This window comes from Niabella agricola, from assembly GCF_021538615.1.
GTDB classification, from domain to species: domain Bacteria; phylum Bacteroidota; class Bacteroidia; order Chitinophagales; family Chitinophagaceae; genus Niabella; species Niabella agricola.
This window is the reverse complement of sequence record NZ_JAJHIZ010000003.1, coordinates 2190844-2421529: the sequence shown is the minus strand read 5'-3', so window position 1 is coordinate 2421529 and position 230686 is coordinate 2190844. Positions and strand designations below refer to the sequence as shown.

181 protein-coding genes and 2 pseudogenes (2 of these 183 running past the window's edge) are annotated in these 230686 nt (G+C 47.0%); 111 read left to right on the top strand and 72 right to left on the bottom strand.

Annotation, left to right across the window (positions count from 1 at the left end; all coding sequences use genetic code 11):
• A pseudogene (locus LL912_RS15530) lies at positions 1 to 249 on the bottom strand (class I SAM-dependent methyltransferase); its annotated part reaches 204 nt to the left of the window's first position; the annotation flags it as partial.
• Positions 250 to 422: 173 nt separating this feature from the next.
• On the opposite strand from LL912_RS15530, the gene LL912_RS15525 reads away from it, so the two are divergent.
• From LL912_RS15525 to gltX, 9 genes are all read left to right on the top strand, one after another.
• Positions 423 to 1889 (top strand): patatin-like phospholipase family protein, encoded by a 1467-nt coding sequence (locus tag LL912_RS15525; protein ID WP_235554493.1) that lies wholly within the window; start codon positions 423 to 425, stop codon positions 1887 to 1889.
• Between the two features lie 136 nt (positions 1890 to 2025).
• A complete protein-coding gene (locus LL912_RS15520; RefSeq protein ID WP_235554492.1) occupies positions 2026 to 2652 on the top strand; it encodes an endonuclease III domain-containing protein in 627 nt (208 codons plus the stop codon).
• Positions 2653 to 2928: 276 nt separating this feature from the next.
• On the top strand, positions 2929 to 3495 hold the full coding sequence (locus tag LL912_RS15515) for an RNA polymerase sigma factor (protein ID WP_235554491.1): 567 nt from the start codon (positions 2929 to 2931) through the stop codon (positions 3493 to 3495).
• Between the two features lie 47 nt (positions 3496 to 3542).
• Complete coding sequence (locus LL912_RS15510; RefSeq protein ID WP_235554490.1) at positions 3543 to 4589, top strand: FecR family protein; 1047 nt, start codon at positions 3543 to 3545, stop codon at positions 4587 to 4589.
• A gap of 25 nt (positions 4590 to 4614) precedes the next feature.
• Entirely contained in the window at positions 4615 to 7983 is a 3369-nt protein-coding gene (locus tag LL912_RS15505; RefSeq protein WP_235554489.1) for a SusC/RagA family TonB-linked outer membrane protein, read from the top strand.
• Between the two features lie 20 nt (positions 7984 to 8003).
• Positions 8004 to 9794, top strand: coding sequence for a RagB/SusD family nutrient uptake outer membrane protein (locus LL912_RS15500; protein ID WP_235554488.1), 1791 nt, complete (start codon positions 8004 to 8006; stop codon positions 9792 to 9794).
• Between the two features lie 34 nt (positions 9795 to 9828).
• Positions 9829 to 12969, top strand: coding sequence for a glycosyl hydrolase (locus tag LL912_RS15495; protein WP_235554487.1), 3141 nt, complete (start codon positions 9829 to 9831; stop codon positions 12967 to 12969).
• A gap of 234 nt (positions 12970 to 13203) precedes the next feature.
• A complete protein-coding gene (locus tag LL912_RS15490; protein WP_235554486.1) occupies positions 13204 to 16077 on the top strand; it encodes a S9 family peptidase in 2874 nt (957 codons plus the stop codon).
• Between the two features lie 68 nt (positions 16078 to 16145).
• Complete coding sequence (gene gltX, locus LL912_RS15485; protein WP_235554485.1) at positions 16146 to 17675, top strand: glutamate--tRNA ligase; 1530 nt, start codon at positions 16146 to 16148, stop codon at positions 17673 to 17675.
• Positions 17676 to 17750: 75 nt separating this feature from the next.
• On the opposite strand, the gene LL912_RS15480 is transcribed toward gltX, so the two are convergent.
• Positions 17751 to 19568 (bottom strand): ABC transporter ATP-binding protein, encoded by a 1818-nt coding sequence (locus LL912_RS15480; RefSeq protein WP_235554484.1) that lies wholly within the window; start codon positions 19566 to 19568, stop codon positions 17751 to 17753.
• Positions 19569 to 19614: 46 nt separating this feature from the next.
• Here LL912_RS15480 and LL912_RS15475 point away from each other — a divergent pair, with 46 nt between their 5' ends.
• Positions 19615 to 20019, top strand: a complete 405-nt coding sequence (locus LL912_RS15475) for a ribosome-binding factor A (RefSeq protein WP_235554483.1) — start codon at positions 19615 to 19617, stop codon at positions 20017 to 20019.
• A gap of 110 nt (positions 20020 to 20129) precedes the next feature.
• Entirely contained in the window at positions 20130 to 21353 is a 1224-nt protein-coding gene (locus LL912_RS15470; protein ID WP_235554482.1) for an FtsX-like permease family protein, read from the top strand.
• Positions 21354 to 21465: 112 nt separating this feature from the next.
• Here LL912_RS15470 and LL912_RS15465 read toward each other — a convergent pair whose 3' ends face one another.
• On the bottom strand, positions 21466 to 22299 hold the full coding sequence (locus tag LL912_RS15465; RefSeq protein ID WP_235554481.1) for a transketolase: 834 nt from the start codon (positions 22297 to 22299) through the stop codon (positions 21466 to 21468).
• Between the two features lie 161 nt (positions 22300 to 22460).
• On the opposite strand from LL912_RS15465, the gene LL912_RS15460 reads away from it, so the two are divergent.
• From LL912_RS15460 to LL912_RS15440, 5 genes are all read left to right on the top strand, one after another.
• Positions 22461 to 23615, top strand: a complete 1155-nt coding sequence (locus LL912_RS15460; RefSeq protein WP_235554480.1) for a glycosyltransferase family 4 protein — start codon at positions 22461 to 22463, stop codon at positions 23613 to 23615.
• Between the two features lie 87 nt (positions 23616 to 23702).
• On the top strand, positions 23703 to 24266 hold the full coding sequence (gene frr, locus LL912_RS15455) for a ribosome recycling factor (protein ID WP_235554479.1): 564 nt from the start codon (positions 23703 to 23705) through the stop codon (positions 24264 to 24266).
• Positions 24267 to 24334: 68 nt separating this feature from the next.
• A complete protein-coding gene (mscL, locus tag LL912_RS15450) occupies positions 24335 to 24757 on the top strand; it encodes a large conductance mechanosensitive channel protein MscL (RefSeq protein WP_235554478.1) in 423 nt (140 codons plus the stop codon).
• Between the two features lie 108 nt (positions 24758 to 24865).
• A complete protein-coding gene (locus LL912_RS15445; protein WP_235554477.1) occupies positions 24866 to 25654 on the top strand; it encodes a segregation and condensation protein A in 789 nt (262 codons plus the stop codon).
• A gap of 19 nt (positions 25655 to 25673) precedes the next feature.
• Positions 25674 to 26090: an OsmC family protein gene (locus LL912_RS15440; RefSeq protein ID WP_235554476.1), complete on the top strand. Its 417-nt coding sequence runs from the start codon at positions 25674 to 25676 to the stop codon at positions 26088 to 26090.
• 138 nt (positions 26091 to 26228) lie between these two features.
• On the opposite strand, the gene LL912_RS15435 is transcribed toward LL912_RS15440, so the two are convergent.
• From LL912_RS15435 to LL912_RS15425, 3 genes are all read right to left on the bottom strand, one after another.
• Positions 26229 to 27272 (bottom strand): patatin-like phospholipase family protein, encoded by a 1044-nt coding sequence (locus LL912_RS15435; RefSeq protein ID WP_235554475.1) that lies wholly within the window; start codon positions 27270 to 27272, stop codon positions 26229 to 26231.
• Between the two features lie 8 nt (positions 27273 to 27280).
• Entirely contained in the window at positions 27281 to 27820 is a 540-nt protein-coding gene (locus LL912_RS15430; protein ID WP_235554474.1) for a hypothetical protein, read from the bottom strand.
• 73 nt (positions 27821 to 27893) lie between these two features.
• A complete protein-coding gene (locus LL912_RS15425) occupies positions 27894 to 30035 on the bottom strand; it encodes a helix-turn-helix domain-containing protein (RefSeq protein ID WP_235554473.1) in 2142 nt (713 codons plus the stop codon).
• Positions 30036 to 30528: 493 nt separating this feature from the next.
• Here LL912_RS15425 and LL912_RS26105 point away from each other — a divergent pair, with 493 nt between their 5' ends.
• The 3 genes from LL912_RS26105 to LL912_RS15410 all read left to right on the top strand — a co-directional run bounded on the left by LL912_RS26105 (position 30529) and on the right by LL912_RS15410 (position 33880).
• Positions 30529 to 30717, top strand: a complete 189-nt coding sequence (locus tag LL912_RS26105) for an ORF6N domain-containing protein (protein WP_235554472.1) — start codon at positions 30529 to 30531, stop codon at positions 30715 to 30717.
• 652 nt (positions 30718 to 31369) lie between these two features.
• On the top strand, positions 31370 to 32443 hold the full coding sequence (locus tag LL912_RS15415) for an AI-2E family transporter (protein WP_235554471.1): 1074 nt from the start codon (positions 31370 to 31372) through the stop codon (positions 32441 to 32443).
• 9 nt (positions 32444 to 32452) lie between these two features.
• On the top strand, positions 32453 to 33880 hold the full coding sequence (locus tag LL912_RS15410) for a S41 family peptidase (RefSeq protein ID WP_235554470.1): 1428 nt from the start codon (positions 32453 to 32455) through the stop codon (positions 33878 to 33880).
• A 165-nt stretch (positions 33881 to 34045) separates the two neighbouring features.
• On the opposite strand, the gene ligA is transcribed toward LL912_RS15410, so the two are convergent.
• From ligA to LL912_RS15395, 3 genes are all read right to left on the bottom strand, one after another.
• Entirely contained in the window at positions 34046 to 36142 is a 2097-nt protein-coding gene (gene ligA / locus LL912_RS15405; protein ID WP_235554469.1) for an NAD-dependent DNA ligase LigA, read from the bottom strand.
• Positions 36143 to 36409: 267 nt separating this feature from the next.
• Positions 36410 to 39298, bottom strand: coding sequence for an outer membrane beta-barrel protein (locus LL912_RS15400; protein WP_235554468.1), 2889 nt, complete (start codon positions 39296 to 39298; stop codon positions 36410 to 36412).
• The gene (locus LL912_RS15395) at positions 39295 to 40545 is read right to left on the bottom strand and encodes a 6-bladed beta-propeller (protein ID WP_235554467.1); all 1251 of its coding nucleotides are present in this window, start codon (positions 40543 to 40545) and stop codon (positions 39295 to 39297) included. The genes LL912_RS15400 and LL912_RS15395 overlap by 4 nt, the downstream gene beginning before the upstream one ends.
• 184 nt (positions 40546 to 40729) lie before the next feature.
• Between LL912_RS15395 and LL912_RS15390 the strand changes: the two genes are divergently transcribed.
• The 5 genes from LL912_RS15390 (at position 40730) to LL912_RS15370 (ending at position 49266) form a co-directional block, all read left to right on the top strand.
• Complete coding sequence (locus LL912_RS15390; RefSeq protein WP_235554466.1) at positions 40730 to 41434, top strand: NUDIX hydrolase; 705 nt, start codon at positions 40730 to 40732, stop codon at positions 41432 to 41434.
• Positions 41435 to 41556: 122 nt separating this feature from the next.
• Positions 41557 to 44553: a SusC/RagA family TonB-linked outer membrane protein gene (locus LL912_RS15385; protein WP_235554465.1), complete on the top strand. Its 2997-nt coding sequence runs from the start codon at positions 41557 to 41559 to the stop codon at positions 44551 to 44553.
• A gap of 41 nt (positions 44554 to 44594) precedes the next feature.
• The gene (locus LL912_RS15380; protein WP_235554464.1) at positions 44595 to 46175 is read left to right on the top strand and encodes a RagB/SusD family nutrient uptake outer membrane protein; all 1581 of its coding nucleotides are present in this window, start codon (positions 44595 to 44597) and stop codon (positions 46173 to 46175) included.
• Positions 46176 to 46191: 16 nt separating this feature from the next.
• On the top strand, positions 46192 to 47229 hold the full coding sequence (locus tag LL912_RS15375) for a SusE domain-containing protein (RefSeq protein WP_235554463.1): 1038 nt from the start codon (positions 46192 to 46194) through the stop codon (positions 47227 to 47229).
• A 114-nt stretch (positions 47230 to 47343) separates the two neighbouring features.
• The gene (locus LL912_RS15370; protein ID WP_235554462.1) at positions 47344 to 49266 is read left to right on the top strand and encodes a beta-L-arabinofuranosidase domain-containing protein; all 1923 of its coding nucleotides are present in this window, start codon (positions 47344 to 47346) and stop codon (positions 49264 to 49266) included.
• An 18-nt stretch (positions 49267 to 49284) separates the two neighbouring features.
• On the opposite strand, the gene LL912_RS15365 is transcribed toward LL912_RS15370, so the two are convergent.
• A complete protein-coding gene (locus LL912_RS15365; RefSeq protein WP_235554461.1) occupies positions 49285 to 50112 on the bottom strand; it encodes a hypothetical protein in 828 nt (275 codons plus the stop codon).
• A 108-nt stretch (positions 50113 to 50220) separates the two neighbouring features.
• The gene (locus LL912_RS15360) at positions 50221 to 50970 is read right to left on the bottom strand and encodes a phytanoyl-CoA dioxygenase family protein (protein WP_235554460.1); all 750 of its coding nucleotides are present in this window, start codon (positions 50968 to 50970) and stop codon (positions 50221 to 50223) included.
• Between the two features lie 104 nt (positions 50971 to 51074).
• Here LL912_RS15360 and LL912_RS15355 point away from each other — a divergent pair, with 104 nt between their 5' ends.
• From LL912_RS15355 to tsf, 9 genes are all read left to right on the top strand, one after another.
• On the top strand, positions 51075 to 52028 hold the full coding sequence (locus tag LL912_RS15355) for an AraC family transcriptional regulator (protein WP_235554459.1): 954 nt from the start codon (positions 51075 to 51077) through the stop codon (positions 52026 to 52028).
• 128 nt (positions 52029 to 52156) lie between these two features.
• The gene (locus tag LL912_RS15350) at positions 52157 to 52936 is read left to right on the top strand and encodes a C1 family peptidase (protein ID WP_235554458.1); all 780 of its coding nucleotides are present in this window, start codon (positions 52157 to 52159) and stop codon (positions 52934 to 52936) included.
• A 140-nt stretch (positions 52937 to 53076) separates the two neighbouring features.
• Complete coding sequence (locus LL912_RS15345; protein WP_235554457.1) at positions 53077 to 54192, top strand: C1 family peptidase; 1116 nt, start codon at positions 53077 to 53079, stop codon at positions 54190 to 54192.
• Positions 54193 to 54221: 29 nt separating this feature from the next.
• A complete protein-coding gene (locus tag LL912_RS15340) occupies positions 54222 to 54590 on the top strand; it encodes a hypothetical protein (RefSeq protein WP_235554456.1) in 369 nt (122 codons plus the stop codon).
• A gap of 111 nt (positions 54591 to 54701) precedes the next feature.
• A complete protein-coding gene (locus LL912_RS15335) occupies positions 54702 to 55016 on the top strand; it encodes a protease inhibitor I42 family protein (protein ID WP_235554455.1) in 315 nt (104 codons plus the stop codon).
• Positions 55017 to 55197: 181 nt separating this feature from the next.
• Complete coding sequence (gene rplM, locus LL912_RS15330; protein WP_235554454.1) at positions 55198 to 55641, top strand: 50S ribosomal protein L13; 444 nt, start codon at positions 55198 to 55200, stop codon at positions 55639 to 55641.
• A gap of 74 nt (positions 55642 to 55715) precedes the next feature.
• Positions 55716 to 56105 carry a 30S ribosomal protein S9 gene (gene rpsI, locus LL912_RS15325; protein ID WP_235554453.1) on the top strand — a complete coding sequence of 130 codons (390 nt, stop codon included), beginning with the start codon at positions 55716 to 55718 and terminating at the stop codon, positions 56103 to 56105.
• A 114-nt stretch (positions 56106 to 56219) separates the two neighbouring features.
• Positions 56220 to 57119, top strand: a complete 900-nt coding sequence (rpsB, locus tag LL912_RS15320) for a 30S ribosomal protein S2 (protein ID WP_235554452.1) — start codon at positions 56220 to 56222, stop codon at positions 57117 to 57119.
• Between the two features lie 203 nt (positions 57120 to 57322).
• Positions 57323 to 58159, top strand: a complete 837-nt coding sequence (gene tsf, locus LL912_RS15315) for a translation elongation factor Ts (protein ID WP_235554451.1) — start codon at positions 57323 to 57325, stop codon at positions 58157 to 58159.
• A gap of 92 nt (positions 58160 to 58251) precedes the next feature.
• Here the strand turns inward: tsf and LL912_RS15310 are convergent, their stop codons facing one another.
• From LL912_RS15310 to LL912_RS15295, 4 genes are all read right to left on the bottom strand, one after another.
• On the bottom strand, positions 58252 to 61767 hold the full coding sequence (locus LL912_RS15310; protein WP_235554450.1) for an ABC transporter permease/M1 family aminopeptidase: 3516 nt from the start codon (positions 61765 to 61767) through the stop codon (positions 58252 to 58254).
• 4 nt (positions 61768 to 61771) lie between these two features.
• A complete protein-coding gene (locus LL912_RS15305) occupies positions 61772 to 62638 on the bottom strand; it encodes an ABC transporter ATP-binding protein (protein WP_235554449.1) in 867 nt (288 codons plus the stop codon).
• Positions 62639 to 62718: 80 nt separating this feature from the next.
• Positions 62719 to 62931 carry a helix-turn-helix domain-containing protein gene (locus LL912_RS15300; RefSeq protein WP_231007265.1) on the bottom strand — a complete coding sequence of 71 codons (213 nt, stop codon included), beginning with the start codon at positions 62929 to 62931 and terminating at the stop codon, positions 62719 to 62721.
• Positions 62932 to 62934: 3 nt separating this feature from the next.
• Positions 62935 to 63453, bottom strand: coding sequence for a DUF2975 domain-containing protein (locus tag LL912_RS15295; protein WP_235554448.1), 519 nt, complete (start codon positions 63451 to 63453; stop codon positions 62935 to 62937).
• A 211-nt stretch (positions 63454 to 63664) separates the two neighbouring features.
• Here LL912_RS15295 and LL912_RS15290 point away from each other — a divergent pair, with 211 nt between their 5' ends.
• From LL912_RS15290 to LL912_RS15280, 3 genes are read left to right on the top strand one after another with little or no spacing between them, the layout of a single operon-like run.
• Positions 63665 to 64375: a hypothetical protein gene (locus LL912_RS15290; protein WP_235554447.1), complete on the top strand. Its 711-nt coding sequence runs from the start codon at positions 63665 to 63667 to the stop codon at positions 64373 to 64375.
• A gap of 9 nt (positions 64376 to 64384) precedes the next feature.
• Positions 64385 to 65494 carry a hypothetical protein gene (locus tag LL912_RS15285; protein ID WP_235554446.1) on the top strand — a complete coding sequence of 370 codons (1110 nt, stop codon included), beginning with the start codon at positions 64385 to 64387 and terminating at the stop codon, positions 65492 to 65494.
• Between the two features lie 27 nt (positions 65495 to 65521).
• Positions 65522 to 66541 carry an acetate and sugar kinases/Hsc70/actin family protein gene (locus tag LL912_RS15280; RefSeq protein ID WP_235554445.1) on the top strand — a complete coding sequence of 340 codons (1020 nt, stop codon included), beginning with the start codon at positions 65522 to 65524 and terminating at the stop codon, positions 66539 to 66541.
• A gap of 272 nt (positions 66542 to 66813) precedes the next feature.
• Here the strand turns inward: LL912_RS15280 and LL912_RS15275 are convergent, their stop codons facing one another.
• From LL912_RS15275 to LL912_RS15260, 4 genes are all read right to left on the bottom strand, one after another.
• Complete coding sequence (locus LL912_RS15275) at positions 66814 to 67293, bottom strand: hypothetical protein (protein ID WP_235554444.1); 480 nt, start codon at positions 67291 to 67293, stop codon at positions 66814 to 66816.
• A gap of 395 nt (positions 67294 to 67688) precedes the next feature.
• A complete protein-coding gene (locus tag LL912_RS15270; RefSeq protein WP_235554443.1) occupies positions 67689 to 69728 on the bottom strand; it encodes a M13 family metallopeptidase in 2040 nt (679 codons plus the stop codon).
• Positions 69729 to 70506: 778 nt separating this feature from the next.
• Complete coding sequence (locus tag LL912_RS15265) at positions 70507 to 73125, bottom strand: MGH1-like glycoside hydrolase domain-containing protein (protein ID WP_235554442.1); 2619 nt, start codon at positions 73123 to 73125, stop codon at positions 70507 to 70509.
• 90 nt (positions 73126 to 73215) lie between these two features.
• Positions 73216 to 74286, bottom strand: a complete 1071-nt coding sequence (locus tag LL912_RS15260) for an N-acetylmuramoyl-L-alanine amidase (RefSeq protein ID WP_235554441.1) — start codon at positions 74284 to 74286, stop codon at positions 73216 to 73218.
• Positions 74287 to 74448: 162 nt separating this feature from the next.
• On the opposite strand from LL912_RS15260, the gene gndA reads away from it, so the two are divergent.
• The 5 genes from gndA to LL912_RS15235 all read left to right on the top strand — a co-directional run bounded on the left by gndA (position 74449) and on the right by LL912_RS15235 (position 79833).
• Complete coding sequence (gene gndA, locus LL912_RS15255; protein WP_235554440.1) at positions 74449 to 75867, top strand: NADP-dependent phosphogluconate dehydrogenase; 1419 nt, start codon at positions 74449 to 74451, stop codon at positions 75865 to 75867.
• Positions 75868 to 76128: 261 nt separating this feature from the next.
• Positions 76129 to 76425 (top strand): GxxExxY protein, encoded by a 297-nt coding sequence (locus LL912_RS15250; RefSeq protein ID WP_235554439.1) that lies wholly within the window; start codon positions 76129 to 76131, stop codon positions 76423 to 76425.
• 179 nt (positions 76426 to 76604) lie between these two features.
• Positions 76605 to 78143: a glucose-6-phosphate dehydrogenase gene (gene zwf / locus LL912_RS15245; RefSeq protein ID WP_235554438.1), complete on the top strand. Its 1539-nt coding sequence runs from the start codon at positions 76605 to 76607 to the stop codon at positions 78141 to 78143.
• Positions 78140 to 78862: a 6-phosphogluconolactonase gene (gene pgl, locus LL912_RS15240; RefSeq protein WP_235554437.1), complete on the top strand. Its 723-nt coding sequence runs from the start codon at positions 78140 to 78142 to the stop codon at positions 78860 to 78862. The genes zwf and pgl overlap by 4 nt, the downstream gene beginning before the upstream one ends.
• 44 nt (positions 78863 to 78906) lie before the next feature.
• Positions 78907 to 79833, top strand: coding sequence for a DUF3472 domain-containing protein (locus LL912_RS15235; RefSeq protein ID WP_235554436.1), 927 nt, complete (start codon positions 78907 to 78909; stop codon positions 79831 to 79833).
• A 1062-nt stretch (positions 79834 to 80895) separates the two neighbouring features.
• Here LL912_RS15235 and LL912_RS15230 read toward each other — a convergent pair.
• Complete coding sequence (locus LL912_RS15230; RefSeq protein ID WP_235554435.1) at positions 80896 to 81246, bottom strand: Rieske (2Fe-2S) protein; 351 nt, start codon at positions 81244 to 81246, stop codon at positions 80896 to 80898.
• A gap of 236 nt (positions 81247 to 81482) precedes the next feature.
• Entirely contained in the window at positions 81483 to 82178 is a 696-nt protein-coding gene (locus LL912_RS15225; RefSeq protein WP_235554434.1) for a DUF4290 domain-containing protein, read from the bottom strand.
• Between the two features lie 235 nt (positions 82179 to 82413).
• On the opposite strand from LL912_RS15225, the gene LL912_RS15220 reads away from it, so the two are divergent.
• The 8 genes from LL912_RS15220 (at position 82414) to LL912_RS15185 (ending at position 88911) form a co-directional block, all read left to right on the top strand.
• Positions 82414 to 83376, top strand: a complete 963-nt coding sequence (locus tag LL912_RS15220) for a glycosyltransferase (protein ID WP_235554433.1) — start codon at positions 82414 to 82416, stop codon at positions 83374 to 83376.
• Between the two features lie 138 nt (positions 83377 to 83514).
• Positions 83515 to 83862 carry a gliding motility protein GldC gene (gldC, locus tag LL912_RS15215; protein ID WP_235554432.1) on the top strand — a complete coding sequence of 116 codons (348 nt, stop codon included), beginning with the start codon at positions 83515 to 83517 and terminating at the stop codon, positions 83860 to 83862.
• Between the two features lie 80 nt (positions 83863 to 83942).
• Positions 83943 to 84395: a GatB/YqeY domain-containing protein gene (locus tag LL912_RS15210; protein ID WP_235554431.1), complete on the top strand. Its 453-nt coding sequence runs from the start codon at positions 83943 to 83945 to the stop codon at positions 84393 to 84395.
• A gap of 7 nt (positions 84396 to 84402) precedes the next feature.
• Positions 84403 to 84918 carry a CvpA family protein gene (locus LL912_RS15205; RefSeq protein ID WP_235554430.1) on the top strand — a complete coding sequence of 172 codons (516 nt, stop codon included), beginning with the start codon at positions 84403 to 84405 and terminating at the stop codon, positions 84916 to 84918.
• 128 nt (positions 84919 to 85046) lie between these two features.
• On the top strand, positions 85047 to 85829 hold the full coding sequence (locus LL912_RS15200; RefSeq protein WP_235554429.1) for an alpha/beta fold hydrolase: 783 nt from the start codon (positions 85047 to 85049) through the stop codon (positions 85827 to 85829).
• A gap of 33 nt (positions 85830 to 85862) precedes the next feature.
• A complete protein-coding gene (locus LL912_RS15195) occupies positions 85863 to 86522 on the top strand; it encodes a CBS domain-containing protein (protein WP_235554428.1) in 660 nt (219 codons plus the stop codon).
• 21 nt (positions 86523 to 86543) lie between these two features.
• Positions 86544 to 88031, top strand: coding sequence for a POTRA domain-containing protein (locus LL912_RS15190; protein ID WP_235554427.1), 1488 nt, complete (start codon positions 86544 to 86546; stop codon positions 88029 to 88031).
• Between the two features lies 1 nt (position 88032).
• A complete protein-coding gene (locus LL912_RS15185; RefSeq protein ID WP_235554426.1) occupies positions 88033 to 88911 on the top strand; it encodes an NAD kinase in 879 nt (292 codons plus the stop codon).
• A 316-nt stretch (positions 88912 to 89227) separates the two neighbouring features.
• Here the strand turns inward: LL912_RS15185 and LL912_RS15180 are convergent, their stop codons facing one another.
• The gene (locus tag LL912_RS15180) at positions 89228 to 89686 is read right to left on the bottom strand and encodes a hypothetical protein (RefSeq protein ID WP_235554425.1); all 459 of its coding nucleotides are present in this window, start codon (positions 89684 to 89686) and stop codon (positions 89228 to 89230) included.
• Between the two features lie 97 nt (positions 89687 to 89783).
• On the opposite strand from LL912_RS15180, the gene LL912_RS15175 reads away from it, so the two are divergent.
• Complete coding sequence (locus LL912_RS15175; protein WP_235554424.1) at positions 89784 to 89981, top strand: hypothetical protein; 198 nt, start codon at positions 89784 to 89786, stop codon at positions 89979 to 89981.
• A gap of 82 nt (positions 89982 to 90063) precedes the next feature.
• Here the strand turns inward: LL912_RS15175 and LL912_RS15170 are convergent, their stop codons facing one another.
• From LL912_RS15170 to LL912_RS15160, 3 genes are read right to left on the bottom strand one after another with little or no spacing between them, the layout of a single operon-like run.
• Positions 90064 to 90705 carry a ribonuclease HII gene (locus LL912_RS15170; protein ID WP_235554423.1) on the bottom strand — a complete coding sequence of 214 codons (642 nt, stop codon included), beginning with the start codon at positions 90703 to 90705 and terminating at the stop codon, positions 90064 to 90066.
• On the bottom strand, positions 90702 to 91601 hold the full coding sequence (locus tag LL912_RS15165) for a diacylglycerol/lipid kinase family protein (protein WP_235554422.1): 900 nt from the start codon (positions 91599 to 91601) through the stop codon (positions 90702 to 90704). Before LL912_RS15165 ends, LL912_RS15170 begins: the two co-directional genes overlap by 4 nt.
• Before the next feature lie 15 nt (positions 91602 to 91616).
• Complete coding sequence (locus tag LL912_RS15160) at positions 91617 to 92666, bottom strand: 3-oxoacyl-ACP synthase III family protein (protein ID WP_235554421.1); 1050 nt, start codon at positions 92664 to 92666, stop codon at positions 91617 to 91619.
• Positions 92667 to 93133: 467 nt separating this feature from the next.
• Between LL912_RS15160 and typA the strand changes: the two genes are divergently transcribed.
• The 3 genes from typA (at position 93134) to LL912_RS15145 (ending at position 96078) form a co-directional block, all read left to right on the top strand.
• The gene (gene typA / locus LL912_RS15155) at positions 93134 to 94942 is read left to right on the top strand and encodes a translational GTPase TypA (RefSeq protein WP_235554420.1); all 1809 of its coding nucleotides are present in this window, start codon (positions 93134 to 93136) and stop codon (positions 94940 to 94942) included.
• A 255-nt stretch (positions 94943 to 95197) separates the two neighbouring features.
• Positions 95198 to 95419, top strand: coding sequence for a hypothetical protein (locus LL912_RS15150; RefSeq protein WP_235554419.1), 222 nt, complete (start codon positions 95198 to 95200; stop codon positions 95417 to 95419).
• Between the two features lie 56 nt (positions 95420 to 95475).
• On the top strand, positions 95476 to 96078 hold the full coding sequence (locus LL912_RS15145) for a hypothetical protein (RefSeq protein WP_235554418.1): 603 nt from the start codon (positions 95476 to 95478) through the stop codon (positions 96076 to 96078).
• Between the two features lie 190 nt (positions 96079 to 96268).
• On the opposite strand, the gene LL912_RS15140 is transcribed toward LL912_RS15145, so the two are convergent.
• Both LL912_RS15140 and gcvH read right to left on the bottom strand, forming a co-directional pair.
• A complete protein-coding gene (locus LL912_RS15140; RefSeq protein WP_235554417.1) occupies positions 96269 to 96682 on the bottom strand; it encodes a VanZ family protein in 414 nt (137 codons plus the stop codon).
• A gap of 103 nt (positions 96683 to 96785) precedes the next feature.
• A complete protein-coding gene (gcvH, locus tag LL912_RS15135; RefSeq protein ID WP_235554416.1) occupies positions 96786 to 97163 on the bottom strand; it encodes a glycine cleavage system protein GcvH in 378 nt (125 codons plus the stop codon).
• 353 nt (positions 97164 to 97516) lie between these two features.
• On the opposite strand from gcvH, the gene LL912_RS15130 reads away from it, so the two are divergent.
• The 7 genes from LL912_RS15130 to LL912_RS15100 all read left to right on the top strand — a co-directional run bounded on the left by LL912_RS15130 (position 97517) and on the right by LL912_RS15100 (position 108612).
• Positions 97517 to 99916: a TonB-dependent receptor domain-containing protein gene (locus tag LL912_RS15130; protein WP_235554415.1), complete on the top strand. Its 2400-nt coding sequence runs from the start codon at positions 97517 to 97519 to the stop codon at positions 99914 to 99916.
• Positions 99917 to 100302: 386 nt separating this feature from the next.
• Entirely contained in the window at positions 100303 to 102780 is a 2478-nt protein-coding gene (locus tag LL912_RS15125; protein ID WP_235554414.1) for a TonB-dependent receptor, read from the top strand.
• A 420-nt stretch (positions 102781 to 103200) separates the two neighbouring features.
• On the top strand, positions 103201 to 103626 hold the full coding sequence (gene tsaE / locus LL912_RS15120; protein ID WP_235554413.1) for a tRNA (adenosine(37)-N6)-threonylcarbamoyltransferase complex ATPase subunit type 1 TsaE: 426 nt from the start codon (positions 103201 to 103203) through the stop codon (positions 103624 to 103626).
• Between the two features lie 75 nt (positions 103627 to 103701).
• On the top strand, positions 103702 to 104916 hold the full coding sequence (locus LL912_RS15115) for an alanine dehydrogenase (protein WP_235554412.1): 1215 nt from the start codon (positions 103702 to 103704) through the stop codon (positions 104914 to 104916).
• Positions 104917 to 104977: 61 nt separating this feature from the next.
• The gene (gene hflX, locus LL912_RS15110; protein ID WP_235554411.1) at positions 104978 to 106165 is read left to right on the top strand and encodes a GTPase HflX; all 1188 of its coding nucleotides are present in this window, start codon (positions 104978 to 104980) and stop codon (positions 106163 to 106165) included.
• Positions 106166 to 106297: 132 nt separating this feature from the next.
• On the top strand, positions 106298 to 107095 hold the full coding sequence (locus LL912_RS15105; RefSeq protein ID WP_235554410.1) for an HAD family hydrolase: 798 nt from the start codon (positions 106298 to 106300) through the stop codon (positions 107093 to 107095).
• A gap of 359 nt (positions 107096 to 107454) precedes the next feature.
• On the top strand, positions 107455 to 108612 hold the full coding sequence (locus tag LL912_RS15100; RefSeq protein ID WP_235554409.1) for a TolB-like translocation protein: 1158 nt from the start codon (positions 107455 to 107457) through the stop codon (positions 108610 to 108612).
• 147 nt (positions 108613 to 108759) lie between these two features.
• Here the strand turns inward: LL912_RS15100 and LL912_RS15095 are convergent, their stop codons facing one another.
• The 5 genes from LL912_RS15095 to LL912_RS15075 form a co-directional block, all read right to left on the bottom strand.
• The gene (locus LL912_RS15095; protein ID WP_235554408.1) at positions 108760 to 109143 is read right to left on the bottom strand and encodes a hypothetical protein; all 384 of its coding nucleotides are present in this window, start codon (positions 109141 to 109143) and stop codon (positions 108760 to 108762) included.
• A gap of 83 nt (positions 109144 to 109226) precedes the next feature.
• Positions 109227 to 109736 carry a Spy/CpxP family protein refolding chaperone gene (locus LL912_RS15090; RefSeq protein WP_235554407.1) on the bottom strand — a complete coding sequence of 170 codons (510 nt, stop codon included), beginning with the start codon at positions 109734 to 109736 and terminating at the stop codon, positions 109227 to 109229.
• Positions 109720 to 110046 (bottom strand): hypothetical protein, encoded by a 327-nt coding sequence (locus LL912_RS15085; protein ID WP_235554406.1) that lies wholly within the window; start codon positions 110044 to 110046, stop codon positions 109720 to 109722. The genes LL912_RS15090 and LL912_RS15085 overlap by 17 nt, the downstream gene beginning before the upstream one ends.
• Positions 110047 to 110132: 86 nt before the next feature.
• Positions 110133 to 110822 carry an RNA polymerase sigma factor gene (locus tag LL912_RS15080; RefSeq protein WP_235554405.1) on the bottom strand — a complete coding sequence of 230 codons (690 nt, stop codon included), beginning with the start codon at positions 110820 to 110822 and terminating at the stop codon, positions 110133 to 110135.
• Complete coding sequence (locus tag LL912_RS15075; protein WP_235554404.1) at positions 110759 to 113617, bottom strand: outer membrane beta-barrel protein; 2859 nt, start codon at positions 113615 to 113617, stop codon at positions 110759 to 110761. The genes LL912_RS15080 and LL912_RS15075 overlap by 64 nt, the downstream gene beginning before the upstream one ends.
• Before the next feature lie 201 nt (positions 113618 to 113818).
• Here LL912_RS15075 and LL912_RS15070 point away from each other — a divergent pair, with 201 nt between their 5' ends.
• The gene (locus tag LL912_RS15070; RefSeq protein ID WP_235554403.1) at positions 113819 to 114367 is read left to right on the top strand and encodes a DUF5606 family protein; all 549 of its coding nucleotides are present in this window, start codon (positions 113819 to 113821) and stop codon (positions 114365 to 114367) included.
• A gap of 143 nt (positions 114368 to 114510) precedes the next feature.
• Positions 114511 to 116229, top strand: a complete 1719-nt coding sequence (locus LL912_RS15065; protein WP_235554402.1) for a M3 family oligoendopeptidase — start codon at positions 114511 to 114513, stop codon at positions 116227 to 116229.
• 59 nt (positions 116230 to 116288) lie between these two features.
• Here LL912_RS15065 and LL912_RS15060 read toward each other — a convergent pair whose 3' ends face one another.
• The 3 genes from LL912_RS15060 to LL912_RS15050 all read right to left on the bottom strand — a co-directional run bounded on the left by LL912_RS15060 (position 116289) and on the right by LL912_RS15050 (position 119104).
• On the bottom strand, positions 116289 to 116471 hold the full coding sequence (locus tag LL912_RS15060) for a hypothetical protein (protein ID WP_235554401.1): 183 nt from the start codon (positions 116469 to 116471) through the stop codon (positions 116289 to 116291).
• Between the two features lie 164 nt (positions 116472 to 116635).
• Positions 116636 to 117535 carry an energy transducer TonB gene (locus tag LL912_RS15055; protein WP_235554400.1) on the bottom strand — a complete coding sequence of 300 codons (900 nt, stop codon included), beginning with the start codon at positions 117533 to 117535 and terminating at the stop codon, positions 116636 to 116638.
• Positions 117536 to 117736: 201 nt separating this feature from the next.
• Complete coding sequence (locus LL912_RS15050) at positions 117737 to 119104, bottom strand: S8 family peptidase (protein ID WP_235554399.1); 1368 nt, start codon at positions 119102 to 119104, stop codon at positions 117737 to 117739.
• Positions 119105 to 119557: 453 nt separating this feature from the next.
• Here LL912_RS15050 and LL912_RS15045 point away from each other — a divergent pair, with 453 nt between their 5' ends.
• From LL912_RS15045 to LL912_RS14955, 19 genes are all read left to right on the top strand, one after another.
• A complete protein-coding gene (locus tag LL912_RS15045; RefSeq protein WP_235554398.1) occupies positions 119558 to 120073 on the top strand; it encodes a DUF2911 domain-containing protein in 516 nt (171 codons plus the stop codon).
• Positions 120074 to 120172: 99 nt separating this feature from the next.
• Entirely contained in the window at positions 120173 to 121390 is a 1218-nt protein-coding gene (locus tag LL912_RS15040; protein ID WP_235554397.1) for a beta-ketoacyl-[acyl-carrier-protein] synthase family protein, read from the top strand.
• 18 nt (positions 121391 to 121408) lie between these two features.
• Positions 121409 to 121660, top strand: coding sequence for a phosphopantetheine-binding protein (locus tag LL912_RS15035; protein ID WP_235554396.1), 252 nt, complete (start codon positions 121409 to 121411; stop codon positions 121658 to 121660).
• Positions 121661 to 121902: 242 nt separating this feature from the next.
• On the top strand, positions 121903 to 122793 hold the full coding sequence (locus LL912_RS15030) for an LpxL/LpxP family acyltransferase (protein WP_235554395.1): 891 nt from the start codon (positions 121903 to 121905) through the stop codon (positions 122791 to 122793).
• 154 nt (positions 122794 to 122947) lie between these two features.
• On the top strand, positions 122948 to 123364 hold the full coding sequence (locus LL912_RS15025) for a 3-hydroxyacyl-ACP dehydratase (RefSeq protein ID WP_235554394.1): 417 nt from the start codon (positions 122948 to 122950) through the stop codon (positions 123362 to 123364).
• A 28-nt stretch (positions 123365 to 123392) separates the two neighbouring features.
• Positions 123393 to 124040 (top strand): hypothetical protein, encoded by a 648-nt coding sequence (locus LL912_RS15020; protein WP_235554393.1) that lies wholly within the window; start codon positions 123393 to 123395, stop codon positions 124038 to 124040.
• Positions 124022 to 124456: an acyl-CoA thioesterase gene (locus LL912_RS15015; RefSeq protein WP_235554392.1), complete on the top strand. Its 435-nt coding sequence runs from the start codon at positions 124022 to 124024 to the stop codon at positions 124454 to 124456. Before LL912_RS15020 ends, LL912_RS15015 begins: the two co-directional genes overlap by 19 nt.
• 5 nt (positions 124457 to 124461) lie before the next feature.
• Positions 124462 to 125601 carry a beta-ketoacyl-[acyl-carrier-protein] synthase family protein gene (locus tag LL912_RS15010; RefSeq protein WP_235554391.1) on the top strand — a complete coding sequence of 380 codons (1140 nt, stop codon included), beginning with the start codon at positions 124462 to 124464 and terminating at the stop codon, positions 125599 to 125601.
• A gap of 12 nt (positions 125602 to 125613) precedes the next feature.
• Positions 125614 to 126018, top strand: coding sequence for a four helix bundle protein (locus LL912_RS15005; RefSeq protein ID WP_235554390.1), 405 nt, complete (start codon positions 125614 to 125616; stop codon positions 126016 to 126018).
• A 61-nt stretch (positions 126019 to 126079) separates the two neighbouring features.
• Positions 126080 to 127162, top strand: a complete 1083-nt coding sequence (locus tag LL912_RS15000; protein ID WP_235554389.1) for an SAM-dependent methyltransferase — start codon at positions 126080 to 126082, stop codon at positions 127160 to 127162.
• Positions 127163 to 127224: 62 nt separating this feature from the next.
• Positions 127225 to 128496, top strand: coding sequence for an NAD(P)/FAD-dependent oxidoreductase (locus LL912_RS14995; RefSeq protein WP_235554388.1), 1272 nt, complete (start codon positions 127225 to 127227; stop codon positions 128494 to 128496).
• 3 nt (positions 128497 to 128499) lie between these two features.
• The gene (locus LL912_RS14990) at positions 128500 to 129129 is read left to right on the top strand and encodes a hypothetical protein (protein WP_235554387.1); all 630 of its coding nucleotides are present in this window, start codon (positions 128500 to 128502) and stop codon (positions 129127 to 129129) included.
• Positions 129119 to 129385 carry a phosphopantetheine-binding protein gene (locus LL912_RS14985; protein WP_235554386.1) on the top strand — a complete coding sequence of 89 codons (267 nt, stop codon included), beginning with the start codon at positions 129119 to 129121 and terminating at the stop codon, positions 129383 to 129385. Before LL912_RS14990 ends, LL912_RS14985 begins: the two co-directional genes overlap by 11 nt.
• A gap of 121 nt (positions 129386 to 129506) precedes the next feature.
• Positions 129507 to 130721 carry a beta-ketoacyl-[acyl-carrier-protein] synthase family protein gene (locus LL912_RS14980; RefSeq protein WP_235554385.1) on the top strand — a complete coding sequence of 405 codons (1215 nt, stop codon included), beginning with the start codon at positions 129507 to 129509 and terminating at the stop codon, positions 130719 to 130721.
• Positions 130722 to 130732: 11 nt separating this feature from the next.
• A complete protein-coding gene (locus tag LL912_RS14975) occupies positions 130733 to 131761 on the top strand; it encodes a beta-ketoacyl synthase N-terminal-like domain-containing protein (RefSeq protein ID WP_235554384.1) in 1029 nt (342 codons plus the stop codon).
• Positions 131755 to 132528, top strand: a complete 774-nt coding sequence (locus LL912_RS14970) for a polysaccharide deacetylase family protein (protein WP_235554383.1) — start codon at positions 131755 to 131757, stop codon at positions 132526 to 132528. The genes LL912_RS14975 and LL912_RS14970 overlap by 7 nt, the downstream gene beginning before the upstream one ends.
• Entirely contained in the window at positions 132521 to 133147 is a 627-nt protein-coding gene (locus tag LL912_RS14965) for a LolA family protein (RefSeq protein ID WP_235554382.1), read from the top strand. Before LL912_RS14970 ends, LL912_RS14965 begins: the two co-directional genes overlap by 8 nt.
• Positions 133125 to 133754: a hypothetical protein gene (locus tag LL912_RS14960; RefSeq protein ID WP_235554381.1), complete on the top strand. Its 630-nt coding sequence runs from the start codon at positions 133125 to 133127 to the stop codon at positions 133752 to 133754. The genes LL912_RS14965 and LL912_RS14960 overlap by 23 nt, the downstream gene beginning before the upstream one ends.
• Positions 133744 to 134112 carry a 3-hydroxyacyl-ACP dehydratase gene (locus tag LL912_RS14955; protein WP_235554380.1) on the top strand — a complete coding sequence of 123 codons (369 nt, stop codon included), beginning with the start codon at positions 133744 to 133746 and terminating at the stop codon, positions 134110 to 134112. Before LL912_RS14960 ends, LL912_RS14955 begins: the two co-directional genes overlap by 11 nt.
• A gap of 118 nt (positions 134113 to 134230) precedes the next feature.
• Here the strand turns inward: LL912_RS14955 and LL912_RS14950 are convergent, their stop codons facing one another.
• Entirely contained in the window at positions 134231 to 134815 is a 585-nt protein-coding gene (locus LL912_RS14950; RefSeq protein WP_231007411.1) for a TetR/AcrR family transcriptional regulator, read from the bottom strand.
• Between the two features lie 156 nt (positions 134816 to 134971).
• Here LL912_RS14950 and LL912_RS14945 point away from each other — a divergent pair, with 156 nt between their 5' ends.
• Both LL912_RS14945 and LL912_RS14940 read left to right on the top strand, forming a co-directional pair.
• The gene (locus LL912_RS14945; protein WP_235554379.1) at positions 134972 to 135904 is read left to right on the top strand and encodes a PfkB family carbohydrate kinase; all 933 of its coding nucleotides are present in this window, start codon (positions 134972 to 134974) and stop codon (positions 135902 to 135904) included.
• Between the two features lie 130 nt (positions 135905 to 136034).
• Entirely contained in the window at positions 136035 to 136340 is a 306-nt protein-coding gene (locus LL912_RS14940; RefSeq protein WP_235554378.1) for a hypothetical protein, read from the top strand.
• Positions 136341 to 136428: 88 nt separating this feature from the next.
• On the opposite strand, the gene LL912_RS14935 is transcribed toward LL912_RS14940, so the two are convergent.
• The gene (locus LL912_RS14935) at positions 136429 to 136872 is read right to left on the bottom strand and encodes a hypothetical protein (protein ID WP_235554377.1); all 444 of its coding nucleotides are present in this window, start codon (positions 136870 to 136872) and stop codon (positions 136429 to 136431) included.
• A gap of 467 nt (positions 136873 to 137339) precedes the next feature.
• On the opposite strand from LL912_RS14935, the gene LL912_RS14930 reads away from it, so the two are divergent.
• From LL912_RS14930 to LL912_RS14910, 5 genes are all read left to right on the top strand, one after another.
• Positions 137340 to 138347: an aspartate-semialdehyde dehydrogenase gene (locus LL912_RS14930; RefSeq protein ID WP_235554376.1), complete on the top strand. Its 1008-nt coding sequence runs from the start codon at positions 137340 to 137342 to the stop codon at positions 138345 to 138347.
• A 169-nt stretch (positions 138348 to 138516) separates the two neighbouring features.
• On the top strand, positions 138517 to 139260 hold the full coding sequence (locus LL912_RS14925) for an isoprenyl transferase (protein ID WP_235554375.1): 744 nt from the start codon (positions 138517 to 138519) through the stop codon (positions 139258 to 139260).
• 240 nt (positions 139261 to 139500) lie between these two features.
• Positions 139501 to 142242, top strand: coding sequence for a BamA/OMP85 family outer membrane protein (locus tag LL912_RS14920; RefSeq protein ID WP_235554374.1), 2742 nt, complete (start codon positions 139501 to 139503; stop codon positions 142240 to 142242).
• Positions 142243 to 142433: 191 nt separating this feature from the next.
• Entirely contained in the window at positions 142434 to 142946 is a 513-nt protein-coding gene (locus LL912_RS14915; RefSeq protein ID WP_235554373.1) for an OmpH family outer membrane protein, read from the top strand.
• Positions 142947 to 143045: 99 nt separating this feature from the next.
• Positions 143046 to 143621: an OmpH family outer membrane protein gene (locus LL912_RS14910; RefSeq protein ID WP_235554372.1), complete on the top strand. Its 576-nt coding sequence runs from the start codon at positions 143046 to 143048 to the stop codon at positions 143619 to 143621.
• Positions 143622 to 144114: 493 nt separating this feature from the next.
• On the opposite strand, the gene LL912_RS14905 is transcribed toward LL912_RS14910, so the two are convergent.
• Positions 144115 to 146490, bottom strand: coding sequence for an efflux RND transporter permease subunit (locus LL912_RS14905; protein WP_235554371.1), 2376 nt, complete (start codon positions 146488 to 146490; stop codon positions 144115 to 144117).
• A gap of 185 nt (positions 146491 to 146675) precedes the next feature.
• On the opposite strand from LL912_RS14905, the gene recO reads away from it, so the two are divergent.
• Both recO and LL912_RS14895 read left to right on the top strand, forming a co-directional pair.
• Positions 146676 to 147479 carry a DNA repair protein RecO gene (gene recO, locus LL912_RS14900; protein ID WP_235554370.1) on the top strand — a complete coding sequence of 268 codons (804 nt, stop codon included), beginning with the start codon at positions 146676 to 146678 and terminating at the stop codon, positions 147477 to 147479.
• 84 nt (positions 147480 to 147563) lie between these two features.
• Positions 147564 to 147956 (top strand): hypothetical protein, encoded by a 393-nt coding sequence (locus LL912_RS14895; RefSeq protein ID WP_235554369.1) that lies wholly within the window; start codon positions 147564 to 147566, stop codon positions 147954 to 147956.
• Positions 147957 to 147977: 21 nt separating this feature from the next.
• Here LL912_RS14895 and LL912_RS14890 read toward each other — a convergent pair whose 3' ends face one another.
• Positions 147978 to 149120 carry an amidohydrolase family protein gene (locus LL912_RS14890; RefSeq protein ID WP_235554368.1) on the bottom strand — a complete coding sequence of 381 codons (1143 nt, stop codon included), beginning with the start codon at positions 149118 to 149120 and terminating at the stop codon, positions 147978 to 147980.
• Between the two features lie 125 nt (positions 149121 to 149245).
• Here LL912_RS14890 and prfA point away from each other — a divergent pair, with 125 nt between their 5' ends.
• Complete coding sequence (gene prfA / locus LL912_RS14885; protein ID WP_235554367.1) at positions 149246 to 150310, top strand: peptide chain release factor 1; 1065 nt, start codon at positions 149246 to 149248, stop codon at positions 150308 to 150310.
• A gap of 49 nt (positions 150311 to 150359) precedes the next feature.
• On the opposite strand, the gene LL912_RS14880 is transcribed toward prfA, so the two are convergent.
• The 7 genes from LL912_RS14880 to LL912_RS14850 form a co-directional block, all read right to left on the bottom strand.
• Positions 150360 to 151232, bottom strand: coding sequence for a lipid A-modifier LpxR family protein (locus LL912_RS14880; protein WP_235554366.1), 873 nt, complete (start codon positions 151230 to 151232; stop codon positions 150360 to 150362).
• Between the two features lie 196 nt (positions 151233 to 151428).
• Positions 151429 to 154251 (bottom strand): TonB-dependent receptor, encoded by a 2823-nt coding sequence (locus LL912_RS14875; protein ID WP_235554365.1) that lies wholly within the window; start codon positions 154249 to 154251, stop codon positions 151429 to 151431.
• 4 nt (positions 154252 to 154255) lie between these two features.
• Positions 154256 to 155518: a hypothetical protein gene (locus LL912_RS14870; protein WP_235554364.1), complete on the bottom strand. Its 1263-nt coding sequence runs from the start codon at positions 155516 to 155518 to the stop codon at positions 154256 to 154258.
• A 182-nt stretch (positions 155519 to 155700) separates the two neighbouring features.
• Positions 155701 to 158658 carry an outer membrane beta-barrel protein gene (locus LL912_RS14865; RefSeq protein ID WP_235554363.1) on the bottom strand — a complete coding sequence of 986 codons (2958 nt, stop codon included), beginning with the start codon at positions 158656 to 158658 and terminating at the stop codon, positions 155701 to 155703.
• Entirely contained in the window at positions 158655 to 159905 is a 1251-nt protein-coding gene (locus LL912_RS14860; protein ID WP_235554362.1) for a 6-bladed beta-propeller, read from the bottom strand. Before LL912_RS14860 ends, LL912_RS14865 begins: the two co-directional genes overlap by 4 nt.
• 191 nt (positions 159906 to 160096) lie before the next feature.
• On the bottom strand, positions 160097 to 162673 hold the full coding sequence (locus LL912_RS14855; RefSeq protein ID WP_235554361.1) for a TonB-dependent receptor: 2577 nt from the start codon (positions 162671 to 162673) through the stop codon (positions 160097 to 160099).
• A gap of 424 nt (positions 162674 to 163097) precedes the next feature.
• On the bottom strand, positions 163098 to 164468 hold the full coding sequence (locus tag LL912_RS14850; RefSeq protein WP_235554360.1) for a TSUP family transporter: 1371 nt from the start codon (positions 164466 to 164468) through the stop codon (positions 163098 to 163100).
• Between the two features lie 308 nt (positions 164469 to 164776).
• On the opposite strand from LL912_RS14850, the gene LL912_RS14845 reads away from it, so the two are divergent.
• The gene (locus tag LL912_RS14845) at positions 164777 to 165052 is read left to right on the top strand and encodes a hypothetical protein (protein WP_235554359.1); all 276 of its coding nucleotides are present in this window, start codon (positions 164777 to 164779) and stop codon (positions 165050 to 165052) included.
• A gap of 64 nt (positions 165053 to 165116) precedes the next feature.
• Here the strand turns inward: LL912_RS14845 and LL912_RS14840 are convergent, their stop codons facing one another.
• The 10 genes and pseudogenes from LL912_RS14840 to LL912_RS14795 all read right to left on the bottom strand — a co-directional run bounded on the left by LL912_RS14840 (position 165117) and on the right by LL912_RS14795 (position 176632).
• Positions 165117 to 166697: a TSUP family transporter gene (locus LL912_RS14840; protein ID WP_235554358.1), complete on the bottom strand. Its 1581-nt coding sequence runs from the start codon at positions 166695 to 166697 to the stop codon at positions 165117 to 165119.
• A 4-nt stretch (positions 166698 to 166701) separates the two neighbouring features.
• Positions 166702 to 167544, bottom strand: a complete 843-nt coding sequence (epsC, locus tag LL912_RS14835; protein WP_235554357.1) for a serine O-acetyltransferase EpsC — start codon at positions 167542 to 167544, stop codon at positions 166702 to 166704.
• 129 nt (positions 167545 to 167673) lie between these two features.
• Positions 167674 to 169347 (bottom strand): annotated as a pseudogene (locus LL912_RS14830) (NADPH-dependent assimilatory sulfite reductase hemoprotein subunit); the annotation flags it as partial.
• 80 nt (positions 169348 to 169427) lie between these two features.
• Positions 169428 to 171122 carry a diflavin oxidoreductase gene (locus LL912_RS14825; RefSeq protein ID WP_235554355.1) on the bottom strand — a complete coding sequence of 565 codons (1695 nt, stop codon included), beginning with the start codon at positions 171120 to 171122 and terminating at the stop codon, positions 169428 to 169430.
• Positions 171112 to 171987: a uroporphyrinogen-III C-methyltransferase gene (cobA, locus tag LL912_RS14820; protein WP_235554354.1), complete on the bottom strand. Its 876-nt coding sequence runs from the start codon at positions 171985 to 171987 to the stop codon at positions 171112 to 171114. Before cobA ends, LL912_RS14825 begins: the two co-directional genes overlap by 11 nt.
• A gap of 78 nt (positions 171988 to 172065) precedes the next feature.
• Positions 172066 to 173307 (bottom strand): sulfate adenylyltransferase subunit 1, encoded by a 1242-nt coding sequence (locus LL912_RS14815; protein ID WP_235554353.1) that lies wholly within the window; start codon positions 173305 to 173307, stop codon positions 172066 to 172068.
• Between the two features lie 36 nt (positions 173308 to 173343).
• Positions 173344 to 174252, bottom strand: coding sequence for a sulfate adenylyltransferase subunit CysD (gene cysD / locus LL912_RS14810; protein ID WP_235554352.1), 909 nt, complete (start codon positions 174250 to 174252; stop codon positions 173344 to 173346).
• Positions 174253 to 174337: 85 nt separating this feature from the next.
• Positions 174338 to 175033, bottom strand: coding sequence for a phosphoadenylyl-sulfate reductase (locus tag LL912_RS14805; protein WP_235554351.1), 696 nt, complete (start codon positions 175031 to 175033; stop codon positions 174338 to 174340).
• Between the two features lie 74 nt (positions 175034 to 175107).
• Positions 175108 to 175743: a peroxiredoxin gene (locus LL912_RS14800; protein WP_235554350.1), complete on the bottom strand. Its 636-nt coding sequence runs from the start codon at positions 175741 to 175743 to the stop codon at positions 175108 to 175110.
• Positions 175744 to 176017: 274 nt separating this feature from the next.
• Positions 176018 to 176632: a class I SAM-dependent methyltransferase gene (locus tag LL912_RS14795; protein ID WP_235554349.1), complete on the bottom strand. Its 615-nt coding sequence runs from the start codon at positions 176630 to 176632 to the stop codon at positions 176018 to 176020.
• 233 nt (positions 176633 to 176865) lie between these two features.
• Here LL912_RS14795 and LL912_RS14790 point away from each other — a divergent pair, with 233 nt between their 5' ends.
• Positions 176866 to 177849 carry a collagen-like protein gene (locus LL912_RS14790; protein ID WP_235554348.1) on the top strand — a complete coding sequence of 328 codons (984 nt, stop codon included), beginning with the start codon at positions 176866 to 176868 and terminating at the stop codon, positions 177847 to 177849.
• A gap of 162 nt (positions 177850 to 178011) precedes the next feature.
• On the opposite strand, the gene LL912_RS14785 is transcribed toward LL912_RS14790, so the two are convergent.
• The 3 genes from LL912_RS14785 to LL912_RS14775 form a co-directional block, all read right to left on the bottom strand.
• Positions 178012 to 178419, bottom strand: a complete 408-nt coding sequence (locus LL912_RS14785; RefSeq protein WP_235554347.1) for an RrF2 family transcriptional regulator — start codon at positions 178417 to 178419, stop codon at positions 178012 to 178014.
• A gap of 135 nt (positions 178420 to 178554) precedes the next feature.
• A complete protein-coding gene (locus tag LL912_RS14780; RefSeq protein ID WP_235554346.1) occupies positions 178555 to 179556 on the bottom strand; it encodes a cation diffusion facilitator family transporter in 1002 nt (333 codons plus the stop codon).
• Positions 179557 to 179566: 10 nt separating this feature from the next.
• Positions 179567 to 181342, bottom strand: a complete 1776-nt coding sequence (locus LL912_RS14775; RefSeq protein WP_235554345.1) for an LptF/LptG family permease — start codon at positions 181340 to 181342, stop codon at positions 179567 to 179569.
• Between the two features lie 119 nt (positions 181343 to 181461).
• Here LL912_RS14775 and LL912_RS14770 point away from each other — a divergent pair, with 119 nt between their 5' ends.
• Positions 181462 to 182067, top strand: coding sequence for a hypothetical protein (locus LL912_RS14770; RefSeq protein ID WP_235554344.1), 606 nt, complete (start codon positions 181462 to 181464; stop codon positions 182065 to 182067).
• 31 nt (positions 182068 to 182098) lie between these two features.
• On the opposite strand, the gene LL912_RS14765 is transcribed toward LL912_RS14770, so the two are convergent.
• Positions 182099 to 182476, bottom strand: coding sequence for an START-like domain-containing protein (locus LL912_RS14765; RefSeq protein WP_235554343.1), 378 nt, complete (start codon positions 182474 to 182476; stop codon positions 182099 to 182101).
• Positions 182477 to 182703: 227 nt separating this feature from the next.
• Between LL912_RS14765 and ffh the strand changes: the two genes are divergently transcribed.
• The gene (gene ffh, locus LL912_RS14760; RefSeq protein WP_235554342.1) at positions 182704 to 184044 is read left to right on the top strand and encodes a signal recognition particle protein; all 1341 of its coding nucleotides are present in this window, start codon (positions 182704 to 182706) and stop codon (positions 184042 to 184044) included.
• A 456-nt stretch (positions 184045 to 184500) separates the two neighbouring features.
• Here the strand turns inward: ffh and LL912_RS14755 are convergent, their stop codons facing one another.
• The 4 genes from LL912_RS14755 to LL912_RS14740 all read right to left on the bottom strand — a co-directional run bounded on the left by LL912_RS14755 (position 184501) and on the right by LL912_RS14740 (position 187115).
• Positions 184501 to 184815 carry a GNAT family N-acetyltransferase gene (locus tag LL912_RS14755; protein ID WP_235554341.1) on the bottom strand — a complete coding sequence of 105 codons (315 nt, stop codon included), beginning with the start codon at positions 184813 to 184815 and terminating at the stop codon, positions 184501 to 184503.
• Positions 184816 to 184900: 85 nt separating this feature from the next.
• Positions 184901 to 185794 (bottom strand): pirin family protein, encoded by an 894-nt coding sequence (locus LL912_RS14750; protein ID WP_235554340.1) that lies wholly within the window; start codon positions 185792 to 185794, stop codon positions 184901 to 184903.
• Positions 185795 to 185863: 69 nt separating this feature from the next.
• Entirely contained in the window at positions 185864 to 186730 is an 867-nt protein-coding gene (locus LL912_RS14745; protein ID WP_235554339.1) for a pirin family protein, read from the bottom strand.
• 16 nt (positions 186731 to 186746) lie between these two features.
• Positions 186747 to 187115: a hypothetical protein gene (locus LL912_RS14740; protein ID WP_235554338.1), complete on the bottom strand. Its 369-nt coding sequence runs from the start codon at positions 187113 to 187115 to the stop codon at positions 186747 to 186749.
• A gap of 204 nt (positions 187116 to 187319) precedes the next feature.
• On the opposite strand from LL912_RS14740, the gene LL912_RS14735 reads away from it, so the two are divergent.
• Positions 187320 to 187937, top strand: a complete 618-nt coding sequence (locus LL912_RS14735; protein WP_235554337.1) for a Yip1 family protein — start codon at positions 187320 to 187322, stop codon at positions 187935 to 187937.
• Positions 187938 to 188383: 446 nt separating this feature from the next.
• Here LL912_RS14735 and LL912_RS14730 read toward each other — a convergent pair whose 3' ends face one another.
• From LL912_RS14730 to LL912_RS14720, 3 genes are all read right to left on the bottom strand, one after another.
• Positions 188384 to 189574: an ABC transporter permease gene (locus LL912_RS14730; protein ID WP_235554336.1), complete on the bottom strand. Its 1191-nt coding sequence runs from the start codon at positions 189572 to 189574 to the stop codon at positions 188384 to 188386.
• 6 nt (positions 189575 to 189580) lie between these two features.
• On the bottom strand, positions 189581 to 190537 hold the full coding sequence (locus LL912_RS14725) for an HlyD family secretion protein (RefSeq protein ID WP_235554335.1): 957 nt from the start codon (positions 190535 to 190537) through the stop codon (positions 189581 to 189583).
• Positions 190538 to 190622: 85 nt separating this feature from the next.
• Positions 190623 to 192029, bottom strand: a complete 1407-nt coding sequence (locus tag LL912_RS14720) for a TolC family protein (protein WP_235554334.1) — start codon at positions 192027 to 192029, stop codon at positions 190623 to 190625.
• Between the two features lie 1155 nt (positions 192030 to 193184).
• Between LL912_RS14720 and LL912_RS14715 the strand changes: the two genes are divergently transcribed.
• The 5 genes from LL912_RS14715 to LL912_RS14695 all read left to right on the top strand — a co-directional run bounded on the left by LL912_RS14715 (position 193185) and on the right by LL912_RS14695 (position 205249).
• Complete coding sequence (locus LL912_RS14715; protein ID WP_235554333.1) at positions 193185 to 196334, top strand: SusC/RagA family TonB-linked outer membrane protein; 3150 nt, start codon at positions 193185 to 193187, stop codon at positions 196332 to 196334.
• 53 nt (positions 196335 to 196387) lie between these two features.
• Positions 196388 to 198307, top strand: coding sequence for a RagB/SusD family nutrient uptake outer membrane protein (locus LL912_RS14710; protein ID WP_235554332.1), 1920 nt, complete (start codon positions 196388 to 196390; stop codon positions 198305 to 198307).
• A 36-nt stretch (positions 198308 to 198343) separates the two neighbouring features.
• Positions 198344 to 201454, top strand: a complete 3111-nt coding sequence (locus tag LL912_RS14705; protein WP_235554331.1) for a SusC/RagA family TonB-linked outer membrane protein — start codon at positions 198344 to 198346, stop codon at positions 201452 to 201454.
• Positions 201455 to 201499: 45 nt separating this feature from the next.
• Positions 201500 to 203335: a RagB/SusD family nutrient uptake outer membrane protein gene (locus LL912_RS14700; protein WP_235554330.1), complete on the top strand. Its 1836-nt coding sequence runs from the start codon at positions 201500 to 201502 to the stop codon at positions 203333 to 203335.
• Positions 203336 to 203437: 102 nt separating this feature from the next.
• On the top strand, positions 203438 to 205249 hold the full coding sequence (locus tag LL912_RS14695; protein ID WP_235554329.1) for a glycoside hydrolase family 71/99 protein: 1812 nt from the start codon (positions 203438 to 203440) through the stop codon (positions 205247 to 205249).
• A 216-nt stretch (positions 205250 to 205465) separates the two neighbouring features.
• Here the strand turns inward: LL912_RS14695 and LL912_RS14690 are convergent, their stop codons facing one another.
• Together LL912_RS14690 and LL912_RS14685 are read right to left on the bottom strand one after the other, a co-directional pair.
• Positions 205466 to 206092 carry an alpha/beta hydrolase gene (locus tag LL912_RS14690; protein ID WP_235554328.1) on the bottom strand — a complete coding sequence of 209 codons (627 nt, stop codon included), beginning with the start codon at positions 206090 to 206092 and terminating at the stop codon, positions 205466 to 205468.
• Between the two features lie 198 nt (positions 206093 to 206290).
• Positions 206291 to 207220 carry a ring-cleaving dioxygenase gene (locus LL912_RS14685; RefSeq protein WP_235554327.1) on the bottom strand — a complete coding sequence of 310 codons (930 nt, stop codon included), beginning with the start codon at positions 207218 to 207220 and terminating at the stop codon, positions 206291 to 206293.
• A 222-nt stretch (positions 207221 to 207442) separates the two neighbouring features.
• Between LL912_RS14685 and LL912_RS14680 the strand changes: the two genes are divergently transcribed.
• Positions 207443 to 208156, top strand: coding sequence for a pirin family protein (locus LL912_RS14680; protein WP_235554326.1), 714 nt, complete (start codon positions 207443 to 207445; stop codon positions 208154 to 208156).
• A gap of 327 nt (positions 208157 to 208483) precedes the next feature.
• On the opposite strand, the gene hepC is transcribed toward LL912_RS14680, so the two are convergent.
• From hepC to LL912_RS14665, 3 genes are all read right to left on the bottom strand, one after another.
• Entirely contained in the window at positions 208484 to 210445 is a 1962-nt protein-coding gene (hepC, locus tag LL912_RS14675) for a heparin-sulfate lyase HepC (RefSeq protein WP_235554325.1), read from the bottom strand.
• 105 nt (positions 210446 to 210550) lie between these two features.
• Positions 210551 to 212515 (bottom strand): heparin lyase I family protein, encoded by a 1965-nt coding sequence (locus LL912_RS14670; protein WP_235554324.1) that lies wholly within the window; start codon positions 212513 to 212515, stop codon positions 210551 to 210553.
• A gap of 103 nt (positions 212516 to 212618) precedes the next feature.
• Positions 212619 to 213830, bottom strand: coding sequence for a glycoside hydrolase family 88 protein (locus LL912_RS14665; RefSeq protein ID WP_235554323.1), 1212 nt, complete (start codon positions 213828 to 213830; stop codon positions 212619 to 212621).
• A 604-nt stretch (positions 213831 to 214434) separates the two neighbouring features.
• Between LL912_RS14665 and LL912_RS14660 the strand changes: the two genes are divergently transcribed.
• The 9 genes from LL912_RS14660 to LL912_RS14620 all read left to right on the top strand — a co-directional run.
• Positions 214435 to 217611, top strand: a complete 3177-nt coding sequence (locus LL912_RS14660; RefSeq protein WP_235554322.1) for a SusC/RagA family TonB-linked outer membrane protein — start codon at positions 214435 to 214437, stop codon at positions 217609 to 217611.
• 117 nt (positions 217612 to 217728) lie between these two features.
• Positions 217729 to 219606: a RagB/SusD family nutrient uptake outer membrane protein gene (locus LL912_RS14655; RefSeq protein WP_235554321.1), complete on the top strand. Its 1878-nt coding sequence runs from the start codon at positions 217729 to 217731 to the stop codon at positions 219604 to 219606.
• Between the two features lie 38 nt (positions 219607 to 219644).
• Entirely contained in the window at positions 219645 to 221156 is a 1512-nt protein-coding gene (locus LL912_RS14650; protein WP_235554320.1) for a sulfatase family protein, read from the top strand.
• Positions 221157 to 221312: 156 nt separating this feature from the next.
• A complete protein-coding gene (locus LL912_RS14645) occupies positions 221313 to 222257 on the top strand; it encodes an ROK family protein (protein WP_235554319.1) in 945 nt (314 codons plus the stop codon).
• 26 nt (positions 222258 to 222283) lie between these two features.
• Complete coding sequence (locus tag LL912_RS14640; protein WP_235554318.1) at positions 222284 to 223573, top strand: MFS transporter; 1290 nt, start codon at positions 222284 to 222286, stop codon at positions 223571 to 223573.
• Positions 223574 to 223671: 98 nt separating this feature from the next.
• Positions 223672 to 224817 carry a heparin lyase I family protein gene (locus tag LL912_RS14635; protein ID WP_235554317.1) on the top strand — a complete coding sequence of 382 codons (1146 nt, stop codon included), beginning with the start codon at positions 223672 to 223674 and terminating at the stop codon, positions 224815 to 224817.
• A 73-nt stretch (positions 224818 to 224890) separates the two neighbouring features.
• On the top strand, positions 224891 to 226438 hold the full coding sequence (locus tag LL912_RS14630; RefSeq protein WP_235554316.1) for a sulfatase family protein: 1548 nt from the start codon (positions 224891 to 224893) through the stop codon (positions 226436 to 226438).
• Between the two features lie 593 nt (positions 226439 to 227031).
• Positions 227032 to 230220: a chondroitinase family polysaccharide lyase gene (locus tag LL912_RS14625; RefSeq protein ID WP_235554315.1), complete on the top strand. Its 3189-nt coding sequence runs from the start codon at positions 227032 to 227034 to the stop codon at positions 230218 to 230220.
• A 70-nt stretch (positions 230221 to 230290) separates the two neighbouring features.
• Positions 230291 to 230686 carry the start of a sulfatase family protein gene (locus LL912_RS14620; RefSeq protein ID WP_235554314.1) on the top strand. Its footprint extends 981 nt past the window's final position, so the window shows 396 of its 1377 coding nt (coding positions 1-396); it begins with the start codon at positions 230291 to 230293; its stop codon lies beyond the right edge, outside the window.

Sequence of the window (230686 nt, the reverse complement as noted above, 5' to 3'; positions counted from 1 at the left end):
AGCGCTTTGCTGAAAGCCGAGAAGCCCGGCGGCTATTTCTTCCGGTGCGCTTTTCAGGGCCTGCTGTATGGCCTTGGCCGACCGGTCTATCCCCAGCACATAACCGTTGCCGATGCGTTTTGCAATGGCGCGGGCCGCAACGCCGGGTCCGCATCCGATCTCCAGAACACGGATGCCCTCCCAAAGGGGCAGGGCATTTACGATGGCGGCCAGGCGGGGGGAAAGATTCATATGAAGATGGCTTTTGGTGAAATCGTATCCGGAAACCGGTTCAGAACGCTTCTTCCCGAAGAAGCAGGCTTACCCGAAAATAGCGATTTTATCATAAAAATGCGGCATATCAAGTATCTTTAAAATGCAGCGGGAAGCTTTATCAGACCGGCCTTCTTTGCAACGATTCCGTTAAATCTAAAATCCGGAACATGTCCGCCTCTAAAAAATTAACAGCAACTGATTACCTGCAGAGTTCTAAAGTGCAGGAGCAACTGGCAAAACTAAGAGCGGCCTTTGGTGCCAACGGCGAGCGCCTGGTCATTTCAGATACCCTGGATAAAGACGGACATCAATATGTAAATCTTGTTCAAAAAGGTGGGGGCATATTGGGGGTGGCCCTGGTGGGGTATACCTATATCCTGGAGCAGATGGGTATCCGTTTTATGCGCCTCGCCGGAACCAGTGCGGGTGCGATCAATACGGCCCTGCTGGCCATTACCGGGAAGAAAGAGGAAGAAAAATCGGCAAGGATCCTGGAAGCCATTACACAGCTGGATTTTTTTGACCTGGTGGATGGTCATCCGGCAGCCCGCTGGCTGATCAAAAAATTGATCACCCAAAGCAGCTTCTTTAAAAAAATAAAAAACTGGGCAAACGGGCTGGGCATCTTTTACTCGATATGGCTGGCCGTAACCTTTGTTTGTTTATGGCTGCTGCCGCACAATGCACCGATGCGGCAACTTACACAAACATTGGTAGTCGTATTGCTGGTGATTACACTGTTGCTGGGTGTAGTGGCCTGGTATGCCAGCCGCTTGCTGAAGCGGTTTCGCTCCAGCGGTTATGGCATTAATCCTGGTAATTTTTTTTATGATTGGCTAAAACAGGAGATGAAGGACAACGGTGTGGCGGACCTGGAAGATTTTCGCCGTAAGGCCGGGCAGCAGATAGCAGGACTTCATTTACGGCAGGCGCACCCCGATGGATTAACAGGGCTGGTTCCGGATGTAACGGTTATTGCATCAGAACTCATCACAGAAAATAAGGTCGAATTTCCAAAGATGTGCAACCTGTTCCGGCCTCCCGACCGGTTGCACGAGTTGCATCCCGCCGGCCTGGTACGTGCATCGATGGCCATTCCCCTTTTTTTTGAATCATATTTTATTTATGGGATACCTCGGAACAACGAGGAAATAAAAAAAGCATGGATGGACACTTTCGGCGAAAAAGAACCGCCCGAAGAGGCCCGTTTTGTGGACGGAGGCGTGTTGTCCAATTTTCCGATTAATATCTTTTATAACCCCCGGGTTGTAGTACCGCGGCTTCCGGTGTTTGGAATTGACCTGGATGACAGCAATCCGGGGGATGCTGGGAAAAATACGACCGCCTGGACCCTAAGCGGCTATTTCTTCAGGATCTTTAATACGGTACGGAATTATTACGACAAAGATTTTCAGCTGAAAAACAAAGTATTTTCCCGCGGCATTGGCCGCATTCCGTTGCCAGATTTCAACTGGCTTAATTTTTTTATTACCGATAAGGAAAAACTGGAGTTGTTCGAACGCGGTGCGGAAGCCGCCACCCGGTTTTTACTCAACTTCGACTGGGAAGCGTATAAACAGGACCGGAGTTTTATGCAGGTGGCGCTGCTGGAGCAGAAAGAACAGCAAGCATAAAGCATATTTTCAGCTTCCAGCGGTCAGCCTTTAGCGGAGCGATCCTGTCAGCTTCTTTCCGCCCAGATGGATCGTAGCTGGCAAACCTTGCCCTCAATCGCGCAAAAAATCGTAACTTCAATACAAAATCTATTTTATGAGCGCGCCTGTTAATTGGCCCCTGGCTATCCAACCGCTTTTAAAAAAATACAAATCTGCCAAACATCCGCTCGACTATAAAAATACCTACCAGCTATTGGTAATGGTGGTGCTTTCTGCACAGGATTCCGACCGGCATATCAACCAGATTGCCCCTGCTTTTTTTAAAGCCTTTCCAACGATGACGGCGCTTTCAAAAGCCACAGAAGCAGCCATCGCAGAGCAGATCAGCGATGTGCGTAATTTTGGAAATAAAGCCAGATGGCTTTCTGAAATTGCACAGGCGCTGAAAAAAGATGCCGCCATTCCATTAACCCTGGAAGCTTTAACGGAATTGAAAGGAATCGGAAGAAAATCGGCAAATGTAATACTCCGCGAAAGTGGCCAACCGCCGGAAGGGGTGATTGTAGACCTGCATGTGGTAAGAGTGGCACCCCGGCTGGGCATTGCCACGGGGACTGATCCAAAAAAAATAGAAAAACAGATCATGGACGCATTGCCGCAGAAGGATTGGGATGCCGGTATGGCCATCTCTTTTTTAGGGAGAGAGGTCTGTCGTCCTACCAATCCAAAATGTGAAATCTGCCTGATGCGTAAAGTTTGCCAGTTTTACAATAGTCATTAAACAGGAGCTCCGGGGAGCAGATCTTTGCACCCCGTTGATCAAAATCCTGCGCGCAAAAGAATACCGATGCTCATGATAAAGTTATCTACATGACACTGCAGGATGGTTCAAACCAGACGATCATCTATTTTTGAGATAAACAATGCGGGTTATATGGATAGCAGGTTTAAAACCGAATGATTGCTTTTGAAAAATTGGGAGCGATTGCCATTTGGATTTTGAAGGAAATTTTCCATAATTTCCTTCGTTTATAGTCAGAGTTAATATTTTAAACGGTTGGAAATTTCCTGGACAGGTATTGAAGTTGGAGATAAAGACGCTTATTCGAACGCGTACAGGAAGCTGTATAAACGATTTTATAACTATGGTGTAAAATTGGTGGAAGACAGCGGACTGGTAGAAGATGTGATCCAGGAAGTTTTGTTATTGTTGTGGGCAAACCGGGAGGGGCTCCGGTCGATTAAAAATCCTGATGGGTATTACTATGTGCTTTTCAGGAGAGCATTGAGCAAGCGGATGGCGTCGCTTGCAAAAACCAAAACCATGGACGGTGCGGAATTTGATCCAGAATTTCCGGCAGACTTCGTGATGATTAAAAAAGAAACGGATGCGGCCCTACGGGAAAAACTACTGGCGGCCATCCAGACTCTCTCGCCCAGGCAGCGGGAAGCCTTGTTCCTGCGCTTTTATGAAGGCTTTTCTTATGAAGAAACCGCGGCGATCCTGGGTATTTCAGTAAAGGCTACCTACAAACTTATGGCAAGAAGCCTTCTAACGCTACGGGATAAGGTTGCTGTTCCCCTCGTTTACATTTTTTTCTTATTGAAGGAAAATTTTTGCTGACAGATGGGGTAATTTTTTGTGTTCCTTACTCATTCTACAATTGAGGTATGAAAAAAGCGGGTAAATACAGGCAATATGTGCTTAAGGATTTTCTATGTGATGCGTATTTCCAGGATTGGATACAAAAGCCTGATGAGGAAAAAAATGCTTTTTGGGAGCAGTGGCTGCAGGCCAACCCTGGTAAAAGAAAGGAGATCGAATTAGCGGGCAGGATCTTACGAAGTATTGATTTTAAGACCAGCAGCCCGGATCCTTTAAAGGTAGAAGCGTCTTTGAACCAGGCATTGGCTACGATTGACGGATTGCAGCAACAACCGGCAGGCCCGCGCACATTATGGATAACGGCCCGGCGCTGGAGCGCTGCTGCGGTGCTGATTCCACTGCTGCTGATAGGGGCTTTGATTTTCTGGCGGCTAAAAGCACCGGGGCGGTATACGGTAAACACCGACTATGGAAAAATTTCCCGCCTGGTTTTGCCAGACAGTTCTGTAGTGGTGTTGAATGCCAACTCCACCATTAAGTATGAAAAAAAATGGGACAAAAATGCGCCAAGAGAACTATGGTTAAATGGGGAGGCTTTTTTTGATGTAAAGCACCTGGACAACGATCATAAAATAGAAAATTACGAGCGGTTTATTGTGCATACAAACAATACGACTGTGGAGGTATTGGGAACTTCATTTGATATTCGCGAAAGGAGAGGGCGTACAGAGATCTCGTTGCAAAAAGGTGCGATCCGGGTGCTCCTTTCAAAAACCGGAGTGCAACCGATACTGATGAAGCCCGGCGATATATTGCTGGTCGATTCAGCAAATGTGATCCATCGTACTTCAAATATCGAACATGCAATGAATGCCTCTTCCTGGAAGGAAAAAAAGCTGGTACTTTCCGATCCCACGCTGTCGGAGATTTTTAAATACCTGGAAGATACGTACGGCAAAACATTTATACTGGAAGACCCGGAACTGGCCGGGAAAAAACTGAATGGCCCCATATTAATCGATTCACTGGATGACGCGCTTTTTGTGATGTCAACTGCTTTAAATATATCATTCACTAACGAGGGTGATCGCATAAGAGTAAACTTCAAATAGTTTTTCACTTATAATAAATGTCCATATGTTAAAAAAACGCTTGTTACTGATTGCATCCCTGTGCCTGCTGGGGTGTATGTACTACTGCCCGGCTGTAATGGCGCAGCTTGGAGGCAAAAAGGTTTCCATTGAGGAAGCTTTAACCCAGGTTAAAAAAATCTACGGTACACAGTTCGTGTACGATCCGGACCTGTTAAAAGGTAAAACCACTACTTATGCCCTCGATCAGGTAAGATCAAAACCGGTAGAGGAAGTATTGAAGGGCATATTATATCCCAATAACCTGGTGTTTCTGTATGTAAAAAAGAATTATTATACCATTGTGCCAAAAGAGCGGCTCGGTGAAATTTCACCCGAAAAACAATCGGTTCCCGAAAAGGGAAAAGAGCGGGATGTAGCGCCGGCAACGGCGGTGAGAATGCTTTCGGGGATGGTACAGTCCGATGCCGGCAACCCTGTTGCCGGAGCCACTGTTACGGTCCGGAATTCGGGGAAAGGAACTGCCACCGACTCAAAAGGTGCATTCACCATTGGTGTAAGCGGCCGGAATGACGTATTAATCATCTCAAATATCGGGTTCAAAACGCAGGAAATACCGGTGGGTAACCAGGCGGCCGTAACCATAACCTTGTCTGCAGAAACCGCGCAGCTGGATGAGGTGGTGGTAATCGGCTACGGCACGGCAAAACGTAAAGATTTTACAGGTGCGGTAACCTCCATAAAAGTAGAAGACGGGCCGGTGGGCATGCTGCCCAATTCAAGCCCACTGGATGTATTGAAAGGGAATGTTTCCGGTTTAAACATAGGCGTGGCAAATGCTGCGGGCGGTCAGCCATCCATGCTTATAAGAGGACAGAATTCCATAAACGGAGATACCAACCCGCTGATCGTGCTGGACGGGGTTATTTTCCTGGGCAGCCTCAATGATATTAACCCCAATGATATTGCCTCTGTAGATGTGCTGAAGGATGCGGTTTCAGCCTCTGTGTATGGATCGAGATCAGCTAACGGGGTAATTGCGATCACCACCAAAAAAGGCAAAAGGGGTAAACCTTCTATTAACCTGAATGCTTCCTATGGTGTACAGTACTGGCAAAACAGGCCGGTTATGATGAATGGTGCACAATGGATCGAATCTGTAAACGCACGAAACAATTACACGCCGGGGTCTACCAACTGGATGAAGACCGGGGAATTGGATAATTACAACAACGGCAGGGAAACCAACTGGCTGGACGCTATTACCCGAACCGGTACGTTTGAAAACTACCAGGCAGCCGTTTCTGGTGCTTCCGAAAACGTAAATTATTACTTGTCGTCCTCCTACAACAATAATAAAGGTATTGTGATCGGCGACCGGTACGACCGCATATCCGTTTTAAGTAAAGTAAATGCGAAGGTTACCAAATGGCTGGAACTGGGCCTGGACGGCGCATATAATGTATTGGATTATTCAGGAGTATCTGCAAATGTACTGTCTGCAGAACAGATGTCGCCTTATGGTGTTATGTACCGCGATGATCAGCACCACCTGGAAAAATATCCATATACCCAATCGGCAATAAACCCGTTATGGGGCGTACAGGATGGTACCATCGACAACCTGGACCGGAGGCATAATTTCCGGCTAAATACCTACGCCGTGGTTTCGGTACCCTGGGTAAAAGGGCTGAGCTACCGGTTGAACTATGCTGCAAACCTGGATAAAAATGAATCCGGCGCTTTTTATTATGAAAATTATTATATAGCAGAGGGTGAAGGCATACAACGATACAGCACCACAGCCTTAAATGCACTGCTTTCTAAAGCCAACGGCAACCTGCAGCATACGACGAACTTCAACTATGTGATAGATAATATCCTGAATTATAAGAACCGGTTTGGTCAACATTCCATTGATTTAACGGCGGTGGCCACGAGGGACTTTACAAGAAATGACAGTGCCAACATTATTGGCTCCGATTTCGCTGCAAATGGCAATTCTTTATTGGGCATATGGGGGCTGTCTAAAGCAACGGTGCAGCAAAATACCCTGAACGTAACCCAGCGGGCAAACATTGGCTACCTTGCCCGCCTGAACTATGAGTACGCCAATAAATATATGCTGAACGCCTCTTTCAGAAGAGACGGGGCATCGGTTTTTGGGTCGAATACCAAATGGGGCGATTTTGGTGCCGTAGGCCTTGCCTGGCGTATTTCGGGTGAGGAATTCATGAAAAATATTTCCCTGCTCAATGATCTTAAATTGAAACTTTCCTGGGGGCAAAACGGGAACCAGGGGATCAGTCCGTATGGAACACTGGCCAAGGTGGTTAACGGTCTTTCCGGAGGATACCGGTATGAATTTTCCAATACCGGTAGCAATATCCTGTATGGACTGGCGCAATCAACATTGGGTAATAATGACCTGGGTTGGGAAACCACCGCTGCCTGGAACCTGGGTATTGAAGCAGCGCTGTTGCAAAGAAGAATTCTTTTTGACCTGAACCTGTATACATCCAAAACTACGGATCAGCTGTTCGTTCGGGAAATTCCCATCATGACCGGCTTTAAATCCATTAATGCTTCCATGGGCGAAGTGGCCAATAAAGGACTGGAACTTTCAGTAACAACTGTAAATATCCAACGAAGCGACTTTAACTGGTCTACAACGTTAAACTACTGGATCAACCGGAATAAGTTGGTACGTCTTTATGGTACCGACCGGAACGGAGACGGAAAAGAAGATGATGATATCGCCAACGGCCTGTTTATCGGAAAATCGCTTGGGGCCATTTATGGATACGAGCAAATCGGGATTGTTCAGGTGGCCGACAAAGACTATATCGCCCTGAACGGTGCTGCAGCCGGCGATCCAAAATACAATGATATCGACGGTGTGCCGGGCATATCGGTGAACGACCGGAAGATTCTGGGGTATACCAAAGAAAACTTCAGGATGAGCATGAGCAATACGGTATCTTACAGGAACTTCGAATTGTATGCCCAGGTTTCCGGTATCTTCGGAGGAAACGGTTTTTATCTCAATCGCAATACGGGGGCTTATCTGTCAAGGTCGAACCGGTTTAATGATAACTCCATATATGTTCCTTACTGGACACCGGAAAATGTCAGCAACGTTTATCCATCAGCCACCTATTCCGCCGATTCAAGATTTTTGGGACTACAGTCAAGAAGTTTTGTCCGGCTGCAGGATGTAGTACTTTCATACACCTTTCGCCAGCCCTGGATGCAACGCCTGCATTTGTCTAATTTGCGGTTATTCCTCTCAGGAAAAAATATGGTAACCTTCACCCGCTGGGATGGAGGAGATCCGGAACTGGGGAACACCGTAAGGGATAATGTTATTCCGGTGCCCGCAACCTATTCTTTTGGCTTCTTTGCAAGATTTTAAATTCATTTAAACTGATTACCATGAAACGGTTCATACATATTTTAACAGGATTAATGATTTGTTTTTTATGGCATGCCTGTAAGTCGGATAAGGATTTTCTCCGGGAAAAACCGGAAACCTTCTATACGGTGGATAATGCCTTTTCAACTTCAGCACAGGTAGACCAGGTGCTGATTGGCATTTACTCAAATATCCGGGAGGCCTGGACCAATCCCAATGAACAGGCCTGGATGTTTATTTTTAAGGGCAACGGAACAGACGAATTTGATGTGCCCAGTATCCGGAGAGGCAGTACCTTTAATAACTATGCGAACATCAACCCGGACAATGCCAATTTTTATAATATATATAGTTTTTGGTACGATCTGATCAGCAAAGCCAATCTGGCTATTTATGCAGCCAACCTGCCGCAGGTGAAGTGGAATACGGATGATGAAAAAAAATATGCCCTGGCGCAGGCACGCTTTTTCCGGGCCTTTGCATACCGGAACCTGGGCGAAACATTTGGTGGAGTGCCGATTGTTACGGAGATCTCAACAGTGCCCAAATATGATTTCACCCGTTCTACTAGGCTTGAAACCTACGATTTTGCCATCGCGGAAATGGAAGCCATATTAAATGATCTGCCCATTACAACGGTGGCAGGAGGCCGCGTGGTAAAAGGTGCGGCCCAGCACAATCTCTGTGAGCTTTACCTGGCAAAGGGCATTGAACTGGACGCCACATCAAAAACGGCAGAAGCCAAAACGGCCTACGACAAATCCATCCAGTACGGTAATGATGTAATAGACGGAGGGGTTTATTCCCTGATGCAAAGCAGGTTTGGCAAACGGGCGGGCGAAGTAACCATCAGTATTCCGGTGTACAAAGGCGGCGTTTCCGGTGCAGCCAATATTATAGACACTATTCAGCAGGCAACCAATGTTTTTTGGGATCTCTTCCAGGACGGAAATGTTAATTACCAGGACGGCAATAAAGAGTGCATCTGGGCAGCCCAGGTCGATTACGCGGCTTACCGTACGGCAGACGGAGAATCGAAGCTGCCCTATTCGCGAACTTACGGGCCTGTATTCAGAGACGGATCCTCCGGAAATTTAACCGGAACCAACGAAGACGTTGGCGGTCGCGGCATTTCACAAATGATGCCCACATTTTATACAAGGGAAGAAATATTCAGCTCCAAATGGAATGATGATATGCGCAACAGCGATGCGGCTTTCCGTCGCCGGTTTAAAAGTAATGTGGTTGCATCCTCCTATTACAGGAAAGATGTTCCATGGACGGTACTATACAACGGCAGTGCCGATAATACCACTAATATCAATAACCGGAGCCTTTGCTATCCCATTTCCTGTAAGATTGCGACTGATAAGTATACGGGCATTGCCGATGGTGAAAACATGAGTAACCTCTTTCGGGATGAGTACATTATCCGGCTACCGGAAACCATCCTGCTGCGGGCTGAGGCCAAACAGCGGGCCGGGGATAAAGCCGGCGCTGCCGGTGATATTAACCTGCTCCGGAACCGGGCGCAGTGCAGCTATAAAGTCACGGCGGCAGATATGGACGACAACTTCAATTTAATACTGGACGAACGGGCGCGGGAACTGATCTATGAAGAGTGCCGGTGGAACACCTTATTGAGAATGGGCAAGACCATTGCTGTAGACCGGATCAAAAAATATGCGTACTGGCCGGAAGCGCAGGCAACGCTGACCTTTAATTTTAACCTTTGGCCCATTCCGCAAAAAGTAATTGAAACCAATAAAGATGCGGTCATTGCACAGAACCCTGATTGGATAAATAAATAAACATTAGTACCATTCTATAAAATATCTTTAGCAAATGATACGCAGCATCGTTTTTCTAAGTATTTGTTTGATTGCCGGAACGCAGTTTCTTAGCGGACAGCCGGGTGGTTATGATTTGCACACCAGCAAAAACGGATCGGTTGATCAGATCAGGAAAGAGTTTGTTACACCGCCTCCAGCGTCAAAACTACGCTGTTACTGGTGGTGGCTTAACAGTATGGCCACCAAAGAATCCATCACCAGGGACCTGGAGGAAATGAAGAAAAAGGGATATGGCGGAGCTTCGCTGGTGGACGCCGGCAGTTCCAGCTATAATGAAGCACGGAAAACTGCGGCCGGTCCCGTTTTCATGAGTCCGCAATGGATGGAACTATATAAGCATGCCGTAAAAGAAGCAGACCGGCTCGGAATTGAACTGAGCGTGAACATTCAAAGCGGCTGGAACCCCGGCGGGCCCTTTGTGACGCCGGAATATGCGCTCAAAAAGTTAGTTGCTGCAGACACGCTCATCAGCGGGGGCAGAAAGCTTTCGCTGGCGCTGCCGCAACCGCCTGTGAAATTAATGTACCAGGATGTACTGATCCAGGCGGTGCGCAAACCTTCCGGAACGGTTCTTTTAAAGGATTCGGCGATCTCCGACTGGTCGCTCAAAAGTTTTAACCGCTCCATGGGCGGTGCCGGTATTTACCCGCTGTATAAGTTTCGCACAGGTTTTGATACCGTTTCCGGAACAACGCCTTTGCAACAACATACGATTATTGATCTTACCAGCCGTTTTGATGGAAAGCGTCTGAACTGGAATGCTCCTCCGGGCGAATGGATCATCATCCGTTATGGCTGGACCAATACCGGGGTGGTAACTTCCACCACCAGCGACGGCTGGAACGGGCTATCGCTGGATCATATGAGCCCGGCGGCCTTCAATTTGTTCAACCGTTCTGTGATTACGCCGCTGATCCAAACCGCAAAGTCGGCAGGCAACAGCGTACGCTACCTGCAAACGGATAGCTGGGAAATGGGCGTGATCAACTGGACGCAGGATTTTCCGGCCGAGTTCCGCAAGCGCAGGGGATATGATATCCGGCGGTTTATGCCGGTGCTGGCAGGATACCTGGTGGAAGACCAGGAGCTGACCAACCGGTTTTTATACGATTTCCGGAAAACTGTGGGCGATTGTATCCTGGACAATCACTATCGTTTATTTTATAACACGGCGCATGCGAACGGCATGGGCATGCATCCGGAATCCGGCGGCCCGCATTCCGCCCCCATCGATGCGCTGCAGGTAATGGCCATCAACGATTTTCCGCAGGGTGAGTTTTGGGCCATGTCGAATACGCACCGGGTTTCAGATGCTGCACGGCTGATTGTAAAACAAAGTGCCTGCGTGGCGCATACCAATGGCAAACGCTTTGTAGCTGCCGAAGGTCCTACCAGCATCGGGCCGCAGTGGGAACGGGCACCCAAGGATCTCAAAAGTAATATCGACCGGATCTTCTGCTCCGGTGTGAACCGCATCGTATGGCATACCTTTACCTCTTCGCCAAAGGAATATGGTCTGCCGGGTAATGAATATTTTGCCGGAACCCATATGAACCCCAATGTTACCTGGTGGCAGGAGGCGGGGGCCTTTGTTAATTATCTGAACCGTGCCAGCTATCTCTTACAGCAAGGTCTCTTTGTGGCGGATGTATTGTACTACTATGGGGATGATGTGCCCAATTTTGTTTTTTTGAAAGACGAATTTCCGCAGCTCCGGTTTGGATACGATTGGGATAAGTGCTCCCGTGACGTAGTGCTGAAGCGGCTTTCGGCCAGGAACGGCAACATACAATTGCCGGATGGGATGCAATACCGGTTGTTGGTGCTGCCGCCGGAGCAATCCATCAGTCTGGACGTGTTAAAAAAAGTGGAACAGCTCGTAAAAGAGGGTATTACGGTGTATGCGCCCCGTCCCAGGGCGGCTACCGGTTTAACGCAGTACCCGCAGAGCGACCAGGAGCTGGTACGCATCGCCGGCCGTTTATGGGGAAATATCGATGGCCGGTCGGTAACCGAGCATCGATATGGAAAGGGTAAGGTGATTTGGGGAAGAGATATCAACGAAGTGCTGGCGTCTATGAATATAGATCCTGACTTCAGCTTTACGGCGGTGGATCCGCAGGCTTCTTTCGATTATATCCATCGTCGCCTGGAAAATGCCGATATATATTTTTTATCGAACCGATTTGAACACCGGAGGTTCAATGATTTTGAATACCGTTATCTGCCGGAAGAGCCCGACCGGTATGAACAGATCGAGGCCAGCTTCCGGGTTACCGGTAAAATACCACAGTTATGGGATCCTTTAACAGGAGCAGTGACGGATATCGTGATATACCGGCAGGAAAAGGATCGCATCATCATACCGCTTCATTTTGAGCCGGGAGGATCCAAATTTATTGTATTTAAGAAACCGGATCTGCCAGATGTGCATATTACCGGCATCACACTAAACGGGCAAACCATTTTTCCTGCTAATGCAAGGAAGGCAAAAGAACAACCGCCGGTAGAGATCCGCCGGGACAATGGCCAGGTCCTTGCAAATTTTTATGAAGCGGGCGCCTATACCTTTACCTGGTCCAACGGAAAAACAACGACGCTGCGTCCTCAAAAAAACATTATGGAGTATGAGATCACCAAATCCTGGACGTTGCAGTTTGACCCCGCCTGGGGACCTGCGAAACCAATGATGCTGGATACATTAAAATCCTGGACCGAACTGGAAGACCCCGATGCAAAATTCTACTCCGGTAAGGGATCCTATATCACAACTGTTGATTTGCCTGCAACTGCATTAAAATCCAACCGGCTGTTTCTGGATCTTGGTAATGTTCAGGATCTTGCTACGATTACTATAAACGGGAAATCGCTGGAAGCCCGGTGGTGCTTCCCCTACCGCGCCGACATTACCACACTGGTAAAAGAGGGCCGCAACGATATTCGTATCGCAGTCGTAAACCTTTGGGCAAACCGGCTGATCGGCGACAGTAAATTACCCGAAGGGAAACGAAGAACCCGTACCAACGTAGTGAAATTTGAGAAAGAGGGATCGGAAAAACTATTACGGGTTTCCGGTTTGCTGGGACCGGTAAAAGTCACAGCGGTTCCCGAGCATCTGCTAGCGCAGCCGTAGTAAACGCAGTATGTATCTTCTTATAAAACCGGCATTAACGTTATTATTATCACGTTGATGCCGGTTTAGTTTCCACATGTATAAAAAGTTATGGACCGTATATTCAACCCCGGAGTTTACCCGGGTTAAAACATACAGCGATCTTTTTTAATGGTGATTAGTGTATGCCGCGGGTAAAATTGCAGGCATCCCTTTTTTGACAAATAGTAATACTTTAGCCAAAAAATTGGCTGGATGAAGAAATTGATCTTAACGGCCCTTACAGGGTTGGGATGTTTTATGGCAATTGCTCAAAAAAAACCGCTGGATCATACGGTGTATGACCGCTGGCAGGCCGTGGGTAAAACGGTGCTGAGCAACAACGGTAAATGGATCGTGTACAACATAAATGTACAGGAAGGCGACGATGAACTGGTGATTCAGGCTACGGATCGGCCTTATAAAAAGACCATTCCGAGAGGGTATGACGCCCGGATCACGGGCGATAACCGGGCCGTGGTCTTCAGGATCAAACCAACGTTCAGTGAAATACGGCAGGCAAAGATCAAAAAGAAAAAACCCGCAGATATGCCCCGGGATTCCTTTGCTATTATCACATTGGGTGAAGACCGGATTCTTAAATTTCCCGGTCTCATCTCTTATAAAGGCCCCGCCGATCAAAACGAATGGGTGGCCGGTCTTCTAAAAAACGAACCTAAAGGAAAACCATCGTACCAGTCGGATAAAAGCAAGGACAGCCTGCAGCAGGTGATCGATTCCCTGCAACATGTGATCAACACCATTAAACCCCCCAAAGGAGAAGCGGACAAAGACAGCGTAACCGATTACGGGAAAAATAACCGGCTCCTGTTGATAAACACGGCTACCGGCGAGCAACGCTATTTTACCAATGTCAGCGACTATGTGTTTAATAAAAAAGGCAGCCGGTTACTGATTTGTCAAACCCTGGACTTAAAAGACACCGTTCGCTCGGCGCGGGTAGTTCTTTATCACTTAGCAGCAAACAGGACCGATACCCTGCTCCGGGGCGGCAATGATTTTAAGAACCTGGCGCTTTCCGACGACGGAACCCGGGCGGCCTTTACTGCAGAAAGAGATGCCCGGCCCAGAGCCCTCCAAAAATTTTATAAGCTCTGGCATTACCGGCAGGGAATGGACAGTGCGGCCATGCTGGTGGATACACTTACCAAAAACCTTCCCCGGGGCAGTACGGTAAGCGAATATGGTAAAGTAAGTTTCAATAAATCCGGCAACCGGTTATTGTTTGGTACAGCGCCCATCAGGCCATCCAGGGACACAACCCTGGCGGATATCGACAAGGTAAACATTGATATATGGAATTACAGGGATGATTACCTGCAACCCTACCAGCTGGAAAACCAGAAAAAAGACCAGGAGCGCAGTTACCTGGCCGTTTATGATTTTGATCAAAACCGGATGACACAGGTGAGCGGGAAGGCTCTTCCTTATGTTTATGAAGCATTGGAGAGTGATGGCAGTTATTTTGTGGCTGTTACCGATACCGGCCGGCGTGTAGCCTCCCAGTGGACGGGGCGCACACCCAAAGACGTATATAGGATCAGCATTAACGATGGAAAGTTTATACCCGTCGTAAAGGACCTTGACGGGCAGATCGCAGGTTCCTGGATGGCCCCTTCTGGAAAATATGTATTATGGTACGATAACCGGGCGCAACATTATTTTGTTTTTGACGGAACGGCTACCCGCAACATCACCGCCGCCATTAAAACTCCGCTGTACGAAGAAGACAATGACGTACCGGATGCGCCCTCGCCATACGGAGTAGCCGGCTGGACGGAAGGCGACCGTTCGGTGCTTATTTATAATCGCTATGATATCTGGATGGTAGATCCGCTGGGCAAGCAGGCCCCCGTAAATCTTACAAAGGACGGCAGGCAAAAGCGGCAAACCTATCGCTGTATTTCAACCGACCCGGAGGAACGCTATATCCGGCCGTCAAATAAAAACCTGTTGAGCGTGTTTAACAATGAGAACAAAAAGGCTGGTTTTACAATACTGGAAAATAACCGGCTCAACAATACGTTATTTACGCCGCAACTTTTCCGGGAGCAAGCCTGTTATTACGATTCGGTAACCCGGGCCAAGCATGCGCCGGTGTACGCTTATACCAGGGAAAGTTACGGGCAATCGCCCGATCTGTATGTGTTTGGTAACGGCAAAGAAACAAAGCTTTCCGCAATCAATCCGCAGCAATCGCAGTACAACTGGGGAACGGCTGCTTTATACCATTGGACTACTTTTTCAGGAAAACCGGCTACTGGTATTCTTTACAGGCCCGAGGATTTTGACAGTACAAAAAAATACCCGGTATTGCTTTATTTTTATGAAAAGCTTTCTGATAATCTGTACCGGTATATGCCGCCCGCGCCCACGCCCAGCCGGTTAAATATTTCTTTTTTTGTAAGCCGGGGCTACGTGGTGCTGGCGCCGGATATTTCATATACGATTGGTCATCCTGCAAAGAGCGCCTATGACTATATTGTTAGCGGGGCAAAAGATCTTACCCGGCATGCCTGGGTAGATGCGGCGCATATGGGCATCCAGGGCCAGAGTTGGGGCGGGATACAGGTGGCGCAGCTGATTACCATGACGCCGATGTTTGCAGCGGCCTGGGCGGGGGCGCCGGTAGCCAATATGACCAGCGCCTACGGAGGTATCCGCTGGAAAGGCGGAGTGAACCGGCAGTTCCAGTATGAGAAAACACAAAGCCGTATCGGGGCAACCCTTTGGGAAAAGCCAGAGTTGTATATTGAAAACTCACCGCTGTTTCATCTCCCAAAGGTGACCACGCCGCTGGTGATCATGGCCAATGACAATGATGGCGCCGTTCCCTGGTACCAGGGTATCGAATTATTGACCGGCATGCGTCGCCTGGGCAAGCCTGTGTGGATGCTCAACTACAACGGTGAAGAGCACAACCTGGTGCAACGCAAAAACAGGAAGGATATTTCCATAAGAGAACAGCAATTTTTCGACTGGCTGCTGAAAGGCGCCAAACCACCCCGCTGGATCACTGACGGCGTTCCGGCCGTAGATAAAGGGCTCGACTGGGGATTGGAACAGTGACGTTTAAGATTTAATGTTCAATGTTTCAGATTGCTTAAACTTTGAACTTTGAATTACCTTTGCAGCCTATGACTACAGATCAAAAAGTAAGAGTGCGTTTTGCACCTTCACCTACCGGTGGTTTACATCTCGGAGGTGTACGGACGGTTTTATACAACTACCTGTTTGCTCGGCAACATGGTGGGGATTTTATCTTAAGGATTGAGGATACCGATCAAACCCGCTTTGTGCCAGGCGCGGAGGAGTATATTTTTCAATGCCTGGCCTGGGCCGGACTGGAACCGGATGAAAGTGTAAAACAGGGCGGAGATTATGGTCCTTACCGCCAAAGCGAGCGGAAAGGAATCTATCGGAACTATGCAGAGCAACTGGTCGCAAATGACCAGGCCTATTATGCCTTTGATACCCCCGAAGAGCTGGAGCAGATGCGGCAGGCGTTCAAAACAGAACAAAACCCTTCTCCGCAATACGATCACCGGGTGCGTGATAAAATGCGGAACTCGCTGACACTCTCAAAGGAAGAAACCGACCGGTTATTAAAAGACAATGCGCGGCATGTGATCCGTATTAAAATGCCGGAGAACGAAACAGTGGGCTTTACGGATATGATCCGCGGGGAAGTGAGCTTTAATACCTCACTGGTAGATGACAAAGTATTGCTGAAAGCAGACGGAATGCCTACCTATCACCTGGCCGTGGTGGTGGATGATTACCTGATGAAGATATCGCATGCATTTCGCGGGGAGGAATGGCTGCCCAGCGCACCGGTACATATCCTGCTATGGAAATATTTATTTGGCCTGGAGAATATGCCGCAATGGGCGCATTTTCCGTTGATCCTGGGCCCAAGCGGTAAATTAAGCAAGCGGGATGGCGCCAAATATGGTTTCCCCGTTTTTGCAATGAACTGGACCGATCCGAAAACCGGGGAGCTCACCGAAGGGTTTAAGGAAAAAGGTTTTTTACCCGAGGCATTCATCAACCTGCTGGCGGTACTGGGCTGGAACGATGGCACGGAGCAGGAACTGTTTTCAATGGATGAGCTGATCAGCAGGTTCTCTATTGACCGGGTACATAGTTCCGGAGCGAAATTTGATTATGAAAAAGCAAAGTGGTACAACCATGAATGGATCAAAAAGCTGGCCGCGGAAGATCTAACGCAGCGTGTTAAGGAAGTACTGGCAGCAAAAGGGCTTTCTGTTCCGGATAACGCATTGTTGCAGAAGATTGTGGAACTGGTAAAAGATCGTACTACCTTGTTGACGGATTTTTACGACCAAACGGCCTATTTCTTTAAAACGCCCGAAAACATTGATATTACAGCCATTCAGCCTAAATGGAATGCTGCCAAGCAACTGTTTTTTACCGAGGTAATCCGGAATTATGAGTTGACCGGCGACTGGAACGCCGAAACACTCGAAAATAACTTCAAGGAAATAGCGGCCGCTAACCAGCTAAAACCCGGTGAGGTAATGCTGCCGCTGCGCATCATGCTGGTGGGTGGAAAATTTGGCCCGCATGTATTTGATATTGCGGAGATCCTGGGAAAGGAAGAAACGGTAAAACGCATTCAGCATACGCTGGGGTTGTTAGGGTGACCGGGATTGAGCCATCAGCTATCAGAAATCAGCCAGAGCTAAAAAGCTGAGACCTGATGGCTGATAGCTCCGTTCTCATTTCACTTCCTGCATATCTACCAGCTTTTTATAAAAGCCATCCTGTTCCATCAGGCTGCTGTGGGTGCCCCGCTCCACGATCCGCCCTTTCTGTAGCACAATGATCATATCGGCATTCCGGATGGTACTGAGGCGGTGGGCGATTACAATGCTGGTGCGGTTTTGCATCATCTTATTGATGGCATCCTGTACCAGTCGCTCGCTCTCCGTATCCAGGGAAGAAGTGGCTTCATCCAGGATGAGGATAGGAGGGTTTTTTAAAAGTGCGCGGGCAATAGTAAGGCGCTGGCGTTCGCCACCGCTCAGTTTGCTGCCCCGGTCGCCGATATTGGTATCATATTGCAGCTCTTTTTGCAGGATGAAATCATGGGCATTGGCAATTTTTGCTGCCTGAATAATCGCTTCCTTCGAAGCGGAGACAGCCCCCAGCGCAATGTTATTTGCAATGGTGTCATTAAATAAAATGGGCTCCTGGGTTACAATGCTCATCAGGTTCCGGACAGCGTGCAGTGCGTATTCGCGGATATTGATGCCGTCGATAAATACGCCGCCCGACGTTACATCATGAAAACGGGGAACCAGGTCGGCCAGGGTCGATTTTCCGGCTCCTGAAGAACCCACCAGGGCAACAGTTTGCCCTTTTTTGATGGTCAGGTTAATGTCCTGCAGGATTACGCGATCGTTGTAAGCGAAGGAAACGTCCCGGAACTCGATGTCCTGCTCAAAATGCTCCAGTGTTTTTCCATGCGGATTGTCGTCAACCGTTACCGGGGTATTCAGCACTTCTTCAATCCGCCGGATAGCCGCCGCACCTTTGTTTAAATTACTGAAAGAGGTGGAAAGCGTTTTGACCGGATTAATAAGATTGTAAAACATAGCCAGGTATGCAAAAAAATCCGGGGCCTCCAGGTCGATGCTGTTGGAAAGGATCAGCCTGCCGCCAAACCAAAGGATTCCTACAAATACCATCACCCCCAGGAATTCCGACATGGGAGATGCCATATCCCGCCGGCGGCTGATGCGGTTTTTGGCATCTGTCAGTTGGTCGTTTACGGTATCGAACCGCCCTTTTAAAAGCCCTTCTACATTAAAGGCCTTGATCACGCGAAGGCCGTTCAACGTTTCATCGAGGATCGACAAGGACTCGCCCAGTTTGACAGCGGCTTCATTCGACTGGCGCTTTAATGCCTTGGATATACGCCCCAGAATAAAACCGATCACCGGAATGCACAGCAGGATGAACCCCGTAAGTACCGGACTGATCAGGAACAGGGCAATAAGGGTAAAAATAATATTGAGCGGGTCCTTGATCCAGCCTTCCAGCACACCGATTACCGACCCTTCCACCTCGTTGACATCATTGGTGACCCGGCTGAGAATATCACCCTTGCGCTGTTCAGTGAAATAGCCGATCGGCAGTTGTAATATTTTGTCGTAAATATCTGCCCGGAAGGTGTTTACGATCTTATTCTTAATGGGATTTAATACATAGGAGGAAAGATACAGGAACAGGTTTTTCAGAAAAATAGCCACAACCAGTACCACACAAATGGCTCCCAGTAATTGTACCGCATTGAGATGCGTTCCGTTCACCAGGCTGATGAGAAAACCTTTGAGGTTGGTTAAAATATTGGGCGCGGTTTCCGTTACCCGCTCCGGCTTTTTATCACCGTAGAAGATGATATCAAAAAAAGGCTGCAACAGGGCAAAACTGAACAGCGAAAAAATAATGGATAAAAGGGTAAACAAAAAGAACAGGAGAATGCTGCCTCTGTAGGGTCGCAAATAATGTAAAACCCTTGAATATTTCTTCATTCCTTAAGGTTATGGTCACTAAAACCTGTAAAGTAACTAATTTTACATGGAACAGAAAGAGAAGATTATGCAGGAAAGTAAACGTCAGAAGCAGGTGGCCGCCTTGCTGAATGAAGAAATGAATGGTATTTTTCAGCGACTTGGGCTGAATATGATGGGAGGAGGAATGGTTTCCATATCAGGCGTGAAAGTAACACCGGATCTATTGGAAGCTCGTTTTTACCTTAGTTTCTTCCAGGTAGCCGATGCTGAGGCAGCATTGAAAAAAGTTGAAGAACGCCATCACGAAATAAAGAAGGAACTGGCAGCATCCGTTCGCCATCAGCTGCGGAATATACCGGTATTGAAATTTTATGCCGATGATACGCTGGACCATGTGTTTAAAATGGAGGAGCTGTTTAAGAAAATAGAGGAGGAGCGGAAGCAGAACCAGAAGCCGGAAGACCTGTAAACGATGAGCTATCAGACTTCAGCTGTCAGTCAATAGCTAAAGGCCGATAGCTAAAAGTTGACTGCTGATAACTGGGAAGCTGGCAAACCAACCCACTAAAATCATACAATTTGCAGTTTTTATTCGCCTGGCGCTATTTCAGGGCAAAAAAATCGACCAATGTCATTAATATTATCGCGTGGATCTGTATCCTGGCGATTATGATTGGCACCGCAGCGCTGATCCTGGTATTGAGTGTGTTTAATGGTTTTGAAGGGCTGGTGAAATCGCTGTATTCTTCGTTCTATCCGGATATACGGGTTTCGCCGGCATCGGGAAAATACCTGTTGCTGGATGAAAAGCAACTGCAGCAACTGCAGGGGATTGGCGGCGTGCGCAATTTTTCTCTGGTGGTTGAAGAAAAAGCGATTCTCCGGAATGGAGATAACCAGGCACTGGTTTCGCTGAAGGGCGTAGACGACCGGTTTAAAAATATCAATGGCATTACCAACCATATGGTAAACGGCCGGTTTGAGATCGGTACCGCAGCGCACCCACAACTGGTGGTGGGTGGGGGTATTGAAGGTTCCCTGGGTATCCGCTCTACTCCAAAAGCAGCGCCCATAAGTATTTACATTCCGCGTAAAAGTGAATCGGAAGCATTTGATGCTGCCAGCAATATTACGCCAGACACGATACGGAGTGCCGGCACCTTCGTCATTCAACAGGATTTTGACAATAAATACGCCATTACGCAGATCGATTTTCTGAAGCAGGCAATGGGACTAAGTGCCCATGAGTTCAGCGCCATCGAAATTGCGGTATCTGATCCCTCGGGAACAGCCAAGATCCAACAAGCCATTCAGCGGTTATTTGGAAAGAATTTTAAGGTGCAGGACCGTTACCAGCAAAACCAGAGCCTTTACTCCATTATGAACCTGGAACGATGGGTGTTTTATGCAATATTAAGTCTCATTCTGGTAGTGGCGGCTTTTAATATGGTGGGGGCGCTCACCATGCTGGTACTGGAAAAACAAAAAGACATCAGTGTATTGAATGCACTGGGAGCCAACCAGGGCTTTATTCTGAAAATATTCCTGAGTGAAGGATTTTTGCTGGCCGCTATCGGCGGTGGGATGGGCATGTTGCTGGCTCTTTTACTGGTTCTCCTGCAACAGCAGTTTCACCTGGTACCCTTGCAGGGCGGTTCCTTTCTAATCGACTATTTCCCGGTAGACCTGAAAATAAGAGATTTCCTGCTGGTGGCGGTAACTGTTTCGGTCATTGCATTTATAGCATCCTGGACCCCCGCCCGCAAAGCCTCCAGAAAAGAATTCTCCTTAAAAGCAGAATAAGCATCATAAAAAAAGTGGTTACGGCTTTTAAACTGTAACCACTTATATTATTTTAAGCACTTCTTGATGCTCCGGGTTCCAAACTTGGAATCTTAAACGTGAAACCTGAAGCTTAATAATCCCCCAGTGTTTCCGGCAGTTGTTCGAGCGCCTTGGCCAGTTGCTCATCATTGGGAGCAATACCATGCCAGCCGTGGTCGTTTTCCATAAAGTCGATGCCTTTTCCCATAATGGTGTGCATCATAATGGCGATCGGTTTTCCTTTACCGGTAGCAGCCCGGGCTTTGTCCAGTGTAGCTACTACTTCATCCATATCATTGCCATTCATCTCCATCACCTCCCAGCCAAACGCTTTGAACTTTTCGCTCAGGTTGCCCATGTTCAGTACTTTGTCGGTAGGCCCGTCAATTTGCTGACCGTTCCAGTCAACTGTAGCGATCAGGTTATCTACCTTATGCGCTGCCGCAAACATGATGGCCTCCCAATTCTGACCTTCATTCAGCTCTCCGTCACCATGGAGGGAGAATACCAGGTGCGTGTCCTGGTTCATTTTTTTGCTCAGGGCGGCACCGATGGCTACGCTCATTCCCTGGCCCAGCGACCCGCTTGCGATACGGATACCCGGCAGATGCTCATGCGTGGCCGGATGTCCCTGCAGGCGGCTGTTTATTTTACGGAAAGTAGCCAGCTCCTTTACATCGAAATAGCCGGAACGGGCTAAAACCGAATAGAATACCGGTGAAATATGGCCGTTCGAAAGGAAGAACAGGTCTTCATTGATCCCGTCCATATGAAAAGCCGGATCGTGCTGCATTTCCTTAAAGTACAGGGCGGTCAAAAAATCAGCGCATCCAAGCGATCCTCCGGGGTGGCCGCTGTTTGCACCGTGAACCATTCGTACAATATCACGTCTAACCTGTGATGCGATTTCCTGTAAACTTGCCATAGTTTGTTTTTTGAACAGCAAAAGTGCATTTTTTTTTTGATAATTCCTGTTCATTAGCAATGAATTCTGGGGCGCGCGGGATTTATTTTATCATTAAATCCCGTCCAAAAAATTGCTATCTTGGTTATAAAGCTTACTTTTGCTCTCGTAAACCTTATTTAATGCTAGAAATTCTGGTAACAGCTATAATAGCTTTTATAGTCGCGTTTCTCGCAATTCCGGTTGTAATGCTCATTGCTGACAAGAAGAAACTGTATGATATACCGGATGAACGTAAACTCCACACACATGCAATTGCCTCTTTAGGCGGAGTGGGTGTTTTTATCGGTTTTCTTTTTGCAGGGCTATTGTGCATCAATTTTTCCAGCGCACCGGAAATGCGTTATTTCCTGGCTGCGGCCGCACTTACCTTCTTTATAGGCCTGAAAGATGATATCATTGCATTGTCTGCCACAAAGAAGTTTGTGGCCCAGATTATTGCGGCTGCCATCATCATTCACCTGGGTGGCGTGCGCCTTGAAAGTATGCATGGTGTTTTTGGAATAGAAACCCTGGATCCTATGTATGGGGTGCCCCTGACCTACTTCACGATCATTTTGATCATCAATGCCTACAACCTGATAGACGGAATTGACGGATTGTCCGGCAGTTTGGGCCTGATGGCTACCTTGCTGTTCGGAACCTATTTCCTGCTGGCAAAAATGTATCCCTATGCCGCTTTTTCTTTTGGCCTTTCTGCTGCATTAATGGCATTCCTCATTTTTAACTACCACCCTGCAAAGATCTTTCTGGGAGACTCCGGATCTTTACTGGTAGGGATGGTGGTATCCATACTGGTACTGAAATTTATCCATGTAGCCAGTGAGCCCGGCGCTGCGCTGCCCATTACCTCCGCCGTAGCAGTGGGCGTTTCGGTACTGATTGTGCCGCTGGTAGATACGATCCGTGTTTTTGGGAACCGGATCCTGCGGGGCCGGTCGCCTTTTTCGCCCGACCGTAACCATGTGCATCACCTGTTGCTGGACCGGGGCCTCGGACATTCGACCGTAACGCTGATCTGTGTTATGGCTAATATTTCATTGATTCTTATCACCTATTTAAGTCGTGGTTTTGGTAATACGGCCCTGATCATGGCTCTGTTTGGAACCTCCTTTATTGCGCTGGCGATCCTTTACTATACATTGCCCAAAAGAAAGCTTGTTATTCACCGGAGATATGTGGTGAACCAGGCGAACAAAGAGCGGCTCAGCGCACCTTCCCAATCTAAGGTGATCAACCTGCAAACCAAGGAGCAGGTTCAGAACCGTGTTCATTAGGCGGCAGTAATTTCCGCAATTCAGCCCTGTACCCCATAGTTTCAGTTCCAATTCATTAGATTTGCAATCTTAAAATTTTTTGATTTTATGCAGGAACAAGTAAGTAAGCTGATTGAATCATCGGAGGAGGGTATGAAAAAAGCCATCACTCACCTGGAATCGGAACTGGCAAAAATAAGGGCCGGAAAGGCCACCCCGCAAATACTGGACGGGATTTATGTAGACTATTACGGATCTGCAATGCCCATTAACCAGGTTGGAAACATCACTGTGCTGGATGCACGTACAATCAATATCCAGCCCTGGGAAAAGAATATGCTGCAGCCCATTGAACGGGCGATCATCGCGGCTAATATCGGCATCAACCCGCAGAACGACGGGGTGAATATCCGCCTGTTTTTACCGCCGCTTACCGAAGAACGCAGAAAGGAATTGGTAAAAAAGAGTTATGCGGAAGGCGAAAATTCTAAAGTAGGTGTACGAAGCGCGCGCCGTGAAGTAATTGAGGGCGTTAAGAAACTGCAGAAAGAAGGACTAAGCGAGGATGGTGTAAAAGATGCCGAAGCCGCGGCACAGCAGCTTACAGATAAATACATCGCAATTATCGAGAAATACCTTGCTGTCAAAGAAAAAGAAATCATGGCTGTTTAAGGGATATGATGGCACCAAAGCGTCTCAGAAATTCGAATCACTATTTATAAAACTTAAAATTCAGACACATGGGAATGCTTAAAGAATTTAAAGAGTTTGCTGTAAAAGGCAATGCCATTGACCTGGCGGTAGGTGTAATCATTGGCGGCGCTTTTGGTAAAATTGTTACAAGTATCATTGATGATCTTATCATGCCGGTAGTAGGTGCAATTATCGGCAAGCCCGATTTCAGCAGTCTTTACCTGGTGTTAAAAGGCAATGTTCCTCCCGGAACCAAGCTGGAAGAAGCCCGAAAAATAGCAGACACATCAATCTTTGCCTATGGTAATTTCATTACGATTGCCATTAATTTCCTGCTACTGGCCCTGGTGATCTTCTGGATGGTAAAAGCTATGAATAAGATGAAGAAAGCAACTCCTGCTGAAGTTCCGGCACCATCCTCTACAGATCAATTGCTGATGGAAATCCGCGACGAACTAAAAAAACGATAAAAATCTGCCCAATTTATTCACAAAACGTCCTGTCAAAGCGGGGCGTTTTTTTAATGGCAGCACCTTATTTGTTACATTTGTCTTCTTTTACAGATTCAATAATTTTAAGTGAGCGCAACATATCAGATAAAACTCTCCCAGTTTGAAGGGCCGTTTGATCTTCTTTTATTCTTTATTGAGCGGGATGAGCTGGATATTTACAACATTCCCATCACAAAGATCACCAATGATTTTCTGGCGTACATCAAAGAGCAGGATGCATTGAACATCGAACTGTCCAGCGAGTTTATTTTGTTCGTATCCACACTGATGCGCATCAAAGCAAAAATGCTGATCCCGCGTAAGGAGCTGGACGCCCAGGGCAACGAGATTGATCCGCGCGAAGAACTGGTTAATAAGATACTGGAGTATAAACGCTTTAAGGAGGCATCGGCACAAATGGCCGAACTGGAAGCGATGCGGATGCTGATGGTAAAACGGGGCAATATTCAAAAGGAGTTATCGGCCATCGGCGAAGAAGCCGGGGAAGGCACGGAGATTCATGCCATCACTATGTTCAAACTAATGAAGGCTTTTGAACGGGCCATGCAGCGGTATTCGGATAAGGTCAATACGCCGGTACATACGGTGGTACGGTATAATTATTCTATGGAAAACAGCCGCGCCCAGGTAATGGAAGAGGCTCAACGCTCCAAAACCCTTTCTTTTGAAAAACTGTTTGATCATGCACAAACCCGGGTGCATGCTATTTTTCTTTTTCTGTCTGTATTGGAGCTAGTGCAGCAAAGTTTTCTGAAGATCATGATCGGGGAAGGGAAGAATAATTTTATTCTCGAATATGTGGCCCCGGAAGACCGTGAAGAAACCATGACAGCCATCGAACCTACATTCTCTTAACCATAAAATAAAAAAACTCATGAAACGTTTTGCAACAGCCAACTGGCAGGGAACAGGAAAAGAAGGAACCGGTAAAACTTCAACGCAATCCGGTGTGTTAAATGATACGCCCTATTCTTTTAAAACCCGGTTTGAGGAAGGCAACCCCGGTACCAATCCCGAGGAGCTGGTGGCTGCAGCCCATGCCGGCTGTTTTACTATGAAGCTGAGCTTTGTGCTGAATGAAGCGGGTTTTACTGCTACAAATATTGATACAAAATGTACGGTTACCTTTGAAAATGGTGCAGTTACCGAAAGCCATCTGGATGTACAGGCTGCTGTACCGGGCATCGCACAGGAACAATTCGACGCGGCTATCAAAGATGCAGAAGCCAATTGCCCCATCAGCAAATTATTAAATACGAAGATCACGTCCACAGCCACATTGGTCGGTTGATGCCGGGTTTTATTTACGCGAAACTTGTAATCAAAAAGTTTGTAATCAGCCGATCGGATTACAACTGATTTAATTACGGGGTCGCGTATTTTTGTATACGCCGTAAGCGGCATCAAGCCGGCGGGTGCACAGTCCTGGCTAGGCCCAGTCTGTTTCTCCCGGCTTTAAACGGGCTACATAATTTTGCAGGGCTGTTTTGCCTAGCTGAACCATCTGTTGCATTTTGGCCGGATCAAACACCAGCCCGCCGGGGCCGCCATCCAGCACCGTATCCGGCTGTATGATATGTAATTTTATGGGCAATCTGTTGACCAGGCTTTGATAATCGGGATTGGTGCTGCCGAAATAGCGGTCCAGGGCTGCTTCAGCTATTCCGTCTGCCTTCATGGCCGCTTTTACCTGGCTGATATAGTTGATAAAATGAATAAACTGACGGGAGGCGAAAAGGTCGTTATCTGCTACATCGGTGATAAAAACGGAAACGGTTTGCAACAGGATTGCCATCAGGTCTTTATAAGTCGTTTGATCAGGTGTGTTGTTCCGTGCTGAAAGCAGGATGGTAAACAGTTCATTAGCGCCGGCTTCCAGCGCAATACCGATGCCGGCGTATTCGCGGGTTCCTCCGTCTACGTATTGAAATCCGGGGTTGACCGCACCCGGCAGGTCTTTATTGATCCGTACAGGTGGCATAAATACCGGCTGGCTGGCAGAAGCCATCACAGCTCTGCGGAACTGCTCGGCACTTTTTAATTTTTCAACCCGGTAATAGGTGCCGGCTGCGGGTGACGGGTCGGTCGTATACACCACCAGTTCCTGGCTTTGCAGACAGGTGGTCGTGAGGTACACGCTGGTAGCAGACGCCCGAAGCTGATCATAGAAATCATCGGTATAAATCTGGCGTACTTTGGCACCGAGGCCATTGGCCGTATACAGGGAGTTGCCGTTCCAAATGCTGGCGCCCAGGTTTTGAGCTTCCAGGAGGTCGTCCGTTGTAACGCTGGTATACAAGGCTTCCAGTGTGCTCAGCTGCTTCAGAGCTGCGAGCGGAGCGATCAATGCCCCGGTGCTGGTTCCCACTACTGTATCAAAGCTAAGCCGGTAGGTTGTTTCCAGGTCTTTTACAACACCTACTGCAAAGGCGCCTTTAGAGCCGCCGCCGCTGATGATAAGCGCTTTGTTCATGATTGTTGTTATTCAAACTGCGGTTTGATTTTTTTTGTTTTATTAAACTGGTAAGCAATAAAGGACTGAAACCACCAACGGTTCAAATGATAGTCCCGCTGCGTGGTAAGGCCCAGCTGGATCTTCTGCAATAACTCCAGCCCGATACCCCCGCCGGCCATTCGCTGATGGTGGGTGCCCCAGTTTGCTTCCGCAAGCAGCTGCAGATTCCCAAAGGCCAGTGCCATCGGTTTATTGGTACGCAGGTCTGTTAATTTTAAGGCTGCTACCGGACCAAATAAGCCGGAAAGCTGCTTGTTGTTATAAACAATGCCGCCATTGGCGCCCAGTCGCAGCCGGTTAGGCACCACCGTAACCTGCGGGGTCAATGCCAGTCCCCCGGTATACAAATCGGGTGTATGAGCGCCAAAGCCGGTGGTAAATCCGTTGTTGAGTTTCACCAATAAAATGCCTCCTTTAGTAAATTCTGTGATCTGCCTTTTTTGGGCACCTGCAGTAAGAAAAAACAACAACAGGATGGAGACGAGGGCCCCTGTTTTTATAGGCATTGGTAGAAGTTTTCTTAAAGTTACGATTTTAATCGGCGAAATAACACCGCCAATTTGGGGGAGGGCTTTGAGATCAGGAGGGCGTTTTGGTAGCGTGCTTTTCCTTGCCTGCCCAATAAGTGAAATGATTGATCAATACCCGTAGTTCGTGAAATTCAAAAACGGGAAGCGCAGCTTTGGCGGCTGTAACAGACGACCATTTATCAGGTTCAAATGCCTTGTTAAATACCTGGAGTTGCTCTTCTGAAAAAAGCCTTTGAATATCCAATATACCTACCTGGGCTACCCGTGCAAAATGTCCGTAAATGGTACTAACTGCAAGATTCCGGGCACTGGCAATTTCTTCGGCTGTTTTTCCTTCCTCAAGGAGGTGATAGCTGATAATGTGGGAGGGTTGGGCCTTTTCTTTTACAACAGTTTCGATGTTTTTTTCTGTGTCCAGCAGCGCTCTTTCCAGGAAGCTGGCGTTTTTCAATCCCTGCAGGTAAGCCTCCAGTTCGGTCATCAATAGCTCCACCGTGCGGATATAGTTTTTTACTCCTTTCTGCTTCCTGGTGCTGTTGTAATACACTTTTAACGGGATAAAGAGCTGCTCCTGCACCTGGTCAAAAAAATAATTGACGGCTCCCGCAGCTTTTTCAGCAATTATTTTCCAGGTATCGGGAGATGGTTCCCGCATCTTCCGCTGTACAAAGCCCTCAAATTTGATGAACGTATCTTCCAGTAACCGGCAACGTTCTTTTATGGGTTCTGTTAACCGCGTAAATGCTTCTTCGTCGTGCAGCGGTTTTTCCCGGGCGGCCTGGATCCACTGTTCCATAACCGTTAAAAACGGGGCACAGCTCAGCGTACGCAACAGCTTGCTGGCGGCGAAAGCATCTTTTTCCGTTTCATAAATCCGTTCAATTTTCCCGGATGCATCGGTGGCCTCATGAAAACCGGCGATCCGTTCATCCCGGAAGATATTGGAAGGCCTGATCGGCGATTTTAAAACAATGCCCTCCAGCGTCCGGCAACGGCTCAGGGCTACATATACCTGGCCGCTGGTAAAAGAGGCGCCGGCATCAATGATCACTTTGTCAAACGTAAGTCCCTGGCTCTTGTGAATGGTTACGGCCCAGGCCAGGCGGAACGGATACTGTTCGTAACTGCCGATGACCTCCTCCTGGATCTCCTTCTTCTCATCCAGGTAATATTTTTTGTTTTCCCATACTTCCCGTTCCACAGCCAGCTCGCTTTCCGATCCTTCAGGCATCACAACAATTTTGTCGTCCTCTGCCCGTAACACCCGGGCAAGCCTGCCGTTGTAATACTTTTTTGATTCGGATGCATCATTACGGATAAACATCACCTGGGCATTGGGTTTGAGCAACAGGTTGGGATCATTGGGATACAGGTGCTCTTTAAAATCGCCCGTAATGATGGCAGGGCAGGAGATGCCGGCTCCGGTCAGTTCATTGAGCTGGCGGTTATTAATGCTATCTGCCATATAATTATGAGAAACCAGGTATACATAGCGGTCTTGGGGTTCAAAGCCGGGCTGGTACCGGGTATTCAACAGCCGAAAATCAATGCGGTGGGTTTCGCCTTCGCGAATGGAATTAAGCAACGAGATAAAAACCGGATCGCTCTGCCGGAAAACGGTTGTCAGCTCGATGGTGACAAAAGGGGTGGCTTTAAGTGCCTTGGATTCAAAAAAATAGGGTGAAGAATAGAAGGCCGACAGCAGTTTTTCCGAGGCGGGCTTTACTACCGGCGGCAACTGGTACAGGTCGCCGATCAATAGCAGCTGCACACCTCCAAAAGCCAGTGCAGAGCGTCTTGCTGTTTTCAATGCCAGGTCGATCATATCCAGCACATCTGCGCGGAGCATAGATACTTCATCGATGATCAGGATCTCCAACGCTCTTAAAAGATCCAGTTTCTCCTTGCGGTATTTAAAATGTGGCAGCAGTTGCGGAATATTGATGGCCTCGTTCCGGTCTACAGGGTCTGTGGTGGGAAGAAAAGTGGTCAGTGGTAAACCAAACATCGAATGAAGGGTTACGCCACCGGCATTGATGGCCGCAATGCCTGTTGGAGCTACCACCATGCTGTTTTTGATCGTGGTGCGTATAAAATGGTTCAGGAAGGTCGTTTTTCCAGTGCCGGCTTTCCCGGTTAAGAAAACGTTCCGTTGGGTGAACTCTATGATATTGTATATTTTTTCAGACAATGAGCTACGGCTTTTGGTATTTTTAAATAGGTGATACAAAGATAATCGTTAATTCTTAATATATGGAACCACGGGCAGACAGCGTAATTACATCAACTTTGAAAATGCTGGTAATCTTATAGATCCGGAGGGTTAAGGCCCCGGTGCCACCCGCTGTTCTAAAAACAATATTTTGTATCTTTATAGAGCACCTTTTAAAAGCATTCACCCGTATGCGATGAAGCACATGCAAAGCATCGCAATGATCAGGGCGGTAAATGTAATAATGAACTTATGAAAAAAATAAGGCGTACACCGTGTCCGAACGATCAGCGTAATAGGGAAATCAGGAATAAGGCCATAAGGGACAAAATCGGAAGACGCAATCTGTGGCCTCCAATTTGAATCGGTTAAGAAACGGGGGTCGAGAACAGCGTAATAAAACAGCATAAAAAGTTTAGAGGACGCAATCTGTGCCCTTCAAATTCAGAACCGATGTTAAACACCAGAAGCCGTGGCAAGGACTACATTGCAGCATCTTGTTGCCGAGCAAAAGATCCTGAACCGTATATACGTTGTCCGCAGGGAGCGGGTGTTGCTGGACAGGGACCTGGCCGAATTGTATGGTGTAGAAACGAAGCGTTTAAAAGAAGCAGTAAACGGAATGCCGGCTGCTTTCCTAAAGATTTTATGTTTGCTATGACAGCTGCTGAATTTAAGAAATGGCGGGAGAATGCAACGCTGGGCGCTGCTGATAAAAAGGGCCTGCGCATGCACCTTTTTGTTTTACAGAGCAGGGCGTAACCATGTTATCCTGTATATTGAACAGTAGAACGGCAATTGATGTGAACCTCAGGATCATTAGGGTTTTTGTAAAGATGCGGGGAATATGGATTAACACACAAGGAAATACTCATGTAACTGGGAAAGTTGGAGAAAGAGGTGAGGGCGCATAGTAAGGATATTGAAAATATTTTCGTTGTTTTAAAAGAACTGATTGAAAGGCAGCGGAATCCGGTACCCGGGAATAAGATCAGGTTTAAACGGTATGACCAGGGCTAGCCCCAGACCTGTTTCCGGTTTTCGGGGATCCGCACCTGGAAGTTTTTTAGTTTAAAACAGGAGGAATATAGCATGTTTGTTGGAGGTCGCAATTTGCGACCTCCAACATCAGACACCGGAGGGCATTGTATAAGAAATAATAGCAAAGGAAAATACTGCTATCCTTATTGCAAAGCCTGCAAAAAAATTTACCGGACCGTCACCTGGGAAATGAACTGGAGCAAGGTGTTCCTTATATTTGGAAATACAACAATGATCAAAATAAGCTATTTTTATAGGCATAAAATCATAAAATGAGCTACAGAAAAATTGATAACAATATACTCCGGCAGATTGTATTGATATTGTTGATCGGGCTGCTTGGGTTTATGATCTTTTTTAACCTTCGATATTTTACACCTGGCGCCCTTGGAGCAATCACCTTATACATCCTGTTCCGTAAAACTTTTTTCCGGTTAACCGAACAACAAAACTGGAAAAAATCACTGGCCAGCTTTTTTTTAATGTTTACTACTCTGCTGGTCATTGCATTGCCGTTGTGGCTGATTATTGAAGTAATGATCCCGCAGATCAGCAACCTGCTGGCCAATAAACAGGTAATTATCGAAAAATACAATGCTGTAAAAGCCTTTATTGCCAGTAAGCCGCTGCTAAACCGGATCAATCTTTCCGATGAATCGCTGATGCGCACCCTGGGAAAAGTAACGGCCTATTTTCCCGGTATTCTTAATTCGGTGGCAGAGATCTTTGTAAACATTTTTACGGCATTATTCATCCTTTATTTCATGCAGGTAAATGCGCGGGCCATGGAAAAGCGGGTTCGCCTTTTTATTCCTTTCAGTGATGATAATACTCAAACGCTGTGGGAAGAAACAAAAATGATGGTGCGTTCCAATGCATTGGGAATTCCCATCCTGGCCTTGTGTCAGGGCCTGGTAGCGGTACTGGGATACTGGATCTTTGGCGTGGATAATTTTGTAATGTGGGGACTGATCACCGGAGCGGCGTCGATGGTGCCGGCTGTAGGCACCATGATTGTTTGGATACCGATCTGTGTGGTGGTATTTGCTACAGGAAGTGTTGGCAACGGTATCGGGCTTACTTTATATTGCCTGATCGTTGTTGGGGGAATCGATAATGTATTACGGTTTACGATCCTGAAAAAAATAGGCGATATTCACCCGCTGATCACTGTGTTCGGAGTACTCCTTGGATTGAAGTTGTTTGGAATTATGGGACTTATTTTTGGCCCACTGTTTATGTCATACTTTTTACTGCTGATCCAGATCTATCGTGTTGAATTTGGTAAGAAAAGCGATCATCTTCCGCATGGACCGGAAACGGTTGGCATTACCGAAAAAAAGTAAGTAGCCCGGATGAAATTTCTGAAACTAACGGTCTTATTCCTGCTGATCCATGGAGCCTGTACTGCGCAGTATCTCTATGGAAGGGTAGTACAGAAATATGCCCCGGCATCTATCCGGAATGATATCGGGCAGTTGTATAGGGATCTTAAGAAATATCATCCGAACCTTACGCGGTATATTGCGCCCGATGAACTGAAAAGTGCTTTTGACTATCTGCGGGAAGGTATTTCAGACTCGCTTACAGCCCGGCAGGTTTATTACCGGTTGCTTCCGGTGTTGAACCGGATCGGCGACGGACATATAACCTGCAATTATTTTAACCCGGAAAAAATTACAGAGCAGGACGTTTCAAAATTTCTACTGCGTTATGACTCTCCGTTGAATCAGCTGCAACTGAGGTTTATCGGTAAAAAGATCTTCGTGCTTGCTCATGTAGCAGAAGGGAAAACGATACCCGCAGGAGCGGAAATCGTGCGCATCAACGGTATGCTGCCGGAAGCAATTATTGACACCGTATTCAGGTTTATGAGCGCAGACGGCTATAACAGCACCTTTAAATATTTTTTTCTAAACTACAAGCCGCTGAACGGGTTATGGGAATATGTTTTTCATAACTGCGAAACCCTGGATATAGTTTACAGGCGGTATCAGACAGTTGACAGTATTGCGGTGCGTGGTAAACCAAGCAGACCGGCGGTTCAAATACCAGCTTCTGCAAGCCGGAAGCTTCCCTTTCTTCATTTCAAAAGAATGAATACCGGTACTTTGTATCTCAAGGTGAACACGTTTGAGCCGGCATGGGATACGGCGGATCAGCGTCTGTTTGCAATGGTGTTCCTGAAGGAGCTTTCTCAAACAAGTCATCTGATCCTGGATCTGCGGGGCAATACCGGCGGACAACAGGGATTGATGCTGATGCTACTGAAAGGCTTGATTACACAACCGGTGCAGCCGGTAAAGTTTCCTTCGGAACTGATCAAAGGGGTGATATTGCCTCCAGCGGATACTGTTAAACGGAACCAGCTGAAATATGTGAAGGATTACAACCTGCAGGGCTGGGCTAATGTGGTGCCATTTAGCGGATCGTATAAAAACCGTTTGTATGTATTGATAAACGGCGGCACTTTTTCTGCGGCGGCGATTATGGCCAATGCCTTAAGCATGGATCAGCGGGCCGTTTTGATTGGAGAAGAAACCGGAGGTGGCCGCAATACTACCACGGCGGGTATTATGTTCCATAACCAGATGAGACATACGGGCATCGACTATGCTTTCGGGTTGATTCCCTTCAATGCACCCAATCCCGTTACAGAAGCCGGTCATGGATTACGCCCGGATATCGTTGTGTCCTATACATTAGACGATTACCTGAGTAACCGGGACCTGGAAATGGAACAGGCGTTAAAGCTGATTGAGGCTGCAGCGAATTTAAAATAGCCAATGTAAAATATAGAATGTAGAATAGAGGATGGAATTTGAAAATGGGGAAATGGGGATTATGCATCAGGCGTCAATCGGAACCTGACCTGAAACCTTCCCTTCGGAAATATAAAATACCCAGCTTAAAACGTTAAACTTTAAACCTGAAACCTTTCCCTTCCGTTATTGCACCATTTTCAAAAATTCTGCTTCCGTAATGATCTTTACGGTGTTGATCTTTTTAGCTTTTTCCAGCTTGCTGCCGGCATCTTCGCCCACTACCAGGTAATTTAATTTGGCACTTACGCCACCTACGATCTTTCCTCCCTGGGCCTCTGCCATGGCTTCGGCTTCGCTGCGTTTTAAAGTAGGAAGGGTTCCGGTAAATAAAAATGTTTGGCCTGCAAGAGCGCCGGCTGTATCCAGCTGCTTATGGGTATTGGTAAGTTGCACGCCCAGTGTTTCCAGCTCCCGGATCATTTCAATATTGGATGCATTGCTGAAGAAATGTACAATACTGCCGGCTACCTTCGGCCCAATGTCTTCCAGGCTTTGCAGGGCCTCCTGTGTAAAGGTTTGTAATTCCAACAGGTGACTGACATTGGCGGCCAGCACCTTCGCGGTTGTTTCCCCTACGAAGCGGATCCCCAGTCCGAAAATAACGCGGTGCAGCGGCTGCGTTTTGCTGCGCTCGATGGCTTGCTGCAGGTTATCGATGGACTTTTTCCCAAAACCTTCCAGTGTGCCCAGTTTTTCAAAATCGAGCTTGTAGATACCGGGAATGTCTTTCAGCCAGCCGAGGTCATAAAACTTGCGCACATTGGCTTCGCCGAAGCCCCGGATATCCAGGGCATCTTTGCTTACAAAATGGATGATGCGTTCCACCACCTGTGCCGGGCACTCTATATTGATGCAACGCCAAACGGCCTCCTCCGCTTCTTTGAATAACTCGCTGGCGCATACCGGGCAGGCTTTGGGGAAATGGATATCCCTTTCATTACCATCCCTCAGATCTTCCATCGATTTTACAATATAGGGAATTACATCACCCGCTCGTTCAACCAATACGGTGTCGCCTATTTTCAGGTTTTTTTCTTTGATCACCTCCTCGTTAAAAAGGGAAATGGAACTTACAGTAACACCCCCGATGAAGACCGGCTCAATTTTGGCAACCGGGGTTACCGATCCGGTGCGGCCTACCTGAAACTTTACTTCCAGTAATTTGCTGGTGGCCTGCCGGGCCTTAAATTTGAAGGCGATCGCCCAACGGGGATGGTGGGAGGTCATACCCAATTGCTCTTGCATATCGATGGCATTTACTTTGATCACCATGCCATCGATCTCATATGGAAGCGCGTCCCTTCCATCTTCAAATTCGGTGCAATAGCGGATTACGTCTTCGATCCGCTCAAAGATGCGGAGCTCTTTTACCGGGCTCCGGAAACCCAGTTCCCACAACAGTTTTAAGGAGCCTTCGTGGGTTTGCAGGGGCTCCGGTAATTCTCGTCCCGGCAATAAAGTATAATCACTGATGTGATATACAAAGGCTTCCAGGTTGCGGCGGCGTACTTCCGCCGGATCTTTGATCCGGAGCGTGCCGGCAGCGGCATTGCGCGGGTTGGCCAGGGGCGCCAGCCCTTTTTCCGCCAGCTCCTCATTATATTTTTTAAAATTATTTTTATTGATCAATACTTCCCCCCTGATTTCGATCTGCTGGATCCCGTACCGGCTAAAGGCAGCCGAAAGCGGCACGGTACGGATCTGGCGGATGTTGGTGGTGATTTCATCACCTTCCACGCCGTTGCCACGGGTGGCGCCTCTTGCCAGCAGGTCGTTTTCATAAATGAGAGAAATGCTTCCTCCGTCGAATTTGGGCTCTACACAATAAGTTACTTTGTCTTTTTTTGATAATTGCAACACTTTCCGGTCGAAATCTTTAAGATCATCGCTGTTGTAGGAATTGTCCAGCGAAAGCATGGGCACCAGGTGCTGCACCGTTTTAAAATTGCCGTTCAGGCTTTTTCCCACACGCTGGGTGGGTGAATCGGGGGTAACCCAGTCCGGCTGGTCCTTTTCCACGTTTTCCAGCATTTTATATAAATGGTCGTATTCCGTGTCTGCCAGCAGGGGATCGTTCTGCACATAATACCGGTGCTCATGAAAGCGCAGTACATTCCGCAGAGTTTCCAGTTCCTCAGGGGTTGCGGGCAAATATTTTCCTTCTTTTAAAAAGGCCCGGGTTTTTTCCTGTAATGCCCGTATTTCTTCGTTTGTATACATAGATGCTGTTTGCGGATCTAAAAGTAATTGAAAACGGGGAAATGAAGCACCTGTTCTTAGAAGGAGTTGCAGTCCCTGTTTACCAAAGACTATTGCCGCTTGTGGCGGATAAGTCCCGGCGGCTGCCAAACCGCGCCCCTTTTGAACAGAGCGCACCGGCTACTCAAAGCAATACAGCAGGCGCACGAACCCACTGCTGTATCCCCTGTTTAAGTGTAAGGATCTGTTCAGATCTGATTTAACCACTGCGGATACAATATTGATGCACTAGCGTGCGATCATCATAATGCCGGGAGGACCGGCAGGTCGCCGGTTGCCTCCACCCCCGAACTTCCGGGGATAGTAGGAAAAGGTGATCATGTAATACTGCTGAAGGCCATTTGTAACCGTAGTGGTAGCCATATTCCGGTCTAAAAAGTTAGTGATGTTTTTGTTCTGCCGCAACAGGTCAAATGCAGAAAGCCTTAGCTCTGCTTTTTGCTGCATAAAACGATAAATGGCGTTGGCATTCCAGATGGTGGCATTAACCGCATTTCTGTTTGCAGCTTTGTTGCGCTGATAATTTATCGAGGTATTGAAGGTTACTGTTTTGGTAATAAAATAATTGATATTGCTGGTGGTAGTATAATTCCGGATCATAGATACCGGCAGGGTGCTGTTGGACTGACGATTCCGGTTGGTGGAAACGATTTCGCCAATGCTTATATTGAATTTATCGATCCGGTTATACAGGACACTGAAATTGTGGCTCAGGCTGGTGTTGTCGGAAGTAGACAAATGGTGGTCGATATACCCTGGACGGTAACTGTTGTTGATTGAAGCAGCATAGGTGAAACCAAGAGTATTCATCTTATTGATATTGGTTGAGAAATTGAGATTGAGGTTACCTCCCACGGTCCGTTGATGATTCACGTTGATAAGATAACGAATGCTTCTTCCGGAAGAGTCCGGCAGATACACGAGGCTGTCTCCAATGGCCCGGCTGATATTATTAAAGTTAAGTCCCAGTCTTGCACCATAATTGCTCTTGCTGTTGAGCTTTGCCCGGCTGATATCAAAATTGTAATTAAAATTTTTCGTTTTGGGGGCTTTCAGAAAAGGATTCCCGGCAATCATATTGTACCGTTCGGCATCGTCGATAATGGGGTACAGCTGGTCGATGGATGGCGGCTGTGCACTCATATTGGCCCACAGATAAGAATTGATCCTTAGTACGTTCTCCTTTTGGTAATTGAAATTGGCATTCAACGACGGAATAAATGAATTGAAGGAGCGGTCGATATTCCGGTTAAGGATGCTCGATGCATTGCTCTGGTTCAGGAACTGGTATCGCAGATCTATCCCAAAGTTCAGCCAGTAATAGTATTTGCCCCATACTGATTTATTAATAGACTTATTGAAGTTCAGGGCCGGGTTATAACTGAAATTGGTAAGGGTGTTGGTGTTGGTGAGGCGCTTGTTCACTATATACTGATGCTGCTGATGAGATGCCGTATCAAGATCAAAGACTGCTGCATCCTGCTCATTGCGCGAGAAATTGATGTTATTGATCAGCGACATATTGATGTTGAAAAAGTTATAGATGCCAAACAGCAGCGGCCTGAATCCATCATAATTTAAACCGATATTGGCATTGTAATTTTTATTGTAATTATTGTACCTGCGATCGATGGTATTGGTATAAATACTGTCTGCCAGTGATTCCAGTGTGTTAAGGGTACCCCGGTTGGTCCGTGATTCATTATAGCCGGCACCGAAGTTGATGGAATAATTTTTCCGGGGATCGTCGCGCAGTTCATAGTCATTGGAACGGAGCCAGCCGAACATATAAAAATTATTACTGTTGGTCGTAGCATAACTGCTGTTGGATGTACGGCTTACTGCGGTGGTATCATTCCTGAAAACATCGGTCTGTCCCTCGCTGGAGCTGGTGCTGTACTGGTTTACATAATTGGCACTGATGTTTACAAAGTTGCCAAATTTCTTGCGGTTCTCATAGAGGAATTTGACCGTATTGCTGGTGTTGTCGTTATTGCTTTTGTTGTTGCTGATATTGCTCAGCTTATAATTGTCAACGGTTTGAACGCTGGTGCTGTTAGACAAATAATTCTTATACGTGTTCAGGTATCCGTAGTCGCCGGTAAAGCGGTTATAGAACTGGGAATTTTCCGACTCGGAGAAATTGTGCTGCCATTTCAGGTTGCCATAGGTTCTCCGGGTAATGCCGTCATTGGCATTTCCTCTTCCGCCATAGAAGAACCGGAAATTGGATTTAAACGTATTTTCCATAAAGGCATTCTCACCGGTACCTTCTTCCTTGTTGATATTGTTAATGCCGGCGGCAACACCCAGCTGGTTCTTTTTGTCATAAGCCTGCGCAACGGCATCCCCGGTATAACGATCGTCAGTGCCATATCCCACGCCTACTTTACCAAACAGCCCTTTCTTTTTATCATCCTTCAGTTTGATGTTCATAGAATAAAGAGAATCGGTTTTCTGTTCGGTATTGGTCAATTTGGAGACATCCTTTTCCTGGTACAGCTGGATCTTTTCAATAGCATTCTTGGGAAGGTTTTGGGTGGCAGTTTGGGCCGCCCCGCCAAAGAAGGGCTTGCCGTCTACATACACTTTTTCCAGCTTCCGGCCATTCATGGTAATCGTGCCGTCGCCCCATACGGTAAGGCCCGGTACCCGCAGGAGCATGTCCTCTACAACAGCGTTGGAATCCAGCTTAAAAGCATCGGGGTTGATCTCCAGTGTATCGCCGTTCATACGTAGAGGCTGTACTGCTTTTACCACCACCTCATCCAGTTCGTCCTTACCCTGGCGTGTCATGAACAATTTGCCGAGGTTAGTGGTCAGGGTGGTTGAATCCAGCTGGAAGTTCTTTACAAAGGGGCGGTAACCCGTATAGGAAATGATGCAATACAGTGCTGTTTTTGAGGGTATGTTCTTAATGTCAAATTCTCCCTGCGTATTGGTGAGCTGGAACTCTACAATGCTGGAGTCAGCTTGTTTATAAATGGTAACGGATGCCGATTGCAGGGCATAGTCGTTAATCGAATCATACAGGATGCCTTTTACGGCCCCGGTTCTTTTCTGGGCAAGAAGTACGGTGGGAAGCAGGATCAGGAGCAGGAGTGCAAGGCGTCTCATTTTGCAGCAGGATTGATTTTTAATTGAATGATGACTGGGTTGTTGAAGGTACCGATCTGGTCCAGCAGTTGTTTTAAAAATGGAGGCGGCGCATCGTTATATCTGGAAAGAATACTGGCTTTTTCCTTCAGCAGATCGCCGGGGGAAATAAAGGTATACACATAGTTGCTGTCATAATTGCTGATTTTTGAAAAAATACCTGCGGGCAGGTAACAGGTTGTACTGTCTGAAGTGGTTTTAGAAAGATCGTACAAAGAGGAGGAATTTTTAATAAATACATAACGCTTGTATCCCCAGGCGTTATCGTTCATACCAAAGAATAGTACTTTTTCCAGATCGATAATGTTAAAGAAGGACCGGACCGCTTTATTGTATTTGGTTTTATAACTGGTAAAATCGATATTATTCCGGAAGGCAGTGGTGTAGAAGCTTGCCGGCATGGTATTGGCTGCCGGGAAGATAAACTTAAATGCCGGCTTAATAGAGTCGTTTACCAGTGTGTAGATGGTGTTGTCATAATCCTTTTTAATGTAAAGGGTGCTGTCGTTTAAGGTACGGTCGATATTGATGTTTATCTCGTCAAAGTCTGTCGGTAGCTTTGGTACATTGAGAAAAGGAAAATAAGAAGCCGTTTTTTTATCTCCGTTCATTATGTCTAAGTGATACAGGACGGTGTCTTTTACATATTTATTGTAACGGCTGTTGCGCAGCAGATACCGTCCGTTCATATAATACAGGTTATTGAGTGCATAATAAGGTACCGGCAGTTTTTCGATCCGGTATTGCTCTTTGTCACCCAGGTACAGCAACTCAATGTTCTTGTATTTGGAAAAATCGCGGTTGCCCGGCTTTTGTGTCATTTGCATGACTTTTGAAAATGGGATGGTATAATTTTTATTGGAGCTTGTAAAAAAGATCGCGTTTTTAGCGTGGCTGTACTGGAGCTGCCCTAATTTGTACTTTTTCTTTTTAAACTTATGCAGGAATTTCCCCTCTTTATTAAATACAAGGATCGAGTTGGATTCATTGTCCATAAAAACCAGCCGGTCCGGGGTCACCACAAAGTCCGCCATATTGTTAAAATAACTGGCGGCAGTTGTTTCAAGCGGAATCAGCCGGATCTCGGAAAAGAGATTGGCTGCTTTTATACCCAATGCGTTATCCGGAACAATGTATAAGGCCTGATCCTGTGTAGCAGCAGTCAGCCGCAGCAGGAACAGGCAGACAAGGGTCAAAACGTATCTCATAAAAAGTTTTGCGGAAGATACCCCGGATTTTTGATCTACGATATTTTCGTAGCTGCTTTAACGTTTTATTGTGACTAAACAAACGATCGGTTGTTAGATGTTGTGTGCAACTATTCCGGAAAATGCTGTTAAACCACGGGGATTTTATAACTCAAATTGTACTTTTGTAACCATCACGAAAACAATGGCTAAAAGTTCAAATCTGAAAACGGCGGCGCTGGAGAAAAGCAGTCACCTGGAATATTTTAAAATTGCGGTCTCCGTCGATTGCGTCATTTTCGGATATGAAGAAAAGGAGTTGAAGGTACTGCTGATCAAATCGGATCTGAAGGAATTTGCAGGTTTGTATTCCCTTTTGGGAGACCTGGTACGCCCCGATGAAGACCTGGACAAAGCTTCCTATCGCATCCTGAAAGAACGTACGGATCTGGATGATGTATTCCTGCAACAGGTACATACCTTCGGCGCGGTAAACCGCCACCCTTCGGGCAGGGTGGTTTCAACTGCTTACTATTCCCTGGTAAACATCAATAACCATAAACTCAAGATCAATAATAATGATCTGCGCTGGCATGCAGTAAAGCATATTCACAAGCTGGCATTTGATCATAAGGAAATCCTGGCCACCAGTCTGCTACACCTGCGCGGACAGATCGAAGAGCATCCAGTGGTACACAATCTGCTGGACGAAAAATTTTCACTCCGGGAACTGCAGGAAGTGTATGAAGCCATCCTGAATATGCCGTTGGACCGCCGGAATTTTCGAAAAAAAATCACCCTCAAAAACTGGCTCGTAGACCTTAATGAAATGGAGGATAATGTGTCGCATCGCCCAGGAAAGCTCTATAAGTTTAAACCCAAACTAATCAAAAACAATAAGTTAGCCTAACATATAATTTTTTTTGCAGGCATTGTGTACTTTGTACACATAATGATGTAATTTTGACATTGTATTTTTCAATTAACGTGTATTAAGTACACAATTGATGTTAAAATAATAATTGTTTGTCTATGTACATGAGAAGATTGTTTGCAGCATCGTCTGCGTTGCTACTGCTGCTGTTATTTTCGGCAATTGCCAGTGCTCAAACCCGCACAATCAGCGGTACCGTTTCCGACTCAAAAACCGGGGAGCCGCTGGAGGGAGTTACCGTTTCCCTTGTTGGCCGTTCACTCGCTGCTTTAACAGATTCGAGCGGTGCTTACCGCATCAATGCAGGAACTACGGTGGGTGCCCTGCAGTTTTCATTTATCGGGTATGCTTCCCAAACGGTAAAAATAACCGGCGACATACTGAATGTGTCCCTGGTGCCGGAGATTGCCAACCTGGAGAGTGTGGTGGTGATCGGGTATGGAACGGCAAAGAAGAAGGACCTTACAGGGTCGGTGGCGCTGGTTACATCGAAGGACTTTAATAAAGGGCAGGCCACCACACCTGAACAGCTGATCGCCGGGAAAGTAGCCGGTGTGCAGATCACTTCCAACAACGGAGCCCCTGGCAGCGGGAGTACGATTCGCATCCGGGGCGGTGCCTCGCTCAGTGCCAGTAATGACCCGCTGATCGTAATCGACGGGGTACCGCTGAGTAACGATGGCCTTACCGGCTCTCCCAATCCGTTATCACTGATTAACCCCAATGACATCGAGTCCTTCAGTATCTTGAAAGATGCGTCTGCTACGGCCATCTATGGTTCGAGAGCATCCAACGGGGTGATCCTGATCGTTACCAAAAAAGGGAAGCGCGGCAAGCCGGTGATCAACTTCAATACACAGCTTTCGGTTTCGAAGTTACCGGGATATGCCGATGTGTTATCTCCGGATGAATTCAGGAACTATATTAAAACCCATGGGGATGCTGCACAGGTAACCTTAATGGGCAATGCGGCAACCAACTGGCAAAAAGCGATTTACCGTACGGGCATCGGTTCGGATAATAACCTGAGCCTTTCCGGTACGGCCGCAAAGGGCAAACTGCCCTACCGTATTTCTGTTGGCTATCTGAAACAGCAGGGTGTTTTGAAAACCAGCGATCTGGAACGGAAATCTGCTGGAATCAATTTAAGCCCATCCTTGCTGGATGACCATCTGAAAATTGATATCAATGTGAGGGCTGCCCGCACCGACTCGCGTTTTGCCAATACCGGGGCAATTGCGGCTGCTGTGAATTTTGATCCTACACAACCGGTATATTCCGGAAGTAACCGGTATAACGGCTACTATGAATGGCTGGATCCTTCTGCGGTAAGCGGTTTAAAATCATTGGCACCCCGGAACCCTGTAGGTTTGCTGGAGGATTACCACAATAACGGAACGAATATCAGAAGCATCGGTAACATCCAGTTCGATTACAAATTTCATTTTCTTCCGGAGTTGAGGGCCAACCTGAACCTGGGATACGATGTGGCACATGGGTATGGAAAAATATTTGTAAACGATAGCGCTGCGCAGAAATATGGTACTGTGGCAGACGGAAAGCAATACAACGGGCAGGCGGATAAATATGCTTCCTGGCGGGATAACGGGCTGGTTGAATTTTACCTGAATTACACCAAACTGTTCAACCGGCACAAGATCGATCTTACGGCCGGATATGGGTATTATGATTTTGTGACCCGGAATATCAATTTTGCCAACTATGACGCCAGCGGTGGCCTGATCCCGAAGACCTCGCCCAATTTCCCGTTAGACAAACCGCGGTACACAATGCTCTCCTACTATGGCCGGTTGAATTACAGTTTTAACGATCGCTACCTGCTGACCGCAGCGTTGCGTACCGACGGATCTTCCAAGTTCAATCCTAATAACCGCTGGGGGATATTCCCTTCTGCGGCCTTTGCCTGGAAGCTGAAAGATGAAGCATTTTTGAAGAACAGTTCGGTGGTAAGCGACCTGAAGCTACGACTGGGATACGGGGTTACCGGTCAGCAGGACGGCATCGGTAATTTTGACTATATCTCCTATTACAATTTAAGCTCGGCCACCGCTACCTACCAGCTGGGGGATCAGTACTACCAGATGTATCGACCGGGTGGTTATTATTATGAGCGTAAATGGGAACAAACCTCCACCTACAATGCCGGTTTGGATTATGGTTTTGCCCACAACCGTATTTACGGGAGTATTGATGTATACTATAAAAAGACTACGGATCTGTTAAACGAGATCAACCAGCCGGCGGGCACAAACTTTACCAACAAGATCGTAGCGAATATCGGGAGCATGGAAAACCGGGGTGTAGAGTTTTTATTGAATGTAGTACCGGTGCAAAATAATGACCTGACCTGGAATGTAAACTTTAATGCTACCTACAATAAAAACCAGATTACAAAATTAACAGTGGTTGACGATCCTTCATACCCGGGCGCCCAAACCGGTGGTATCACCGGGGGAGTGGGTAATCTTATACAGATCCATTCGGTGAACTATCCGCGCTCTTCGTTCTATGTACTGCAACAGGTATATAACGACGCTGGCAAACCGGTGGAAGGTGTTTTTGTGGATCGCAATCATGACGGCCTGGTCAATGAGAACGATTATTACCGGTATAAAAATCCGGATCCGCGGTTCTTCCTGGGACTCGGTTCTTCTGTGAATTATAAAAAATTTTCCGCAGGCTTTAGCGCCCGCGCCAATATCGGTAATTATGTATATAACAATGTCATTTCTGCAACGGCCCTGGGAACAAATATCCTGAACCCGCTGAAATACCTGAATAATGGTTCCAGGGATCTGCTGCTGACCGATTTTGCCGGTGGCGGCGATAAGCTCATTTTCTCGGATTATTATATTGAAAACGCTTCATTTCTCCGGATGGATAATATTTACCTGGGATATGATTTTGGGAAATTGCTTCCCAAAACCGGTAACCTCCGCGCGAATCTGAGCGCACAGAATGTATTTGTGATCACCAAATATAAAGGACTGGATCCTGAGGTGCAGGGGGGCATCGATAATAATTTTTATCCGCGGCCCCGGGTATTTGTGCTGGGATTAAACCTTGATTTTTAAAATCATTGGATCTGTAAATAACCAATAAACAACGAACACAGATGAAAAGAATAATGATTGCCATAAGCCTGGTTGTACTAATCGCATCCTGCAGTAAGAAACTGGACCGGCTTCCCAAGAATGATATTACAGCAGCACAGGTGTATAGTACTCCACAGGGATATATTGAAGCTGCAGCGAAAGTATATGGCGCCTATGCGCTCACCAGCAATATCGGACCTGCAAGTCCTCCCGGTGGTGGTGACATCAAGGGCATTGATGAAGGTTTTTCTGACTTTCTCCGTTTGTTCTGGGGTGCACAGGAACTTAGTACCGATGAGGCGGTGATCGCCTGGGGGGATGCGGGTATCCAGGACTTTCACAATATGAACTGGTCTTCCAGTAATCCTTTCCTTACGGGGTTGTATTACCGGAGCCTTTACCAGATCACACTGGCGAATGATTTTATAAAAAATGCAGCAGACGAGCTCTTGAATACAAAAGGTTTTGGCGCGGCTGATGTAGCCAATATTGTAAGCTTCCGGAATGAAGCCCGTTTCCTGAGAGCCTACCAGTACTGGGCCTTGCTGGATCTTTTTGGCAATCCTCCCTTTGTAACGGAGAACGATGTGATTGGTTCTAATGCATTACCCAAACAGATTGGCAAGTCGGCTTTATTTGCCTATATTGAATCGGAATTAAAGGACTTGGAAAGCCTGTTGCCCAATGCGCGTGCCAGCGACTACGGAAGGGCAGATAAAGGTGCAGTATGGGCTTTACTGGCGCGACTGTATTTAAACGCAGAAGCCTATACCGGAACAGCCCGCTACAATGATGCGGTAACCTATTCAAAAAAAGTAGCGGATGCAGGATACAGTCTTGTCGGAAACTACCAGAATCTGATGCGTGCCGATAATCAAAAAAATACCAATGAATTTATCCTTACTATCAATTATGACGGTACCCGCACCCAGAATTATGGGGGAACCACGTTTCTGACGCATGCTGCTGTTGGCGGGAATATGCCGGCTGCGCAGTTTGGTATCGACGGGGGATGGGGTGGTACCCGTACCACGAAGGCACTGGTGAATCTTTTCTCCGACCCCAGCGGCAATACCGATAAACGGGCGCAGTTCTGGACCTCCGGGCAATCACTGGAAATAGCGGATCAAACAAAATTTGAACAGGGGTATGCGATTACAAAATTTAAAAATATTGAGATGGTATCCGGGAAACCCGGCAGTAACCTTACTTTTCCGGACATGGATTTTCCAATATTCCGGCTGGCGGAACAATACCTGATCTATGCAGAAGCGGTATTGCGCGGTGGAACAGGAGGCGATGCCTCCACTGCGCTGGGATATGTCAATGCATTACGGATGAGGGCCGGTGCCGCTACCATTAGTGCCGGTCAGCTGACCACCGACTTTATCCTGGATGAACGGGGAAGGGAGCTGTACTGGGAAGGGTTCCGGCGTACCGACCTTATCCGTTATAAACGGTTTACAACTGCCGGCTATCTGTGGCCCTGGAAGGGTGGTACGGTAAACGGAAAGGCTGTGGAAGACTGGCGGAATATTTACCCGATACCGGTAGCTGATAAGAATGCAAATCCCAACCTGCAGCAAAACCCCAACTATTAATTTTTAAACTGGCAATATGAAGTATTTATTTCTATATGTTTTTACCGCTTTGATTGCACTGGCCTTCCATTCATGTAAAAAGGATGAGACCCAGGTAGTGATGAACAATAATAAGCCTACACTCAGCGGCAATAGCAGCGGTCCTATAACATTGCTTCAGGAAAATGCAGATAAACCTGCATTGACGTTGACGTATGATAACGTAGATTTGGGATTCGCAGATGCTCTGGGTTATACATTGCAGATTGCACCGGTGGGGAATGACTTTAAAGCAGATTCATTGGTAGAGCGGGATCTGGACCGGAAGGCCGGTTCGGTAACGCTTACTGCAAAAGAATTGAACAGCCTGCTGCTGACGGAATTTATACCAGCAGGACAAACCATCAATTATGCATTCCGGATAAGAACCTCGGCCGGGAAAATCTATTCAAACGTATTGCCACTTACCATCACTACGTACGAGGATTGGCCCAGGGTTATAGCCCGTGACTTTTTATATACGCCCGGTGCCTATCAGGGATGGGACCCTGCGGCTAAAGTTATCGCAAAAATGTATGTGATGTCCGGAAATAAAACGACCGGTCAGTTGGAGGGATCTGTATTCCTACCCGATCCCGTAAATGAATTTAAATTGACTCCGGATCCTAAGTGGGATAACTCTTACGGCAGTATTACGAATACCGGTAATAAGGGTACGCTTGATTACAATAAAGGCGGCAATTTTAGTGTAACCGGAAAAGGATATTATAAAATGAAGCTGGACCTCACTGCTAAAACCTGGACGGCAACCTTGAATAATATCTCAATCATAGGAAATGCAGCTGTAGACTGGAATACAGATGTTCCGCTTGATTTTGATCCGTCGACTCAAACATTTTCAAAAGTGCTTACATTAAAATCCGGCACCGATATAGGGTTTAAGTTCAGGGCGAATGCAGATTGGGCTGTGAATTTTCCGGGTAGCAACCTTACGGTGCCATCAACCGGAACCTATAAGATCCTTTTGGATATGCGTATTCCTTCCGATCCTTACTGGAAGATTATTAAACAATAATGCAATATGCTTTAAGATTCAAATGCCCCGCACGTTACAGGCGGGGCATTGGCTGTTTTTATAAAGCAACAAGGTATTGACTTTTCGGGTCGCTTTATTGAATAATTTTAAGACATGAATATTTTTATAAAAGGGACTTTAGTGTTATTGCCATTGATATCCTTCGGTCAACATGCACCGTTTCAATTACGGGAAGAGAAGTTTGAAAAACTACCCTTTGGTGCTGTAAAACCAACAGGGTGGATCAAAGCGCAAATGGAGAAAGACATGCGGGGCTTTGCTGGGCATCTGGACCAGATCGTACCGGACCTGGTCAATGATCCCATTTATTCGGCACGCCTGCATAAGCACAGCAAGGCAAAGGACCTGGGAAATCTGAAAGAAGGTGATATCGGAGGCGATGACCAGTACAAATGGTGGAACTCCGAAACACAATCGAACTGGCGCGACGGTTTTATACGGAATGCCCTGTTGCTGGATAATGCTGCCGATAAAAAAAGGGTGAAACAATATGTGGATCGGATCCTGGCCACACAGGATAGCGATGGATACCTGGGAATCTACGACCCGGAGCTGCGGTACCGGTTTGTTGCTGAAAACGGAGAGCTTTGGGCGAAGACTACCTTATTACGCGGACTGCTGGCCTATTACGAAGCCACGCAGGACAGCAGGGTTTGGGCGGCGATCCGGCGTGCTGTAGATGATGTGTTGAAACATTATTCCATCCATCATTCCAACCCTTTTCTTGCCGGAAAGGAGTTTTCCGGAGGCGTGGCGCATGGGCTTACGTTTACAGATATTTGCGATGAAATGTATCGTCTTACAAAAGACAAAAAGTATCGCGCCTATGCCTTGTTCCTTTATCAGAATTTCTCTGCCAACTTTTCGTTTGAAAAAGATGTGCAATGGTCCAGTATTTTTAACCCAAACTATAAATTATCCGGCCACGGCGTGCATACCTACGAACACCTGCGGCCGTTAACGGTTGCGGCCTTCAGTACGCATGATCCCAAGTATGATACGGCCCTCAGTATCTATTTAAAGCGGGTACAGGATGCCGCTACCATTGCCGGCGGGCCTATCGGCGATGAATGGATCGGAGGTAGGAACGCAAACGCTACTCAAACCGGTTATGAGTATTGTTCGCTCCAGGAGTTGCTCGACAGTTATGCCGGCCTCCTGCAAAAAACGGGTGCCGCAGGGTTTGCGGACCAGATCGAAAATACTTTCTTTAATGCGGCGCTGGGTGCACGGGATCCGGAACATTCCTGTATTGCCTACCTGAAAACCGATAATTCGTATGCCATGACCGGACCGCTGAATGGCGGAGCAAACGGAGACCTGAAGCAGACCCGTTATAAATATTCTCCGGCACATAAGGACGCCGCCGTTTGCTGTGTACCCAACGCCGCAAGGATTACACCGTATTATGTTCAAAACATGTGGATGAAGCAGGGCGATTCCGTATTGGCTGCTACCTTGCTGGGACCTTCCCGCGTACAAACCAAAATCAATGGTGCAAATGTTGAAGTGATTGCGGTAACGGACTATCCCTATGACCTGACCTCTGCCTTTTCGATCCGTCAACCGGAAATGCGGGCGTTTACACTAAAAATAAGAAGGCCTGCCTGGGCAAATGCTGTAGAAGTTGATCAGCCATATAAGGAAGAAGATGGCTTTATAGTAATCCGAAAGATGTTTAAGAAAAATGACCGGATCCGGCTGAAGTGGCATACACAGGTCGCCGACCGTAAAGATGCGAACGGGGCCCACTATTTTATCTATGGCCCACTGGTATACGCACATCCCATCCCGGCGGTAACTACTGCGGGGACCGTATATACGCCCCGGTTCAAAGATTACCTGTATACCCCGCGTGAGAAAAAAGAATATCAATACATCCGTAATAATGAAGCGGTATATAAACAAGGAAGCATACAGGTAAAGGCCCGCAATAAAAATTCAAATACTGTTGAAACCCTTAAGCTTCTTCCTATAGGTAGAACCATTTTGCGTCAGGCTGCTTTTAAAGAATAATAGTTGCAGGCAGGTCTGTTAGCTGATCAGGGAAGATTTCAGGTGTTCCAGCATTTTGATATTGATGGCCCACTGGTCCGCCAGCGGCTGCCCGTTGTTTGGGTTTACCGGCATATAAGGCACCGGGCCGGCCTCTGTACAGATGGTAAACGACGTTTTTCGCCGCCGGTGGTGATCCAGGATGCGCTGCCACCAGGCGGTGAATTGGTCCAGGTATGGTTGACAGGCGGGTGTAAAAGGATCTGGCAATTGCGGACCCTGTTCATATCCCACCCTTGCATGAATGTGCCGGATATGCGACGTGAGTTGCTCCAATGTATTTTCCTGGAAGGAAAGCATGCTTTCCGATACCGCGCACCAATGGGAATAATCGGCCACCAGTTCCAATTCAGGAAACTGGTCTAAATATTCCGGCATCCGGTGCAGTGCATATGAAAAGCGGCCGCGGTGGGTTTCGTGATAAACCGGGATCTTGTATTGCCGGGAGAAATCTGTTGCCAATTGGATGAGGGCGCAATTTTCCCGGAAGCTGAAATAATCCCGGCCTGTATGGGAGTTGATAAAAAGAGGATTAAAGCTGATGAGCAACTCAAGCCGTCGGATCATGACCTCGCGGAATTGATCAAATGCTGCAACCTGCGCATCCAGGACCATCTGGGCCACTACGACAAATTCTTTATGTTGTTCGCGAACCTCCTTCAGGACGGAGATCCAGTGGTGGAGATCCTGCAGGCCCCCGGGATCGATCTCAATACCATTATAACCGGCGGCAATTACCTTTTGTAAAAAGGATTCGGGCGAGGTCTGTTTCTGTCCCCAATACGGGCAGAGATAAAGCAGTTGCATATCCATGATTTTTTGAAGTCCTGTTAAAGGACATTATTGCTCGGCCGCAGGTGCTGCGGCGTCAAACTGAGGAGCCGGCTGGTAACCGGTGTCCTGTTGATTGTTTCGTTAAGCCGGTTCGTACAATACCGGGTTCAAAGGCGTATCAATCACTGCTCCGATTGTTGCTCCGGGGCACCAGGTATCCCAGTCGTTTTGCTGATTTTTATTCTCCGGTGCCTTCAGGCGCATGTCGCGGTCCATATAAATAATCGTCATTACCCGACGCATATCATCGGTGGTGTTTGCACCCGCGCGGTGAAATACCCAACCGGAATGAAAACTGATCTCGCCCAGGTCAAAGGGTTCAATGATATGCTGGAAATCGGTTACACGCAATCGTTGCTGGATCAGGGTTTCGCTTTCATCGCCAATGGCAAGTTCCCTTCCTTCAACGATCTGGTGACTACCGGCACTAAATTCCAGAGGCCCCATTTCTAAAGGCGTTTCCTGCAAAGGAATCCACGCGGTAATCGTTTTGTCGGTTTCCAGCGGCCAGTAATACTGGTCTGCATGCCAGGGCGTAATGCCGCCACCGCCCTCTTTAAACAAAGCCTGGTCGTGGTACATGCGTACGCCTTCCACCTGCATCAGGTCGGCTGCAATTTTACCCAGGCGTTTGCTGAAAACCAGCGCCCGTACATCTTCGTTTTCGCGCCACAGGTTAAACAGCTGCAAAAAGGCCTTGCCGTAGGTATCCCGTTCCTGGAGCGTGGTTTTTATGGTATTCATTTTTGCCACCTGTTCAGAGATCGCATCCCGGAACCAGGCTATAGCTGCAGGAGAAAATACCTGCTTTAGTTTGATAAAGCGATGCATTTCATAAAAGTGGATTTGGTCGGCCGTTAGCCGATAAGGCTGCTCAAGCTCCTGGAGTATTATTGCGGGTATTGTCATCGTTGTAGAATTTGTGAATAAAATTAATGGCTTTTACGAGGGCTATTCATCACTATATTGACAAAACATACACTATATTTTCCTTTTATGTAAATTTGATCGGCCAGCAAAGCAATATTGTATTATTGAAACCCAGTTTTGAACATATAAACCGGATACAGGCAGGGGAAAGTTTTGTGGTTTATCAATATGAAACCGCTCATTTCCCTTTTAAATGGCATTATCATCCGGAGTATGAACTCACGCTGATTACTTCGGGTTCGGGCAAGCGGCTGGTGGGAGACCATTATGCAGCGTTTTCCCCGGGAGACCTGGTACTGCTGGGAGGAAACCTGCCACATACCTGGACGAGCGAGCCGGCCCGGCAGCGGGCTTCGGCAATCGTCATCCAATTTTCGGAAGCGTTTATTAACCCGTTCCTGGAATACCCCGAGTGCTATGGCATTGCTGCTTTATTGCGAAAGTCGGGAAAGGGCCTTTTTTTCGGGAAGCGGCAGCATGTAGTGACAGAGAAGATTAAACAATTATCCAAAGCAACCGGTATGGGCAAGTTGCTGGGATTGATTGATGTGCTGCACCACCTGAGCAAAGCTCCGGCAACTGCATTAAGCACATCGGCCATGCTTCATGCTTCAACAAATATCGCTGAAGCGCGAATCAATAAAATATTCCAACATCTTTACAGACACTATAAAAAACCATTACATATCGATCAGTTTGCCCGGTTGATCCATTTGTCACCTGGCGCGTTCTGCAAATTTTTTAAGAAGATTACCGGAAAAACCTTCTCCGATTATGTAAACGATATACGGATTGCAAAAGCCTGTACCCTCCTGCTGGAAACCGATCTCAGCATCACACATATCGCATACGATGTAGGGTTTGAAAGTATTACATATTTCAACCGCGTTTTTTTCAGGAAGAAAGGATCCACTCCAAGAGTATTCCGGGCGCAATTGAAGCACTGGAAAGCCGGTTAAAGAAGCACCGTAAAACTACGGCCTGTGTCAGGTACTATCCCCTTCGCTCAATTCAGGTATTGACATCGCCTGCAGGGCGGTGTAATATTGTATTGTTAAAAGATACCCCAACACCAAAAACAAGAACCATGGCAAAGCCTTCTCAACAACTGCCTCACCGTTCGCTGGGCTGGATACCCGATCTTCCTGACGCAAGAGATTTTCTTTATGCAGCACCGCTTAAAATAATGCAAAAGCTGCCGGTAAAAATCGATTTGCGGAAGACCTGTCCGCCCGTGTACGATCAGGGCAGTCTGGGCAGTTGTACCGCAAACGCCCTGGGTGCGGCATTTGAGTTTGGGAAGAAGAAACTTCGGAAAAAAACGTTCAGGCCCTCCCGCCTATTCCTCTATTACAATGAACGGGTAATGATGAATACCGTGCAGTCCGACAGCGGAGCCTACCTGCGCGATGGCATTAAATCACTAAACAAGCAGGGGATTTGCCCGGAAAAAGATTGGCCCTACAAGGAAGCTGTATTTACGCAAAAACCACCGGCGGCCTGCTATAAAACAGCGCTAAAGAACCAGGCACTTTCATACTGGCGGATTCCGGTAAATCTTACTTCTATTAAAGGATGCCTGGCAGAAGGATACCCGTTTTCATTTGGCTTTAGCGTTTATGAAAGTTTTATGACCAAAGCTGTTGCAGACACCGGCGTCATGCCCATGCCCAATATTGCAAAAGAATCCATAATGGGCGGCCATGCAGTACTGGCCGTAGGTTACAGCGACGAAAAGCAAATGGTATTGGTCCGGAACTCCTGGAGCAAAGGGTGGGGACTGAGCGGCTGTTTCTGGATGCCTTACGCGTATATTTCAAATCCCTCATTCTGCCAGGACTTCTGGACCATCCGCGATGTAGAATAGCATACCCGATCAGAAGACGTTTACTGTACAGCGGTTCAACTCCACTGAACCCGCTATGGGATGTTTATGTGTGCCGGCACCCAGGGAAAGCGCTTGTGCAATTTGTCAAATCCATTTTTTCAATAAACAAAAACAAACACATGTCAAAAATCAACGTTGCGGCCATTCAGTCGTCCATCACTGAATCCGGCTTAACCTGGCAAGCCGCCAATAACGAGTTTACCGCCATGACGGAGGCGGAGCGCAAGTATTTCCTGGGCTTTACACCTGGCCCCAAAGAGCGGTCATTAGCTGCCCGGGAAGATGCATCAGAAAAGGCCCTGCGGTCTTTTCAGCTTTCAGCAGCAGGGAAAGGTATTAAAAAGAAAAAGGCATTCGGATATCCTACAATATTCGACTGGCGCAACAGGAGCGGCCAGAATTTTGTGACGCCCATTAAGAACCAGAGCTCCTGCGGATCTTGTGTGGCTTTTGGAACCATTGCCACGGCGGAAACAGCCTACCGCATCCAGCGGGGCAATGCAGCGCTGGCCATCGACTTCTCGGAAGCGCAATTGTTTTATTGTTATGCAAAAAGCGAAGGCCGCAACTGTGCCAATGGCTGGTGGCCCGACAGGGCGCTGATCGCTTTCAGGGATAAAGGGGTAGTGGATGAAGCCTGTTTTCCGTATACGCCCGGCGATCAGGCCTGTAACACCTGCAGTAATGCGGCAGACCGGTTGCTGAAAATAAGCGGCTTTACGAAACTTACGACTACGGCTGCTATGAAGGACTGGATCAGCACCCGCGGTGCCCTCGTGGCCTGCTTTACTGTCTATACTGATTTTTTCAGCTATCGTTCGGGTATTTACCGGAGGGCCAATAACCATGTGGAAGGCGGCCACTGTGTATCTGTAGTGGGCTATGATGATGTTAACCAGTGCTGGATCTGTAAGAACAGCTGGGGCGTTGGCTTTGGTGAATCCGGGTTCTTCCGTATCGGCTACGGCCAGTGTGGCATCGACGCAGAAATGTATGGGATCAATAGCATCGTGGAGACCTTGTGGACCGGCGCTCAAAAGATCATCGGCCTTTGGTCTAACGATGCGGCCAATAACGCATGGGCCTATATCGCCAATTTCGGATGGCGGAAGATCTCGCCGGCCAGCGATAACATTCACCTGAACCTGCTTACTCAATGCATTTCTGCGAAGAACCGCGGAGCGGCTGTAAGTATTCACCTGACCAATGGAATTATCGATCAGATTTACAATTAAAATATTTAACCGGATTAAATTATTATACAATGAATGCAGTTAAAAAGGCATCTGCCAAGAAAACAACGAAGAAAAGTGCAACCGCTCCGGTTGCAGCGGTTACCACCACAGAAGTGGCGGCTGCTAAAAGAGCCAATGAACCTACATTGCTGCCCCCCGGCGCCGGCGGATTGACCGCCTGGAACAATAATGTAAAAATTGTGGGCACCTGGGGTATTGCAGAAAATAACAATGCCTGGCTAAACATTAGCGGTATGGGATTCCGAAAAATCAAAGAAAGCAATACCCAGGCTTTGCTGGCCATTTTAATGATCGGAGCGCATGCGCGGGATAAGAACAGTGTTGTAAACGTGCGGACGGAAGCCGACAATAAAGTTTACGAAATATACGCCTGGTAGGGCATACCGGCTGGTGTCAGGAAATTGCTTTCTCTCCCTGAATGGGGGAGAAGGCAATTCTTATGTCAGCAGGTTGCTTAACAAAAAGTTTTGTTTAATTTTATACAAACCATGGAAAAGAAAATTGCATTAAAGGTGAACGAGATCTTTCAGCTGCAGCTGGATAGTCTTGGAGGCGCCGGCTATAGCTGGGTGATGGAACAGAACAACGAAAAAGTAACAGCGGTTGAACTTTCCGGGTCAGAACGGGCTCCTGTGAAAAATGCTCCCGTAGGGGGCAGTTTGGTTACTAATGTGATTATAAAGGGTGTTGCCGCGGGCAGGTCTTCCATCAGGTTGGTTCAAAGGCGAATATGGGAAACCGATCAGGCGCCCTTAAAAACTGTTTTAATAGAAGTAGTGGTCACCGAAGTAAGGAAAAAATAATCGTTAAAAGAAGACAGGCTCAAAAATAAGACAAAAATTTTACTGAAAACCAGTCAGTTACAAGGGGGCTATAAAAAATAGTTCCTTTTTTCGTTGTTTTTTGCCGGATACTCATCTACCTTTGCACTCCCTTAGAAAAGGGCCGGGGGATAGCCCGGATCACTAAAAAATAAAATTTAAAATGAGTAAACAACATTTCACCACGAAACATGCGAACGAGGCTACCGTGCAGCGTAACTGGTACGTTGTAGATGGTACTAATCAAACTGTAGGTCGTATGTGTTCCCGTATTGCTGCTATTTTGCGCGGGAAAAACAAAGCCATTTATACCCCCCACGTGGATACCGGCGACTACATCATCGTAATTAACTGTGAGAAAGTAAAGCTTTCCGGTAGCAAAATGGACCAGAAAGTATATGATACCTACAGTGGTTATCCCGGTGGTCGTAAAGAAGAAACTGCGGCTGACCTGCAAAAACGTCGTCCGGAAGTAATTATCGAACGGGCTGTAAAGGGAATGCTTCCTAAAAACCGTCTGGGACGTAAGATGTACAAAAAATTATTTGTATATGCCGGTGACACTCATCCGCATATCGCACAACAACCCAAAGAGCTGAAATTCTAAATTTTAAATCTAAAATGTAGAATGTAAAGGGCATTTTCCACATTCCCACATTTTCAAATTTTCAAATTAAATAAATGGAAAAGCAAAAAAATGCTGTTGGACGCCGTAAAGAAGCCATTACCCGTGTTTTCTTATCCAAGGGTACTGGTAGCATTACCGTTAACGATAAAGACTATAAAAATTATTTTTCCCTGGTATACCTGCAAAACCAGGTAGACCGTCCGCTGAGAACCGTTGAAGTAGCTGATAAATTTGATGTAAAGATCACAGCTACCGGCGGTGGTGTAAAGGGCCAGGCAGAAGCTGCCATGCTGGGTATTGCCCGTGCACTGGTAGAAGTAAATGCTGAATTTCGCCCTGCATTAAAAGCAGCCGGCTTATTAAGACGGGATCCCCGTTCTGTTGAGCGTAAGAAATTTGGTCACAAAAAAGCAAGAAAGAGCTACCAGTTCTCGAAACGTTAACAACGTTTGTGGTTTATGGTTTGTAGTTTATGGTTGTTCATACCTTTTAAAACTGCTCAACCATCGCAAACCAGCAATAAACAATAAACTAAAAACGATAAATATTTTTAATAGATGGAAAATAATAATACATCCTTACAACAGCAGCTTCTGGAAGCAGGTGTACATTTCGGTCATCTGAAGAAGAAATGGAACCCTAAAATGTTGCCGTACATTTTTGCTGAGAAAAAAGGCATACACATCATCGACTTAAACAAAACCGTAGAATGCCTGCAGGAAACTGCAGCTGCAATGAAACAAATTGCACGCAGCGGTAAGAAAATACTTTTTGTAGGTACCAAGAAGCAAGCGAAAGATATTGTAACGGAGTGCGCACAAAGAGTAGGAATGCCTTATGTAACCGAGCGTTGGCTGGGAGGTATGCTTACCAATTTCAATACTGTACGTAAGTCGGTAAAAAAAATGCAGAGCATCGAAAAAATGCTGGGCGACGGTTCTTTTGACAGCATTACCAAGAAAGAGCGTTTGACATTGACCCGCGATAAAGAGAAAATGGAAAAAGTATTGGGAGGGATCGCCCAGCTGGGTCGTGTTCCTGCTGCTTTGTTCATCGTGGATATCGGCCATGAGCATATTGCACTGGCTGAAGCAAAACGCCTGGGCATCGGTACCTTTGGTGTGGTAGATACCAACGGAGATCCTAATAAAGTAGACTTTGCAATTCCTGCAAATGATGATGCTACTAAATCTATTGCCATTGTTGTAAACTACATCACTGCTGCAATTGCAGAAGGATTGAGTGAAAGACAAGCTGCAAAAGATGAGGATGTAGAAGACAACTTTGCAGACGAAAAAGAAAAACAGGCTGCCAAAATGCAGGCTGAAGCGGAAGCTGAGGCTGGCCGCGGCGGTCGTGGACGCGGAACCGGTACAGGTGCTGGTCAGGGTCAGGGTCAACGTCGCAGAACAACTACCGGTGGTGGTGGTTCAAGAGGCGGAGCTCCCAGAAGATAATAAACGTTTAAGGTTTAAGGTTCAATGTTTGAATTTAAGGCATGGCCTTAGAAGTCAGATACTGAATCTTAAACCTTACTCTCTTTGATCCGGTTCTGTAAACGTATAGCCGGATTGATAACAATAAGATTTCATAAATAAGTCCGGTTTAAGATCTGAAGTGCCGAACTTCAACCCTTAAACTCCAAACTTTAAACAAAAAAATGAGTACAGTAACTATAACCGCACAGGATATTAATAAACTGCGCCAAGCAACCGGCGCTGGTATGATGGATTGCCGGAAGGCATTAACAGAAACAAACGGCGATTTTGAAGCTGCGATCGACTGGCTGCGCAAGCAAGGCCAGAAAGTAGCGGCAAAAAGAAGCGACCGTGAAGCAAAAGAAGGTGTAGTAGTAGCGCAAACTACAGCAGACAATAAGTCTGGCATCGTTGTATGCGTAAGCTGCGAAACGGACTTCGTTTCTAAAAACGAAGACTTTGTTGCTTTTGTAAAAAGCATTGCAGATACGGCAATCGCCAACGACATTAAGAGCGTTGACGAACTGAATGCTGCTGAAATCGGCGGAGCAAAAATTGCAGACCTGGTAAATGATAAACTGGCGTCTATCGGCGAAAAAATCGGTATTACCAAATTTGAAAGAGTGGATGCACCTTATGTAGCTGCTTATATTCACGGTGCTTACCGCATTGGTGTACTGGTAGGGTTGAATAAAGAAGCGGCTGAAGTAGGTAAGGATGTGGCAATGCAGGTAGCAGCCCTGAGCCCGGTGGCAGTAGACGCTGCAAGTGTTCCGGCTGATGTAGTGGCACGTGAAAAAGCCGTGATTATGGACATTATGAAAGAAGATCCGAAAATGGCAGGTAAGCCTGAAGAAATGCTGGCTAAAATTGCTGAAGGTAAGATGGCCGCGTTCTTTAAAGAGCAAACCTTAACTGCCCAGGCTTTTGTAAAAGATGCTGGTAAATCTGTAGCAGACTACCTGAAAGAAAGCGGTGATGTAACCGTTACCGAATTTAAAAGAGTAGCATTAGGATAAACCTTACCGGTTTTGTAAAATAGCTTTAAGCACTCCGAAAGGGGTGCTTTTTATTTACCATCAGCCTAGGAAGCAAGCGCTAATAGGGATGGTCAGCGGGTGGTTATCGTTTTTTCCTTTGTTTCATCCGAGCGGTTCAGGAATTTAAGATCCGGATCCAGCACTACGCGCAGGGGCTTTTGGCTAAATGAAAGCGTTGTTTGAATCCGGTTACCAACGGGCTGCAGTACCCGCTTTTCCGTTTTGCCTCCGGAAAAACAGATCAGCAAATCGACGGGTTCATTAAAGGGAATCGCGGTTTCATTGCCCTTTCCGTCTTCCTTGTATTTGGTAACAGCCGCATCCAGTTTTAATATATATGTATTATTTGCCTGCCGGCTCACGATGGCGCTTTTCAGCACCAGGTCGTAGGTAACAACCTGCCGGAACCATTCATCCAGTTTGGTGGTATCCGAAGGCGTTGCCACCGCATACAACGCCTGCAGCAGGTCTGTAGCAACAGGCGCCGGCTGCGGATAAGCGTGCTGCTGGTAAAAGCTTTTTAATGCGCTGTTGATCCGCGCTTCACCTAACCTCAGGTAAAGCTGGTACATGATCACCATTCCCTTATCGTACGAAAGATACGATTGCGCCGGGTTTAGCCGGAACAGGGGCGGCTCGTCAGACTGGTTGCGGCTGCTGAGGTACAGGTCTTTGTGCACACCTACCCGGTTGGCAAGTACACCGGTGCCGTATACTTTTTTATAACACATCAGCTCCGTATACATAGCCAGCGTTTCGGTCATCAGCGTGCTGCCTTCCCGTTCATCCGGTGCAATGCCGCTGTTGCCCCACCAGGTATGCGCCGTTTCGTGACTTACCATTTCATTGATGATGTCCTTTGCCGGATCCTGATCGATCACATTGCGGTACCCGAATCCTTCATTGATGAATAAGCTGCCGGGGTAGGCCGTTCCTGCAAAGCCTTTGGTAAGCGCAGATATTTCCACGAACCGGGCGGTTGAAAACGGGTAGGGGCCAATGTTGGTTGCACAATAAGCAATGCTCTGGCGTGCGGTATTCATAAGGTGGCCGATGTTCCGTGAATGCTCCGGAGTATAATACACTTCAACAATGGTGTTGCCCTGCCGTTTCTTTTTAACCGCATACCGGGCGGATGCCACGGCAAACCGGAAGGGTACCGATACCGGTGTTTTGTAACGGTAATAATTGCGGGATCCCTTTTTCCATTGCCCCGTCAGCTCGCCAATGCTGATGGCCGTTTGGTTGTCATCAACTGATACCACGGCTTCAAAGTGCACAAAGCCGGCATCCTGTTCCCGGGGTGATGACAGGGAAGTAAGCCGGTCGGCCGTATCAAGGCCATATTTTTTACGAACCTGCTTGTCTTCAATTTCATTGCTGTTATTATACCCGGGTACCGGAAAGTACCGGCTGACGCGGATAAAGCTCCCGTTCCGGGTAATGGTGTTAAAGCCGGCCGCCGGTTTAAAAGGGTTGCCCTGGTATTCAAAACTAAATTGCAGGCTCATACTGTCGTTGGGCATTAACGGTTGGTGAAGCTTAAATGTATAATAACCGTAAAGGGAATCTGCTGCAATGCATTTCCCATTGTTCACCTGCCACTGTTTCCAGCGCATTTCCTTATCACCATACATATAAAGGGTGTCGATGGGAAAATGGGTTTGGTTCACCATCCGGTAACGGCCCTGTACCTCATAACCTGCCTTATCCGGATAAAGATCGATTGCCGCTGATACATCGGTGATTTCCGGCTGGGGCCGGTTTGCAATAAAGGCATATTTTTTTTCGTAGGAGATCTTCCAGTCTGTAAGGGCCTGCCGGTTCATGAATGGCGTATTGCTGAAAATAGTGGCACCTGCATAAATGGCGGCGCCTGAAAGTACGCCCAATATACAAATCTTCCACACCCATGAGGCCCGGTGGCTGCTAACGGCACCCCGCCTGAACGCAGTTGTGATCATAAAAAGCAATAAGGTAATGCAAGACCAATATAACATCTGGTAATGAAAAGCAGTAAGGGTATTGTCAAAGCCATTCATTTCGCTATAAGCCCCCTGGAACGTATTGGCAAAGCGCAGCAATGGATGTTTCAGGCCAAACAGGTTACCCATACTGGTGTTGGTCAGTAACACCACCAGTCCTGCAACCACGATGCCGGCATACTTATTTTTGATGAGCGCCTGTATGCAAATGATCAATCCCGCATTCAGGAATAAAGGCAGGCCTATAAGGTAAAACAGCGAGGCATACAACGCCCAATCGATGGGCGCATTTTGCTTAATAAGCTGTATCAGCAATCCCATGCCGATCCCTGCCAGCAATAGCAGGAGCACTATGGGCAAAAGTGACAACCATTTTGAAACCAACAGGACAACGGGCCGAACGGCAGTGGTGTTTTCCAGTGCATCAAAGCGGGTATTATGACTGCGCCAGAAAAGTTCATTCCCATAAAAAACCAGTGCCAGCAGCGCCACTATCGGCAGTCCGGACAAAATACTTTTAACAAGTACGGCGGTAGTGGTCAGGTGCTCCGGCATCCGGCTGTTGCCATTAATATCGCTAAAGGTTTCGATACTCATAAAACCCACCCAGCCCGCAAGGATCAGCCAGATAGGAATGCTTTTAATAATATTGTTCCACCCGATCGATACCAGGCTTTGCAAACATTGCAAGTGATAACGCCAGGAAGCGGTACGGGTAATTACAGGGTGGTAGGCAGTATGAGGCACTACCGATAACGGGCGTTTTCGCTGGGGGCTGCCTTCCTGCTGTGGCTGTAGTACAAATTTTTTATAAGCCAGCAAAAGCAGCAGTCCGGATACGGCCAGGTAAAGCAGCCGGTTTATAAGCAAATGGCCGTTCAGCTGCAGCAGCTGCGTATTGCGCTGGAGGGCGCTCCAGTAGCGGGTTTGCTCCAGGAAGGCCGATATGCCGAACGGATCTGCCAATGCGGCCATACGCATGGCCGAAGCCGGCATTGGTGTACTGTTGGCAATGATGGGTGCGTTGGCATAAAACGAAATGCCCCAGTAAAGAAAATACACCAGTATGCCGAATACATATACCAGCATCTTATTGCGGGTAAACAGGCCGATGCTTACAGCCACTGCTGTACAAAAAAGAATATTGGGCAGCAGGAGCATGAAAAAGGGCTGCAAATATCGCAGGGGAAGTATGGCATCCAACTCACCCGGGTACCGGCCGGGCATCCGATGCCCCGCCATCATACCCGCTATCAGCAACAGGTAGCAGAGGGCGCTCACCAAAAAAACAATACCGAACCGGCTGCATACATACGGGCCTTTGCGAACGGGTGTGGCATAAAGAATGGATTCAAAGCGGCTGTCCTTCTCGCGGAACAGGGTCTGTGCCGTTAGTATGGTGGTGGAGAAGATGCAGAGTAAGGACAGGATACCTATAATATAATTCAGTACATAGGTGCCGTTCTTAAACGCATTGGGAAATGGGAAACGCGCCACCGTTCCGGCCGCAAGCCCCAACAGGATGAAGAACAGGAGCAACAGGTAAAACGATCGTTTCCTGCTGATGAACAGCCATTCAAAATGGATTAATCGCCGGAACATCATTTCAGGATTGGGTAAGTTGGGTAAAATAAACAGCCTCCAGGTCAGCCTGTTTGGGCAAAAAGCCATCCCCCGGTTCCGCTTCTGCGTACACATTGATGTGCAGCTTTCCGGCCGTAAAATGCGATGAAATCACCCGGTGTGCTGGTGGCGCTTCGTCTTTTTTGTCGATCCGTTTCGACCATATTTTTCCATCAAGCGCCCTCACAAAATCATCGGGTCTTCCTGTTGCAATAAGGCTGCCGTTTTGAATAATGGCCATATGGGTGCAGAGGTTCCGCACATCTTCCACCAGGTGGGTAGAAAGGATCACGATCACCTGTTCCCCGATTTCGCTGAGCAGGTTATTAAAGCGGTTGCGTTCTTCCGGATCCAGGCCAGCGGTAGGTTCATCCACAATGATCAGCTGTGGGTTGCCCAACAAGGCCTGCGCAATACCAAAGCGCTGTCGCATCCCCCCGGAAAAACTGCTTACGGCTTTGTCCTTATGCATATAAAGGTTGGTCCGTTGCAGTAAGGCCCCTATCTGTTCTTTCCGCGCAGCTTTGTGTGTGATGCCTTTAAGGATCGCCAGGTGATCCAGTAGTGTTGCAGCAGACAGTTTCGGATACACCCCAAAGTCCTGGGGCAGATAGCCCAGTTGTTTTTTAATAAGCACAGAACCCGGTGTAACCGTGGCGCCGTTAAAGGTAATGCGGCCCGAGTCCGGTGTCTGCAAGCCGGCAATGGTCCGCATCAATGAAGATTTTCCGGCACCGTTGGGGCCCAGCAGGCCAAACATCCCGTTGGATAATTCCAGGGAAATATCATTAAGGGCTTTTACCCCGCCGGGGTAGGTTTTACTAAGTTGTTCGATGGTAAGACGGTTCATGTGATCCGGTTTTTTAAAGACAATAAAATTCCCTGCAGCCCGCGGCCGCATTTTTTATACCCAGTGCTGTTATGATGGATTTAGCTTTCTTCCTCTACATATTCCAGTATATCCCCGGGCTGGCATTTCAGTGCTTTACAGATAGCCTCCAGTGAGTCGAAGCGGATGCCCCTGGCCTTGCCCGTTTTGAGTATGGATAAATTGGCGGGTGTAACGTTTAAAATTTCGGCCAATTCCTTTGACTGCATCTTACGTTTGGCAAGCATTACATCAAGGTTTATGATAATTGGCATGGTTTAAAATATTAAATCTTGTTCGTTTTGTAATTGCAGGCCCCGGCTAAAAATAACGGCCATAAAATAAGCAAAGATGCCCAATACCCAATGCAATACCGTAAGAATCACAATGGTGCTTACTTCATAATGATCGGCCAGGTGCCGCACCAGGAAGGGAAGCGGCGCCAGGAAATTGAGCAGGTAAAATACTTTCAGCCGCTGTACGCCCTTTCGGGTAAAGAGTTTTTGCTCCCGGAACGTTTTAAAAATGTTACCCAGCATCCAGAAAAAAACGCCGTATAAACCAATAAAGGCGGTCATTTCAAAAATATAGATGAACCGGTACTCATCCCCGATCAAAAAATTAGTGGATGTAAACGGGTAATGCAGGGCAAAACGTTGTCCGCCATCCAGTGGGTGTACCAACTGATTGCTGAAAAGAAAGCAAATGATGATGTATAGCGCCGTAGCCAGGTAAGGAACCGCCAAAAGACGGGAAAGATACAACAGCGCCGTAGCAATAACGCGAACCTTTTGCATTTGGATAATTTCTGTAAAGGTATAAGTAATTATCGTAAAACAATAATTAATTTCTTATTTACTTAATTTTTTTATCTAAAGCGCGTCTTCCGGCGGAATAAGGGAACCGGCGCCCGTTTTTTAACAATTCACCGGCAATGGCCCTTTGTTCGCCGCCGGGGATACCGCTTTTTCTGCAGAGTTTTTGTATTTTAGCTTAGATTTATTGAATATGGACACAAAGCCTGGTAAGACTAGCTTCGGCATTCTCCGGAATATTAGAAGACTGATTTTTGAAGATGAACATGCAGCACCTACAGCAACGCCCGCGTCTGCTCCCGTTACTCCTGTAAAAACGCCCGAACCGGTGGCCGTTACGCCCGTTGTTCCGGTTTATGTACAACCCGTAGATACTGCAACCGTACCGGGTACCGACCTTAAAGAAATGAAGGGAAAGGTGCTGGACCTGCTGGAAAAGCTGAACGAAGACGGGATCGATTTTTTTGAAGTGTGGAACGCTGCCGCGGATATGGGCACCATCGACGCTACTTCTATTAAGGCCGCATTTACCTCGTTAAAGTATGTAGACAAATCGCTCACCAAAGAGAAGCTGCTGAAAACCGGCCGCAACTATGCTGCACGGATACAGGAGGTAATTGCCCAGGATGTGGTACAAAAGGAAAACCAGAAACAGGGCATTCAAAACAACCTGGTGCGGGAAAAGCAATCGCTCGAAAAAGAGATCCAGGACCTGAAGGCAAAAATTGCAGAGCTGCAGGAACAGCTTGCTGCAAAAGAACAATCGTATCAAACCCTGGACGGCTCTTACGATGCCCAGCTTACTGATATTGATCAGAAGATCCGCACCGGCAAAGCGGCCGTAACAGAGGTGGTAAGCGATATTGAAAAAGCACTTTCAATTATTGAACAGAACATAAACTAAAAATTGACAATGGCAGAAAAATCTCAGGTAATCAACATCCCGGCAGAAATCAAAAGCCAGTTACCCATTTTTCAGGTGCTGGGCGATAAACTGCCGGCACAGGTAATGACTCCGGAAGGTAAAAAAACGATCTCCGCTGTTTTTTTCTGGGCCCTGGTTATTGGCGGTGCGTTTGCATTTTTTAAGTACCTGCCCGTACTGCTGGAGTATGCCCAGAAGAGCGTGCTGCTCGTAATTTTTGGTATCCTGCTGGTATCCCTGTTGCTGCTGGCGCCCAAGATTGTTTCCCTGCTGCATCGCCTGGGAACCGTGCTGTTGTTTAAGGGAGAAAAGGAGATCATCCGAAAGAACCCGATAGAAACCCTGCAGTTGCTGGAGCGGGATGCAAAAGATACCTTAAAGCGCGTAAAGAATAAGATCGCCAATGTGGATGGTGTACGCATCGACATGATCACCAGTGGCGAAAATGCACAAAAAACGGCCGAAGAAAAATACCAGTATGCACGACGCTTTACAGCCGAAGCGGGCAACCTGGAGGAAAAAGCCAAGCAGGCAGCTGCCGGCGGCAATAATGAAAAGGCCAATGAATTTACCCGCGATGCAAAGGAAACCCGCACCAAGGCCTTCCTGCTGGGTAAAGAAGGCGAGGCAGAAGAGCAGAATGCACGCAGCTATGCGCAATATGCCAACCAGTTCAGCAAAGTGCTGGAAGTATTAAAAGATAATGAGAGCGCCGCGCGCATTTATGTAAGCACGCTCAATAGCAGCATCTCCATCATTGCCAAAAAACTGGAAGCTACCCAAAAAATGAAGAGCGCCACCGAAGGATTGGCCGATGTATTTAACATTAAAGACGGCTGGGCCTTCCAGGAAGCCATGAATGCCGCTACGGGCGCTATCAGCCAGAACATTGCTTCGATCCGTTCCAACCTCGATTTCCTGGATCAGAACAACAATATCACCGTAGGCGGAACGCCTTCCCAAAGCGAACTGGAAGCCTTTATTAAAAAAGTGGATGAGCGCAACCTGAAAGTGCTCAATGTAACGGAAATGTCCAGTGCCAGTTACGAACTGAAACCGGAAGAAAAAGTAGACAAAGGCTTTTCATTGCTGGATTAATCAAACAACAAAACACAGACACATACTATGGAACAAAGATCAACCTGGTCGCGGTTACGCTGGCCGATTAAAGCGTTTATTATTGCCATTCCTATTTTCCTGCTGGGCTATTGGGGCTATAAAAGCGGCGTATTTAACAGCCATGATGATGTAAAAACCGAGGCCACCACCACCACTACTGCAGACAGCGATGAAGGCGCTAAACCTTCAGAAGCAAAAACAAAGACCACTGCATCCGGCAGAACCTTTAACTATGAGCCGGAAAAGCCGGTGAACGGCGAACTGAAAGGTGTGGTAGAAGTAGGTGCCTCCGGGTTCAATTCATTTATCATTAATATGGATGCGGAAAAGCGGTGGGAGATCGTTTCCAAAGATTTTGGCCAGTCCTTTGCCTATGAGGGCATGGCGACTACGGAAGATATCCGCGCGGGTTTGAAGAAGTATATCGGCGATATGTTTGATAAAGGCGTACGCTCCAAAAATGTACATTTTGTGATCAGCTCCGGCGCGCAGAAAGAGCCCAAAACGGCCATTATTGCATCAGAGCTGAAGAAGATGGGCTATGTGGTAAACCTGGTTACACCGGACCAGGAAGGTAAGCTGGCGTTGAAATCTGTACTGCCTGCCGCTTACAGGGATAATTCTTTTGTAACGGATATTGGATCAGGAAATACCAAGATCTCCTGGGTGGATGCCGGCGGCAGTGTACAGGCCGTGGAAACACCCGGCGCCAAGTATTACGAAAAAGGATTGAAAGATGATGCGGTATACAGCGAGGTAAAAACCGCGGCTGCAAAGATCCCCTCCGGCAAACGCGAGGTATGTTTTATCCTGGGTGGGGTGCCTTTTGAGCTGGCCAAAGAGATCCGGAACGGTGAAGAGCGGTATACCGTGCTGAATGATCCGGATAGTTATAAATCAGACAAGGTAAAAACCAAGAGCGGTGTAAATATTTACAAAGCCATTAAGGATGCTACCAATTGCGACACGTTTGTGTTTGACTGGGATGCCAACTTTACCATTGGCTTTTTGCTGTCGTTGAAATAATACACAATAATCCACTTAAAAGAAAGGTCTGGTTATCGCGGTAGCCAGGCCTTTTTGTATATGTTAGGTGAAGAGCCGAAGGGCCTCAACGGCTGATGCCTATATGCAGTGGGGACTGGCGGGACAAGCGGGACCGTTTTTCTCAGCCGGGTCTCTCGCAGAGGACCCTGCGTTTGTGATAATGTGCTTTGCCATCGTCATGCCCTTGTTGCGGTCATAATAGAAATGCCGGCGAGGTCACGCCGGCATTTGATGTAGAATCTTGCAGCTTCTTAAAACCGGTATGCCAGTTTTGCGGAGCGGTTGCCCATATCAAAGGACATACGGTCTGTATATTTTTTCACCCGGTTGTTGCCGATCGCCCACATGGTAATACCTCCGCCAAGGGCCAGAATACCACCAGCAATGCCCATGGCACCTACCACAACTTTTGCTTCTCCCGGGGTATCGGTTGAGTAATAATCATACCCGTTATTGGCTTGGTTATCGCCTGCCGCCACCAGCGCAATACCGCCGGCAATACAGGCAATGCCCCCACTGGTCAGTATGATCCCCGATCTGCGGAGCCGTTGCCAATCTTCAATCGTTTTGGTCGAACGCGCGGCGGCTGCATCTCCAGACCGGAATATTGTTTTCGATTGCGGGTCTTTCAAAAGAAGGGTTGAAGGATACAGGGTTGTTTTTGCCAGGTCATTTTGAGCGCCGGCGGCAACAGCAGTACCCATTGCCATAAGCAGTAGTAGCTTTTTCATGTTAAATGTTTTTAAATAAAGATATCGTCAGACGAATATAATCGTTTTGTATCCAAGATGGGAAAAGATTCTGTTAAAAGCCACTATGATCGATTGGCGGATTACTGCACAGACCAGTCATGCCGCTCCTAAAAATACACATACCCGGTACCCTTCTGAAACCAGGCGTTTCGGATAATTATACAACCGGTCGAAGTTTTCCATTCTATACGGGTGGGGCCGCAGGCTTTAAACTCCGGCTGTCGGAAAGAGCGGTGCTTCGGGCGCATAAAAAAAGCCCCGCGTGCGAAGCTTTTAGGTGGGTGGGACCCGCTAAAAGCGTTACCATCCCAGGTATTTGCTATGCTGGTTTAGGTATCCGGTGTAGGCGTTGTGCTTCCGGGAGCACAGGTCATTTACCACATCCGGATCCGATCTTCAGGCTTCTTGTACAGCTTATCTCCCTGCTTAACATCAAATGCCTGATACCAGGCATCCATGTTCACTAATGGACCAATGGTACGGTATGGCCCTGGAGCATGCGGATCGGTTAAAATAAGCTGTGCTGCTGTTTCTGGAAGAATATTTCCTCTCCATACCTGAGCCCAGGCCAGGAAAAAACGCTGGTCAGGTGTAAAGCCGTCGATCTTTTTACCAGACTGGCCTTGCTTTGTCATCTTAAAGGCTTCATAAGCCGCATTCAGTCCGCCCAAGTCACCAATATTCTCACCCAGTGTCAGTTTCCCGTTCACATGAAGCGTGTCCAACACGGTATAACTGTCAAACTGCCGGGCAAGAGCATCCGCCTTGGCTTCAAATTTTTTCCGGTCTTCCTCCGTCCACCAATTCCGGAGCGTACCGTCTGCATCGTATTTACTCCCATTATCGTCGAAGCCATGAGACATTTCATGTCCGATCACTGCGCCGATGCCACCATAATTCACAGCATCGTCTGCATTAGGATCGAAGAAGGGAAACTGTAAAATTCCGGCCGGAAAAACGATTTCATTCAGTGTTGCGCTGTAATAGGCATTTACCGTTGGGGGCGTCATTCCCCAGCGCTCGCGGTCTACCGGTTTACCCAGGCGGCTGATCATAAAATGATAGCCCCAGTTGTTTACATTCCGGATATTTTGAAAAAAGCTGTTACGATCGATGCTCAAGCCGTCATAGGTTTCCCATTTATCAGGATACCCGATCTTCGGCCGGAAGGCGGCCAGTTTTGCCAGCGCTTTTTCTTTGGTAGCCGCGCCCATCCAGTCCAGGCCTTTAATCCGGATTTCAAACGCTTTACGCAGATTGGCAACCAGTTCCTCCATTCTAGCTTTTGCAGCGGGTTTGAAATATTCTTTTACATACAATTGTCCCAGCAATTCACCAATGTTCCCATCGGTCAGGGAAGATATGCGCTGCCAGCGGGGCGTTTGAATTTTTTGTCCCGTTAAGGCCTGCGTAAATGCAAAATTGGCGTTTACAAACGGGCTGCTTAAATAAGGAGCCGCACCTTTGAGCAGGTTCCATTTGAGATATATTTTCCAGTCGCTCAGCGGCGTTGTCGTCAGCATTGCTGCTGCCGCTGTAAAAAACGCCGGGTTATTTACCAGGATACTATCTTCACCTTTTACTCCCAGTTCAGAAAGGATCTCTTTCCAGTTGAACCCCGGAGTGGTTTTTGACAGATCATCGAGGAAAAATTTATTATAGGTCCGGTAAGCGTCGCGCATTTCAACCCGGCTGAGCTGCGCAGCCGCCAGTTGTTTTTCAATATTAAAAATGATGGCTGCATTTGCGGTAGCCTGGTCCTTTGGAGTGCCTACAAGTGCAAAAAGGGTGGTAATATAATTTGAGAAAGCTGCGCGGATCTGTACCGACCGCTGGTCATCCTTTAAATAGTTATCCCGGTCGGGAAGCGAGGTGCCGCCCTGGCCGAGCTGCGGGATCATTACCTCTACGTTTTTGCGATCCTGCCCTACAAAAAATCCATACAGGGGAGAAGCGATGCCATTGGCCCGGAGCCCGTTTATTTTTTGAAGCAGCTCCGGCAGCGTTTTTATCGCATCAATGGAAACCAGGTCCGCCTTCAGGGGGGCAAAACCCTGTTTTTCAATAGCTACGCTGTCCATGCCGGCAGCATAAAAATCGCCCACGCGTTTTTCCACCGAACCGGCCGGTGCATTTGTATTGGCCCGGGCTTTTTCCAGGATCGATTTTACGGCGTTGATGTTAAAATCGCGCAGCATATTAAAACTTCCCCAACGGGTTTCTTTGGCCGGCACGGGATTGTTTTTTACCCAGGTTCCGCTGGCATATTCGTAAAAATCGTTGCCGGGTTTTACCGAACGGTCCATATTGACAGGATCAATAAATTTTTTTTGTTTTTGTGCCTGGACCGGAAAGGTGCTCACCAAAAGGGCCGCTCCGATGCCCCATATAGCCGCTTTTAAAAATATTTTCATTTTAAAGGATCAATTAGGGCATGAAAATAAATATATTTTAATTTTCACGGCATAACCTGTTCAAAGTTTTCAAATAAACAGCGTCTTGATATGATGCATTCAGGGGCATCTTAAACCCAGGATGTGTATTATTTTGGGCATAATGGGTTCAAAACTTCAATTTATTGTGCATAACCCGTTTTTTTTGTGTATTGTGTTGTTCACAACAACTGCAAAACAACCGCCTAAAAAATTTGGAATCGGGCAGTTACGGATCGTATCTTCAAATTGCAATTGATGAAACGAATAATTTATTAGGCGATTTTGTCAAAAGCGCACCGACAGTTTCTTTGAAATCAGGTTGTTGAATACCGGTTTGTCTGACAGCGATGAAGGACAGAATCGGGGTTAAGCAGCCAGAAGACAGGAAGCGTCTTCGCTTAATAAAGCAGGGATGGGTGCACTTACTCAAAGGCGGAACAGCCAGAATACCGAAAGGTATTGAAGCGTTCGGCATGAGGGAAGTGCAAATGCCCGCCCGGAATTTTAAGCAAAACAGCGGAAGCCTTGCCGGTTGCCGGGAATCAGTCGTTTTAGCTGTGTGGTCTGTAACAGGAATGCACAACTGTAACTAAGTTTCCAGACAGCAACAATGCAGAAGCTATTAAAAAAGCATCGGGTTAGTAAGTGAAAAGGCCGGGAAACCGGTTTTGAAACAGAAGCACGATGCTTTTTTATTTATACTTATAAGATTTAACCGATGATAGCAAACAAGCTGAAACACCTTATAGTTTTCGGCTTATTCCTTATCCGCCAATTCACTGATCAACTCTGCTACCAGTGCAGACCATCCGGTTTGATGGCTGGCACCCAGCCCGCGACCGGAGTCTCCATTGAAATATTCATAAAACAGGATGAGGTCCTCGTTTTCCGGGAGGCTGAAAAACCAGTTGTATTCCCCGTAAATCGGCCGGCTGCCATTTGTATCCTTTTGAAAGAGGCTGATCACCCGTTTGGATAACTCCGTTGAAATATTAAACAGGTTCATTTTGTTTCCCGAGCCCGTAGGATATTCCATCAGGAAGGAATCATGGTAAAATTTGCCCAGTCTCCGGATCGATTGGATGATGATGAAATTAATCGGGATCCACACCGGTCCCCTCCAGTTGGAATTGCCGCCAAACATATCCGATGTGGAGTCGCCCGGATCATAGCGGATTGAATGCACTTCACCGTTGATGGCAACGGAATACGGATTGGACTCATGGTATTTCGACAATGCCCGGATGCCTCCCTCAGATAGAAACTCACTTTCATCCAGTAAGCGGGACAGTAATGCCTTCAGGCGGTCGCGCTGCACCAGCGACATCAGCATTTCTTCGCCGTCTCCCTTTTCTTCATTAGGCCAGAACAGGTCATTCTTTAGCCGGTAATTTTTATACCAGGTGAACCGCTTTTTAAAATCGGGTAGTTTGTCAAAAATATCCTTGTTCATGATGTTTACCGCATACAGCGAGGTCAGTCCAACAATCGATCGGATCTTGAGCGGCTGTGGAGCGGCATCCCGCATACACAGTACATCATAAAAGAACTGGTCTTCCTCGTTCCACAGCACGTGATCATTCAGTGCTTCTGCGATCAATACAAAATGTTCAAAGAATTTGGTCACCATGTCTTCAAAGGAAGGGTCTACCACGGCAATCTCTAAAGCAATATCCATCATATTCAGCGCATAGATCCCCATCCAGCTGGTGCCGTCTGCCTGCTCCAACTGCATTTCGCCCTTATCATGATAACTGCGGTTAAACACCCCGATATTATCCAGGCCCAGGAAGCCACCTTCAAAGATATTGTCCCCCTTAAGGTCTTTCCGGTTGATCCACCAGGTAAAATTGATGGTAAGTTTGTTAAATACTTTTTTCAGAAAATCGATATCCCCCTTCCCCTTTGCCTTCTTCTCAATTTCATAAATCTCCATGGCCGCCCAGGCCTGTACCGGTGGGTTCACATCGCTGAAATTCCATTCATAGGAAGGCAGCTGTCCGTCCGGTTTCATAAACCATTCCCGCATCAGTAACAGCAGCTGGTTTTTTGCAAATACCGGGTCTACCACCGCCATAGAAATACACTGGAATGATTGGTCCCAGGCTGCATACCAGGGATACTCCCATTTATCCGGCATGGAGATGATGTCCTGGTTTTTCAGGTGCGTCCATTCACTGTTACGACCGGTAAGCCGGGAAGGAACGATTGGGGTGATGCCATCGGACACACTCAGCCAGCGCTCTACATCATAATGGTAATACTGCTTGCTCCACAAAAGCCCCGCCAGCGCCTGTCGCTGTACCCTTGCTACATTGGGATGGAGGCCTTTGGGCAATATTGCTTCATAAAATGCATCCGCCTCTTTTTTGCGTTTATCAAACAACTGTAAAAAATGCTCACTGAAGGGATTTTCCGAGGGCTGATTGGTGAGCCGGCAATAGATGGAGATGGTTTCGCCGGCCTTGATCGTGCGCTCAAATACCGGTGCAAAGCGGGTTCCATGTTTCCGGATGCGCAACTGGTCAATGTTTTTCCCGTCAATAATGGCATCATGGAATGCATCTTTTACAAAAATGCTGGTGTTGGGACGTCCGAAGAGTTTTTCAAAATTGGTTTCATTATCCGTAAACAATGCATCATCGGCTCCCTGGAAATAAAAATAATAATCCCCGATACGGTTATGCTTCGCCACCACGGTATGATCGTTTACCCAGGCAATATCCGGTACCGCTGTATTGGAGCCGTGCGCCCACCGGTTATAAAACCAAAGCAGCGGCAATATGGTAACAGGGGCCGCTTCGCTGTAAAGATTGGTAATATTGATCCTTATGGCAATATCCGTACTGCTTTCCTTTGCATAGGTAACATGCACATTGAAATATTTGCGGTTGTTGAAGATACCGGTATCGAGTATTTCGTACTCCGTTTGGTTCTTATCCCGCATCCGGTTCTGCTCCCGGAGTTGTTCGTATGGAAAGGCTTCCTGAGGATACTTATACAGGTATTCCATGTAGTAATGTGTAGGCAGGTTGTCCATGTAGAAATACAATTCTTTTACATCTTCACCATGATTGCCTTCATGATTACCCAATCCGAATAAACGTTCTTTCAGGATTTTATCCTTCCCGTTCCACAAGGCTACTGCAAAACAGAGGTTTTGAAAATAATCGGAAATACCGGCCAAACCGTCTTCTCCCCAAAGATACGCACGGCTATGTGCGTGATCGAATGGGAAATAGTTCCAGGTGTCACCATTCTGACTGTAGTCTTCTCTTACCGTACCCCACTGACGCTCGCTTACATAGGGCCCCCATTGTTCCAGCGGGATGGCTTTTTTTGCATTTTCTGCTAGGCGTTTATGTTCTTTTGTCATCAATTTTCACTTTAACTAAAAACCTCCATACTGTTTAGATATGGAGGTTACAAAAATATCTTTTTTAAAATTAAGGGGATTTCCGGTGAATCAATACTTCCGGTATACGTTGTATAAAACTTTTTTGTCGTAATCTGTTAACATCGGTGAGTTGTCGTTCTGTATAAAGTGGAGTTTAAACGACTGGATTGCGGAAGCCGGAGTGGTAATGTCGTAGCCAATCACCCGAAGGGCCAGCAAGGCATTGAAGTCGGCAGGCGGTTCTGCCAGGTTGGTCGAATCGTACCAATAGCCAAAACCCGCATCGGCCAGCCGTTTCCAGGGAAAATATTTACTGGGATCATTTTTACGCACGGGGGCGATATCCGAATGTCCGATAAAATTAGCTTGGGGGATGCCAAATTTGTCCTTCAGATAGCCTAGCAATTTGATCAGGGAACTGATCTGTGCTTCAGAAAAAGGTTCCGTACCGTTGTTGTCTATTTCAATACCGATACTACAGGAGTTCATATCGGTAATGGCTCCCCATTTGCTCCTTCCGGCATGCCAGGCACGCATATATTCGTTCAACATCTGGTAGGTGACCCCATCCCTGCCCACCACAAAATGAGCGCTTACACTGGTACGCGAAACAGAAAAGGTAAATAAGGTTTGCTCGGCACTGGTCTGAGCGGTATGATGCAGGATGACAAAATTGGGTTTGCGGGCATCAAAGTTTACAGTGGTATACCATTGGGAATTTACTGCGGGGTTCTTGGGATTGGGTACCACCGTCATTTCCTTGAACAGGTTCTCAGTTATTTTATAATAGCTGGGTTTTGCGGCAACGCGCTGGATACTGTCCGTAATATTTTTGTAAAAAGCCGGGGAGCGGTAACTGGCTGAAGCAGTGGCAGTAGTATTATCGGTTTCCGGTTCTTCCCTGCGTTCAACTTTCGTATTTACAGCAGGCCGTTCTTCCGGTGGTTTTCTTGAAGTAATCTGTTCGGGCCTGGTAAAAGTGGTTTGATTAGGGTGCCGGCCATTGTCCTGGTTGGCAGGTTTCTGGTTCGACGGCGGTGTTCCGGACAACACATTCCTTCGGGCAGGTTGTGAAGTGCCGCAGGCGTACAGCACCACCATCAACAATGCCATTCTAAATAATGCTTTGCTGCTCAACATTTCTGATCGTTTCGTTGAATGAATCTAAATAAATAAGGCCGTTTCCTTGCGTGAAAGTAACGAAAATCCTCGTAAAACGACCGATCGTTGTTAAAATTGTGCATTCGAACAAATTATTTTATGATTTTGTTAATGCAGTATTACCTTTAGAAAAAAAAGTTTATGGCTGCAAGATTTGGTATGGTTGGATTGGGAACAATGGGTCGGAACCTGGTATTAAACATTGCGGATCATGGGTTTGAGGTTTGCGGTTACGACCGTGATGAAAACCAGCGGAAGATCACTGAAGAAGCAGGAAAAGGCAAACCGGTTTCCACGGCAGCCTCTTCTGCAGAGCTGGTTGCAAAACTGGAAACACCCCGTATCATCATGTTGCTGGTGCCCGCCGGGAAGATCGTAGATGCTGTTATCGGCGAACTGGTTCCGCAATTGCAGAAAGGCGATATCCTGATTGACGGCGGTAACTCGCATTTTATTGACACCGAACGAAGATACCAGGAGCTGCAAAACTCCGGGATCCATTTCATCGGGATGGGTGTTTCCGGCGGTGAAGACGGTGCCCGTTTTGGTCCCAGTATGATGCCGGGTGGCAACAAAGAAAGCTATGAACTGGTAAAAGATATCCTGGAAGCCATTGCCGCCAAGGCAGAAGGTGAGCCTTGTGTAGCCTATATGGGCCATACCGCAGCCGGACATTATGTAAAGATGGTGCACAATGGTATTGAATATGCCATTATGCAAATGATCAGTGAAGTATATGGAGTGCTGAAAAACGAAGGCATGACGAATGCACAGTTTGCCGACCTGTTTGAGGAATGGAACCAGGGCGAGCTGCAATCCTTCCTGATCGAGATCACTGCGGTGATCTTCCGTGAAAAGGATCCCGAAACCGGCAAAGACCTCATCGACCTGATCCTGGATAAAGCCAAACAAAAAGGCACGGGCTTGTGGACCTCCGAAAGTTCGTTGGAGCTTAATGTGCCCCTGCCTACGATCGATATTGCCGTTTCCATGCGTTACCTGTCCGCACTAAAAGACGAACGCACGGCTTTTTCAAAGCTCTACGATCACCAGAATCAAAAAACCGGTACCAACCTGGAGGCACTTAAAAACATTTGCCGGGATGCCCTGCATTTTTCATTTATGCTGGCTTATGCCCAGGGACTGGAGCTGCTACAGGTGGCATCGGCCAATTACCATTACGAGATCGATATCAAAACCGTGGTAAAAGTATGGCGGGGCGGTTGCATCATCCGCTCGGTGTTGCTAAAAGACCTGTTCAACGCATATGAAAAAGAGCCGGCCTTAACCAATATTATTGGTTCCACACAATTTGCAGGCATATTGAAAGAAAAGCGCAAGACAATGGTGGCCTTCCTCAAAACGGCCATGGATGCCGGCGTAGCAGCGTCCTCCATTTCCTCCACACTGAATTATTTTGATGCGTATACTACGGAGCGTTTGCCCGCCAACCTCATACAGGCACAGCGCGATCTGTTTGGCGCACATACCTATGAGCGCATTGACAAGCCGGGAAGTTTTCATACAGACTGGCCGTATACACCGGCAGAAGCAAAGTAGTGTTGTTGCCACGGAGGCACTAAGGCTCTAAGAAACACGAAGATTTTTAAAGGCGTACTACTCCTTTGTGCATCTTGGCGACTTTATGTCTTAGTGGTATTGATATTCCTCTTTGTGACATTAGCTTCCTTCCCTGATTTTATGTTCATTAGCGAACCTAAAAAACATCAAAATGAACAGCAGCTTTAATGCCCATCGGGAAGCCCAGGCCAGGCAAGTAGTCGATAGTGCTTATATCATTATAAACTAGGACCCAGCTCATTGAAATCCGTTTATCAAACATGTTTCTGTTATGAAGGTTCCAAAAGAAACATACCATTCATCCCGCAAAAGAAAGTTCCAATAAAATATGATGATATAGAATTCCCCGAAGGACTAAGATTGGATATTCTGGTCGACAACCTGATGATTGTAGAGCTAAAAGCCCAGGAAGATTATCATCCGGTTTGGGAGGCGCAGTTGTTGAGCTATCTTAAACTTTCAGATAGACATCTGGGGTTTATTACTAATTTCTCCGTACCGCTGACCGAAAACGGGATCAGGAGAATGGTGCTTTAAATGCTGGGCCACTAAGGCGCTAAGACTCCAAGAAACATAAAGATTTTTGAAACCGCACAACCCCCTTCTTGCATCTTTGTGACTTCGTGTCTTTGTGGCGAGATCCGTTCTTTTAAACATTCCTTTGCGTAACTTAGTGCCTTCGCGTCTTTGTGGCGTAAAAACATTAAACCGTTTATATGAGCTTTAAACAAACGCCTGCCAATATTGTCATTTTCGGCGGTTTTGGAGACCTTTCCTGGAGAAAACTGATCCCGGCCTTTTACAACCTGTTTATACATGGCTATATGCCGGATGAATTTGCGATCTACGCAGTGCATTACCAGGGCATGCCCGAAGATTCGTTTGAAAAGCATATGCTGGAAGGGGTAAATAATTTCTCCAGGAGCGGAAAGGCAAAACCGGAACAATGGAATGCCTTCATCAAAAAGCTCTATTTCTTCCAGGGCGATTTTACGCTGGATGATACCTACACCCGGTTGAAGACCATTTTGAATAAGAATGACAAAGACTGGAAGAAACGGGCCACCCGCCTGTTCTACTACTCCGTAGCCCCTGCCTTTATTGATCCCATCTCCAAGTCGATCTCCAAATACAAACTGGCTCCACAGCCCAACAAAGACCGCATTGTGGTGGAAAAACCCTTTGGTACCGACCTGGCGTCTGCCAAGGCCCTGAATAAACTGCTCAAAGATAATTTTGAAGAAGCGCAGATCTACCGCATCGACCATTACCTGGGCAAGGAAGTGGTGCAAAACCTGCTGGCCTTCCGTTTTGCCAATTATATTTTTGAACCGCTTTGGAACCGGAATTTTATTGAAAACGTACAGATCAGCGTAACCGAGCAGGTAAGCGTGGGCACACGTGGCAGTTACTATGATAAGAGCGGAGCCCTGCGCGATATGATTCAAAACCACCTCATGCAGTTGCTTTCCGTGGTGGGTATGGATTGTCCGAAGGGCAATGATGCGGAAGCCATCCGCAACGAAAAGGTAAAAGTACTGAAGAGCGTGCGCCCCTTTACGCCCGCCACCGTAGCATCCGATGTGGTGCGGGCACAATATACCGCCGGCGAAATTGACGGGCAACACCAGCAGGGCTATCTCCAGGAAACCAGCATTACCAAGGGGTCCACCACGGAAACCTATGCAGCGGCAAAGCTGTATATCGATAACGACCGCTGGAAGGGTGTACCCTTTTACCTGCGTACGGGCAAGTGCCTGCAAAAACAATCCTCGCTGATCGTGATCACCTTCAAAGACTCTCCCTTTAAAATATTTAAGGATGATGTAATGCCCAACCAGCTCATCATCAGCATACAGCCGGAACAGGAGATCACCCTGCTGTTTGAAGGAAAAGTGCCCGGCCCCGTGATGAAGCTGAAGCCCGTTGAAATGGACTTTACCTATTATGAATCCTTTACCGAACAGCCGCCGGAAGCCTATGAAACCTTACTGCTGGACGCTCTGGAAGGTGATGCCACCCAGTTTATGCGGGCAGACCAGGTAGAAACGGCCTGGAGCATTGTAATGCCCATTTTACAGGAATGGGAGAGGAATGGAAAGACTGGGTTGGAAAAATACCCGGCCGGTAGCTGGGGCCCGAGAAAAGCAGAACAGCTGATCAAAAAAGATGGCTTCCAATGGGTGCTGCTGCCGCCGCCGAATGGCAGAGACCGCTATATTTGCAAAGAACGCAGAAAAGAAATGAAATCATGAGCAACCCGATTCAACTTGTTTGGAAAGATAAAGAAGCATTAAGCCTTGCTGCGGCTTATCATTTTGTAAGTGCCGCTGCAAAAAACATCGCGGCCAACGGTCGTTTTACCGTAGCTTTTTCCGGTGGCAGTACGCCCAAAAGATTGTTTGAAATACTGGCCACACCGGCCTTCAGTAATAATATCGATTGGAAGAACGTACTCGTCTTCTGGAGTGATGAACGTTTTGTACCCCCCACCAGTGATGAAAGCAATTATAAGATGAGCCGCCTGGCACTGTTGGATCATGTTAAGATTCCCCGGAAAAATATTTTCATCACCCCCACAAAAGGCGAACCTGCAAAGTGCGCACAGGAATATGAAGCCAGCGTAAAAGCCATCCTTGGAAGAAACGCTCAGTTCGACCTGACTCTTTTGGGCATGGGTGATGATGGGCATACGGCCTCCCTGTTCCCGGGCACGACTATCTTAACCGAAACAAAGCGACTGGTAAAAGAAGTATGGGTAGAAAGCAAACAAACCTGGCGCATCAGTTTTACCTATACGCTTATCAATAAAAGTAAAGAAGTGATGCTGCTGGTGGGTGATGCCAACAAATACCCCATCCTCAAGAAGATCTTTGCAAAGAACGCCAAATACCTTTACCCGGTGCAGGGCGTAGCTCCGCAGAAAGGGCAAACCATCTGGATGCTGGATGAGGCGGCAGTTACAGGGCAGTGATCACAGCGGCCGGCTATAATTTCTAATTCCAGCAACACATAACGATGAGTCCTAAAAAGCGCTTGATTTTTCTATTGTTCCAGGTTTGTTTATTGCCAGGAGTAACGGTGATTGCCCAAAACAGCGATACATCAAAAAGCAGCGAGCCTGTATATTACAGTCCGGGTGGCACTTATAGCGATTGGTATTTTCCTGCCGGGGAAGGCTATGCGAGCCTGGAATGGACTTTTGTACCGGTTGCGGATCCCCCGCCAAGCCTGGCAAAGCAGGGTTTATTACATTACTATGCCTATAATTTTTCGCTGGTTAATGCTACCGGAAACGTTGGTAGCGGCTATGCGGGTTTTCAAACAAATGGAATTTTCAAAAATTCGTTCCAGGGAAAAGTGATCAACTTTTCCATCTGGGGTTCTAATGGCGGAAAATCGAAAGGAATGGTAAATGCTGCCAATGATGAAAGTGGTGGCTATCAGATCATGTATAAATACAACTGGACGCCGGGGCAGCAATACCGGTTTGAGCTGAAGCAGGGCCCCAGTGGCGAAGACAGTCTTGGCAAATGGTGGGGCTTATGGGTGACCAATAAAAGTAATGGCGCAACCGATTTTATTGGGGAGCAACGGGTGCCGGCGGCCGTAAACGGCAAAAGCGTTGTATTGTGGAAGGCGCACACTTCTATGTTTGGAGAAGATCTGCATTGGTGGCAGTCTTTAAACGGCCATACAAAATATAAAGAGCAATCCAGCTTTCAGCCCTCAGCAATGGCGGCGGTAGATATTACCGCAAACGGGGGCACAGTAAAGCCCGTCAGATTCGTCAGCTTTATCAATTCAGGCAAACCCGTTACTGGCGGTAACGGCTTTAAATCTGTAAATTCCAAAGTATCTATTTACCGGGACACTACCAATTTCAACGTACAACACAATCTGGGTTATTGGGCTACTCCGGCGCCTAATTATCTAAAAAAGTAAACAGTGTATAATCGTTTTATGAGTGCCCCCTTTCTTGCGCAGGTCTCTGACTTGTGTATAAGCGTTACTTAGTCGCTACCAAATATCAAGAACCAGCAAGCCTTTCAAGTTCGCGTAATAATCACAGCGTTACTATATTTCAAATCCTCCGGTTCAAAAACAAAACCCGCCCTTACGGAATAGTCCAATTCACTGAAACGATCAAGTAACAGGCCCGAACAGGTCAGAGACCTGCGCGAATTGTGGAGTTATGGAATCATCTTTTCTTGCGCAGGTCTCCGACCTGTGCACAAGCGTTACTTAGTCGCTACCAAATATCAAGAACCAGCAGTCCTTTCAGGTTCGTGTAATAATCAGTAGCGCTGCTATATTTCCAATCCTCCGGCTCAAAAACGAATCCGGCCCTTACGGGATTCTGATGCAGATAGTTTCAGCCGCTGCTGGTATTTCTTCTCCGAATCCAGAAGTATGGGGTGATTTTCATGCTGCCAGAATTGAAAGCGATAGTTGCATCTATTTTTGTTTCCATTTTTTTCAAAAATATCCAGCATCCAGTTTCTGCGACTTTCATGTTCGTTGTTAATAATTGCATCAATAATCCTTATGGCCGTAAAACTTTTAATATTCTTTAATACCATTCCAGCATTTTTTTCCCTGAAAGAGCAAATCATGTGAAAATGATTGGGCATAAGCACCCATGCGTAGATCAACAGGCCCTGATGCTTTTGACAAAACCTTAAACTGTTTAATAATATATCCCGGTAAATATCCCTGGTAAACACATCCACCCAGTCTGCTACGGTGGCCATTACAAAATAACATCCATCCTTATCTGTATATTTATAACGACTGCTTATTGCTTTTCATAAGTTGTAGCGTAAATATACAAAATTAATTACATATTTAATGATGGGGCAAGTAACAAAATACGCACAGGTCGGGGGACCTGCGCGAGGTATGAGCTTTATGAGCGGCCAAAGCTCCAAGACTAAAGATGAAGGAAAGGCAACCCTCGCGTTCGCCGCTTCTTTGCGCTGCTGCGCGAAATATAACCGGTAGCAACTAAAACCCGAACCAGTTATCTCTTTCAATGCCCACATACCAGCCATCCTCCCGCTCTTCCACCGGGTAGGTTTTTAAAAAGTAACCCTCGCCCGTGGTGTTACGCCCTGTTTCCAAATTGAATTTGTACCGGTGTACCGGGCAAACGATATCACCTTGTACATTTACATATCCGCCTGCCAATGGAGCGGCTGCGTGCGGGCATTTGGCTGCACAGGCAAATAGTTTTTTATGAAACCGTGCAATACATAAATGCCTGCCGCCAATCTTGATTTCCGCCAGGTTCTCTTCATTAAAATTCAATTCATTCGGATGTAAGGCAAGCAAGTGCCACTCCAGCTTTTTACTCATTGTTCAGATGATTCCTGCGTCAAAAATCAGCATTTTTTCAGAAATGTCCTTTTTTATCCTGCGGCTGCCGGCTTAATATGTCGTCGATTAAAAACAGGCGGTTAGCCAGACCGGTGATTTTAATCCTGTTTCAGCTTCGGAGAAAACATGTTGCCCGGGAACATGCAGAAAAATGCAAGGTGAGGTCAATAAAAAAGCCCGGCTAAACCGGGCTTGCGCATCAATAGTTAAATACCTTAAATAAAACGCTTCTTTTTAAAGCCACCGCCGTTGTTGTTATTGTTGCGGCGGTTATTGTTACCGTTGTTATTGCCGCCGTTCCCGTTTCGTGGCTGAAACTTATTGCGTTTGTTAAAATTACTTTTGTTATCGCGACCGTTGTTATTATCCGGGCGAAACGCTTTTACGCTAGGCGTATTGGTAAAGGCCAGCTGGCCGTTGGTAATATCACTCAGCTCACTTTGTATGGCATCATCATGTACAATTTCCTTGTGCCAGTTGCTGTACGCCAGCTTCATGTAATACGCAATGCTGTTGGCAAAGCCCTGTTTTTTGTCGGGGTCCGTTTCCTGCAGCGCTTTTTCAATCAGGCTTTCCAGGTTCGCCCCCAGGTGTGCCAGCTTTGAGCTGCGGGTAGGGTAGGGGATCGGGTCCGGCTTGGCGCTCAGCTCTTCTTTGGTAGGCTTGGGATAGGGCGCATCCACCTCCAGCTTAAAATCGGAGATCTGGAAAAGATGGTCCCATAATTTATGTTTGTAGTCTTCTACGTTTTTCAGCGAAGGGTTCAGGATGCCCATTAACTCGATAACGGCATAGGCATTTTTCTTTCTTTTTTCGGGGTCTTCAATGGTTAAGATGTATTCCACCATCTTCTGTACATTTCGGCCATACTCCCGTATGGTCAGATGATTTCTTGTTGTATTATATTCCATAAAAATATTTGGGATCGCTCAAATGTATGTAAGCTCAATATTTGGATACGTTATACCTTTGCAGCTGATTACAAAGATAGACAAAATCGATTTAATTGAACAGAATTTTCAACGAATCCGGGAATCAGCAGTGTCAATAGCAATTTATAGTCGCAATATAAAAAAAGATCTCGTTTTTGATCGGTTCAATAACTTGATAATAAATTCTTTACATCAGTATTTGCCGGGCCTGGAAATGATGATTTTTTCACCGGCTGCCACTGTAGAAGGACCCCTGCTGCACCGCGATATGCGGGTAATACCACTTGCTAAAAAGCAGTCGGGATGGCTGGGCCAGGCGCTGGAAAAGAAATGGACCCTGCCAAATCTGCTAAAAAAAAATAATGTCCGGGCCCTGCTGCTGGCAAATGTAAAGGACCTGTTAAAAATCAACATTCCCCAGTTTTTGCTGGTGCCGGATGATGCCGCCTATATAAAAACAGGGCATCCCGCGTTGAAAAAAATGGCAGGGCTGGTGGTGAGTTCCTCTGCGATTAAAGAGACCCTGGTAAAACAGGCGGGCGTTCAGGCCGGAAAGATTTGGGTGGTGGAAGGACTGATGGCGCCGGGTTTAAAACCGCTGGACATAACCGAGCAATTTGCGTTTAAAGACCGGGTAACAGGAGGCCGGGAATTCTTTATCTGCGCCGATGTGCATTGGACCCGGGAGCAGTTGCTGACCCTGCTCAAAGCTTTTTCCAGGTTTAAAAAAATGCAACAATCCGGCTGGAAACTGCTCATCACTCAGGGAGGTAACCATCCAGGATCCGCATTCAGCGCGGTTTTTGCCGCCCTGGATACCTATAAATACCGGGAGGATGTGGTGCTTTTTGAAAGCGCCGGTGCAGCGGATTATGCCGCCGCCTTAGGTGCGGCCTATGCGGCTGTCACCTTTCAGCACAATGCCGGTTTTCCTGCAGCCGCCTGCGAGGCGCTCCAATGCCAGGTGCCGGTAATGGCCTTCACAACACAAAAAGGACGCATACATCCGTCGGCCCTGCTATTTGCCGATGAAACTGCGTTGGCACAGCAACTGATGGAGCTGTATAAAAACGAGGGTCTGCGGCAGCAACTGATGCAGCAGCTAATGCGGGATCCGGTAAAACCGGCACCAGAAACGGGGCTAGACCTGCTTAAAGAGCGGCTTTTGCAGGCCTGATGCTGATTGCTTACATTTGCGGTGCTGCAACCGGGTGCCCGGCGAATGCGGATGCAGGTAAAAATGCCTGATGCACCGGGTATTTAGAATACCGGTTTTTAAATATCCCGGTCAGCAAAGAACGAATAAAAACAGACAATGAAATCAACGATCACTATAAATGTAGAACTGGATGAAAACAAAGTTCCATCCGACATTAGCTGGAATGCCACGGCCAGCACGGCAGAAAAAGAGAAACGGGCCAAGGCGGTAATGCTGTCTTTATGGGACGGCGCAGAGCGGGCCGCATTGCGGATCGACCTCTGGACCAAGGAAATGATGGTGGATGAAATGGCCGATTTCTTTTACCAGTCGATGATGACCATGGCCGATACCTACGGCCGCGCTACCCAGTACCACGACCAGGTAAAGGAAATGAAAGATTTTGCCCAGGAATTTTATAAAAAGTTCCAGGAAAAACAACTGGAACAGCAAAAAGCAACGTAGGCTGAATGCGAAGTGCTGAGTGCTAAAAGCTGATCGCTGAAATCTCAATTCTCAAATCTGGAATCTCAAACCTCAATAACATGTCACTGGAACAAACCATTAATGAAGATATAAAAAAGGCAATGCTGGCCAAGCAGGAAGTAGCATTGCGTAGTTTACGGGCCATCAAAGCCGCTATTTTACTGGCTAAAACGGCGGAAGGCGCCAAAGACAGCCTGTCTGCAGAAGAAGAAATAAAGCTGGTACAAAAACTGGTAAAGCAGCGTAAAGATTCGCTGGAAATCTTTGAAACGCAAAACCGCCCGGACCTGGCGCAGAAAGAAAAAGAAGAAATTGAGGTGCTGGAAAACTACCTTCCGGCGCAGCTGAGTGCCGAGGAGTTAAAACCGATTATTGCTGGTTTTATTGCAGAAACAGGAGCTTCCGGTCCTGGTGATATGGGTAAAGTAATGGGGCGGGCCTCAAAAGAATTGGCGGGTAAAGCAGATGGAAAAGCAATAGCAGCCATTGTAAAGGAGCTGCTGGCTCAATAAGCGCCGGATGATCATTGATCTGGTTTTTGCCGTGCTGGTATGCCTGGCGGTGTTTAAGGGATATCGGAAAGGACTGATCGTAGGGCTTTTTTCCTACCTGGCACTGGTGGTTGGTCTGGCCGCTGCCATGAAATTATCTTCCGTGGTGGCCGTCAAAATCGGTACCATAGTAAAGCTGTCCGACAAATGGCTGCCGGTGGTAGCCTTCCTGGTGGTACTGGTAGGGGTAATCCTGCTGGTACAATGGCTGGCAACGCTGCTGCAGTTTTCGGTAGAAAAGATCCTGTTGGGATGGGCCAACCGGCTGGGTGGAATGGTGCTGTTTACCATGCTGTACCTGGCAGTGTTCTCCATCCTTTTATTTTATTTAAACCAATTGCACCTGCTGCCTGCAAACACGGTAAAGGATTCCGTCACCTTTGGTTTTACCCAATCCTTCGGAAAACGGGCCATGGATACCATCGGCCTCCTGATTCCGGCTTTCAGAAACCTGTTTGAGCAACTAGAGCAGTTTTTTAATTAAAAAATTAATAATTTAACTATCGTTTTGACGGTATTTTTTTTATAGAATTTAATACTTTTATATAAATTAACATTTTGATTCATTATTAAAATCAATATATTAGCAGCTATATTGCTATAAACAAAGGAATGGAATACGAAATAAAACAGCACGACAAGTTCAGGTATATTGAGGAAGGCGAGGGACAAACGCTGGTGCTGTTGCATGGTTTGTTTGGAGCTTTGAGCAATTTTGGAGATCTGATCAATTATTTTAAAAACCACATGAAGGTTGTGGTACCCATGCTTCCGCTGCTGGAAATGGATATCCTCAACACCAGTGTAAGCGGCCTGGCCAAGTATGTAAATAAATTTATAGAAACCCGGGGCTACGAAGACGTACACCTGCTAGGTAACTCGCTGGGTGGCCATGTAGGGTTGGTATATCTTTTAAGGAATGAGCCCAAAGTGGTGAAGTCGCTGATCCTTACGGGCAGTTCTGGTCTTTTTGAAAACGGCATGGGCGATAGCTATCCTAAAAGAGGCGACCGGGAGTACATCCGTAAAAAAACGGAGTATACCTTTTACGACCCCGCCATGGCTACCGAGGAATTGGTAGATGAGGTATTTGATATTACCAACAACCGGTTAAAGGTGATCAAGATCATTGCGCTGGCCAAAAGCGCCATCCGCAATAACCTGGGCGAGGAGTTGAGCAGGATCACGATCCCCGCACTTTTGATATGGGGTAAAAACGACAATGTGACCCCCCCATTTGTAGCCGAAGAGTTTAAAAAACTGCTTCCGAACAGCGAGCTTCATTTTATAGATAAATGCGGCCATGCACCCATGATGGAAGTTCCGGCTGAGTTTAATAAAATTTTGCTTAATTTTCTGCAAAGACTGGGAGCGGTTGCAACAAATGTCTCCTGAGAGCTGTCTTATCGGTAAAGACAGACAAGTATCATGCTAGTTAAAGATTTATCATTTGAAGCATTGCCACAACTCAAGTTGTCGGACCGTGTTTATCAGGTATTAAACCTGATGCAGGAACATCATGTAATGGACCTGGCGGTAACAAACGAAGGCAAGCTGGCGGGGCTGGTAAACGAAACCACCTTGCTGGATGTGGACGATGAATTATCCATTAGCGAAATACCGCAACCACTGCATAGCTATTCCGTAAAGGAGGACGAACATTTTTTAAAAGCCTTTGCACTGGCCAATACCTATCATTTATCGGTGGTGCCGGTCGTGGATAAAGAAAATAATTTTATCGGTGCAATCGAAGCCGGAAAGCTGGCCGGCTATGTTGCAGACTTTTTGCAGTTACAGGATCCGGGCGCGTTGATTGTGCTGGAGATTGATTCGAGTCAATATTCCTTTTCGGAGATCACAAAAATTGTGGAGGCAAATGATGCGCAGATCACGCAATTGAATACCCGGCCCATCCGTGAGCGGAACGCTCTCGAAATCACCATTCGGATTAATAAACTGGAGGTATCAGACATTGTAGCTAGTTTTCAGCGGTATGATTATCTTGTTAAGTATTATTTTGGAGAAGAATTATACACTAATGAACTAAAAGAAAATTACGAAAACCTGATGAACTACCTGAATATTTAGCACCCGTAATGATCTTTTAATGTGAAAATTTTGACCCTGAAAAATAGCTTCCTTATTCTTATCCTTATTTTATCGGGGTGTTACACAACTATATTTGCGCAGACCGATACCCTTCCTCCAGGCAGCAAAGAGGTAAACAAGGCTTCGCCCGTTACACAAAATGATCCGGGTATTGATAGTCTGCCGCACTCTCTGGAAAAGAAATTCATCATCCGGAATATTATTTTTGACGGGAACAGGAAAACCCGGGATACCATTTTACTGCGTGAGCTGCCTTTTAAGAGGGGAGACTCTATTTTACTAAAAAATATACCGGAGCTGTTTGAGCTGGCAAAAACACGGATCCTGAACCTTGACCTGTTTCAAAAAGGGAATGTATCAGTGTTGTTGTTTGATCCCCCCTATATCGATATCCGGGTGGAAGTGATTGAAAAATGGTACCTGCTGCCCCTGCCGTATTTTAAACCTGTAGACCGGAACCTGAATCAATGGCTGTTTGAGAAAGGAGCCAGTACGGCAAGGATCGATTATGGTATCAAACTGTTGTGGGATAATGTAACCGGTAATAATGATAAGCTGCGTTTTTATTTTATAACGGGTTATACCAGGCAGCTGAGCTTTGGTTACCAGCGACCGTATATTGATAAAAGACAAAAATGGGGCATCAATGTTCAGGTAGATGTAGGCAAAAATCATGAAGTGCAGTATAATACCGTCCACGATAAACAGCAGTTTATAAAAGACTCCGGGTTCTTAAGAAATTTTTTCGACAGCAAACTGGAATTCTCTTACCGGAAACGGATTTATACCACGCACTATTTTGGACTGGGCATGCATTCGCTCCGGCTGGGCGATACGGTATTCCGGTTAAACCCCAACATAATAAAACGCAGCGGTGAACAATTAAAATACGGAGAGATCTATTACCGGATGCGGTATCAGAATGTGGATTATACGCCCTATCCCACCCAGGGCCATGCGGCGGAGATCTTCTTATCGAAGCAGGGCTTCAACAATGCCATCAACGTTTGGCAACTCAATGTGAAAAGTATTGGATACTGGCGTTTGGGCAAGCTTTCCTATTACAGTATCGGTGCCAGCGGTACCATAAAAGTACCATTTAAACAACCTTATTATAACCAACAACTTTTGGGTTATGGTGATATGTTTTTGCGAGGCTACGAGTACTATGTAATCGATGGCGTGGCGGGTGGTTTTGTAAATGCTTCGCTGGCCACGAGGCTAACCAATTTTAGCTTTTCGCTTCCCTTTAAACGGGTATTCCCGGAACCGGTTCCGTTGAAAATTTACAGCAAGATATTTGGAAATGCAGGTTATGTGTACAACCCGCATCCGGGTCCAACCAACAAAATGCCTAACCGCCTGCTGTTGGGTGGCGGTATCGGATTTGATATTTTTACCGTTAATAACTTCACATTGAAAGTAGAGTTCTCCTACAACCATTTAGGCGAAAACGGTATATATTTACAGAAGAAGGATATTTATTAACATGACTATTGCCGTTTACAGCAGGGGTATCGATCAGTTACAACTGGAAGATGTAAAAACGTTTTTCCAGGAACTGAATGCCTATGGCCTTAGCTATACCGTGTTCCGGCCGTTTTTTGAAGAGATCAGAATGGATGTGGGATTGGATGCACAGACCCGTGTATTTGAGCAAACAGCCGATCTTTCCTGGGATGTGGAATGTATTGTAAGCCTGGGTGGTGATGGCACCCTGCTGGATACTGTTGCGCTGATCATGGATAAGCCGATTGCCATTATGGGCATTAATTTCGGCCGGCTGGGGTTTTTGTCGAGCATTGGCCGCGACAACCTGCGGTTGGCGATAAAGTCCCTGGCTTTGCGCACCTATGTAACCGAGCAGCGGACATTGGTGCACCTGGATGCGGATATGCCGTTATTCGGTGACAAGCCATTTGGCCTCAATGAATTTGCCATACATAAAAGGGATACGGCTTCCATGCTGAAGATCCACACTTATATCAACGGAGAATTTCTGAATGTTTACTGGGCAGATGGTTTGGTAGTGGCAACGCCTACCGGTTCCACCGGTTACTCACTGAGTTGTGGCGGACCCATTGTTTTCCCGGATTCCGGCAATTTTGTGATTACACCGGTAGCACCACATCACCTCAATATGCGCTCGCTGGTAGTGAATGACAACAGCATCATTTCGTTTGATATCGAAAGCCGTTCGGAGGATATCATCTGCGCACTCGATTCCCGGAAAGAAATCGTTACTACAAATGTATCGCTGGCTGTAAAAAGGGAGTCCTTCACCATTGCACTCGTACGCCTCAGTGAAAACAATTTCCTGCATACCTTACAAACAAAACTTATCTGGGGGCTGGACCGGAGGAATTGATCCCTTGAATAAGGAGCGATCTTGCTTGCTCCCGACGTCTTCTATAAGGAACGCGGGGAGCAGTAGGGTTGCAATAACGCAGGGTTCTCTGTCGAGAGACCCTGCTGGGAAAGAAAACGACGGGGGGTATTGTTACCTCGACCGTAGCGGAGCGGTCTTTACGACCTTCGCATGCCATGTAAATGAACCTTTTTGCCTAAGATGATAATGGCGTAAAGATTTCTCGGCTGCACTCGAAACGGCGGGGGTACGTCCAATTCTCTAAATAAAAAAAGCACCGGCCACAGCCAGTGCTTTCGCATATTTATTTAGAGAATTAGGAACCAGACTCAGTACTTTCTGTTTTTTCCTCTTCCTTATCCTTTTTCTTTTTCTTAAAAGGATTTGGTGGTTTGGGAGGATGTGGCGGGCGACGATCTTCCTTTTCTACCCTGGATTCTTTAGCATCTGCTTTTGAATCTTTTGAATCCTTGGAGGCCGTTTCTTTTTTGTCGCTTTTATCGCTCTTGCCTTCCTTTTCTTCTTTGTTTTTTACATGGCGTTCATGTTCCCCCTTCCAGAAATCGCGCTGATCGGTTCCTACTTTTTTCCAAAATTCTTTTTGCCGCTCATGCCGTTCTTCCGGCGTTTCCTTTTCTTTGGACTTTGATTTCCTGGTTTCCGATTTTTCCTCTGTTTTTTTATCGTCTTTGTCGTCTGATTTTTTAGAGCTCTGGGCATAAGAAGCGCTTAGCAGACCCATACCAAGCAATAAAAGAAAAAAGGATTTTTTCATATTTATGTTTATTTAAATAGTAAACGTTAAAAAAACGCAATCAAAGGTATTAAGAAACCAGAAATGCCTTTATACCTGAATCCGGGTATTTTTATTTATGGATGCGGAGGTAATGGCGGACGTGGAGGCAACGGTGGCCGTGGCGGATGGTGTGGGCGCCTTGCCGGACGATAATGGGCGTGCCGTTTTTTATAATACTTTTTGTGGTGTTGCTTCTTTGGTTTTTTGTAATGAGGCGCATGAGGCCGTGGCGGGTGTGGTGGCCTCGGCGGGCGCGGCTGTGCATCGGAACTGATGCATGCAAATACCGCAATCATCAGTAAAAGGAACAGTTTTTTCATATATACAGATTTACTTTACAAACTGAATATCCAAAATCAATGCCATTCGTCTTCCAGGAAAGACAGCTGGCCCGGCAAAATGTTAAAACTTTTTCGGTGGTGTATGCAGATCCCGTTCTCCTCAATTGCCTTGCGGTGCGTTAATGTGCCATATCCTTTATTAGAGATCCAGTTGTAATGAGGGAATTCCTCGTGAATTCGTTGCATGTATTCGTCGCGATAGGTTTTAGCCAGTATACTGGCCGCTGCAATATGCGCATATTTCCCATCCCCTTTGATAATACAGGCGTGCGGCGTTTTTTGGTAAGGAATAAAGTAATTACCATCCACGGCAATAAAGGCTGCTGCAGGAGTAAGTGCATCCAGCGCCTGATGCATGGCTTTTTGTGAAGCTTTTAAAATATTGATGGCATCGATCTCTTCCACACTTACCTGGGCTACGGCATAGGCAAGGGCGTTTGCTTCAATATAGTAACGCAACTCTGTCCGGATCTCCGCTTTTAATAGTTTGCTGTCGTTCAGCAGAGGATGATAAAAGCCTTCCGGAAGAATGACGGCTGCGGCAAATACCGGACCTGCATAGCATCCCCGGCCGGCTTCATCACAGCCAGCTTCCAGCAGTTCCCGCTGATAGCTCAATTGCAGGCGGGGCAGATCCGATAGTACTTTCTTTGTCATTGGACTAATAGCCGGAAGCAATTTTTTTCAATTTCGATATTCAGTTTTTTCTCCGTATCCACCGGTTCCCCGTCAATATGCATGGGCGCCTCGCTCCAGTTGCTGATGCGGATGGTTTCTGTTTGAAAGTATATAATGCCGCGCTTTTTGCGTACTTCTTCTACGGTTTGTACCTTGTTGCGGCCACCTACCTGTATGAGTGTATTGTAAAGCATGGCCATTTTCGATTGTTCCGTAACGATCACTACATCCAGCAATCCATCGTTCAGACTGGCCTTGGGGGCAATGGTAAAATGATTGCCAAACTGGTTGCTGTTAGCAATACTAATGAAATACGCCTCAGTTTCAAACCGTTTTTCGCCCAGCTTAATTTTAAAGGAATAGGGCTTGGCGCCGAAGAAGTTTTTAAAAACCTGGTTAACGTAGGTCATTAATCCCCGCTGTGGCTGGTTGGCAAAATCATGCGCCACTTTTGCATCAAAGCCCAACCCGCAAAGCATACAGGCAAACTTGCCATTGACACGGAATCCGTCCACGGGAATGCTCTTATTTTTAAAAATAATGTCCAGTGCTTTTTGCGGTGTTTTGGGAATCCCTGCTCCAAATGCCAGTCCGTTGCCTGATCCGGAGGGAATAATACCAAATTGCAGCGGCAGGTGCTTCAGACTGTCTACCACCTGGTTTACTGTGCCATCTCCGCCAATGATGACGATATCCGTATATTTTTCGTCTGTAAGCGTATCGAAGAGGTACGAATAATCACCGTTGGCCACCGAAGGGAAAAAGGAAAAGGGGATGCCTTCCCGCAGTGTTTCCCGGGCAATAACGCTGGAAACTGCGTCCTTCGATTTGGTACCCGATATCGGGTTAATGATATAACCTATTTTTCTTTTCATGCGGTGTTTTGTAAACTACCATCTTAATAAGGCGCTGCCCCAGGTAAAGCCGCTGCCAAATGCTGCCAGGCATACCAGGTCCTTTTCTTTTACCCGGCCATTTTCCCAGGCTTCACACAAAGCTAAGGGAACGGACGCGGCTGTGGTGTTTCCATATTTTTGAATATTGTTAAAAACCTGGTCATCCCGCAGCCGGAGCGTTTGCTGTACAAACTGGGAAATGCGGAGGTTGGCCTGGTGCGGAATAAGCAATTGCAGCTCTTCCGGCTTATACTGATTGGCGTTGAGCGCCTCCATGATCACCTCCGGCAGTTTAACCACGGCTTTTTTAAACACCGCCTGCCCATCCATATACGGATAAAAGTCTTCTTTATCTAACAATTCCTGCGTAATAAAAACACCCCCATATTTTTGGGGAGGAACGGGCGGCCGCCATTCCGGTTGGTGTGCGCCCGCATGAAAGCCGGGGTTGGGCATGCTCAGCACTTCAGCATCTGCGCCGTCACTGTGCAGGTGGGTGCTTAAAATACCGCGTTCTGCGTCCGGCGAAGGCTGCAAGATCACGGCCCCGGCCCCATCGCCAAAAATAACCGATACATTGCGCCCCCTGGTGGAAAAATCCATGGCATAGGAATGTACTTCGGCCCCAATCAGCAGGATATTTTTATACATACCGGTCTTAATAAACTGGTCGGCCACACTCAATCCGTATAAAAAGCCACTGCACTGGTTCCGCACATCCAGAGCCCCAATATCTTTAAGGCCGAGTATGCGTTGTACCAGTACGCCGCAGCCGGGAAAAAAGTAATCCGGGCTCAGCGTGGCAAAGATGACAAAATCTATATCATTGATGGTAATGCCGGCGCGCTCAATGGCCACCTTTGCAGCCTCGACCCCGATAGTGGCCGTGGTTTCCTCAAAGCGGCGCACATAGCGTCGTTCCCGGATACCGGTACGCTCCTGGATCCATTGGTCATTGGTGTCCATAAACTGCATCAGTTCTGTATTGGTTACCACCTGCTCCGGCACATAGCTGCCAATTCCGGCAATAATAGTTTTGTTCATTGTAGCAAGATAATAAATGCGGCTAATTTGATTTCGTTGCGGGTCGTAATTATTTTACAGCGGAACGGGTGTTTTCCCGGTATCCAATACATATATATAATAAATAAATGTAACGAGGATCCAAAGGACCGGGCGGAATAATAATGGTTGGAGGCCTCCAAGGCTTTTATCAATTATATAAATGCCTGTAAATAAACAAGAACAGCCCGGTTAACGCCAACTGCAGCTATTTTAGGCAAAAAAAGATGATGATGGCACTTTCAAAGGGGTAATAATAAAAATGGAATACACCTAGGGTGGCCGGCAAATTAACTGGTTTTCATTTATTTAGACATAAGAATTGCACAACTTTGAGCTGCAAAATTGCCGGAATTTATGCTATTTTTTCATTAAATCGGCTGGTGCCGGTTCAAAAAATTGTGCTGTAGCGCAGAATTATCGTACCTTTGCGCCTCCAAATTTTAAAAATGAATTTAAGAAACATCGCAATCATCGCGCACGTAGACCACGGAAAAACTACATTAGTAGATAAAATCTTACACGCTACTTCTGTTTTCCGTGAGAACCAGGCCACCGGTGAACTAATCATGGATAACAACGATCTGGAAAGAGAGCGGGGTATTACCATTTTTAGTAAAAATGCAGCCGTTACTTACAAGGATACAAAAATTAACGTAATTGATACACCTGGTCACGCCGATTTTGGAGGAGAGGTAGAGCGTGTTTTGAAAATGGCAGACGGGGTGATTTTGCTGGTGGATGCCTTTGAAGGGCCAATGCCACAAACCCGTTTCGTGTTACAGAAAGCACTGGCGCTGGGATTAAAACCGATCGTGGTTATTAATAAGGTAGATAAACCCAACTGCCGCCCGGATGAAGTGCATGATGCAGTATTTGACCTGTTCTTTAACCTGGATGCTACGGAAGAGCAGCTGGATTTCCCAACTTTCTACGGTTCCGGAAAGAACGGCTGGTTCAATGATTCATTAACACCGATCGATAATATCAATCCCCTGCTGGATGGTATTTTAAAATATGTGCCGCTTCCAAAAGTAGCAGAAGGCCCGCTGCAAATGCAGATCACTTCGCTGGATTACTCTTCTTTCCTGGGCCGTATTGCCGTGGGTAAAGTAGGCCGTGGAGTGATCAAAGAAGGACAGCAGGTAGCCCTGATGCAGGAAGATGGCGTAAAAAAGACCCGGGTAAAAGAGCTGTACGTATTTGAGGGTATGGGCAAAAAGAAAGTGACCGAAGTACATGCCGGTGATCTTTGTGCGGTAGTAGGTATCGAAGATTTTAACATCGGGGATACCATTGCCGATGCAGAAAACCCGGAAGCATTACCGCGGATCAGTGTGGATGAGCCTACCATGAACATGTTGTTTGGTATTAATAACTCTCCGTTTTATGGTAAGGATGGTAAGTTTGTGACCAGCCGGCACCTGCGCGACCGTTTGGAAAAAGAAACAGAAAAAAACCTGGCCCTGCGTGTGGAAGAAAGCGAAGGCGGGGAAGCCTTCCTGGTGTACGGCCGGGGGATTTTGCACCTGGGCGTACTGATTGAAACCATGCGCCGCGAGGGATATGAGTTAACCGTAGGTCAGCCGCAGGTAATTACCAAAGAGATCGACGGCAAAAAACACGAACCGTTCGAAACCCTGGTAGTGGACGTACCGGAAGAATTTGCCAGCAAGGTGATCGACCTGGTTACCCGCCGCAAAGGAGAAATGCTGGTAATGGAAACCAAGGGCGAAATGCAGCACCTGGAATTTGAGATCCCTTCACGCGGATTGATCGGACTGCGTACCCAGATGCTGACCGCTACCACAGGAGAAGCGGTAATGGCACACCGGTTTTCTTCTTATCAACCCTGGAAGGGGATGATCCCCGGCAGGAACAATGGCGTACTGATCTCCAAAAACCAGGGCCGGACCACCGGCTACTCGATCGATAAATTACAGGACCGTGGTACCTTCTTTGTAGACCCGGGAGAGGAAGTATATGCCGGACAGATCCTGGCAGAAAATATCAAACCCGGCGACCTCGTGGTAAATGCCACCGAAGAAAAGAAGCTGACCAACCACCGTGCCAGCGGAAGTGATGATGCCACCCGCATCGCTCCTAAAACGCTGATGACCCTGGAAGAGTGCATGGAGTACATTCAACACGATGAGTGTATTGAGGTAACGCCGAATTTTATCCGCATGCGTAAAGTGGTGCTGGATGAAATTGAGCGGAATAAAATCGCGAAGAAAATGGCCGCAGAAGCTGTATAAAATATTGAAATCTAATATGTAATACGCTTTTGGTTTTGACCGGGAGCGTATTTTTTTTTATGTCTATAAATGTAAATTCCGTCAGCTAACTATTTGGGTTTAGCTAAACTCCGTCAGTTTAATTACTAATTACCTGCATCCTGTTGCCCAACGGAGGCGGCATTTATTACAATAAACCAGAACAATTATGAACGCTTTATTGTTTAATTGCCTGAATGATGCGCTATCCCCGCAACAATAAAGTACTTTTGCAGCATGAAAAAAATTGCAGTTCCCGGTGTAGTCTTTATATTGGCACTGTTTCAGGCGGTGCAGACATTTGCCCAGTGCTCCATCTGTACTAAAACCACCCAACAAATGGGCGACGGACCTGCCACAGGGTTTAATACAGGGATCCTTTACCTGGCCTTTCTGCCTTTAGCCCTGATCGCCTTTCTGGGGATCCGGTGGTGGCGCAACGAAAAGAAAAATTCCTGATGTTCCGGTATTGATCTTATTTTGTAGAAAATTTTTATACCTAAAACGAAAACAAAATGTTAGATCAAATCCTGAACCTTGTAAAGCAATACGGACAGCAATCCGTTGTTGAAAACCCCGATGTTCCAAATGAATACAATAACCAGGTGATGGCGGAAGCCGCAAACACCATTACCAGCGGGTTCCAGAATATGGCCAGCGGCGGCGGGCTTCAAAACATTCTTTCTTTATTTACAGGTGGCGGTCAGCAGCAGGGCAGCGGCGGCATTTTAAACAACCCGATGGTGAGCATGATGATCGGTCATCTGGCCAGCCGCCTGGTTTCCAAAATGAACCTGAATCCTGCTACAGCCAATAATGTTGCCAGCAACCTTATCCCGAATGTGATCAGCAGTTTGGTGAACCGGACGGCGAGCAATGCACCAGAAGATAGCGGCTTTAACCTGAACGGCCTGATTGGCAGTTTAACCGGCGGTGGTGCTGCTGCCGACGGTTTTGATTTCCAGGGACTGTTAAACCAGGTTTCTGGCCAGCAGCCGGGAGGCGCAGGCATCGATATCGGCCAGATCATCAGCCAGGTAACCCAAAATGCACAGGCCCATCAGCAATCCCAGCAGTCCGGCGGACTGGCTAACTTAATTTCTGGATTTTTCAAATAATTGAATTTTTGGCATAGTTTCTGCTTTATGTATTTAGTACACGTTCTTTGTTACGCGCAAAATTTCTGAAAAATCGGTTTAGCATTCTTTTAACAGACCGATTGTAATAATGGCAAGAAAATTGCGTTTATATCATTAAGAACAACAAATAAGAAGTTTTAAAAAAGATAGTCAATTTTCTCATAAGCAGTTAGTTTTGGTTGCGACCCCTGTTTCCACAGGGGTCTATTTTTTTATATAAGTAAACTGCTGCTAATAAACCCATTATTGCTCCAACTCCATCTGCAATAATATCACCTGTATCAAAGGACCGGTTGGGAACATACCATTTTTGAACGTATTCCATAGCAACGCCATAGGCCAGCGCGCCGACGCAGATCTGCAAAAAAGGCATGAATAATTTTTGGCCAGGTCCTTTTCTTTTCATCAGCCAGAAACTCCAGATTAATACCAGTATGGAGAACATGCCGATATGGATCCATTTATCAAGATAGATCGTGCTGAAAAAGTCTTCCTGGGGGAATGCAGATCCCGGAAGCGTCAGCAACACGATGGTTAGTATTGAATATAAAAAAGCACCCGCTAATACATAGCCTGTTTTCATTAACAATAGTATTTTAAGGATCGGAAACAAAAAAGCCAATCACACAAAGTGAATGGCTGTAAAAATTTATTGAATCTCAATTTGTTTTTTTATAAGGATTTTCCTAACCTACCAGGGCCTGGTATCCGGCGGCATCCAGCAATGTGGCCACATCGGCCGGATTGGAAACCTTCATTTTAATCATCCAGCCGTCACCATAAGGGTCTGTATTCACCAGTTCGGGGGCGTTTCCAAGGGCCTCATTCAATTCCAGCACTTCTCCGTCAACCGGCAGGAAAAGATCCGAAACCGTCTTTACCGCTTCCACGGTTCCAAAAACATCACCGGCTTTCAAGGAGGAGCCAATGGTTTCTACCTCTACATAAACGATGTCGCCCAGTTCTCTTTGTGCAAAATCAGTAATGCCAATAGTGGCCACATCGCCATCAAGGCTGATCCATTCATGATCTTTGGTATAACGCAAGGTTTCAGGATAACTCATAACAATATTTTTGAGTACAAATATGAGTAAAGGAACCCAATATTCCATTTTTATAGGAATAAATTTTAAGGGAGTGCTCATTTTCTTATAAACAGCAAAAAGCTGTGTAACATTTCCCGATACTGCACGATTTATATCAGGATATAGCAGCTCCGGTTTACCGTTCACCGCCTGAATTGTACATAGGGAACATGGACCCAATCCATTCGAATGGCATTTTATCACAATTAACGGGCGCTTTACCCCATTTACCGGCAGACGCTGGTCTGGAGGAAGCCGGAACTATAGTTTTGTAGCAAATAATGAGATAAATATGAAAAAGCTAATGATCGCCGGTTTTTTTTTTATGGAGTGTGGGGGCTCAGGCGCAAAGCATTTCCGGAAGTGTAACCGGTCCTGATGAAAAACCATTAGAAAAAGCTTCTGTTACCCTTTTAAATGCAAAAGATTCCTCTGTACAAATGCTGACGGCTGCGGATAAAACCGGGAAATACCGGTTTAACCAACTGAACGTAGGAACCTACCTGGTAATGGCTTCAAATGTTGGGTACACAAAAAGTTATTCGGCGCCGGTAGTCGTTAACGATAAGGAGGCTACGGTAAATGCGATCATCCTGGAAAAAGCAAATACACAATTGACCGGAGTGGTGGTTACTTCAAAAAAGCCGCCTTTTGAGGTAAAAGCCGGGAAAACCGTTGTGAATGTGGATGCTTCGCCCACCAATGCCGGGCTGAATGTTTTGGAGATACTCGAAAAGTCACCCGGTATTTCGGTAGATGCAGATGGTAATGTAAGTCTTAAGGGAAAATCCGGTGTGCTGATATTAATCGATGGCAAACAAACTTATCTGAACGGAACACAACTGGCTGCATTTTTAAAAAGCATCCAGGCCAGCGGGCTGGATCAGATCGAGATCATGACGAATCCTCCAGCTAAGTACGATGCTGCTGGTGGAGCGGGGGTAATCAATATCAAAACCAAAAAAGGAGTGGTCAAAGGCATGAACGGAAACGTGAACCTCAACTATGCCCAGGGTTTTTATCCCAAATACAATGGCGGGGCCAATTTTAATTACCGGAACAATAAGATCAATGTATTTGGAACCTATAACGGTGGTGTATGGGAAGGGCTGGGCACCTTAACCATTCATCGTAACTTTTATAAGGATGGAACATTTTCCGGGTCTTCCGATCAGACCACGGACCGGCATAATAAAAGCCAATGGCACAACGGGAAGTTGGGTTTCGATTATAATTTTACCGATAAAGACGTGGCAGGAGTTGTGGTTACAGGCAATATCAACCCCTGGAAAAACTGGCAGCAAAGCGCGTCCAACCTTCGTGATGTAGACGGCGCCATCAATACAACCCTTATTTCGGATGCCTTTAATTCCAATAAGTCGAGGAACATCAATACCAATCTGAATTACAAGCACAGTTTTGATTCAGCCGGGCGTGAGTTTTCGGTGGATCTGGACCAGGGCTATTATGAAAACCGGGGCAGCAATGCTTTAACCACCAATGTTTACAATCCGGATAACAGCAAACGGGGCAATACGGTATTGCTCAATGGTGATTTTCCCTCCGTCATTCATATATACAGTGGTAAAATGGATTACGTACATCCTTTTAATAAGAACCTGAAGCTGGAAACAGGAATTAAAAGCAGTTTTGTAAATACGGATAATAATGTATTGTACCGGCGGGATACCAGTACCGGCTGGTACCAGGACAAACAGCGCACCAATCACTTTATTTACAAAGAGAACATCAATGCGGCTTATGCGATCGTAACGGCCACTATTAAAAAATGGGAATTTACCGGGGGGCTGCGGGTAGAGAATACCAATGCCAAAGGCACACAGGTAACCATCGACAGCAGCTTCAAGCGGAACTATACCAACCTGTTCCCAAATGTGGGTGCGGTATATAGCTTTAATGATAAAAACCAGTTAAGCGTGGCCTATAGCCGCCGCATCCGGAGGCCCGATTACGACGACCTGAATCCCTTTGTTTTCTTCCTGGACTCGCTTACATACGGCCAGGGGAACCCCTACCTGCAGCCGGAATTTTCTAACCGGGTGGAGGTAAGCCACACCTTTAATCGTTTTCTTACATTTACGGTAAGTCATACGCAAACCAATAATATTATTACCCAACTCATTAAACAGAACACCGAAAAGAAAACAGCTTTTCAAACCACCGAAAATTTCAGCAAGCGCAAACAATGGGGTTTTTCGGTTTCAGCCAATAAGCAGTTGTTTAAATGGTGGAACCTGAGCCTCTACAGCGGTGTGTTCAATAATCAATATAAGGGCTTATATACCGACGGAACCAAGAATGTTCCGGTTACACTGAATGTAAACAATGTGGATGCCAATATGACCAACAGCTTCACTTTTGCAAAAACATGGACCGCTGAACTAGGCGGCTGGTATAGCTCCAGCCCTTCTGAAGGCTTATTGATTGCGCATTCTATGGGCGCCATGAATATCGCATTGGCGAAACAGTTGTTTAATAAAAACGGATCGCTCAAAATTGGGGTGAGGGATTTACTGCGCACCAGTAACTTCAGCGGTTATTCCCGATATGCGGATGTGGACCTGAGTGTGGCAAACGACCGCCGCAGGGACAACCGGCAGTATAATATCTCGTTTACCTATAAGTTTGGCAAAGGCAATATTAAACCGGCCCGTCGCCGTACCGGTGGTGCAGATGATGAACAAAACCGCGTAAAAAGCGGAGGCGGATAAGGCTGGTAAAAAAACAGGCCGCAAACGGTTTGCCCCGTGCAAGGCATCCCATATTTAATATAATTAACGATGATCGTGGAAGCGGACCTACCGGAGGTCCGCTTTTTTTATAAAGTCCTTAGCTTCTTTGATTGATCCGGTGGTGTTCATTAAAATAGCTGCAGGTTGCAACGGCCGGCAGCTTGTCCGGCTAAAAATACCGTTCGGAGGAGTTTTTTTGCCATTAAGCGGCATCCTGTTCTCTGGTTGAGATTTTCAGCATAAGTTTGCTGCTTCAAAAAATAAACTACAAACTACTTAGAACAATGCATAATGATTTTTTCTCACACCGGAAATAAATACATGCGGCATTCGAACAGGGTACAAAAAACATAAAAAACAAACTAATGAAACTACTATTAGCACCGGCACTACTATTTTTATTTCAGGCAACGGTACAGGCACAGACGATTTCGGGAAACGTAAAAGATGATACGGGAAAGCCGGCAGAAAAAGCAACGGTTTCTTTGTTAAATGCAAAAGACTCATCCATTGTAAAGTTAAACGCGGCTAAAGCCAACGGAGGATATCAGTTTGAATCCATCGGCAGCGGTCGCTACCTGGTAATGGCTACCAGCGTAGGATATGCTTCGGCCTATTCTGCGGCATTTGACTACAAGGGTGCAGATCTGAAGCTGGATCCCATCACACTGGAGAAAAGCGGAACCCAGCTTACGGGTGTAACAGTAACCTCCCGCAGACCGCTGGTTGAGGTAAAGGCCGATAAGATGATCGTAAACGTGGAAGGAACCGTAAACGCCACCGGGAACGACGGCATCGACCTCTTAAGAAGATCTCCCGGTGTAATGGTGGATAAGGACGATAACATCAGCATGGCCGGTAAGAACGGGGTGGAAGTGTATATCGACGGTAAACCCAGCCCGCTGAAAGGATCGGAACTGGGTAACTACCTGCGGTCTATACAATCTACCAGTATTGAAAGCATTGAGCTGATCACCAATCCTTCCGCCAAATACGAAGCGGCGGGTAATGCCGGCATCATCAATATCCGGTTGAAAAAGGACAAGTCGCTGGGCACCAACGGAACGCTTACGGCGGGATACAATGTTGGGGTTTTCAGCAAATACAACGGCGGATTATCGCTGAACCACCGGGGCAAGAAATTCAATGCCTATGGTAATTACAACTACAGCCAGGGCCTGAACAATAATGTCCTTACCCTGAACCGGGATGTGGCCGATACCTTGTTTGATCAGCGCACCAATATGGTCATCGACCGTAAAAGTCATAATATAAAGGCGGGGGTAGATTATTACATCAATAGTAAAAGCACGGTGGGCGTAATGGGAAATGCTACCTTAAATGACGACGGGTTCAACAGCAACGGCCCCATGCCGATCACGCCCAAGAATACCGGCATCGTAGACCGGATCCTGCAGGCCAATACCATTACCAAGGGTAACCGGGATAACTATAACCTGAATGCAAACTACAAATATGCCGATACTTCGGGCCATGAATTGAATATCGACCTGGATTACGCGCGTTTTGACAATAAGAACAACCAGCGGATCTCGAATATTTATTATGCTGCGGATGAGTCCACCATTTTGAAGAAGAACCTCTACCGGATGTATACGCCTACCGGTATTGATATCTACTCCATCAAAACCGATTACCAGCAACGGTTCCTGAAAGGAACCCTGGGTTATGGTTTTAAACTGGGATGGGTGAATACCAATAACGATTTTCAGCGGTTTGATAACAACGGGCCAACGGAGCAGCCAGACCTGAACAACAGTAATAAATTCGATTATAAGGAAAACATTAATGCCGGGTATGTAAATTATAACCGCCAGTTCAAAGGGTTTTTGATCCAGGCGGGTTTACGTGTGGAGAATACCAATTCCGAGGGGCGTTCTACCGGGCTGGTATGGAATTCAGGGTCCAGCCGGTATGATAACTACGATTCAACCCTGAAAAGGAATTATACCGATCTGTTCCCCAGCGCGGCCATCACCATTAACAAGAACCCGATGAGCCAGTGGAACTTTACCTACAGCCGCAGGATCGACCGGCCCAACTATAGCTTGCTGAATCCTTTTGAGTTTGCGTTGAACGATTATACATATATGAAGGGGAATACGCAGTTGACACCGCAATATACCAATAGCTTTGGTATTACGCATACGTATAAGTTCAAACTCAACACCACCTTAAATTATAGTCATATAAAGGACATGTTTGCACAGCTTGTGGATGTAACGGATGGCTCCAAATCCTTCCAAACTACCAAAAACCTGGCGTCGCAGGATGTGATCAGCCTGAACATCAGCTATCCGTTCAGCTACAAGTCGTATAGTTTGTTTACCAATCTTAGTTCGAACTATTCCAAATTCAAGGCCGATTTTGGCGGTGGAAGCCGGGTGATCAATACAGATGCTTTTGCAGCCAACCTGTTTACCCAGAGCACGCTGCGGTTTGCCAAAACCTGGACGGCCGAGTTAAGCACGCTGTATATTTCTCCGTTTATCTGGCAAGGTGCGTTTAAAGGAAAGGCCATGGGATTTGTGGATGCCGGGTTGCAAAAAACGATTATGAAAGGCAAGGGTACGCTTAAAGGTTCTGTAAGTGATATTTTCAAAACCATGCGGTTCCGTGGTACTAGCGACTATGCCGGGCAGTTTACCCGTGTAGGCGCCAATTGGGAAAGCCGTCAGTTTAAAGTAAACTTCACCTACCGCTTTGGCAGCGCTCAGATTAAATCGGCACGCCAGCGTAAAACCGGTCTGGATGAAGAAAAGAACCGTGCCGGCGACAGTGGCGGTACCAGTGGTGCACCCGGCCAGGGAGGTCCTAAATAAGCGTTTAGTTTTGTTGGTTGAATAGGTAAAAGTTGCCGGTGTATATCGGCAACTTTTTTCGTATGGGCAGGACGAAATATAACGCTACCGATTAGGACTCAATGGCGGGGCAGTGGCCTGCACAAAAATGGACGATACCCAGGGCGCGCGTAAGGATCAATCAGCGAACTGGTAGCAAGAGTTGGACGCAGATTGATTCCCTTATTCTTGAGTCAGCGAATCTGTAGTTGACAAAGCGTCCTTGTGGCCTTGTCTCACATTATAGTGGCAAACGCAGCGGCAGGGCCGTTGAGTGGATAGCAGCAGAATGAGCGTTAACCTGGTAATAGGGAAATGTCTTTATCCAGGATCTTTACACAGCTGCCCCGGTCCCGTACCTGGGGCATCGTACAAATCGAACCGCCGTCTTATCTTTGTTGCATGAAAAAAGTATTTGCGCTCAACGAGATCATACAGGTTGCCGAATGGTTGCTGCAGGAGGCCCATGATAAAAAAATCATCGCGTTTTATGGACAAATGGGTGCAGGAAAAACCACCCTGATTTATACGATCTGCCAGTTACTACAGGTTGAAGATGTGGTAAGCAGTCCTACTTTTTCCATCATTAACGAATACCGTTTTACGGATAATGGTCAACCTGCATCTGTGTATCATATGGACCTGTACCGGTTGCAGGATGAGGAGGAAGCCGTTCGGGCGGGGGTGGAAGATTGCCTCTACAGCGGCCATTTTTGTTTTGTAGAATGGCCGGAAAAAGCTCCGGAGCTTTTTCCGGAGGGGACCTTGTACGTATCGTTGAGCGTGCTCGACGGTGAACAGCGGGAAATAGAAATCCTAAAAAAATAAGTAATTTTACAGCTCAAACCATATCGTACAACTTAAACCTTTTGCTAAAAGTTATTTTTCCGGGCCGCTTCTTTTATGAGTAAGATAAAAACCATCGTGAGCACCTCCTTCAGTTATGAAACGCAGGAGGAAACATTGGATATACGTGTAAAAGGTGGAGGTATGACCATTGGCATACCCAAGGAGATTGCTTTCCAGGAGAACCGGGTTTCGTTAACACCGGATGCTGTAGCGGTATTAATTGCCAACGGCCACTCGGTAATGGTAGAACACAATGCCGGAGATGCGGCCCATTTTAGAGATTCGGAATACAGCGAGGCCGGCGCCAAGATCGTTTATTCGAGAGAAGATGTTTTTAAGGCTCCTATCCTTGTAAAAAGCGCACCGGTGGTGGAGGAAGACCTCCCGCTGCTACAATATAACCAGGTCATTATTTCGCCCCTGCACCTTTCTACCCTCCGGCGTGAAGTGCTGCACGCCATGATGCAAAAGAAAGTAACGGCGCTTTCATTTGAAAACCTGAAGGACGACAGCGATTCCTACCCCATTGTACGCAGCATGAGCGAGATCGCCGGCAGTGCCGTGATGCTGATCGCCGCCCAGTACCTGGGTTCGGCCAATCATGGGAAGGGCGTACTACTGGGAGGCATTACCGGTATTGCCCCTACAAAGGTGGTGATCATCGGGGCCGGAATCGTGGGAGAGTATGCGGCGCGGGCAGCACTGGCACTGGGAGCATCTGTTAAGCTATTCGATAGCAATATTTCCCGTTTAAAACGGTTGGAAAATGCCATCGGGCACCGGTTATGGACCTCCGTGCTGGAACCCAAACTGCTGGCCAAACAACTAAAGACCTGTGAGGTGGCCGTGGGCGCGCTGGCCAATGAATCGGGTCGCAGCCCGTTGGTGGTTACGGAGGAAATGGTGAGCGGTATGCGCCAGGGCTCGGTGATCATTGATGCCACCATTGACCGGGGGGGCTGTTTTGAAACCTCGGAGGTGACCTCACATGAAAGCCCGATCTTTATCAAATACGGGGTCATTCATTATTGTGTGCCCAATATTCCATCGGGATTTGCCCGTACCGCTTCCCAGGCCATCAGCAATGTGCTGGCGCCGCTTTTGGTGGAGGCCGGCGATGAAGGCGGCATTGAGCGATTGGTATGGCACCAGCTTCACCTGCGGAACGGTATCTATCTCTTTAAAGGCTACCTTACGAATTTTTATTTAAGTCAGCGGTTTGATCTACGTTATACGGATCTGAACCTGCTCATCGCGAGTCAGCGATAAACCGCCAGACCTGTAAGGTTTTTAAAAACCTTACAGGTCTATGTGCTAACTTTGCCCTTTCATGCTTGATAAAAAGAACATCATACAAGGAACAGAAACGGCGGTGATCGTTGGCGTAGTAACAAAGGACCAAACCGAGCAGCAGGTAGTGGAATACCTGGATGAACTCGCATTTCTGGCCGAAACCGCCGGCGCGGAAACAAAGAAACGGTTCATACAAAAATTGCAGCACCCGGATTCCCGCACGTTTGTGGGCAAAGGAAAGTTGGAAGAAATCCGGCAGTATGCAATGGCTCACCAGATAAGCCTGGTTATTTTTGACGACGAGCTTTCGGGTGCACAGATCAATAATATTACAACGGCCATTGGGGTAAAAACCATCGACCGGTCGGACCTGATCCTGGATATTTTTGCACGTCGGGCCAAAACGGCCGAAGCCAAGGCTCAGGTAGAACTGGCGCAGTACCAGTACATTCTGCCTCGTTTGCGCGGGATGTGGAAACACCTGGAGCGCCTGGGTGGCGGTATCGGTACCCGCGGACCGGGGGAAACGGAGATTGAAACGGACCGTCGTATCGTACGTGAAAAAATTTCGTTGCTGCGGAACCGGTTGAAAGAAATCGACAAACAATCTGCTACACAACGCAAGAACAGGGGAGAGTTTATCCGTGTGGCACTGGTGGGTTATACCAATGTGGGGAAAAGCACCATTATGAACCTGCTAAGCAAACGCGATGTATTTGCCGAAAATAAATTATTTGCCACCCTGGATACCACCACCAGCAAAGTGGTTTTTGAAAATACGCCCTTCCTGTTGAGCGATACGGTTGGATTTATCCGGAAGCTGCCACACCACCTTATCGAGAGTTTTAAAAGCACGCTGGATGAAGTGCGCGAAGCCGACATATTGATCCATGTCATCGATATCTCTCACCTTCAGTATGAAGACCAGATGGCGGTGGTGAATAAAACCCTGCAGGAGCTGAAGGCGTTTGATAAGCCCATGATCACAGTGTTTAACAAAATGGATCTGTACGAGCAACAGACCTTTGACGAATGGCTGAGCGAAGACACCAAAAAGGAGATTCTGCAGGACCTGTACGACCGGTGGGATCATGAAACCGGCGGCAATGCCGTATTTGTGTCGGCTACAGAAAGACGGAATGTAGAGGGACTGCGTTCCACGATCCTGAATAAAGTAAAAGAATTGTACCAGGTGCGATATCCGTATAAAACAATGTTTTTTTAAGAAGAATATGAAAATAACAATGCAGGCATTCGTGTTGCCGCCCCTGAACGGGAAGTGTTTTACGATTGCAATGAATATTTTTCATGAATTATTCTGCGTTCCTCCCCAGGGATCCTACCTTTGCAGGATTTTATGATTAAACTTATCGTTACCGACCTGGATGGCTCCCTGCTAAATGATAAAAAAGAACTTCCGGTCGGATTTTGGGAATTTGAACAGCAACTGATACAACAGAATATTGTACTGGGTATTGCAAGCGGGCGGCCGCATCACAACCTGCTGGCACTTTTTGAGCCGATAAAGGACCGCACTTATTTTTTATCAGATAATGGCAGCTATGTAACCTACCAGGGAAACGAACTGCTGGTGGAGATGTTGGATCCGGAAGGCGTTTCGGCATTTGTTCAAAAGGCCCGGACTCTGAACAAGGTATACCCCGTACTTTGCGGAAAGGATAAAGCCTATATGGAAGACAGAGAGGAGGCGCTGTTGAAACAGGCGCTGCAATATTACCAGCATTACGAACTGGTGGATGATCTTACAAAGGTTACCGAACCGATCTTAAAAGTATCTTTATGTGACCTGGTTGACGCCGAAACCAACAGTTATCCGCATTTTAAACAATATGAAGCCGCTTACAAAGTAGCAGTGGCTGGAAAGCGATGGCTCGATTTTACTGCTTTTAGTGCTAACAAAGGTGTGGCAGTGCAACTGGTGCAACAGGCATTAGGAATCGGGTATAACGAAACCATGGTTTTTGGAGATTACCTCAATGACCTGGAAATGATGCGGGTAGCTAAGTATAGCTATGCTATGAAAAATGCCCATCCCGGAATTATTGATGCTGCAAACTTTATTACCGATTTTGATAACAACGAGGCAGGGGTGGTGCGCGCCATCTGCAACAACCTGGTATTGGAGCCACAATAATAAGAACCGTTGGGCGCCAAATCACCCGCTCCGTATGGTAAGCAGACCGTTCGTCATACATGGATATTACCCCTATCCTCACTTTTAAAGGGTTACGACAAAGGCGGAAGAAATGTTCTGTATGGATCAGGGAGCGCGTTTGCCTGGAAGCCTGCTTCGTAAAAGCGGCACATATGAGAATAAGTGATTGGTTTCCAAAAGAAGCTTTGCCTTATATAGCTGCTGTAGGAATGCGGTTAGCCCTTCTCTATTTGCTAATAAAACATTAATAATTTTAACTGAGACAACAAAAGGCTCCCGTCTGCGTCTTATAAACGCTATATTTATAATGCGATTGCAATTAAACGGATCCAGTATTAATGAAAGGAATTACAACGTTCTTCTTACTTTTTTTTATTACCGGTTTGGCTGCACAATCACCAAAAACGGAACTCCGGTTGGAGTGGTTCCAGGAGGGCCATATTCTTCAGGGGGTTTCCATAAATAAACAGGGCGATCAGCTGGTATTTGTAAAACGCCTCCGGAATAAAGAAGCCGGAGCTGTTAAAGCGGGGCCTCCGGGGATAGAAAACCTGATCAGTATCGGGAAGGATACCAGTCGTTTGCTTGACCCGGTGATTGCGCATTATGACCTGAGGAATCATCACCTGATGTTGCTGGATTATGGCTGGGCGCCGCGTTTTTCGCCCAACAGCCAGCGGGTTGTTTACGCTAACCAGCAAAAACCGCTCAATGGTGCAAGGATTATAGCGGAATCGCTGAAAGGAAACGGGATCCGCATTTTTGAATTACAGTCAAAAAAAGTGGTTAACGCGGTTACAGCGGCGCGCGGATTTCTAATGGAACCGGTATTTACAGACTCCGCAAGGATTATTTATAAAACCGGGGATGCTGTAAATGGCCCTTATGCCGCCGGCATTTCGTTACACCGGTACAATCTGTTTACAAAAAAGACTGAGCTGCTGTATGGGGCACGGATCCGGCACCGGCTCTATGATCTGCTGGGGGATGTATACGGAGCCGGTAATAACTACGCATTTACTGTTTACAGCCCGCAGGATTCAGCACCCGGACTTGCCAACGAGTATTCTCATTTGTTAATGCGGGGCCGGGATACGCTGCACAATTTCGGTATCCGGCAGTACAGCAACCTTGACGCTAAATTCACCTTGCTGCCGGGTGATCGGCTGGTTTTCCTGGACGATAATCACCTGATGACGGAGGATACCAGCTTTATCGTTACCTACCAGGCGGAACAGGTAATAGCAAGAAAGCCGTTGGATATTGAATTCACCAAGGCCTGGCTAAGTCCCGACGGCCGGTTGATGTTTTACATCAACAACGAGCAGGAAACATTCATCCTCAGGATTTCCGATTTCTCTAAGACGCAGCTGCCTCTGTTAAAAAAGCAGATTCACTCGGTTGTGTGGTCCGATGACGGTCACCAGGTTGCAGTAGTTCAGGATCACGATACCCTGCCGAATACAGATAAACTCTATCTTTTTTCTGTAAATTAATGCAGGTCCGGCGGGCTCCGGCTACGCAAAACAGGAATAACTGCCAGCGATTTTATGCTCAAATAGCAGGAACAGGAATCTGAACCGCTTCTTTTTATTTAATACATGGTCGCTTCTTCATTTCTGGGATCCCTGAAAAATAATAGCCTATTTTTTTCCAGCTTTGCGCAGAGTGGGCTCAATTTCTTCTTTCCACTTTTTATATTCGTCGGCAGTCAGTGTTTTTTTTAGCTGGTTATCCCGTTCTGCAAAAAGACCTTCATTCTGTTTCCGTACGCTCTGGTAATCCTGCTGCAATCCCTGGGCCAGCGTTGAGGATCCCTGGATATTATCGCGCAATTTTTCCTGCGCTGTATAAAAGTCGGTAAAGATGGTCTCTATACTGTTTCTTTTGTTTTTGTCTGGTTTTATGGCTGCATCAAATTTTGTTAAGACCGCACTCACCTTCTCTCCAACGCTTTCCTTTTGTGCATAAAGGGAAGTGCTTAGCGTCAAAAACAGTCCTAAAACCAGAATCAATCTGCTTCTCATGTTACAAAATTATGTGATTTGATGCGTTTATATAGTACAAGAGGTCTTGTGCCGGTAAGAAAGTTGCAAGGTCGTATAATTTTTTATTTATTGGAAGCACTTACGGGAATGGGGCGTCCGTTTCGTCCCTGCCGGATGATCTTTGTCATAAGTGAATCGTATTTGAGCTGTTGCTCAGGCGTACAGATGGCACGGGTTGCTTTAAAATGATGAAAGGCTTTTATTTCTGCTCTTTTTTGCAGCACAGCAATGGAGTCGGCCAGCAGTGCAACGGTACTGTCAGGTACAACGGGCTGTTTGGTAAGATCAAATAGCCGTTGTTTAATCTTGCGGATCTGTTCCATATCTGTTTTAGCACTGGCCCAGTGTTTTTCTTTTAATTGTTTGAACTGTTCAAGCTGGCGATCGGTAAATCCTACTTCTTTTTTCAGGGCAGCGGTAAAACCTTCCCGCTCTTTGTCGAAAGAATGCTTTTTGGAAAAGATAAAGGTATATGCCAGTAATGCCAGATTGGTGATCAGAAGCAAGGCGATGATAAAAATAAGGGTCTTATTTCGTTCCGTATTGTTCATTCCTTTATTTGTTAAAATCATAGCTGGTGTTGGAGGCCAGGATAAAATTCTCGTTTTGCAGGATATCCGATTCGGTTCCTGCAGTGGTAACTGTTTCTGCCCGCTGCTTGTTGTTACCATCAACGATCAGGTAAATATTTACGGTCAGGATCGTTACAAGGCAGCAAACAGCCACAACCGGTTTTGCGATCACACTGCCGGTCCGGGTCCAGAAATTGGATTCCTCCTTCAAACGGGCCATTACCCGGGTATGCATAAAAGGCCGGGCTTCGGCCCTTTCGATGCCATCCAGGCTGTTAAGGATGGTTTCGATATGATTTTGCTCTTTCATTCAAAACGGGTTTAAAGTTTCATGATTGCTACAGTATCTAAATATATCCTATTAATAGTATTCGACGTCATTTTTCCGCTTTTCTTTTACCCACGGGGTTTATAGTCTTTTTCCAGGATTTTTCGAAGATTGTTTTTAGCCCGGTGCAACAGAGATTCGATGGACGATACCGAAGTTTCCAGTACCTCGCTTACTTCCTGGTAGCTTAATCCTTCAACCTTATTCAGGATAAACGCAATCCGCTGATTTTCAGGGAGTTGATCAATCGCTTTGAATAAAATAGACGCATTTTCTTTTTTATCCAATACAATACCGGGATGTTGAAAATCCGGCGGGTTCACCACCACCTGGCTGTCGTCTCCAAAAATGCTGCGCACAAATCCAAACCGTTTTTTCCGCTTTTTTTTGCGTTCAAAGTCCAGCGATTTGGTGGTAGCGATCCGGTAGATCCAGGTAGATAGTTTAGATTCTCCTTTAAACGAATGGATCGACTGGAAAACCTGCACAAATACATCCTGGGAGATGTCTTCGGCGTCCTCCTCGCTTTTTACAATGGCCAGGCAGGTATTGTAGACCATATTCTGGTAGTTGTCAACCACCTGTTTAAACGCGGCTTCATTGCCCTGCTTTAATTCCTGTACTAATATTTCTTCGTTCAGCAATGTAATACCGGTTAATTCGGCGATATTACAAAAAAAACGGATAGTACCGGTTAAAACATTGGGCCGCCGGGCCGTCCGCTGCCGCGCATCATACCGGGAGGGCCTCCCTGCCATTCTCTTCTGTGTTCGCCACCCTCTTCACGGGCCGGTGCTTTCCCCTTGCCAAAACTGCGCAGGCTGTAGGTAAACGTGAGCATAAAGTACTGGCGCAATACTTTTGTGGTAGTGGTTTGTACGAGGTTATAATCATTAAGTGACTGGCTGAAACTATTGTTCTGTTTTAAAATATCAAATACAGATAATTTTAATTCTGCTTGTTTTTTAGCAAGGAATTTTTTTCCGGCAGCGGCATTCCATAATGTGTAATAAGTTCCTTTAGCATCGTTATTGGTAAAATGAAAGCCCTCATAGGAGAGGTTGGTATTGATAAACCATCCGTTTTTTGACAACAGGTTCAGCGCCAAGCTGGGACTTTGCTGTATATAATTTTGCCCGCTGGCGGCATTTTCCAGAGTACTCGCCGTTTGCGTATAGTTTAAATCGTAGCGGAGCGTAAAGTCTACATACTGGCTGATGTTACTGCTCAATGATACGCCGCTTCCCAATGTATTCCTGGCAACTTTACCCACTACGTTGTTGTACTTGCTGGGCGTGTTGCTATAATTATAGCTCCCGGTAATGCTAAAGTTGGACTTGATATATTTAATAGGGAAGGCATAAACCAAAAAGCTATTGAAGTTCTGGTATCCGTTCAGGTTGATGTAAGTAGTGTTCGTAATTCCTTTGTTGTTAACCACATCGCTGGTAATGTAGTTTTGCGCAGCGGAATACGAAAAATTGGCTGCAAAACTGTTGCCTTTGCGGGTATTGGCATAAATGTAGCGAAATGATCCCCAATGGCTATAGGATTGCTTAAGGTTAGGGTTACCTTTGACAATATTGGTCTGGTTTGAACTATCCGCTACATCCTGTAACTGGTCTACACTAGGGAAATCTGTATTGGCCCGGTAATATACCCGGAGATTGCTGTAGTCTCCGATCTTTTTCGACCACCGGAGATTGGGTAGAAGCGCCACAAAATCCTGGCTGGTTTTAACCGGAGAGGGATAGATCCGGTCGCTTCTGAGGTCGGAATACTGAACATCAAACCCTGCAGAAAACTGGTTATCCCGTCCCTTTCCTAATCGATAATTTGCGCTTCCTGTATGAGTGGTGATAGTGCTTTTAAAATTGTTGGATTGTCCAGGGTTAAAAAGTGTGTAATCGATCCCATCATAATCGTAGGTTTTCTGATCCCTTTTATTGATACGTACGCTCGGCGAATAGCTCAGCTCCATTATTCCCTGCTGACCTATAGGTTCTGTATAGTTAATCCGGGCTGAGTAATTAGCGCCATTTGTAGGGTTTGTCCTGTATTGATTCCGGACATCCGGCAAATTAATGTTCTCAAATTTTTGGAGGTTGGTCAGGTTATAACTATCCCCATCATTTTTAGAAAAATTAGCTTGCAGGAATGTGGAAAAAGTACGCCCTGGTTTTCTAAAACTGTGGCGATACATTAAGTTATTTCCCAGGGAGAATCCGCTTCTGTTAGACCGGCTGCTTCCGTCGGAAATGTAGGAGCTGTCTCCACTTTCATAGATAGCAGTTTTGTAAGTACTCGACGTGCTGCTATTGTTCTGAAACGTCCAGCTGGGAATATACATTATCGTGTTATTGGAGTCGATCTTGTACTCCAAGCGCATATTGATCCGGTGCATATTGTTGTTGGAAGTAGACTTGTTGTTTGTAGAAAGGTTAAGCGTGCGCTTGTCCTCAGTAACGGTGGGCGAAAATGTAAACGATTCGTTATTGTTGGTGCTGTTCCTGAAATCGTAAGACGCAGTAATGGATACTTTTTTGCCCCATTGATCAGAAAAATTGATTCCAAACGCATTGGTTTGGCTAATACCCGGGGCCTGACCCACATTCAGTGGTCCGCCACCAAAACCGCCACCACCACGACCGCCGCCGCCGCGTCCGCCACCACCACGGCCGCCGCTACTCATAACTCCCAGCACATCCTGTTGGGCAAAGTTTTGCTGATTGATATTATTAAAATTGCCGAGGAGTGTTATGCGCCTGTTGCCGCTGAAAAAACTGGCATTACCCCCGCCATAATAGCGGTTATCGGTTCCATAGCCGGCAAATATGCGCCCGAACTGACCGTTTCTTAGGCCAGATTTTGTTACAATATTGATGGCTTTTGCCGTGTTCCCATCATCGAACCCGGTTAGCTGGGCCTGGTCGCTCATCCGGTCATATAGCTGTATTTTATCTACAACTTCGGCGGGCAGGTTTTTTAATGCCATAGAAGCGTCATCCCCAAAAAAGTCCTTGCCGTCAACTGTTACCTTTTTTACCTGTTCACCATGACCGGTCACCGCACCGTCCTTATCTACCGTTATACCCGGCATTTTCTTAATCAGGTCTTCCACCGTGGCATCGGGGTTGGTTTTGTATTGGCTGGCGCTGAACTGGGTGGTATCCCCCTTTTGGGTTACGGCTGGCGCAGAAGCTACGATCACCACCCCTTCCAGGGTAGTGGTTTTTTTGGGAATATATACATCCCCCAGATCTGCATCCCGCAGCGTATCTGAAAGGGTGATTTCTTTTTCAAGGGTTTCAAATCCGATAGAGGTGGCTTTTAAAATATATGCACCCAGGCTAAGATTGTTGAAGCTGAATTTCCCCTCCTTGTCTGAAACTGCCGATGCCTTTATACTGGAGTCGGCAGCATTTTGCAGTTGAACGGTAGCGCCGCCCACCGTGGAACCCTCAACAGGATCCATCAAAGTGCCTTTTATAGATTGTCCGTTCATAGCAACTCCGGTCATCACAAGTACGAATAATAATGCAATATGCTTCATAAATAAGGGGTATAAAGTCCATTGGACGATGAAAAAGGGGCAAACTTTCGGTTGGGGATCCAGATGGACCTGAAAAATATTGATAAATAACGACTTGCATGGTTTCTTTTTGCCCTCATCCGGAAAAGAATCGCATAAATAACCGTATTTAGGCATATTCTTAAAAAAAGTCATTTATATTGCGGCTCTTAAAAAATGACCATGGAGTATAATAAGTTAGTTGCAGTTAGTGGATTATCGGGCTTATTTGAGCTGATTAGCAGTAAAAACGACGGGGCCATTGTTCGCTCCCTGAACGACAAAACAACCAAATTTGCATCTTCCCGCATTCATCAGTTTTCACATCTCGAAAGCATAGAAATTTATACAATCAGGGATAATGTAAACCTGGTGGATGTGTTTAATGCCATGCAAGCTGACGGTACTGCTTTACCGGATGTAAAAGATGATAAGGCCATCAAAGCGTATTTTCAAAAAGTATACCCCGACATGGATTTTGACCGGGTATATATCTCCGACATGAAAAAAATCGTGAAATGGTTTGATCTCCTCCAAAAAAACAATATCGAAATTAAACTAACGGAAGCTCCGGAAGAAACAACCGAAGAAACACCGGTAGTAGAAGAAACCCCTGCACCGGCAGCAAAAAAAGCAACAGCAAAAACCCAGGAAGCTGAGGAAGCTCCGGTAAAAAAGGCACCCGCCAAGAAAGCCGCTGCAAAAAAAGCCGCAAAAAAGAAAGAAGATTAATCAATACCTCATTTTTATAACTACCGCCCCCGCTACAACGGGGGCGTATTGTTGGATGATGGTTTGCTTTTTATAAAGTATATTGCTGCTCCGGGTACCCGTTTGACCGTTACTCCGAACAGCATAATTGAAAAATGATCAACATGAAATTAGACGCAAATATTCAACCCTTACAAAGACAGTTTTTACCTGCGGGTTTCAAGATTACAGACTGGCAAACGCTGGAGCCCTATTTTAAAGACCTCGCAGGTCGGGAATTACCTGATATGGAAGCGCTGAACCGGTGGCTGCAGGACATCAGTGAACTGGAAGCCGTGGTAAGTGAGGAAGCTTGCTGGCGCCAGATCAATATGACGCGTGATACAACGGATACAGCACTGGCCGAGTCGTTTACTTTTTTTATGACGGAGATTCAGCCCAAGATACAACCCTATGCCGACCAGCTGAACCGGAAGCTGATCGAAAACCCGCTTTCAAATGAACTTACTGCTCCGGAATATTTTACCTATCTCCGGAATGTTAAGAAAAATATCGAATTGTTCCGGGAAGAAAATATTCCCTTGCAATCGGAGCTGGCAGTAGAGGCACAGCAATTCGGTGCTATCGCAGGAAAAATGACTGTTACTGTAAATGACCAGGAATATACCCTGCAGCAGGCCGCCAAATTCCTGGAAAGCCCGGACCGGACTTTGCGGGAAAGCGTATACCGTAAAATTGGTGACCGGCGCCTGCAGGATAAGGATGCCCTGGATGATCTTTTCGATTCACTTTTAAAAAAACGCCACCAGGTAGCATTGAATGCAGGCTTTGAAAATTACCGGGACTACCGTTTTGCCGAGCTGGGACGTTTTGATTACAACAAGGAAAACTGTTTCCAGTTTCATGAAGCGGTAAAGCAACATGTATTGCCATTGGTGGATAAGATCTATCAACAGAAAAAAGAAAAACTGGGCTTGGATACACTGCGGCCCTGGGATATCGATGCGGAACCTGCGGGTACCGAGCCCCTGCGTCCCTTTAATACCGGCAGTGAGCTGGTGGAAAAAGCCATCCATTGTTTTAATGAGCTGAATCCCTTTTTTGGAGACTGTTTACGGAAGATGAATGAAATGGGCCGGCTCGACCTGGAAAGCCGTAAGGGGAAAGCTCCGGGCGGATACAACTGCCCACTGGCGGAAACGGGTGCACCATTTATATTTATGAATGCTGCGGGTACCATGGATGATGTAACCACCATGGTGCATGAAGGCGGCCACGCCATTCATTCTTTTTTAACGCATCCGTTAAAGTTATCGGCTTTTAAAGAATACCCGACCGAGATCGCTGAAGTGGCCAGCATGAGCATGGAATTGTTCAGCATGGAACACTGGACCGGTTTTTTTAAAACCACGGAAGAACTGAAACGGGCACATGAACAGCAACTGGAGCGCGTACTGACCATCTTCCCCTGGATTGCTACCATCGACCAGTTTCAGCACTGGATTTACGAGCACCCCACGCATACCCGCGGAGAGCGGTTGTCGGCATGGCAATCCATACTCGCATCCTTTACTCCGCAAACACTGGATACCGGCGGACTTGAAGACTACCGGAACTTCAGCTGGCAACGGCAATTGCATTTATATGAAGTGCCATTTTATTATATCGAATATGGCATTGCTCAATTGGGTGCTATTGGCCTGTGGCAGCAATATAAAAAAGATAAGACGCAGGCCCTGGATCATTATATACAGGCCCTGAGCCTGGGCGGTACCCGCCCCTTGCCCCAGCTCTTTGAAGCTGCGGGATTAAGATTTGATCTGTCACCCGATCACATTAAAGGGCTAATGGAATTTGTAAAAGGCGAACTGGACAAGCTCTAAACCGGTTCGCATGGAAGATAAAACGAAGCTCCTTATTAAAGGAGCTTTTTTACACCCTTTTAACGGTATTCGTAGTGACCTCTTACCCAGTGCCTGTAACCATGGTAGCCCGGCGACCAGTGACCTGGAATCCACACACGGTGCCGGGGTGTACGAGGATAGGCGTTTACGGTGCAGGAACCAAGGCCCGAGAGGAATAGTACCACCAGCGATCCCCAAACTACTGTTTTAAACGTTTTCATAGAACATCATTTTAATCAATAAAGCGGATACGTTTATTGGAACGAAGACAATATAAAAAGTTTAACACGGGTAGTGCGCAGAACCGTTAAAGGATCTGTAAAAACAAAAAGAGGAAATATGCAAAGTCCCGGCGCATGTATTGGTGCAAAAAGCAAACCGGAGTTTATCTGCCCGTAACGCTAAATGTAATGGGCTGCTTGCGGTAAGCTTTCACAAAACGGCCATACTGCCGGGCTGGGGTCCATTTTCCTGAACGCCGGATCACCCGGATGGCCTCATCCTCCAGCCCGTAACCGTTACTGGTTAGCGCTTTTATATTTGAAATATTACCTGCTGTATCGATAATAAACTGTACAATAACTCTATATTGCCCGACCGGAGCTCCGGCCCGTATCGGGCGTGTGGCATCCAGTGTACGGGTCAGGTAGGTCATCCAGGCCTTGGTGCCTCCGGGAAAACCGGCATCTTTTTCTTCACGGGTATAAAGGCTGTCGCCATTGGTTACAGAGCCATCAGGATGATAGATCTTTTCGATGCCGGTATTGCCGGAAAAAATAAAAGCCCGGGTCTTCCGGCCCGCGGTGTCATAACTGATATCCTGCAAGGTATTACGGATACTATCTGTAATCACTTCGTTGATAATGGTACTTCCTGTAAAATACCGGAATTTCTTTTTGAAGGAAACAGCGCCCCTTACATAAATAATAGAATCGGTTTGACGGCCCGTGCTATCCCATTGTTGCATAAGGCCGTCCAGCTCGTTCCATACATAACGTTTTACCTGTTGTACACGGCCGTTTGAGTAGTAGTCGATGCTTTTTCCATGCAATACGTTTAAAGAAGAATCGGTATAGGTTGCCGAAAATATCTTTTGATCATTATGTATTAAAAAGAAATCGACCCACACCAGTGAATCTTGTTTGAGTCCCTTGCCATAAACAAAGGCCTTTTCTTTTTGGGTAGGTGCCAGGCTGGCGTCAAAATAATACGTGTACCGTTTTATCTGACCGTTTACGGAAAGCGATAGCATCAGCATCAAAAAAGCAGCGAGGATGGTTTTCATATTGAACATGTTGGAGATAAACAGTTAAGCGTTTCAGATCCAGATCAAATATACAGAATTCTGAAATGCTGTTGCAGACGGCTCTGTATAAATGCTCCTGCGAGGATTATTTAAGCATTATCGGCAACTGGGGCATCGAATCAAAAAAGGCTGCTTCCTGAATGGGAAAACAGCCTCTTCTGAGCAGATGCAGGATGCCGGTTAAAACATGCTGATATCTAACCGGCCCCCGGTAAGACATTTGCCCGAAAGCGACGGAGTGGGAATTGCGGCGTTAAGGATTGCCGACTTTATTTCTTTCATTCCGGCACCGGGATGTACAGAGGCATAGAGTGCCGCTGCGCCTGCTACATGCGGGGCCGCCATCGATGTTCCGCTTAATGCCGCATAGCTATTGTTCAGATAGGTAGAAACAATAGACTCGCCGGGAGCGGCAATATCAACGGTTTTTGCCCCATAGTTGGAGAAGTAAGACAGGTTGCCGTTGCGGCCGATAGAGGCAACGGAGATGATATTGTCCATTTTCAGACTGGCGGGGTATACCGGAACCTTATCATTGTTGTTGGTATTATTACCGGCGGCGGCAATGATCAGTATCCCGGCTCTGCCGGCTCTGCGGATGGCTGCCTCCAGGTTTTTGGAGCTGGTATTGCCTTCCCAGGAACAGCAAAGCGCAACAATATTCAATTGCTGTTTTGTTTTGAGCGCAATAAAATAATCAATAGCCAACGCTGCGCTAAAAGCCGTGCCACTGTTGCCTTCCATAAATTTTGCACTTAGAAGTTTTACATTCCAAACCACACCGGCTACACCAATCCCGTTGCCGCCTTCGGCGCCGATAATGCCGGCAACATGGGTGCCATGAAAATCACTGCCGTTATAAACGGCGGCGTTGTTTTGATAAAAGTTCCAGCCATAAACGTCATCGATATAACCGTTCTGGTCGTCGTCGATCCCGTTGGCTGGAATTTCACCGGGGTTCACGCCGGCATTATTTTTCAGGTCATCATGCTGATACATATATCCCTGATCAACAACACCTACATATACATTGCCTGAGCCTGTTTTATGATTGTTCCAGGCGGTGCTGGCCTGACAGCCGTATCCGCCGGCCTGCATATTCCACTGGGCATTGGTATAGTAAGGGTCATTGGGTACCTCAGCCGCGTGGTAAATATAATTGGGTTCGATAAAATCGATCTCCGGTGCATTCTTTACGTCGTTAATAGCTGCAAGTACATCCGATGAGGTTTCAATGAGGTCGATATCGCCCTCATCTTCAAAACCGGGAATGGATTTTGGATTCGCTTTATCCCTCAATTTCCCTTTTAACTTTGTAAGGATCGCCGTTTTATTTTTGGCCGGAGTTCCGTCTTTGAATTTTACAAGCAGCTGGCCGGGGATATAATCTTCGCCTGAACCCGTTCCCGTAAGGCGCTGGGCTTTACTTTCAGCAGACAGTGATGGTGGTTGGGGAGCACCAGGATTTACTTCGCTTTTTTGGCAACTGTAGAGGCACAGTCCGAGGCATAAACCCACGGTGAGTTTGAATGATTCTCTGATCATCATGGTTTAGAGTTTAAAACGTTTATTTAAAGGGCCGGAGTATGGGCAAATACTCCCGGATTAATGCGAAAGTATTAACAAAATATGACATTTGAATGATTGTTCTTGAACCGGCATCTAAAACCTGTATTTTTTTTAATAAGTTATCCTGGAGAATGTTGTCGGTTACCATCTTTTTGGAGTGTCAATATTTTTCAACTCATGGGCGCATCACTGAAGATGAGTCCATGGCATAAAGCATCCGGTGTGCATAGAGAAGATTGATAACCGGGTAAGCCATTACCTGCAGAGGCGTGTAAAAGGCCCGGGAAAAATGAAACAATCCCTTTTTTATGCAATGGGTTTGATTTTTGCTATCTTTATCTGGCAGCCGGGTATATGATTACAACCGTGCCGGGTTTGCAGAAGGAATTCAAAGAAAACGCTTGTTGATGCAAAACTTTTAAAAAAGATTATATGAAAAAACTATTATTTTTTTTGGCAGGTATCTGCCTCGTGATCGGAGTATCTGCCCAGAACGGTGAAAAGAAAAAACCCGCCAGTCCGCCTGCGGCTGTTTCAAAGACGATTAAATCGGGTGTAACTGTTTCTATCAATTACAGTCAGCCGTCAGTAAAAGGACGAACCGTTGGAAAGGATGTAGAACCTATGGACGGAAAAGTATGGCGCGCAGGCGCTAACAAAACCACGCTTTTTGAATTAAGCAAGGACGCTACCATTAACGGAAAACAGCTGCCAGCTGGAAAATACGGGTTGCATGTGTTAACCGGCAATGGCGACTGGACCTTTATCTTCAGCAAAAAATGGGATCAGTGGGGTACGGAGTACAGCGAGGCCGACGATGCCCTCCGGGTTACAGTAAAGAGCAAAAAGCCGGCAAAATTTGCAGAGGCATTAACCTATACCATCAGTGATAACGGCCAGGTTTCGCTTTTATGGGGCGATCATGAGGCTGGCTTTACTGTAAAATAATGTACGGATTCATATGCGATCAAAGAGAGGGTTCGCCTGTTTGGGTGTAACCCTTTTTAGTGACCGGCATGAATGTGTTTTCCTGTTAAATTTGCACGAATGAACAGAGTGGTGATCACAGGTCGTGGTATTTATTCCTGCATTGGCAAAAACCTTGCGGAAGTAAAAGATTCCCTGTATGAGGGAAAATCGGGGATCATATTCGATCCCGTTCGTAAAGCATTTGGATACCGGTCTGCGCTTACGGGTTTCGTTGAGCGTCCTTCGTTAAAAGGATTGCTGGACCGGCGCTCCCGGATCATGCTTCCGGAAGAAGGGGAGTATGCCTATATGGCAACCATCGAGGCCCTTCAGGAGGCGGGTCTTTCTGAAGAGGACCTGGCACGGCTGGAGCCGGGCATTCTTTACGGCAACGACAGTTCCGCAAAAGCGGTGATCGAATCTACAGACCTGATCCGCGAAAAAAAAGACACCATGCTGGTAGGGTCGGCGGCGGTTTTTCAAACCCTGAACTCTACCGTAACCATGAACCTGGCCACCATCTTTAAATTAAAAGGCATCAACTTAACCGTAAGCGCGGCCTGCGCCAGTGGCTCACATGCGATTGGCCTGGCGTATATCCTTATAAAAATGGGCTTGCAGGATTGTGTAGTTGCCGGCGGCGCGCAGGAGATCAATCACCTGTCGATGGGTACTTTCGATGCCCTCGGCGCTTTTTCGGTACGGGAAGATGCACCGGAGAAGGCGTCTCGTCCATTCGACAAAGACCGCGATGGGCTTATCCCCAGTGGCGGGGCTGCTACGGTAATCCTGGAAAGCCTGGAGTCGGCCCAAAAAAGAGGTGCTCATGTCCTGGGAGAAGTCATCGGCTATGGATTTTCATCCAATGGGGAGCATATTTCCAATCCCACCGTGGCCGGACCGGCCAAATCACTACGGATGGCTCTGAATGATGCCGGGATAGCGCCTGGTATGATCGACTATATCAACGCGCACGCCACCAGTACACCGGCAGGGGATGCCAGCGAGGCCAAAGCCATTGCAGAAGTATTCCAGGGCTGCAATACACCCGTAAGTTCCACAAAATCAATGACCGGACACGAATGCTGGATGGCGGGCGCCAGTGAGATCGTGTATTCCAGCATTATGATGGAGCACGGATTTATGGCCCCCAATATCAATTTTGAAACCCCCGATACTGATACCTCAGCGCTAAATATTGTAAAAAATACAACGAATAAAAATATAGATGTATTTTTGTCCAATTCATTTGGGTTTGGAGGAACCAACTCTACCCTCATTGTAAAAAAGTGGTAATTTGAGCTAATGCTAAGCATGGAGAAAATAATAGATACGACCAATGCATTTTTGGTAGATGAATTTGAGGCCGATGCAGATCTGATAAAGCCGGAGGCAAATCTCAAGGAAGTATTGGACCTGGACAGCCTGGATTATATCGACCTGGTGGTGGCCCTGGAAAGCAACTTTCATTTTAAGGTGCAACCCGGCGATTTCCTGCCGTTGGTGACCTTCAACGACTTTTACAACTATATACACGCACAGATCCAGAAAAAAGAGGCGGCCTGATGCCTCGTTTTATTTTTTGGGTCGGCTGAAGTACAAAGCCCGGCTTTGTTGCCACGCTCGCTTGTGCACCTGTGCAGGAGGTAGCGGCCCGGTTTTTAAGTATGGGGCGACTGGTGCTGCACATCGCGTAAGAATCAGCAACCCCATGTCTCCCGAGTCTCCCTGTTTCCCAAGAGGGCAATAAGAAAAGAACAACTGCATTCTGACAGGCTTCCTATATTTGGGTATTTTAAGGAAATTCAATGGCAAACTGGGACGGAAGCTCCAAGGGTACAAAACTGGGTTATAGCATCTTTATCGGCCTGCTGAAAGCAGGAGGCACGACACCGGCTTATTTTCTGTTGCGGTTTGTGGCCTTTTATTATTTTTTATGCAGTACCGTGTCCAACCGGGCCATAAAATATTACCTGAACCAACGGCTGGGGTATGCCGGATTTAAAGCGGTACGGCTGCGCTACCGGAATTATTACTGGTTTGGACAGGCCCTCATCGACCGTATTGTAATGATGAGTGGCATCCGGAACCGGTTCTCTTTTGATTTTGACGGAGAAGCGCACCTGCGTGCAATGGTAACAGCCGGGAAAGGCGGTCTGTTGCTGAGTGCTCATATCGGCAACTGGGAAATTGCGGGCCATTTGCTCAAACGGCTGAATACCCGGATTAATATTGTCATGTATGACGGCGAGCACCAGCAGATAAAGGAATACCTCGATGGGGTTACCGGAGAACGGAATGCCCGAATCATCATCATCCGGGATAATATCTCGCATATTTACGAAATCATGGAGGCGTTGAACAATAACGAATTGGTTTGCATGCATTCCGACCGGTTTTTAGAGGGAAACAAAACCCTGACCGCTTCCTTCCTCGGCGCCCCGGCCCGGTTCCCTGCAGGGCCCTTTACCCTTGCGGCCAAACTACCGGTACCGGTTTCTTTTGTGTTTGCATTAAAAGAGTCATCCAGGCACTATCATTTTTTTGCCACTCCGGGCATGGTATACCACAATCATTCCGAAAAAGCGGCCCCGGAAGCGATCCTTGCTGATTTTATCAGGCAAATGACTGAAAAAGTACAACGCTACCCCGATCAGTGGTACAATTATTATCCGTTTTGGGATGAAAATCGCTTATAAACAACGGGTGCTTCTAAGCCCACACCCTTTCATGAAACCAGAATGACGATTGATCCGGTACAAATAACAACCGGGAGAAAAACTCCCGGTGCAAACCAAAGTTTCTGTAATTTTAGCGCGTTGGCCTTGGAAAATGCCAACTGTTTATTTGAGTATGAGTATCGCCAGTGACATTTTGCCCTATATTCCGCAGCGGCCGCCCTTTGTAATGATACAAACGCTGGAGCGTTCGGACGATAGTGGCGCAGAAACCAGGTTTACGGTAACCGAAGACAATATTCTGGTAGCGGGCGGGCTTTTAAAAGAGCCCGGCCTGGTGGAGAATATTGCTCAAACCGCCGCCGCGCGGATCGGTTATATCTGTAAACAGGAAAACAAACCGGTTCCGGTGGGCTTTATTGGTGCCATACAGCAGTTAAAAATAGCCCGCCTGCCCGCTATCGGGGAAGTATTGGAAACTTCCATCCGGATTCAGAACCAGGTATTCAATGCAACGATTGTAGAGGGCAGCATCGCCATAAATGGGGATGTGATTGCTTCCTGTGAAATGCGCATATTTGTTGCCGGATAAAATCAACCAATAATTAAAAAAACAGATTATGAAAAAGAGCTCTACCAAAATAATGTTTCTTCTTTTTGTATTAACAGCAATTACCGGCTTGCGCAGCCAGGCTCAAACCCTGAACGAGGTATTGACAAACAGCGATATTCCAATCTATTATTTTGGCATTGATTTTACAAAGGCAAAACTCATCGGTGATGCCGCTGCAAAGGCCGATGATATTGTGGCCCGCCAGTTTGACGGCATTAACGATCTGATGCTGAACGAATCTAAAAAGTATGATATTGCCGGTGCCTTCCGCAAGGATGAACTCAACAGCGATCTGAGCTTTGTTTCCAAGCGGAACCAAAAACGGGATCCGGAAACCTTGCTTTCATCCAGCTCCGAAGATTACAATCTTTTAAAGGAAAGTGATATTATCACCCTGGTTAAAGGATTTAATACAGGTGATAAAAAAGGTACCGGGCTTTTATTTGTGGTCGACGGTATGAATAAACCCAAGAAAGAACTATCGGTTTGGGTAACCCTGTTCGATATCCGGTCAAAGAAGATACTGCTGACAGAACGCGTAGAAGGCGCAGTGGGCATGGGCTTCAGCTTCCGGAATTATTGGGCCACCGGGTTCAAAAAAGTGATCGATCATATTAAAAACAGTAAATACGCCGCGTGGAAATCGAAATCATGAAGGAACTGAAAGATACAACTGAGGTCCTCATCCGTTTTAACGAGGCAGATCCCCTGGGTATTGTCTGGCACGGCCATTACATCCGCTATTTTGAAGACGGCAGGGAAGCTTTCGGGAAAAAATACGGCATCGGGTATCTTGATTTTTTTAAGGAAAATGTAGTAGTACCCATTGTTCACGCAGAATGCAATTACAAGAAATCGCTGAAATTCGGCGACAGCGTATTGGTTGAAACGATCTATGAACCTTGCGAAGCTGCCAAGATCAACTTCCGGTTTAATTTATACAAAGCATCCGACCGCTCGCTGGTGGCTACGGGCAGAACCACGCAGGTGTTCCTGGATAAGGATACGCAAACCCTTTTGTTGAACAATCCTCCGTTCTTTCAGGAGTGGAAACAAAAATTTGTGATGTAAAGGGAATGAAGAAGGTGTTTGTTTTAGCTCAGAATATTGTTTCCCCGCTGGGAAACACGGCAAAAGAAAACTTCGAAGCGCTATGCGCCGGGAACACAGCAGTAGCCATCCATAACGATGTTTCCAGAAGCCCGGTACCGTTTTGTGCTGCGCTGATGGATCCGGCTTTTTTTAAGAACACCCCGGCTTCATTCACCCCTTTTGAAGCGCTTACAGCAGCCTCTATGGCAGATGTGATCCGACAGGCAAAAATAGACCCGGCCGATCCGGACACGACCTGGATCCTCTCCACAACCAAGGGTAATATTGGTTTACTGGAAGGGCAACCCGTTACCCGCGAACTAAAAGAAGCAGTAGGGCTAACAGTATCTGCCCGGAAAATTTCAGAATATTTTGGTTTTAAGCATACCCCGCTGATTGTATCCCATGCTTGCATCTCCGGCACCCTGGCCATCATTACCGCCAGGCGGATACTGGAAACCGGTAAATACAAAACAGTTGTGGTTGCCGGGGCAGATCTGATCACCCGGTTTATCCTTTCGGGATTTCAATCCTTTCATGCGGTAAGCGAAGTGCTTTGCAAACCATTTGACGCCAATCGCAACGGAATCAACCTGGGAGAAGCTGCTGCTTCAGTGGTTCTTTCTACAGTGCCTTCTGCTGAAGCAGACCGGATCACCATCAGCGGGGGCGGCGTTAGCAATGATGCTAACCATATTTCCGGTCCTTCCCGGACGGGGGCAGAACTGTATATGGCGATTGGTCGTGCCATGAAAGAAGCAGCAGTCGATGCTGAGGCCATTGACTTTATCTCCGCGCACGGAACGGCTACCATTTATAACGACGACATGGAAAGCCGGGCCATCACCCTGGCCGGGTTGCAATCCGTTCCCGTAAATAGTATGAAAGGCTATTACGGGCATACCCTGGGTGCCGCGGGGTTGCTTGAAACCGTTATCGGTATCGAATCGCTGAAGCAACAGATCATCATTCCTACCATGGGATTTGAAACACCAGGTACAGCAGCACCCATTCACGTTTGCAGTGCACTCACTAAAACGCCGGCAAAAGCGTTCTTAAAAACCGCATCCGGGTTCGGAGGATGTAATGCAGCAATCGTAGTGGTTAAAAGCGTAAAGGGTTAAAAGTTTAACGTTATGGGCACCGTAAGCAGGTTTGAAGATCTTGAAATATGGAAACTGGCGAGGGAGTTGTCAAAGATGATTTATAGTTTTACATTGAGAGAATCTTTTTCAAAAGACTATAAATTAAAAGATCAGATAAGAGGCGCTTCAGGTTCTGCAATGGACAACATTGCAGAAGGCTTTGAGAAAGGTTCCCGATTGGAATTTGTAAATTTCCTGAGTTTTGCAAAGGGCTCTTGTGGTGAGGTAAAATCCCAACTATATAGGGCATTGGACCAGGAATATATAGCAGAAGGGGAACAGATTGAAGCGTATAATCAATACAATAAATTATCTGCCGGGATATCAAACTTCATTTCTTACCTGAATCAATCGGCAATTAGGGGCTCTAAATTTAAAGGCAGAACGGGCGGTTAAAGATGGGCTGGAGCACTGTAATGCCGGAACTTTTAAACATTCAAACTTTTAAATATAAATAATGATAGATTTCTACAAAGGAGAACATTATTCAGCGATGGACGCAAAGCATATGGCACAGATCATTGCCCATGGCCCGATCGTATTCCAGGTGGCGCGTGTGTTAAGAGATAAGCAGATTCTTAGAGTAATAGAAGAGGCACGGAGCGCAGGCATTGCGTTGAATGATATTTGCGAAAAAGTAGGTCTTTCTGAATATGCCGTACGGGTACTGCTGGAGGCTGGTTTGGGAATGCACCTGGTGAAATATACAGCCGATGAGAAATTTGCGTTAACAAAAACAGGTTATTTTATCCTGCACGATCCGCTTACCAATGTAAACATGAATTTTGTACAGGACATTTGCTATAAAGGAATGTACCATCTTGAAGAGGCTGTTGAAACCGGTAAACCTGCCGGGCTGCCGGAGCTGGGTAACTGGTCTACCGTTTATGAGGGCCTTTCGCAGTTGAATCCGCAGCAACAAAAAAGCTGGTTCGAATATGATCATTTCTTTTCAGACATTGCCTTCCCGGCAGTGTTAAAACATATTTATAAGCCGGAAAATCATATTAAAAAACTGTTGGAAATAGGCGGCAACACCGGAAAATGGGCATTGGCATCCACTAAATTCGATAAAGACGTATCCATCACCATTGTAGACCTTCCGGGACAAGCGGCCATGGCTAAAAAGAATATTGAAGACCTGGGACTGAGCGACCGTGTTGATTTTTATCCGGCCAATGTGCTGGATGAATCCGTGGTTTTTCCCACGGGATATGATGCGGTTTGGATGAGCCAGTTCCTGGACTGCTTTTCCGAAGATGAGATCGTTTCCATTATGAAACGTTGCGGCGCGGCATTGAACGCTGATGGCAGTATTTACATCCTGGAAGCGTTCTGGGACAACCAGCGGTTTGAAACCTCAGCCTTCTGCATCCAGCAATTATCAATTTATTTTACGGCCATTGCCAACGGTAACAGCCAGATGTACGACTCCCGGGTATTTAAAAAATGCGTTGAAAAAGCAGGCTTCGAGATCGTGGAGCAAATTGAAGGTATCGGGCTCAGTCACACTTTATTGAAATGTAAAAAGAAGGACTAACTTTGATTTTTGAAAGAACAGCCGTCATCACAAAACAGAAACTTTAAATCAGAATTGAAAATATGCAAAGGGAACAAACAGATGTACTGGTAATTGGCGCGGGGCCCGCAGGAACCGTAGCCGGCGCCATTGTAAATAAAGCGGGGTATAAGGTTCGGGTAGTGGAGAAAATGAAATTTCCGCGCTTTGTTATCGGAGAAAGCCTGCTGCCGCGTTGTATGGAAGCACTGGAAGAAGCAGGATTGCTGGAGTGCGTGTTAAAGATGGGCTTTCAACGGAAAACGGGCGCTAAATTTGTACGCAATGGTGTGGTTTGCGATTATTCTTTCGCTGATCAGTTTACCGATGGCTGGGATCATGCTTACCAGGTAACCCGTGCCGACTTCGATCAGGCGCTGGCCGACGGTCTTGAAGCGCAGGGCGTGCCCATTGAATATGAAACAACTGTTACGGCCATCCGGTTCAATGAAGATGGATCCTCCGTTACAACTGTTACCGATAATAATGGAAATGAAAAACAGATCGAAGCAAAATTCATTATTGACGGAAGCGGCTACGGACGTGTAATTCCCCGCTTGTTTGGGTTGGATAAGCCTTCCAACCTGGCTCCGCGCAAGGCGTTGTTTGTACATATCAAAGATGTCAATCGCCAGATGGATGATGAGCCGGATCGTATTACAGTGATTGTACATAAACCTGATGTATGGGTATGGGTGATTCCTTTTGCAACCGGCATTACTTCCGTAGGGTTTGTAGGTGATCCGGCCTTTTTTGAAAAGTATACCGGTACGCCCGAAGAGCAAATGCGCGCGGTAATAGCAGATGAGCCCTATATTGCTGAGCGGATGAAAGGTGTGGAGTTCTTATGGGAACCAAAAATCTTACAATCCTGGTCGAGCACTACAGAAAAGTTCTTTGGAAACGGTTTTGTGTTAACTGGCAACGTAACCGAATTCCTGGATCCTGTATTTTCTTCGGGAGTAACCCTGGCCACGGTTTCCAGTCAGATTGCAGGAAAACTGGTAGTGCGGCATTTAAAAGGAGAAGCGGTTGACTGGGATAAAGAATATACTGAAGTGATGATGCAGGGCGTAAACACCTTCAGAAGCTATGTAATGGGTTGGTACGATACTACTCTGCATACGATTTTCTTTGCAAAGGATCAGAACCCTGATATCAAGAAAATGATCTGTTCGGTATTGGCAGGGTATGTTTGGGACACCGACAACCCGTATGTGAAGGAGCACAATACGGCGTTGCATAAACTGGCCAAAACCATCCGGCTCCGGGACAGTATCGAATACATTAATAACGGATTTAAGGATAAAGTGTAGCGGTTGAGCGAAACCAGTATGCAGATCACATCGGCAGTAATCATACGGGAGGGGATCGTTGTAAAAGATGATTCAGCAATTTTCAGGGGTACTGAAACAGGAAGTGTGTTCTTGAATGCCGCTTATGAAGGGCTTGATGCGATGTATCCCCGCTTTTATAAAATGGACCTGCTCAGCAAAACAGGAACCATTGCAGTAAATGCATTGTTAAAAGAGCGTGTCGATCTTCAGCACCTGCCGCCGGAAGCCACAGGAATGGTGTTCAGTAACCGGAATGCAAGCATTGAAGCCGATGTACAATATTTGGAAGCCTCCAAAGCCTATCCAAGCCCGGCGCTATTTGTGTACACATTACCTAATATCGTCATCGGGGAGATCAGCATCCGGTATCAATTCAAGGGAGAAAATGCCTTTTTCATTTCGGATACCTTTGATGCAGACTGGATTCATTGGTATGTGGCGGACCTGATGCAACGCGGCTTACTAAAGGTATGTATTTGCGGCTGGATCGACGTGATCGGCGAACAGCCCGATGCCTGTCTTTTCCTGGTAGAACAGGTTCCGTTTTCAACAGGCACAACTTTTACCGCAGATAACCTGCGGCGTATTTATAATAAAGATTATGGAAAATAAGCAAGAACTGATACATCGCTTAAAGGAGCAGATCATTAAGCAGTTAAAATTAGAAGATAAAAAACCGGAAGACATCGGCGATCATGATCCGCTGTTTGTAGAAGGACTGGGACTCGACTCCATTGATGCGCTGGAACTGATCGTGCTGTTGCAGCAGGAATACAATATCAAATTAAAGAGTGCAGAAGAAGGTCAGGATGTATTCCGTTCTATAGATACGATGGCGGATTATATACTGGAACACGAAGGGAAGTGAGAAGATTATAGTGAGATGTTAATAGTCAATGGGGAATAGAGAGTAATAAATAGTCAGAAGATTCCAAACTTCTTACTATCAATTTTTCACTAATTACTCACCGTCTAATATCCAACAACTGATGTCTAAAGAACAAACCGTTTATATAGGAGGTCTGGGCGTTATTTCGGCAATCGGGAATAATGCAGCCGAAAATCTGGACGCACTGGTTTCCGGCAGGGCGGGGATGCAGGCCATGCAGCGGCTGCAATCGGTACATAAAGATACGCTTCCGGTGGCCGAGGTTCCATTATCTAACGAAGCATTAGCCGAAAGGGCAGGGCTGCCGGTTTCCATCAGCCGCACGGCCCTGTTGAGTGCTGTTGCCGCCCAAGAAGCCATTGCCGATGCCGGTATTGAATGTTCAAAATGGCGTACCGGCTTTATCTCTGCCAATTCGGTAGGAGGAATGGATAAAACCGAAGACTTCTTTCCCGGTTTTTTGCAGGACGCCGGCAATGGTGACCTGAAAATGGTGGTGAACCATGAATGCGGGGCTGTAACGGAAGTGGTGGCGGATGCGCTGGGAATAAAAGACTTTGTAACAACCATCAGTACGGCCTGTTCTTCCTCTGCGAATAGTATTTTTTTGGGCGCAAGGATGATCCGGCAGGGAATACTGGACGTAGCCGTGGCCGGAGGCACGGATGCACTAACGCGCTTTACATTAAATGGATTTAATACCTTAATGATCCTGGACCAGCAGTATTGCCAGCCCTTTGATGAAAACCGCCGGGGACTTAACCTGGGTGAAGGTGCGGGCTATGTGGTATTGGTGTCGGAGGCAGTGGCTGCTACATTAGGCAAAAAACCGTTTTGTGCGCTGAGCGGATGGTGCAATGCCAACGACGCCTATCATCAAACGGCCTCTTCTCCAACAGGGACCGGTTCGCTGTTGGCTATGAAGGGGGCCCTTAAAAAAAGCGGCTTGTCGCCGTCAGATATTAGCTATATCAACCTTCATGGCACCGGAACCCAGAACAATGATATTGCTGAAGGCACGGCTATTGCCACGTTGTTTGAAGGGTATTATCCGCCCATGAGCTCTACCAAATCCTTTACCGGCCATACTCTGGGCGCCAGTGGCGCTATTGAAGCCGTGTATGCGGCACTGGCGATTAAAGAAGGGTTGGTGTTTCCCAGCCTGCGGCTGCAAACGCCGATGAAAGACCTGCCTTTTTCAGTAACTACTGTACTGGAGAAAAGAAAGATCGATCATGTTTTGTCTAATTCTTTCGGGTTTGGAGGAAACTGCAGCTCGCTCGTGTTTTCAAGGGTCGCATTCAATCATTTGTAATATTTTATCGCTTGTACATTCAATCTGCATACGCCGTATCTCCGCAGGGCTCATTTAACGAGCTGTTGGAAAACCCTGCACCATACCGGGGCGACCGGCTGGCCTGTAAGGAGCCGGACTACTCAAAATATATTGATCCGAAGCTGATCCGGCGGATGAGCCGCATCATTAAAATGGGCGCCGCTGCGGCCATGGAATGTCTTCAGCAGACAGGTGTAACCATGCCCGATGCCATCACCACGGGCACTGCTTACGGCTGCCTGGCAGATACCGATCAGTTTCTGACCCGCATGGTGGAGTTTAAGGAAGAACTGTTATCGCCTACAGCATTTATTCAGTCTACCCACAACACCGTAGGTGCGCAGATTGCGCTGATGCTGAAATGCCATCACTACAATAATACCTACGTACATCGCGGCTCCTCTTTTGAAGCGGCTTTATCGGATGCTACCGGACTGATTGCGGAAGGGGAGGCAAAAACGGTACTGGTGGGTGGTGTAGACGAGATCATTGAGAAAAGTCATGCCATTTTAAGCCGGTTTGACCTGTATAAAAAAGAAGGCGATACTGCCACCCTCATCGGCGATCCCGGAAAAGGTACGATGGCGGGCGAAGGCGCAACTTTTTTCCTGCTCAACGGTAACCGGACGGCCGGGTGCCTGGCAAAGCTGGATGCAGCGCAGCATTGGTATAAGCCTGCTGCTGCAGCAGCCATACTGATAGAAGATTTTCTAAAAAGGAACCAGGTTGAGAGGGGAGGCATCGACCTGGTTATTACCGGGAATAATGGTGATGCCCGTTATGATAGGCAATATGAAGCCTTACTGCAATCGGTGTTTGAAGGCGTTCCTTCTATTCCCTACAAGCAATTCTGCGGTGAATATCCCACTTCCTCCGCCTTCGCGCTCTGGATGGCTTCGATGATCGTAAATACAGGTAAAGTGCCGGGTGCTGCGGCCATTGCTCCTCCCAAACGGGTACTGGTCTTTAATAATTACAAGCAGTTATACCCGTCGCTTTATTTATTGTCGGCATGTTAAATTTCAGAAATACCACGGTTGTTTTTTTTCTCCTGCTAGCCGCGTTTACCTATCTCCAGCTGCAGCAGGAATGGCCCTGGTATGGGTATTTTATACTGGTTACCATATACGCGCTTCTGTTGTTTTACGGCAGCTTTTATATCGGCTCCAATTTTTATATGCCGGTGGTTTGCAACGGAATAACCGGTAAAAAGCAGATAGCCATCAGTTTCGATGACGGTCCTCTGGAAAAATATACACCGGAGGTGCTGGCCATCCTGAAAGCACAACAGGTGCCCGCAACTTTTTTTTGCATCGGTTACCGGGCGGCGGAACATGAGGCGCTGTTTAAGCAGGTCCTTGCAGAAGGGCATATCGTAGGCAATCATTCTTATTATCACGATTTCTGGTTTGATATGCACGGCTCAAAAAGAATGATTGCCGAGTTGCAACAAATGCAAGACTTGGTGCATCATATAACCGGAAAACAAATGAAATGGTTCCGGCCGCCATACGGAGTTACCAATCCCAATGTGCGCAAGGCTGCACAAGCGTTGGGATATACAGCTATCGGCTGGAACGTGCGTTCCCTCGACACGATGATTAAGGATGAACGCAAATTGTTGCAGAAAATAAAAAAAGAACTGAAGCCCGGGGCCGTTTTTTTGTTTCATGATACCAGTCACGCGACAGTGCACATCCTTCCCACCTTTTTAACATTTGTTAAAGCGGAGGGGTACGACATTGTGCCGCTTGATAAATTGATAAATTTGCATCCTTATGCGTAAACTTTTTTTTATCCTGTTGTTAACAGGCATGGCTGTCAGCGGCTTTGCCCAATATAAGCCCGCCGGCAATGAAGCGGCTGTTAAAGCACGGTTTGGCGCAGCGGCACGGCAAATAAACAGTATTGCCAGCGATTTTACCCAGGTGAAAACCTTGAGCCTGCTTTCCGAGAAAGTAACCTCAAAGGGAAAGTTCTATTTTAAAAAGAACAATCTGGTGCGGATGGAATATACGACTCCCTACCAATACCTGATGGTGATCAATGGTAGCAAGGTTAGCATCAAGGACGGGCAGAAAACCAACAAAATGTCGGCAGGCTCCAGCAAAATGTTCCAACAGGCCAACCAGCTGATGATGGATTGTGCAAAAGGAACTGTTTTCGACAACCCGAATTTTTCAGTGAAGCTGCTGGAAAACGGCAGCAGTTACCTGGCCGATATGACGCCCGTAACCAGGGAGATGAAGGCGCTTTTTAAGTCGGTGAAAGTGATCCTGCAAAAATCAAATTTTCTGGTAAGCCAGGTACAAATGGTGGATAACCGGGGCGATAATACGGTCATCAGTTACTCTGGTCAACAATTAAATACCGCTCTTCCGGATGCGCTTTTTACTATTCGTTAATTTGGTGCTACTGGGCAGCTGTGCACCTGCGGTGTATAAAAAATTACAGCCCGCAGCGGGAAATATAGCTTGTATTGCCGCCTTCAGGCCCCATATTCAGCGGGCGTTGTACCAGGCATCGGTGGATGTGACCGGTAATCATCTGAGCGGACTACTGCTCATTAAGGAGATGCCCGACAGCTCTACCCGTATCGTTTTTACCAACGAAGCCGGGTTTAGTTTTTTTGATTTTGAATTTTCCCGTAACAACGGGTTTAGGGTGCACAGCATCATCCCCAAAATGGACAAGGCGGCGGTTCGCAAAACCCTTCGAAAGGATTTTGAGCTGCTGTTGATGAATGTGGTGGACACCGCCGTCGTTTCATCGGTTTTTCAAAAAGGGGAGGATCGTTACCATGCGTTTTATAAGGGTGAAGACGTATATTATTACATTACAGATACCCGGTGTGCGCAACTGATCCGGATGGAGCGCGGAAGCCGGAAACGAAAGGTGCTGGAAGCTACCAGGGGCGCTTTAAACGAAGGCATACCGGAAACCATGCACATCCGTCATTCCAATTTTAATTTTACTATCGATTTAAAAAGAATATACGACCATGCTGAATAATGATCTGTATACGATAACCGCTTTTGAAAATAATACGGGTGCTGTAGCTGCATCCATCCTTCTGAATACTGCACATCCGATCTTTGAAGGACATTTTCCGGGACAACCGGTACTGCCGGGGGTTTGCATGATGCAGATCGTAAAAGAAATTACCGAAGAAGCAACAGGAAAAAAACTGTTCCTGGGCGATGCGGCTCAATGCAAATTTTTATCAATGGTAGATCCCCGGGAAACGCCGGAACTAAGGGTGACAGTCGATTATAAGCAACCTGATAAAAACCAGTTGGCCATTACCGCTGTATTAAAAAGTGAAGCAGCTATTTTTTTTAAGATGAGTGCCAGCCTGTCGATACTCTGAGAGGCGAACCCTGTTTTTTTTTCAGGTCGTTTTGCCGCAGGGTTGCAGGCGATTTATTGCGCGCGGCAAAGTCAGCGCATTTGCGGCATTGCTTCAGTTGTGTGAAAGACGAATCCGGTCAGAGCTTCAGCCCCCCGATCAGGTGCTGTACCATATTTTCTTCCATGATTTCTGCGCTATGGGTTTTGGCGCTTTTCTGCCAGAATTCCAGGCCGCGAACGGAAGACAGGATGTTCAGTACCACTACATAAGGCAGTACGGGTTTGAACTCCTTATTGTCAATGCCCTGTTGTACAATCGATTCTATTTTTTTTACATAGCGGCGACGTTCGCTTACAAATTCGCCCAGCTTTTCTTCGTCCAGGTGCATCCATTCACTTACCATTACAGAATAGGATTCAAAATGATCAATCATCATTTTGGTATGAAAACGGATCAGCGATTCAATTTTCTGCAGTGAAGTACCCGCCGGATCCATATTATCAAGCTGTTCCCGGCAGTCACGCGCGATCGAAAAAATGATCTCCTCCAGGATCTCACTTTTGGAATGGATATGATTATAAAGACTGGCAGCTTCGATGCCTATTTTTTCGGCAAGGTCACGCATGGAAGTACCGGCATATCCTTTTTCCCGGAACATCCGCGCAGCTGTTTTAAGAATTTCTTCCTTTTTGGATGATCGTTTACGTGTTGTGGTAGCCATGTCTCAAAACTATGCTTTTTATCCAAAATATAGACAAGTTATTTTATAAATGCCGTCCGGGAACTGAAACCTGCAAAAGCCTGTGTCTGAAACATTAAACTTCAGGCGAATAAGTAGTAACTTTGCCGCCGTATTTTTAAAACAAAAACAACATTCATGTCTGTGATTACAGTGGGCACCATGGCCTTTGATGCTATTGAAACTCCTTTTGGAAAAGCAAATAAAATTGTGGGCGGTTCGGCCACTTATGCGGCTTATGCGGCCAGCTACTTTGTAAAACCCGTTCAGCAAATATCCATTATCGGGTACGATTTCCCGGATGAAGAGCTCAAGTCGCTAGCCGCCAGGGGGGTACAGCTGGAGGGTGTGGAAAAAGTGTCCAACAAGAAATCCTTCTTCTGGAAAGGTCTCTATCATGAAGACATGAATACCCGTGATACCCTGGTAACGGACCTGAATGTGCTGGAAGATTTTGATCCAAAGATTCCGGACAGCTACCAGGGAGCGGAGTTTCTGATGCTGGGCAACCTGATGCCAAAACTGCAGCTCAGTGTGATTGATCAACTGAAGCAAAAGCCTAAACTGATTGTGCTGGATACCATGAACTTCTGGATGGAAACAGCGATGCCGGATCTTGAAACGGTTTTGAATCGGGTGGATCTTTTAATGGTAAATGATTCCGAAGCCCGGGAGCTCACCCATCAGTATTCTCTGGTAAAAGCGGCCAAAAAGATCCGTGAAATGGGGCCGAAATACCTGATTATTAAAAAAGGAGAAAACGGCGCCCTGCTGTTTTATGAAGATAAAGTGTTCTTTGCACCGGCCTTTCCGCTGGAAGATGTGTTTGATCCCACCGGTGCGGGCGACACGTTTGCAGGCGGATTTATAGGATACCTGGCAAAAACCGGCGATATCAGCTTCAATAACATGAAAAAAGCCATCATTGTGGGTTCGGCAATGGCCAGTTTCTGCGTGGAAAAATTCGGTAATACACGCCTCAAAGAGCTGACTACCGAGGAGTTAAACAACCGGATTCAGCTATTCCGGGAGCTCACCAGCTTTGAAACGGAATTAGGGTTAGACCTATAAGGGTTTTAAAATCTTATGGGTTTGCTTTTGCCTGGTGCTTAGCACCAGGCAAAAGCCCCCAAAAAGTCGGTGAACAACGGCGACGGATACAACGTTTGGCGGGCTGTTTGTAATCTATAAATAAAAAAAGATGACAGCTACAAAGAAATCTCCGTCCCTGTTGTTTTGTATACTGATGGATATTATCGGGTGCCTCTCCTTTACCATACCGGGTATAGGCGAATTTGCAGACGTGATCTGGGCGCCGGTTTCAGCCATTATATTGGCCAAAGCCTTTGGGGGCACCCGGGGAATGTTTGGCGGGGTCTTTAATTTCATTGAGGAGGCATTGCCGGGCACAGACATTATTCCAACCTTTACTATAATGTGGTTGCTGACGAATAAGGTACCGTTTTTTCATAAAAAAGGTACGGTGATTCCGGTAAAATCCCGTTAACCGGGGTAGGACCGGTTTTCAGAATGCGGGAAGCCTAGCCAGTCGGGGTTTCCGGTATTTTGAGGCCGCGGGGCGGCTCAAGAGGATGTCAGGGAGCATCCTGATGATTTAATGGCATCATAAAACCCAGCCGGACGCCACTTTCTAAAAGTCGTTCAAGACCGGAGAAATCTGCGCTACCGAATGTAACAAGTCCGTTATGATTGAAATAGGGATTTAGAAACACAGATACTCCATTCCTGAAATCATATTTGGCGCCCAAACCTATAGTAACTCCAACACCCGTTTGTGAATCAAACTCAGGTTTGGAAAGATCTGCATTAAAGATCAACCCGCCCATGCCATAGAAATAGCGCAAAAAATTAAACCGCATCATAACCGGAACAGTGATCAGTGAAGCATTTACATCCCAGCTGTATTGACCGGGCATGGGGGCACTCCTGGCGGTAAGCCAGTGGCGGCTATACTGTATAGCCACTTCGGCGTCCAGCCATTTTCTTACCGGCTTTAAATAATTGATGCCAGCCATCATATACCCTTTTCCTGTATAGCCAGCCGCCGGAGCCCGAAGGGGATTTGGATCTGTAAACATCATTCGTTCCGGCGCCGGTCACAATGCCCATCTTTCCGGCCGGAAACCGGGCCTGTGATACAGAAATGAACTGCAGCATCGCGCAAAAAGCAATCAGTTTTTTCATATGTTTTTTATAATAAACGTAGGCCCCCGGTAAAAGGCAACAGCAGCCCCGAAAACGGCGCGATTGAAAGTTTATACCCGATTTATACAATAAAGTCGCTTCGGATGTAGAAGAAATTATTTTTGCCAGTTATCTATTTCCCTTATACCTTTGCCGTCCGATGATGATAAAGAAACATACAAAGTTTACCAAAAAGTGTCCTTAAGGAAGGTCAGTGGTTTTTGTGTGTCAACATAAATTTTTAACAGGCCTTCCGCAAAAGCGGAAGGTTTTTTTTTAACGATAAACAGTAAAAACAACAATGAGAGTAGCCGTAGTGGGCGCCACTGGTTTGGTAGGCACCAAAATGTTACAGGTCTTGGCCGAAAGAAATTTTCCAGTATCGGAACTGATCCCCGTTGCTTCAGCAAAAAGCGTGGGAAAAGAAGTGGAGTTTAAAGGCACCAAATATAAAGTGGTAGGCATGGAGGAAGCCATTGCTGCAAAACCCAATGTGGCCCTGTTTTCGGCAGGCGGTGGCACTTCTACGGAATGGGCTCCAAAATTTGCGGCAGCCGGAATTACGGTGGTAGACAATTCTTCAGCCTGGCGCATGGATCCGAAAGTGCCGCTGGTGGTACCGGAGATCAATGCAGATGTGCTCACCAGCAATGATAAGATCATTGCAAACCCCAACTGTTCTACTATACAAATGGTGGTGGCGCTGGCCCCGCTGCACAAAGCGTACCATGCACAGCGCATCGTTGTATCTACTTACCAAAGTGTTACCGGAACCGGCGTTAAAGCGGTAAGCCAGCTTAAAGGAGAACGGCTGAAAGAGGTAGCAGGCAAAGAAGAGGGTTATGAAATGGCTTATAAATATCCGATCGACCTGAATGTAATCCCCCAGATCGATGTGTTCCTGGATAACGGTTATACCAAAGAAGAAATGAAAATGGTAAATGAAACCAAAAAAATCATGCGGGATGATTCTATCCGGGTTACAGCCACTACCGTACGCATCCCGGTAATGGGCGGGCATAGCGAAGCGGTGAATATTGAGTTTGAAAAAGATTTTGACCTGGCAGAAGTACGTCATTTGCTGGAAACAGCGCCGGGCGTTATTGTAACCGACGATTTGGCCAACCAGCATTATCCCATGCCAATGGATGCCCATGAAAAAGACGAGGTTTTTGTGGGCCGGATCCGCAGGGATGAATCGCAGCCCAATACCCTGAATCTTTGGGTAGTGAGCGATAATTTGCGCAAAGGAGCCGCCACCAATGCAGTTCAGATTGCTGAATACCTGGCTGCAAATAACCTGATATAGCATTAACAGGTCATTCCAAAAGGTAAAATGTAGAAGTAAATGGCGTTTTTTGCCCCAGGTTTCAAGGATCGTTGTAAGACCTGATCCTCTTCGAAACGGAAGGCTTTCGCTTTTAACTTCTACATTTGTCATTTATTATTCTGCATTTTAAATTTAATTTGCAGCTTCTATGTCAGATTTAGCACAGCAAATAGATAAAAATCGCCTGCCGCGCCATATTGCCATTATTATGGATGGTAACGGACGCTGGGCGCAGGAGCAGGGCCAGGACCGGCTTTTTGGTCATTATCACGGAGTGGAAAGTGTTCGGGATATCGTTGAAGGGGCTGCAGAACTGGGCATCGAATACCTAACCTTATACGCGTTCAGTACCGAAAACTGGGACCGGCCGGAATATGAAGTAGCAGGTCTGATGGAATTACTGGTATCTACCATCCGTAAAGAGGCTGAAGTGCTGCATAAGAACCGGATACGCCTGCATGTAATCGGAGATATGAGCATGATGCCGGATCATGCCCGGAAAGAACTAAATGAAGCGCTGGAAATGACCGCTCAGAACACCGGCCTGAACCTGGTCATGGCACTCAGCTACAGCGGGCGCTGGGAGCTGTTGAACGCGGTAAAGCAGGTGGCCCGCGATGTACAGGAAGGACGCCTGAGTGTGGAAGCGATCGGACCGGATGTACTGCAGCAATACCTCTGTACCCATAATTTTCCGGACCCGGAACTCATGATCCGCACGAGCGGAGAATACCGGATCAGCAACTTTTTGTTGTATCAGCTGGCCTATGCCGAGCTTTATTTTACCGAGGTTCGCTGGCCCGATTTCCGGAAAAAAAACCTGTATGCAGCCATTATTGATTACCAGAGCCGGGAAAGAAGATTTGGGAAAACATCGGCGCAGGTAACGTAATTGCTTCTTATTTGTTTGCGAAAACCGTCTCATATGGCAAATACTGGCTCTTTTTAACATACAGTTTCCAAATTTTACCGTTAATTTGCCGCCGCAATGGGAATGAAGTGCGTTGGGTGCCAGGCCGTCATTTGCCAGCTTTTTGCCGGAGAGAAAGCGACAGGTGGTTACAGGGCAAGGAATTTTAAGGGCTTCCTGCTTTGCAAAAAAAATTGATTACCGTAATACATTAACCCTTATATGCGTTTTTTTATATACAAAGTTTGTATTTTATCCATATTTTCTTTTGCGGTAAATCATGCCCTTGCCCAGGTAGATACAACACCGGTTACCTCGGTTGACCCGCGGTTGCAGGAATTTCTGCAATCCACCACGCCCCGGGAGTATGTCATTGCCGATATAAAGATCAAAGGGGCGACCAACCTGGACTCCTCCATTGTATTATCGGTTTCCGGCATCCAGAAAGGGCAGCAGTTTATGTACCCAGGATCGGATATCTTTTCACGGGCTATTCGCAATCTTTGGAAACAACAGCTTTTTGCAGATGTAAAAGTATATGTTACCCACGTCGATAATGAAAAAGTAAGCGTGGAAATACAGGTTACCGAACGTCCGCGTCTTGGCAACTTTAAATTTGAAGGTGTTAAAAAGACGGAGATCGAAGAACTGACCAAAAAAATCGGACTGGTAAAACAGCGCATCCTGTCAGAGAGCGTCCGTCAAAATATTTACCAGGTGGTAAAAACGTATTTTGAAGATAAAGGATACTACGATATTATCACTAACCTGGATGAATCAAAAGATCCGGTTTATCCCAATTCCACCTTCCTTACCATCAAAATCAATAAAGGCAAAAAAGTAAAGATCGATGAGGTGAACTTTTTTGGCAACGAAAGTGTGGACGCACTTAAGTTGAAAAAGCAAATGAAGGGCACCAAGGAACGCACCCGGATGTCTTTATACCCCTCTCAATATGTAAGTCCTTACGGCCCCCGGCAGGTATATAGTTTCAATGAATATATGAGCGACTGGGGTTTTCTTACCGGAACCAAAACGCTGAAAGTGCTGGATCCTTATTTCCGTTTTAAATTCTTCAGCTCCTCAAAATTCAATAATAAGAAATATGCGGAAGATAAAGAAAAAGTGATCAAGTACTTCAACTCAAAAGGATACCGCGATGCGCAGATCATCGCCGATACACAGGTCATCCGGAATAACCAGATGTATGTAGACCTGAAGGTAAATGAAGGGCATAAGTACTATTTTGGCGATATTACCTGGAAGGGAAACTCGAAGTTTTCCGATACCGTATTGAACAGCATTCTGGGCATTAATAAGGGGGATATTTATGACGCAACGGTACTGAATAAGAAGCTGGGACTGGAGCCCAGCCAAGATGTTTATGATATTACCACGCTGTATAATGATGACGGATATCTGTTCTTTAATGTAACGCCGGTAGAAACAAAGATCTACAACGATACCATCGACCATGAGATCCGGATTCAGGAAGGTCCTATTGCACGGATCAAGAATGTGGTGATCATGGGGAACGAGCGTACCAAGGATCACGTAATCCGCCGGGAACTGCGAACCATACCTGGAGAACTGTTCAGCCGTACCGATCTGATGCGTTCTATCAGGGAACTCAATGCGCTGAACTATTTTGAAACAGAATCCATAAATCCGCAGCCGGTACCCAACCAGGCCGACGGAACGGTAGATATCAACTGGAAGCTGAAGGAAAAATCTTCCGATCAGCTGGAGCTTTCTGCCGGATGGGGTGGCGGTATTGGTCTTACCGGAACCCTTGGTGTAACCTTTAATAACTTCTCTATCAGGAATATCTGGAAAAAAGAAGCCTGGGATCCGTTGCCTGTGGGTGATGGACAAAAACTGAGCCTTCGGGTACAATCGAACGGACGGGTATACCGCTCTTATAATTTTTCCTTTACTGAACCCTGGCTGGGCGGAAAAAAACGCACTTCACTGACCCTGGGTTATAATAATACCAAGTATAATGCATCTTTCTATGATCCGTATAGAAGTGGCGGGTACCGCTTTTCAAAAGATACCTCGCTTACCGTGAACGGGATCAGCGTAGGATTGGGTAAGGTGCTGAAATGGCCAGATGACTACTTTACGATCGGGTACACTGTTGCGTACACCCGTTATAAGGTTAAGAAAATGGGTTACCAGTATGGTCTTCCTTTTAATGATGGGGTGTCCAATAACCTGAGTTTCAAATTAAGCTTAAGCCGTTCTTCGGTATCAGATCCGATTTTCCCCAGAAGTGGTAGTGAGATCACTGCAAGCGTTCAGGCCACACCGCCCTACTCTGCGTTCAAATCTTCTGTAGCCATGGCGGATTCTGCCCAGTACAAAAATGTGGAATATCATAAATGGCGTTTTGGCGCACAATGGTATGTGCCGCTAGGCCGTCCTAAAGGAGAAGATAAGAACCGTCAGTTCGTGCTGAAGCTGGCCGCCAAATATGGTTTTATGGGCCGGTATAACAAAAACCTGAATTACTCTCCTTTCGAGCGCTTTCAGTTGGGAGATGCCGGTATGAGCAATACCTATTCATTAACCGGTTTCGATATCATTGCCCAGCGTGGTTACCCTGTTTATAACAGTTCGGATCCTACCGTAAACCCGGATAACGGCAGTGGCGGCGATACCCGCAATATGTTTATCATTTTTAACAAATACCAGGCAGAACTGCGCTACCCGCTGGTAACCAACCCGGGAAGTACGATTTATGGTCTTGCATTTTTTGAAGCAGCCAACGGCTGGCACGATTATAAGGAGTATAATCCATTCAAACTGCGCCGCAGCGTGGGTCTGGGTATGCGTTTTTACCTGCCGATGTTCGGGCTGCTCGGGTTTGACTATGGTATCGGTATTGACCGGCTGGTGCCAGGGCAGGGTTTGAAAAATGCTGGCAAGTTTACCTTTATGCTCGGATTTGAGCCGGAGTAAACCTTTTTGCTACATTTTGCATCTGGTATATATAAGAACCCAATTGGTATATGAAATGACGATAAAAGTTTTCGGATAATTCACGCGATCAGGAGGTGCTTCCAAAAGATCCCCGGAATAAGGCGATGAAAATTTTTATACGGAATTCCCGGGAACATCCGGGGTGGCTAAAATCAATAAAAAATAGACACATGAAACAACTCGTTGTGCTGGCCCTGGGCCTTTTCTTTACCGCATCTGCTGCTGTGGCTCAAAAATATGTGATCATCGATACCCGTTATATATTTGATAAAATGCCGGAGTATAAGCAGGTACAGACTTCTGTTAACACTACCGCTGCTACCTGGCAGAAAGAAATTGACCTGAAACAGGAGGTGCTGGATAAGGCCTATGACGAGTACTATTCCCAGGAAAGCATGCTGAGCGTAGACGCCCGGAGGAAAAAGGAAGATGAGCTTTTTAAAAAAGAACGGGAACTGCGCGATCTGCAAAAGAAACGCTTTGGTTTTGAAGGAGATCTGTTCAAAAAGCGGCAGGAGCTAATGGGACCGCTGCAGGAGAAGGTAAACCGGGCAGTTCAAAAGCTGGTAATCGAAAAGGGATATGACCTGGTTTTGGATAAAAGTGAGGGGAAATCCATTATATTTGCCGACCCGAAATTGGACAAAAGTGATGAAGTATTGAAATTACTTTCGGTTAAATAAACTGCAAGCACTTTTGCAACAATTTTAAAATTTAAAAACAATAAACTTAAAAACCGTCCGGCCCTGCTTCAGCGGGAGCGGACAAACAAAAAAAATTAAATGAAACGGATAAAATTTCTTGCCCTGGCATTGGGAATGGTTGTTATTGGTGCAACTACAGCTTCCGCTCAAAAAATCGGTTACGTAGATATACAAGGACTGGTGGGTGCATTGCCCGAAGCACAGGCTACACAACAGAAACTGGAAAAATGGGCTCAGGACTCCGTTGGTGGGGAATATTCAAGACTCAGCGACGAAATTAAAGAGAAAGATTCACTGATAAAGGATCCCAAAACATCTCCATCAATTAAGAAAATGGCCGAAGAAAAATTGGGTCAGTTGCAAATGCAGGCAGCCAACTGGCAACAGTACGCCCAGCAGATGATCCAGGGAAAGCAGGCGGAACTTTTTCAGCCGCTGTTTAAGAAAGTAACCGACGCGGTACGCGCTTATGCAAAGGAAAAAGGATACACGTATGTACTGCATGACGAAGTGATTTTTGAGGCACCTCAGGCGGATAACCTGTCTTTACCAGTGGCTCAAAAACTGGGAATCAATGTAAATCAGCAGCAGGCTCCGGCAACCGGCGGTGCTGCTCCTGCCGCAGGCGGTACAAAACCGGCCCCAAAGAAGTAAGCTCTATTACTTAAAAAAGATATACAAAAGCGGCGCTGGTAAAACCAGGCCGCTTTTTCATTTGGAACAGGGATTGGGATCAGCGGCATTTGTTAACCCTTACTGCAGTTTTGTGGCGGTAGCCGCAGACGGATAAAGCAGTTGTTGGAACCCCGGTGACCGGCGTGGCCACCGACTAAAAAACCGGAACCTGTTGATGGCCAAAAATTGTAATCAGATCGATTGTAATCAAATCATCTACGTACAAAATTTTTGATTACAGAAGACATGCACGATTGATTAAAACAGAAGATCCTTGCCCTGTAAACAAGTGTTGGACTGGCTCCTGGTATGTATGCACTTTAAATAACAGATGATTTCCTAAAACAGCGGGCTTTACACTCCAACGTGTTCTAAGGGATTTCGCTATGGCCGGGCTGGATCGCGCAGCGCCATTACTTTCCAAACAGGGATTGCTCATTCGGCAGGGACGGTTTTACCGATTCCGGAGGCTCTATTTGCTACCTCTTTTTTTCTTTGAAAAACTGATAAGTAATGCCGGTAATAAAATCAAATTGGTTATCGTAGCTGTAACCAGTGTTAGCGATGTAAGCCATCCCAGCGCCTGGGTGCCACCGAAATTGCTGAAACAGAAAATAACAAAACCGGCGATCAGCACCATCGAAGTGTACAGGATGCTGATGCCCGTGCTGTGAATGGTTTGCACCACAGTAGCGGCCACATCTTCATTATAGCGCGGCAACTCCTGTTTATAGTTGACCAGAAAACGGATGGTAATATCAATGGCGATCCCAAGAGCCACACTAAAGATCAATACCGTGCTGGGCTTTAGCGGAACACCGGCCCAGCCCATAATACCTGCGGTGATCACCAGCGGAATCACATTAGGAATAAGCGAACAAACAAGAATACGCAGGGATTTAAACAGGTACAGCATACAAAGCGCAATCAACAGGAAGGCCCATAAAATACTTTCTTTAAGCCCGTCGATGATAAACTGCCCGCCCGCAAGGAAGGTAATGGATGTGCCTGTTAGTTTTACATCATAATTTTCCTTTGGAAATAGCTGGTTGATACGCTTTTGGATATCGTTCATTAATTCGGGTAAGCGATGCGATCCCACGTCGGCCATATTCACACTGATGCGGGCTTCCTGCCGGGTGCTGTCCATAAAGCTGGAAAGCAGTTTTGTAAAAGCTGAGGCTGGAGCAGCGCCGGAATCGCGACCCATGTTCAGGTATTGTGCCAGGCCCGGGAGATCGAATTCTGAAGGCATGGAATAATTGGCCGGATCTCCCTCATAAAAAGCCTGTTTGGCAAATTTCAGTCCTTCTGTAATACTCAGCGGGCGGGCAATTTCTGGTTTGGACGCCAGGTATTGTGCCAGTGAGTCGATCCGGGTGAGGTTGTTGAAATTGCGGGTAACGCCAAATTTCTTCTTCGTATTTACCAGGATCTCTAAAGGCATTACGCCCCTGAAATTGGATTCAAAGAATTTCAGATCGGTATATATTTTATCATTGTGTGGAACATCATCTACCATATGAGCATTGCTTTTCAGCTTGAAAATGCCAATGGCCGTAAGCCCGATTACCACTACGGTTACCGCATATACCAGCTTGCGGTGATTGATGGACCAGCGTTCCAGGCGCTGCAGCCAGCGGTTAAGCCGGGGATTGAACAGATAACGGGTATGTTTGGATTTGGGTACCGGTAAAAAACTCAATACAGCCGGGATCAGCACCAGTGAAATAAAGAAAAGCAACATAATATTGATGCCGGCAACCACGCCAAACTCCTGCAGGATCTCACTTTTTGTAAGCGCAAATACCGCAAAGCCTACTGCGGCTGCCAGGTTGCAGAATAGGGTTACGACGCCCATTTTGGCCACCATGTTTTCGATTGCTTTCTTTTTTAATTCGGTTTTGCGGGCCCGGATCTCTTCGTCGCCAAGGCTCTCTGTGAGCTCATTCCAGCTGGTGTGAAACTTGTTAAGGAAATAAATGCAGTTGGGAATGCCGATCACCACGATCAAGGGGGGGATCAATGCCGTTAAAAGCGTAATGCTATAGTGCAGCAAATGCATGGTGCCGAGACTGAACAATACACCGATGATCACCACGGAAAGCGAAAGCAGCATGGAACTGAACGACCGGAAAAAGAGCAGGAGGATAATTGCCGATAACACAATGGAAGCCACCAGGAAGTATTGCATTTCGTGGGCAATACGGGCTGCCAGTACTGTACGGATGTAGGGGAGTCCGCTTAACTTTACATCAATGCCGGTGGTTTCTGTAAATCTGGTGGTTTGTGCTTTTACAGCGGCAATGGCCGCATCCCGTTTTGCGGAGTTGATTACCTGTTTGTTCATGCGCAACCCCATCAGGTAGGCATGGGTTGCCGGATTGTATAACAGGCCCTGGTAAAAGGGTAAGCGTTTAAAAACAGCGGCGCCAGTATCGATCCGGGCCTGGTCCAGCGGACCTTCCGGAAATATTTTTTTTACAGCCAGTTTTTCGGTGGCCGAATCTTTTACGAGGTTAATGGCCGTAGGCACGCTAATAACATCTTCTACACCCTGAATTTTTTTTAAGCCGGTCTGAAGCTCCAGGTAGGCATTGAATGTTTTTTCAGAAAATAAGTGCGGAGTTTGAACGCCTACTACCAGCAGGTTACCATCCTCTCCATATTTCTTCTTAAATTCCTGGTAGGCAATATTTACCGGGTGATTGGTTGGAATTGCTTTTGAAAATTCGTAACTCAATCCTACTTTACTGGCCCAGAAGCCGGAAATGACGGTGATCAATGCCAGTAAACATAACAAGATGACCCTGTATTTAAGAATAAAACGGCCGGATTGCTTCCACATAAATATCGATATACTTTAAAAATGAGTTGCAAAGAAACAAAAAACAGGGCGTTCACAGGATGCCGTTTATCAATCAAAAGCGCCGGCGGGAAGTGTGGTGGTGCCAGCCTTTAAAAGAGATAACGCACTGTTGATTCGTTCTCATGTATTGCAAAGCTAACTATTGAGCGGTAAATGGCCATTATTTGCAAAAAACCTACCTTGCAGGCAGCAAATGGTGCGAACAGATTTTGGCAGATATTTTACATAAAACAAAGGGCATTGTCCTGAAAACGGCAAAATACGGCGAAACGAGCGTCATCGCAACCCTGTATACGGATAAACTGGGGCTGCAGTCCTACCTGATCAACGGCGTGCGGTCTGGCGGAAAAAGGAGCGGCAATAAGGCTGTTTTTTTTCAGCCCGCCGCTATTCTGGATATGGTGGTGTACCACAATGAGTTAAAAACACTGAACCGGATCCGGGAATTTAAATTCTCCTTTATTTACCAACAGTTGTTCAGTGATGTGATTAAAAACGGGGTGGCTTTGTTTATGATTGAGCTATTACATAAAACGCTCCGTCAGCCAGAGGCCAATGAAGACCTGTTTGGGTTCCTGGAAGACAGCCTGCTCGCGCTGGATGAAGCGGATGCGACGGTTACAGCAAACTTCCCGGTTTTTTTTGCCGTGCATCTCTGCAGCATCCTCGGCTTTTCACCGGGAATACCTCCGGGGCCACTGGCCACCTCACCGCATTTGTTGCTGGATCTGCAAAGCGGGGAATTCAGGGAAACACCGCCTGAACATCATTATTATGCAGATACAGAAGCTACCCTGCTGATTACCGAATTGTTGCAGGCAAGGCTTCCTGTTGAACTGAAAAGCATCCGGGTTTCTTCCCAGAAACGCAACCGGGTGCTGGACCTCATGGAAATTTATTATGCCCTTCACTTGCCCGAATTTGGCCGCATGCGTACTCTTCCGGTACTGCGGGCTATTTTAAGCTAAACAATGGCAGGCCCTTCATGGGTAACAAAAGCCGTGGCTGGTTGATCTGAAGATAAAACGCTTTAACAGTTAAAAACGACCGTTATGACACAGCATATGAAAAAAATGACAAGCCTGGTAGCCGGATTATTTATTTTAGGTACCACATGGGCACAGGATACAAGAGCCTTTAACCAAAATGCATCCCGAAGCAATCATACCCATATTTCGTATACCATTCATGAACATGCATTGCAGACTGCTGAACGCCAAAACAATAATACCGTGCGCAGCAACCGCGGTGAACTAACCTTGGTGCTGGCCGACCTGGACGGGGATGGGATTTATGAAACCAATATTTCTTCCAGAATGGCAGGGAAGATCACTTTTGAAGGACGGGGCACCCTTGTGGTGGACCATAAGCCGGTTGCGGTAATTGTAAATCCTTTGAAAGTAAAGCATGACACTGTAAAGAATTCAATAGGAAATATCCGGTAAGATTTTTCCGGATGCTTCGGGCTAATAAAGCCGGTTAATAGTATCGTTTAGGATCTGGATCACACCGGGCTTTTTCCCTTTTTCGAAACTGCCATAACGTTCCCCGATCTGCAGAGCCCTTGCGCCGTTGATGGTAGCCCAGGAGAGCATTTGTTCCAGGGGGATCTGCGGGTAATGTTTTTGAATCCGCAGGATCTCTTCCCAGATGCTCAGGCTGTAATTGGAGGCCAGGCTATCCGTGCCCAGCACGAGTGGTACCCCTTCCTTCTGAAACATCGGAATATCCGGCAGCCGGTTGGTAATATAATAATTGGCGTTGGGGCAAAGGCACCAGCAGGCATCCGGGAAACGATCCAGCGCATAACGGATATCTGCTGCCGTGGTAAATACATTGTGAATAAACAACAGCTGTTGCCCTTCCGGCAGGTAAGGGCTATAGGTTTGAATACTGGATTTCCCCTCCGGCGCCACCGGTACTTCTTTTAACTGCAGCCGCTCATACAGGGCTTTAAAACCGCCGGTACTGTTCAGGAACCATTCGTTTTCATCTTCTGTTTCCTGGTTATGGATGCTGAGTAACTGATTGCCCGGAAATGTGGCCAGCAATTTCAAGAGGGGCGTGGAAACGGAATAGGGGGCATGGGGTGTTAACGATACCTGCCTGGGATGAAACCGCTCACAATACGCGTCGTAAACAACCTTGTAGGTATCAAAATGTTGCTGGGCCTGTGCTGGCTCAAAGCCAATTACTTCTACAAAATTATGATAGTACAGGTGCCCTTTTTCTTTTTGAAAAAGCGTATCGGTGGTGTTGCAGATATCACCCACTGCCACAATCCCATTGCGGATCATTTCTGCTTCCGCCCTTTCAATGGCGGCAGGAATGGCTTCAGGATCTGCATACCTTTTGCTAACGATTTGGTTCACAAACCTTAGCAGGCCTGTGTGCTCCTCAATGATACCTTTCATATGGCTGAGCTCCAGGTGACAGTGGCTGTTGATAAAACCCGGACTTAATATGCCTTCGAGCACCTCTACGTCTTCTCCGGCATCGGCCGGATCAACGATGTCAACAATAGTTCCCCTCTCGGTTAAAACGAGTACTTTTTCTTCAAACAGCTGGTACCCGTCAAATAACTGTGCCGGTTTTATCTTTTTGTACATGCTTCAAAGATAGATACCCTTCGGTATTCATCATATCAAATCTGAGTGTTAGGGGCTAATATCTGAAATCTGAATGCTCAAATCTGTTTACCTTTGCGCCCTGTTGATTCAAAATAAATTTGTTGATGTTAGATAAACTGGAAGCCATAAAGGCCAAGTACGACCAGCTGGGAATTGCGCTTACGAACCCGGAGATTGTGGGCAACAATAAAAAGTTTGCCGCAACCAGCAAAGAATACCGGAGCCTGGAAAAGATTGTTATTGCTTATAATGATTATAAAAAGCTGCTGGATGACCTAGAGTTTAATAAAGAAGCACTGAATGGTGATGATGAAGAACTGCGGGAGCTGGCCAAGGAAGAGGTGACCGGTTTGGAAGAGCGGAAAGAAAAGATGGAAGCACAAATCCGCCAGCTGCTGATTCCCAAGGACCCGCAGGACGGAAAAGATGTGATCATGGAAATACGTGCCGGTACAGGTGGGGATGAGGCCAGTCTTTTTGCAGGCGACCTGTTTCGCATGTATATAAAGTATTGTGAACGTCATGGTTTTAAAACCGCCGTACTCAGCGAAAGCGAAGGCACCGTAGGGGGATACAAGGAGGTGCAGCTGGAGGTAACTGGTGATGATGTATATGGCACCCTGAAGTTTGAAAGCGGGGTACACCGGGTACAACGCGTTCCGGATACAGAGACACAGGGACGGGTGCATACCTCTGCCGCAACCGTTGCGGTGATGCCGGAAGCCGATGAAATTGATTTTGAGCTGAGGGAAAGTGATGTAAAGATGGAAACCGCCCGAAGCGGTGGCGCCGGTGGGCAGAACGTAAACAAAGTGGAAACCAAGGTAATGCTGACACATCTTCCTACCGGAACGGTGGTGATCTGCCAAACCGAGCGTACCCAGCTTGGTAACCGGGAAAAAGCCATGCAGATGCTGCGCACCAAGTTGTATGAAGAACAGGTGCGGAAACAGGAGGAAGAGATCTCCCGGCACCGGAAAAGTCTGGTAAGCTCCGGCGACCGCAGCGCTAAAATCCGAACCTATAACTACCCGCAGGGAAGGGTTACCGATCACCGGATCAACCTTACCTCTTATAACCTGGATGCCTTTATGAACGGAGATATCCAGGAGTTTATCGACCAGCTGCAGTTCGCAGAAAACTCAGAAAAACTGGCAAAGCAGGAGTAATCTCCCATTAGCATTTGCTATTTGGGATTTCCTAATTAGAATTTAAATATCACCACATAAACCCTACCTGTAAACTTCCATACCATTGGGAAGATACCTGTGTAAGGGATTGCTTGCTTTCATAAACCGCAGCCGCCCCAAGCGAGAGCTTATTGCCGGAATACATAACCCCCATGCGGGTTTGAAAAAAAACAGGATTTAGCCGGCCTTCAATAGGTTCCGGGCCTTTTTTAAACATACCTCCCTGAACGGTAGCATCGTAGGCCTTAAATGACACCGAGGGAAACACGTACGCAAAATATTCCCGGTCGGCCTTCGTATTTCCCTTATGGTTATCCCAGAACACGGTAGCATTGTTTCCATTGGACTGGCCCAGTAAAAACGCAGATCCCAGTGTGGCATGTGTAAAGAGATTCCCTGCGGTTGCAGCAAGCAGGGGCTTTACATCCAGCAGGGAACGGCTCCCTTCCTTTTTCAGCTGAGGCGACCAGGAAGCATCCGCAATCAGTCCCCAATCTGCCCGCAATTGTTTATCCCAGTTTTTGGGTTTGTAAATCTGCATGACCTGGTGTACCCGTTCCTGCATTTCTTTTCCGAAAGCCGGCGGGCCAATGAGTCCAAACCCGATGCCCCATTTGAGCAGTTCTTGTTTTTTATTAAAAACAGATTGATGAAAGTCGCCATACAAATAGCCGGTGATCGGCCGGTCGAGTTTGGCTTCTCCTGCAAATTGGGAAGTGTAGATCAGTTGGCCCAGCTGGAATGCATTGGTTCTTTCACGCCGTGTTTGAGCGGCAGGCAGGCGTCTCCACTGGTAAGAGAACTTAAGCCCGTTAGTATAATAGCCGTCGTTGTTGATAGATATATACCCGTCATTTTCAGAAATGATGGTCACCTGGCGCAGGGTTTGCGCAGATGACAATAGAGCGAGAAGGGTATTAAAAATAAGAAACGCCGTTCGGAATAAGCAGGCCATTATCTGATCGAATAAACAAATCAAATATATACAAGTTTTTCATATAAAACCGCTGTGGATTTTTATTGAAGGAAGTAGGTATGATAAACGATCAATGTATGCGGCAACGGTCAGGAAGCCGTTGTGGATACAATTTAAGAATTTACCAGGTCTGTTCGGTTGTCTTTTGCTTTAAATCCTTTTTGCCAAATTTGCGCGGGTAGTAAGAAAACGTAAGCAGGAAATATTGCTGCAGGCCGTTGGTAATGCGGGTTGTGGTACCATAAGTATCGGCACTGCTGGAAATATTCTGGTATTGCTTCAGCAGATCCATGGCAGATAATTTCAGCTCTCCCTGCTGTTTCATAAACCGGTAGCTGGCAAAGGCATTCCAGAGAATGGTAGGTTTGCTCAAACCGGAATTCTTTACATAATTAAGCGTGCTGCTAAATGTAAAGCCGGCCGGGTAGTTCAGTGTAAAACTTAGCCGGGTTGTATTGAGCGTGTTTTTAAAGGAGGTAAGTCCCTGCCCGGTTTGTTGGGTCCGGTAGGTGGTCAGCGCCTCACCGATATTGAAGATCATCAGCGACCGGAGCGAAAACTGGAGATCGATATTATGGTTATTGTTGAAGTTTTTACTGATCGTATAGATATTATCAATATAATTGGGCGTGCGGCCGTTGTTAAAAGCAGCGTTATATCTCAGCTGGATGCTGCTTTTCTTTATACGCCTGGATATATTGGTTTCATAAGCGATCCGGTAGCGGTTACTTTGATCGGCGTTGATATAGTAATAAATGCGTTTTCCGGAAGGATCATTGAGGATACTGTCTGTAACCGGGTTGAAGGAACGGGTATAATCACCGTTTAACATCACAGAAAATGTGTAGGCCGATTTTGAGTTTTGGGTTTGGAAATTGGTATATACCGATAAGTTGTGGTTAACCTGGTTTTGTAAATGAGGACTTCCTTTCCGTATCTCATATGCATTGATGTCGTCCACGACCGGGTGAAGCTGGTCTATGGATGCATATCCAAAGTCTTTCCTGTAGTTGAGGTAAGTCTGGTAAGTGAATTGATTGTGCCGGTTGTACCAATGGCTGAGCGTGCCTTCATACCGGAAGAACTGGAAACTGCGGTTTAAGTTCCTGTTGGCAATGGAAGACTGGTTCTTATCTGTTTTGATATCATCGATCAGCTTTACTTCTACGGAACTGCTTCTGTAAAACTTTCCGGAATATTTGCCCAATGTTTTCGACAGAGTTAGATAAGGCGTGTATTCGAATAGCTCCCGCTTGTTTTGATTGGAGAGTTGCTGATTGATGGTGGAAGTATTGGCGCGGCTATCAAAATCTGTTACCCTGGTGTTGCCGGATGATCGTGTATAATTGAACCACTGGTTAAAGGAAACACTCATGCCAAACAAATTATACCGGCCCAGCAGCAGCCGCTTAAAGCCCTGGTATTCCAGGTTCACACCGGTGTTGAAGGTATTATTTGTAGTATGGTATTGCCTGTTGTAAGCCGTGTCTTTTGCCGTTTCCGTATACGATTTAAAGAGGCTTTCCACCGTTCTGTCGGAAATGGAGCGGTTGTTGTTGAGATTATACCGTATACGAAAATTTTTTAACGGCTCATCTTCCTGCCCGTTCAAAAAGTTGAGGTCCACAGACTCATTATCGTTTTTCCCGTTTTCTACAGATGCCATGGTGTTGGAACTCAGGAGCTGCCCTGCTGGGTTTCTTACTTCGGTGCGGCTTGTTGACTGGTTTTGCCGGTTGTCAAAAATGGTCCGGCCATTTACCGTCAACTCATCATTATAGCTGCTGGTTTTGATATAATTGATGCCAATCTCGTTCCTGTTTACAGTGTTGTTTTGCAGACCTTCCTGTTGCTCAAACTGCGGGTTTTCGGGCGTGGTGCGATTGCGCATATTCTGATCGGTAACAAAGGAGCGCGAACCGGATTTGTTATAGTTGAGAGAGAGGCGGTTGTTTTGCCGGCTGTTGGAGGTTTCAATGAAATTATGTACCAGCACAGCTCCGATAGAATGATTCTTATTAATGCCATCGGAGCCAAACTGCCCCACATAGTATAGGTTGGGATTTTGATTCCGGTAAGTGTTATTCTGGAACAGCTGCTCAAGATTTCCGATATCCTTGTTGATATTATTAAGCCCGCCACCGATCCCGAAGCTGGTTTTCTTATTATACATCTGGAACGAAAGATCGCCTTCATAACGATCACTGCTTCCATAGCCCGCGCTTATTTTTCCGAAATACCCGGCTTTGTTGCCTTCCTTTAACTGCAGGTTCATGGTCAGGATCGAGTCCTGCCGTTGTTTCTGCTTTTCTTTACTGGTACGGTCATATTCCTGGTATACCTGTATCTTTTCTATGGCCGTTTTGGGCAGGTTTTGTGTGGCAAGCCGGGGATCTGTAGAACCTAAAAACGGCTTACCATCCACGAGGAAATTTTTTACCTTTTGCCCGTTCACGGTAATGGTGCCGTCGCTCCAGATGGTAACCCCCGGAACCTGGTTGAGCATTTCTTCCACTACTGCATCGGGCTTCATTTTGAAGGCTGCGGGGGTGATCACCAGGGTATCGCCTTCCATCCTTATTGGTATTGCAGCGCTTACCGTAACGGCATTGCTGTCTGATAGATTGAGCGACAACCGGGCCCGTAGCGAATCGGTTTTTTCGCTTTCCAGCCGGATGAGCCGGCTAAAGTTATGGTAGCCTACATACGTAATGCTGACCAATAGCTCCTTTTTCACCGGCAGCTTTTCGAAGAAAAAGTTCCCGTTTTTATCAGATAGTTTGTAGTTGATCAGCACCGAGTCCTTGCTCAGAATATTGACGGTAGCGGCTTCCAGGCCGGTACTACTTATCGAATCAAGTACCTGCCCGTTCAGTTTGCCGGTTTGAGCATAAATGGTAGTAAAACAAAAAAGAAAAAAGATGAGGTATAAGCAGGTCTTCATGCTGTTAGTTTTTGAACTGGAATTCGATGACGACCGGAGGTGCTTTTTTATTTTCCGGTTTCAGAACGTCTTCCAGTTCTTTTGGTATGGGAACATTTTTGTTTTGCTTGAAAAACGCATTCAGCTCTTCAACCTTTTGCAGCTTATAAAACTTTTTGCCGATGCGGGAGTCTCCGAAATTGGAGAACAGCTGTATGTTATACTGACTGCTGTCTGCTTTTATTTTCTTGGTATTGTAAAAAAGGTTTTTCTGCTTATCATATACATATTGTTCATAGTTGGAAAGAAAGCTGATTGTAAAAAGACTAAACCGCGGTGCGTCGTACTGGAGATAGATCTGGCGCAGCATCCAGCCGTTATTCCGGTTGAAATTATCCCGCTCGGTCTTGTTTTTAAAAGGCTTGGTATAAAACCCCGGCGGCAGGCTGTTCTCCAGCGGAAGTACCAGCTGGTAAACGGGGGTGATGCTGTCTCGGACCAGTTTGTAAATGGTATCACAATAAGGCCGGGTCAGGTAGCATACATAGGGCGAATCCGTTCTTAAAGGAGTCGTGTATGCTTCGGTAAACAGGTACCGGGGCTCATTGATGCGGTTATAAGGGAAGTATGCTTTTATCAGTTTCTGGTTTTTATAGATCTTTAGTTCATATTCCAGCGAATCTTTGTAAAGCGGGCTGGTGGCTACTTTCGACTGAATATAATAATCATCGTAATAATGATAGGCATTGATGATTTCATATTCGGTGGGAGCTGCTTTTTTTAGCTGGAAGGTGGTATCATTGAGGTCAATCACATATTTTTTGAAGTATTTTTTGTTCCGGGGATTGTTGCGGTCCTGCTCAATCTGGATCCGGTCTCTCCGGGTTAGCGTATAATTTTTGTTGCCGCCCCAAAAAACGATCTGATTATTGCGTTCCTGGTAATTGGGCCAGAAGCCCTCTCCCAGGTGTTTAAAACTGATTTTTTTTATAAACCTCCCATTCCTGGTATACAGCAGGAAATTCTTTTCAGAATAATTGACGATGATAAAATACTTATCTGTTGGCTGCAGGTAACCGTCAATGTCAGAACTGGTGCCTTTGACGGGCTCCAGGGGAATGAATTTTAAGGAGTCAATGAGTTTTGTCTGGTTTTCACTGCCGGCCGCTTTAGGACTCAGGTAAAGCTTTTGTACGGGTACCGCGGGAGTTGGTTGCGCTACTAACTGAAAACTCAGCAAACAGTTCATCAGCAGTATAAGCAAATGGCAATACAGTTGATTTCTCATACGAATCAGTTCGCCATAAAATTAACGAGGAGAATGTTAACAGAATCCTAAGCCTTCCACCTTTATTTAAACTTGGGGTCGTGCTCTGAGATTTGAGAACGGAGATCTGATGTCAATGGTCAGCAGTGAGGAGGCTGATGCCGGAGATCCGATAACTGCATTTCAAGTCTCAGATCTCTTTGCTAATTCCTTCCGCCCCTCCGCTGCACGCCGCCGCCACTTTGCTGCCGGAGCTGCTGTTGCGGCCGTTGCCGCTGTTCTCCGGCTTCACTGCGGCGACCCCCGGAACGTCCGGATCTGCCGGATTTACCACCAAACTGCCGGGGAAAGTAGGAAAGGGTGAGCATGTAAAATTGCTGGATTCCGTTTGTAATAGTGGTGCCCGTGGTATTATTATCATTAGCAAAGTTGGAGATGTTCCGGTTCTGCCGGAGGATGTCGAAGACCGATAATTTTATTTCCGCCTGCTTCATTTTCATAAAGCGCCAGGTAGCATAGGCATTCCATATCGTGGCCTTTTCCGATTGGTTCTTAGCGGAGATATTGTTCAGGTAGTTAACATTACTGCTCAGCGTGAAGTTTTTGGGTACAAGAAGCGTAAGGCGGGCGGTGGTTCCGTAGGTCGTTGCCTTTAGCGCTGCTTTACCGGTACCGATCTGCTGGCTGTTGTTGGAGGTGATGTTTTCTCCCAGTGATATATTGAAAAGATCGGTAAGACTGTAGAAAAGATGTACTCCATGATTCTGGCTCCGGGTTTGGGTATAGATCAACTGGGCTGCCAGGTCTGCCGGAGTTTTTATGTATTGCGGAGCGTGTGAGCCACCCAAACTGCCGTTGTACCGTATCTGCAGCATGTTTTTGTTATTGATGCGGTAGGAGGCACTGGCATTAAAGTTTCCGTTAAAAGAGCGCCGCCCGTTAATGTTCAGCAAATAGGAGGTACGGGAACCGTTGTTGCCAAAGATACTGCTATCGGAAATGCCATTTTTAAAGGTGTTATACCCCAGGTTCAGGCTCGCCGAATAGGTGGTCTTTTCATTGAACCGCTGCGTGTTGTAGCTGGCGTTAAAATTAAAGTTATTGCCCAGTGGCGATTTCAGATCGGGATTGCCCACCACAATATTATACTTGTTGATGTTATCAACGATGGGGTACAACTGGTCGATGGTGGGTGCGGTGGCGGAACTGCTGTGCGTAATACCGATGTTCAGGTTGTACTTGTTAAACCGGTTGTAATTGTAGTAAATGGATGAAGAAGGCGTAAAGAAATGGAACGACCGCTCCAGGTTCCGGTAACTGAGGGTGGACGTATTCCGCTGATAAAGGAACTGGTTCTGCAGGTCGGTACGGAAGGAAATGCTTTTATAATGCCGGTCTGAAAGTACCCTGCTGATGGTTTTGAAGAAGCTGATGCCCGGCCGGTCTTCGATATTCACTACAGAATTGATATTGGTAAGTGCCTCATTGATCCGGTAAGTATTGGTACTATCCAGTTCCAATACATCGGCGTTCAGGTCTGATTTATTGTACCGGAAATTATTCCGTAAGCCGATATTGATATTCCAGAAATTATAGTTACCAAACAACAGCGAACGGAGTCCATTGTAGTTTAACCCGATATTGGTGGTAAAGTTGGAATTTTCATTGTGATATTTCCGGTCGGTATTTTGTGTATAGATACTATCAACAAATGATTCGAAGCGGCTGATCTGGGTGCTATTGCTTTCGCTGTTGTTAGAGGTTACCGAAAAACTGGTGGAAAAGCTTTTTTTATTGATGCCTTCGTCGTAATCGTTGTTATTAAAATAACCATTCAGATTAAAGCTGTTGGAGTGGGAGGTAGCAGCCGTACTGTTACGACGCTGACTGGCCCGCAACGTGTCATTGCGGAACGCGGTAGTATTTCCTTCGTTTGCTGATTGCGCATTGTTCCAGGTATAGTTGGCCTTTGTTGAAAAAGAGGTGGCCTGTTTCCTGTTTTCATAGCCGGCGTCAACCGACTGATTCAAAGAACTTCCGTTGCTGCGCCGTTCGGTAATATTGGTAAGCGTGTAATCGGTCAGGTTCTGGATGGTGGTACTGTTGGTGAGCTGGTTGTTCTTGGAATCTCTTAAATTATACTCCCCGTCGATAGAATTATTAAAGCGGGAGTTGGTGCTTTCGTCAAAATTGTGTTGCAGGTACGCCCCAAAATAATGCACGGTATTGAGTCCGGCGGCATTGGCATTGGGCGCTCCGAAATTTCTGCGGTTATAAGATCGGAAAGTATTGTTTTCGATCGCCTCCCGTACATTCTGAATGGTTTTATTGGTATTATTAAGATTTCCGGCAATCGCCAGTTTTGTTTTTTTGTTGTAGGCCTGCATGGTGAGGTCGCCTTCATAATGATGATCCGTTCCCAGCCCGGCGCCTACTTTTCCAAAGAAGCCTTTGCGTTTTTCCGCCTTCATTTTGATGTTCATGGTGAACGTAGAATCCATTTCGGTACTGGTGATCTCCTGTTTGCTGTAGTCCTTTTCCTGGTATACCTGTATCTTTTCAATAGCGGTTTTGGGCAGGTTCTGGGTGGCAATTTCAGGACTGCCTCCAAAAAAAGGTTTGCCGTCTACAAATACGTTGCTGATCTTTTTACCATTTACAGTAATGGTTCCGTCACTCCACATGGTTACACCCGGCACGCGCAGCAACATGTCTTCCACTACCGCAGCGGAATCCAGCTTAAATGCATCGGGATTTATTTCCAGGGTATCACCGTTCATACGCACGGGCACCACCGATTTCACCACTACTTCCTCCATTTGCCGGGACGTATCCCTGGAAAGCCCTATCTTTTTGAAGTCAAAATCTTTCTTTAAAGAGTCAAGGTATACCTCCTTTGAAAAATCATTATACCCGGAATAGGTAATGGAAACAAGGAGCGGTGTACGAAAAGGTAGTTCACCGATATTAAACTCTCCCTGGTTATTGGTAACCTGGTAGTTGACAAGTACGGAATCGGCTTTTTTATACACGGTAACCGTTGCAGACTGCAGGCCATAATCGTGCACAGAGTCCGAAACAAGCCCCTTCACGCTGCCACTGGTCTGTGCAAACGACAAAATGGGCAGGAGCAGCAGGATAATCAGAATGGGTCGCTTCATTTTGTCGCTAAATCTTCTTTGGGTTTTAACTGGATCAATACGGGGTTGTCTGTTTCTTTTCGTGTGGCAAAAAAGCGGGTCAATACATCGTCATATTGCGGGTTTCTGTATTCAGACGATTTTTTTGCATTAAACATGCTTTTAGCGGACAGCGACAGGTAAATATATTGTTCATCAAAACTTTTGATGACCCCCGAAACCGGCAGGAAATAGCTGCTGCTGTCGGAAGAGATTTTATTATAGTCGTAGATGAGATTGGTCTTGTTATCGAAGAGATAACGGTTATAGCCTTTGAACAGGTTGAGGTCGAAGAACATCAGATTTTTAAACCGGATCACATTCTCAATTTTGTGTGCATAAGCGGGATGTTCGATTTTATAGGTATCCATCTCACCGCGACTGGAGAAGCCCATATTAAAAAAGGAAGGAGGAACGGCATTGTCCATGGGCAGCATCAGCTTATAGCTTTCTGTAATGGCCGATGGGGTAAGCGTATAGATCTCGTATTGAAAAGGACGGGTCACAAACAATACAGAGTCATTCTGCGTGGGAATAATGCTGCACTGGGATGCGCCCGCATAATAATAAACCGATTCGGTTTTCTTATTGTAGGGAAAATAGTTTTGTAGAACGGCCGACTGGTTGATGATCTTTAATTGATAGTCGAGTGTATCGCGGGCCGTTCTTTTGGCTTTAATAAAGCTGGCGGCAAATTTGTCTTTATCAAAGCGTACCGGGTTGGTAAAAGCATACCGGAAGTTTTTAAGATCCTCGGTTTTGGCGGCCGTTACATCATAGAGATAGAACCAGGTGGCTTTTGCAAATTTTGAAATATCCTTTTGAACATCTGCCTCCAGGTATTCCTGCACCTGAACAGACGGAATGTTATAGTTTTTGTTGAGGCTGAAGATCAGCAACGCATTTTTTGACCGGTCCAGCTGGATGTCGCGGATCCGGTAACGTTTGATGCGGTACTTCTGTAAAAATTTGCCGCGCCGGTCGAAAAAATATAACGCATTGGTATCCCCGTCGAGAACGATGAACAGAGAATCCGTAACCACTAATTGCCGGATGGCGCCAAACATGCTTTTCCGGGTGGTTTCGAGCGGAATAAACTTTACTTCCTCAAATACCCGGGAGGCCGGCGCTCCGATTGTTTTACTTGGATCGAGGTACAATGTTTTTGCCTGGGCACCAACAGATATACAAAGCCACATAGCCCAGCAAACAAACATTAGTTTTTTCATTGTCAATTGTGTCAAAAGCGATAATTGTCAAAAATACACCTGTTAGACCAACGAAATTCTGCAAGGTTTAACTTTAAACCGGAATATTAAAAAAAGAAACCCCGCTGTGAAAACAGCAGGGCATTTTTGATTGCTCTGTATAACCCGGTTATTAGGCCGGGCTGGATGAGTCATTTCTGATGCACCTTATATCATTGGTTTTTTCCGTTGAATGTAAAGCTTAATGTAATGCCATAAGTGCGCTGGTCTCCAAGCACCGCGGCGTAATGGCCGGCGTTTCCGCCTGCAGCCAGCAGTTGTTCGTAATAATTTTTATCAAAAATATTACGGGCCCACAGGTAGGCCGTTAATCCTTTTTGTACCCTGTAGCCTATGCGGCCGTTTACCAGTGTATAACCATCGATACTCAGGTATTTGGAAGGAGAAGGGCTGGAAGAGAACGAAGACCGGTAAAAGCCATCCAGGCCCACAAAGAATTGTCCGGCTTTTCCAAAGGGTGCCGCCGGGGTACTGTATTCACCGCCCAGGGATCCTGCCCATTTGGAAATACCGGGCAACGGGCTATTGGAAACGTCTTTAAATGCCACCTGCACGCCATTTTCGGTATGACCTGTTTCCTCCAATGGAAGCGGGGCATTGGTAAATTTTACATACTTACCATCGGTATACGCCAAAGATCCGTTGAAATTGAAATGCTGGTTTATGCGAATGCTTCCGTCAAATTCTACGCCTTTAACGCTTACTTTATCGGCATTGGCAATATATCCGCGGTTAACACCCAGTTCGGCACTTTGCACGTTTGTCTGGTAGTCTTTGATATCGGAGTTGTGAAGCGTGAGGTTCAGTGTGAGATCGTTGGTGGGGTTCGCTTTTATGCCCAGTTCCACATGCTTGGTATATTCGGGACGGATCACCGCCAGGTTGGTAGCCGGTTTACCGTCAATTGTTGGAATACCTGCAACATTTACGCCCACGGGTTTAAAGCTGGTGGCGTAAGTAGCAAATGTGTTCAGACGTTTGGATGGCTTGTATGCAAGCGTGAGCTGGTAAGTGAAATTCCGCTCTGCGGCATTGGATTCATAAAACTGACTGGCATATACGGAGTTTTTTAATGCAATCAAAGCAGGGTCGTCTGTTTGCAGCCCACCATAGGTTTTCCGGTCGTACACCGCTTTTTTCTCATCATAGTTTAAACGGATACCCGGAAGGAAGTGGAAATGATCAGCGAACTCCCAGTCTATATTCGCAAATGCAGCTGCGCTTAAGGATTTGATAGAAGATTCAGTCCGGATGCCGTATCCATTCAGCAGTCCCGGTGTTTTCCAAAGATTACTGGTAGAACTTTGGGAAAAGCGCCACTGGTCTTTACCGGATTCCTCGGTTCCATGAATTTTTATATCCTGGTCGATAAAGAACAATCCCACTACACCGCTGAGACGGTCGTTGATTGCACCGGCATACCGGAGTTCCTGGGAAAAATTTTTATGCTCCGCCGGGTTCTGCGATTTGGAAAGCGCCTCCAGTCCGGTAAAATCGCGGTCGTTTGAAGGATCCCATTTCCAGTAACGCCATGCTGTTGTAGAGGTGAGGGTTCCCGGTCCGATCTTGCTGTCGATATTCAGTGATGCGCCTCCGAGCTCATTGTTCGATTTCCAGGGGGTGTCGTGATCAATCACCCGGTCAAAGGCATTGGCAGAAGGCAATTGATAGTTAAGGTCAGCAATGATGGCATCAAATTGCCGGTAGGCCGGCCGTTCTGTTTTTACCACACCGGCCACCACCTGTGCGTACCCGATGGGTTTCTGGGATGTGATGTCTCCGCTTAAAGTGACGGATGTATTGTCGGACACATTATATAACAGTTGTCCTCGTACCCCCAGATTATTGATATCGTTTACATGTTGCTGGGTGCGCTGGTTATAGAGCAACCCGTTTCGCTGGGTACCCGAGAAGGATAATCTTCCCGCCAGGTGCCGGGTAATCGGACCGGTGATGGAGGCCTTAGCCTGAATATATCCGAAATTTCCAAAGCTGGTTTCCAGCGTGCCGCCCGGGTGAAAACTCGGCTTTTTTGAGATAATGTTAATAGCTCCCGCTGCGGTATTTTTTCCGAAGAGGGTCCCCTGTGGCCCACGCAATACTTCTATGCGCTCCACATCCATAAAATCAAGAACAGCGGCGGCGGGACGGGCATAATACACTCCGTCGATATAATATCCTACACCAGGATCCAGCCCATCGTTGGTGAGCCCAAACGGTGAGCCGATGCCCCTGATGTTTACACCGGTGTTACGGGGGTTGGAGGTATACAATTGCAGGGAAGGAATCATCTCCTTGATACGATTTACGTTAAAAGCACCTGCTTCAGCAATCTTGGGGCCACCGATTACGGAAACGGCAATGGGCACTTCCTGCAGCAACTCATTTCTTCTGCGGGAGGTCACTACGATTGTATCCAAATGATAGGTGAGGGCCAGCCTTATGATTAAAGAGTCGCCGGTATTTCTTACAACTACATTTTTAGGATCGTAGTTTACCGAGGAGGCTATAATGGTAAAGGGTATCTTCGGTGCATCCTGTAAAATGAAAACGCCGTTGTGATCTGCAGTGGTACCGATATCTTTACCCTTTACCTGGATGCTGGCATTGGGGATACCTTCGTTCTGTTCATTGATCACACGACCCGCCAGTTGTGCCTTTAATGAAAATGATGAAAGAACAACAGTTCCAGTAAGAGTAAATTTAAATAAAAGAGAGTGAACGCGCATGATGGATCGATTTAATAGTCTACTTATTTTGTAGAGAAAAAAGTTAAAAAAAAGCATAATTACCCCGATGTCTCAATAACAACATCGGCAGCCGGTCGCCGGCCTACAACATGCCTCCAGGCATCTTACCAAAAAGCATTGAAATGTATTCACGCAACTATTTTCAGGCGGCAAAAATAGAAGAATTTATTAGTCTACCAAAAAAGTAGGGTAATTTTTTTTAGAACATCCAATGCAGGTTTCGGTATTGCCGCAGAAGCACAGGAGGCGCTGAGAGGCCGGTGTATCTATGCCGCAGAAGGCGCCGGTGGATGCCACAGAAGCGCTGAGAGCCGGTGTATTTGTGCCTCGGCGGCTACATTGCTTCAATAATACCCATACTTCTGCGTATCTATGCTTCAGCGGCCACATTTCCCGCAAACGTTTACCTGCATACACCGGCCAGTATTTTGATGCTCCAGATCACCACCAGGATACCCAGCAATATAAAAGCCGTTTTCCGGGGCAGTCTGCCCGCCAGCTTTGCCGCAACCGGCGCAGCGATCAGTCCGCCAAGAATCAGACCCAGTATGGTTTGCCAGTGACTAACTCCAAGGAATATAAAAAAGGTAAAGGCACTGGAAAGGGTCACAAAAAATTCAGTCAGGCTTACGGAGCCGATCACATATTTAGGGCTACGTCCTTTGGTGATTAAAGTAGTGGTAACAATGGGGCCCCATCCGCCGCCGCCGAATGAATCGAAGAAACCACCTGCGCCGGCAAGGGTGCGGTAATGTTTGTACTTCTTCTTCCGGATCTGGTTGCGGAAGGCATTGGAGAGGATCTTGATGCCGAGGAAAAGTGTGTAGCAGGCCAGCAGCGGACGGATAAATGTACCGTATTTTTCACCGAGATAAACCAGCAACACCGCACCCAGTACGGCGCCTGCCACACCGGGAATGAGCAGGGTTTTGAAAAGTTTTTTGTTCACGTTACCAAAGCGGTAGTGGCTGTATCCGGAAGCGCCGCTGGCAAACATTTCAGCGGTATGGATGCTGCCGCTGATGGCGGCCGGGTTTACACCGGCGGATAACAGGATGGTGGCGCTGGTAACGCCATAGCCCATGCCCAGGGCGCCATCTACCAGCTGTGCCACAAAGCCGGCCAGCAGCATGATCAGGAACGTTTGATCAAAGCCGCTGTAAAGGGTTTCAAACCCCGTTTTAATGGAGTCATAGGGGAGGTAAGAAAATAAAAAATGCCCGATCAGCATGAGTGCAAAAATGAGCAGGGCGCGGGAGGCGATTCTTGCATAGGAGGTCTCTTTTCGAGGCTTCTTTTCAGCAATACTTCCAGTTAACGGATACAGGAATGGTGGCTGCCCGCCGGTAAGTATATCCGAAAAAAGGGTGTTGCGATTTTGTTCTTTTACAAAAGCACCGGCATACCGGTGATGGAATCCTGGTTTTGAAGCAATGCTTACCCCGAAGCCTGATCGGTGCAGATCGGCATGGATGTGACCGCATTGAACAGGATCATCTGTTGCAATAATGATGAGGTCGGCATACTTCAGATCATCCGATGTATAGGCCCGTTCCAGCAAGGTTAGCTGGTGGCTGCCGGCGAGATCTTTTATGGCCGGCAGCGGATCCTTGCTTACTAATGTGACCCCTGTTTGAATACCCGCGGCCAGCACCAGCTGTAACTGGCCCAACGCAGCCTCCCCGCCGCCAATAATGAGCAGGCGCTGCCCGGCTGCCGGCAACGGGGGCGTTGCCGGTATCAATGTTTTCGGGTATGCTTGCTGTGCGTACATTTTTGTCTAATTATTTTTAGTAGGCTCAATGATCAAAATGCGGTGTTTAAAAGCGGAAAAGCAACGGCTCTAACACAAAGCTTCCCGTAAATATGCGGTGTGTTACTGTTGATACTGCCGGAAATTGTCTATATTAATCGGTCGCGCAGCAAAACTAAGGGATTTTTATTAGTCTATAAAAAAAGTAGGGTATTTGGGGTTGTTAAATTTGTTGCTGCTGGCTATTCGCCGATGATCTCATGGCAAGCCGTTGTTGTACAACAAGCGCTATTGGTTATGGCAACCCGTTAAATTTAAAGGCAATCTAAATGAAATATGAGGAATATGTCATCCGCTCTGTTCTTTGCAATAATGCGTATGGTATTAAGGAAGTAAATGAATGGACTACTTTAGAATACCTGGTCTTTGATTTTGACCGGTATCCTGAAGTGAAGCCGCTGATTGCAGTTGGTGACATTGTTTCAATAAGGTTATTGAATGCAGATCATGCAAACCATCATTTAGGTCGGTATTTGAGTATCCTGCGTCTTTCGGACCAGGAGCAAAGAAATACATCGTCACCGTTTTTGATAGTGCTGCTTTAGAGCAGGATCCACAGGTGATCGATATCATCCCGCAAAACCCTAAATAGCCGGGCGTTAATCAACCTCACAAAAACACTGCCCTGTAAATGGTAATGCAACTCATAATGATGACGAGTATTCCGACAATGGCAAACATTTTTTTAGCGGGAAGCTTTGCGGTGAGCATTGCAGAAAATGGTGCTGTGATGATGCCGCCGATGAGCAAACCGGCTACAATGTTCCAGTGCTGGATGCCCAGGGTAAATACAAAGGTGACGGCGCTGGTAATGGTGAGGATGCATTTGGCCACGGTAGAACTGCCCACTACATAACGGGGGGTACGGCCGTTTTTGATAAAGGTGCCGGTAACCAGGGGACCCCATCCGCCTCCGCCAAAGGAATCAATAAAGCCGCCGGCCAGCCCTAAGGCGGTAATATTTGTTTTTTTCGGCGCGGCTTTTTTAACGGCGGGTTTTCTTTTAAATGTATTCATCAGGATCCGGATACCCAGGTACATGGTGTAGGCTGCAATAAAGGGCTTCATGAGCTTGGCATCTTTTTCTCCCAGGTAGGATAAGGCCAGGGCGCCGATGATGGCACCGATAACGGCGGGTATAGCCAGCGCCTTGGTAAGTTTTTTATTTACGTTGCCTAGTTTATAATGACTGATACTGCCGGCTGCGGTAGTAAAGGATTCCGCGGAGTGAATGCTGGCGCTCACGATCGGAGGCGCTACATTCAGCATCAGCAGGATGGTGGTGCAGATCACGCCGTAACCCATGCCCATTGAGCCTGCTACGATCTCGGCCAGGAAGCCGACCAACAGCATCCAGTAGAACATGTGGTGGTCCTTGTTTAAAAAATGAAGGATGGTATCGCTGACCCCGAAAATATAAATGGTATAGATGGCCAGGGCCAGTACCAGGAATAAACCGATACCAACCAGGTAGGGCGTACTGCGCCGGGTAGCATTGGCAACCAGGGCGGAACTGTCTACTACCTCACTTTCAGGCGGATTATCAACATTAAATGTGGCATCGCCGCTTATACCATTCACCGCAAGATCCTTCGTAATACTGTTGAGCACTTTTACCTTATGATCGAGGTTACCGGAAAGCTGGTCGCGTATCTGTTGCATATTGTCGAGCAGGTCATTCATTTCATCGGGAATAGCCGCCGTAAAGGTTTCCCGAAGGCGCTTGGCGACGGTGGGCGATTTACCGTTTGTGGAGATGGCAATTTTCAGGTGCCCTTTTTTTACCACCGAACCGAGGTAAAAATCACAAAGGGCCGGTTTGTCTGCAATATTTACCAGCTTTTCTTCTTTTTCGGCATCGGCTTTTATCCGGATGGCTGTTTCAAGGTTGTTCACGGCCGCAATAACCAGACTGGATGCCCGGATATCTTCAATGGAATAAGGTCGTTCGCTGAGCCGCAGATCCGGATGCGTGGCTGCCAGTTCTTTTACCTCCGGCGCAATCACGGTTGCTACCAGGTGTATATGCGTAGCCGGGGAGTTGGCCAATACGGCTCCAAGCTTTTCCAGGGCTACGTTCCCACCGCCAATGATCAGCAATTGCAGGGTCTCCAGTTTTAAAAAAACCGGGAAAAGTGTATTAGATGTTTCCTGTATTCCGTTTGGATGAACCTGTTGCTGTTCCTTCATGCAGTTACTTTTTTTTCAGTATGGCATTCACGGAGTTCTGATGGGAGAAATGCTCTTTTTCTACCACTTCACTTTTATGATACACCAATGAAGATGGTGGTACGCTAAACGTGATCCAGGCATTGCCGCCAATGACGCTGTCTTTGCCGATCACGGTATCACCACCGAGTATAGTGGCTCCTGAATAAAGGATCACATTGTCTTCAACAGTAGGATGTCTCTTTTGATCTTTTTTTACCTTGGCCGAGTTTAAGGCGCCGATGGTAACGCCCTGGTAGATCTTTACTTTTTCACCAATAATGGCGGTTTCACCAATGACCACACCGGTGCCATGATCGATAAAGAAAGATGCACCAATGGTGGCGCCGGGATGAATATCGATGCCGGTTTTGCTGTGTGCATATTCGGTGAAAATACGCGGCAGTACCCGAATCCCCAGTTTCCATAAGGCATTTGAAATGCGGTATACAGCAATGGCATAAAACCCGGGATAGGCATGCAATACTTCTTCCTTATTTAATGCCGCCGGATCATTGGCCAGGAAAAAAGAAGCGTCTTTTTGCAGCGTTTCATAAAGGTCGGGTAAGCCGGTAAAAAAAGCATCGGAAAGCGCCTGCGCTTTTGCGCCGTCGCTTACTACATCATAGATCAGGGTTGTAAGATGACTTTTCAGCGAATACCAGCCTTTTTCCAGGTCCGTCTCCTTCTGGTTCACGCCCGTTTGGGGAACGAACAGGAAGCCAAAAATATCATCTACAAACTGATGGCTTAAGGCTTTATCCGGAAGATTACCAGTATGTTTTTTATTGTGCCTTTGTAAAAGGCTTAAAAAATCTTTTTCGTTCATGATGTTTGTTTAAATTGGTCACTGAAGTGCTGGATTCCAGTTTTTATAATACAATTTAAAAGCATCTGCTGCTTTAGCGCTGTTTTTTTAGTATGTCCGGTAGCGGTAACGATCCGCTTCGTCTATGCCTCAGTGGCTATCATTGATCCATTTGCGCTGTGAAAAATCGCCGAAGGTTTCGCCGGCATTCCGTTCTTTTACATAAACACCAAACAGGCCGTCGAGTGTTTCTAAAATACCGGCTTCATCCAGGCTGTCTTTATATTTCGTATTCAGGCGTTCACCCAGGCGATCCCCTCCGATGTGAAGGTTGTATTTACCCAGGGAAGTGCCTACAAACCCGATTTCTGCATTGGGAGAGCGACCGCAGCCATTCGGACAACCGGTCATGCGCACAATAATGTCTTCTTCCTGTAACTGGTGCTTCTGCAACAGCGGTTCTATTTTGCTGATAAGAGTGGGCAGGTAACGCTGGGCCTCCGCCATTGCCAGGGCACAGGTATTCAGCGCTACACAGGCCATTGAGTTCCGCCGCATCGGGCTGGCATTGTCTGTGCTTTTGCTGATCTGGTGTGCAGCCAGCAGCTGTTCAATCGCCGCTTTGTCGGCATCTGCAATATCACTCAGGATCAGGTTTTGATTACAGGTGAACCGGAAATTTGCTTTTCCTGTTTCTGCTATTTTTAATAAGCCGGTTTTTAAGGGGTAATTGTTTTCATCTACTACCCGGCCATTTTCAACAAATAAGGTATAATACCATTTCCCCTCGTGGTTTTGTGCCCATCCATAGGCATCTTTACGACTGGTAAAGGCATAGGGGCGGGCGGGCTCAAAGGAGAAGCCACAGCGCTTTTCCACCTCTGCACGGTAAGCATCCACGCCCAGTTTATCGATGGTGTATTTCAAACGTGCCTGTTTGCGGTCGCTGCGGTTTCCGAAGTCGCGCTGCACGGTAATCACCTCGTAAATAGCCTGCATGGCCAGTTCTTTGGGCAGATAGCCCAGCATGCTTCCGAGGCGTGCGTATGTGTTGGCATTTCCATGTGTAGAGCCCAAACCACCGCCGGCCGCAAAATTGTATCCTTTTAAAACGCCATCTTCGATGATCGCAATAAGACCCAGGTCGTTGATGAACACATCCACGTCATTATTGGGCGGAATCGCGATCCCGATCTTAAATTTCCGGGGCAGGTAGCGGTCCTGGTACAGCGGATCCTCTTCCGTTGTTTCCACTAATTTTTCGGCGTCCATCCATACCTCGTAATAGCCTCTTGTTTTAGGCAGGTGATGTGCACTGATTTCCCGGGCAAACTGATAAATTTCTTCGTGCAGGGGAGATTCCTTTGGATGTGAGGCGCAGGTCACATTCCGGTTTACATCGCCGCAGGCTGCAATCGAATCCAGGTGCATGGTATTAAATGCACTGATCGTAGGTTTGGTGTGCGATTTCAGAATGCCGTGCAATTGGATGGTTTGTCTTGTAGTGATTTTTATGGTGCCAGTGGAATATTTTCCTGCTACATGATGCAGCCCGATCCATTGTTCGGGTGTCATAAATCCACCAGGTAACCGTAAACGGATCATAAAGGAATACAGCGGCTCCAGTTTTTTGCGGCTTCGTTCCTCACGACGGTCGCGATCATCCTGCATATACATGCCGTGGAATTTTACCAATGCCTGGTCGTCTTCCCGGATGGCACCGGTGTGTGCATCTTGAAGGCTTTCTTTCAGCGTTCCACGCAGACCCTGGCTGGCAACTTTGATTTTTTCCGTTCCGGATAAATTATTTTTCTCGCTCATTGTTTTTGTTTCTGGTTTCTGGTTTTTCGTTTATGGTCATTACCAACCACAAATCACAAACCACAAACGATAAATTTTATTAACTAATATACATCCTTCGAATACCTTCCTTCTTCCTCCAGCTGAACAAGGTAATTGCGGGCTTCTTCTTCCGACTTTCCTTTAGTCTTGAACAGTTCTATAAAGGTATCTTCTACATCCCTGCACATAGGATCTTTTGCACCGCAAATGTACAGATGTGCCCCATTATTCAACCAGTCCAGGAGCTCATCGCCTTTTTCTTTAACGCGGTGCTGTACATAGATCTTTTGATCGGTGTCTCTTGAAAAGGCCAGGTCCAGGTTGTTTAATACGCCTGTTTCCAGGTAATTTTGAATTTCAGTCTGGTACAAAAAGTCGGTTACAAAATGTTGTTCACCAAAAAACAACCAGTTCCGGCCACTGGCGCCTGTTGCATCCCGCTCAGCAAGGAAAGAGCGGAAGGGCGCCACACCGGTGCCGGGTCCAATCATGATGATATCGCTGGTTTCTTCCGGTAATTTAAAGTGTTTGGCTTTTTGGATATAAAATTCAATTTCATGATCCTCATCCAGGTCCGAAAGGAATTCGCTGCAAACTCCGTAACGTTCTTCGTCTTCTACCGTGAACTGGTTTTTGGACACGGTAATATGGATCTCGTTCTCCCCATGCGCATTTGGCGATGACGAGATGGAATAAAGGCGCGGCGATTGGGCTGTGAGGATCTTGATCACCTCTTCAAACTGCGCGGCATCTTTTACCGGGTAAATGCGTAAAAGGTCGTACAGGCTCATTCTTGTGTCGGGTATCTGCTGGTTGGTGAGGGCTGCATATTTCTTAACCGTTGATTTCAGCAGGTAGCAGATGTTCAGGTGCTGGCTCAGCAGGTCACGTACCGGTGCCTTAACCTTCTCTGTCTGGATCTCTTTCTCGGGGTCGATCCCGGTGATGCCGATGATCTTATTGATCATGCTTTGTTTGTTGGAAGGCACGATGCCCAGGGCGTCACCCGGCTGGTAGTCGATGGGTTCTTCGGTCGTGATCTCGATATGGAAGGTCTGCTTGTTGGAGCCCCGGTCGTTGAGATTGATATTGGTGATCACTTTCCCCATGTAATATTTTTTGCCGGCAGATTTGGGTGCTGCGGCAGGCGGGGTGGCAGGCGCAGCTGTTGTAGACTGCAGGGCTGCCGCTACATTGTCCAGCCAGTGCAGGGCGTCTTCTTCGTATTCGACATCGCATTTCTTCAGCGGCAATACCCGGTGTGCGCCCAGGGCCTCCAGGCGGGCATCCACATCTTCCCCTGTTTTGCAGAACTCCGGGTAGGAGCTATCGCCCAGTGCCAGCACTCCGAATTTGAGCTTGCCGAGGTTGAGCTGGTTTTCGTGAATATGATCGTAGAATTTTTTGGCCAGTAAGGGCGGTTCGCCTTCCCCCTGCGTGCTGATCACCACAAAGAAGTATTCTTCCTTCGGAAGGTCGGTAAAACGGTACTGATCCAGCCCGGTGAGTTTTACAGTAATCCCTTTCTTTTTGGCAATGCCGGCCAGTTGTGTGGCCAGCTTTTTGGCATTGCCGGTTTCTGTTCCGTATACAAGGGATATTTTTTTTACGGCAGCCGGAGCGGCAACAGCGGGTTCCTGTCCGCCCGCAAGGCCCTGTGCAAGGCCGGCGAAATAGCCGCTTGCCCAAAGCAGTTCATCCCGCGAAAGCGTAGGCGTGAGACTTTTGATGGCTCCCAATTTTGCGTCAGATAGCATGTTTTAAATTATTTTGTTGATGAACATTGATCATTTCTTCGGTAACCGGTTTGAAGTATAGCTGCCGGCTGTTGCTGTTTTCCAGCCACCGGAACTGCTGGTGCAGTGCTACTACCTTACCCACTACCACCAGGCTGGGAGAGGCTAATGCCGTGCCTTTCAGCGTGGTGGCGTAATCGTAAAGGCTGCAGGTATGCACCTGCTGAAAACAGGTGGTTGCCTGTTCCACAACAGCCAGCTGTTTTTCTCCGGCGATGCCGAACTGTGTTAATTTCTGAACCACCTGGTCCAGGGTGCCGGACGACATGTAAAATACCAGGGTATCATCCGTGGCAGCCAGCTCTTTCCAATAGGCATCCGTAACCACATCCGATTTATAGTAGGTGAGGAACCGCACTGCGGTGGCATAGCCCCTGGCCGTCAGCGGCATTCCCGAATAGGCCGCCGCTCCCAGTGCCGCGGTGACTCCTGGAATGATCTCGTAGGAAATGGAATGCCGGGTAAGGGTTTGCAGCTCATCCAGGATATTGGAAAAGATGGAGGCATCACCGCCCTTAAGCCGTACCACCAGCTTTCCCTGAAGAGCATAATGCACCAGCAACTCATTAATGGTGCGTTGCGGTACCGAACGTTTTTTACTGCATTCTTTTCCCACATATACAATCTCGGTTGCCGGTGTTACATAACGATGCAGGATTACATCACTAACCAGGCGGTCGGCCAAGACCACATCTGCTTTTCGTAACGCATCAGCGGCCTTCACCGTGATCAGATCCGGATCGCCGGGTCCCGCACCGGCAAGAATTACCTTGCCGGTACCATTAGGTGGCTGCTTTTTTACGGAGGATGTATGTTGAAGAAGCATTTGCTGAATTTTTAATCTACTTAAAAAGTAGACTTAATAATTGCAACAATGCACCGGTATACCCGGGCATCGTTTGGATTAATTTAGTAAAACGGCTGCTACGGTGCTGTTGCTGGTTTCATCAACCAGGATGGCATTGCCGTAGTCGCTCAGTGTTGCAAAATCATCGTATACCAGCGGCGCTGCGGTTTTAATGGTCGCGTGCACCACTTCGTTGAGCTTTACACCATCTTCCGCCGGTATGCGTTCCAGCGTATTTACATCAAGTTTGTAAGCTACTTCCCGTACGATGGTCTTCAGCAAACGTCCTTTGTGCTGAAGAAAATATTTATTACCCTGGATCAGGGGTTTATTGTCGAGCCAGCAAAGTACCACCTCGATCTCGTTGGCCACCTTAGGCAGGTTATCGATACGGGCGAAAGTGTCGCCACGGCTGATGTCGATATCGTCTGCAATATGCAATACTGCAGCCTGGGGCGCAAACGCCTCGTTCACTTCTTTGCCTCCTACTTCGATCTTTGTAATGGAGGTGTCGATACCTGCGGGAAGAATCTTTATTTTATCACCTACCTTATATACACCACTGATGATTTGTCCGGCATAACCCCGGTAATCGTGCAGCTCGGCTGTTTGCGGCCGGATTACGTACTGTACCTGGAAGCGCGGGTCAGTATGGTTGATATCGGAAGCCACTTCAACGGCTTCCAGGAACTCCAGCAGGGACGGGCCTGTATACCAGGGCATATCTTCTGAGTGATCTACAATATTATCACCAAGGAGCGCTGAAATCGGAACATAAGTAACGTTTTCGATATTCAGCTGTGCGGCTACCTTCTCATAATCGGCCCTGATCTCGTTGAATCGCTCTTCAGAAAAATCAACCAGGTCCATTTTGTTGATGGCCACCACCACATGCGGCATTTTCAACAACGACGCGATGATGGAATGGCGGCGGGTTTGCTCAATCACCCCGGCTCGGGCATCAATGAGAATGATGATCAGACTGGAGTTGGACGCGCCGGTAATCATGTTGCGGGTATACTGTACGTGGCCCGGCGCATCGGCAATGATGAATTTGCGTTTGGGGGTGGAGAAATAGCGGTAGGCTACGTCAATCGTGATCCCCTGCTCCCTTTCGGCTCTTAAACCATCGGTGAGTAATGCCAGGTCGATGCCATCGGCGTTTTTATTTTTTGATTGTTTTTCGAGCGCCTCCAACTGGTCCACAAGAATGCTTTTGCTATCGTATAACAGCCGGCCGATCAATGTACTTTTGCCATCGTCTACACTACCGGCGGTTATGAATCTTAAGATATCCATTGAGCAATTTAGAATTTAGATTTTCAGATTTAGAATTTAAAAGTACCCGCCTTTTTTCCGGTCTTCCATTGCGGCTTCCGTTACTTTATCATCGATCCGGGTTTCGCCTCTTTCGGAAATACGGGTGGCCATAATTTCGTTTACCACTTCATCCAGCGTTGTGGCACTGGATTCTACAGCGGCAGTACAGGTCATATCGCCTACGGTACGGTAGCGTACTTTTTTTGTGGAAATCACATCGGTTTCGTCGATGGTGATATAGTCGGAAACGGCGATCAACTGGCCTTCATGTTCAATCACTTCGCGTTCATGGGCAAAATAAATAGATGGAAGGGGAATGGCTTCTTTTTTGATATAGCTCCATACATCCAGCTCCGTCCAGTTACTGATGGGGAATACCCGCACGTTTTCGCCTTTGTGGATCCGGCCATTATAAATGTTCCATAATTCCGGGCGCTGCAGCTTAGGTTCCCACTGGCCAAATTCATCTCTTACAGAAAAGATCCGCTCTTTTGCACGGGCCTTTTCCTCATCACGCCGGGCACCGCCGATGCAGGCATCAAACTTGAATTCTTCAATGGTATCCAGCAGCGTGTGGATCTGCAGCCAGTTGCGGCTGGCAAATTTACCCTTAGGCTCCGTAAGGTGTTTTTGTTTTATGGTGTCTTCTACTTTGCGTACGATCAGCTCGGCCCCCACTTCTTTTGCCAGGGCGTCGCGGTAGGCGAGGGCTTCCGGGAAATTGTGGCCGGTATCAATGTGTACCAGCGGGAAAGGAATCTTTCCGGGAGCGAATGCTTTTTTTGCCAGTTGCACCAGCGTTATCGAATCTTTACCGCCGCTGAAAAGCAGGGCCGGTTTTTCAAATTGTGCGGCAACCTCCCTGAAAATATAAATGCTTTCAGCCTCAAGTTGCTCAAGGTAATCTAATGTGTACTCACCCATACGTTCTTTTTATACAGATCCGCCTTGCGGATTTTTTTAACAATCAAAAATGGTCTTTTCAAGGTTGGCATTGATCGGGATCCCATTATTGGTGTACATGCAGTCCGCACTCTTTATGCGAAACCTCCCACCACCATCTGCCGGCCCTGGGATCTTCTCCAGGCTCAATAGCCCGGGTACAGGGAGCACAGCCGATGCTAATAAATCCTTTGTCGTGCAGCGGGTTATAAGGAATGTTTTTTTCCTTAATGTAATGCAGCATTTCATCATAACTCCAATGGATCAGCGGATTGAATTTATAAAGTCCTCGGTCCGCATCCCATTCGAGCATTTTCATATCTTTCCGGTTATCCGATTGTTCGCTTCTCAGTCCGGTGATCCATACCTTTGCCCCGGTCAGCGCCCGGTTGAGGGGCTTCACTTTCCGGATGAAACAACATTCCTTGCGGTTGTCAACCGATTCATAGAACCCGTTCACCCCTTTGGCTTTTACGTAGGCTTCCACATCCGAAGCTTCGGGAAAGTAAACATCTATATTTATTTTGTAACGGGCATTGGTTTTCTCCAACAAATCGTAATGTTCGGAAAACAGGCGCCCGGTATCCAGTGTAAAGATCCGTACCGGAAGCTTGTTGGTGGCGATCATTTCCGTTAATACCTGATCTTCCTGGCCTAATGACGTAGAGAAAACAGTAGCCTCCGGGAACCGGTCGGTTACCAGTTTTAACGCATCCGCCGTTGAGGCCTGCTCTATTTCCTGTATCTGTTCTTCTGTAAACACGTTTGCTGTTTGTGGTTTAAGGTTTATGGCTTATAGTCGGTATCAACTATAAACCATAAACGATAAACTAAAAATTAAAGATTCGGTTGTGGTGTATAACGCAGGTAAGGCTTTACCTCTTTGACACCTTTTGGAAATTTCTGGATGGCATCTGCGGTGCTGATAGAAGGCACTACAATTACATCTTCACCATGCTTCCAGTCGGCCGGAGTCGCCACGCTGTGATTGGCGGTCAGTTGCAGGGAATCGATTACCCGTAGCACCTCCTGGAAGTTTCTTCCGGTAGAAGCAGGATAGGTGATGATCAGTTTGATCTTTTTATCGGGCCCGATGATGAATAAGGAACGTACGGTTGCCTTTTCAGAAGCATTGGGGTGAATCATATCATAAAGGGTGGCGATATTCCTGTCGGGGTCTGCCAGGATCGGAAAATCAACGGAACAGTTTTGTGTTTCATTGATGTCATTTTTCCAGCCCAGGTGCGAATCCAGCGGGTCTACGCTTACCGCCAGTGCCTTTACACCACGTTTTTCAAATTCACCTTTCAGCAGCGCCGTTTTTCCCAGCTCGGTAGTACAAACAGGCGTGTAATCTGCCGGATGCGAAAATAAAACGCCCCAGGAATCGCCCAGGTACTCATGAAAATGAATTTCTCCTTCAGTGGACTGCGCGGTAAAATCCGGGGCAGTATCTCCTAATCTTAATGACATAATTTAAACAGTTTTTAGTGACAAAATAGCTCTTCAATAAACCTACTAATCAAGTAGACTAATAGGGTGGTTTGCAAGGTACGACAAAATATTTGAATGGAAGTGCAAAAAAATGGTGAAAAAAGAAAAATAATCAAGATTCTAAAGAGCCAAATCTCAATAACAAGATCCAAAGGGGCCGTTCCGGGCTTGATGTGCTGTCTGGTGGGTATTAATTGTCGGACCCTGACGGCTGATAGCTGAGGACTGATAACTGAAAACAGGCTAACGGCTGTTAATGAACGCGTTCGCCAACACTGACAAATTCATTGTATTTAAACATTTTTCCGGCCGCCCGCGAAAAGGGAAAGGAATATTGTTTCGTTGGCCGGTATCCCAGTTGTTTGAAAATTTCCCGAACCTTAGCAAAGTCAATAAATTCCACATGGGTGTCGTCCGACCGGTAACCGGCCTCCTGCGGTGTTATAACAATGATCTTTCCATTTTCTTTAAGCAGCGGGAGGTATTGATTTAACAATGCTGCAGCCGGCGCTGTGCCCATATGTTCTGCTACATGTGCTAGTAAAAGAGAATCGAAACTGCGGGGCTTGTAATATTCCGTTTTTTCAAATTCAGTATTTGTAAACGCTTTTAGTCCCCGGGCGCGGCATTCCCTAACAGAGGTTTCATTATGATCGACCCCGATCCCATTGCCATTTAAATGCAGCAGATTCCTGCCCAGGCCACAACCAATGTCCAGCACAAACCCGGGTTTCAAACCCGTAATGTTCCTTTTGTAGGGATACTGAACATTCAGCATTTTTTTCCACCATTTTGATTCCCTCGTTAGCAGTGAATTCGTATAATCCTCTTTGTCGGTTGATTTTCTCACATTGAAGTCTTTGTGCATTGGTTGTTGGTTTTTAATAAGCCTAACAGGCCTTAAAGATAGCGGATTAAAGAATGTGGAACAACCTGCATGGCCCTTAGAGCATTTATAATAAAGTCATCCCTGTGTCTTTTAGCGGTATATAAATAACGTATTTATACGATAAAAAAGGAGGGAATCTCCTGAAAGTGGCGGCGGTACGCTCTAATAATTTTGATGCACCGATTCTCTTTATAAACATAAAAATTAAAACGATGCGTAAAGAACTATTATTATTGGGATTTGTCATCTTAATGGCCGCCTGTAAAAAAGGTGATACCGGACCTGCCGGGCCTGCCGGCGCCCAGGGTCCAGCAGGAGCTACCGGAATACAGGGCATGACGGGCCCCAACGGAAGTCAGATACTTAGCGGAAGCGGAGTGCCTGCAACTACGGTTGGGCAAACAGGTGATTTTTACCTGGATATTGCTACCTCAAACCTTTATGGCCCTAAAGTAGCCGCGGGCTGGGGAAGCCCGCTTAACCTGAAAGGATCAACTGGCCTAACGGGCGCAACCGGCGCTACAGGAGCAACGGGCGCAACCGGCGCCACGGGGGCTACAGGAGCTACAGGTGCAACGGGTGCTACAGGTGCTGCGGGCTCAAATGGAACCAATGGGCTAAACGGTGCAAACGGCAATACCATTCTTTCAGGTACGGGTGCTCCATCTGTTGGTATAGGAGTTGTAGGCGATTATTACCTGGATAAAAACTCCTATAATTTGTTTGGCCCTAAAACGCCGGCAGGCTGGGGAGTGCCGGTTACGTTAGTAGGACCAAAAGGAGATCCCGGAACCGCAAATGTCATTTACTCGGGCTGGAAATATGCAACGAGTTTTAATGATAGTACAATTGACAATACAAGTGTTAAAGTAGGATATATTACGGCTGCGGATATTACATCGGCTGTTCTGAACAACGCTTCCATCCAGGTGTATTTTACCTTTGGAGGCGGAACTTTTGTGTTGCCCTATACATCGAATGCAGGCGGCAAGCCCAATACCATCAACTATATACCAATGAACGGGAAGATATGCGTTACCCGTTTTACGCATGACAATAGTAACAGTGTTAACCTTTCCACCCTGTTACAATACCGTTATGTGATCATACCCGGCAGCATCAATGCCGTGGCAATGAAGAATGTAGATTTTAAAAATTACGACGCGGTAATGCAATACTTTAAGATGCCGCAATAAATAATCCCGTACAAGGTCATTTGTCGAAAGGTTGGTCCGAAGGGCCAGCCTTTCTGAGTTAGGAAGAACTGGCAGGTTCTATGCTATTAACAACCTGAAAAATAAAGACGGCGGAAGGGCATCCGGATTTTTTTGAAAAGAAATGGGATTAACCCGGGAATCCTAATCCTTCAGATCGGCCAGGGTACGGCTTTCCAATACCTCAAGGGTTACATCCCGAACCTGTTTCATAACATCATGCAGCCCGCAGTGTTTTTCATCGCAGTTTTTGCAGCGTTCATAAAAGTACAGGCTCACACAGGGCAACATGGAAATAGGGCCGTCGATCAGCCGTATGATTGTAGCCATCTTTACCTCTGCCGGGTTTTGTTTAAAAAAATAACCACCGCCTTTGCCCTTTTTGCTTTCCAGGATACCGGCTTTGCGAAGCTCCAGCAGGATGTTCTCCAGGAATTTTAACGGGATCCTTTTCTTTTTTGAAATTTCGGAAATCAGCACGGGGCCTTCCTGCTGCTTATCAGCCAGGTAGCCCAGTGCTTTAAAGGCATATTGTGATTTTTTTGTGAGCATATATGAATAACAAATGTTCGGTTATAAAGTTAAGAAACAATTGGTTGAAAAAGCTAATACTTCAAGGGTTGATGCAGTATTTATTTAATTCAGCCACTGGTAACACTCCTTTAACCGGAACAGGGAGCGCCTGGTTTAGCTTTTGGCCTTCAGCCGGTGCCGCTGATTCTGAAGTACATTATCCAGGGTCCAGGGAATTGTTTTTTCAAAGGATGCCTGGCGTACCGGGCAATCCTGCTTGCGGCAGAGCGGGCACTGGAACGGCTTGCACCCGTCGGAATGGACAAAGAATTCTACCGATTCTCCGTACTCATTCCTGATCAATGCCGCTAGCTGGTCAATTTCGTGATGCGCTTCCGCAACATTCAGGTACCAGGGCACCGTTAAATGACAGTCGATATGCAGCACACTGCCGTATTTGATCACCCTGAAATTGTGTAGGTCTACCCAGTTTTCCAGCCGGTTTTTATTGATATAGGCGATCATTTCTTCCAATAATTGTTGATCTGCTTCATCCATGATGCCGGCAATGGAACGCCGCAGGATGATATAGGATGTGCGCAGCAACAATATGGTAAGCAGGATGGCTACGATAGAATCCAGCCAAAAGATCCTTGTAAAAAATACAAGCGCCAGTCCTGCAATCACTGCAATCGTGGAGTAGGTATCGGTTTGCAGGTGCCGGCCGCTGACTTCCAGCGCAATGGAATGATTCTTTTTGCCGGTGGCGATGCAAATGCTGCCCAATGCATAATTGACAATGGCAGTGGCTGCTACCAGGATGATGCCCAGGTCTAATTTGTGCAATGTTTGCGGGTGCACCAGCTGATCGATCGCTTTATACAATACGATCAGGCCGGCAATGCCGATCAGGGTGCCTTCTATCGCAGCGGATAGGAATTCGGCCTTTCCATGACCGTAAGGATGGTTCTCATCCCGGGGCTGTGCCGCCAGGTAAAGACTATAAAGCCCGATGAATCCTGCCGCTACATTGGCAATGCTTTCCAGTGCATCGGTAAGAACAGCTACAGAATGCGTTGAAAAGTAGGCGATCGATTTCACGATGAGTAACAGCAGCGATACTGCAGCCACCCATTTCTGGATCTTCAGGTTCTGCCTTGAGCCTTGTGTTGTCATGGTGATCCGATTATGCGGTTTTCCGGTTCGCGTTGCTGCGGCCTCTCCGCGTCCGGATATATCGCTCTATCTTACGTTTCAGGCGGTGATAAAATTCTTTATTAAACAGGTTCGAGTCGTGCATCGCCTTATAGGTGAGGAATGCGCCGATGGGGGCTAAAATAAAAGTAGACAACCACATGCCCGAGAACGGCGTAAGGCTTCCTTCCTTGGCCATTTTTTCCCCGGTGTTGGATGAAAAATAAAATACCAGGAAAAAGGCAATGGCAAAGATCATCGGCGTACCAAGTCCGCCTTTACGGATGATGGATCCCAGCGGCGCACCGATCATAAACATCAGGAAGCAGGCCAGTGCCAGCACTATTTTTTTATGCCATTCGATCTTATAGCGGCGAATATTTTTTTCCTGTTCCTGAATGCTGGTCAGGTTCATATTGGCATTATCCTTTACCACCGTAATGGTGCCGCTGGCCCGTTCCTTTATATTAGACAGTGCGCTGTCTGGCAAAAAGGCCATAAAGACATTTGCATTTTTTTGCTGCGGTTTGATGATTTTCTTCGCGGTATCTTTTTTTGCGGTTCCGCTGTCACGGCTGTTCTTTTTCAATGAGTCGGCTTTTACAAGAGCCGTCTTTTTCGACGTATCTGCTATTTTAAGCGTATCGATGGCAAAATGCAGCCGCTTGTATTTCGGCGCTTTTGTTCTCCGTCGTTTCCTGGCCGGCGGCGTTTTTACCGTTTCTTTCTTTCTGGATGCGGTATCGGTTTTTACGGGGAGGAGGGTTGCTTTTGCTTTTCCGGTAACGGAATCCAGCCCTAAAAATGCGTCTTTATTTTTTTTGAAATTCAGGATTGAATCCGGGATGGTAGCGCCCTTCACGACACTGTCGCGGTACTGCAGCAGGCTGAACGTGTTTACCAGGCTGTTCTGATAGCGTTCTACCTCCATCTGTGTGTACCGGGTCATAGAGTCCAGCGCTTTATCCAGTTGCCGCATACTCAATACCCGCTCGTTATTCCGGTTATTGCTGTCGCTGGAAGCCTTAAAGTTAAAGGCGCTGATGTCCAGCTGCATTTTATATTCCTTAAAACCCAGGCGAATGTATTCGGTAGCGGAATCCGTCCGGCTGCCCCGCTCCTGGTAACGCCACCCGTCTCTGAAAACGATATCCAGGAAGCGCTTGTCGGGCGAGGGCTTCATGGTGCCGTTTTTGGCAATAATGAAATTATCCTGCAGGGAGCCATAATTGTTCTCAAAAACGATCAGGTCGCGGATGGTGCTGTCATCTTTTTCTTTTTTCCCGATCTTGATGGCAAACCGGTCCAGCTTATCATAAAATACACCCTCCTTGATATCAAATGCTGGCTTGGCCAGCACAATGTCTGCCAGCATGGTGCGCGATTTCAGCTGTGCAACGGGAATAACGTAGTTGGCAAAGAGAAAGGCGCAGAAACTGATCAGCAGGGTTACGCCTACCAGCGGCCGCATAAAACGCAGCAGGGAAATGCCGGAAGACTTTATGGCCACCAGTTCAAAGCTTTCTCCCAGGTTTCCAAAAGTCATCAGCGAAGAAAGCAATACAGCCAGGGGAAGGGCCAGGGGAATCAGTACGGCGCTTTGATACCAGATGAATTTCAGAATGGTGAAGGCATCCAGCCCCTTGCCCACAAAATCGTCGATCCAAAGCCAGAAAAACTGCATTACCAATACAAACAGGGTAATGAAAAAAGTGGCCACAAACGGGCCAATAAATGCTTTAATAATCAGTTTATCTAACTTTTTCAAACGTTTCCGGTTTCTATTTTATGGTTCATAGTTCATTTGTCAATAGTACATTGTCCGGGGGCCATGTGCTATTGCCGTTTCAACCACAATTCATTTAATTTGCAAATAACGTATACATAATGGAAGAAACAAAATTAAGCCTTTCTCCAGAGGAGTGGGCCATTGTTGCTGATCCTGAAATCATTTTAACAAAGAATGCGGTTTTGCATAAAATAAAAAGATCGCTGGAAGTACTGCATCAGCAGCAACTTGGCATAGTTAAAGAAAATGCCGGCCGGTTGCCAGCCGGACTGTTTGCAAATGCAGGAAAAATTTCAAGAGGAGAAAATTATAAAGGGTTGCCCTACCTGATCCTGGATTATCCGCGGAACTTTGATAAGGACGGTGTTTTTGCCATCCGTAGCTTATTCTGGTGGGGAAAGCAGGTAAGTACTACAATGCATTTGTCCGGAAAGTGGAGCGCGCTGCTGGCGCCCCGGTTAATGGAGCAGCGCGGCTTGTTTGGGGATGCCTCTTATTATATAAGCTGGAACGGTGATGAATGGGAACATGATATACAGGGAAGCAGCTACCGGCCTTTCCGGGATGCTACATTGCAGCAATGGATGGGGCTGCAGGAGGAAGCCTTTATCAAGATCGCCTCATTTGCCTCCATTGCAGCACTGGAGCAGGCGCCGGAAATCTGGCAAAAGGATTTCCGGAATTTTTTGGAGCTGCTGTTTTGAAAAAAACGGTGTTGCTGTACTTGTACCGGAATTAATTCCCCAGCCGGTGAAACAATTCCTTAACCTGGTAATCCCAAAGCTGGCTTTGATCCTTGATATCCCTTTTCTCGGCAAAGTCCGTAATCACTAAAATGGTTTGATTGGTGATCTCTGATTTATCGATGCGGAATTCGAAATATTCATTTTTGGGAGAACCGGCCCAATGGAAACGGATCAGCCGTTCTTCCTCCTGTTCTACCACCTCAGCTTCTTCATAAGAGCCATTCCAGCCAAAATAAAAACGTCCGTTGCGCTCATCCACATTTTCTGCAAACCACTCACCCAACCCATTGGAAGTGGCCAAAAATTCGTACAAAATGGTTGGAGAACAACGTACAGGGTACTCCAGGGTGTATAGCTGTTTACTCATCGCTCGGGGTGTGTTTGTTAATTCAATTAGCTACAATAATATAAAAATTATCATACTTTCAAAATTTTTTTTGAGTTTGTACGGTCAGATCCGTTTTTTTCCCGATAAACCCCGTTTTGGCCATATAAAAACCCGGCGGATGGTGCTTTCTGGCGGTTTTTAGCGGTTACTGCTTTTTAAAATAGTATATTTGCAGGCATTTTTTCAGTGAAAAATCTTTGGTAAATATGTTTAATAGTCTACAGGATAAATTAGAATCGGCCTTTAAAAATCTTAAAGGTCAGGCACGTATTACGGAATTGAACGTTGCTGCTACGGTAAAAGAAATCCGCCGCGCACTGGTAGATGCGGATGTAAACTATAAAATTGCCAAGGAGTTTACGGACAAAATCAAGGATAAGGCCATGGGAGAGAAGGTGTTGAATGCCATCAGTCCCGGCCAGTTAATGGTAAAGATTGTAAAGGATGAGCTGACCGAACTGATGGGTGGCGAGGAGGCGGTTTTTAACGCAAAAGGCAACCCGGCGGTTATCTTGATTGCGGGACTGCAGGGTAGCGGTAAAACCACCTTTAGCGGTAAGCTGGCTAATTTTTTAAAGGGGAAAAAGGGTTTATCACCCCTGCTGGTGGCTGCGGATATTTACCGCCCGGCGGCAATGGAGCAGCTGCGGGTACTAGGAGAGCAGATTGGGGTGGAAGTACATATAGAACCGGAAAATAAAGATGCTGTGTCGATTGCTCAGAATGCTATTGCAACCGCCCGGTCGAAAAATAAAAACGTGGTGATCATCGATACAGCCGGTCGCCTGGCGATTGATGAGGCCATGATGACGGAGGTTTCCAATATCAAAAATGCCGTTAACCCGCAGGAAATCCTGTTTGTGGTAGACAGCATGACCGGACAGGATGCGGTGAACACAGCAAAAGCTTTTAATGAGCGCCTTGATTTCAGCGGTGTGGTACTCACCAAGCTCGATGGTGACACACGTGGGGGGGCCGCGCTGTCGATCAAGTACACGGTAAACAAACCCATCAAGTTTGTAAGCAATGGTGAAAAAATGGATGCGCTGGATGTATTCTACCCCGAGCGGATGGCGCAGCGGATCCTGGGTATGGGTGACATTACCACGCTGGTAGAGCGTGCCCAGCAGCAATTTGATGAGGAACAGGCCAAGAAACTGGAAAGTAAGATCCGGAAAAATAAATTTGATTTTGCCGATTTTAAAACACAGCTGGACCAGATCAAGAAGATGGGGAATATGAAAGACCTGCTGGGAATGATTCCCGGCGTGGGCGCCAAGATCAAGGACCTGGACATCAGTGATGAAAGTTTTAAAGGCATTGAAGCCATGATTGATTCAATGACCCCCGAAGAACGGAGCAATCCCGACCTGATCAATGGCAGCCGTCGTAAACGGATTGCCCAGGGCAGCGGCAAGGATATTTCCGAAGTGAACGCATTTATGAAGCAATTTGAGCAAATGCGGGATATGATGAAGAACATGAACAAGATGGGCGCCTTCGGCCGTATGATGCCGGGAATGGGCAAGTTTAAAATGCCGGGTTAGTCGGCAGCCGGTAATTCGCTATCCGTTTTCAGCCTTCCGATATACTCAATTGTTCTCACGGATTACACGGATGCTCACAGGCAAAAATGAGCCATTTGGGGTAAAAGCTGACGATTCATGACATTGGCTATCAGCAGTCAGTGATCAGTTTTCGGATGATTCCGTCCGGAATATGCAGATTATTTATTTAAGCCAATCCGCAACAGATTGATCCTTTCCGAACAGGAGACGCAACAACCTAAAGGCTGATTGCCAAAGCTTGAATCCTGAACGATAAAAGTTCCAGGGATTTATTTCCTAGATGTATTGCGATACTTGAATTTTCTCACGGATTACACGGATTTTCACAGATAAATTGTAATCGGTGCCAAGTTCTTCCGTGTAAATCCGCGAAATCTGCAAGCCTTCTTAAGCTATAATCTAGGGGCTAATTGCTGAAAGCTGATAGCGGACTGCTTACTCCCCAAATCCCTTGAATCCCGGATCCACAATGCGCTTCCAGTCGGGATGCCGTTTGATATACGCAAATACAAAAGGGCAGAGCGGCACCAGTGTTTTACCACTTTGCGCAATGGCTTCCAGGGTTTTTTCTACAATGGCCGTCCCCGCTCCTTTGCCCTCCAGCTCCGGTGGTACCTCGGTATGTACCAGGCTGATATGGTGCGGGGTTTCATTAAATTGGATAAAGGCTGTATGTCCCTCGATGGTGAGCTGGTATTGCTTTTCAGCATCATTTTTTACAAGTGGGATGGCTGTATATTCAGGTTTCATAACTATATGATTATTGAGTGGGTTTTAAAAAGGTACCGGCTGATACCGGTATTTTATAGGCGGCTGCTTTTACAATCCGCGCCGATTATTTTTGTTTCAGATGACCCGATTGATCCGGTAGCGGCACAAAATCTGTTTCTCCGGGCACCGGAGGAAAACGTTGCTCCTGCCAGTCCTGCTTTGCTTTTTCGATCACGGCCCTGTCGGAGCTTACAAAATTCCAGTAAATAAAACGTTCCTCTGGGAGGGGTTCGCCTCCAAAGATAAACACCGTGGTATGGTCGGTGGTTTCAAACGAACAAAGCGTGCTGTCTTTAGCAATCAGGATCTGTTTGGGGCCATAGGTATGGCCTTCACTGATGACACTGCCTTCCAGGATGTAGAGACCGCTTTCTCCATAAAGATCCTTTCCGATATTCAATACCTGGCCCCTGGGCGTTTGGATCTTTATAAAATATTGCGGACTGTGCACCGGTACGGGCGAGGTTTTGCCAAATGCGGTTCCGGAGATCAGCTTGATTGTTGCGCCGCCCTGTTCCCATGACGGGATGGCGGAAGCTTCTACGTGTGTAAAAGAAGGTTCGCTTTGTTCCAGTGTCTTGGGTAATGCTACCCATATCTGTAATCCATGCAGTTGCTTATCGGTGGTGCGCAGCCGGGCCGGCGTTCGTTCGGAATGCACCACCCCTTTGCCGGCGGTCATCCAGTTTAAGGCGCCGGGCGTAATTTCCACTTCCGATCCAATGCTGTCGCGATGCATGATGGCCCCTTCAAAAAGATAGGTAAGTGTGGAGAGCCCGATATGCGGATGCGGCGGTACATCCAGGTTCTGATAATCTTTCAGGTTGGCCGGTCCCATATGATCGATAAAGATAAAGGGCCCTACCATACGCTTCTGCCGGAAGGGTAGCAGGCGGCCTACGAGAAAATTACCGATGTCGGCGGCCCGCTCTTCGATGATCATTCCAATATTTGACATGCTGAATGTTTTTATAAAAGTAAATGAAAACCGGTGCGATCTGGGTTCCCGATCGCACCGGGTTAAAAATTAATCCAGGGTACCAAACTTACCGGCCTGGAAGTCTTCCATGGCTTCGTAAATTTCGGCCTGGGTATTCATTACAAACGGACCGTAGGCGGCAATTGGCTCGGGGATCGGTTCCCCGCTCAGCAGTAATGCCACGGCATCTCCGGAAGCCGTAATGCTGATCTCTTCGCCTTCATTTTTAAAATGTACAAAGCTGTGCTCCGCCGCCTGCTGCCCGTTTACGGTTACTGCGCCTTTAATGACCAGTAAGGCAGTATTAAAATGTTCCGGGAACTGTGTGGTTACCGTTCCCCCTGCTTTCAGCTTGATATCCGAAAGGTGAACGGGGGTGTAGGTGCTCGCCGGGCCCTGTACACTGTTAAAGCTGCCGGCAATCACATTTACAATGCCACCGTCGCCGGGGATCTGATATTTACCCATCCGGTCTTTTCCGATAGCCTGGTAGTGTGGCTGCACATTTTTATCGCGTGCGGGAAGATTCACCCAAAGCTGTACCATTTCAAAAGGACCGCCGGTTTTTGAAAACTGCTCCTCATGAAACTCTTTGTGGAGGATGCCGGCTCCGGCGGTCATCCATTGCACATCGCCTTCACCAATGATGCCGCCACCGCCGCTGCTGTCGGCATGCTGTACACTTCCCTTATAGGCAATAGTTACCGTTTCAAAACCCTTGTGCGGGTGTGCGCCTACGCCCCGGGGAATTTCAGACGGACCAAAATTATACTCGGGATTAAAATCCAGTACCAGGAAGGGGCTCATGCTCCTGCGGTCGACCGCAGCCGGAATGAAGCCATATACCCGGAACCCGTCACCCACCATATGTGGCTGTGCGGGTTTGGGGACTATTTTTCCGATCGTTTTTTTCATTGTATGTTACTCCTCTTTATTTTAAGATCTCAATATCCAATGGGGGTGTGAGCCCATTGTCGGTTACCGAGAACGAATGCCTGGGAGCGGTTTCCAGTTCTTCGAAGAACCCGGAGATCGCTGTTGCCAGTGTTGCTTCATGACCAGGATCGTAGGTGATCCACATACTGTCATGGTTCTTCAGGGAAAGCAGCTTTTTAAGCATGGCCTCCTCCTGTTTGTTCAGGTATGCTTCGGGGGCTACCACTACATCAAAATCGATGCGCTGGAATTGCTCCACGGCTGCTTCGGCGGTAAGCACCTGCACGAGGTTACTGTTTTTTCGTGCGTTCAGTAAGCTTGCGGCCTGTTCATTGATATGGATACCTAAAATTTCTGTTTTCATGTTCATGTTTACTCCTTGTGATATAAAGTTACAACCGTATAAAAGATTTATACTTAAACTAGGTTAAGTGGCTCTTCGGCCCGCCTGGCGCAATCTTTACAAGGACGGCTTCAACGGCGCATATCGCCAGATTTAGCGATGAATGCGTTGATAACGGAAGTCTACCTTTAGCCCTCCATTTCAAAAACTAAAAAACATCTGATTATGAATGTCATCAACCGCGCAAAAAACATGATCCTTGCTCCCAAAACAGAATGGGATATTATTAACGGGGAGCAACCCGATAATGCAAAAGTCATTGCCGGATACGTGTTGCCACTGGCAGGACTTGCCGCTGTGGCCGCTTTTATTGGTTATGCGTTTATTGGCATGGATGCCGGTTTTTTCCGGGTCAAAGGGATTAACTGGGGAATCTACCAGGCTGCAAATGTATTAATCATGGGCATCGTGGGCGTATTTATCAGTGCCTTTGTAATTGATGCCCTGGCGCCTAGTTTTAGCTCCGAAAAGAATATGGGCCGGTCTGTGCAGCTGGTGGCCTATGCCTATACGCCTGCATGGGTAGGCGGCTTGCTCAATGTGTTACCGGCACTTGCTTTTATTGGTGCGCTTTTTGGTCTTTATGGCCTGTACCTGCTGTACCTGGGCTTACCCAAAATGAAAAAAACGCCGGAAGACAAGCATCTCTCATATTTTATTGTTTCCCTGCTGGTAATGATTGCCGTTTACGTAGTCATCGGTATGGTCATGAGCGCACTGGTAATGCCTTCGATGGGCCTCTCCATGTCGAAGGATATCCTTCAATCGATACAGGTACGGTAAACGGTCTGGGTGCGTTCGTTACATCGATTCACTGGGCTGGTATTTTGTGATAAAGAAATTTGTAATAAAAAAAAATATCACAAAAAAAGTATTACAAAATTGTAATAAAGCATCAGTAATATTTTTAAATATCACAAAAAAATATTACAACGGAAACAATGGCTACACGCCGGGTGTTTTAAACGGCTTTGCTCCCCGGCCCGTTGTGGTGATGCGGTTTCTCTCCCCGCTTGTTCATGATGTGCAGTTTCTGGCAGTTAAAATACAGCCCCGGCCGGTTCTGCAACCTGCTGTGTATACAGCGAATGAGAATGCCCGTTCTTTCGTCCAAAACTTAGGTGATCGCTTATCTTCCTGATGGCTAATCGCACTGATGAAAATGGTACCCGTATAGAAAACGGGTGATCAGCGGCTGGTTTTTTTGGCGGGTGCAGGTAGCATTGTTGTCAGGCAGCATCCGTTGCGGTAGTCTCTTTCCGGGGTGTTTTAAATAATTGCCACAATTTGATCTTTAACGCTATCCAGCCGAGAAGGGCATATATGAGCAGTAAAAGTAACAGGTGGTTCATATACGGCGCAATAAGCGGAGCCGATCCTTTCTGGATCAGCAATATTTTAAATGCCTGCAAAAACGGTGTTAAGGGGATGATATTTGCGATAAACTGTACAAAGCCCGGCATAGCGCTCATGGGCCAGGTAAAGCCGCTGATGATAAAGGCGGGTGAGGCCAATACCATCAATATTTGGGTGGCTTTTAAAGCATCGGGAATAAGGATGCTGATGAATACCCCGAGGAAGGAAGCCGAGCTTACAAAGACCGCCGAGAGCAGCATGAAGTTGAAAATACCTTCCGGAAGAGGAACCCGGAAGATCATATGCATCACATAATACACGCAAACGATCAGGATGGAGAAGATCCATACAGGAATGACCTTGATGAGCATGGTGGGGAAGGCCCGGCGCCGCATAGCTGCATATTCTTTTATAAAAGAACCCCGTTGAAATTCGGCGGCAAAGCTTACAGCCATGGCCAGTAAAATTACCTGTTGCAATACAACCGCCAGCATAGCCGGCCACATAAAAATAAGATAGTTACTGGTGGTGTTAAACAGCGTGATGTAGTTGGTTTTAAAGGGCTCATATTGTGTTGCCGCCCGGCCCGGGTTCATACCCATTTTTTGCAGCCCTTTCATCGCGGCGCCGGCGGAAAAGGTACCGATGGTCAGCTGCAGGGCCTTGGTTGCGAAGTTGGCGGTCATCATGTTGCCCGTATTGATATAAACGTTGATTTCGGGATATTTTTTCTGAAGCATGGCCGCCTCAAATTTTGGCGGGATCATCACTACCGCAGCGGCATCGTGTTTAATGACTTCATCCTTTATATTGCCGGGTTCCTGCAAGAAACGGAGCACTTTAATGCTTTTATTATCGCCCAGCATTTCTGTAAGCTGTGCCGATAGCGGGGTATTATCCCGGTCAATTACAATGACAGGGGTATTTTCCACCTTTCCGCTTTTGTATACAAAGCCCAGCAGGGTAGCATAGAAAACCGGGGCCAGGAAAAATACGCTCCGCAGGGTGGAGTTGCCGATAAACAGTTTGAACTCTCGTTTTAGCAGGCGCAGGAACTCTTTCATAAAAAATTATTTCAGCAACACATTTGCATTTACCAATACATTCTGGGCCTTCGTCGTATCTGTGGGTTTTACCTTGATCTCATAAACGGCATCCTGCAGCTGGTAATCCGGGTAGGCCGTTGTAATATCGGCATAGCGGGTCAGCTGCTTAATGTATAAAATGGATCCGCTGAGCACTTCCTTGTTATACACCACCTGAACCTGCACCTGCTGGTCTTTTTTATAAGCGGCGATACTGCTTTCCGGAATCGTGAAGCGGAACCAGGTACTGCCGGGTATATACCCGTTGAATAAGGCAAAACCTGCGGTGGCCAGTTCCCCGGTATTCAGACTAATGGTTTCGATTTCCATGTCGTTGGTAGCAATTATATAGCGCTCAGAATAAGCTACGTTGGCTTCCTGTAAAGCACCCTTCGCCTGCGATGCCTGTCCGGAAGCCATTTCCACTTTCTCAATGCGGGTTCCCTTCTTTACATCATCCAGTTCCGCAACCACTGCATCATACTGAGCCTTGGCACCCTGTAATTTAGCATAAACTTCATCATAGGCCTGGGGCGACATTAAACTGTCGTTATACATGTTGGTGGCCCGGGCAAACGATTTCTGAGCAAAAGCATACTGTTCTTTTAAGCCCCGGTACTTGGCCTGCAATTGTTTCATCTGGTCGGCCGTAGCACCATGCCGCGCCATTTGCTCCTGCGCTGCAGCGGCATTGACCGCCCCCTGGGCCTGGGCGATTTTTGCAGATACTTCCGGCACATCCAGCAATGCCAGGGTATCCCCCTTTTTTACGGTTTGCCCCTCTGTTACAAAGATCTTCAGAATCCTGCCTGTAACTTTTGGCGCAAAGGAGATGACGTCCTTTTTTACCTTTCCTTCAACGGCAATGGGTTTGTTTTTTTTATGGCCACATGCGGTCAGTATCAGCAGACCGATCCATACGAGGTAATGCTTGATGCTCATTTTTTATAAGAAGTTTTTGTCGTCAGTTGTCCGCCATTAGCAGCCAGCGATTAGCTAAGCGCTGGCTGCTAATGGCTAAGCGCCTTTAATATAGTTTTTTTATATCCAGCTCCTGGGTCGAGCGCATCAGTTCGATCGCTGCCCTGCGCTGGTTAAACAGGGCATTCTGGTATTCCAGTTCTGCCGCTTCCAGGTCGCTTTCCGCTTCTACCAGCTGCATGGATTTTGCCATGCCATACCGGAATTCCTTTTCCGCCTGAATCAATGCATTTTGGGCTAGTTCTTTTTCCTTGCCTTTTAAAGGGATCTGTGCATTGGCGATATCATACCCCGATTGGTTATTGGCCCGGTTTAATGTAAGCTTCCGCAGGGCGTCCTCTTTCTGGTTCAGCAATACTTCCCGGTCTACCAAGGCCAGTTGTATGGCACGTTGCCCTTCCCTTCCGTCAAAGATGGCCCATTGAAATCCTACACCGGCCCTCAGGATTGGAAATACATTCAGACTGGCCGGACGCCAATCGAGTTTGCGGCCGGGATAGCCGATGCTGGGAATTGGCGGAATGATATTATCGGAAGTTTTCCACCGGCTGCCGTAAAGTCCGAGGTAGTAAGCAGAGGCCATCAGCTGTACCTTAGGGATCCACCAGGTTTTTTCTGCTTTAACTTTAAAATCGCTTGCCCGTATGCCATGTTCCAAAGCCCGCAGCTCGGCGCGGTCTTCAATTGTTTTTTGAGGTGCGGGGGGTATGATAGGGTTCAAAACAGGTTCAATCATCCGCAGCCGCTCTCTGGACACCCCTGTTAACACCTCAAGCTGGGTGAGCAGGAGCTCTTTTTTGCCTTCGTATTCGGCTAGCTTTGCATCCAGCGTGGCCTGGGCCAGTTCAATCTTTTTGTGATCATAGGGCGTGATCAGTCCGTATCCTAATGCCTTGTCGGCCGTTTTTTTATTGGCATCCAGTCTTTTCTTGCCTTCATCCAGTACCCGTTTTGACTGGTGCACCAACGCCAGCTGATCGTATGCCCTGGAAAGAACGGCAACAACTTCATCCTGAGATTTTTCGAGCAGGGCGGCCTCTGATTGCTTCTTTTCCTCCAGTGCTTTTCCGAGCTGCCTTACTTTTCCTCCGGAATATAAAAGCATTTTTGCATCGGCTTTTGCAAGCGCCGAAAAACCGGAGATATTCAGGTTGTTATTATACTTTCCCTGGGGAATATCTAAAAAGGGCTGGAGGTTGATCTCCGGTGAGATCAGGTGAGCTGTGGCATTCATATAGCCGGCCATACCGCTGGCTTCGAGGGTTGGCAGGAAGATATCTTTGAGCTTCTGCTGATCCAGGCTGGTGACTTTGTTTTTTGTCAGCTGCATTTTCAGGTCTGCATCCCGTACCAGCGCACTGTCTAAAAGTTCCTTGAAGTCCGGTGCTGATTGCGCCTGGCCGGTGCTATGGAATAGCAGCAAAAGCAGGAAAAGAGGCAGCATATTTTTCATTATGAAAAAAATATTTTATGCTAAAATAAAATTTACATTAAATATAATATTAAATCCGTGTTTTACCCCATCCTGGATACTGAAAAATGATGCCGGGCAATTTTTTTAAATCATGCGGCTGAGGATGCGTCTGTGGAGGGGGATTGTTGGCGTCTTTTGAAAAGGCCCTGTTTCTATAATATTGGTTCATCTATACCGATCGCGGACTGCATAACGCATATAAAGGAACGATGCCCTGGTAAAGAAGTGCTTGGAAAAAACAGTTTTGATAACTTTCAACATGGAGCACCCGGCTTTTGGACGGTGGTCTTCCTGTTGATGTTCACAATTTTTTAGCGGATGTCTGCGGATTGTTTTTCGCTGCGTACCGGTAGCTATCGCTTGTGAGATAAGAAAATCCATTTTAGCATAAAATACGCGGGCAACCGGCGGCTTGTAATGCAGCATAAAAAAACAAATAGATAAAAGCGTGGCGTGCTATGCAAATCTTTTATTACCGGTGCGCTGCAACTGCACTACCTGTTCGATTGTTACTTATAAATCGGCGCCGGGCTGCCGCTTTCAAAAGGCGATTGACTTGACGATATCTTTTGAAAATTAAAATGTGGAAACCCGTATTGGTTTTGCTTATAAGATCGGCGCCCGCCGCCGGATTGTATCCACATTAAGTAAATGTACTAAGCCGCAGCACGGCGGTAATTTCATCTGCGCAAGACAGTTCATTAAAGCACAATCCCGACAGCAAAAAACATGCTTTTAAAAAAGAGGGTGATAATTTTTTGAAATTTTAAACATGCAGGATCCGTATCAGGAGAGTGCAGGACGGTTGTTTCGAAAAGTTTCCAGATTTTCGTTAACGTAAACGATTGCATTGCAAGCGAAATGTATTTCAACAAAATGAAACTTCATTTTTAACCATTAAAACCAATCAGATGAAGCTGTCTGCGGTTAAAACCTTTTCCACCGTTACCTGACTTGTATGCTACCTGTGGTAGGTAGCAGTTAACAACACCGTCTATCCGATGTAGAACGGACCGTCCGAAATCAATCACTGATTACCGGGGTGGGCTTCTTTTTTTGACTCCTGAAAAAAACTCCTTGTTGAAAGGGGAAGGGGATCTTTTATTTAAATTTTTAAACAAGGATAACTTAACTATGAGATTTAAGAGTTATTTGGTGATCATGTTTTCGTTTTGCCTGAACCTGGCGTTTGCGCAGAATGAACGGACCTTCAAGGGAGTCGTTCTGGATTCAGAAACCTCACTTCCTCTTGCCGGCGCATCCGTAAGTATTGCAGGTAGTTCCCAGGGAACGGTCACCGATGAAAGTGGAGCGTTTTCACTCACGGCCAAAGAAACGGCACGCCTTGTTTTTTCCAGTGTCGGGTACCAGGATCAGACGATTGTCGCATCAGCGCTCGGCAATGGCGTGGTGCAACTGGTTTCTAATGTAACCGGAATGGATGATGTAGTCGTAGTGGCCTATGGCTCGCAAAAAAAGGTGACGGTAACAGGTGCGGTATCTACGGTTACCACCGAGCAGTTAAAGCAGAATTCTTCAGCCAGTCTGATAAATGCTCTGGCGGGCCGTCTTGCCGGCCTATCGGTTGTACAACAGGATGGAGGTCAGCCCGGGCGGGATGATGGCACCATGTATTTACGGGGCATGGCCACAACCAATTCCAATGCTCCTTTAATATTAATCGATGGAGTGCCCCGTGATAATATCCGTACACTGGATCCGAATGAAGTGGCTTCTGTTTCTGTGCTGAAAGACGCTTCTTCTACAGCGGTATTTGGGGTGCGCGGTGCCAATGGTGTAATATTGATTACAACCCGGAGAGGAGTGGAAGGCCGGACGCAATATAATGCGAGCATCGACCAGAGCTATACATCCTTTACCCGGGAGCCGGAGCGGTTACATTCTGTGGAATACCTGAAACTAAGAAATGAGGCTTCCGCCAACGATGGCATCGCGCTGCCGTATAGCCAGAAGGATATCGACAAATATATGAATCCGCTTGCGGGTCTTGATCCTGCTGATCCGGATTATGAACGGAAGGCGAGGGTACTTAAATATATGTATCCCGATAACGATTATTACCGGATGATGATCTCCCGTTATACACCACAGTCGCGGGTGAACCTAAGTGCCAGCGGCGGAACCAATAAGATCGGCTATTTTGTGAACGGTACATTTCTACACCAGGGTGGTAATCTAAAAACAGAACCGAAATCGCAACTGGGATATGATCCTTCTTCATTTATGGACCGGTATAGTTTCCGGGCCAACCTGGATTATAAAGTGACGAAGTCGCTGAAAGCATTTCTGAATATCGGCAGCTATATCGAAAAAGTAAACATGCCCGCTGCCTGGATCTACCCTGGTAATGATACCCGCTGGATGATGCGGGACATTATGTACCAGGCGCAGACCGTTTTACCCATTACACCCGGACCTACGACGATAGAAGGATTTGGTGTGGCTCCTGGCCAGCTGGTGGATCCCGTATACCTGGACCGTTCCGCATATGAAGTGATCAACCGTGCCGGCTTTAGAAAGGAGGTACGGTCTAATCTAAACTCATCCCTGGGAGTGGATTGGGATCTGAGCGGGATTGTTACAAAAGGGTTGAGCATAAAAGGCATGATCTCCTACGATTCAAAAGCAACAACAGCCATGCAGGGCAAACAGTCGCAACGCCTTTACCTGGCAGATGTAAATACCGAAAATGATCAACTGTCTTATGGATTAAAACGGCCGGATGAAGAGCTGATGAGCATTACCAGAGGCGCGGATTCCCGCTATAATATCAACCTGCAGGGATCCATCAACTACAGCCGTTCATTTAATAAACATGCCGTAACGGGTATGGCGCTGGCACAGCGGGATAACTGGGAATCGACTGGCGGAGACATTCCGTTTAACGTGGTGGGATTTTCAGGCCGTCTTACCTATGCGTATGATAACCGGTACCTGGCAGAATTTAATATGGGTTATAACGGTTCTGAACAGTTCTCGCCTGCGAAGCGGTTTGGCTTTTTCCCCGCGGCATCTGCCGGTTGGGTGATCAGTAATGAAAAATTCTTTAAACCGCTGATCCCTGTTGTAAGCAACCTAAAGCTTAGAGCGTCCTATGGTAAAGTAGGCAATGATGGTATTTCGGCGGCACGGTTTCTTTACCTGGATAATATTGGCCTGGGCGGTGGTGTGCTGGGAAGTTTGGGGCGTGGGCAACGGGTGAATATCGGGCTGCTGGGCAACCCGGATATCACCTGGGAGACGGCTACAAAGCAAAACTATGGTATCGAGTTGGGATTGTTTCGGAACTTATCTGTTACGTTTGATTACTTTACAGACCACCGGACTGATATCCTGATTACCCGGGCGTCGGTGCCGGTACTGCAGGGCATGCCGATCGGCAACCTGCCCAAAGTAAATATGGGTGTGGTGGATAACAGCGGCTATGAACTGGAAATCACCTATAACAAGAGCTACACAAAAGACTTTTCGTTTCTTATAAAAGGGAACTATGGGTTCAATCATAACGAAGTAAAGTTTATGGACGAGCCCATCCGGGATGCTTCTTACCCGTTCCCCTACCAAATTACGGGGTATTCACTGGGGCAACAATGGGGGTACAAAGTGGACTACAGCAACGGGAATGGTTATTTTAATTCCCAGGAAGAGCTGGATGAATACCTGTCGCGCATTAAATACGGATTCGGCACGCCACGGGTGGGTTATCTTAAATATGTAGATCTGAATAATGACGGCGTAATTGACGCGAAGGATCAAGCTCCCATCGGGTATTCACGCGCAGCACCGCGTGTTACATATGGTCTTATGTTCTCACTCCGGTATAAGGGCATTGAATTCACACCGTTCTTCCAGGGAGTATCTAAGTTTTCAGCATTCTACAGCGAACAGGGGGTATACGAGAACATTAAGCTGGGCACCTATTTTGGGTATCAACGAACTGCCTGGACGGCCGAACGTTACAGCAACGGGGATAAGATCACGTATCCCGCGCTCAGTACACAGAGCACGACCAACCATGTGGCCAACGACTTTTTTATTATGGACCGCTCCTTCATCCGGTTGAAGAATATTGAGCTTGCATATACCTTGCCGTCGGACCTGCTCAAACGACTGACGGTAAAAAGCCTGCGGGTTTATATAAGTGCATACAACTATTTTACCTGGGATAAACTACGGATGTATCACCAGGACCCGGAGGTGCCGGATGCCTTGTTATACCCGGTAACCCGGACACTGAATTTTGGTGCAAACCTTACATTCTGATCTCTGGTAAATAGTTTAAAGAATTTGTTGTTTAATAAAACAAATGATCAAAAATGAAACAGCGCAATATATTTTTTAGCGGGAAACAATGTTTGTTTTTCCTGTTGGTAGCCGTAGGTTTATTTTTTTCCTGTACCAAAACCTTGAACAAAGCCCCGGATGGGCGCATTACATTGAACGAAGTTTTTGCTGATAGTGCAAAGACCTCGGCTTACCTGAATACCTGCTACAACAATATGCCGGCAAAGGGTACCCGTTACTATTTCTGGTGCAGGGGGCCGGTGGTTTGGAGCGACGAGGCATGGGATACCGATGCCGAAGCGGAGCCTACCTTGTCTTCCGGGCGCATGTATAGCGGAAATGCTTCGGCTTCCAATCATCCGGCTACCAATATCAGTGCAGATGCCGGTAACGGTGATTATTATGCCCGCTACTGGAACATGATTTACAACTGTAGTTATTTCCTGAGCCGTATTCAGTCCGTAGATGGCATACAGGAATCCGTCCGGAACCGCTGGAAGGCCGAAGCCCATGTTTTGCGGGCCTACTATTATTCGGAATTATTAAAGTGGTTTGGTGCGGTGCTGCCCATACAAAGTGCGCCTTATCATTTTAAAGATGATTTTTCAAAGCTGAAAAAGGCTTCTTATTATGAAGTGGTAAAATTTATTATAGCCGACTGTGACTCGGCGCTCGCCATCCCGGATCTGCCCTGGCGCATTACGATCTCTGGAGAGGGGGGACGCGTGCAGAAGGCGATGGCAGAAGCCATCAAATCGAAGATGATTCTTTTTGCCGCCAGCCCTTTAAATAATGGGGGAAAGAATTATTGGGAAGAGGCCTACCAGGTTAATAAAACATCGTTACAAAACCTGCGGGACCAGGGCTATGAACTGTATAACAAAGTGAACCAGCCGCAAACCTATCTTTCGGATATCGCATTTATCGGTCCCGATAAAAATGAAAAAGCGGCATTGTATAACGAGTATTTTACCCAAACGATGGCCTATTCGGCTACGCCCGTGGATAAGGAAACCATTTACCAAAGCCGGGACGGGCAGGGTAATATATGGAATATAGACGGGATCGGTGCGCAGGATGGTTATAAATCAGGTACCTGCCCAACACAGGAACTGGTGGACGCTTACGAAACAAAGGACGGACAACCGATCCTGGATCTGGCAAATCCTTATCTGGACGAACAACATCTGCAACCCAATTATAACCCGGATAATAAAATGTATAATCCGCAGAACCCTTATGCCAACCGGGATCCCCGTTTTTATGCATCGATCTATTACAACGGATCCAAAAGATATTGCCTTTGGAATTTTGATGAAGTAAAAGAGTCGCCGGAGAACTACCCGGGCGGTAAGGTGCAGCGTACCCGTATTATAACGACCTATGTAGGCGAACCGCAAACCGGCCTGGACCCGGCTGTAAGAAGAGCTACACGAACCGGTTATTTTGAACGGAAATTTTTGCACCCGACCAGCAGTAATAATAACCCGGTTGGAGGTGCCAACTGGAAGCTGTTCCGCCTGGGAGAAGTGATCCTCAATTTTGCTGAGGCCGCTGCCGAGTCGGGACATCTGGATGAGGCATATGCTGCCGTGAATGAGATCCGGAGAAGGGTAGGCATGCCCGACCTACCGCCGGGATTGTCGAAGGAGCAACTGATTTTACGGGTACGCCAGGAGCGCAGGATAGAGCTGGCAATGGAGGAAAACCGGTATTTCGATGTCCGCAGATGGGCCAATCCGGAAGGAGACTTATCCAAAACCGATAAATGGCTGACAGCAGCGGAAATAAAGCGCAATGCAGATGGTACGTATACCTATGCCCGTCGTTTGATACGGCCCACTCCCCGGGCCTGCTATGAGAATAAATTCCTTTGGCTCCCCATTCCATTGAACGAAGCAAACATACTCCTGAGTAACACCGGGCAGGTATGGCAGAATCGTGGTTGGTAAACGTAAAAATGTTTAATAGAAATAATAAAAAGCTACATGAACTATAAAATGTTTAACAGAGTCATTGTTGTGCTGATGCTCCTTTTGAGTGGGCCGTTGATGAAGGGAACTGCACAACAATCCGGGATCGTGGTAAAGGGCACGGTCACGGACGAATGGAACAGACCGGTATCGAATGCATCGGTTCGTTCTTCAAATGGTAAAAACGGAGCTTTTACCAATAATGCGGGAGCGTACCTGTTGGCCGTTAATGATAACAGCGGCACTTTTATTGTAAGCAAGGAAGGGTACAAATCGCAGCAGTTCGAAATAGATGGATCTAAGGAACTAAACATTCAGCTGCAGCCCGATGTGCACAACGAGTATGAAACCGTGCAGCTCGGTTATTCCCAACAGTTACGCAAAGATGTTTCCGGTGCGGTTTCATCCGTTAGCGGTGAAGTACTGGAACGGGCACCTGTTGCCAATTTTACACAGACACTCGCCGGGCGGTTATCGGGATTGACCACTATGGAAACCTATTCCGAATTGTCACGTGCCACCACCAATATTTATGCAAGAGGTTTTAACTCGATCCGGAAAAACGGCCCGCTGGTGGTCATTGACGGGATCCCGGTCTCTTACAATGCCAGCCAGAGCCTGGAGTATATTTCACCCAATGAAATAGAATCGGTGAGCTTGCTGAAAGATGCCTCCACCCAGGCTATTTATGGTATCCAGGGAGCCAACGGGGTATTGGTGATCAAAACAAAACGAGGGGTCAAAGGCATCCTGCAGATACATACCACGTTTGATCAATCGATGCAACAGGTAACCACCAAACCGGCGTTTATCAGTGCAGCGGAATATGCAACCCTCAGGAATCAGGCTGCGCAAAATGATGGCAAAAAGTTGCCGTTCACAGATGCCCAAATCGATAAGTATCGTACAGGCGCCGATCCGGTATATTATCCAAATACCGATTGGTACAGCTACTTTGTAAAGGATTTTGCCAAAATGCAGCGGGGTAGTGTGAATCTCACTGGTGGCAATGACCGGGTTCAGTTTTATTCAAATATCAATGTAATGCACCAGGGCGGATATTTTAACACCGACCAGCCAAAGTATGATCCAAACGCCAACAATGTTTGGGTGAACTACCGCACCAATGTGGACATGGTTATCAATAAGTACATAAAAACATTTGTACGGTTAGCCGGTAATGTAAAACGGGAGCGCACCGCCGGATCGGGCAATTCCACCATCTACAGCAGCATCTTTCAGCTTCCTCCCAACTTTTACGGACCATTGACCCCGGAGTTGAAAAATGCTGCAGGAACGGTGACCACGCCGGGCGGACAGGTGGTGGCTTCCACGAATATCGGCAGCCCTACCTACGGGATGTTGAACCGTTCCGGTTATTACCGCCATACGGTAACAAATGTTACTTCGCAGTTTGGCCTGGATGTGGACCTGGGCTTCCTAACCAGGGGATTGAGCATGGATGGTTTGTTTGCCTACCAGACCAATGCCGTGGGAAGTATGAGCACCATCCAGGATTATGAACGGTATACCCGATCTGCCAACCTGGATACCATGGCGTTTTCCAAACTGGGCACCAATGCCAACAGCCCGCTTGTTTACGGGAAAACCCATTCTTTTTATTATCATTTATCTTATAAGGCGAACCTGAAATATGAGCGTGTTTTTGGAAAGCATAGCCTGCGCAGCTTTGGCTATATGTTTTATCAGAACCTGATCAAAAATGACAACAGCAACACCGGGGCCCTGCCTTATGACCGGGTCAGTGCCGGTATTGAACTGGATTATGCGTATAACGACCGGTACCTTGTAAAATTTGACTGGGGTTACGGAGGGTCTGAGCAATATGCAAGAAACAAACGGTTTACCGGTTTCCCTGCGGCCTCCGCCGGTTGGGTGGTATCGAATGAATCATTCCTGAAAGATCAGTCATGGCTTAGCTTATTGAAGCTAAGGGCTTCCTATGGAAAAGCCGGTAATGATCAAAGTGGTTTAAGCCGGTTTGCCTACCTGAATGATATCCGGTTGGCCAGGGGCGGTCCTATTGGTTATTTGCAGTGGCTGGTCTCCGAGAATAAAATGGCCAACCCGGATATTATGGCAGAAATCTCTACCAAAAAGAATGTTGGTATCGACCTGGGATTGCTGCATATGATTACGGTCAACGCCGATATCTTTAATGAGCGGATGGAAAACATGGTTGTTGGAGCTACCGGTACGATTCCGGCCTATCAGGGCTTTCCGCTGAATGAGTATCCCCAGCTAAATGAAGGTGTTTTTGAAAATAAGGGATATGAGATTGCTGTTAACTTCCGCAAACAGCTGAACCCGGACCTGGGCTTCTCCATTGGTGGTATGTATAGCTATGCCCGTAATAAGGTGATCAATATTAACGAAGCAGCACAAACCGAAGATTATGTATACCGGAAAAGGACAGAAGGGTTTTCGGTAGGCCAGCTATGGGGATACCTGGTGGACCGCAGTAACGGCAACGGGTTTTTCAATACACCGGAGGAACTGGCTGCAAACAAACTGGCCTACGACCGTGTGGGCAAGCCCCGCCTGGGCGATCTGAAATATATCGATCTGAATAATGATGGTATCATCGATGAGAAAGACCAGGCACCGATTGGCACGGGCGCCATTCCCCGTGCAGTATACGCTTTTAATGGAGCGGTGCACTTCAGGTCTTTTGAACTGAATTTCCTCTTCCAGGGAACGGGCACTTATACCACCATTGAAAGTGGCATGGGCGTATATGAAACTTCAAACGATGGTGTTTTCGGATCGCTACACCGGAACGCCTGGACGGCAGAACGTTACCAGAGTGGGGCATTGATCACGGCTCCGGCACTTTCATTAACCGCCAGCAGCAGTCATCAGGGAAGCGACTACTATGCCTCAAACAGGGCCTATCTCCGCCTGAAAAATATGGAATTGTCTTATACATTGCCTCCGGGAGCGGTACGGCTTATCGGGGCACAACAGATTCGTTTGTTATTGAGCGGTCAGAATTTAGTAACCTGGGATCAAATGCGATCGGATGACTACGGGCCAGAAGGAGGCGGTTTTAGCGGCTTCCCGGTTTACCGCGTATATAATATAGGCGTTAAAGTAACTTTTTAATTATTGACAGTTCGGGTTCGAATTATTGATCTGAAATTTTTTGATATGAAACCATTGCAATTAAATATAAAGCGGATGACAACAAATGGCTGTAAAAAAGGAAAACATATTCCTGGTGAAGGTCTGCTGCAACTTGGCTGGCTGCTTGGCTGCCTGATACTGCTGAATGCCTGCAACAAACAATTGGACTTTACTGCTGACGGCCGGTTGCCGGATGTTGCAGATGCCTTTACGGATTATAACCGCGTGCGGGGTTACCTTAACTCCTGTTATGGGTATTGCCCGTCGCCCTCCATGAACCGGGCCTCATTTACAGATGAGGCGCAGGATGCGGATGACATTACCAGCGGATCGGATTTTATAAACTGGTACCGGGGGGCACTTACGGCCTCAACGTATGCCGGCAATTCGGCAGACGGAAGTCCATGGACCACCCTGTTTCAAGGGATACACCAGTGTAATACCTTTTTAAAATATATCAAAACGGCTACCATTTATGCAAGGGAGGGGGAACAGGAAGGCTGGATCGCACAGGCACATACCTTACGTGCGCTTTATTATTTACAGCTGATAAAGCGATATGGCGGGGTGCCGATCTTTAAAGAACCGCTGGGTATTAAACACGATTTTTCACAGGATCGCCGGGCGAAATTTGGCGAGGTGGTGCAATTTATCCTGGCAGATTGTGATTCGGCGCTTACGGCTCCTGATTCGCAGTTTGGTTTTCCCTGGAATATCTATGATAACCAATTTGGAATCATGACCCGGTCCATTCCTTATGCTATAAAATCGCAGGCAATTACTTATGCCATGAGCCCGCTGTGGAACGATGGGACATTTACCCTTGAGGAAGCTGCAAAAATAACCGCCGAAGCGCTGTTTCAATGCACCGCCAATGACTATAAGTTGTTTGACGTAACGCCGGCGGCAACTATTGCGCAAAACGCCTATGCCTATTATTTCATTACCAGTTCCAATGATAAAAGAACCGTAGATAAAGAAACGATTTTTCAGCAAGGCAATCAGCTGGCTGTCTGGAGGGATGCAGGAATGCCTACTACTGCCGGTATGAGCAAAGCAGGGCCCTGCCCAACCCAGGACCTGGTGGATGCTTATGAAATGGCCAATGGAGAACCGCCGATCCTTGGGTATAGCGATGCGGACCACCTGGTACCAATCGTGAACCCTGCATCCGGATATGATCCCAATAATCCTTATGTAGGAAGGGATCCGCGTTTTTACGCCTCTATCTACTACAACGGAGCGGTGCGGTTCCTGAATCAGCCCAATGGGAGAAAGGTCGCTTCTTATATCGGCGGTGCTGATAGCCTTTCTGAAGCTGACCGGCGATACACGCGCACCAGTTATTATCAACGGAAATTTAATAATTCCGTATCCAGCCAAAGCTCCAATGCAGATGGCGCCATCCGGCTGTTACGCCTTGCTGAACTGTATCTGAACTTTGCGGAAATGGCCTACCAGGCAGCAGGGCCGGATGTACCGGTTACGGTTAATGAAACGTCTATGAGTGCCAGGCAGGCGGTGAATGCAGTGCGAAAAAGAGCAGGAATGCCTGATTTTCCGGCAGGAATGAGCAAGGAGGCATTTGAAAAGAAATACCGCAACGAACGGCGGATTGAGCTGGCTTTTGAAGAGCACCGGTTTTTTGATGTACGCCGTTGGAAGATCCTGGATCAAACGGATAAGTTTGTAACGGGCATGCGGATCCGGACCAACGGATCGGGCCTTACTTATACGCGATTCCGGTTTAACGACAGAGGCAGTGTAACAGACCGTTTCCTGATGTACCCGATTGACAAAAATGAGGTAGATAAGATCATCGGGCTTTCGGGGGTGAACTGGCAGAATCCCGGGTGGTAGCTGGTTCAGGCAGGCTGCCTGGAAGCATTGAAGCGCATTTTCTGCGTACGCTGCACCTCCGTGAAATATTAAAGAAAAGATAACCAACCATAACGTTTATCAATGAAATTCATTTTGCCAACACATCGTTTTCTGCTTTTGGCCGGCTGCTTTTTACTGTGGCCGCTCTATGGCCCTGCTCAAACATTAACAGCGTACCATTCCCTGCAAACGGCCACAGATGAGCTGGGAAGGCAGGTGCCGGGCTATGAAACCACCGGTGCTCCGCGAAAGGATAAGTTTGTGGGACTGTTTTACTGGACCTGGCATACCCGGCAGGGTAAGGATAATCCACCCTTCAATGTAACGGAATACCTGACCCGCGATCCGAAGGCCATCGACAATTACGACCATCCCATCTGGCCCAAACGTAACAGCCCCTGGTTCTGGGGCGAGCCCTTGCTGGGCTATTACCTGGATACGGATGCGTGGGTATTGCGTAAACATGCAGAAATGCTTGCAGACGCAGGTGTGGATGTGATTATTTTTGACTGTACCAATGGAAATATAACCTGGAAGGAATCCTACATGAAACTCTGCGAGGTATTTACCAGGGCCAGGAAGGATGGCGTTCCGACACCGCAGATCGCTTTTATGCTCCCGTTCTGGCCCAGCGACGGAGGTAAGGAGATCCTGAGGGAGCTGTACAATGACCTCTATCGGCCGGGGCTTTATAAAGATCTCTGGTTTATGTGGAAAGGAAAACCACTGATCATGGGACTGCCGGAGTTCGCGGATGACATTGCAGGGAAGGAAAATGATCCGGCACAGCGTGCGGCCATGAAGCGTTTTTTCACCTTCCGTCCCGGGCAGCCGGTGTATAATAAAGGGCCCGAGCGCCCGGATCACTGGGGTTGGCTGGAAATATTTCCCCAGCATGGCTTCGTAAAAAATCAACAGGGAGGCTTTGAACAGGTAACCGTAGGCGTGGCACAAAACTGGAGCCAGGAACGGGGGCTGACCGCTATGAATGCTCCCGGCGCTTTTGGCCGGAGTTATACCCATGCAAAAGGACAGATCACTACACCGGGTGCGGTAAATTATGGATACAATTTCCAGGAGCAATGGGAACGGGCCCTGGAGCTGGATCCGGAGCTTATTTTCATTACCGGCTGGAACGAATGGATTGCCGGGCGTTACAAGGTATGGCAGCAACAGACCAATGCATTTCCTGATGAATGTGACCAGGAGGGGAGCCGTGATGTAGAGCCGATGAAGGGCGGACATGGCGATAACTATTATTACCAGATGGTGTCCAATATCCGCCGGTTTAAAGGGCTGCCGGCGCCGCAACCCGCTTCAACGCCTATTTCCATCCGGATGGACGGAATGTTTGATGAGTGGAAGAATGTAACCCCGGTGTTCCACACGTATAAGGGCAATACACAGCACCGGAACAGCCCGGGCTGGGGCAGCCTGTATTACCGGAACAATACAGGTCGCAATGATATTGTGCTGGCCCGGGTTGCAAGGGATAACGAACACTTTTATTTTTATGTAGAGACGGCTGCGGCGCTTACCCCCAGAACAGATCCGGGTTGGATGCGCCTTTTTATTGACAGCGACAATGACAAAAATACCGGCTGGGAGGGCTATGATTTTATGGTGAACCGGCTGAACCCGGCACAGAAAGCGATCCTTGAAAAATCAACAGGCGGCTGGTACTGGGAAAAAGCGGGGGAACTGGAATACGCCGTTGCCGGTAATAAAATGGAACTTAAAATACCGAGAGCATTACTGGGAATACCCGGGAAGGCGGACTTCGGTTTTAAATGGAGCGATAATATGCAACAGGAGGGGGTGATTACCGATTTTATCGTGAACGGAGATGTAGCACCCCTGGGAAGATTTAATTTTCATTTTACAGCGCCATAGATGCTGCACTGATAGGGTGGTTATTTATTTGTTCAGGGTGACGTGCGCGTCCGCTGACCTGCTAAGATGAAGTATGTGCAAATTTTTGCCGATCCGCTTTTGGGTTGCCAGCGGGCCCGCGGTAAACGCAACCGTTCCTGCAAAACGATGCTATAAAAGTTCTCTTTCTAAACGGTTTCAAATGATGACCGGCATTCTTTAAAGGCCGCCGGTGCGTTACTGTTGCGGGTCAAAAACAAGCCGGTTTGCCAGGGCAATTTCATCTGCATTGATGGTGTGTCCCATATTGGGATACACTTTCTCTGTAACATCCGCATTCATTTGCGTTAACAATTTCGCGGTGGCATGTACCCGTTCCGCCGGAACATGAACGTCCGGGTCACTGGTGCCAATGAATACAGGCGTCTGCCGGAAATCACCCTTATAGTGTTGCGTATAAAGCTGATCGCCGATCAGTCCGCCGGTAAAGGCCACGGCACCGCCATAACGCTGCGCATGTCTTGCAATGTATTCCAGGGTTAAGCAGGCGCCCTGTGAAAAGCCAAGGAAATAAATGTTTTCGGCAGTAATGCCGGCGTCGGACACGGTTTTCACCGTTTGTTGTACCATTGTAATGGCGGAAGAAAGCCAGGGTTCATTTTCCTGAACCGGGGCCATAAAAGAATAGGGATACCAGGTGTAATTGGTGGCTTGCGGAGCCAGCAATGCGGCGTCTGCTATGTTAAGGTGGCCGGAAAGCGATAAGATATCGCCGGCCGTTGCACCGCGTCCGTGCAGCATGATCACGGCACGGGAAGCCTTGCTCAACTCCTTTCCGCCGGTTGTTATATTTAATGAATGCATGTGTTTGTTGTGTTGTTATGAATGAATAAGATTAAATTTCTCCATACTGATGTTTAGAAAAAATCTGTGACACTGGTCACGCCGGGGGGATCAGCGGCATAAAGCACAATATTCGTGGTGCTGCATAACCAGCCGCAGATGCACAAACTGAGCGTAAAATGTAAGCGGCATCTGTGTCATCTGCGGCGCCTGATGCGGTTACAATTGGGGAAGAACGGCTTCAATCTTTGTCCGCGCCGGTTCATATTGTTTGGGCAGTTTTAATGCAGTGCCCAATGCCTCCAACGGTTCGTCCCTTGTGAAGCCCGGGTTATCGGTAGCGATTTCAAATAGCACACCACCCGGTTCCCGGAAATAAAGCGAATAAAAATAATCCCGGTCGATCTTTTGCGTAATATTCAGTCCGGCCGCTGCTATTTTTTCCCGCAGCTCCATCTGAACCGTGTCATCCTTTACCCGGAAGGCGATGTGGTGATTGGTGCCGGCTGCATTGCGTCCGTAACCTGCTTTGGAATCTTCTATAATATCGATATAATTAGCGGTATCTATATTTTCATTTACAAAACGGTAGCGGTTGCCCTCCTGCACTGTTTGCCGGTAACCCAGGAGGTCGGTCAGTACTTTTGCGGTAGGAGCAGCCTGCTTCAGGGTAAGTGTTGTGTTGTGAAAGCCCCTGGTGGCAACATCTGCGGAAACGGCATCGGTTGTCCACGGTACGCGGTTGTCTGCGGCTGCAGGAGCGATCAGCGAAAGTTGCAGGCCATCGGGGTCGTTGAAGACCAGCTGTGGCTCCCCGAATATTTCTACTTCTTTATACCCGATCTTGTTTGCTTCAAAACGTTTTTTCCAGAAACCGAAACTTCCCTCCGGAACCGTATAGCCAATCTCTGTGGCCATCCCGGCGCCGGCAGTGCCCTTCCCGATGCCTTCCCAGGGAAAGAAGGTAAGAATGGTGCCCGGTGCGCCGCTTTCATTTCCATAATAGAAATGGTAGGTACCGGGGTCGTCGAAGTTTACGGTTTTCTTTACCAGCCGCAACCCCAAAACACTAGTATAAAATGCATGGTTACGTTTGGCATTGTCCGCTATCGCGGTGATATGATGCAATCCTAAAACTTTATTTTCCATAATCGTGATTTTTTTATTGAGACACAAAGTTACTACGTGGGAATACGGAACCACTTGAAGTAGATTAAGTGGTAATAAAAGCCCGTTTTGTTACTTTGTGGTATTGAGGGATCTGGTAGCTGCTGATTCGCAGATAGTTGGAAGCAGCGCATTTGCGGCCTGTATTCAATATGATTTTGGCATTGAATCAACACATCGTATAATCATTTAAAAGTAAAACATATGCAGGTACAACCGTTTAAAGCTTCTGAAAGAGGCATTAAAGATGCCGGCTGGCTGAGGAGCAATTTTGTTTTCAGTTTCAGCAACTATTACAATCCGGTTAAAAGTGCCTTTGGCACGTTGATGGCGTTCAACGACGATTACCTGGCGCCGGGAAAGGGATTTGGTATCCATCCGCATGTGAATATGGAGATCATTTCCATTTTACTGAAAGGCCGCATGAATCATAAAGATACGCTGGGATACAATACCGAGTTTGAGGAAGGAGGCGTGCAGATCATGAGTGCTGGTAGCGGGCTGCGGCATGAGGAATATAATATTGGGGAAGAAGAAGTGAATTTTTTGCAGATCTGGATCTACCCGAAACAGCAAAATATTACACCCCGGTATCAATACCGCAGTTTTCCAAAGGACGCCCGGAGGAACAAACTGGTAACCATTGTATCTGGTGAAGAGGGACAGGCGCATTGCTGGATCAACCAGAATGCCAGACTAAGCCTGGGCTATTTTGAAAGGGACCACAGCACCACTTATTCTTTTAACCCCGAGAACAAATGCCTGTTTGTATTTGTGATCTCCGGATCCGTTACCGTAAATGGTGTAGCTGTTCCCCAGCGTGATGCACTGGGCGTATGGGATACAGATACCGCCACCATCCGGTGCAATGAAGAAAGTGAATACCTGGTCATTGAAACGGTGGTAAATCAGAAGTAAGATTTGGGAAGCGAGATGCCAGATGCAATGTTGTTTCGTTAAGGCCGAAAATGCGCAGATCTGATACAGGCTTAATAACTACTTAAAATAGTGCAGCAAAGCTGCTGCAGGTGCAATCAGCGTATCTGCGGCAATTGTAAACGGCATTGATTTCAGATTCCAGGCCAGGGTATCCGGGTTTGACTACTCAAACCTGGGTTCACCAGGAGAGCTGATCCCGCTAATGGCTGAGGGAGCACAACAGGTGGGTCCGTGGAAAGATTATTCAGCACTCGATTCTCAATGCTGGAATCTGTTTTTTCAAATCTGGAATCTCATCCTCAATCTTTACTGCACGGTAATATCTCTAGTCTTTCCATCAACCGTTAACGTTAGGCGAATGGTTCCTGTTTCGTAGTTGTTTCCGGGCTTTTCTTTTAATGTGATCACCGGTGCTTTTTTGCCGTTAAAGGGATAAAGTAAGGTAATAAAGGTTTGCGCTGCATTGGCTGTTTTTGATTTTTCAAATACAAATGCCGGTCGTTCCAGTTCCTGGCGATAGGAATAGGAAACCTTACCGTCTTCCTCTTTTAATGCAATGGCGTCCTGGTTCAGGTTCTGGATCAGCAGGTTGTTACCATCGGCATAAGTAGTGTATACGGCGTGGCGCTGCCGGTCAAAAACAGGATTGCTGTTTTCCTTGAGCTGAAAGTGGGTGCCGATGATGCCGGTTGCCTTCCCGATAGCCCGGTCGATAACGAGAAAATATTGCTGATCGATGAATAATACCGTCCGCTGGTGATCCAGGTTTTCATAACTGGGATTGGTATAAGTAAGGATATTCAGGCCCTTGCCTGTTTTCCATTGCTGCAGGGCCGCCCTGGTAATAACCATATTCTCATTATTCAAGGTCAGGGTGCTGTGTACACGGGTTTGCCGGTACCAATCGCGGAGTTTCATGATCGTGGAATCGCCGGCATATACATAACAGCCGGCATCCGGTGTAAAGTTGCGGCCCTTGATCCATAGCTCGAAAGTGCCGTTATCGGGCTGGGCGTGGAAAGCTCCGGGAGGGCTGGCTTTCAGCACCATTACCGTGGATGCATGGTGCCAGCCATTCCGGAAGGTATAAAAGCCGGAAGTGGTGAGGCCGTGGGAAAGGAATGGGGGCTGTTTACCCTTTTTACCGTCGGTGGCGTAATACCGGATTACTTCATTGTGCGGAAATGCTTTGGCCCAGCTGGCATAAGACTTCAGCATCGACGATTTATCGACCAGCTTTGCATCGCTGAATACGGGGTAGGTATAATCCGGGAAGGAAAAGTTAATCGTAGCCAGGATCATTTTTTCAACGGTTTCTTTATAGCTGGTTGGAAAGACCTGGTCCATACCGGCTTTTTGTGCAGAGCGCAGCGCACTCAGGAAGGTATTGATCATCGCTACATGATAGTTGGGTGATAGTTCCCATTGCACCCCGTCCGGGTATACCTGTTTTTTGATCTCGTCGTTGAGAATGCTGACGCCACCGTCTCTCCAGGCAGCCGCTTTTTTAAATTCGGGAAAGGATACGCCTGCAAACAATACGCGCTGTGCCTCAAAAAGACGGTGGTTGCCGCGATCGGCATAATTGTTCGACAGGTAGTCGGCTTGCTGGTGGTAATTGGTTAAGAACGCCATCAGGAATGCCGGTGTAAAATTGGAAGAATGTACAAAGATGTTAAAGGAAGGCGCCAGGTTTAAGATCCTGTCCGAAATTTCCAGCGGTCGCCAGGCGTATTTGTCGTTATCTTTCGATAAGCCGAACGGGTTTTTCTTTGCCCAGTCTGTAAACTGGTACATCCATTCTTTTGCATAGCGTTCGTCCTTCGTAGCCCGGTATACGAGCGCCATGGATTGCCACCATTTTACCCGGTGCAACTGCCACCGCACTTCGTTATCCTTCACAGGCCAGTACTGCCAGTTGATATCTTTGCCGTAGTCAAAAAATCCATAACCCTTGTGCGGCTTGAATTTGTGCTCCAGCGCACTGTCTGCTGCGGCGCGTGTAGCTTTATCGATGGGCTGGTTCAACTCAATCGCTTCTTCTGTAGCACTAAAGTCCGGATCCTTGCTTTTCTTTTTATAATAGTTGAGCAAGGCGTTGGCTGCGGCCGGGTAATTCTGAGCCTGTACCTGGGCTTTTACTTTTTCAAGCCCGGGATAGTCCAGGTTCAGTAAGTCGAACCCGGATTTTCCGACGGGCTGTTGTGCGCTGCTTGTTAAAACAATGGTGGTTAATAAAAGGACCGGTACTAATTTCTTTATGATCATTTTAGACGATTTTGTAGATTGTAAAGGCACCCGACATGTGCATATAAAAACAACTTTTGCCCGATATCGTTCAACACTTTTATATGCCCGTTTGCAGGCATTCGTTTAATTAGTTTTTGTTACGGTGACTACTTTTGAATAGGTTGCTTTACCATCCTGGTCCACCTGTTTAATTCTCACAAACAATGGATCCTGCTGACTGGTAGACAGTGCATCATGATACTTGTTGCAGGATGCAATAGCGGCAGCAACCAGTAGCAACAATAATAGTTGCTTGCTGCGCGAACGTTTATGCGCTCCCAAAACTAAAAATCCAAAAAACAGCGGCAGCCCGGTCAGAGCGGCCATTTCATTGGCTGTAATAGAGGCTTTATAACTTTGCGAAGTGGACGCGTAGCCGTTTTTTGAGTGGACGGTTTTAATGGTCGTGAAATGCTGTCCATCCTTTGAGGCCTGTATTTCAAAATAGCTGTTGTGGGTTTCACGGAGGCTTTGCCAGTTCACCACCAACCCTTCGCCTTGTAAGACGGCTTCTATAGAACCAAGAGCTGCTGGCAGCGCAATATTGGATACGGTTTCACCGTAAAACTGAAAGGCTTCGAGTCCCACACTATTGCCGCTTCCGCCCGCGGTGGAGCCATACCAGTACATTCTTAAGATGATGGGCTGGGTTACACCGGTAAGCGCCGAAAGGTCGTATTTTGTAACAGTGGTTGCACCGGCGGCATTGTTGATGGTAACGGGCGCTGAAATATTGGAGCTGAAGCCGTCCACACTGGATCGTAGCGCGAACGTGTTGGGCGCTGTTGTGGTGCCCCGCCGCCAGGAAAAAACAATGGAATCAAAATGAATGGTATAGCCTGCAACGGGGCTGAGTTTAAACTCATAATATTCCCCAAGGTCAATTGGAGTGGGACTGCCGGTTGTTCCTATATTAAAGCCGTTGACCAGGTACCGGCCACCGGGCCCGGGTGTCAAAGGCGTGCCGGTGGCTCCGGAGGCAGTCAGTGTGGCTCTTGAAAAGTCAGAAGACGGGCTTCCTTCCACATTGTCACCGGCTCCGGGAGCGGGCGAGCTGCTGTTAAAATAGACGATGTTTTGCGATGGCGTATATTGGATACCGGGATCGATATAAATCGTATTACCGGTATTGCTGTAAGCCGCAGGGTCTGTAATATTGGCGGCCCTGGTATAAGGTCCGTCCAGATAACCCGGGTTGGCATCCGGGATGCTGTTTCCCCAGAGAAGACCCCGGCGGCTCACTGCCGGCGGGGGACTGAGTTCGAGAATGCGGATATCATCGTGATAAATGATCCGGGTGATATCCGGGGGAACTACGTATACACCCCATTTAATATACCCGATATTGCCGCCATCGCCCGGGAATGTTATATAACCTGTTTTTTCATCTGCCAGTATATAGTCCGGTTGGCCGGGCAATTTCATATAGGTTCTGATGTAACCGGTTGCATCCAGTGCCCATTTCGCATCAATTCTAAACCGTATCCACTGGTTTACATAAGGACGAAGATCATTGAGTATATCTTTTGTGGAAACGCCATTGGCCGCATCATTATAACGGAGGCGGATCACATTCCGCTGTGTACGTACCTGCAGGGGTACTTCCTGGCCGCCGGACACTTTGAGCTGGAAAAAATTGGTTTCGTTGATCGGGTCGCCGGTATTCCAGGGTGTCCAGTCTTTTAATAATACGCTGAACTCATAACGGCGTTCCATTCCCGGTGCAAAACGGGCGGGTAAATATTGAAGAGCGGCACTTTCGCTTCTCCAGTTTCCATCCGAATAATAGGCACTGTCGCCGTACACCACCTTATGCGCCGTGGCATAATTACCGGAAGCGCCCGGGCTTACCATATATACGGCGTCTGCGCCCGGTGCGCTGGTCGGTTCAATCTCTGGGATTCCGGAATTGGCTGTGCCGTTTTCATAGTCTATATTTAGAATCGTTTTTCCCACAACCTGGGAAAAAACGGAGCCCGTTGTTGCAAAAAACAACATAGCTGTAATCATGCTGATACGGGTAATATGGGCTGCAAATCGTTTGTTCATGATAAATGTATTTGGGCCTACAGAAAGGTAAACGGTTAAGCCGGTGACTAAATCATGCATTCGTCCTCAGTAAATTGAAATGCCGGAACTGCCTGCCGGGCACTTACTGCAGTGGCAGCGCGATCTTCTTCAGTGCCGCATATTTTTTTAATGCCTCCAGGTAGTAATAATCGGCATAATTTAAAGGCGTGTCTATTTCCGAATTAAACAGGAAGGCGCCTACACTGTGCTTCAGGATAAAAAAATGATTGTCGCCCGGCTTTGCCAGGAAATCGGGAGAAGATAGCGCCTTTAATATATCCTCTGCGTAATCCGCATATTTTTTGCCGTCCTTTACCTTCGTACTCAGGTCCAGCAACCCGCAGGCAATAACGGCAGCTGCGGAGGCATCGCGGGGTGCGCGGCCATCCGGATCCAGCGCATTGTGCACATCAAAATCCCACACCGGGATCTTGTTTTTTGGCATCCGCGGGTGTGTCATGATAAACCGGGCAATATGTTGCGCCTGTTCCAGGAACCGGGCATTGCCACTGTTATTATAACACATAATATACCCGTACAGCCCCCAGGCCTGCCCCCGGGCCCAGGCGGATTCATCGGAAAGGCCCTGGTGGGTTTCCTTGCTCCGCACCTTACCGGTAACCGGGTCGTAATCTACTACGTGATAGGAACTATAATCTTTGCGGAAATGGTTCTTCATCGTGGTGAGCGCGTGGGTGCTGGCCGCCTGGCTATAGGCGGATTTTTTAAATTGTGTGCCGGCCCAGTAGAGATATTCCAGGTTCATCATATTGTCGATAATCACCGGAAACTTCCAGTGTTCGCCAAAATCCCAGGAACGGATCACGCCGGTTTTGGGACTAAAACGATCATAAAGATGTTGGGCTCCCTCTTCCAGTACCGGCAAATAGGCTTTGTCCTTTGTAATGCGCCAGGCATTTCCGTAGGAGCAATAAAGCATGAATCCGAGGTCGTGCGTTTTGGTTACATAACGAATGGAGTCCAGGGCCAGGGTAAATTTCCTTGCTGATAAGGCCAGTTCTTTATTGCCGGTTAGTTCATAACCATACCAGAGCGAACCGGGGAAAAAGCCGGTGGTCCAGTCAGTATACGGGGCTGTTCGTACAGTGCCGTTAGGATTTACGGAGCGGGGATTCAGTCCCGGAGTATAGGTTCCGGCAGCGCGGGTTAGCTGAGCCCCAACAACGGTAACGGAACGCCGGAACCAGTTCTGGGAATCTCCGGATTGAGCCTGAGCCTGCACACTAGCTAGAAACAGGATGCCTGAAATAATGGCATGGAATCGTCTTTTCATGAGCTGTATCTTTTCTTAAAAGTTTTGGATAAAAATAAAATTACGTGCCGCCAAAGGGTTTCAATATTGATTTTAATATTTTAAAACTGGATGAAATTTAAAAAATAAGAGAAAACAGGGCCGCGGTGTAAAACCGGTGCCGCACTATTTTAATATATTGGTATTCAATTTGTTTTTTTAGATTGGATACAGCTTTAACCAAAAAAAACAGAAAAATAACCAAAATTGAAAAAAGAAAAACCCATTTTTAAAACCTCCGGACCAGAGGCGTTCTATATTTAGGGCGTTAAAAACAGCTCTTTTGCCATGCTGGTCCGCAGGTGGACCGGAGGGTAAGAGGGAGTTTGTTCTTTAAGACATATTGTCGGGTTTTAGATGAGTAATTGCTTCGATTGTTGCCGTTAAGCCCATAGAATATAATTCAGTTACCGCTGTTTTGGCCATTGATCTTAACGTCTAAAATGTACAGATTATGCCATTTGTAATTACAGGCAGCAGCCAAACAAACTGCGGTTTTCGGAAACAGGAGCAGCAACCCGGTACCCGAATGTTCCATGAATCACGCCAAAAAAATACTTCACCTGGTTTAAAATTCAAGCTTAAAATGAGATCAACGTTTGCTCTATTATTATTCTTAGTAGGTATCTCCGGAACACTGTCTGCCCAAACCATTAAGGTAACGGGAATGGTCAGCAGCACTTCGGGAGAACCGCTGTCGGGTGCCACCGTTCAGGAAAAAGGAACGGCCCGGACTGTGCTCACTCAAAAAAACGGCCAGTATTCGATTCAGGCTCAGGCCAATGCGGTATTGGTGGTTTCTTATATCGGCTATGAGGCTAAAGAGATCAACATAAATGGCCGGGAGCAGATCGATATCAGCCTGCAGGAACAGGATAAAAGCCTGGAGCAGGTAGTGGTGGTAGGTTATGGAACCCAGAAAAGAAAAGATCTTACAGGAGCGGTGAGCTCGGTTAGCGGCGCTGAACTGGCAAAAGTGCCGGTGCAGCATGTAGGACAGGCGCTCCAGGGGCGACTGGCGGGCGTTCAGGTAACCATGAATGATGGCTCCCCGGGTGCCGACCCTACCATAAAAATACGCGGAGGGACCTCCATTTCGCAAAGCAACCAGCCTTTATACGTAATTGACGGGGTGCCGCAAACCGATGGCATTGGCTTTCTGGATCCCACAGATATAGAATCGGTGGATGTACTGAAAGATGCTTCTGCGATTGCTATTTATGGAGCACGCGGCGGCAATGGTGTAGTATTGATTACCACCAAACAAACCAAGGCCGGCAAAGTGACCGTGAACTACGATGGTTATGTGGGGGCCAAACACATTACAAAAGAAATTCCGGTAATGAACGGCTATGATTATTTGCTATTGAGCTATGAGCGCTCGCTGGGGGATGCCACCCGCCTGGCCGCCTTTACGAAGCAATACGGCTCCTATGATTCCCTGCAGTTTTTGTATGGCAATCGCCCGGGTATCAACTGGCAAAAAGAAACCTTTGGCAGCACGGTATACAATCAATACCATAAAGTGAGCGTAAGCGGGGGAAGTAAGGATACGAAGATCAATATGTTCTTCTCGCGTAACAAGGATAATGGCATTATGATTCACAGTGCATCTACCAAAAACATCGGGAAGCTTTCCGTAAATCAGAAAGTGGGCGAACGGCTCAATGTGAATGCCATTGTAAGTTACTCCAATCAAAAAATAGAAGGATTGTCCCCGGCAGAAGGAGGTAACGCCCGTTTGGCAGTATTACAAACCATTTTGCAGTATCGCCCGGTAGCCGGCAGGGGTACTGCGGATGATGATCTGATCGATTATGAAACGGATCCGGTAGACAACCCGGGCGGGGCTCCCACTTTTCAAAGCCCGGTAATCGGCGCCCGTTCAAGATTAAGAGAGTCCGTTATTAATATAATGAACGCCAATGTAACCGCTCAGTATAAACTTACCAAAAATATAACCTATCGGGGTGTGATCGGTTATATAATCAAAGACACAAAACTTAAACAGTTTAATACCAAAGAGTCGATTACGGCCATCCGCAGCGGCGGACCATTCGGAAGCATCGGTCAGGCAAAAGATCCCCGTTTTACTTACAGTAACACGCTTACTTTCAGCAAGACCTTTGCCGCAGCGCACCGGCTGGACGTAATGGCCGGACAGGAATACCAGTATACCTACCACGAAGATTTCAGTGCCAGTTCCAATGCCTTTCCTTCGGTAAACAATGGTTGGGATAACCTGTCGTTAGGCACGGTGCTGGGTACGCCTTCATCATATGCCGAAGAAGATAAATTGCTTTCCTATTTTGCAAGAGCCAACTATGGATATAAAGATAAATACCTGTTTACAGCCACCATGCGTGCGGATGGCTCTTCCAAATTTGGTGCGAATAACCGCTGGGGATACTTTCCTTCAGCAGCATTTGCCTGGCGGATCATCAACGAGCATTTTATGAAAAACAGCACCCTGTTTTCCGATCTGAAACTGCGCCTGGGTTATGGCCTTACCGGTAATAACCGCATCGCCAACTATGCGGCACTGGGTATTTATGGTACCGGCTCTTATAATCTTAATAATACCGTTGTGATATCAGCCGCTCAAAACAATCTGCCCAATCCCAACCTGAAATGGGAGGCCACCGAAGGTCGCAACATCGGGCTGGACATGGGCTTTTTAAATCAGCGGATCACGTTAACGGCAGAGGTTTATGACAATCGCTCGAGGAACCTGCTGTTTAATACCCGCATCCCCTCGAGTTCGGGCTTTGTGACCCAGTTTCAAAATATTGGAAGTACCTCCAGCAAAGGGTTGGAGTTTACGCTCAATACAGTGAACATAAAAAAAACAGACTTTAGCTGGAGTTCCAGTCTCAACATCTCGTTCCCCAAAACAAAAGTGCTGGAACTGAGCCAGGGTGAAAATGCTATGGTATTGCCCAGCTATACCGGCTATAACAGCAATCCCAGTATCAACGACTATATCCTGCAGGTTGGACAACCGGTAGGGATGATGTATGGCTACGTAGCAGATGGGTTATACCAGGTAAGCGATTTTGATTTTAACACTACCACCAATACCTACACTTTAAAACCAGGCGTGGTTCAGGATAACCGTACTGTGCAGCCGGGGTATCAGAAATTTAAAGACATCAGCGGACCAGACGGGGTACCCGATGGCAGGATTACCGATCTGGACCGGACGGTCATCGGCAATTCTAATCCTAAATATACCGGCGGCTTTAACAACACGGTTACCTATAAAGGATTTGATCTAAGCGCATTTGTGAACTTCACTGTAGGAAATGATATTTATAATGCCAATGTGCTGAACAACTCCGCTTTGAGCCAGGATTATAAAAACACGTTGGCCCGCTTCTCAGACCGGTGGATGACCATTGATGCCAGTGGCCAGCGGGTAACCGACCCTGCTGCTTTGGAAGCACTGAACAAAGGAAAAACCGTAGCTTCTTATATCGGCATGGTATCCGACCGGCCTTACAGTACTCTGGTGGAAGACGGATCGTTTTTGAGAATTAACAATATCAGCCTGGGCTATACCCTGCCGAAGCTTTTTTTGAAAAAAGCAAAAATTGCTAATGCGCGTGTCTATATCACCGCATACAATCTGCATGTATTTACCAGCTATTCGGGTTATGATCCTGAAGTAAGCGTGGTAAACAACGCCCTTACACCCGGTGTGGATTTTAGCGCATATCCGCGGGCAAGGTCCTTTGTGGCGGGTATCAATTTGTCCTTATAATTTATTTAAAGATTTTATACAATGAAATGAGCATAAAATCGACGAGCTAATTTATATGCAAAGCGATGATGATTTTTATGCGAATTCCATCTGGCAATAAAAAATAAAAACAAACAGATGAAACTGATATCAAAACGTTTTATATGGATGGCGCTTACAGCCGGCTCGTTGCTTGCTTTTGGCTCCTGTAAAAAAGCATTAGAAGTAAAAGCTTATTCGTACTTTACCAGCGATAATTTTTTTAGTGATGCCGATGAAGCTTATATGGCTACCCTGGGTGTATATGGAGCGGTATCAAACTTTTCCGGTTATGGCTGGTATGTACCGATGGTATTGGATAATGATAATGACATCAGCCAGATATCCGGAAACAGTGTCGATAGCTGGCGCGTAATCCCGCACTACCTGGGCATTCCTGAAACCGATATTTATTACAGTACCTGGAGCGTGTTGTACCAGGGTATCGACCGGGCTAATGTGGTGATTGAAAAGATTCCGCAAATGCCGTTGTTCAATGCCGGAACCGATGACCAGAAGGCGCAGTTGAACCGGATGCTGGGTGAAGCTAAGTTTTTACGCGGGTTTTATTATTCGGAACTGGTGCGTTTGTGGGGAGATGTGCCTTTTAAAACTACCTCATCTAAAGCAGGCGATAACCTGAAAGGGGCGTTAACGGACCGTTATGAGATCTATAAACAGGTTATTAAAGACATGCAGGAAGCGATCGATGTGCTGCCCGCAGCAACGCCTACTGACGAGCGGATCAACAAGTGGGGTGCAAAGGCCATGCTGGCAAGGGTTTGCCTTTTTGCAGGAGGCTATTCGCTGGCTACCGATGGTACTATGAAACGTCCTGCTAATTACAAGGATTATTATAAGACAGCGCAAAGCCAGATCAATGATATCATGGCTGCCAATCCTTATAAGCTCAATGCCAGCTATCCCCAGGTATTTATTAACCAGTGCAAACATAATTTGGAGCCTACCGAAAGTATTTTCCAGATCGCACTATACACCGTAGCCGATCCGGCAGGTGACCAGCCAAACTCTTCTCGTTTTGGATTCTGGAATGCGCCTACAACTGCAAAGGGTGTGTATGGCGCTACCAATTTAAGAGAAGCAACCGTGCGGCCGTTTTATGAAAGCTTCCAGGCGGGTGATGTCAGAAAAGATTTCGCGGTGGCCCGGTATACGGTTGCGGCCGATGGAAGTCGTACCTATATTGTAACCGGTACCGGAGATCAGAACTGGGCGCCCGGCAAATGGAGCCGTGAGTATCAGACCAATTCCATAACCGAGCAAACCAGTACTGATATCAATTGTGTTGTGATGCGCTATTCAGACCTGCTGCTGATGCGGGCAGAGGTGGAAAATGAATTGAATGAAGGCCCCAATGATCTGGCCCTCGATGCTATTAACCAGGTACGGAGAAGGGCATATGGGCTTGATATGCCCGGAAATGCGATCAGCCTGACGGTTACCGATGGTGGCAGTGGCTATACCAGCAATCCTACACTTCAGATAACCGGTGGCGGCGGAAATTATGCTGCTGCAGTGGTGGCAACACGTACCAGTAATAAAATTTCTGCGTTGACCATCTATAACCCGGGGTATGGTTATACATCTGCGCCTACTGTTACTGTAACCGGTGGTGGCGGAACCGGGGCGGTGATTACCGCATCGCTGGTGCCTAAACCTGCAACAGACCAGGTTTATATACCCAGCGGATTAACCAAGCAACAGTTTTTAGATACCCTTGTTTCAGAGCGTGCCAAGGAATTGTGTTTTGAAGGCATGCGCCGCTCAGATCTGATCCGCTGGAATTTGCTGGGCGCCAAAATAGCCGATACCTATGCCAAAACACAGGCGATAAGAACGTCTTATCCCTATCTTTCAGGAACCAATTTCAAACCCGGGAAGCATGAGTTGTTTCCTTACCCGCAAAATGAAAAAGATGTAAACAGTTCTATTAACCGTCAAAACCCCGGATGGTAAACCGGGCTTAAAATCAGAAATCATAAAATCGATTGATCATGTTAAAACAATGGAGCTATCTCTTTTATTTCGCTTGTCTGCTGTCATTTGCCGGCGGTTGTACATCGCAGCAGAAGGAACAACCGGCATCCCGGCCCAATATCCTGATTGTGATGTCGGATAACCAATCGGCCGGCCATGTAGGCGTTTATGGCGATTCAACTGTGCGCACCCCCAATATGGATAAAGTGGCGGGTGAAGGGGTGCGTTTTACAAATGCATTTTGCAGTTCCCCCTCCTGTACGCCGTCGCGGGCCGGTTTTCTTACCGGCCAGGATATCTGGCGGCTGGAAGAGGGAGCCGACTTATGGAGCATACTCCCAACAAAATATCCGCTGTATACCGATCTGCTGGAGGCTTCGGGTTATGAAATCGGCTTCCAGGGTAAGGGCTGGGGGCCGGGAAGCTTTGAGGCCAATGGCCGCAAGCGCAATCCGGGCGGGAATCCGTATGAAAGTTTTGACCAGTTTTTAAAGCAGAAAAAACAGGGCACTCCCTGGACCTACTGGATCAGTAGCCATGAACCGCACCGTCCTTACGAGGTAGGTGTTGGTGCCAGGTCGGGCATCGATCCGCAAAAGGTAAAAGTACCCAGCTATCTTCCGGATGCACCGGATGTACGCACAGATATTGCCGACTATTATCATTCTGTAGAAGTTTTTGACAAAGAGCTGGGCGATGCACTGGCGGTATTAAAACAAAGCGGCGAGCTGGAAAATACCATCGTGGTGGTTTGTAGTGATAACGGCTGGCAGATGCCACGCGGGCTGGCCAACCTGTATGATTTTGGTACGCATGTACCCCTGATCATTTCCTGGCCGGGCAAATTTAAAAAAGCTACGGTTGCCGGCGGATTGGTTACCCTGAATGACCTGGCGCCCACTTTCCTGCAGCTGGCCGGTGTGCCGGTGCCCGCGGAAATGACGGCAAAAAGTTTATTGCCGTTGCTGGACAATAACAGTAAGGAGTCTTTCCCTGACCGCGAATTTGTAGTACTGGGCCGGGAGCGGCATGCTTTTGTGCGGCAGCACGGAATGGGTTATCCCGGAAGAGCTATACGTACCCGGCAATATTTGTACATTCGCAATTATGAGCCCGGCCGCTGGGCGGCAGGTGATCCTCCGCTGTATGGAGATATTGATCCGTATATGCTCAACTATCCTGGTCCGGCAAAGTTTTATATGATCGCTAATAAAGACAATCCTGCTGTAAAACCATTGTTCGAACTGGGTATGGGCAAGCGGCCGGCAGAAGAGCTGTTTGACATCACCCGTGACCCTTACCAATTGCACAACCTGGCTGCAGACCCTGCCTACAAAAATGTAAAAGAAAAACTGGCGGCACAAATGCAGGCCTACCTGGTAAAAACAAAAGATCCAAGGGCCACCGGAGGCGATGTAAGTGTTTGGGATAAGGCGCCTTATTTCAGCGATATTGATAAACGCGCACATCCCAGTCCCGAAGCGATAAAGCAGTTTAAGCTGGATTCTGTATATGATTACTTAAAATAAAAAAGTGTTGGAGCTGTTGCCAAAAGTCTCTTCTTGTTATGCTGGAACCGCAGCGCCTGGATTAATCCCGATGAACCGTGACCGGGCGACATGGAAGAACGGCAGAGTACTTTAAATAAGCATTAGCGCAGCGCCGATGCAACAATATTACCGTCATTGAATAAACAATTTGCAATAGGAATAGACGTAGGCGGCACTGCGCTGAAATGTGGCGTGGTGGCGGAAGACGGAAGTCTGGTATACTGCTTTACGGAAGCGATAAAAAGAGAAAGCGGAGAAGCTGGTATCGTTGAACAAATCGCGGAGTGCATCACAAAGGCCGCCGCTGTGGTACAGGATAAGGGGGGGATTATATGCGGTACCGGTGTTGGTTTTCCGGGCATCGTTGAAGAGGACGTAGTGATCGGAGGTGCAGACAACCTGCCGGGATTTGAACAGCTACACCTTGGACGCCTGCTGCAGGAACGAACCGGCTACCGGACCCTGGTCGATAATGATGCCAATATGATGGGCATGGGGGAGTGGATCTATGGCGCGGCGAAGGGTTGCAGTGATATTGTTTTTTTAACCGTTGGTACCGGCATCGGCGGCGCGCTCGTCATCAATAACCAGCTATACGGCGGATACCGGAACCGGGGAACGGAACTGGGGCATATCATTATCCGGCAGGGGGGAATCGCCTGCTCCTGCGGGTCCAGGGGATGTTTTGAAGCCTATGCGTCAGTAGCGGCCTTGATCGGGCATTACCAATTACTAAAGCAGGATATGCCGGACACTGTAGACGGCAGGCATATCGTTGAAGGTTATTTTTTGCAGGAGGATGCAGCCGTTGCGGCTATGGCGTATCATTTTGATTATATGGCTACGGGCATTGCCGGATACATTAATATATTCAGTCCGCAAAAGGTAGTGATCGGCGGAGGAATCAGCGAGGCCGGTGATTTTTATATCCGCGAAATAGCGGCACGGGTAGCACAACTGGCCATGCCGGCTGCCAGTCAGCAAACAGCGCTGGCGGCGGCTACATTGGGAAACAAAGCCGGGCTGCAGGGCTGTGCGGCAAAGGTTTTTCAATCGCTTACAGGGTCAACACCACAATGATGTAGAACCATTCAACCCATTAACGGATGCAACAACGCAATAATTTTTTAGTAGGGGTGATCTTGCTGATCTGGTTTGTGATCTCCTTTGTAACCAATATACTGGGTCCCTTAATGCCCATTATTATTGAAACCTATGGGCTCAGTCTGACGATGGCTGCCTTCCTGCCCTTCTCCTTTTTCCTTGCTTATGGAATTATGTCGGTTCCTGCCGGAATGATGATTGAGCGGCTGGGAGAAAAGAAGTCGATGCTGATCGCTTTTGCGCTGAATTTTTTTGGTGCCCTGATCTTTGCGTTTAATCCGCAATACAGTATGGCGCTGGCTTCGCTCTTTATCATTGGCATCGGCATGGCCATGCTGCAGGTGATCATTAATCCATTGATGCGTACCGCCGGCGGCGAAGAAAATTTTGCCTTTTTTTCAGTGATGGGACAGCTGGTATTTGGCCTGGCCTCTTTTGTCAGTCCGTTTGTATTCACGTACCTGATGCAAGAGCTGGCTGCACAACCGGTAAGCAATCCGTTGGTAAGCATATTAGGAGGGCTGGTACGGAACGGGCTGCACTGGACGGCGCTCTACTGGCTGTTCAGCTTTATATTTTTGATCATGTTGATATTGCTGGCGCTGATAAAGATGCCGGTAGTGAAGTTAAAGGAAGATGAAAAAGCCGGAGCGGCTTCAGTATACCTGGAGCTGCTGGGAAAGCGCGATGTATGGCTGTTCTTCCTGGGTATCGTAGCATATGTAGGTACCGAGCAATCGCTTGCGAACTGGATGTCGGAATTTTTGAAACGTTATCACCATGTAGACCCTGCCGCCGGTGGCGCCAACGCCGTAGCCTGGTTCTGGGGATTGATGACCATCGGTTGTTTATTGGGAATGGTGGTGCTGAAGCTCTGGGATTCAAAAAAGGTACTGAAGGTGGCTTGTGTCCTGTCGGCGATCGTATTAACCGCGGCACTGCTGGGCAGCAGGGAGCTTTCGCTATGGGCCTTTCCGGCAGCAGGGTTTACCATTTCGGTGATGTTTTCCGTGGTATTCTCGCTGGCGCTGAATTCCATCAGCAGGCATCATGGCTCTTTTTCGGGAATTTTATGCTCGGGTATCTTTGGAGGAGCACTGGTGCCCTTTATTGTGGGCGCCCTCGGCGACCTGGTGGGGCTGCGCTATGCATTGCTATTTCTTTATATTACCCTGGGATACCTGTTCTTTATTGCAGCTTATGCAAAACCCCTGGTCAATAATAAAACGATGACCTTAAAGGAGATCTTTTCGCGAAAAAAGATGGGAATGGCATCCGGCGAACCGGATTGAGTGTTTGTTTTTTTAAACGGAGAATAAACAAATAGATATTTACACTGTCAAAGGTTGGATCCGATCATAAATCCATCCGGCAGACATAAAAAAGACGAATGAAAAAAAGAAGCATCGGCCTGTTACCGGTATTGTTTACGTTGAGTGCAGCAGCGCAGCCGGCACTGGAACCGGTTACCGGGAGAGTAAATATACAGGCAGACACAGCAGCTAAGGCGGATATCGTAGATGGCGAGTGGGTGGCGGTAGGCATTAACCGGCCCTACTCCATTCAAAAAGACGCCACACGCCGTTTTAACGGGAAGCCTTCCTTCCGCTTTGAGCTGAAAGGGGAAGATAACTCGCTGGAGGGGTACGAGGAGGGCAGTACCAAGGGCCGCGCGGAGCTTTCTTACTGTTATGCCACAGCGGATGATTTTAAAGGATTGCCGCCGGATGCCTATACGACAGAACAGGTATTGAAAATGGTATACGACAGGGGCAAGGGGCAGTGCAAACAAGGTTCTAAATGGACCTACACATTTTCGGTATATGTACCTTCTGGCCTGCCCTCGGATGTGAACACCATCTTTGCGCAATGGCATGGCATGCCTTCCCGCACCCTGGTGCAGGATCCTTCAGGAAAAATCATGCAGCTGACGCCGCAGCAATTCGTAAAATTGAACGACAGCGTGGTGTTTAATAAAGACCAGGGACATGATAAAATAAAAGCGGTTGATAAAAATGGAAAGGAAGTTTTTAAGGCCGGCAGAAAAAATGGCTGGAAGATTGAACAGGGCGGATATCCGCCACTGGCTTTTGGCTTTTCCAATAATATGTTTTATATAAAGGCCAACTCCGATAGTAAATGGATGACGGATAAAACTGACCGGACGCTGGCCAACCCGGCTAAAGATGCCACGATGGTACCGGTACGATCTGCATACAAAACGTCGACCATAGCGTACAAAAGCGCTTTTGATACATTTCCCAGGGATACCTGGGTAACGTTTACGGTGGCGATCGACTGGTCGGTATATGGCGGGCCCAATAATAAAATGGAACAGCCCGGCAGGCTGGATGTGAAAATGCAGTATCAAAAAGATAAAAAGAAGGTGAACGAGCATATTGTAAATAATCAACCCATTGCCATCGGAAGAAATGATGAAAGCGGTTATTATTTTAAATTCGGTATCTACCGTGTCGGCAGCAGCACCGTACCAGTGGCGTATAACCTGGCAGGGTATCGGCAGCAACAACGGTAAGGCGAGAAGCCGTTCCGTGAATGGGCTTACCGGCACCAAATACTATTATAACTTTGTCATTTAAAAAAAAAGAATGAAACGACTAAGCATGTTGACCCGTATGAAAGAAAAAATAATGATAGCCTTGTTGATGGTACTGGTTGCCGGTACCATGCATGCCCAGCGTCCGAATATCGTATTGATCATTTCCGATGATCATGCGTTCCAGGCCATCAGTGCCTATGGCAATAAACAGATCCAAACACCGGGTATTGACCGGCTGGCAAAGGAAGGTGCACTGTTCAGCAACGCCTATGTAACCAATTCCCTTTGCGGACCCAGCCGGGCCAGCATTCTTACCGGCACCTATAGTCATGTTAACGGTTTTAAAGACAATGTGAATTTTAACTTTAATTTCAACCAGGGCAGTTTTGCCAAGATATTGCAGGGTGCAGGATATCAAACCGCCTGGATCGGTAAAATGCACCTGGGCGACAGTATTCCCCAGGGATTGGATTATTACAGCATCCTGCCCGGACAGGGACAGTATTATAACCCGGATTTTATCCAAACCGGCAATAAGACCCGCCGGTACAACGGTTATGTGACCGATGTGATCACCGATGTGGCAGAAGACTGGCTGGAACACCGGGATGCTTCCAAACCTTTTTGCCTGGTGATCGGGCATAAAGCCACACATCGTACCTGGATGCCGGCGCTGGAAGACCTGGGCTGTTATGACAATATTGACTTTCCCTTGCCGGAAGATTTTTATGATGACTATAGCACTAGGAAAGCGGCTGCTGTACAGGACATGACCATTGCCAAAACCATGCGCATGATGCATGATCTGAAAATATATGAACCCGGCGATTCACTGGCGATAGAAAACAGTGTAAAACGGATGACAAAAGAGCAAAAGCAAAAATGGTTTGCCTATTATGCCAGGGTGAAAGCCGACCTGGATGCCAAGGCACCGAAAGGAAAGGCGCTCACTGAATGGAAATACCAGCGTTACATGAAAGATTATCTTGCAACAGCGGCATCGCTCGACCGGAATATCAGCAAGACCCTGGATTTCCTGGACAAGAATGGTTTGTCGAAGAATACCCTGGTAATTTATATGTCGGACCAAGGCTTTTATATGGGCGAGCATGGATGGTTTGATAAGCGGTTTATGTACGAAGAATCCTTCCGCACGCCCATGGTAATGCGGTATCCGGGCGTGATCAAACCAAGGCGGGTGATCAACGATTATGTAATGAATATCGACCTGGCACCTACGTTTGTTGAAATGGCCGGTGCCCGTGTTCCGGAACGCATGCAGGGTATTTCCTTTTTACCATTGCTGAAAAATAAAAAATATGCTTCCCGCAATGCGCTTTATTATCACTATTATGAGAATGGGGAACATGCCGTATCGCCGCATTTTGGTATTAAAACGAAGCGGTATAAACTGATCCGTTTCTATGATAAGGTAGAAAGCTGGGAGTTATTCGACCTGCAGCAGGATCCGCACGAGTTGAAGAACGTGTATGATGATCCGGCGATGGCGCCTGTGGTGGCCTCGCTTAAAAAAGAATTGCTGGAACAGATCCGCAACTATAACGATGTGGAAGCGGAGGCTATTTTTAATAAGTGATCAATAGGGCTCGATCAGCGTTGTTCGGCAGGAAGGGGTTTCAAAAGACAGGTATGCAGGAATAGAACCCAAAGTATTCCGATACACCGGAACAGGATCACATAGCTGCCAATGACAGATATACTATTGTTTTGAGAATAATCGATCTTTCTTTTGTCATGCCGAGTTCTTTATTTGTGAGCATAAATCGATGAGGCAATGACAAAATACCCATTCGTCACCTTGAGCGAAGCCGAAAGGTCTCTTCATTGTCAGGCAATCCGGTATCACAGAGAAGCCTCTACTACTCCCGCTATTGTGGGATGCGCTCGGCATGACGAAACTATAATTGATTTTCAATAAACAATACAATCTGTCATTGGCAACTTGTTTCGGCATCTGTGTTATGATTCCCTCAGATGCTGAAACAAGTTCATGAGGACTATAAGCCGGTATTGTCATAGCTCTATTGTTTTTGCAATGTAAATCAAAACTCAGGGTGATACGGCAAAAAAGTAACATGGCCTCATTGGCGTTGAACGTACACATAAAAAAACAGGTAATAAATATCCCTGCCGGCTTTGGCAGGAATCGGAATTTTTCAATCGGGTTATATGAATAAAAATATAAAAACGGTTTTTGCTTTACTGATAGCGGTATCCGCTTACGGACCGTTGCAGGCACAACCCAAAGAAACGGCAGCTACAAAGGTCATCACGGGGCAATATGGTTTTGAAACTGGTATTGAACAGGAGGGATGGAAGGCCCAAAACAGCCGTTTGTCTTTTTCAACGGCGCATTACAAAGAAGGAGGGCGTTCACTTTGCTGGACCTGGGGAAGAAATGCATCGCTGGAAATTACCGGCCTTAAAGGATTGAAGGAAGCCGGAGCATTTTATTCCGGCGGGATCCCGGAAATTTATGAACCTTCGTTCTATCCGAAGGACCGCTTCGGAGGTATGAAGGTCTGGCTGTACCAGGAGCAGCCGGTAAAGGGACAGCTCGTTTTTCAGGCGGGGAGCAGCCAGGAAGCGGCACGTCAGTCGCCCAAATATCGTTTTACAGTAAATATGGATTTTACCGGCTGGCGAACGGTATGGGTTTGTTTCGATGAAGATGCCAAAGTGCCGGATTATAAAGGCAGCGATGACCTGCAGGCCCTGGTCGTTATTCCCAAAAATGTACCTCAACAGGAAAGTAAACTGTTTATAGATCACCTGACCCTGCTCCGCTTTGTGTCCAATAAACGCAGCTCCGATGTTCAGTTTGAAAATAAAAAACGCAACCTGCGTTCTGCAGACGGATATGAGATCCTGAAACCCTACCGGGCTTTTCAGGAGGCGCTCTTCAGGCAGAAAGCAGATAAAGCCGCCCTGGCGGAGACAAGCCAAAAAATTGCGGCCCGACTGGAGTTCCTGATCCTTGGGGACCAGACCACCGACTGGAAGGAGCGGAATACAGGTATTGAAACGCTGCTGCAGGGGAAATTAAAAGCCGCCCGGAATCTTTATGATCAGCTCAAAATAAAACGGGTGAACGGTGCGGTAAACGGCGTTCCGCTATTTGCCATACGGGATGAGCATCCCGCACCGGAAGGACAGGTATTTGACAACGTGGCGCAGAACCTGTTGTTCCCGCTGGCGGCCGATTACCGGTTAAACGGAACGGAGCAATCGAAAGAGCAGCTGCTGAATGCACTGGATTATTTCCTGGACCAGGGCTGGGCGGCGGGAAGTGCCATCGGTACAGTGGATCATGTAATCCGGCTTACACCAATCGCCACGGCCATTTTCCTGATGCGGGATGAACTAAAAACACAAAATAAATTAATGCCGCAGGTAAACATGCTCATCTGGCATACCCGTATGGGAGGCTTGCTGGAACTGGATGCCACCCGGGGCGAAAATTCCGACAAGGTACGGGGTGGCGCTATGGTAAAGCTGATCACCATCCTGCTGATGGAGAATGATGCACCGAAGCAACAACTATTGCAGCAGTTTAAGGCGTATATGAATTATGTGGCAGGCTTTGCACCGGGATACAGCGATACCTTTAAACCGGATTATTCGATTTATCATCACCGTGGCACCTACCTGAACGCATACGGTACCAATGCCGTAAATACAATGGCATTGATCCACTGGCTGCTGGATGGTACATCTTATGCTATGGATGCGGCATCTACCCGTAACCTTACGGCTGCCTTAAAACAACAGGCAGCGATTGCCTATGGCGTGCAGATCCATTATGGGGTGAGTGGCCGCTTTCCGCTGAACAACAGTTCCATTGATGGAAATAGTATGCCGGCCTTTGCCTATATGAGCATGAGCGGCGACAGCATCCGCGATCCCGAACTGGCGGCATTGTATAATTACATTTATGCAATTGCAAAACCAGACGAGATCAATAAAATGTTGCTGCCGGCGCTCACCTATTCCGGCACCTATGGTACGCTTAACCTGATGGTGCGGTTGCATCGTAAAATGGGAGCTGCCCGGCAGATACCTGCAGATGGCGTAACGGTAATGCCTTACTCCGGTTTACTGACCTACCGGCGCGGTAATGCCTTTGCTACCGTAAAAGGCTATAACAAATATATATGGGACTATGAAGGCGGAAAAGGCGAAAACAATATGGGCCGCTATCTGAGTCACGGAATGCTGATAACTGCCCAGGGTGACGAGAAAGAAGGTTTTGATAGCATGGGGATGGCGCTGAACGAGGGGTTCGACTGGTCGATGCTGCCAGGAGCTACTACCAAGAAGCTGCCGGCAGATAAAATGTTGTACGATCCTCAGGCCGATCAGAAATATGTGGAAGGCAAGCACCGGAATTTTTCAGAGAGCGTGATAGCCAGCGGGCTCAAACAAGGACTCAACGGTCTTTTTGCACTGGACCTGAGGGATGATGTGTTCCCGGATGCAGACCGGTCTTTATTCGATCATAGTTTCCGCGCGAAGAAAACGTATTTTTTTATTGACGATGAGATCATCTGCCTGGGTTCCAATATAAGCAACAAGGACCACCGGTATGCAACCGTAACCACCCTGTTCCAGTATCGTGCGGGTGACAAGCATCTCAATTATTTTAATGGTAAGGTCATCACCTCCCAACCGGTACAAACGGCGGATGGCGGCTATTTTACAGATCAGAATGGGTTGCACTACATTATCCCCAAGGGTCAACGGGCCAGCTGGGTACAGGGCACGCAGCAATCATACCAATGGAAGAATGCCAGCTATACGCCCATAGAAGGTACCTACCTGAAGGCCTGGCTGGATCACGGGGCACAACCGGTCGCGGGTGGTTATGAATATGAAATACTGCTGCATGGCCAAGAACCGGAGCGTTACCTGCAAACCAAGACCTACACGGTATTACAAAAAGATCATGCGGCGCACAGCATTCGGCATAAGGCTTCGGGCATTACAGCTTATGCAGTGTTTGAACCCAACGGGCTGTTAAAGGGCGGCCTGCTGTTAAAAACGGATGCACCGCTATTGGTACAGGTCAAAGAAACGAATAGCCGGTTGTTGCTTACCGTTGCAGGCCCGGATATTGGCCAGAGCCGATGGAATCATAATATGTCGCATATGCCGGACAGTATTACCAACGCCTGGGCAAAGGGACGGGTGATTACGCTGACACTGAAGGGAGCATGGTATGGAACAGAACCTGTAAGCGCGCTGGTGTCTTCGACCGTTAAGAACGGCAATACGATCCTTTCGGTATTTTGCAAGGATGGCGAAAGCATCGATCTGCCGTTGCAGCACCGGGGAGCTGGTACAGCGGAGGAAGAATGATGGATCGCGTATGGACGTAAAAAAACAAATACCAAATAGCAAAAAACAAAGAATAAATAATGTAAACGTCATGTATAAGCAATTCTTATTTACAATGTTGATCCTTTGCGCGGGCCTTGCCGTTCTGGCGCAACCGGCACCGCGTCCCAATATCCTCATCATTATGACGGATCAGCAAACCGCTGAGGCTATGAGCAACGCGGGCAACAGGGATCTGTATACACCGGCGATGGACCAGTTGGCCGCCAATGGGGTACGGTTTACAAGAGCATATTGTGCACAGCCCTTATGTACGCCTTCCCGTAGCGCTATCTTTAGTGGAAAAATGCCTTTTGAAACCGGCTTTATAGGGAATGCTCCGGAAAAAGACGGTCAATGGCCGGATAGCCTGCTGATGATGGGCCGGATCTTTAAAGGTGGCGGATACAAAACAGGATATGTAGGCAAATGGCATTTACCGGTGCCG

What these genes read in the sequence shown, in the direction of transcription:
- LL912_RS15200 (WP_235554429.1), top strand. Translation starts at nt 85,047, where the DNA reads ATGGAATACGAAATAAAACAGCACGACAAGTTCAGGTATATTGAGGAA.
- LL912_RS14960 (WP_235554381.1), top strand. Translation starts at nt 133,125, where the DNA reads ATGCGCTTTTTACTATTCGTTAATTTGGTGCTACTGGGCAGCTGTGCA.
- LL912_RS15020 (WP_235554393.1), top strand. Translation starts at nt 123,393, where the DNA reads ATGAAAAAGAGCTCTACCAAAATAATGTTTCTTCTTTTTGTATTAACA.
- rpsB (WP_235554452.1), top strand. Translation starts at nt 56,220, where the DNA reads ATGGAAAATAATAATACATCCTTACAACAGCAGCTTCTGGAAGCAGGT.
- LL912_RS15380 (WP_235554464.1), top strand. Translation starts at nt 44,595, where the DNA reads ATGAAAAGAATAATGATTGCCATAAGCCTGGTTGTACTAATCGCATCC.
- LL912_RS15220 (WP_235554433.1), top strand. Translation starts at nt 82,414, where the DNA reads ATGATGATTTTTTCACCGGCTGCCACTGTAGAAGGACCCCTGCTGCAC.
- LL912_RS15270 (WP_235554443.1), bottom strand. Translation starts at nt 69,728, where the DNA reads ATGAAAATATTTTTAAAAGCGGCTATATGGGGCATCGGAGCGGCCCTT.
- LL912_RS14665 (WP_235554323.1), bottom strand. Translation starts at nt 213,830, where the DNA reads ATGAAAAGACGATTCCATGCCATTATTTCAGGCATCCTGTTTCTAGCT.
- prfA (WP_235554367.1), top strand. Translation starts at nt 149,246, where the DNA reads ATGTTAGATAAACTGGAAGCCATAAAGGCCAAGTACGACCAGCTGGGA.
- LL912_RS14800 (WP_235554350.1), bottom strand. Translation starts at nt 175,743, where the DNA reads ATGTCATTAAGATTAGGAGATACTGCCCCGGATTTTACCGCGCAGTCC.
- LL912_RS15305 (WP_235554449.1), bottom strand. Translation starts at nt 62,638, where the DNA reads ATGAACCGTCTTACCATCGAACAACTTAGTAAAACCTACCCCGGCGGG.
- LL912_RS15490 (WP_235554486.1), top strand. Translation starts at nt 13,204, where the DNA reads ATGAAGAAATTGATCTTAACGGCCCTTACAGGGTTGGGATGTTTTATG.
- LL912_RS14705 (WP_235554331.1), top strand. Translation starts at nt 198,344, where the DNA reads ATGAACTATAAAATGTTTAACAGAGTCATTGTTGTGCTGATGCTCCTT.
- LL912_RS15065 (WP_235554402.1), top strand. Translation starts at nt 114,511, where the DNA reads ATGAAATTAGACGCAAATATTCAACCCTTACAAAGACAGTTTTTACCT.
- mscL (WP_235554478.1), top strand. Translation starts at nt 24,335, where the DNA reads ATGGGAATGCTTAAAGAATTTAAAGAGTTTGCTGTAAAAGGCAATGCC.
- LL912_RS14680 (WP_235554326.1), top strand. Translation starts at nt 207,443, where the DNA reads ATGCAGGTACAACCGTTTAAAGCTTCTGAAAGAGGCATTAAAGATGCC.
- LL912_RS14940 (WP_235554378.1), top strand. Translation starts at nt 136,035, where the DNA reads ATGACAGCTACAAAGAAATCTCCGTCCCTGTTGTTTTGTATACTGATG.
- LL912_RS14895 (WP_235554369.1), top strand. Translation starts at nt 147,564, where the DNA reads ATGACACAGCATATGAAAAAAATGACAAGCCTGGTAGCCGGATTATTT.
- LL912_RS15335 (WP_235554455.1), top strand. Translation starts at nt 54,702, where the DNA reads ATGGAAAAGAAAATTGCATTAAAGGTGAACGAGATCTTTCAGCTGCAG.
- LL912_RS14625 (WP_235554315.1), top strand. Translation starts at nt 227,032, where the DNA reads ATGAATAAAAATATAAAAACGGTTTTTGCTTTACTGATAGCGGTATCC.
- LL912_RS14890 (WP_235554368.1), bottom strand. Translation starts at nt 149,120, where the DNA reads ATGTACAAAAAGATAAAACCGGCACAGTTATTTGACGGGTACCAGCTG.
- LL912_RS15035 (WP_235554396.1), top strand. Translation starts at nt 121,409, where the DNA reads ATGGAGAAAATAATAGATACGACCAATGCATTTTTGGTAGATGAATTT.
- LL912_RS15275 (WP_235554444.1), bottom strand. Translation starts at nt 67,293, where the DNA reads ATGAAAAAGCTACTACTGCTTATGGCAATGGGTACTGCTGTTGCCGCC.
- LL912_RS15415 (WP_235554471.1), top strand. Translation starts at nt 31,370, where the DNA reads ATGAGCTACAGAAAAATTGATAACAATATACTCCGGCAGATTGTATTG.
- LL912_RS15520 (WP_235554492.1), top strand. Translation starts at nt 2,026, where the DNA reads ATGAGCGCGCCTGTTAATTGGCCCCTGGCTATCCAACCGCTTTTAAAA.
- LL912_RS14865 (WP_235554363.1), bottom strand. Translation starts at nt 158,658, where the DNA reads ATGAAGCGACCCATTCTGATTATCCTGCTGCTCCTGCCCATTTTGTCG.
- LL912_RS15440 (WP_235554476.1), top strand. Translation starts at nt 25,674, where the DNA reads ATGAAACGTTTTGCAACAGCCAACTGGCAGGGAACAGGAAAAGAAGGA.
- LL912_RS15280 (WP_235554445.1), top strand. Translation starts at nt 65,522, where the DNA reads ATGGAACAAAGATCAACCTGGTCGCGGTTACGCTGGCCGATTAAAGCG.
- tsaE (WP_235554413.1), top strand. Translation starts at nt 103,201, where the DNA reads ATGAAAAAAGTATTTGCGCTCAACGAGATCATACAGGTTGCCGAATGG.
- LL912_RS15160 (WP_235554421.1), bottom strand. Translation starts at nt 92,666, where the DNA reads ATGAACAAAACTATTATTGCCGGAATTGGCAGCTATGTGCCGGAGCAG.
- LL912_RS14660 (WP_235554322.1), top strand. Translation starts at nt 214,435, where the DNA reads ATGAGATCAACGTTTGCTCTATTATTATTCTTAGTAGGTATCTCCGGA.
- LL912_RS14995 (WP_235554388.1), top strand. Translation starts at nt 127,225, where the DNA reads ATGCAAAGGGAACAAACAGATGTACTGGTAATTGGCGCGGGGCCCGCA.
- LL912_RS14720 (WP_235554334.1), bottom strand. Translation starts at nt 192,029, where the DNA reads ATGAAAAATATGCTGCCTCTTTTCCTGCTTTTGCTGCTATTCCATAGC.
- LL912_RS14685 (WP_235554327.1), bottom strand. Translation starts at nt 207,220, where the DNA reads ATGGAAAATAAAGTTTTAGGATTGCATCATATCACCGCGATAGCGGAC.
- LL912_RS14700 (WP_235554330.1), top strand. Translation starts at nt 201,500, where the DNA reads ATGAAACCATTGCAATTAAATATAAAGCGGATGACAACAAATGGCTGT.
- LL912_RS15210 (WP_235554431.1), top strand. Translation starts at nt 83,943, where the DNA reads ATGTCACTGGAACAAACCATTAATGAAGATATAAAAAAGGCAATGCTG.
- LL912_RS15055 (WP_235554400.1), bottom strand. Translation starts at nt 117,535, where the DNA reads ATGAAAACCATCCTCGCTGCTTTTTTGATGCTGATGCTATCGCTTTCC.
- LL912_RS15300 (WP_231007265.1), bottom strand. Translation starts at nt 62,931, where the DNA reads ATGCCAATTATCATAAACCTTGATGTAATGCTTGCCAAACGTAAGATG.
- LL912_RS14690 (WP_235554328.1), bottom strand. Translation starts at nt 206,092, where the DNA reads ATGCATTCATTAAATATAACAACCGGCGGAAAGGAGTTGAGCAAGGCT.
- LL912_RS14845 (WP_235554359.1), top strand. Translation starts at nt 164,777, where the DNA reads ATGAAATATGAGGAATATGTCATCCGCTCTGTTCTTTGCAATAATGCG.
- rpsI (WP_235554453.1), top strand. Translation starts at nt 55,716, where the DNA reads ATGGAAAAGCAAAAAAATGCTGTTGGACGCCGTAAAGAAGCCATTACC.
- LL912_RS14795 (WP_235554349.1), bottom strand. Translation starts at nt 176,632, where the DNA reads ATGCACAAAGACTTCAATGTGAGAAAATCAACCGACAAAGAGGATTAT.
- LL912_RS15105 (WP_235554410.1), top strand. Translation starts at nt 106,298, where the DNA reads ATGATTAAACTTATCGTTACCGACCTGGATGGCTCCCTGCTAAATGAT.
- LL912_RS15505 (WP_235554489.1), top strand. Translation starts at nt 4,615, where the DNA reads ATGTTAAAAAAACGCTTGTTACTGATTGCATCCCTGTGCCTGCTGGGG.
- LL912_RS14925 (WP_235554375.1), top strand. Translation starts at nt 138,517, where the DNA reads ATGTCAGATTTAGCACAGCAAATAGATAAAAATCGCCTGCCGCGCCAT.
- LL912_RS14755 (WP_235554341.1), bottom strand. Translation starts at nt 184,815, where the DNA reads ATGAAACCTGAATATACAGCCATCCCACTTGTAAAAAATGATGCTGAA.
- LL912_RS15385 (WP_235554465.1), top strand. Translation starts at nt 41,557, where the DNA reads ATGTACATGAGAAGATTGTTTGCAGCATCGTCTGCGTTGCTACTGCTG.
- LL912_RS14670 (WP_235554324.1), bottom strand. Translation starts at nt 212,515, where the DNA reads ATGAACAAACGATTTGCAGCCCATATTACCCGTATCAGCATGATTACA.
- LL912_RS14725 (WP_235554335.1), bottom strand. Translation starts at nt 190,537, where the DNA reads ATGAGCATCAAGCATTACCTCGTATGGATCGGTCTGCTGATACTGACC.
- LL912_RS15265 (WP_235554442.1), bottom strand. Translation starts at nt 73,125, where the DNA reads ATGACAAAAGAACATAAACGCCTAGCAGAAAATGCAAAAAAAGCCATC.
- rplM (WP_235554454.1), top strand. Translation starts at nt 55,198, where the DNA reads ATGAGTAAACAACATTTCACCACGAAACATGCGAACGAGGCTACCGTG.
- zwf (WP_235554438.1), top strand. Translation starts at nt 76,605, where the DNA reads ATGAGCTTTAAACAAACGCCTGCCAATATTGTCATTTTCGGCGGTTTT.
- LL912_RS15225 (WP_235554434.1), bottom strand. Translation starts at nt 82,178, where the DNA reads ATGGAATATAATACAACAAGAAATCATCTGACCATACGGGAGTATGGC.
- LL912_RS15395 (WP_235554467.1), bottom strand. Translation starts at nt 40,545, where the DNA reads ATGAGATACGTTTTGACCCTTGTCTGCCTGTTCCTGCTGCGGCTGACT.
- LL912_RS14750 (WP_235554340.1), bottom strand. Translation starts at nt 185,794, where the DNA reads ATGTCAAATATTGGAATGATCATCGAAGAGCGGGCCGCCGACATCGGT.
- LL912_RS14980 (WP_235554385.1), top strand. Translation starts at nt 129,507, where the DNA reads ATGTCTAAAGAACAAACCGTTTATATAGGAGGTCTGGGCGTTATTTCG.
- LL912_RS14970 (WP_235554383.1), top strand. Translation starts at nt 131,755, where the DNA reads ATGTTAAATTTCAGAAATACCACGGTTGTTTTTTTTCTCCTGCTAGCC.
- LL912_RS14785 (WP_235554347.1), bottom strand. Translation starts at nt 178,419, where the DNA reads ATGCTCACAAAAAAATCACAATATGCCTTTAAAGCACTGGGCTACCTG.
- LL912_RS14950 (WP_231007411.1), bottom strand. Translation starts at nt 134,815, where the DNA reads ATGGCTACCACAACACGTAAACGATCATCCAAAAAGGAAGAAATTCTT.
- LL912_RS14870 (WP_235554364.1), bottom strand. Translation starts at nt 155,518, where the DNA reads ATGAGAAATCAACTGTATTGCCATTTGCTTATACTGCTGATGAACTGT.
- gcvH (WP_235554416.1), bottom strand. Translation starts at nt 97,163, where the DNA reads ATGAGTTATCCTGAAACCTTGCGTTATACCAAAGATCATGAATGGATC.
- LL912_RS14985 (WP_235554386.1), top strand. Translation starts at nt 129,119, where the DNA reads ATGGAAAATAAGCAAGAACTGATACATCGCTTAAAGGAGCAGATCATT.
- LL912_RS15125 (WP_235554414.1), top strand. Translation starts at nt 100,303, where the DNA reads ATGAAACTACTATTAGCACCGGCACTACTATTTTTATTTCAGGCAACG.
- LL912_RS15230 (WP_235554435.1), bottom strand. Translation starts at nt 81,246, where the DNA reads ATGAGTAAAAAGCTGGAGTGGCACTTGCTTGCCTTACATCCGAATGAA.
- LL912_RS15050 (WP_235554399.1), bottom strand. Translation starts at nt 119,104, where the DNA reads ATGATGATCAGAGAATCATTCAAACTCACCGTGGGTTTATGCCTCGGA.
- LL912_RS15390 (WP_235554466.1), top strand. Translation starts at nt 40,730, where the DNA reads ATGGCTAAAAGTTCAAATCTGAAAACGGCGGCGCTGGAGAAAAGCAGT.
- LL912_RS15510 (WP_235554490.1), top strand. Translation starts at nt 3,543, where the DNA reads ATGAAAAAAGCGGGTAAATACAGGCAATATGTGCTTAAGGATTTTCTA.
- LL912_RS14965 (WP_235554382.1), top strand. Translation starts at nt 132,521, where the DNA reads ATGCGTAAACTTTTTTTTATCCTGTTGTTAACAGGCATGGCTGTCAGC.
- ffh (WP_235554342.1), top strand. Translation starts at nt 182,704, where the DNA reads ATGTTTAATAGTCTACAGGATAAATTAGAATCGGCCTTTAAAAATCTT.
- LL912_RS15370 (WP_235554462.1), top strand. Translation starts at nt 47,344, where the DNA reads ATGAATATTTTTATAAAAGGGACTTTAGTGTTATTGCCATTGATATCC.
- LL912_RS14640 (WP_235554318.1), top strand. Translation starts at nt 222,284, where the DNA reads ATGCAACAACGCAATAATTTTTTAGTAGGGGTGATCTTGCTGATCTGG.
- LL912_RS15175 (WP_235554424.1), top strand. Translation starts at nt 89,784, where the DNA reads ATGGATGCGGAGGTAATGGCGGACGTGGAGGCAACGGTGGCCGTGGCG.
- LL912_RS15430 (WP_235554474.1), bottom strand. Translation starts at nt 27,820, where the DNA reads ATGCCTATAAAAACAGGGGCCCTCGTCTCCATCCTGTTGTTGTTTTTT.
- LL912_RS15095 (WP_235554408.1), bottom strand. Translation starts at nt 109,143, where the DNA reads ATGAGAAGCAGATTGATTCTGGTTTTAGGACTGTTTTTGACGCTAAGC.
- LL912_RS14905 (WP_235554371.1), bottom strand. Translation starts at nt 146,490, where the DNA reads ATGTGGAAGCAATCCGGCCGTTTTATTCTTAAATACAGGGTCATCTTG.
- LL912_RS15260 (WP_235554441.1), bottom strand. Translation starts at nt 74,286, where the DNA reads ATGTTGAGCAGCAAAGCATTATTTAGAATGGCATTGTTGATGGTGGTG.
- LL912_RS14735 (WP_235554337.1), top strand. Translation starts at nt 187,320, where the DNA reads ATGAATGTCATCAACCGCGCAAAAAACATGATCCTTGCTCCCAAAACA.
- LL912_RS14945 (WP_235554379.1), top strand. Translation starts at nt 134,972, where the DNA reads ATGTCTGTGATTACAGTGGGCACCATGGCCTTTGATGCTATTGAAACT.
- ligA (WP_235554469.1), bottom strand. Translation starts at nt 36,142, where the DNA reads ATGTATACAAACGAAGAAATACGGGCATTACAGGAAAAAACCCGGGCC.
- LL912_RS15140 (WP_235554417.1), bottom strand. Translation starts at nt 96,682, where the DNA reads ATGAAAACAGGCTATGTATTAGCGGGTGCTTTTTTATATTCAATACTA.
- LL912_RS14650 (WP_235554320.1), top strand. Translation starts at nt 219,645, where the DNA reads ATGTTAAAACAATGGAGCTATCTCTTTTATTTCGCTTGTCTGCTGTCA.
- LL912_RS14765 (WP_235554343.1), bottom strand. Translation starts at nt 182,476, where the DNA reads ATGAGTAAACAGCTATACACCCTGGAGTACCCTGTACGTTGTTCTCCA.
- LL912_RS15345 (WP_235554457.1), top strand. Translation starts at nt 53,077, where the DNA reads ATGTCAAAAATCAACGTTGCGGCCATTCAGTCGTCCATCACTGAATCC.
- LL912_RS14635 (WP_235554317.1), top strand. Translation starts at nt 223,672, where the DNA reads ATGAAAAAAAGAAGCATCGGCCTGTTACCGGTATTGTTTACGTTGAGT.
- LL912_RS14695 (WP_235554329.1), top strand. Translation starts at nt 203,438, where the DNA reads ATGAAATTCATTTTGCCAACACATCGTTTTCTGCTTTTGGCCGGCTGC.
- LL912_RS14780 (WP_235554346.1), bottom strand. Translation starts at nt 179,556, where the DNA reads ATGACAACACAAGGCTCAAGGCAGAACCTGAAGATCCAGAAATGGGTG.
- LL912_RS15350 (WP_235554458.1), top strand. Translation starts at nt 52,157, where the DNA reads ATGGCAAAGCCTTCTCAACAACTGCCTCACCGTTCGCTGGGCTGGATA.
- LL912_RS14710 (WP_235554332.1), top strand. Translation starts at nt 196,388, where the DNA reads ATGAAACAGCGCAATATATTTTTTAGCGGGAAACAATGTTTGTTTTTC.
- LL912_RS14855 (WP_235554361.1), bottom strand. Translation starts at nt 162,673, where the DNA reads ATGCGCGTTCACTCTCTTTTATTTAAATTTACTCTTACTGGAACTGTT.
- LL912_RS15375 (WP_235554463.1), top strand. Translation starts at nt 46,192, where the DNA reads ATGAAGTATTTATTTCTATATGTTTTTACCGCTTTGATTGCACTGGCC.
- LL912_RS15000 (WP_235554389.1), top strand. Translation starts at nt 126,080, where the DNA reads ATGATAGATTTCTACAAAGGAGAACATTATTCAGCGATGGACGCAAAG.
- LL912_RS15085 (WP_235554406.1), bottom strand. Translation starts at nt 110,046, where the DNA reads ATGAAAGAGCAAAATCATATCGAAACCATCCTTAACAGCCTGGATGGC.
- LL912_RS15235 (WP_235554436.1), top strand. Translation starts at nt 78,907, where the DNA reads ATGAGTCCTAAAAAGCGCTTGATTTTTCTATTGTTCCAGGTTTGTTTA.
- LL912_RS15340 (WP_235554456.1), top strand. Translation starts at nt 54,222, where the DNA reads ATGAATGCAGTTAAAAAGGCATCTGCCAAGAAAACAACGAAGAAAAGT.
- LL912_RS14955 (WP_235554380.1), top strand. Translation starts at nt 133,744, where the DNA reads ATGCTGAATAATGATCTGTATACGATAACCGCTTTTGAAAATAATACG.
- LL912_RS15030 (WP_235554395.1), top strand. Translation starts at nt 121,903, where the DNA reads ATGGCAAACTGGGACGGAAGCTCCAAGGGTACAAAACTGGGTTATAGC.
- LL912_RS15285 (WP_235554446.1), top strand. Translation starts at nt 64,385, where the DNA reads ATGGCAGAAAAATCTCAGGTAATCAACATCCCGGCAGAAATCAAAAGC.
- LL912_RS15170 (WP_235554423.1), bottom strand. Translation starts at nt 90,705, where the DNA reads ATGACAAAGAAAGTACTATCGGATCTGCCCCGCCTGCAATTGAGCTAT.
- LL912_RS15195 (WP_235554428.1), top strand. Translation starts at nt 85,863, where the DNA reads ATGCTAGTTAAAGATTTATCATTTGAAGCATTGCCACAACTCAAGTTG.
- LL912_RS15010 (WP_235554391.1), top strand. Translation starts at nt 124,462, where the DNA reads ATGAAGAAGGTGTTTGTTTTAGCTCAGAATATTGTTTCCCCGCTGGGA.
- LL912_RS15005 (WP_235554390.1), top strand. Translation starts at nt 125,614, where the DNA reads ATGGGCACCGTAAGCAGGTTTGAAGATCTTGAAATATGGAAACTGGCG.
- LL912_RS15495 (WP_235554487.1), top strand. Translation starts at nt 9,829, where the DNA reads ATGATACGCAGCATCGTTTTTCTAAGTATTTGTTTGATTGCCGGAACG.
- LL912_RS14655 (WP_235554321.1), top strand. Translation starts at nt 217,729, where the DNA reads ATGAAACTGATATCAAAACGTTTTATATGGATGGCGCTTACAGCCGGC.
- LL912_RS14815 (WP_235554353.1), bottom strand. Translation starts at nt 173,307, where the DNA reads ATGGATATCTTAAGATTCATAACCGCCGGTAGTGTAGACGATGGCAAA.
- LL912_RS14715 (WP_235554333.1), top strand. Translation starts at nt 193,185, where the DNA reads ATGAGATTTAAGAGTTATTTGGTGATCATGTTTTCGTTTTGCCTGAAC.
- cobA (WP_235554354.1), bottom strand. Translation starts at nt 171,987, where the DNA reads ATGCTTCTTCAACATACATCCTCCGTAAAAAAGCAGCCACCTAATGGT.
- LL912_RS15205 (WP_235554430.1), top strand. Translation starts at nt 84,403, where the DNA reads ATGATCATTGATCTGGTTTTTGCCGTGCTGGTATGCCTGGCGGTGTTT.
- LL912_RS15355 (WP_235554459.1), top strand. Translation starts at nt 51,075, where the DNA reads ATGGCTTTTACGAGGGCTATTCATCACTATATTGACAAAACATACACT.
- LL912_RS15410 (WP_235554470.1), top strand. Translation starts at nt 32,453, where the DNA reads ATGAAATTTCTGAAACTAACGGTCTTATTCCTGCTGATCCATGGAGCC.
- epsC (WP_235554357.1), bottom strand. Translation starts at nt 167,544, where the DNA reads ATGAACGAAAAAGATTTTTTAAGCCTTTTACAAAGGCACAATAAAAAA.
- LL912_RS15465 (WP_235554481.1), bottom strand. Translation starts at nt 22,299, where the DNA reads ATGGCAAGTTTACAGGAAATCGCATCACAGGTTAGACGTGATATTGTA.
- frr (WP_235554479.1), top strand. Translation starts at nt 23,703, where the DNA reads ATGCAGGAACAAGTAAGTAAGCTGATTGAATCATCGGAGGAGGGTATG.
- LL912_RS15400 (WP_235554468.1), bottom strand. Translation starts at nt 39,298, where the DNA reads ATGAGACGCCTTGCACTCCTGCTCCTGATCCTGCTTCCCACCGTACTT.
- gndA (WP_235554440.1), top strand. Translation starts at nt 74,449, where the DNA reads ATGGCTGCAAGATTTGGTATGGTTGGATTGGGAACAATGGGTCGGAAC.
- LL912_RS15290 (WP_235554447.1), top strand. Translation starts at nt 63,665, where the DNA reads ATGGACACAAAGCCTGGTAAGACTAGCTTCGGCATTCTCCGGAATATT.
- LL912_RS15500 (WP_235554488.1), top strand. Translation starts at nt 8,004, where the DNA reads ATGAAACGGTTCATACATATTTTAACAGGATTAATGATTTGTTTTTTA.
- LL912_RS15180 (WP_235554425.1), bottom strand. Translation starts at nt 89,686, where the DNA reads ATGAAAAAATCCTTTTTTCTTTTATTGCTTGGTATGGGTCTGCTAAGC.
- hflX (WP_235554411.1), top strand. Translation starts at nt 104,978, where the DNA reads ATGCTTGATAAAAAGAACATCATACAAGGAACAGAAACGGCGGTGATC.
- LL912_RS15475 (WP_235554483.1), top strand. Translation starts at nt 19,615, where the DNA reads ATGGAACAGAAAGAGAAGATTATGCAGGAAAGTAAACGTCAGAAGCAG.
- LL912_RS15165 (WP_235554422.1), bottom strand. Translation starts at nt 91,601, where the DNA reads ATGAAAAGAAAAATAGGTTATATCATTAACCCGATATCGGGTACCAAA.
- LL912_RS14770 (WP_235554344.1), top strand. Translation starts at nt 181,462, where the DNA reads ATGGAAGAAACAAAATTAAGCCTTTCTCCAGAGGAGTGGGCCATTGTT.
- pgl (WP_235554437.1), top strand. Translation starts at nt 78,140, where the DNA reads ATGAGCAACCCGATTCAACTTGTTTGGAAAGATAAAGAAGCATTAAGC.
- LL912_RS15045 (WP_235554398.1), top strand. Translation starts at nt 119,558, where the DNA reads ATGAAAAAACTATTATTTTTTTTGGCAGGTATCTGCCTCGTGATCGGA.
- LL912_RS15525 (WP_235554493.1), top strand. Translation starts at nt 423, where the DNA reads ATGTCCGCCTCTAAAAAATTAACAGCAACTGATTACCTGCAGAGTTCT.
- tsf (WP_235554451.1), top strand. Translation starts at nt 57,323, where the DNA reads ATGAGTACAGTAACTATAACCGCACAGGATATTAATAAACTGCGCCAA.
- LL912_RS15075 (WP_235554404.1), bottom strand. Translation starts at nt 113,617, where the DNA reads ATGAAGCATATTGCATTATTATTCGTACTTGTGATGACCGGAGTTGCT.
- typA (WP_235554420.1), top strand. Translation starts at nt 93,134, where the DNA reads ATGAATTTAAGAAACATCGCAATCATCGCGCACGTAGACCACGGAAAA.
- LL912_RS15435 (WP_235554475.1), bottom strand. Translation starts at nt 27,272, where the DNA reads ATGAACAAAGCGCTTATCATCAGCGGCGGCGGCTCTAAAGGCGCCTTT.
- gltX (WP_235554485.1), top strand. Translation starts at nt 16,146, where the DNA reads ATGACTACAGATCAAAAAGTAAGAGTGCGTTTTGCACCTTCACCTACC.
- LL912_RS15480 (WP_235554484.1), bottom strand. Translation starts at nt 19,568, where the DNA reads ATGAAGAAATATTCAAGGGTTTTACATTATTTGCGACCCTACAGAGGC.
- LL912_RS14740 (WP_235554338.1), bottom strand. Translation starts at nt 187,115, where the DNA reads ATGAAAACAGAAATTTTAGGTATCCATATCAATGAACAGGCCGCAAGC.
- LL912_RS15070 (WP_235554403.1), top strand. Translation starts at nt 113,819, where the DNA reads ATGGAGTATAATAAGTTAGTTGCAGTTAGTGGATTATCGGGCTTATTT.
- LL912_RS15115 (WP_235554412.1), top strand. Translation starts at nt 103,702, where the DNA reads ATGAGTAAGATAAAAACCATCGTGAGCACCTCCTTCAGTTATGAAACG.
- LL912_RS15295 (WP_235554448.1), bottom strand. Translation starts at nt 63,453, where the DNA reads ATGCAAAAGGTTCGCGTTATTGCTACGGCGCTGTTGTATCTTTCCCGT.
- LL912_RS14825 (WP_235554355.1), bottom strand. Translation starts at nt 171,122, where the DNA reads ATGCTATCTGACGCAAAATTGGGAGCCATCAAAAGTCTCACGCCTACG.
- cysD (WP_235554352.1), bottom strand. Translation starts at nt 174,252, where the DNA reads ATGGGTGAGTACACATTAGATTACCTTGAGCAACTTGAGGCTGAAAGC.
- LL912_RS14745 (WP_235554339.1), bottom strand. Translation starts at nt 186,730, where the DNA reads ATGAAAAAAACGATCGGAAAAATAGTCCCCAAACCCGCACAGCCACAT.
- LL912_RS14790 (WP_235554348.1), top strand. Translation starts at nt 176,866, where the DNA reads ATGCGTAAAGAACTATTATTATTGGGATTTGTCATCTTAATGGCCGCC.
- LL912_RS15310 (WP_235554450.1), bottom strand. Translation starts at nt 61,767, where the DNA reads ATGTTCCGGCGATTAATCCATTTTGAATGGCTGTTCATCAGCAGGAAA.
- gldC (WP_235554432.1), top strand. Translation starts at nt 83,515, where the DNA reads ATGAAATCAACGATCACTATAAATGTAGAACTGGATGAAAACAAAGTT.
- LL912_RS14630 (WP_235554316.1), top strand. Translation starts at nt 224,891, where the DNA reads ATGAAACGACTAAGCATGTTGACCCGTATGAAAGAAAAAATAATGATA.
- LL912_RS15360 (WP_235554460.1), bottom strand. Translation starts at nt 50,970, where the DNA reads ATGCATCGCTTTATCAAACTAAAGCAGGTATTTTCTCCTGCAGCTATA.
- LL912_RS15185 (WP_235554426.1), top strand. Translation starts at nt 88,033, where the DNA reads ATGACTATTGCCGTTTACAGCAGGGGTATCGATCAGTTACAACTGGAA.
- LL912_RS15040 (WP_235554397.1), top strand. Translation starts at nt 120,173, where the DNA reads ATGAACAGAGTGGTGATCACAGGTCGTGGTATTTATTCCTGCATTGGC.
- LL912_RS14850 (WP_235554360.1), bottom strand. Translation starts at nt 164,468, where the DNA reads ATGTACGCACAGCAAGCATACCCGAAAACATTGATACCGGCAACGCCC.
- LL912_RS15150 (WP_235554419.1), top strand. Translation starts at nt 95,198, where the DNA reads ATGAAAAAAATTGCAGTTCCCGGTGTAGTCTTTATATTGGCACTGTTT.
- LL912_RS14920 (WP_235554374.1), top strand. Translation starts at nt 139,501, where the DNA reads ATGCGTTTTTTTATATACAAAGTTTGTATTTTATCCATATTTTCTTTT.
- LL912_RS14910 (WP_235554372.1), top strand. Translation starts at nt 143,046, where the DNA reads ATGAAACGGATAAAATTTCTTGCCCTGGCATTGGGAATGGTTGTTATT.
- LL912_RS14860 (WP_235554362.1), bottom strand. Translation starts at nt 159,905, where the DNA reads ATGAAAAAACTAATGTTTGTTTGCTGGGCTATGTGGCTTTGTATATCT.
- LL912_RS15025 (WP_235554394.1), top strand. Translation starts at nt 122,948, where the DNA reads ATGAGTATCGCCAGTGACATTTTGCCCTATATTCCGCAGCGGCCGCCC.
- LL912_RS14875 (WP_235554365.1), bottom strand. Translation starts at nt 154,251, where the DNA reads ATGAAGACCTGCTTATACCTCATCTTTTTTCTTTTTTGTTTTACTACC.
- LL912_RS15460 (WP_235554480.1), top strand. Translation starts at nt 22,461, where the DNA reads ATGCTAGAAATTCTGGTAACAGCTATAATAGCTTTTATAGTCGCGTTT.
- LL912_RS14915 (WP_235554373.1), top strand. Translation starts at nt 142,434, where the DNA reads ATGAAACAACTCGTTGTGCTGGCCCTGGGCCTTTTCTTTACCGCATCT.
- hepC (WP_235554325.1), bottom strand. Translation starts at nt 210,445, where the DNA reads ATGATCATAAAGAAATTAGTACCGGTCCTTTTATTAACCACCATTGTT.
- LL912_RS15080 (WP_235554405.1), bottom strand. Translation starts at nt 110,822, where the DNA reads ATGGCAGGGAGGCCCTCCCGGTATGATGCGCGGCAGCGGACGGCCCGG.
- LL912_RS15365 (WP_235554461.1), bottom strand. Translation starts at nt 50,112, where the DNA reads ATGCAACTGCTTTATCTCTGCCCGTATTGGGGACAGAAACAGACCTCG.
- LL912_RS14930 (WP_235554376.1), top strand. Translation starts at nt 137,340, where the DNA reads ATGAGAGTAGCCGTAGTGGGCGCCACTGGTTTGGTAGGCACCAAAATG.
- LL912_RS14840 (WP_235554358.1), bottom strand. Translation starts at nt 166,697, where the DNA reads ATGAAGGAACAGCAACAGGTTCATCCAAACGGAATACAGGAAACATCT.
- LL912_RS14935 (WP_235554377.1), bottom strand. Translation starts at nt 136,872, where the DNA reads ATGATGGCTGGCATCAATTATTTAAAGCCGGTAAGAAAATGGCTGGAC.
- LL912_RS15090 (WP_235554407.1), bottom strand. Translation starts at nt 109,736, where the DNA reads ATGATTTTAACAAATAAAGGAATGAACAATACGGAACGAAATAAGACC.
- LL912_RS14730 (WP_235554336.1), bottom strand. Translation starts at nt 189,574, where the DNA reads ATGAAAGAGTTCCTGCGCCTGCTAAAACGAGAGTTCAAACTGTTTATC.
- LL912_RS15060 (WP_235554401.1), bottom strand. Translation starts at nt 116,471, where the DNA reads ATGAAAACGTTTAAAACAGTAGTTTGGGGATCGCTGGTGGTACTATTC.
- LL912_RS15100 (WP_235554409.1), top strand. Translation starts at nt 107,455, where the DNA reads ATGAAAGGAATTACAACGTTCTTCTTACTTTTTTTTATTACCGGTTTG.
- LL912_RS15145 (WP_235554418.1), top strand. Translation starts at nt 95,476, where the DNA reads ATGTTAGATCAAATCCTGAACCTTGTAAAGCAATACGGACAGCAATCC.